The 230,686-nt window shown below is 33.6% G+C and carries 184 protein-coding genes and 5 tRNA genes (2 of these 189 cut by a window edge); 84 read left to right on the plus strand and 105 right to left on the minus strand.

Features of this window, described 5'->3' with window-relative positions; translation table 11 throughout:
* From IRZ83_RS06950 to IRZ83_RS06995, 10 genes are all read left to right on the plus strand, one after another.
* Positions 1-216: the end of a hypothetical protein gene (locus IRZ83_RS06950; RefSeq protein ID WP_029271482.1), read on the plus strand. The gene continues 612 nt to the left of window position 1, outside the view; 216 of the gene's 828 nt are visible here — the last part of the coding sequence; its start codon lies off the left edge, out of view; it ends in the stop codon at positions 214-216.
* A 68-nt stretch (positions 217-284) separates the two neighbouring features.
* Complete coding sequence (locus tag IRZ83_RS06955; protein ID WP_228520668.1) at positions 285-1,775, plus strand: DUF1254 domain-containing protein; 1,491 nt, start codon at positions 285-287, stop codon at positions 1,773-1,775.
* A gap of 24 nt (positions 1,776-1,799) precedes the next feature.
* The gene (locus tag IRZ83_RS06960; protein ID WP_194567737.1) at positions 1,800-3,209 is read left to right on the plus strand and encodes a DUF1254 domain-containing protein; all 1,410 of its coding nucleotides are present in this window, start codon (positions 1,800-1,802) and stop codon (positions 3,207-3,209) included.
* Positions 3,160-4,659, plus strand: coding sequence for a DUF2252 domain-containing protein (locus tag IRZ83_RS06965; RefSeq protein ID WP_228520669.1), 1,500 nt, complete (start codon positions 3,160-3,162; stop codon positions 4,657-4,659). The genes IRZ83_RS06960 and IRZ83_RS06965 overlap by 50 nt, the downstream gene beginning before the upstream one ends.
* Positions 4,660-4,686: 27 nt before the next feature.
* On the plus strand, positions 4,687-5,427 hold the full coding sequence (locus IRZ83_RS06970) for a DUF2092 domain-containing protein (RefSeq protein WP_194567739.1): 741 nt from the start codon (positions 4,687-4,689) through the stop codon (positions 5,425-5,427).
* Positions 5,428-5,446: 19 nt separating this feature from the next.
* Positions 5,447-6,193, plus strand: a complete 747-nt coding sequence (locus IRZ83_RS06975; RefSeq protein ID WP_194567741.1) for a DUF6515 family protein — start codon at positions 5,447-5,449, stop codon at positions 6,191-6,193.
* Between the two features lie 255 nt (positions 6,194-6,448).
* Complete coding sequence (locus IRZ83_RS06980) at positions 6,449-7,033, plus strand: DUF4136 domain-containing protein (RefSeq protein ID WP_029271488.1); 585 nt, start codon at positions 6,449-6,451, stop codon at positions 7,031-7,033.
* A 328-nt stretch (positions 7,034-7,361) separates the two neighbouring features.
* Entirely contained in the window at positions 7,362-8,378 is a 1,017-nt protein-coding gene (locus IRZ83_RS06985) for a helix-turn-helix domain-containing protein (RefSeq protein WP_228515117.1), read from the plus strand.
* 57 nt (positions 8,379-8,435) lie between these two features.
* Positions 8,436-9,404, plus strand: coding sequence for a transporter (locus tag IRZ83_RS06990; RefSeq protein WP_194567745.1), 969 nt, complete (start codon positions 8,436-8,438; stop codon positions 9,402-9,404).
* A gap of 77 nt (positions 9,405-9,481) precedes the next feature.
* Positions 9,482-10,639 (plus strand): BamA/TamA family outer membrane protein, encoded by a 1,158-nt coding sequence (locus IRZ83_RS06995; protein WP_194567747.1) that lies wholly within the window; start codon positions 9,482-9,484, stop codon positions 10,637-10,639.
* Positions 10,640-10,711: 72 nt separating this feature from the next.
* Here IRZ83_RS06995 and IRZ83_RS07000 read toward each other — a convergent pair whose 3' ends face one another.
* Positions 10,712-11,575, minus strand: coding sequence for a CPBP family intramembrane glutamic endopeptidase (locus tag IRZ83_RS07000; protein WP_194567749.1), 864 nt, complete (start codon positions 11,573-11,575; stop codon positions 10,712-10,714).
* 76 nt (positions 11,576-11,651) lie between these two features.
* A complete protein-coding gene (locus IRZ83_RS07005; protein ID WP_194567751.1) occupies positions 11,652-12,482 on the minus strand; it encodes an AraC family transcriptional regulator in 831 nt (276 codons plus the stop codon).
* 265 nt (positions 12,483-12,747) lie between these two features.
* On the opposite strand from IRZ83_RS07005, the gene IRZ83_RS07010 reads away from it, so the two are divergent.
* Both IRZ83_RS07010 and IRZ83_RS07015 read left to right on the plus strand, forming a co-directional pair.
* Positions 12,748-13,944 carry an aminopeptidase C gene (locus IRZ83_RS07010; protein ID WP_029271494.1) on the plus strand — a complete coding sequence of 399 codons (1,197 nt, stop codon included), beginning with the start codon at positions 12,748-12,750 and terminating at the stop codon, positions 13,942-13,944.
* A gap of 195 nt (positions 13,945-14,139) precedes the next feature.
* Positions 14,140-14,841 (plus strand): hypothetical protein, encoded by a 702-nt coding sequence (locus tag IRZ83_RS07015; protein ID WP_194567753.1) that lies wholly within the window; start codon positions 14,140-14,142, stop codon positions 14,839-14,841.
* A gap of 56 nt (positions 14,842-14,897) precedes the next feature.
* Here the strand turns inward: IRZ83_RS07015 and IRZ83_RS07020 are convergent.
* The 3 genes from IRZ83_RS07020 to rseP all read right to left on the minus strand — a co-directional run bounded on the left by IRZ83_RS07020 (position 14,898) and on the right by rseP (position 16,510).
* Positions 14,898-14,971: transfer RNA gene (locus tag IRZ83_RS07020), tRNA-Asn, on the minus strand.
* Positions 14,972-15,009: 38 nt separating this feature from the next.
* Positions 15,010-15,083: transfer RNA gene (locus IRZ83_RS07025), tRNA-Asn, on the minus strand.
* An 86-nt stretch (positions 15,084-15,169) separates the two neighbouring features.
* The gene (gene rseP / locus IRZ83_RS07030; protein WP_194567755.1) at positions 15,170-16,510 is read right to left on the minus strand and encodes an RIP metalloprotease RseP; all 1,341 of its coding nucleotides are present in this window, start codon (positions 16,508-16,510) and stop codon (positions 15,170-15,172) included.
* 199 nt (positions 16,511-16,709) lie between these two features.
* Here rseP and IRZ83_RS07035 point away from each other — a divergent pair, with 199 nt between their 5' ends.
* The 7 genes from IRZ83_RS07035 to hflX all read left to right on the plus strand — a co-directional run bounded on the left by IRZ83_RS07035 (position 16,710) and on the right by hflX (position 27,313).
* Complete coding sequence (locus IRZ83_RS07035) at positions 16,710-17,780, plus strand: NADH:flavin oxidoreductase/NADH oxidase (RefSeq protein WP_194567757.1); 1,071 nt, start codon at positions 16,710-16,712, stop codon at positions 17,778-17,780.
* Positions 17,781-17,948: 168 nt separating this feature from the next.
* Positions 17,949-18,989 (plus strand): Gfo/Idh/MocA family oxidoreductase, encoded by a 1,041-nt coding sequence (locus tag IRZ83_RS07040; protein WP_194567759.1) that lies wholly within the window; start codon positions 17,949-17,951, stop codon positions 18,987-18,989.
* 260 nt (positions 18,990-19,249) lie between these two features.
* Positions 19,250-20,470, plus strand: coding sequence for an MFS transporter (locus IRZ83_RS07045; RefSeq protein ID WP_194567761.1), 1,221 nt, complete (start codon positions 19,250-19,252; stop codon positions 20,468-20,470).
* Positions 20,471-20,694: 224 nt separating this feature from the next.
* Entirely contained in the window at positions 20,695-23,532 is a 2,838-nt protein-coding gene (locus tag IRZ83_RS07050) for a carboxypeptidase-like regulatory domain-containing protein (protein ID WP_194567763.1), read from the plus strand.
* A gap of 18 nt (positions 23,533-23,550) precedes the next feature.
* A complete protein-coding gene (locus IRZ83_RS07055; RefSeq protein WP_194567765.1) occupies positions 23,551-24,900 on the plus strand; it encodes a DUF5689 domain-containing protein in 1,350 nt (449 codons plus the stop codon).
* 135 nt (positions 24,901-25,035) lie between these two features.
* A complete protein-coding gene (locus IRZ83_RS07060) occupies positions 25,036-25,902 on the plus strand; it encodes a hypothetical protein (RefSeq protein WP_029271502.1) in 867 nt (288 codons plus the stop codon).
* 169 nt (positions 25,903-26,071) lie between these two features.
* Positions 26,072-27,313 (plus strand): GTPase HflX, encoded by a 1,242-nt coding sequence (gene hflX / locus IRZ83_RS07065; RefSeq protein WP_029271503.1) that lies wholly within the window; start codon positions 26,072-26,074, stop codon positions 27,311-27,313.
* Between the two features lie 171 nt (positions 27,314-27,484).
* On the opposite strand, the gene IRZ83_RS07070 is transcribed toward hflX, so the two are convergent.
* The 6 genes from IRZ83_RS07070 to IRZ83_RS07095 all read right to left on the minus strand — a co-directional run bounded on the left by IRZ83_RS07070 (position 27,485) and on the right by IRZ83_RS07095 (position 31,645).
* Entirely contained in the window at positions 27,485-28,435 is a 951-nt protein-coding gene (locus IRZ83_RS07070; RefSeq protein ID WP_194567767.1) for a DUF3078 domain-containing protein, read from the minus strand.
* 78 nt (positions 28,436-28,513) lie between these two features.
* A complete protein-coding gene (locus IRZ83_RS07075; protein ID WP_194568291.1) occupies positions 28,514-29,023 on the minus strand; it encodes a DUF2480 family protein in 510 nt (169 codons plus the stop codon).
* Positions 29,024-29,109: 86 nt separating this feature from the next.
* Entirely contained in the window at positions 29,110-29,433 is a 324-nt protein-coding gene (locus tag IRZ83_RS07080) for an SUF system Fe-S cluster assembly protein (RefSeq protein WP_017494560.1), read from the minus strand.
* A gap of 139 nt (positions 29,434-29,572) precedes the next feature.
* Positions 29,573-29,995 carry a SufE family protein gene (locus IRZ83_RS07085; protein ID WP_194567769.1) on the minus strand — a complete coding sequence of 141 codons (423 nt, stop codon included), beginning with the start codon at positions 29,993-29,995 and terminating at the stop codon, positions 29,573-29,575.
* A gap of 2 nt (positions 29,996-29,997) precedes the next feature.
* Entirely contained in the window at positions 29,998-30,423 is a 426-nt protein-coding gene (locus tag IRZ83_RS07090) for a hypothetical protein (RefSeq protein ID WP_194567771.1), read from the minus strand.
* Positions 30,424-30,433: 10 nt separating this feature from the next.
* A complete protein-coding gene (locus tag IRZ83_RS07095; protein WP_194567773.1) occupies positions 30,434-31,645 on the minus strand; it encodes an aminotransferase class V-fold PLP-dependent enzyme in 1,212 nt (403 codons plus the stop codon).
* A gap of 221 nt (positions 31,646-31,866) precedes the next feature.
* Between IRZ83_RS07095 and IRZ83_RS07100 the strand changes: the two genes are divergently transcribed.
* Complete coding sequence (locus IRZ83_RS07100) at positions 31,867-33,216, plus strand: serine hydrolase domain-containing protein (protein WP_194567775.1); 1,350 nt, start codon at positions 31,867-31,869, stop codon at positions 33,214-33,216.
* Positions 33,217-33,504: 288 nt separating this feature from the next.
* On the opposite strand, the gene sufD is transcribed toward IRZ83_RS07100, so the two are convergent.
* The 6 genes from sufD to IRZ83_RS07130 form a co-directional block, all read right to left on the minus strand.
* The gene (gene sufD / locus IRZ83_RS07105; RefSeq protein WP_029271510.1) at positions 33,505-34,821 is read right to left on the minus strand and encodes a Fe-S cluster assembly protein SufD; all 1,317 of its coding nucleotides are present in this window, start codon (positions 34,819-34,821) and stop codon (positions 33,505-33,507) included.
* A 47-nt stretch (positions 34,822-34,868) separates the two neighbouring features.
* On the minus strand, positions 34,869-35,258 hold the full coding sequence (locus IRZ83_RS07110) for a four helix bundle protein (protein WP_194567777.1): 390 nt from the start codon (positions 35,256-35,258) through the stop codon (positions 34,869-34,871).
* Positions 35,259-35,342: 84 nt separating this feature from the next.
* Entirely contained in the window at positions 35,343-36,089 is a 747-nt protein-coding gene (gene sufC, locus IRZ83_RS07115) for a Fe-S cluster assembly ATPase SufC (protein WP_029271512.1), read from the minus strand.
* A 13-nt stretch (positions 36,090-36,102) separates the two neighbouring features.
* Positions 36,103-36,591 carry a flavodoxin family protein gene (locus IRZ83_RS07120; RefSeq protein ID WP_029271513.1) on the minus strand — a complete coding sequence of 163 codons (489 nt, stop codon included), beginning with the start codon at positions 36,589-36,591 and terminating at the stop codon, positions 36,103-36,105.
* 7 nt (positions 36,592-36,598) lie between these two features.
* Positions 36,599-38,047, minus strand: coding sequence for a Fe-S cluster assembly protein SufB (gene sufB, locus IRZ83_RS07125; protein ID WP_029271516.1), 1,449 nt, complete (start codon positions 38,045-38,047; stop codon positions 36,599-36,601).
* A gap of 94 nt (positions 38,048-38,141) precedes the next feature.
* The gene (locus tag IRZ83_RS07130) at positions 38,142-38,471 is read right to left on the minus strand and encodes a HesB/IscA family protein (protein WP_029271517.1); all 330 of its coding nucleotides are present in this window, start codon (positions 38,469-38,471) and stop codon (positions 38,142-38,144) included.
* A 358-nt stretch (positions 38,472-38,829) separates the two neighbouring features.
* Here IRZ83_RS07130 and IRZ83_RS07135 point away from each other — a divergent pair, with 358 nt between their 5' ends.
* The 4 genes from IRZ83_RS07135 to IRZ83_RS07150 all read left to right on the plus strand — a co-directional run bounded on the left by IRZ83_RS07135 (position 38,830) and on the right by IRZ83_RS07150 (position 43,767).
* On the plus strand, positions 38,830-39,750 hold the full coding sequence (locus IRZ83_RS07135) for a hypothetical protein (protein ID WP_194567779.1): 921 nt from the start codon (positions 38,830-38,832) through the stop codon (positions 39,748-39,750).
* A gap of 84 nt (positions 39,751-39,834) precedes the next feature.
* On the plus strand, positions 39,835-40,692 hold the full coding sequence (locus IRZ83_RS07140; protein ID WP_194567781.1) for an MBL fold metallo-hydrolase: 858 nt from the start codon (positions 39,835-39,837) through the stop codon (positions 40,690-40,692).
* A gap of 285 nt (positions 40,693-40,977) precedes the next feature.
* Positions 40,978-42,120, plus strand: a complete 1,143-nt coding sequence (locus tag IRZ83_RS07145) for a hypothetical protein (RefSeq protein WP_051662714.1) — start codon at positions 40,978-40,980, stop codon at positions 42,118-42,120.
* 6 nt (positions 42,121-42,126) lie between these two features.
* Entirely contained in the window at positions 42,127-43,767 is a 1,641-nt protein-coding gene (locus IRZ83_RS07150; RefSeq protein ID WP_194567783.1) for a hypothetical protein, read from the plus strand.
* A gap of 289 nt (positions 43,768-44,056) precedes the next feature.
* Here IRZ83_RS07150 and IRZ83_RS07155 read toward each other — a convergent pair whose 3' ends face one another.
* Positions 44,057-44,752 (minus strand): hypothetical protein, encoded by a 696-nt coding sequence (locus tag IRZ83_RS07155; RefSeq protein ID WP_194567785.1) that lies wholly within the window; start codon positions 44,750-44,752, stop codon positions 44,057-44,059.
* 2 nt (positions 44,753-44,754) lie between these two features.
* Positions 44,755-49,998 carry a T9SS type A sorting domain-containing protein gene (locus tag IRZ83_RS07160; RefSeq protein ID WP_194567793.1) on the minus strand — a complete coding sequence of 1,748 codons (5,244 nt, stop codon included), beginning with the start codon at positions 49,996-49,998 and terminating at the stop codon, positions 44,755-44,757.
* Positions 49,999-50,304: 306 nt separating this feature from the next.
* On the opposite strand from IRZ83_RS07160, the gene IRZ83_RS07165 reads away from it, so the two are divergent.
* On the plus strand, positions 50,305-51,930 hold the full coding sequence (locus tag IRZ83_RS07165; RefSeq protein ID WP_194567795.1) for a S8 family peptidase: 1,626 nt from the start codon (positions 50,305-50,307) through the stop codon (positions 51,928-51,930).
* A gap of 61 nt (positions 51,931-51,991) precedes the next feature.
* Entirely contained in the window at positions 51,992-53,872 is a 1,881-nt protein-coding gene (locus IRZ83_RS07170; protein ID WP_194567797.1) for a M1 family metallopeptidase, read from the plus strand.
* 79 nt (positions 53,873-53,951) lie between these two features.
* Here the strand turns inward: IRZ83_RS07170 and IRZ83_RS07175 are convergent, their stop codons facing one another.
* The 3 genes from IRZ83_RS07175 to IRZ83_RS07185 all read right to left on the minus strand — a co-directional run bounded on the left by IRZ83_RS07175 (position 53,952) and on the right by IRZ83_RS07185 (position 58,135).
* A complete protein-coding gene (locus IRZ83_RS07175; RefSeq protein ID WP_194567798.1) occupies positions 53,952-55,151 on the minus strand; it encodes a DUF418 domain-containing protein in 1,200 nt (399 codons plus the stop codon).
* A gap of 194 nt (positions 55,152-55,345) precedes the next feature.
* Complete coding sequence (locus IRZ83_RS07180; protein ID WP_194567799.1) at positions 55,346-57,100, minus strand: DUF885 domain-containing protein; 1,755 nt, start codon at positions 57,098-57,100, stop codon at positions 55,346-55,348.
* A 93-nt stretch (positions 57,101-57,193) separates the two neighbouring features.
* Complete coding sequence (locus tag IRZ83_RS07185; protein ID WP_029271529.1) at positions 57,194-58,135, minus strand: L-threonine 3-dehydrogenase; 942 nt, start codon at positions 58,133-58,135, stop codon at positions 57,194-57,196.
* A 368-nt stretch (positions 58,136-58,503) separates the two neighbouring features.
* Between IRZ83_RS07185 and IRZ83_RS07190 the strand changes: the two genes are divergently transcribed.
* Both IRZ83_RS07190 and mfd read left to right on the plus strand, forming a co-directional pair.
* Complete coding sequence (locus IRZ83_RS07190) at positions 58,504-59,103, plus strand: hypothetical protein (RefSeq protein ID WP_029271530.1); 600 nt, start codon at positions 58,504-58,506, stop codon at positions 59,101-59,103.
* Positions 59,096-62,461, plus strand: a complete 3,366-nt coding sequence (mfd, locus tag IRZ83_RS07195; protein WP_194567800.1) for a transcription-repair coupling factor — start codon at positions 59,096-59,098, stop codon at positions 62,459-62,461. The genes IRZ83_RS07190 and mfd overlap by 8 nt, the downstream gene beginning before the upstream one ends.
* 127 nt (positions 62,462-62,588) lie before the next feature.
* Here mfd and IRZ83_RS19490 read toward each other — a convergent pair whose 3' ends face one another.
* The 12 genes from IRZ83_RS19490 to IRZ83_RS07260 all read right to left on the minus strand — a co-directional run bounded on the left by IRZ83_RS19490 (position 62,589) and on the right by IRZ83_RS07260 (position 81,667).
* Positions 62,589-65,702 carry an Ig-like domain-containing protein gene (locus IRZ83_RS19490; RefSeq protein ID WP_228520670.1) on the minus strand — a complete coding sequence of 1,038 codons (3,114 nt, stop codon included), beginning with the start codon at positions 65,700-65,702 and terminating at the stop codon, positions 62,589-62,591.
* Between the two features lie 269 nt (positions 65,703-65,971).
* On the minus strand, positions 65,972-68,140 hold the full coding sequence (locus IRZ83_RS07210; RefSeq protein ID WP_410505337.1) for a glycoside hydrolase family 97 protein: 2,169 nt from the start codon (positions 68,138-68,140) through the stop codon (positions 65,972-65,974).
* Positions 68,141-68,184: 44 nt separating this feature from the next.
* Positions 68,185-69,579 carry an alpha-amylase family glycosyl hydrolase gene (locus IRZ83_RS07215; protein WP_194567801.1) on the minus strand — a complete coding sequence of 465 codons (1,395 nt, stop codon included), beginning with the start codon at positions 69,577-69,579 and terminating at the stop codon, positions 68,185-68,187.
* A 137-nt stretch (positions 69,580-69,716) separates the two neighbouring features.
* A complete protein-coding gene (locus IRZ83_RS07220) occupies positions 69,717-70,802 on the minus strand; it encodes a SusE domain-containing protein (protein WP_194567802.1) in 1,086 nt (361 codons plus the stop codon).
* Between the two features lie 13 nt (positions 70,803-70,815).
* Positions 70,816-72,309: a RagB/SusD family nutrient uptake outer membrane protein gene (locus tag IRZ83_RS07225; RefSeq protein ID WP_194567803.1), complete on the minus strand. Its 1,494-nt coding sequence runs from the start codon at positions 72,307-72,309 to the stop codon at positions 70,816-70,818.
* Positions 72,310-72,317: 8 nt separating this feature from the next.
* Positions 72,318-75,533, minus strand: a complete 3,216-nt coding sequence (locus tag IRZ83_RS07230) for a SusC/RagA family TonB-linked outer membrane protein (RefSeq protein ID WP_228520671.1) — start codon at positions 75,531-75,533, stop codon at positions 72,318-72,320.
* 190 nt (positions 75,534-75,723) lie between these two features.
* Entirely contained in the window at positions 75,724-76,902 is a 1,179-nt protein-coding gene (locus IRZ83_RS07235) for a FecR family protein (RefSeq protein ID WP_194567806.1), read from the minus strand.
* Positions 76,903-77,244: 342 nt separating this feature from the next.
* Positions 77,245-77,808, minus strand: coding sequence for an RNA polymerase sigma factor (locus tag IRZ83_RS07240; RefSeq protein ID WP_194567808.1), 564 nt, complete (start codon positions 77,806-77,808; stop codon positions 77,245-77,247).
* A 397-nt stretch (positions 77,809-78,205) separates the two neighbouring features.
* On the minus strand, positions 78,206-78,862 hold the full coding sequence (locus IRZ83_RS07245; protein WP_008466087.1) for a hypothetical protein: 657 nt from the start codon (positions 78,860-78,862) through the stop codon (positions 78,206-78,208).
* 119 nt (positions 78,863-78,981) lie between these two features.
* Positions 78,982-79,353 carry a YraN family protein gene (locus tag IRZ83_RS07250; protein ID WP_029271539.1) on the minus strand — a complete coding sequence of 124 codons (372 nt, stop codon included), beginning with the start codon at positions 79,351-79,353 and terminating at the stop codon, positions 78,982-78,984.
* 158 nt (positions 79,354-79,511) lie between these two features.
* Entirely contained in the window at positions 79,512-80,411 is a 900-nt protein-coding gene (locus tag IRZ83_RS07255; protein ID WP_194567810.1) for an LD-carboxypeptidase, read from the minus strand.
* A gap of 179 nt (positions 80,412-80,590) precedes the next feature.
* The gene (locus IRZ83_RS07260; RefSeq protein WP_194567812.1) at positions 80,591-81,667 is read right to left on the minus strand and encodes a serine hydrolase domain-containing protein; all 1,077 of its coding nucleotides are present in this window, start codon (positions 81,665-81,667) and stop codon (positions 80,591-80,593) included.
* A gap of 125 nt (positions 81,668-81,792) precedes the next feature.
* Between IRZ83_RS07260 and IRZ83_RS07265 the strand changes: the two genes are divergently transcribed.
* The 3 genes from IRZ83_RS07265 (at position 81,793) to IRZ83_RS07275 (ending at position 84,556) form a co-directional block, all read left to right on the plus strand.
* Positions 81,793-82,899: an endonuclease/exonuclease/phosphatase family protein gene (locus IRZ83_RS07265; RefSeq protein ID WP_194567814.1), complete on the plus strand. Its 1,107-nt coding sequence runs from the start codon at positions 81,793-81,795 to the stop codon at positions 82,897-82,899.
* Between the two features lie 192 nt (positions 82,900-83,091).
* The gene (locus IRZ83_RS07270) at positions 83,092-83,631 is read left to right on the plus strand and encodes a 3-hydroxyanthranilate 3,4-dioxygenase (protein ID WP_194567816.1); all 540 of its coding nucleotides are present in this window, start codon (positions 83,092-83,094) and stop codon (positions 83,629-83,631) included.
* A 133-nt stretch (positions 83,632-83,764) separates the two neighbouring features.
* Positions 83,765-84,556 carry a hypothetical protein gene (locus tag IRZ83_RS07275; protein ID WP_194567818.1) on the plus strand — a complete coding sequence of 264 codons (792 nt, stop codon included), beginning with the start codon at positions 83,765-83,767 and terminating at the stop codon, positions 84,554-84,556.
* On the opposite strand, the gene IRZ83_RS07280 is transcribed toward IRZ83_RS07275, so the two are convergent.
* Entirely contained in the window at positions 84,557-85,516 is a 960-nt protein-coding gene (locus tag IRZ83_RS07280) for an MBL fold metallo-hydrolase (RefSeq protein WP_194567820.1), read from the minus strand.
* A gap of 182 nt (positions 85,517-85,698) precedes the next feature.
* Between IRZ83_RS07280 and IRZ83_RS07285 the strand changes: the two genes are divergently transcribed.
* The gene (locus tag IRZ83_RS07285; RefSeq protein ID WP_194567822.1) at positions 85,699-87,252 is read left to right on the plus strand and encodes an aldehyde dehydrogenase family protein; all 1,554 of its coding nucleotides are present in this window, start codon (positions 85,699-85,701) and stop codon (positions 87,250-87,252) included.
* A gap of 72 nt (positions 87,253-87,324) precedes the next feature.
* Here IRZ83_RS07285 and IRZ83_RS07290 read toward each other — a convergent pair whose 3' ends face one another.
* The 18 genes from IRZ83_RS07290 to aspS all read right to left on the minus strand — a co-directional run bounded on the left by IRZ83_RS07290 (position 87,325) and on the right by aspS (position 107,631).
* The gene (locus IRZ83_RS07290) at positions 87,325-90,165 is read right to left on the minus strand and encodes a T9SS type A sorting domain-containing protein (protein ID WP_194567824.1); all 2,841 of its coding nucleotides are present in this window, start codon (positions 90,163-90,165) and stop codon (positions 87,325-87,327) included.
* Between the two features lie 587 nt (positions 90,166-90,752).
* Entirely contained in the window at positions 90,753-91,526 is a 774-nt protein-coding gene (locus tag IRZ83_RS07295) for a Bax inhibitor-1/YccA family protein (protein WP_194567826.1), read from the minus strand.
* A gap of 163 nt (positions 91,527-91,689) precedes the next feature.
* On the minus strand, positions 91,690-93,090 hold the full coding sequence (locus tag IRZ83_RS07300; protein WP_194567828.1) for an NADH-quinone oxidoreductase subunit N: 1,401 nt from the start codon (positions 93,088-93,090) through the stop codon (positions 91,690-91,692).
* 64 nt (positions 93,091-93,154) lie between these two features.
* Positions 93,155-94,594 (minus strand): NuoM family protein, encoded by a 1,440-nt coding sequence (locus IRZ83_RS07305; RefSeq protein ID WP_194567830.1) that lies wholly within the window; start codon positions 94,592-94,594, stop codon positions 93,155-93,157.
* Between the two features lie 10 nt (positions 94,595-94,604).
* A complete protein-coding gene (nuoL, locus tag IRZ83_RS07310; RefSeq protein ID WP_194567832.1) occupies positions 94,605-96,488 on the minus strand; it encodes an NADH-quinone oxidoreductase subunit L in 1,884 nt (627 codons plus the stop codon).
* Between the two features lie 6 nt (positions 96,489-96,494).
* A complete protein-coding gene (gene nuoK / locus IRZ83_RS07315) occupies positions 96,495-96,815 on the minus strand; it encodes an NADH-quinone oxidoreductase subunit NuoK (protein ID WP_029271559.1) in 321 nt (106 codons plus the stop codon).
* Positions 96,815-97,354, minus strand: coding sequence for an NADH-quinone oxidoreductase subunit J (locus IRZ83_RS07320; RefSeq protein WP_029271560.1), 540 nt, complete (start codon positions 97,352-97,354; stop codon positions 96,815-96,817). The genes nuoK and IRZ83_RS07320 overlap by 1 nt, the downstream gene beginning before the upstream one ends.
* A complete protein-coding gene (locus IRZ83_RS07325) occupies positions 97,355-97,900 on the minus strand; it encodes a NuoI/complex I 23 kDa subunit family protein (RefSeq protein WP_029271561.1) in 546 nt (181 codons plus the stop codon).
* 79 nt (positions 97,901-97,979) lie between these two features.
* Positions 97,980-99,035, minus strand: coding sequence for an NADH-quinone oxidoreductase subunit NuoH (gene nuoH / locus IRZ83_RS07330; protein WP_029271562.1), 1,056 nt, complete (start codon positions 99,033-99,035; stop codon positions 97,980-97,982).
* A 2-nt stretch (positions 99,036-99,037) separates the two neighbouring features.
* Positions 99,038-100,069, minus strand: coding sequence for a 2Fe-2S iron-sulfur cluster-binding protein (locus IRZ83_RS07335; protein WP_029271563.1), 1,032 nt, complete (start codon positions 100,067-100,069; stop codon positions 99,038-99,040).
* A gap of 84 nt (positions 100,070-100,153) precedes the next feature.
* Positions 100,154-101,521, minus strand: coding sequence for an NADH-quinone oxidoreductase subunit NuoF (nuoF, locus tag IRZ83_RS07340; RefSeq protein ID WP_194567834.1), 1,368 nt, complete (start codon positions 101,519-101,521; stop codon positions 100,154-100,156).
* A 1-nt stretch (position 101,522) separates the two neighbouring features.
* Positions 101,523-102,053 carry a complex I 24 kDa subunit family protein gene (locus tag IRZ83_RS07345; protein WP_029271565.1) on the minus strand — a complete coding sequence of 177 codons (531 nt, stop codon included), beginning with the start codon at positions 102,051-102,053 and terminating at the stop codon, positions 101,523-101,525.
* A gap of 233 nt (positions 102,054-102,286) precedes the next feature.
* Positions 102,287-103,525 carry an NADH-quinone oxidoreductase subunit D gene (locus IRZ83_RS07350; RefSeq protein ID WP_029271566.1) on the minus strand — a complete coding sequence of 413 codons (1,239 nt, stop codon included), beginning with the start codon at positions 103,523-103,525 and terminating at the stop codon, positions 102,287-102,289.
* 25 nt (positions 103,526-103,550) lie between these two features.
* Positions 103,551-104,072, minus strand: coding sequence for an NADH-quinone oxidoreductase subunit C (locus IRZ83_RS07355; protein ID WP_029271567.1), 522 nt, complete (start codon positions 104,070-104,072; stop codon positions 103,551-103,553).
* 1 nt (position 104,073) lies between these two features.
* Positions 104,074-104,622 carry an NADH-quinone oxidoreductase subunit B gene (locus IRZ83_RS07360; RefSeq protein ID WP_029271568.1) on the minus strand — a complete coding sequence of 183 codons (549 nt, stop codon included), beginning with the start codon at positions 104,620-104,622 and terminating at the stop codon, positions 104,074-104,076.
* A 130-nt stretch (positions 104,623-104,752) separates the two neighbouring features.
* On the minus strand, positions 104,753-105,118 hold the full coding sequence (locus IRZ83_RS07365) for an NADH-quinone oxidoreductase subunit A (RefSeq protein WP_194567836.1): 366 nt from the start codon (positions 105,116-105,118) through the stop codon (positions 104,753-104,755).
* Positions 105,119-105,361: 243 nt separating this feature from the next.
* Positions 105,362-105,556 carry a cold-shock protein gene (locus IRZ83_RS07370; RefSeq protein WP_007137066.1) on the minus strand — a complete coding sequence of 65 codons (195 nt, stop codon included), beginning with the start codon at positions 105,554-105,556 and terminating at the stop codon, positions 105,362-105,364.
* Positions 105,557-105,879: 323 nt separating this feature from the next.
* Positions 105,880-107,631, minus strand: coding sequence for an aspartate--tRNA ligase (aspS, locus tag IRZ83_RS07375; protein ID WP_029271570.1), 1,752 nt, complete (start codon positions 107,629-107,631; stop codon positions 105,880-105,882).
* Positions 107,632-107,788: 157 nt separating this feature from the next.
* Here aspS and IRZ83_RS07380 point away from each other — a divergent pair, with 157 nt between their 5' ends.
* Entirely contained in the window at positions 107,789-108,787 is a 999-nt protein-coding gene (locus tag IRZ83_RS07380; RefSeq protein WP_194567838.1) for a TlpA family protein disulfide reductase, read from the plus strand.
* Between the two features lie 209 nt (positions 108,788-108,996).
* A complete protein-coding gene (locus tag IRZ83_RS07385) occupies positions 108,997-109,344 on the plus strand; it encodes a toxin-antitoxin system YwqK family antitoxin (RefSeq protein ID WP_029271572.1) in 348 nt (115 codons plus the stop codon).
* A 27-nt stretch (positions 109,345-109,371) separates the two neighbouring features.
* Here IRZ83_RS07385 and IRZ83_RS07390 read toward each other — a convergent pair whose 3' ends face one another.
* From IRZ83_RS07390 to IRZ83_RS07420, 7 genes are all read right to left on the minus strand, one after another.
* A complete protein-coding gene (locus IRZ83_RS07390; RefSeq protein WP_194567840.1) occupies positions 109,372-110,499 on the minus strand; it encodes a PepSY-associated TM helix domain-containing protein in 1,128 nt (375 codons plus the stop codon).
* 56 nt (positions 110,500-110,555) lie between these two features.
* Complete coding sequence (locus tag IRZ83_RS07395; protein WP_194567842.1) at positions 110,556-112,115, minus strand: PepSY-associated TM helix domain-containing protein; 1,560 nt, start codon at positions 112,113-112,115, stop codon at positions 110,556-110,558.
* 1 nt (position 112,116) lies between these two features.
* A complete protein-coding gene (locus IRZ83_RS07400; protein WP_194567843.1) occupies positions 112,117-112,416 on the minus strand; it encodes a hypothetical protein in 300 nt (99 codons plus the stop codon).
* Positions 112,417-112,434: 18 nt separating this feature from the next.
* Positions 112,435-112,767, minus strand: coding sequence for a hypothetical protein (locus tag IRZ83_RS07405; protein WP_029271576.1), 333 nt, complete (start codon positions 112,765-112,767; stop codon positions 112,435-112,437).
* A 62-nt stretch (positions 112,768-112,829) separates the two neighbouring features.
* A complete protein-coding gene (locus tag IRZ83_RS07410) occupies positions 112,830-115,295 on the minus strand; it encodes a TonB-dependent receptor (protein ID WP_194567845.1) in 2,466 nt (821 codons plus the stop codon).
* 204 nt (positions 115,296-115,499) lie between these two features.
* Positions 115,500-116,750, minus strand: a complete 1,251-nt coding sequence (gene odhB / locus IRZ83_RS07415) for a 2-oxoglutarate dehydrogenase complex dihydrolipoyllysine-residue succinyltransferase (protein WP_029271579.1) — start codon at positions 116,748-116,750, stop codon at positions 115,500-115,502.
* A gap of 78 nt (positions 116,751-116,828) precedes the next feature.
* Entirely contained in the window at positions 116,829-119,603 is a 2,775-nt protein-coding gene (locus tag IRZ83_RS07420) for a 2-oxoglutarate dehydrogenase E1 component (RefSeq protein ID WP_029271580.1), read from the minus strand.
* A gap of 116 nt (positions 119,604-119,719) precedes the next feature.
* On the opposite strand from IRZ83_RS07420, the gene IRZ83_RS07425 reads away from it, so the two are divergent.
* Positions 119,720-120,271 (plus strand): hypothetical protein, encoded by a 552-nt coding sequence (locus IRZ83_RS07425; protein ID WP_194567847.1) that lies wholly within the window; start codon positions 119,720-119,722, stop codon positions 120,269-120,271.
* A gap of 61 nt (positions 120,272-120,332) precedes the next feature.
* Positions 120,333-120,899, plus strand: a complete 567-nt coding sequence (locus tag IRZ83_RS07430; RefSeq protein WP_194567849.1) for a hypothetical protein — start codon at positions 120,333-120,335, stop codon at positions 120,897-120,899.
* Positions 120,900-120,927: 28 nt separating this feature from the next.
* Here IRZ83_RS07430 and IRZ83_RS07435 read toward each other — a convergent pair whose 3' ends face one another.
* Together IRZ83_RS07435 and IRZ83_RS07440 are read right to left on the minus strand one after the other, a co-directional pair.
* A complete protein-coding gene (locus IRZ83_RS07435; RefSeq protein ID WP_029271583.1) occupies positions 120,928-121,281 on the minus strand; it encodes a hypothetical protein in 354 nt (117 codons plus the stop codon).
* Positions 121,282-121,356: 75 nt separating this feature from the next.
* Positions 121,357-122,331: a polyprenyl synthetase family protein gene (locus IRZ83_RS07440; RefSeq protein WP_029271584.1), complete on the minus strand. Its 975-nt coding sequence runs from the start codon at positions 122,329-122,331 to the stop codon at positions 121,357-121,359.
* Positions 122,332-122,809: 478 nt separating this feature from the next.
* On the opposite strand from IRZ83_RS07440, the gene IRZ83_RS07445 reads away from it, so the two are divergent.
* The 5 genes from IRZ83_RS07445 (at position 122,810) to IRZ83_RS07465 (ending at position 129,720) form a co-directional block, all read left to right on the plus strand.
* Positions 122,810-123,331, plus strand: a complete 522-nt coding sequence (locus IRZ83_RS07445) for a YceI family protein (protein WP_194567851.1) — start codon at positions 122,810-122,812, stop codon at positions 123,329-123,331.
* A 106-nt stretch (positions 123,332-123,437) separates the two neighbouring features.
* A complete protein-coding gene (locus tag IRZ83_RS07450; protein ID WP_194567853.1) occupies positions 123,438-124,037 on the plus strand; it encodes a TetR/AcrR family transcriptional regulator in 600 nt (199 codons plus the stop codon).
* 10 nt (positions 124,038-124,047) lie between these two features.
* Entirely contained in the window at positions 124,048-125,382 is a 1,335-nt protein-coding gene (locus IRZ83_RS07455) for a TolC family protein (protein ID WP_194567855.1), read from the plus strand.
* Positions 125,383-125,391: 9 nt separating this feature from the next.
* Positions 125,392-126,459, plus strand: coding sequence for an efflux RND transporter periplasmic adaptor subunit (locus IRZ83_RS07460; RefSeq protein ID WP_029271588.1), 1,068 nt, complete (start codon positions 125,392-125,394; stop codon positions 126,457-126,459).
* Positions 126,460-126,549: 90 nt separating this feature from the next.
* A complete protein-coding gene (locus tag IRZ83_RS07465) occupies positions 126,550-129,720 on the plus strand; it encodes an efflux RND transporter permease subunit (RefSeq protein ID WP_194567856.1) in 3,171 nt (1,056 codons plus the stop codon).
* A gap of 85 nt (positions 129,721-129,805) precedes the next feature.
* On the opposite strand, the gene IRZ83_RS07470 is transcribed toward IRZ83_RS07465, so the two are convergent.
* From IRZ83_RS07470 to IRZ83_RS07490, 5 genes are all read right to left on the minus strand, one after another.
* A complete protein-coding gene (locus IRZ83_RS07470; protein WP_029271590.1) occupies positions 129,806-130,246 on the minus strand; it encodes a retropepsin-like aspartic protease in 441 nt (146 codons plus the stop codon).
* Positions 130,198-132,849 carry a CHAT domain-containing protein gene (locus tag IRZ83_RS07475; RefSeq protein WP_194567858.1) on the minus strand — a complete coding sequence of 884 codons (2,652 nt, stop codon included), beginning with the start codon at positions 132,847-132,849 and terminating at the stop codon, positions 130,198-130,200. The genes IRZ83_RS07470 and IRZ83_RS07475 overlap by 49 nt, the downstream gene beginning before the upstream one ends.
* Positions 132,850-132,906: 57 nt before the next feature.
* A complete protein-coding gene (locus IRZ83_RS07480) occupies positions 132,907-134,859 on the minus strand; it encodes a PKD domain-containing protein (protein ID WP_194567860.1) in 1,953 nt (650 codons plus the stop codon).
* A 111-nt stretch (positions 134,860-134,970) separates the two neighbouring features.
* A complete protein-coding gene (locus tag IRZ83_RS07485; protein ID WP_029271593.1) occupies positions 134,971-135,957 on the minus strand; it encodes a hypothetical protein in 987 nt (328 codons plus the stop codon).
* Between the two features lie 220 nt (positions 135,958-136,177).
* Positions 136,178-136,477, minus strand: a complete 300-nt coding sequence (locus tag IRZ83_RS07490) for a hypothetical protein (protein WP_029271594.1) — start codon at positions 136,475-136,477, stop codon at positions 136,178-136,180.
* Between the two features lie 127 nt (positions 136,478-136,604).
* Here IRZ83_RS07490 and IRZ83_RS07495 point away from each other — a divergent pair, with 127 nt between their 5' ends.
* From IRZ83_RS07495 to IRZ83_RS07520, 6 genes are all read left to right on the plus strand, one after another.
* Positions 136,605-137,189 carry an RNA polymerase sigma factor gene (locus IRZ83_RS07495; protein WP_194567862.1) on the plus strand — a complete coding sequence of 195 codons (585 nt, stop codon included), beginning with the start codon at positions 136,605-136,607 and terminating at the stop codon, positions 137,187-137,189.
* 2 nt (positions 137,190-137,191) lie between these two features.
* Positions 137,192-137,917, plus strand: coding sequence for a tetratricopeptide repeat protein (locus tag IRZ83_RS07500; protein WP_194567864.1), 726 nt, complete (start codon positions 137,192-137,194; stop codon positions 137,915-137,917).
* A 195-nt stretch (positions 137,918-138,112) separates the two neighbouring features.
* Positions 138,113-139,771 (plus strand): S41 family peptidase, encoded by a 1,659-nt coding sequence (locus IRZ83_RS07505; protein WP_194567866.1) that lies wholly within the window; start codon positions 138,113-138,115, stop codon positions 139,769-139,771.
* Between the two features lie 285 nt (positions 139,772-140,056).
* The gene (locus tag IRZ83_RS07510) at positions 140,057-140,836 is read left to right on the plus strand and encodes a TatD family hydrolase (RefSeq protein ID WP_194567868.1); all 780 of its coding nucleotides are present in this window, start codon (positions 140,057-140,059) and stop codon (positions 140,834-140,836) included.
* A gap of 62 nt (positions 140,837-140,898) precedes the next feature.
* Complete coding sequence (locus tag IRZ83_RS07515; RefSeq protein WP_194567870.1) at positions 140,899-142,035, plus strand: 1-acyl-sn-glycerol-3-phosphate acyltransferase; 1,137 nt, start codon at positions 140,899-140,901, stop codon at positions 142,033-142,035.
* The gene (locus IRZ83_RS07520; protein WP_029271601.1) at positions 142,025-143,056 is read left to right on the plus strand and encodes an asparaginase; all 1,032 of its coding nucleotides are present in this window, start codon (positions 142,025-142,027) and stop codon (positions 143,054-143,056) included. Before IRZ83_RS07515 ends, IRZ83_RS07520 begins: the two co-directional genes overlap by 11 nt.
* Before the next feature lie 122 nt (positions 143,057-143,178).
* Here IRZ83_RS07520 and IRZ83_RS07525 read toward each other — a convergent pair whose 3' ends face one another.
* The gene (locus tag IRZ83_RS07525) at positions 143,179-144,411 is read right to left on the minus strand and encodes an MFS transporter (protein WP_194567872.1); all 1,233 of its coding nucleotides are present in this window, start codon (positions 144,409-144,411) and stop codon (positions 143,179-143,181) included.
* 91 nt (positions 144,412-144,502) lie between these two features.
* On the opposite strand from IRZ83_RS07525, the gene IRZ83_RS07530 reads away from it, so the two are divergent.
* The 6 genes from IRZ83_RS07530 (at position 144,503) to IRZ83_RS07555 (ending at position 152,621) form a co-directional block, all read left to right on the plus strand.
* Positions 144,503-145,387, plus strand: a complete 885-nt coding sequence (locus tag IRZ83_RS07530; RefSeq protein WP_194567874.1) for a LysR substrate-binding domain-containing protein — start codon at positions 144,503-144,505, stop codon at positions 145,385-145,387.
* Between the two features lie 48 nt (positions 145,388-145,435).
* A tRNA-Ser gene (locus tag IRZ83_RS07535) sits at positions 145,436-145,522 on the plus strand.
* Positions 145,523-145,611: 89 nt separating this feature from the next.
* Positions 145,612-147,204, plus strand: coding sequence for a type I restriction-modification system subunit M (locus IRZ83_RS07540; RefSeq protein ID WP_194567876.1), 1,593 nt, complete (start codon positions 145,612-145,614; stop codon positions 147,202-147,204).
* A gap of 1 nt (position 147,205) precedes the next feature.
* Positions 147,206-148,411 carry a restriction endonuclease subunit S gene (locus IRZ83_RS07545; RefSeq protein ID WP_194567878.1) on the plus strand — a complete coding sequence of 402 codons (1,206 nt, stop codon included), beginning with the start codon at positions 147,206-147,208 and terminating at the stop codon, positions 148,409-148,411.
* Positions 148,412-148,649: 238 nt separating this feature from the next.
* On the plus strand, positions 148,650-149,561 hold the full coding sequence (locus IRZ83_RS07550; RefSeq protein WP_194567880.1) for an Abi family protein: 912 nt from the start codon (positions 148,650-148,652) through the stop codon (positions 149,559-149,561).
* 222 nt (positions 149,562-149,783) lie between these two features.
* A complete protein-coding gene (locus tag IRZ83_RS07555; protein ID WP_194567882.1) occupies positions 149,784-152,621 on the plus strand; it encodes a type I restriction endonuclease subunit R in 2,838 nt (945 codons plus the stop codon).
* Between the two features lie 9 nt (positions 152,622-152,630).
* Here the strand turns inward: IRZ83_RS07555 and IRZ83_RS07560 are convergent, their stop codons facing one another.
* The 4 genes from IRZ83_RS07560 to IRZ83_RS07575 form a co-directional block, all read right to left on the minus strand.
* Positions 152,631-153,137: a GNAT family N-acetyltransferase gene (locus IRZ83_RS07560; protein ID WP_194567884.1), complete on the minus strand. Its 507-nt coding sequence runs from the start codon at positions 153,135-153,137 to the stop codon at positions 152,631-152,633.
* Positions 153,138-153,348: 211 nt separating this feature from the next.
* A complete protein-coding gene (locus IRZ83_RS07565; protein WP_194567886.1) occupies positions 153,349-154,113 on the minus strand; it encodes an SGNH/GDSL hydrolase family protein in 765 nt (254 codons plus the stop codon).
* Positions 154,114-154,180: 67 nt separating this feature from the next.
* Complete coding sequence (locus IRZ83_RS07570) at positions 154,181-154,963, minus strand: DUF3050 domain-containing protein (RefSeq protein WP_194567887.1); 783 nt, start codon at positions 154,961-154,963, stop codon at positions 154,181-154,183.
* 87 nt (positions 154,964-155,050) lie between these two features.
* Positions 155,051-156,229 (minus strand): acyl-CoA dehydrogenase family protein, encoded by a 1,179-nt coding sequence (locus IRZ83_RS07575; protein ID WP_029271609.1) that lies wholly within the window; start codon positions 156,227-156,229, stop codon positions 155,051-155,053.
* Between the two features lie 164 nt (positions 156,230-156,393).
* On the opposite strand from IRZ83_RS07575, the gene IRZ83_RS07580 reads away from it, so the two are divergent.
* The gene (locus tag IRZ83_RS07580; protein WP_194567889.1) at positions 156,394-158,148 is read left to right on the plus strand and encodes an AraC family transcriptional regulator; all 1,755 of its coding nucleotides are present in this window, start codon (positions 156,394-156,396) and stop codon (positions 158,146-158,148) included.
* 196 nt (positions 158,149-158,344) lie between these two features.
* Positions 158,345-159,928: an AraC family transcriptional regulator gene (locus IRZ83_RS07585; RefSeq protein ID WP_228520672.1), complete on the plus strand. Its 1,584-nt coding sequence runs from the start codon at positions 158,345-158,347 to the stop codon at positions 159,926-159,928.
* 30 nt (positions 159,929-159,958) lie between these two features.
* Here IRZ83_RS07585 and IRZ83_RS07590 read toward each other — a convergent pair whose 3' ends face one another.
* On the minus strand, positions 159,959-160,099 hold the full coding sequence (locus tag IRZ83_RS07590) for an rSAM-modified peptide (protein ID WP_157495036.1): 141 nt from the start codon (positions 160,097-160,099) through the stop codon (positions 159,959-159,961).
* A gap of 260 nt (positions 160,100-160,359) precedes the next feature.
* On the opposite strand from IRZ83_RS07590, the gene IRZ83_RS07595 reads away from it, so the two are divergent.
* The 7 genes from IRZ83_RS07595 to IRZ83_RS07625 all read left to right on the plus strand — a co-directional run bounded on the left by IRZ83_RS07595 (position 160,360) and on the right by IRZ83_RS07625 (position 168,604).
* Complete coding sequence (locus tag IRZ83_RS07595; protein ID WP_194567893.1) at positions 160,360-161,916, plus strand: vitamin K epoxide reductase family protein; 1,557 nt, start codon at positions 160,360-160,362, stop codon at positions 161,914-161,916.
* A 42-nt stretch (positions 161,917-161,958) separates the two neighbouring features.
* Positions 161,959-162,180 carry a hypothetical protein gene (locus tag IRZ83_RS07600; RefSeq protein WP_194567895.1) on the plus strand — a complete coding sequence of 74 codons (222 nt, stop codon included), beginning with the start codon at positions 161,959-161,961 and terminating at the stop codon, positions 162,178-162,180.
* Positions 162,181-162,876: 696 nt separating this feature from the next.
* Complete coding sequence (locus tag IRZ83_RS07605; protein WP_194567897.1) at positions 162,877-164,436, plus strand: vitamin K epoxide reductase family protein; 1,560 nt, start codon at positions 162,877-162,879, stop codon at positions 164,434-164,436.
* A gap of 81 nt (positions 164,437-164,517) precedes the next feature.
* Entirely contained in the window at positions 164,518-164,679 is a 162-nt protein-coding gene (locus IRZ83_RS07610) for a hypothetical protein (protein ID WP_157495022.1), read from the plus strand.
* A 105-nt stretch (positions 164,680-164,784) separates the two neighbouring features.
* Positions 164,785-164,949 (plus strand): hypothetical protein, encoded by a 165-nt coding sequence (locus IRZ83_RS07615; protein WP_157495024.1) that lies wholly within the window; start codon positions 164,785-164,787, stop codon positions 164,947-164,949.
* A 169-nt stretch (positions 164,950-165,118) separates the two neighbouring features.
* Complete coding sequence (locus IRZ83_RS07620; protein WP_194567899.1) at positions 165,119-167,308, plus strand: peptidase domain-containing ABC transporter; 2,190 nt, start codon at positions 165,119-165,121, stop codon at positions 167,306-167,308.
* Between the two features lie 3 nt (positions 167,309-167,311).
* Positions 167,312-168,604 (plus strand): HlyD family secretion protein, encoded by a 1,293-nt coding sequence (locus IRZ83_RS07625; RefSeq protein WP_029271619.1) that lies wholly within the window; start codon positions 167,312-167,314, stop codon positions 168,602-168,604.
* 13 nt (positions 168,605-168,617) lie between these two features.
* On the opposite strand, the gene IRZ83_RS07630 is transcribed toward IRZ83_RS07625, so the two are convergent.
* The 3 genes from IRZ83_RS07630 to IRZ83_RS07640 all read right to left on the minus strand — a co-directional run bounded on the left by IRZ83_RS07630 (position 168,618) and on the right by IRZ83_RS07640 (position 170,513).
* Positions 168,618-169,325, minus strand: coding sequence for a tRNA1(Val) (adenine(37)-N6)-methyltransferase (locus IRZ83_RS07630; protein ID WP_029271620.1), 708 nt, complete (start codon positions 169,323-169,325; stop codon positions 168,618-168,620).
* A gap of 72 nt (positions 169,326-169,397) precedes the next feature.
* Positions 169,398-169,922, minus strand: coding sequence for a ribosome maturation factor RimM (gene rimM, locus IRZ83_RS07635; RefSeq protein WP_029271621.1), 525 nt, complete (start codon positions 169,920-169,922; stop codon positions 169,398-169,400).
* 15 nt (positions 169,923-169,937) lie between these two features.
* Entirely contained in the window at positions 169,938-170,513 is a 576-nt protein-coding gene (locus IRZ83_RS07640) for a 30S ribosomal protein S16 (protein ID WP_029271622.1), read from the minus strand.
* 195 nt (positions 170,514-170,708) lie between these two features.
* On the opposite strand from IRZ83_RS07640, the gene IRZ83_RS07645 reads away from it, so the two are divergent.
* Positions 170,709-171,191: a DUF6252 family protein gene (locus IRZ83_RS07645; RefSeq protein ID WP_029271623.1), complete on the plus strand. Its 483-nt coding sequence runs from the start codon at positions 170,709-170,711 to the stop codon at positions 171,189-171,191.
* A 138-nt stretch (positions 171,192-171,329) separates the two neighbouring features.
* Complete coding sequence (locus IRZ83_RS07650) at positions 171,330-171,689, plus strand: RNA recognition motif domain-containing protein (RefSeq protein ID WP_026982652.1); 360 nt, start codon at positions 171,330-171,332, stop codon at positions 171,687-171,689.
* 131 nt (positions 171,690-171,820) lie between these two features.
* On the opposite strand, the gene leuB is transcribed toward IRZ83_RS07650, so the two are convergent.
* The 4 genes from leuB to leuC all read right to left on the minus strand — a co-directional run bounded on the left by leuB (position 171,821) and on the right by leuC (position 176,906).
* Positions 171,821-172,882, minus strand: a complete 1,062-nt coding sequence (leuB, locus tag IRZ83_RS07655; RefSeq protein WP_029271624.1) for a 3-isopropylmalate dehydrogenase — start codon at positions 172,880-172,882, stop codon at positions 171,821-171,823.
* Positions 172,883-173,110: 228 nt separating this feature from the next.
* Positions 173,111-174,631, minus strand: coding sequence for an alpha-isopropylmalate synthase regulatory domain-containing protein (locus IRZ83_RS07660; RefSeq protein ID WP_194567901.1), 1,521 nt, complete (start codon positions 174,629-174,631; stop codon positions 173,111-173,113).
* Positions 174,632-174,746: 115 nt separating this feature from the next.
* Positions 174,747-175,343, minus strand: coding sequence for a 3-isopropylmalate dehydratase small subunit (gene leuD, locus IRZ83_RS07665; RefSeq protein ID WP_029271626.1), 597 nt, complete (start codon positions 175,341-175,343; stop codon positions 174,747-174,749).
* 168 nt (positions 175,344-175,511) lie between these two features.
* Positions 175,512-176,906 carry a 3-isopropylmalate dehydratase large subunit gene (leuC, locus tag IRZ83_RS07670; protein WP_029271627.1) on the minus strand — a complete coding sequence of 465 codons (1,395 nt, stop codon included), beginning with the start codon at positions 176,904-176,906 and terminating at the stop codon, positions 175,512-175,514.
* Between the two features lie 659 nt (positions 176,907-177,565).
* Between leuC and dnaE the strand changes: the two genes are divergently transcribed.
* Positions 177,566-182,104, plus strand: a complete 4,539-nt coding sequence (gene dnaE, locus IRZ83_RS07675; protein ID WP_194567903.1) for a DNA polymerase III subunit alpha — start codon at positions 177,566-177,568, stop codon at positions 182,102-182,104.
* Between the two features lie 177 nt (positions 182,105-182,281).
* Entirely contained in the window at positions 182,282-183,247 is a 966-nt protein-coding gene (locus IRZ83_RS07680) for an outer membrane beta-barrel protein (protein ID WP_029271630.1), read from the plus strand.
* Positions 183,248-183,429: 182 nt separating this feature from the next.
* Here IRZ83_RS07680 and IRZ83_RS07685 read toward each other — a convergent pair whose 3' ends face one another.
* The 4 genes from IRZ83_RS07685 to IRZ83_RS07700 form a co-directional block, all read right to left on the minus strand.
* The gene (locus IRZ83_RS07685) at positions 183,430-184,422 is read right to left on the minus strand and encodes a Gfo/Idh/MocA family protein (protein ID WP_029271631.1); all 993 of its coding nucleotides are present in this window, start codon (positions 184,420-184,422) and stop codon (positions 183,430-183,432) included.
* Between the two features lie 261 nt (positions 184,423-184,683).
* Entirely contained in the window at positions 184,684-186,792 is a 2,109-nt protein-coding gene (locus IRZ83_RS07690) for a prolyl oligopeptidase family serine peptidase (protein WP_194567905.1), read from the minus strand.
* A gap of 174 nt (positions 186,793-186,966) precedes the next feature.
* The gene (locus tag IRZ83_RS07695; RefSeq protein WP_194567907.1) at positions 186,967-189,174 is read right to left on the minus strand and encodes a TonB-dependent receptor; all 2,208 of its coding nucleotides are present in this window, start codon (positions 189,172-189,174) and stop codon (positions 186,967-186,969) included.
* Between the two features lie 150 nt (positions 189,175-189,324).
* Positions 189,325-189,678 (minus strand): hypothetical protein, encoded by a 354-nt coding sequence (locus tag IRZ83_RS07700; RefSeq protein ID WP_029271634.1) that lies wholly within the window; start codon positions 189,676-189,678, stop codon positions 189,325-189,327.
* 191 nt (positions 189,679-189,869) lie between these two features.
* Here IRZ83_RS07700 and IRZ83_RS07705 point away from each other — a divergent pair, with 191 nt between their 5' ends.
* Positions 189,870-190,604, plus strand: coding sequence for a porin family protein (locus IRZ83_RS07705; RefSeq protein WP_317174431.1), 735 nt, complete (start codon positions 189,870-189,872; stop codon positions 190,602-190,604).
* Here IRZ83_RS07705 and IRZ83_RS07710 read toward each other — a convergent pair.
* Positions 190,599-191,204 carry a hypothetical protein gene (locus IRZ83_RS07710; protein ID WP_029271636.1) on the minus strand — a complete coding sequence of 202 codons (606 nt, stop codon included), beginning with the start codon at positions 191,202-191,204 and terminating at the stop codon, positions 190,599-190,601. The genes IRZ83_RS07705 and IRZ83_RS07710 overlap by 6 nt on opposite strands.
* Positions 191,205-191,424: 220 nt before the next feature.
* Between IRZ83_RS07710 and IRZ83_RS07715 the strand changes: the two genes are divergently transcribed.
* The 3 genes from IRZ83_RS07715 to IRZ83_RS07725 all read left to right on the plus strand — a co-directional run bounded on the left by IRZ83_RS07715 (position 191,425) and on the right by IRZ83_RS07725 (position 195,509).
* Positions 191,425-193,896 carry a bifunctional UDP-N-acetylmuramoyl-tripeptide:D-alanyl-D-alanine ligase/alanine racemase gene (locus tag IRZ83_RS07715; RefSeq protein ID WP_194567909.1) on the plus strand — a complete coding sequence of 824 codons (2,472 nt, stop codon included), beginning with the start codon at positions 191,425-191,427 and terminating at the stop codon, positions 193,894-193,896.
* 67 nt (positions 193,897-193,963) lie between these two features.
* Positions 193,964-194,347, plus strand: a complete 384-nt coding sequence (mscL, locus tag IRZ83_RS07720) for a large conductance mechanosensitive channel protein MscL (protein WP_029271638.1) — start codon at positions 193,964-193,966, stop codon at positions 194,345-194,347.
* Between the two features lie 172 nt (positions 194,348-194,519).
* Positions 194,520-195,509: an aspartate-semialdehyde dehydrogenase gene (locus IRZ83_RS07725; RefSeq protein WP_029271640.1), complete on the plus strand. Its 990-nt coding sequence runs from the start codon at positions 194,520-194,522 to the stop codon at positions 195,507-195,509.
* Positions 195,510-195,595: 86 nt separating this feature from the next.
* Here the strand turns inward: IRZ83_RS07725 and IRZ83_RS07730 are convergent, their stop codons facing one another.
* On the minus strand, positions 195,596-196,144 hold the full coding sequence (locus IRZ83_RS07730) for a hypothetical protein (protein ID WP_194567910.1): 549 nt from the start codon (positions 196,142-196,144) through the stop codon (positions 195,596-195,598).
* A 214-nt stretch (positions 196,145-196,358) separates the two neighbouring features.
* Between IRZ83_RS07730 and IRZ83_RS07735 the strand changes: the two genes are divergently transcribed.
* Entirely contained in the window at positions 196,359-197,042 is a 684-nt protein-coding gene (locus IRZ83_RS07735; RefSeq protein WP_194567911.1) for a DUF6058 family natural product biosynthesis protein, read from the plus strand.
* A 52-nt stretch (positions 197,043-197,094) separates the two neighbouring features.
* Here IRZ83_RS07735 and IRZ83_RS07740 read toward each other — a convergent pair whose 3' ends face one another.
* From IRZ83_RS07740 to IRZ83_RS07755, 4 genes are all read right to left on the minus strand, one after another.
* Positions 197,095-197,412: a 2Fe-2S iron-sulfur cluster-binding protein gene (locus tag IRZ83_RS07740; protein WP_026982672.1), complete on the minus strand. Its 318-nt coding sequence runs from the start codon at positions 197,410-197,412 to the stop codon at positions 197,095-197,097.
* A gap of 60 nt (positions 197,413-197,472) precedes the next feature.
* The gene (locus IRZ83_RS07745) at positions 197,473-197,955 is read right to left on the minus strand and encodes a hypothetical protein (RefSeq protein ID WP_194567912.1); all 483 of its coding nucleotides are present in this window, start codon (positions 197,953-197,955) and stop codon (positions 197,473-197,475) included.
* Between the two features lie 210 nt (positions 197,956-198,165).
* Positions 198,166-198,405 (minus strand): NifU family protein, encoded by a 240-nt coding sequence (locus IRZ83_RS07750; RefSeq protein WP_026982674.1) that lies wholly within the window; start codon positions 198,403-198,405, stop codon positions 198,166-198,168.
* Positions 198,406-198,523: 118 nt separating this feature from the next.
* Positions 198,524-199,651, minus strand: coding sequence for an Mrp/NBP35 family ATP-binding protein (locus IRZ83_RS07755; protein ID WP_029271649.1), 1,128 nt, complete (start codon positions 199,649-199,651; stop codon positions 198,524-198,526).
* A gap of 382 nt (positions 199,652-200,033) precedes the next feature.
* Here IRZ83_RS07755 and IRZ83_RS07760 point away from each other — a divergent pair, with 382 nt between their 5' ends.
* On the plus strand, positions 200,034-201,647 hold the full coding sequence (locus IRZ83_RS07760; protein WP_194567913.1) for a murein L,D-transpeptidase: 1,614 nt from the start codon (positions 200,034-200,036) through the stop codon (positions 201,645-201,647).
* 91 nt (positions 201,648-201,738) lie between these two features.
* Here IRZ83_RS07760 and IRZ83_RS07765 read toward each other — a convergent pair whose 3' ends face one another.
* From IRZ83_RS07765 to IRZ83_RS07775, 3 genes are all read right to left on the minus strand, one after another.
* Positions 201,739-204,168 (minus strand): ABC transporter permease, encoded by a 2,430-nt coding sequence (locus IRZ83_RS07765; RefSeq protein ID WP_194567914.1) that lies wholly within the window; start codon positions 204,166-204,168, stop codon positions 201,739-201,741.
* Between the two features lie 145 nt (positions 204,169-204,313).
* Complete coding sequence (locus IRZ83_RS07770) at positions 204,314-205,021, minus strand: ABC transporter ATP-binding protein (RefSeq protein WP_029271653.1); 708 nt, start codon at positions 205,019-205,021, stop codon at positions 204,314-204,316.
* Positions 205,022-205,154: 133 nt separating this feature from the next.
* Positions 205,155-206,399, minus strand: coding sequence for an efflux RND transporter periplasmic adaptor subunit (locus IRZ83_RS07775; RefSeq protein ID WP_194567915.1), 1,245 nt, complete (start codon positions 206,397-206,399; stop codon positions 205,155-205,157).
* A 158-nt stretch (positions 206,400-206,557) separates the two neighbouring features.
* Between IRZ83_RS07775 and IRZ83_RS07780 the strand changes: the two genes are divergently transcribed.
* Positions 206,558-207,919 (plus strand): sigma-54-dependent transcriptional regulator, encoded by a 1,362-nt coding sequence (locus tag IRZ83_RS07780; RefSeq protein ID WP_194567917.1) that lies wholly within the window; start codon positions 206,558-206,560, stop codon positions 207,917-207,919.
* Positions 207,920-208,043: 124 nt separating this feature from the next.
* On the plus strand, positions 208,044-209,369 hold the full coding sequence (locus IRZ83_RS07785) for a sensor histidine kinase (RefSeq protein WP_194567919.1): 1,326 nt from the start codon (positions 208,044-208,046) through the stop codon (positions 209,367-209,369).
* Positions 209,370-209,735: 366 nt separating this feature from the next.
* Here IRZ83_RS07785 and IRZ83_RS07790 read toward each other — a convergent pair whose 3' ends face one another.
* The 5 genes from IRZ83_RS07790 to IRZ83_RS07810 form a co-directional block, all read right to left on the minus strand.
* A complete protein-coding gene (locus tag IRZ83_RS07790; RefSeq protein WP_194567921.1) occupies positions 209,736-210,065 on the minus strand; it encodes an MGMT family protein in 330 nt (109 codons plus the stop codon).
* A 113-nt stretch (positions 210,066-210,178) separates the two neighbouring features.
* On the minus strand, positions 210,179-210,814 hold the full coding sequence (locus tag IRZ83_RS07795) for a LysE family transporter (RefSeq protein ID WP_029271658.1): 636 nt from the start codon (positions 210,812-210,814) through the stop codon (positions 210,179-210,181).
* Between the two features lie 44 nt (positions 210,815-210,858).
* Positions 210,859-211,536 carry a tRNA (guanosine(46)-N7)-methyltransferase TrmB gene (gene trmB, locus IRZ83_RS07800; protein ID WP_029271659.1) on the minus strand — a complete coding sequence of 226 codons (678 nt, stop codon included), beginning with the start codon at positions 211,534-211,536 and terminating at the stop codon, positions 210,859-210,861.
* Between the two features lie 151 nt (positions 211,537-211,687).
* A complete protein-coding gene (locus tag IRZ83_RS07805) occupies positions 211,688-213,070 on the minus strand; it encodes an ammonium transporter (RefSeq protein ID WP_194567923.1) in 1,383 nt (460 codons plus the stop codon).
* 263 nt (positions 213,071-213,333) lie between these two features.
* Positions 213,334-213,825: a nuclear transport factor 2 family protein gene (locus tag IRZ83_RS07810; RefSeq protein ID WP_194567925.1), complete on the minus strand. Its 492-nt coding sequence runs from the start codon at positions 213,823-213,825 to the stop codon at positions 213,334-213,336.
* A 242-nt stretch (positions 213,826-214,067) separates the two neighbouring features.
* Here IRZ83_RS07810 and IRZ83_RS07815 point away from each other — a divergent pair, with 242 nt between their 5' ends.
* On the plus strand, positions 214,068-214,724 hold the full coding sequence (locus IRZ83_RS07815) for a hypothetical protein (protein ID WP_194567927.1): 657 nt from the start codon (positions 214,068-214,070) through the stop codon (positions 214,722-214,724).
* A 150-nt stretch (positions 214,725-214,874) separates the two neighbouring features.
* Here IRZ83_RS07815 and IRZ83_RS07820 read toward each other — a convergent pair whose 3' ends face one another.
* The 5 genes from IRZ83_RS07820 to IRZ83_RS07840 all read right to left on the minus strand — a co-directional run bounded on the left by IRZ83_RS07820 (position 214,875) and on the right by IRZ83_RS07840 (position 220,016).
* Complete coding sequence (locus IRZ83_RS07820) at positions 214,875-215,189, minus strand: HPF/RaiA family ribosome-associated protein (RefSeq protein ID WP_194567929.1); 315 nt, start codon at positions 215,187-215,189, stop codon at positions 214,875-214,877.
* A gap of 98 nt (positions 215,190-215,287) precedes the next feature.
* Positions 215,288-215,734, minus strand: coding sequence for a very short patch repair endonuclease (locus IRZ83_RS07825; protein WP_194567931.1), 447 nt, complete (start codon positions 215,732-215,734; stop codon positions 215,288-215,290).
* 245 nt (positions 215,735-215,979) lie between these two features.
* On the minus strand, positions 215,980-216,753 hold the full coding sequence (locus IRZ83_RS07830) for an HNH endonuclease (RefSeq protein WP_194567933.1): 774 nt from the start codon (positions 216,751-216,753) through the stop codon (positions 215,980-215,982).
* The gene (locus tag IRZ83_RS07835; RefSeq protein WP_194567935.1) at positions 216,750-216,923 is read right to left on the minus strand and encodes a hypothetical protein; all 174 of its coding nucleotides are present in this window, start codon (positions 216,921-216,923) and stop codon (positions 216,750-216,752) included. Before IRZ83_RS07835 ends, IRZ83_RS07830 begins: the two co-directional genes overlap by 4 nt.
* Before the next feature lie 630 nt (positions 216,924-217,553).
* Positions 217,554-220,016: an AsmA family protein gene (locus IRZ83_RS07840; RefSeq protein ID WP_194567937.1), complete on the minus strand. Its 2,463-nt coding sequence runs from the start codon at positions 220,014-220,016 to the stop codon at positions 217,554-217,556.
* Positions 220,017-220,259: 243 nt separating this feature from the next.
* Here IRZ83_RS07840 and trxA point away from each other — a divergent pair, with 243 nt between their 5' ends.
* Positions 220,260-220,577, plus strand: coding sequence for a thioredoxin (gene trxA / locus IRZ83_RS07845; RefSeq protein ID WP_012023423.1), 318 nt, complete (start codon positions 220,260-220,262; stop codon positions 220,575-220,577).
* Between the two features lie 191 nt (positions 220,578-220,768).
* On the opposite strand, the gene IRZ83_RS07850 is transcribed toward trxA, so the two are convergent.
* Both IRZ83_RS07850 and IRZ83_RS07855 read right to left on the minus strand, forming a co-directional pair.
* The gene (locus IRZ83_RS07850) at positions 220,769-222,865 is read right to left on the minus strand and encodes an ATP-binding protein (protein WP_194567939.1); all 2,097 of its coding nucleotides are present in this window, start codon (positions 222,863-222,865) and stop codon (positions 220,769-220,771) included.
* Complete coding sequence (locus IRZ83_RS07855; protein WP_194567941.1) at positions 222,862-223,569, minus strand: LytR/AlgR family response regulator transcription factor; 708 nt, start codon at positions 223,567-223,569, stop codon at positions 222,862-222,864. The genes IRZ83_RS07850 and IRZ83_RS07855 overlap by 4 nt, the downstream gene beginning before the upstream one ends.
* Before the next feature lie 192 nt (positions 223,570-223,761).
* Here IRZ83_RS07855 and IRZ83_RS07860 point away from each other — a divergent pair, with 192 nt between their 5' ends.
* From IRZ83_RS07860 to IRZ83_RS07895, 8 genes are all read left to right on the plus strand, one after another.
* Entirely contained in the window at positions 223,762-224,292 is a 531-nt protein-coding gene (locus IRZ83_RS07860; RefSeq protein ID WP_194567943.1) for a hypothetical protein, read from the plus strand.
* Positions 224,293-224,327: 35 nt separating this feature from the next.
* Positions 224,328-224,918, plus strand: coding sequence for a DUF4082 domain-containing protein (locus IRZ83_RS07865; protein ID WP_194567944.1), 591 nt, complete (start codon positions 224,328-224,330; stop codon positions 224,916-224,918).
* A 237-nt stretch (positions 224,919-225,155) separates the two neighbouring features.
* The gene (locus IRZ83_RS07870) at positions 225,156-227,729 is read left to right on the plus strand and encodes a M1 family metallopeptidase (protein WP_194567945.1); all 2,574 of its coding nucleotides are present in this window, start codon (positions 225,156-225,158) and stop codon (positions 227,727-227,729) included.
* Positions 227,726-228,652, plus strand: a complete 927-nt coding sequence (locus IRZ83_RS07875; RefSeq protein ID WP_194567946.1) for a DUF58 domain-containing protein — start codon at positions 227,726-227,728, stop codon at positions 228,650-228,652. Before IRZ83_RS07870 ends, IRZ83_RS07875 begins: the two co-directional genes overlap by 4 nt.
* 86 nt (positions 228,653-228,738) lie before the next feature.
* A tRNA-Asp gene (locus IRZ83_RS07880) sits at positions 228,739-228,812 on the plus strand.
* Positions 228,813-229,256: 444 nt separating this feature from the next.
* Positions 229,257-229,330, plus strand: a tRNA-Asp gene (locus tag IRZ83_RS07885).
* Positions 229,331-229,518: 188 nt separating this feature from the next.
* The gene (locus IRZ83_RS07890) at positions 229,519-230,331 is read left to right on the plus strand and encodes an AraC family transcriptional regulator (RefSeq protein ID WP_194567947.1); all 813 of its coding nucleotides are present in this window, start codon (positions 229,519-229,521) and stop codon (positions 230,329-230,331) included.
* A 243-nt stretch (positions 230,332-230,574) separates the two neighbouring features.
* A protein-coding gene (locus IRZ83_RS07895) for a TolC family protein (protein WP_317174558.1) crosses the window boundary here: on the plus strand, positions 230,575-230,686 show its start. Its footprint extends 1,193 nt past the window's final position; only the first 112 of its 1,305 coding nucleotides appear in the window; the start codon lies at positions 230,575-230,577; the stop codon falls past the right edge of the window.

The following is a 230,686-nucleotide window of genomic DNA, read 5'->3' on the forward strand; positions in this document are numbered from 1 at the left end:
GGGGCGAGTTTAGGCGTAAATGCCGAAATTACTCAAAACTGGGAAGCCAATACAACCTTAATTTCCTTAAATCCATCCATTGGAGCCGTTACCAAATTAGGAGATCAAGTCGTTCAGTTTGCTGTTATGCCCCTGATACCAATTGTTGGACCTCATGAAATTAAACCCGATTGGGGATTAAGAGCTGTAGTCGCTTTTGTATTTCCAGGCTCTTAAAAGTTTTCCTGACATTTATTATCGAATAAGAGTCATTGTATTATCCAGTTAATCCAAATACAAAAACTATGAAAAATAATTTTCTCATTATTTTGGCATCCTGGTGCTTGATTGTAATAAGCGGATGTGAAAAAAAAACTATCATAAATGAAAAATCTCCATCAGATACTACAACAGTTGTAGCGTCTGAGTTTGGAACTTCAATAAAGATGGATGGTGAATTGCCTTCAAAAGAATCAATTCCGGCATTATTTGATGAAATGGATTTTCAGCAGGCAACGCAATGTTATTTATGGGGGCTTCCGATTGTGGCTTTCGCCGAATGGCAGCAGATTCATTACAAAACATTTAATGCAACCAGTAATGACCTTGTTTTTTATAATACTTACAATGACCGTTTAGGAATTCTAACAGGAAATGCTACAACGCCTTATATCATGTCATTTATTGATCTTGCTGCAAACGGACCAACGGTTATTGAAATGCCAGCTGGACATACTGCAGGCGGTCTTGGCGATTTCTGGCAACGTGAGCAGGCAGTAATTGGAGAAATGGGGCCCGATAAAGGAAAAGGAGGAAAATATATTTTAGTGCCGCCAACAATGAAAGATTTCAAACCAGCAGGATATTTTATAGTGCCATGTACGACAGTAAATATGTTTTTTGGATTCAGGGCATTAGATCCAGATCCAAAAGCAACTGAAACGTTGGTAAAACAAGTAAAAATTTATCCATACGCACAACGCGCCAATCCAACACCGACAAAAGTGGTAAGTCCGCCGGCAGGCAAAAAATGGTACGGAATTCAGCCAACAGGAATTGCCTATTGGGAACGCCTTCATGCTATTTTACAAAACGAACCAGTCGAAGAACGCGATCGTTTTTTCATGGCCTGGCTTAGAAATCTCGGAATCGAAAAAGGCAAACCTTTTACGCCAGACGAACGTCAAAAGAAAATTTTAATTGCCGCTGCTGCGAAAGGACAACAAATGGCCATGGCAAATTCTTTCAACAAAAGATTCGCAGCTGTAAAACACTGGCCAGATAAAAAATGGGATTATGTAATGATTATTAAAGATCCGTCGCAACATGCCGATAATTACGATGAATTCTTCGAAAGAACTTCTTATTTCTATGAAGCCGTTACGTATTCAAAAGCGATGATTACCAAAATTCCAAATGTGGGTCAGGCGTATTTAGGCTCGTATTATGACAGTGAAGGAAACTGGTTAGACGGCGGTAAAAATTACACGCTGAAAGTTCCTGCAAATCCGCCGGCAGTTAATTTCTGGTCGATTACGGTTTACGATACAGCAACGCGCTGTTTGATTGATAATCCGCAAAAGAATGCCGATTTATCTTCTCGCAAGGATCTGATAAAAAATGCAGATGGCTCTGTTGATTTGTATTTTGGGCCAAAAGCTCCGGCAGGAAAAGAGAAAAACTGGGTGCAGACTTTACCTGGAAAACACTGGTTTACTTATATGCGTTTTTATGGGCCGACAGCAGCTTATTTCGATAAGAGTTGGAAAATGGATGATATTAAAGAAGTGAAATAAACAGTAACCGACAAATCAATTAAAATGAAAAAGCAAATAACTTTATTTCTCTCGATCCTGATATTGATAGTTGTTTCGTGTAAAAAAGATAAAAAAGACGAAACTGTTGTCAATTCAGATGCATCTATTTCAGTTGATTCTGCCAGAGCAATTGCAAAAGAAGCCTGGATTTATGGTTTTCCTATATTCTACAATTACAAAACGGTATATTCTTATGCTTTAGATAAAAACAATCCAAATGGTGCGAAGAACTTTAATACTTTTAAAAATTATTCTAACAGTTTTACAGCATTAGATACCACCATTGTAACGCCCAATAATGATACTCCATATTCTTGGGCAATATTAAATCTTTCAGATGAACCTGTAGTACTGGAAGTTCCTGAAATTACAAACAAAAGATATTATGTTATGCAGCTTATAGATGCGTACACCTATAATTTTGCCTATGTAGGTTCAAGAGCTACGGGAAATAAGGCGGGTAAGTACCTTGTTGCAGGTCCTAAATGGAAAGGAGAAACGCCTAAAGGCATCGATAAAGTTTTTACTTCTGAAACTAATTTAGTAACGATTTTGGGACGTACCGAAATGGATAATGTAGGTGAAACAAACGTTATCAAAAAAATTCAAAGCGGTTATCGCTTAATTCCGTTGCACGAGTATAGCAAAACCACGGCTCCGGAAGCAGTAAAATATGCTATGCCTTTGCCAGAATGGAAAGAAGCCGATTATAAATCACTTGAATTTATCAATGTTCTTAATTCTTTACTGCAATACACCGTTCCTGATAAAAGTGAAAAAGAACTTTTAGAACGTTTTGCCAAAATCGGAATTGTTCCGGGCGTTCCTTTCGATAAATCTAAATTCTCTCCCGAGATTCTTAAAGCCATTGGACAAGGTATTGCGGAGGGAGGAAAAGTTTTAGAAGAAAGTATTAGTAAAACCACAAGTTCCCTTAATCTTTTTGGTAGCCGGGCTGATTTAAAAAACAACTATGTTTCACGAGCTACTGCTGCTGCAATGGGAATATATGGCAATACAAAAGAAGAAGCAGTTTATGTGGGCTCCATGAATGATAAAGATGGAAAACCATTAGACGGTGCCAATAAGTATGTCCTTCATTTTAAGAAAGAACAATTACCGGCTGTAGATTATTTTTGGAGTATAACCATGTACAATTTGCCACAACGTAATTTGGTAAAAAATCCAATTAACAGATATTCGATAGGCGATCGTACAAAAGGAATTAAGTACGAACCAAATGGAGATTTAATTATCTATCTGCAAACGGATTCGCCTGGAAAAGACAAAGAAAATAATTGGCTGCCATCGCCTCAAAAAGGAGGTTTTAACATTATTGTCAGGCTTTATGGACCAGCCAAAAATGTTACAAGCGGAGAGTGGAAAATACCATTACCAGAAAAAACAAATTAGCAGCAAAAATGTAAGCTTTACAGACAAAGTGATCAGGAGTAAAATGGGTATTATGGCTGAAAAATTAGAAAATATCGAAAATCTATTTGATCCAGCAGCATCAAAAGCGACACGTTTCGAAAAAGGCGTGGCTATCAGAAAAATTACGCCTCGTTCGTCGCAGCAAGAATGGAATCCATCAGAAAATCGAGAAGATCCTGTCGAAATTTTGATAAAAACAAGTATAGGAAGGATGGAAAGTTTATTGCCAATTCGCTACAGCCGCATGATGGAATCGCCTTTTTCATTTTTTAGAGGAGCTGCAGCAATTATGGCTGCTGATTTGAGACACACACCTAATACCGGAATAAATTTACAGCTTTGCGGCGATTGTCATTTAATGAACTTTGGAGGATTTGCAACACCAGAGCGCAAATTGGTTTTTGATATAAATGATTTTGACGAGACATTTCCCGGCCCATGGGAATGGGATGTAAAAAGACTTGCAGCAAGTTTTGCCATTGCCGGAAGATGGAGAAAATTTTCGAATAAAACCTGTAAAGAATTTGCATGGAATGTTGCCGACAGTTATAAAAGGCATATGCTGGATTACAGTAAATTATCGGCACTTCAAATTTGGTATGCTGATATTGATTTAGCTGAACTTATTGAAAGAGGAGAAGATGAAGAACTTAAGGAATTTCAGCAAAAGCGAATAAAAAAAGCAGCAGAATATACAGCTCATGAAAAAGAGTTTGCAAAAATGACGTATCAAGATGGTTCTCGAGCTCGGATAAAAGATGATCCGCCATTAATTTTTCATCCTTCAGGAGAAGAAGGAAAGCGAATTTTAAAAGAAGCGGAAATCGTTCATAAACGCTATATACAAACTTTATCTGATGAAAAAAAAGTGCTTTTAAGTAGGTACAGTTTGCATGACTTGGCAATAAAAGTGGTAGGCGTAGGAAGTGTAGGAACACTTTGCGGAATCAGTTTATTGATGTCGGCTACGGGAGAACCTATTTTTTTACAATTTAAAGAAGCTAGAAAAAGTGTTTTAGAAGAAAATGTAAATGCAAAAAGCAAATACACCCATCAGGGCGAACGAATCGTAATGGGGCAGAAGCTGATGCAGTCTGCTTCAGATATGTTTTTGGGATGGACAAATGATGATCACAATAAGTTTTTCTATATAAGGCAGCTTCGAGATGCTAAAGTAAAACCTATTCTCGAAATCATGAAAGCAAGAAATATGGTTGATTATGCTAAAGCCTGCGGTTGGGCACTGGCGCGAGCACATGCCCGTACAGGAGATCCCTCAGAATTATCAGGATATATTGGGAACAGTAACGAATTTGCCAATGCCATTTCTAGATTTTCTATGGCTTACGTCGATCAAAATGAAGCCGATTATAATAAAATGTTAGAAGCTATAAAAGAAGGAAGATTGCCAGTTTCTGCTGAAATCTAACTTTTGCATTAATTAAAAAAGGTAAGTATGAGTAAAAAGTTTTTATTTTTAATAGGCTTGTTGATTATAACAATCACAGCTAAAGGGCAAACGCAACGTATTGATTCTACTGCTGTTTTTATATTAAACAGAACTACTGAATCATTGCAGTATATAAAATCATGCAGCTTCAAATCGACATTGACTTATGATGTTTTTAATGAAAGCCTGGGTTTAATCAAGCATTCTGTAAATGAAAAAGTATCGATTAAATTTCCAGATAAAATGAAAATCATTTCGTCAGGTGATAAAGGAAATCGAAGCTTGTGGTACAATGGCAAAACATTGAGTTATTACTCTTTTGATAATAATACGTATGCCGATACGCCAGCACCCAAATCAGTTATTGAAACCATTGATGAAACCAGCAAGAAATTTGGAATCGAGTTTCCGGCTGCTGATTTTTTCTATGAATCGTTTCTAGATGATTTGAGATCAGAACAAGGAAATTTGATCTATTTAGGAAAAACAATCATCGATGACAAAGAGTGTTATCATATTGCAGGAACAGATAAAAACAAAAGTTTTCAATTCTGGATTTCGAATGATGATTTTTTTCTGCCTCTAAAAATGGTGATAATTTATACTAGCGATAAAGATAAGCCACAGTACGAAGCTGTTTATAAAGATTGGATTATAAATCCTGATTTTCCTGATTATATGTTTGAATTTATAGCACCTCCAAAAGCTTCAAAGGTGAAAATTTTACCGAGAGAGATAAAAAAATAATCATAATAATTCTACAATCATGAAATTAGATCTATTAAAACATATAAAATCCTTGATTCTTGCTGTAGTATTTGTAATAATGCTATTACCAGAATCTGCAAATGCACAGCGTTTCGGGCATTTTACTCCACATGCCGTAATGCCAAGGCCAATGCCATTTCATCCGCCGGAGCCAAGACCGATTCCTCCGGGACCGCGACCTATTCCGCCAGGGCCAAGACCTATTCCACCCGCACCAAGACCAATACCGCCACATCCATATCCTAGGCCATTGCCTCCACCGCCGTTTCACCCGTATCCGGTACCATATCCCTATATTTATCATCCGTTTGTTCCGTACTATTGGGGACCAACTTGGTATCCAATCGGGTTCTTTGCGGCGACATTAACGACGGCTGCAATTGTAATTACGATAGAGAACAATCAGTATAACTATGATGAAGGAGTTTATTATGTAAAAGATTCTGGCGGATACAAAGTGGTTCCTGCGCCAATTGGAGCGACAATTTCAGAACTGCCAAAAGGCTATGTCACGATTAATGTCTCGGGAAAAGACTATTACTATTATGGAGGAACTTATTATACTAAAGACTCCACTAAATATAAAGTGATAAATGCACCTGTAGGCGCTGTCGTTACGCATCTTCCCGAAGGTTCTGAAGAGAAAACAATAGACGGGCAAAAATATATGATTTACAATAATGTTTATTACCAGCCCATATCAAAAGATGGGCAAGACAGTTATGTTGTTGTTCAAGGAAAATAAAACAAAAACTGTGAGCTTGTTTCTATTATAAATTGTGCCTAATTATGTCTAACGAAATAAGTAAGAATTTTACGATTCTGCTATGTTAATTAAAGAAAATAATTTATCTTTGAGACTATGGTAATGTATTGTATTATAGCATTTTGTGTAAAACTCACACTTGTTTAATACGATTTTACGCTCATTTTAAGATTTGTTGAATTTTAATAATTTCAAGTTAAACAAAATTTAATTGCTAATTTAAAAAATTACAAAATGAATATTAAAAGAAAGAATCTTCGAATAATAATCCCAATACTTTTTTTGGGTTTAATTTACAGCTGTTCACCAACAGTAAGTGTTACTACAGATTATGATCATGCTGCCAATTTTGGCGAATATAAAACATTTGCGGTTTATGATTTAAGAGCACAGGAAGGACAGGTAAATCAGCTAAATGTTGATCGGGTTACAAAGGCAATTCGCGCAGAGATGATAGCCAAAGGATTTACAGAAACCAGCAGTAACCCAGATTTAAAAGTAAATGCTGTTTCTATCCTAAAAAACAAAACACAAGTTACAGCCGACAGCAATTTCTATGGTTACGGCGGTATGTATCGTCCGTACGGATATTGGGGAGGAGGCGCCATGATGGGTGGCGGTTCTACCACATTTAATACCTACGATTATGTTGACGGATCACTGGTAATTGATATTGTATCAACCAAAACACAAAAACTGGTTTGGCAAGGCATCGGAAATGCTCAAATTGACAGTAAACCAGATAATCCAGAAGAATTTATTGCTGGTGCTATCAAAAAAATATTAGCAGGTTTTCCTCCAGGAGCAGCAAAAAAATAGCTTAAGGCTTGTTCTATAAAAGTTATGCTTATCTGTAGCAGGATAAGTATAACTTAAGCAAAGTACGCATCACTTTCTTAGTTATTCTTTTTAATAAGATAAAGATATTCCATAACCTAAGCTTAAATATATGCTCGATATAGTACTTTCACTTTTCTTTTTTATAGCTACATTGGTTGGCTTTGCAACATCGTTTATGGTCTTGTTTTCGAAAAAAAATTATTCAAAAAGTTTTTTCTTAGGCCTATTCCTGTTCAGTCTAGCAGTTGTAAGTATCTATAATTTTTATTTATCGGCCAATATTTTTAAGCACTTCCCTGATCTTTTTATGATCACAAAATCCTTTATCTTTTTAGTAGCTCCTTCTGCTTTTTTATATGTGAGAAGTGTTTTATTTTCAGATCGAATATTTAAAAAACACGACTGGCTTCATTTTTTGCCTTTCCTTTTATATTTCAGCTTAACGGTTTTTGTCTGGATAGGAAATGTTATTGACCTTCATATTGCAGAACACCTTTCGGCTAAAATAAAAAGTCCTTTCTCGATGCTGAGTTTAACGATTTGGCTTATGTACGCATTTTGTCAGACAATGATGATTTTGAGTTATGATTTAAAAAAATTCAAAGAAAATCATTTTAATCGTATCAAAGTTTTAAGCTGGATCAGGCTATATAATTTAATGATATTATTTTTGTTCTCTACACTTTTTGTTCATTATTTCTTGACTAATAAGATCGACAGTATCGATTTCTCCTGTTACATTCTTATTTCATCTGTACTTGTTTTTACTGTTGGATGGCTCTATTTTAAGCCACAGATTTTTTATGATCCGAATGAAGAAAATGAGATAGAAGATAGTGCTGAAAATTTTGATTTGAAAGAAAATCATCTGATTCTGATAAAATCATCTGCAAATAAAAACGTCTTGCCCTTGATAAAGGAATTAACAGATGAAAAAAAACAAATATATCTGGACAAATTAGAAAGCATTTTTGCCTCAGAAGAGCTCTTTTTAAAGAAAGATTTAGTAATTCGAGATATTTCAGATGCTACAGGAATCTCAGTACATCATATTTCTAATTTAATTAATTCAGAGTTCAACCTGCACTTTCAGGATTATGTGAATTTAAAGAGAATTGAATATTTCAAAGAAAAAATAAACGACCCAGAATGGAAAGATCTATCTCTTGAAGGCATGGCCTGGGGTTCTGGTTTTAAATCGAGAACAACATGTTTTAGAGCTTTTATAAAACATACCGGGAAATCGCCTTCAGAATACTTCAAGGTTATTCGAATAAATCCTGATAAAACAAATACTTTTTATTTAAAACAATCTTCAAACTGAGAAACAATGTTTGCAGAGATTGGTTGTCAAGGCTCATTAATTTTTAATACGAATGCAATGAAAACGAAATTAAATCAACAGCGACAAGCAATAAATTCAGTTTTTTTACTCTTCATATTGGTTTGTTTTTCCGCCAATGCGCAGCTAAAAGGCGGTCATATTCTTGGCGCCATGGGACTGCAGTCCGGAACGCAAACCCCAGCAAATACACTTAGTGTTTATATTCCAGGATATTTTTATACAGCCTCGTCTTTAAGAGATGCCAACGGAGACAAAGCAATTGTAAATCCAGATTTAACCATGACGATTACAGGCGCGGGTGCATCGTATGTAAGTGATTTTAAAATTTTAGGAGCTAATTACGGAGCGACTATTTTGCTTGCTTTTGCCGCCAATACAATTCAAGGAAATAATACAAATGTAAATAACTCTTTAGCTTTTACAGATATGTATGTACAGCCGCTTCAACTGGGCTGGCATCATAAAAGGGCTGATTTTGTCTTTAGTTATCAAATGTATTTGCCAACCGGAAAATTTGAAGCTGGAGCTTCAGACAACAGCGGTCTGGGCATGTTTATGAATGAATTTTCAGCAGGAACAACTTTGTTTTTTAACGATAAAAAAACGTTTCATTTTTCAGCTTTAGCATCTTACGAAATAAATGGAAAAAAGAAAGATACTGATATAAAAACCGGAGATATTTTAAGTGTTGAAGGCGGTTTGGGAAAAACATTTTATATGATGAATGCTGAAAAAACGGCTCCAACCGGAATATTAAATGCAGGTTTAATTTACTATCTGCAATACAAAGTAACCAGCGATAAAATTCCACTGCCGATTGTTGGTGTTGTAGAAGGTGAAAAAGACAGAGTTGGCGGTATTGGTGCTGAGATCAATTATTTTCATATTGGCTGTAAAACTTCTGCTGGATTACGCTGGATAGGCGAGGTCGATGCTATAAACAGATTTCAAGGAAATACCTTCTTTCTTACTTTGGCCCATGTATTCAGCTTTAAAAAAGAATAATGCTCTAACAGAATTTAGAGAATAAGAGGAATTCTAAAGCGAGTAAAATGAGAAATAAATAGTCAGATTCTACTACTATGAAAAAAACAAAATCCTTTCAGAAAATCATTCTCGCAAATCTCTTTTTTATTTTATCATTTTCAATGGTAGGACAAAAATATAAAATCAGTGTTAGAGATTCTCTTGATCATGCTATCGATTTAAGCGATTATATTATTTATGCACACGGTTTTATAGTCGTGCCAACTGTCATAACAGAGCCTGCTTTAGGCGGAATTGGCGGTGCAATTGTGCCAGTTTTTCTTAAAAAACACGCGCCAGTTATTGATGAAAACGGCAAAAAACGATTTATAAATCCAGATATCACGGGTGGAATCGGAATGTATACCGGAAATAAAAGCTGGATGGTAGGCGGTTTTCGTTCAGGAAGTCTTATAAAATCCAGAATATTATATCGTGTTATGGCCGGTTATGGCGATATGAATTTATCTTTTTATGCCAACAATTTGCCAAACCAAAAGGATCAGGAATTTAAGCTCAATTTTAAATCTACTGTTTTTTATACACAATGGCTAAAACAATTCAGGAATGCAAAATGGAGTGCTGGTCCTCAATACCTCTTCTTGAATTCTAATATCAAATTGCCCGACATAAACCTCCCACCGCCTTTTGTACAGCCAAAAGATGTCAATAGTTTGGTAAGCCAATTAGGAGGTGCGATTCAGTTTGACGGTCGGGATAATATTTTTACACCTGATAAAGGAGTCAGAATTCAGTCTGATTTCTTTTGGTCAGATAATGCAATTGGAAGTGATTATGATGCTTGGCGATTGAATTTTTCTGCCATTGGTTATACGCCGATAACCGAAAAATTAATTCTCGGACTTCGGTTTGAAGGTGAACAGGCTTTTGGAAATCCACCGTTTTATTTATTGCCAGGAATTAATTTAAGAGGAATTCCGATGGGAAGATATCAAGGAAAAACAAGTTTAGTGGCTGAAGCCGAATTCCGATGGGATTTTTACAAGCGATGGAGTATAATGGGCTACGCTGGTGGTGCAAACGCTTTTGATGACTGGGATCAAGCCTTTGATAAACCTTTAGAATACAGTTACGGAACCGGTTTCAGGTATTTATTAGCGCGAAAATTCAAACTAAGAATGGGAGTTGATGTTGCAAAAGGACCGGAAGATTGGGCGTATTATATTGTTTTTGGAAGTAATTGGCTGAGATAAATGTTTAATTAAAAATTCAAATTCGCGATAATTGCTACCGGAATTTGAATTGATGTTGGCAGTAAAAAAACTTTATTTCTTCCAATACGGTTTAATAATTTTGTTTTCTTTATGGCTTAAAGCCAATAATATAATCGTACCAACAGAGCAGAATAATAATGCCTGAATTGATCCTTCAGGACCAAATTCACCGCCGGTAATCCATGCAGAACCTTCTATTTTTGAAACCAGAAGACTTGTTCCTTTTTCATTTCCCGATGTTATGGCTCCAAAAATTCCAGATTGCATAAAATTCCACGCAAAGTGCAAAGCGATCGGAAACCATAAATTGCGGCTGTAAATATAAGCTGCACCTAATAATAAACCCGCCTCAATAGCAACAGATAATCCAGAAAGTAAAGTAGCATGCAGATTTACTAAATGCAGTGCGCCAAAAATCAATGCCGAAATAAACAGCGCTGCATAACTTCCGAGTTTTTCTTCCATAACTCTAAAAAGGATTCCGCGAACTAAAATCTCTTCAATGATTGCAGCAGTAAAAGCCACCGTAAGCGGAATAACAATAAACGAAACAGGATTTAGAGCAGTAACCATATAATCGCCATTTATATAAATAATCCAAATGGTCAGTGATTGCAAAACAACTCCAATTAAAATTCCGATGATTAAATTTCGCCCAAGTCCTTTTAAAGCGAATTCTGTTATTTCTCTTTTTTCATATTTTTTAAAGAAAATAATATAGCTTGTTAAAGCTAAAGCAGAAACAATAATTCCTTTTATAAGATTTCTTAAATCGCGGTTAATTGGTGTTAAGAGCAATAATTTTCCAGCAATAGCCTGACCAATATTTATAAAGAGAAGACAAACGATTAAGGCTAATACAATTTTGGTTAAAGGGAAATTAAAGATTTTTTGTTTTGCAGTTAAAGTTTCCATTTTGATTTGGTTTAGGTTTTAATTTGAAACAAAGGTATATTACACCTAAACCAAAAAATAGAATGAAATTTGCCTCTTATAATTTTTGGAATTGTTTGGGTAAAAATCCGGTTTGATTTTTAAAAGTTCTGATAAAATGACTTTGATCTGCAAAACCGCATTGAAAACTTATTTCAGTCAAATTACTTTGGTTAGATGCTATCAGCGAAAGCGAACGGTCAATTTTTATTCTGCGCATGTATTCGCCCAAAGTACAGCCAAAATATTTCGGAAAATGTTTTGAAATCGTAATCGGATTCAATTGTAAAACTTGCGCTAAATCTTGCAGATTGGGATTTTCATTCCAGCAGTCGTTTAGCAACTCGGTTAAGCTTTTAACCCAAAACGGACTTTTTTCAAATTTTTCTAAATGATTTACTGAGTTTGATAATTGCGCAAACAACATATTAATGGTGTCGCCAGAAAAAGCATCGGCAACAAGAGATTCTTTAAAAATCTTTAAAATTAAGAATTTGGCAAGTGATGCATTTTGAAGCGATTTCTCAATAATAGCTTCGCTTATTTGAAGTTCTTTCAGCAGATTTTCTTCAATTTCAATATTAATATTTTTAGATGGAAAAAGCGTATTGTGATTGAGATGAAGTTCATCACTATGATAAAAAAGTAAAGAACCCGGACCAACTGCTTCGCTGTAATTTTTTCGTTTTTCAGAGGTACCACCTCGCAAAAAAAGAGTAATATGTGCATTATTGTGCGAATGCCAGCCATCGTAAACCTTATTTTGATACTCGGTTTCGACCACTGCAATTCCTTGCATATTGTTGAATATGTTTTTGGTATTTCCTAAGTATTTCTCTTTTTCGAGTTCGTACATATTCAGTTTATTGCAGGCAGAATCAAGAGCCAAAATACCACTTTATTTACATATAAATTTACTGTTTATGTTTTTTAAAGTTAAGTTTCAATTCATTTCAAAATTATCCAATTATCAAATTGACACATTCTCTAATTAGAAAATTGTCTTTTGCATATTTTGTAAGGTTTTATAGCTTAATAAAAACATTGTGTAAACATTAACGCGAAAGTGTTAGTTTTTTTACTTATTATTTAATTGATTTGTAACAAAAATTAATTAAAGGTTACTAATAAGTTAACTATTTAAATCATTGATTATGTATAAAATTACGATGAAATCAGTTTTCGTTGCATCGGCTTTTTTAGTTGGTGTGAGCAGCTGTTTTGCGCAGGATGTTTTGGTGAATTCGCTAAAGCTAAATGCAAGTGATAAAAGTAAAGAGAACTTTAAATTCACAGAGCAGATTAATTTAGGAACAACTTCGGTAAAAACACAAGGTTCTTCAGGAACTTGCTGGAGTTATTCGACAAACTCTTTTTTAGAGTCAGAAATGATTCGTTTAGGAAAACAGCCGGTAGAATTATCTCAAATTTACGCAGCGAGAAATGTGTATGTTGAAAAAGGAATTAATTATGTGCGTATGCATGGAGCAGTTACTTTAGGTGACGGAGGCGCTTTGCATGATGTAATTAACATGTATAAAAAATACGGAACGGTGCCAAGAGAAGTTTACACAGGCTTAAACTATGGAACTGATAAAAATAAATTTGGCGAAATGGCTGCACTTATCGAAGGTGTTTTAGGTGCTGTTGTTAAAAACCCAAATGGTGAATTAACACCAAACTGGCAAAAAGCATACGCTGCTGTAATCGATTCTTATTTAGGAAAAGTACCGGATAATTTTACGTATAAAGGAAAAAGTTATACGCCGCAATCTTTCGCTAAAGAAGTAGTTGGAATTAATCCTGACGAATATATCGAAATGTCATCGTTTACAACTTCTCCATACTACCAAAAAACAACAATGATGGTGCCGGACAACTGGTCATTTGATCAGGTGTATAATGTAAAAGTTAATGACATGACTGATGTTATCGACAACGCATTGAAAAAAGGATATACTGTAGCTTGGGCAACTGATGTAAGTGAGAAAAGCTTTAGCTGGAAAAACGGTGTAGCTTATGTTCCGATGAAAAAATTCGATGACATGACCGCTGAAGAAAAAGCAGATATGTTTAACGGACCAAAACCAGAACCAGAAATAACGCCAGAAATGCGCCAAGCTGCGTTTGATAATTATACAACAACAGACGATCACGGAATGCATATTATTGGTCTAGCCAAAGATCAAACCGGAAGAGAATATTACATCGTAAAAAATTCTTGGGGAGAAACAAACGACTACAAAGGTTTCTTGTTTGTAACCAAAAATTTCGTAAAATATAAAACTACTGCTTTGTTAGTAAATAAAGGAGGAATTCCAACTGAGATTGCTAAGAAGTTAGGGGTTTAAGAATTTATTCTAAACATTACTAGTTTTAAAAAAAGCTTCACTAATAGTAGTGAAGCTTTTTTTTATAATTTTTTTTATTGAAATCGAAATGAAAATCACCACTTAAACGTGTTTATAAGTACTTCAAAGATGTTATAGTGCTATAAATCAGAAAATTATGTAAATTTATATCACCAACCACAAAATGAGATCGACATGAAAACAAATGCAGTGCTTTTTGTAGCAATTGTATGTGTTTTTCCTTTTTACTGTTTTGCACAGCATAATGTTTCTAATGCACCCATAATTGCGACAACAGGAAATACACATTCACCGTCCGAGAACAAATCAAATAATGATCTTGTTATAGTGGGATATTATGTAGAAGAAACGATAAATATGACTTTTGGGAAAAGGGTTACTAAATATGAAGTTTCAAAACTAGACATGGTCTATACAAATGACCTGGGCCCAAACAATACTAGGGTTGTAATGCCCATTTACAGAAAACCCAAAGTAAAAGCAGTCGAAGCCAGCCTCCAATCAAAAAAAATAGTCGATACAATGTCTGCTGCTATTCAGCCCATAAAAGTTGAAGTAATAGCGCCTACGCCGTACGTAAAGATCGATGTTGCTGATACGTACGGAAAAGTTTTAGACAAAGGTTATAAATCGGCAGAGATGCTCAAGAAAGTGGCAGATCGAGCTTATTTTGAAGGCGATCTGGCAACAGCAGCTAAATACTACGAAGAATTACTGGCTATGGATGTGCAATTAGACGATATGTATTATTATCGTTACGCACAGTCCCTAAAAGGAATCGACCAGACAGAAAAAGCAAACGAAGCCATGCTTTTATTTGAAAGTAAAAATATTGGGAATAATGTGGTGAGGCATAATAAAGTTGTGAGGAATTAATCTTTACTATAAAACAAAAAAAAGACTATCATGAAAATGATAGTCTTTTTTTTAAGCTCCCCCTCTTGGGCTCGAACCAAGGACCCTCTGATTAACAGTCAGATGCTCTAACCAACTGAGCTAAGGAGGAATCACCTTAAAGGTAAATATGTTTGCTAAAAAAAGTTGCTCCCCCTCTTGGGCTCGAACCAAGGACCCTCTGATTAACAGTCAGATGCTCTAACCAACTGAGCTAAGGAGGAAGTTGTTGCTCTTTTTAGCGAGTGCAAATATAGTTGATTTTTTAATTTCCCAAAAATATTTTAACTCTTTTTAAAAAATATTTTTTCTACTTGACAATCGCCTTATAAATATCGTTTCCGTTGGCGAACAAAAGCAGTGCGATAAGTAGAACGAAACCAACCATTTGGGCGTTTTCAAGGAATTTATCACTCGGTTTTTTACCGCTGATAATTTCGTATAATAAAAACATCACATGGCCTCCGTCAAGTGCCGGAATTGGCAATAAATTCATAACTCCAAGCATAATTGACAATAAAGCAGTGATCGACCAGAACGTTTCCCAGCTCCAAGAACTCGGGAAAATGTTAAAAATCGCTGCAAATCCACCCACTTGCTTGTATGCTTTTGTTTCTGGATTAAAAATCATTTTCAATTGTTTTCCGTAACCAATCAATTGATTTTTTCCTTTTTCAAGTCCAACCGGAATCGATTCTGCAAAACTATATTCTTTTGTGCTGATTTTGTAGTAACCCAATTTTTCTAAAGATTTAATATCTAAACCTCCAGGAGCAACTCCAAGTTTTCCTTCTTTAGAAACTTTTACCGTAATTGTAGTTTGTTTTAAATCACGCAAAACTACTGCAGGAATCGTTTTGCCTTTATTAGCACTCAAAATTGCTTTCACCTGATCAAAGTATTTCGCTTGCTGACCGTTTAGTGTCACAAACAAATCTTTTGCTTTTAATGACTTATTCTGAGAGTCCTCAGCAACCGCTCCAACAACAAAAGGTATTCTTGGTGTAATCAATAAGCCTTTCTCGTATTTTGACATTTGATCAACAAAATCCGTAGGGAATTTAACGGTCTGCTGTTGTCCGTTTCTTTCGATCAAAATTTCTTTTGCCATGACCACTTTCATGTTCGTGTCATCATCAAAATTTTCAATTTTCTTGCCGTCGATCGAAATTATTTTATCACCTGTATGAATCCCTGCTTTTTCAAGTGCTGGATTTGTTACATACACGCCATCTTTCAAATCGCCATTTGCTACATAAGTTTCGCCATAAGCAAACGCCATTCCGATATAAATAATAAACGCCAAAATAAAGTTTACGGTAACACCGCCCAACATAATAATAAGACGCTGCCAAGCTGGCTTAGAACGAAATTCCCAAGGCTGAGGCGGAAGCGCCATTTGCTCCTTGTCCATACTTTCATCGATCATTCCAGAAATTTTCACATAACCTCCTAATGGAAGCCATCCAATTCCGTATTCTGTTTCACCGATTTTCTTTTTTAATAGAGAATATTTAACATCAAAAAACAAGTAAAATTTTTCGACTCTGGTTTTAAATAATTTAGCAGGAATAAAATGTCCTAATTCGTGAAGAATAATAAGTAAAGATAAACTCAATAGAAATTGAGAGAGTTTGATAACTATATCCATTTTGTATTTTTAATTCGTATTTAACGCACAAAAGTAACGTTTCTATTTTAATTTGATAGTGCAATATAAGACATAAGGTTTTAAATGTTTGTTAATTAATAAAAATTAGATTTTTACTTTTAACAAGATGGTTTAACTTTACTTTCTTAAAGGCAATCCTATTCATTGGTAGCCTAAAACCATTAAAAGTTACATATTTATGGCTTCGATATTATTTTCTCCACTTTCCATCAAAAAAATCACTTTAAAAAATAGAATCGTAATTTCTCCAATGTGTCAATATTCTGCAGTTGACGGATTTGCAAACGATTGGCATTTGGTTCATTTAGGCAGTCGTGCGAGCGGAGGTGTTGGCTTGATTATTCAGGAAGCAACAGCCGTTTCTCCCGAAGCCCGAATTTCGCCAGCCGATTTAGGAATCTGGAAAGACGAACACGTTCAAAAATTAAAAACGATCAACGAATTTATCGTTTCTCAAAATTCAATTCCCGGAATTCAGTTGGCGCATGCCGGCAGAAAAGCAAGTGTTTCAGTTCCGTGGGAAGGAAATAAAAAATTAGATTTCGCTCAAGGCGGATGGCAAACGGTTTCTTCGAGCACGATTCCATATCATGAAGGGGAACCATTTCTTCCAACAGCTTTGGATAAAAACGGAATTCAAAAAGTAGTTGCAGATTTTAAAGCAGCCACAAAAAGAGCGCTCGAAGCAGGTTTTCAGGTTGTAGAAATTCACGGCGCACACGGTTATTTACTGCACCAATTTTTATCGCCTCTAACAAACGAAAGAACTGATGAATACGGAGGAAGTTTTGAAAACCGAATCCGATTTACATTAGAAATTGTAGGCGCTGTTCAATCAGAATGGCCATCGGATTTGCCTTTATTTGTTCGAATCTCAGCTACAGATTGGGCAGAGGGCGGATGGAATCCGGAAGAATCGGTAAAACTTGCCGCAATTTTAAAAGAAAAAGGAGTAGATTTAATTGATGTTTCGTCTGGCGGATTGGTTTCGCATCAAAAAATTACACTTGGTCCGGGTTATCAAGTTCCTTTTGCAGAAAAAGTAAAAAAAGAAGCCAATATTTCAACCGGGGCAGTGGGTTTAATTACTGAAGCCAAACAAGCCGAAGAAATTTTAAATAAGGGTCAAGCCGATTTAATTTTATTTGCCAGAGAATCATTAAGAAATCCGAATTTACCTTTAGATTTTGCTAAAGAATTAGATAGTGATATTCAGTGGCCAAAACAATACGAGAGAGCTAAAATCTAAATTTTATTAGTCACAGATTAAAGTGATTTCTTTTTAATGTTTTTCGCCACTAATTACACGAATTTATTTAAGTTTTTGAACTTTATAATAAATGTAACTTAGTGAAAGTCATAGCAACAAAAAATTCTTATAGTCATAATAATTTGTGTCAAGAAAAAAACATACACCATGCAAAAAATAAAAACAGCACTATTATCATACGGCATGTCTGGGAAAGTTTTTCATGCGCCCTTTTTAGATATTCATCCGGGATTTGAATTATTAGGTTCTTGGGAAAGAAGCAAAAAACTAATTCAGGAAGATTATCCCTATGTAAAAAGTTATCCTTCAATCGATGATTTACTAGCAGATGAGGTTGATTTGGTAATCGTAAATACACCTGTAGGAACGCATTATGAATATGCTAAAAAAGTGCTTTTGGCCGGAAAACACGCCGTAGTCGAAAAGGCATTTACAACAACTGTGGCTGAAGCTGAGGAACTAGCTAAAATTGCGAAAGAAAAAGGATTGAAATTATCGGTTTTCCAAAACAGAAGATGGGACAGCGATTTTAAGACTATTCAAAAAATAATTAAAGAAGGAACTTTAGGAGATTTGGTCGAAGCAGAATTTCATTTTGACAGATACAATCCGTTATTGAGCCCGAAAGCACATAAAGAAACCGTTAATGACGGTGCCGGAATACTGAAAGATTTGGGTCCGCATTTAATTGATCAGGCGGTTTGCTTATTTGGTTCGCCAAAAGGAGTTTTTGGAGATATTCGCTATACAAGAGAACATTCTTTGGTCGACGATTGGATCGATTTGTTATTGATTTATGATGATTTTAGAGTACGCTTAAAAGCCAGTTTTTTTGTGAAAGAAGCAAATCCGGCCTATACCATTCATGGTAAAAAAGGCTCTTTCTTAAAACCTCGCGGTGACGTTCAGGAAGATGATCTAAAAGTAGGTAAAAAACCAAATTTAGAAACTTGGGGAACAGAATCTGAAGATTTGCAAGGACTTTTGAATACTGAAATTGACGGAAAACAAATTCGTGAAAAAGTGCCAACGCTTCAAGGAAATTATTTTTCATTTTTTGACGGGGTTTACGACGCAATCGCAAACGACAAAACAGAACCGGTTACGGCACAAGATGGCATAAAAGTAATGCAGATTATTGAAGCTGCAATTGCGAGCAGTGCACAGCAAAAGGTGATTAATTTATAAATAAAATTGACCTACTGATTTAGGAGTTAAACAGATTTTTAGAGATTTTTATCTTTTAAATTGAAAAGTAAAGACGCACCAATAGTGCGTCTTTTTTTATGCGAACATATAGAAAAACTTTGTTCCTTTGCCCCTCAGAACCTTAGTTTCTTAAAGAATTTATAAACATATAACGTTATAAATTCAGGATCTGAAAGCTATCCATAGGTCATAAAGCAAGATTTTAGTACTTTTATAGTATCAACCTAAAATGCAATATTTTGATCGATTTTAATCCATTATCACTTTTTCAGACCAAAGGTAAAATCAAGAAAGTCTATAGAGAGGCAAAAGCTTCTTATCTAAACCGAATTCGTTTTGCCGTGGGAATGTTTTATTTCGGGATGGGATTAAGTTTTGCGACATGGGCAAGCCGAATTCCAGATATTAAAACTGCCTTGCATTTAACCGAAGGCGATTTAGGCTCTATACTTTTTGCACTCCCAATGGGGCAATTGGTAATTATGCCTTTTTCAGGAAAAATGGTAACTAAATTTGGGAGCCACCGTATTTTGATTTTCTCCTTAATAATGTATGTTTTATGTTTGGCTAATTTAGGTTTGGCAACAACAGCCTTGCAATTATCTTTAGGCTTGTTTTTGTTTGGGTTATTTGGAAATCTTGCCAACATCGCAGTAAATACTCAAGGTGTTTATACCGAAGTGCTTTTTAGAAAAACAATCATGTCATCATTTCACGGTATGTGGAGTTTTGCTGGTTTTACCGGCGCTTTAGTCGGATTAGGAATGCTGGCTTTGAATCTTTCACCATTACATCATTTTTTAATTGTTGGTGTCGTAGTCGTACTGATGGTGGTTTTTAATTTTAAATTTTTGGTCAAAGCCAAAGAAAAACTCCAGCATAAAAATAGCGAGAAGAAAAAATTATTCACAAAACCAGATACAGCTTTAATTTGGCTTGGCGTAATCGGTTTTTGCAGTATGGCCAGCGAGGGTGTGATGTTTGACTGGAGCGGAGTTTATTTTAAAGATATTGTGCAAGCGCCAGGACCATTGGTAGTTTTAGGATATACTTCATTTATGATTATGATGGCCAGCGGGCGCTTTTTAGGCGACGGCTTGATCAATAGATTCGGGCGTGAACGCGTCATGCAGATTAGCGGTGTCATGATCTCTGCCGGACTTTTTACAGCAGTTTTTCTTCCCTACATCATTCCGTGTACAATTGCTTTTATGGCTGTTGGTTTAGGAGTCGCTACAATTGTTCCAACGGTTTACAGTATGGCAGGTAAAAATCCAACAGTACCGCCTGGAGAAGCCTTAACGATTGTTTCGAGTGTAAGTTTTCTTGGTTTTTTAATGGGACCTCCTGTAATTGGGCACATCGCGCAAAATTTTGGACTTCAATTTTCTTTTGCTTTTATCGGAATATTTGGCGTGCTGATTGCTTTTATGGTTTCTAAAATTAGAACTTCAGCTTAAGTTTTTTATTTAAAAAAAACAAAAAATCCACAAATCTATTAAATTAATTTCAAATTTCAACCAAAACATTAGTAGGAAATTTTGTATATTTTTAAATATTTCTTGTACATTTGAATTTCAATTCAGAGCCAAAACCTGAATTCAATTTTTTTCCAAAAACCAATTTTATCTTTTGAATAGGATTAATATCCAAAATCTATTTTCAAAGTAAATTGGGATTTTTCATGAGAAAAAAATACTTGGTCTTTTTATTTTTACTGCCTCTTAATTTTGTTTTTGCACAAGAAGAAACGACTTTTTTTGGATTCGTCATTGATGCCAAAACTCAAAATGCAATAGAGAATGTTGTGGTTTCTATTCAAAATTCTTCTCTAACACAACTTACATCAGCAGATGGAAGATTTGAACTGCATTCTCAAATAAAAGGACAGCAGCTACTTTTAATTCACAGTCAGGGTTACAAAGATTTACTTTTAAAAATAGAATCCAATTTTGGATTTAAGGTTAATCTAGGAATATTACAGCTAGAAGATACTTTTTCTGATGAAACTCCGGCCGCATTAATCACATTATTAGACAGCGATTTTTCAGAAGATAACAGTTCATCCGAAATGACTTCTGGATTGCTTCAATCTTCAAAAGATGCTTTTATGCAGGCTTCCGCTTTTAATTGGGGTCAAGCCCGATTTAGAGTTCGTGGTCTCGACAGCGAAAACGGAACCATGATGCTAAACGGCATGATCATGAACAAAATTTATGACGGAAGACCACAATGGAGCAATTGGGGAGGTTTGAATAATGTACTTCGGAATCAGGAATTTTCTGTTGGTGCGGCAACTTCAAATTATACTTTTGGAGGCATTTTAGGAACACAGCAGATATTTACACGAGCATCGATGTATAGAAAAGGCGGAAACCTTACCTTTTCAGGAAGCAATACTACATACAATTGGCGAGCTGTCGGATCTTATGCTTCTGGAATGAATGCGTCAGGTTGGGCGTATGCCATTTCTGCAGGAAAACGCTGGTCTGAAGAAGGTTTTTTTGAAGGGACAAATTTTAATGCAGACTCATTTTTTATATGTGTCGAAAAAAAATTAAATGCTAAACAATCTTTGAATTTTACAGGATTCTACACACCAAATTCACGCGGAAAAAATTCGGCTAATACCAATGAAGTTAAACAATTGACGAATGAAAAATACAATTCGTACTGGGGCTGGCAAAGCGGTAAAAAGCGAAATGCGAAAGTAAAAAATGTAGAAGAACCATTATTAATGCTCAATCATTATTTAAAAATTGATGATAAGACAAATTTGAATTCAGCTGTAATGTACCAATTTGGAAAAGTGGGCAACAGCAATATTGATTATCAAAAAGGCCACAGTCCAGATCCTGTTTATTATAAAAAAATGCCAAGCTACTTTACTTCACTTTACGCAAAGGATCACGGAGAATTCTCAGGAGAATTTACGCCCGATTATGAAAGTGCCGAAAAAAGTAAAATGACTTTTTTGGATAATTCCCAAATCGATTGGGAGTCGATGTACAGAGGAAATCAAACTATAATGGTAAATTCTGAAGGTGATATTTCAGGATTTGAACCAGCACAAAGTCATTATGTTTTATACGAAGATCGCACTGATGACAAAACTTTTGCGGCAAACTCAAATTTAAATGCACAGCTTACTTCAAATATCTTTTTTGATGCAGGAGTGACTTTTCGAAATTTAAAATCGCATAATTTTCAATATCTATTAGACTTGCTTGGAGGATCATATTTTGAAGATATTGATCCATTTTATAAAGGAAATCAGTCGAAATCAGATTTGCAAAATCCAAATCGTCAAGTAAAAGAAGGAGAGGTTTATGGATACAATTACAATTTTTTAGCCAACACAATTGATGCTTTTACGCAGTTTAGATTCTCCTACAAAAAGACAGATTTTTATCTCGCACAATCGTATTCGATGTCCAATTATCAGCGAGAAGGATTGTATCAAAACGGAATTTACTCTTCAAATTCTTTAGGAAAAAGCGATATGGTAAATTTTGAAAATTTTGGTTTCAAAGGTGGATTTACCTATAAAATTTCAGGAAAACAATCACTGTTTTTTAACGGATCACACCTTACAAGAGCACCTTCCCTCCGAAATACTTTTTCGAATTCCCGTCTGAATAATTCTATCGTTTCCGGAATTGAAAGTGAAAACATAAGCAGTGCCGAAGTAAATTATGCCTATCGTTCGCCTAAGCTTAAAATGCGTTTGACGGCGTATTATGCTTTGATTAAAAACAGTACAAAAACTTCCTTTTTTTATGCTGAAGGAATTTTTGATAATGGAGCAGGTAATGATGCTACAGCTGCTTTTGTAAGCCAGACATTAACGCACATGAACAAGAAAAATATTGGAACCGAGCTGAGTTTTGAATATCAGATTTCATCAATATTAAAAACTACTTTATCTGCAGCGTATGGTAATTACACTTATGACAGCAATCCAGATGTTGCAATAACGAATGATGCAAATGCAGTAAAGCCAGGTGCACAGACCACTTTTGATTTTGGAAAAGCTTACCTTAAAAATTACAAGCAAGCCGGAATGCCTCAGCAGGCTTATTCTGTAGGACTAGAATATCGAGATCCAAAATTTTGGTGGCTGGGGGCAAATATTAATTATCTGGCAGAAAGTTATATTGATGTTTCTCCAATTGCAAGAACGGCGCAATTTTATATCAATCCAGCAAATGGTTTTCCGTTTCCGGAAGCCACAAAAGAACGTGGAGATCAATTGCTAAAACAGGAAAAATTCGATCCAATTTCATTGCTAAATATTTCAGGAGGAAAATCTTGGCGTATTTACGGTAAGTATGTTGGACTTTTTACAAGTGTAAATAATGTGTTGAATCTGACTTATAAAACTGGTGGTTTCGAGCAGGCTAGAAACGCCAATTTTAGAGCTTTAAATCAAGATGTTTCCAGCGGAACTCCCTCTTTTGGACCAAAATATTATTACGGATACGGCCGAACTTATTTCTTAAATCTTACGATCGGCTTATAAATTTAAAACAGAATTATCATGAAGAATATATTTTTGAACTCATTTTTTGCATTGTCAGCAATACTATTTTGGAGTTGTAATAATGAAATTGAAACTCCTAAATTAGAATGTACACAACCCAATTTTACTGTAAATAAAACAGTAGAGAAAGTGTATGAACTTTCAGGAAATGTCGCCAAACAATATGTATATGATGATATCGTAGAAGCTTATGTAGTGTCAAGTGATGAAGACGGTAATTTTTTTAAGAGTATTTCATTTCAGACTTTGGCAACAGAGAAAATGTCTGCCATCGGTTTTAGCGTGCCTGTTGATGCATCAAATACGTATATAGATTATCGTGTTGGGAATAAAGTCTATGTGAAATTAAAAAATCAGTTTACAGATTTATATTATGGCGGATTGCGAATTGGGAGTTTATATGTGAGTAATGCTGGAGATCCCACTATTGGCAGAATTTCCCAAAATGAATATAAAAATGTCTTGAATGCCTCTTGCACCGTCATAAATGAAAATCAATTGGTAGAAAAGCTTTCTATAGAAGAAGCATTAGCTGACAGTAAATTAAATACATTAATAGAACTTACAGATGTTGAGTTTACAGAAGCGGCGCTAGGCCGTCATTATTTTGAAGAAACAAATAATGTTGGAGGTTCAACTAACTGGAATCTGCGTGATAAAACAGGAAATCAAATTATTTTTAGGACAAGCAATTATGCGAATTTTTCAGATCATTTAGTTCCAGAAGGCAGTGGTACTGTTCGTGGTATTTTGACAAAATTCGGCTCTGATTATCAAATGATGATACGTTCGGAAAAAGATGTTGTGATGAATGGAAAAAGAAATGTTCCTTTCTTTGCAGAAGATTTTCAATCCGTAAAAAATAACGTGAATTTTACGTTGCCTGGCTGGAGCAATGTTGTAGAAAAAGCTACCAAATTATGGAAAAGCATGGTTTATAGCGGAAATGGTTACGCAGAGTTTAATACCACAAGCACAACCGCCGCAGAAAATGTTGCTTGGCTGATTTCTCCTAAAATTAATATGACAAATTATAAAAATGCAGTGTTGTCTTTTAGAAGCGCACAGCATGATTTAAAAGTAGATTCACCTTTAAATTCTCTCGAAGTCTATGTTTCAACAAATTTTGACGGCTCGAACGTTACGAAAGCAAAATGGACAAAACTAGAAGCTAAATTTCCAAACATTTCAACTCCTTCCCGTCAATTTATAAGCTCTGGCGGGATAGATTTATCAGCTTATTCTGGAAATATTAATATTGGATTTAAATATATTGGATCTGGAAAAGACAAAACATTAAACGGTGCTTTTATGGTTGACGACGTTAAAATTTTTGGAGAAAAATAAGTTCTGCTTTTTTAAAAATATAATTAAAGTATTGATTTTTAGACAATAACCTAATAATACACAGTTTCTTACCTTAAAATTGTTAAAATTTAATTGGATTTTGTATTTTGGTCATCCCAAATCGATACAAAAACTATGAGAACCTACTTTATCGCCATCTTGATGATGGTATTTCCATGCTTACTGCACAGCCAGGATCAAGACGCTCCTGTTCGATTAAAGCAAATCAATATTGTAAAAACAAACTATCAAAACTCTAAGGATGGTGAGATTGTAAACAAAACTTTTGTGTTTAAGGAAGGAAAAATACAAACTATTACTACCTCTGATGTTGTGCAGCACTTCTTTTACAACAAAGCCGGATTGCTGGATATGACTGTAAAAGACAAAGTAGGCAGCGACTGGAAAGAAGTTGTAAATTATACTTATGACGCAGATAATAACATTATTAAATTTGTAAAAAAATATCAGGACGGTCCTGATTACATTACAAAAGTGGTGACTTTTGCTTACGAAGGCGCAAGAATAAAGGTAACCACTAAAAAGAGTACAAACCATCAGAATTTAGTTGAAGATCTTGAATATATCGTCGAAAACGGCATTATAGTAAGACGTACTTCGCGCGACAAAAACAAACAGATTAATGGTAAAATTGAATATGTTTATACCAATGATAATGTTGTCAAGCATAAAGGTTTGGTTGGAGATAAAATCTCTAAAACCTACACTTTTGACGATAAAAAATCTGTTGATCAATTAATTGTTCAGAGTTTATTTGGTGATAATTATAAAATTATTGTACCGATGATTTCGTATCATGAAGATGAGTTTAGTTTTGAGTCAATCTCGTATAATAATGAAGTAAACTTTAGCCCGTCGTCTACGGCATTGGTTGCTGTAAGCAGAAAATACAAATACAATAAATTAAACTTTCCCATCTTCTGTTCGCAGATTGAGGAAAACGGAATTGTAAAAACGGAAAAGACCTTTATTTACGAATAAATTCTCTTTCCAGAATATTTTAACAAACCATTTAGAAATCGAGTCTTGCTTGATTTTTAAATGGTTTGTTTTTTTGAGAATATACTAATTTCTTAAATAGAACTTAAAATCAAAATTCTATAAGGTTTAGTGTCTCACAAATCATTAAATTTGCAACTTATTCAAAGCTATGTTAGATAAAGAAGTTATAAATTTTGAGAGAACTGCTATTGTAGGTATTGTGACTCAAAATCAAAGTGAAGAAAAACTTAACGAATATTTAGACGAATTAGAGTTTTTGACTTTTACCGCTGGTGGTGAAGTGATTAAGCGCTTTTCGCAAAAAATGGAACGCCCGAATCCTAAAACTTTTATGGGAACGGGAAAAATTGAGGAAATCAATCTTTTTGTAAAAGAAAACGATATATCAACATTAATTTTTGATGATGAATTGTCGCCTTCTCAACAAAAAAATATCTCTAAAATTATTGATTGTAAAATCTTAGACAGAACGAATTTGATTCTGGATATCTTTGCGCAAAGAGCTGAAAGTTCTTATGCAAGAACACAGGTTGAATTAGCACAATGTATCTATTTATTACCAAGACTTTCTGGTTTATGGACACACCTTGAACGCCAAAAAGGTGGTATTGGTATGCGTGGTCCTGGAGAAACAGAGATCGAAACAGACAGACGTATTGTTCGTGACCGAATTTCGTTGTTGAAAGATAAAATCAAAACGATTGATAAGCAAATGGGAGTACAGCGCAGCAATCGCGGCGCGATGGTTCGTGTAGCGTTGGTTGGATATACGAATGTTGGAAAATCGACTTTGATGAATGCTATTGGTAAAAGTGATGTTTTTGTTGAGAATAAATTATTCGCAACTTTAGATACAACAGTTCGAAAAGTGGTAATTAAAAACTTGCCATTTTTACTTTCTGATACAGTAGGTTTTATTAGAAAATTGCCAACTCAATTGGTTGATTCTTTTAAAAGTACACTTGATGAGGTTCGTGAAGCCGATTTGCTATTGCATATTGTTGATATTTCGCATCCAGATTTTGAAGATCATATTGAATCTGTAAATCAGACTTTGCAGGACATTAAAGCGCATGAAAAGCCAGTAATCATGGTTTTCAATAAGATTGATGCCTACAAACATTTGACGATTGATGAAGATGATTTAATGACGGAAAAAACACCTAGACATTATACGCTTGACGAGTGGAAAGCAACTTGGATGCATCGTTTAGGTGAAGACAATGCATTGTTTATTTCGGCTACAAATAAAGAAAATTTTGAGGAATTTAGAGAAAGAGTTTATGAAGCTGTTCGTCAGATTCATATTACTCGATTCCCATATAATAAATTCTTGTATCCAGATTATAAAGATGCAATCGAGAAAGAGGATGAACAAGATGAAGAATAAAAATAAATTTTACTGCAAAGAGCGCTAAATTATATTAAATTATTTTTACAAAGCAAAAAGTTCGCAAAGCTATATATAGATTTAGCTTTGCGAACTTTTTGTTTATTCAAAAGCCTTTTTATAAAAATGTTAGCTCTTTGCGGTAAAATATAAGCGGTTTTCAGTTTCTAATTAAAATCCGAAGTTAACTCCTAAACCAAAAACTTCTCTGGTTTGTAAACCTTGAAATGCATTGTCGTCGTAAATTGCCTGAAATGATAAGTTCGCAGATAAAAACTTGTTTACTTTCATGATAATATTCAGCGAGTAGTTGATATCAACATTTTGAGGATCTTCAAGATAATTAGAATAAAGATTTAAGGTGTTTTCAGCCGTTACATTGGTCATAATTGCCAATTTGTAATAAACGGACGCATAAAAACCTAATTCGTAACGCATGCTTTTATTGGCATCTACGCCAAAATAATCGCCATCTACATAAGGCAAACCAGTAAATCTATCGATTCCGGTGGTATAAGCGCTGTCTACAAAAGTGAATTTTGAAGTTAGAGGTGCAAAATTTATTTTAAGGTTGTCATTTTTTGTCCAATAAATACCAGGACCAGTGGTAAGATATCCGGGAGACATAAATTTAGTTTGTTCTGTCCTGATTTCTTTTCCGTTTACATCTTGACCATAAATATATCCGGTAGAAAACTGCGTTCTGAAATTTACAAAATAAGAGTAATACCATTGACCAAAAGCCTTTTTTCCATAAATTGAATTAAATTCAAGACGGTCATCTGTCTTTTTTCCGAAGTCTGAGTTTTTAGTTTGTAAAAGACCATAAGATGCTAAAAGTTTGTTGTCCCAAGTTACATCGTCTTTTTTATAATTGAAATCGTAGTTGATTCCCAGCGTTCCTGAAAAGCTGTCTTCACCTCCGGCAATCCAATTATTAAAGCTGGACTGATTTAATAAAAGAGAAACAGTCCCTTTAGTTTTCCAGCCTTCGCCTTCTATAGTATCGTTGATTTTTTTAACTGCTTTTTCAGTATTTTGAATTAATTCCTTTTCGGTATTTTGGGCCTGAACAAAAGTAAAGTTCGCTAAAATGAAGAGTAATAACGCTATCTTTCTCATGGTTGTTTAGTTTAAGTGTATTAACAAATATACTAAAAACCGTGAAAACGTTCAGGGTTTATTGGCACGAAAAGAAAGTTATTTCTTAGATTCTTTATACAGGGGTACTGCAGAACAAGCTTCGCCGTACATTATACTTCTTGCAAAAGGCTGTAAGTAAGTTGTTGCCAAAATGTAAGCACGCATCGGAACTGGTTTTTTAGAGCAGCCTTTTACAATTACAGGTTTGTTTTTGTATGCACTGTAATCGATCTTAGTCAGAATTTCTTCATATAAGCTAGAATCCAGATCTTCAATATTTCCGTTGACTACTTTTTTAGCATAAGGAGCCAAATGAACACTAACTAAAATTAGTGCCCATGCCGGAACAATAGCATCTGTACTGCAGTGTACAGCGACATACTGATCTTGGTATTGTGACCAATCGTGGTTTTTGAGATGTTCTCTAAAGTCTTTTTCTCTCAATAAAAAACCTTCCAAAAGCCATTGCGAAATGTCAATCTGCACGCGCGGGCCTTTCGGATAATAATCTTCAAGATCAAAAACTTCTAAAGCGCTGTTGGCTACTTTATTGATGATTTCTTCCATATGAAAAGTTAGTTTCAAGTTTGAGGTTTCAAGTTTCAAGTTGAGCAACCTAAAACTTTAAACCCTGAAACCTGAAACAAATATTTTTAAAGCATTCCTAATTCTAATTTTGCTTCTTCGCTCATTAAATCTTTGCTCCAAGGCGGATCGAAAGTAATTTCTACATCAACATCTTTAATGTTTTCGATTGTTTTTACTTTTTCTTCCACTTCTCTTGGCAAACTTTCTGCAACTGGGCAGTTTGGAGATGTTAGTGTCATCAGGATTTTTACTTCGTAATCTGTGTTTACCATTACGTCATAAATTAATCCTAATTCATAAATATCTACAGGAATCTCTGGATCGTAAATTCCTTTTAAAACTTTTACGATTGATTCTCCTAATTCGTTTGTGTCTATTTCTTGTTCCATTGTTATTGTTTTTTTACCACTAAGTGTTTTGTTTTTTACCATTAATATATAAAGTGAATTAAGTTTTCATGCTTGCTTTATTAAGCTTAATTTAATTACTTAATGGTTCAAAATTAAAAACATTACTGTTTAAATATTTTTATTTGTTTTTTGCATCAAAAGCCAAAGCGTACATTTTGATATTTTTTATCATCGATACCAAGCCGTTTGCGCGGGTTGCCGATAAGTGTTCTTTTAAACCAATATCATCAATAAATTGAGTATCGGCATTTATGATATCTTCTGCTTTTTGATTAGAAAAAGCACGAATTAAAATCGCAATTATTCCTTTTGTCAAAATCGCATCACTATCTGCTGTAAAGACAATTTTATCGTCTTTTTGTTCGCCCTGAAGCCAAACTTTAGATTGACATCCCTTAATTAAATTCTCGTCAGTTTTATATTCTTCTTTAATTAACGGAAGCGTTTTTCCTAACTCGATGATGTATTCATAACGCTGCATCCAATCATCGAACATCGAAAATTCGTCTATTATTTCGTTTTGTATTTCTTTTATTGTCATAATTATTCTTTAGCAAAATCGACTAACAAATTTACCAATTTCTCTATTTCCTTTGGAGGGAAACCATTGTCGAAACCTTTAGTCTGATATGTTTTTTGATTGTGTGTTATGGTTAAATTTCCAATTGCGGCACCATCATAAAATCGTTTTTCTGTAGGTGCTTTTAAAGTTGGAACAGTGTCTAAATTTATCTTTGAAAATGCCTCTGCAATCTGATTCCACTTTGCATCGTCGATTTTCGTTTCTACTGCTTCTGTATTTCTGCCATTTGTAACTGAAACAGTTTTGTCGTGAACAAGTATCTTTTTAAAGAGTCCTCTTGAAACTGCAGTGTATTCGATTTGTGTTGCTGTCATATCTGCGGTTTTTTGACTTGAACAGCTCGTTCCGATAATAATCGTTAAGAGCAATAAAGATACTATTTTCATAAAAGTTTTTTTAGCTTAACATTGTTTGTGCTTTTTTCACAGCTTCGACCATTGTATTAATTTCTTCTTTTGTGTTGTAAAAAGAAAAAGAAGCACGGATAGTTCCCGGAATGCAGAAGAAATTCATAATAGGCTGCGCGCAATGATGTCCGGTTCTAACGGCAATTCCTAATTTATCAATAATTGAACCGATATCATACGGGTGAATTCCATCAATATTGAATGAAACTACAGAAGCTTTTTTCCCAGTTCCGTAAATTTTTAAACCTTCGATTTCCAGCAAACGTTTTGTAGCATGTTCCAAAAGTTCATTTTCGTACTGCTGAATGTTTTCAAATCCAATATTGTTAAGATAATCAATAGCAGTTCCTAAAACAATTCCGCCAGCGATATTTGGAGTCCCCGCTTCAAATTTATGTGGAAGATCTGCGTAAGTTGTTTTCTCGAAAGTAACTTCTTTAATCATTTCGCCTCCGCCTTGATAAGGGGGCAATTTATTTAACCATTCTTCTTTTCCGTATAAAATTCCAGTACCTGTTGGACCGCACATTTTATGTCCTGAAAAAGCATAAAAGTCACAATCTAAATCCTGAACATCTGGTTTTAAATGCGGAACAGCCTGAGCGCCATCAATTAAAACGGCAGCACCAACCGTGTGAGCTTTGTCAATAATATATTTAATCGGATTGATGATTCCGAGAGCATTGGAAATATGATTTACAGTTACAACTTTAGTTTTTTCTGATAGTAAAGCATCAAAAGCTTCTAAAATTAATTCTCCGTTTTCGTTTATCGGAATAACTTTTAAAACTGCTCCTGTTTTTTCGCATAACATTTGCCAAGGCACTATATTACTATGATGTTCTAATGAGGAAACAAGTACTTCATCGCCTGGTTTTAAGATAGAAGCAAAACCGTTGGCTACTAAATTGATTCCGAATGTTGTTCCAGAAGTAAAAAGTACTTCGTGCGCGAATTTTGCATTTATGTGTTCTTTTACTTTTCCACGAGAAACCTCATAAGCATCAGTCGCTAACTGGCTTAAAGTGTGAACGCCACGATGAATATTGGCATTGATTTCCTGATAATATTTTACTTCAGCATCAATTACAACTTGTGGTTTTTGCGAAGTAGCACCGTTATCGAAATATACTAATGGTTTTCCGTTTACAGTTTGTGAAAGTATCGGAAAATCAGCTCTTATTTTTTGAATATCTAGCATGTCTTATTTAGAAAAAATCTATTTACAAAAGTACTAAAACTAAATTGGTTTACCCATGAAAACTATAATTTCCTTTTATAGCGCCATTAGTGAGAGGCCTAAATAGCAATTCCGTAAAATTTATTTCTATTTTATAAATTATCCGAATTAGAAATCTAAATTGAGTTCTAAAAACGTGATCATAAATTAATTATATTGCAATAAAAATACCTGTAAACATTATGAAAAAATTTCTCAAAGTAGTTGCACTTGCTTTAATTCTTGCCTTTTTATATTTCGGATTTACAACGTATCCAAAACTCGATTTAATTTCGGGTTTCTCTGCAAAAAGCATTGCATCAGGACATTTTATAGATAATCGTTCGAAAGAATTAATTGAAAAAACCGACAATGATATCGATATGATTGATTTGGCAACGAATGCAATTGATGATGCGGGAAAATTTGCAACTTCAAATGTTTACGGGTTAAAAGGAAGAAAAGCGATTTACAGAGAAGGTTTAGGAGCAGTTTTAATTAATGATGATTTTGATGTTTCAAAACCTTATTTACTTCCAAAGAGAACCAAATTGGTTAATAATCTTCCTTTTCCTTATGGGAATAATGAACCAAAAGATACTGTGTTTGCGGATGTAGATTACTCTAAATTAAAAAAAGCTGTCGATAATGCCTTTGATAAATCTAGCGGAGGAACAAAAAGAACCCGTGCCGTTGTAGTTTTATATAAAGACAAATTAATAGCTGAGAAATACGATACAGGATTTAATAAAGACAGTAAAATTTTAGGCTGGTCGATGACGAAAAGCATTACAAGTTCTGCTTTTGGAGTTTTAGCCAAACAAGGTAAAATCGACATTTATAAACCTGCTCCAGTTGCCGAGTGGAAAAATGACGAACGCAAAAATATTACGCTTAACGATTTGCTTCACATGAATTCTGGTTTAGAATGGGAAGAGAATTACAGTACAATCTGCGATGCGACAAAAATGCTTTTTGAAGCTGAAGATATGGGAAAAGTACAAATGGATAAACCGGCACAATTTAAACCCAATACACATTGGAATTATTCTTCTGGAACAACCAATTTATTATCCCTGATTTTAAGAAGACAATTTAAAACACAGCAAGAATATCTAGATTTTTGGTACAGCGCTGTAATCGACAAAATCGGAATGAACTCGATGATTGTCGAGCAGGATATGTCAGGAACTTTTGTGGGCTCTTCTTACGGATGGGCAACCCCGCGCGATTGGTCAAAATTTGGATTGTTATATCTACATAAAGGAAACTGGAATGGAGAGCAAATCCTTGACGAAAGCTGGGTAAAATACACCGCAACACCAACCAATACTTCTGAGGGTAAATACGGTGCCCAATTTTGGTTAAACGCAGGAGGGAAATTCCCAGATGTTCCTCGTGATATGTTTTATTGCAGCGGATATCAAGGACAAATGGTGGCGATTATTCCGTCTCTGGATATGGTAATTGTGAGAATGGGAGTAAGAGAAGGTGATAAAAGTTTTGACTTTAATGGGTTTTTGAAGGAGGTAATTGATAGTGTGAAGAAATAATGTAAAATGAAAAGAAGTAATGTTTTGTTTCCAGTTTTCATTGTGATAATTGGTTGGTTTATTGGAGGCTTTGGTTTTACTACAAAGCTTGGACATCCAATAAGTACTATTTGTTTTTATTTGGGATTAGGATTAATCTTTTTAGGATTTATATTGTTTATTTTAAGAGTAAAAAATAACTAAAGTTTTACCGTAAAGCAAAAGGTAAAAAGCGCAAAGTTCGCAAAGTTTTGTAATAAACCTTTGCGAACTTTGCGTAAACTTTGTGTCTTTGCGGTAAAACTAAAACTACAAATCAAACCCTAAATTCACTCCCAATTTCATGGCAATGATTTTAGTAATTCTTTGTTTTAATTCTGGTATTTTGATGCTTTCGATTACTGCATTTGAGAATGCGTACATCAATAAAGCTTTAGCTTCTTTTTTCGGGATTCCACGAGACTGCATGTAGAACATTGCTGTTTCATCTAATTGTCCAACTGTACAACCGTGAGAACATTTTACATCATCTGCAAAAATCTCTAATTGTGGTTTTGCGTTGATAGTAGCTTTGTCGCTCAATAAAATGTTGTTACTTTTTTGGAAAGCATTTGTTTTTTGAGCTTCTTTTTCTACCAAAACTTTTCCGTTGAAAACGCCTGTTGAACGATCAGAGAAAATTCCTTTATAATCTTGGAAACTTTCGCAATTTGGTGTCGCGTGGTTTACCAAAGTATAATGATCAACGTGTTGTTTTTCGCCAATAATAGTGATTCCGTTTAAGGTGCTTGTCAATCTTTCTCCAAAATGATAAAAGTTCAAATTGTTACGAGTTAGATTTCCTCCAAACGAGAATGTATGTACGTAAACATGACTTTCTTGTTGTTGCGAAACATAAGTATTGTCAATTAAATTCGCTTCAAGATTGTCGTTTTGAATTTTGTAGTGATCTACAATTGCACGTTTTTGAGCAAAAATCTCTGTAACCGAATTGGTTAAAACAGGGTTTTCATTTAAACTTTGGTGACGCTCTATAATTTGAACATGTGAATTCTCTCCAACAATAATCAAATTTCTTGGCTGAACCATTAATGCAGCTTCGTTTCCTGTTGAGAAATACATGATCTCGATAGGTTTGTCTGCAACTTTCTTTTTCGGAATATTGATAAATGCTCCTTCAGATGCAAAAGCAGTATTTAACGAAGTTAAACTTTCGTCTTTGCTTGCAATTTGATTGAAGTAGGTATCAATAACCATTTTATATTTTGGTTTGGTCAATGCCGATGACATCAAACAAACATCGATTCCGTCGTGAGTTGTAGAAGACAAATGCGAACTAAAAACCCCATCAATAAATACTAATTTATAAGTATCAATTTCGTGTAAAAAATATTTTTTTACCTGATTAAATTCGATTGCATTTTCTTCTTTTGGAAAAACCGTAAAGTCATTTTTTAAGATGGCGTTTAGCGATGTATATTTCCAAGCTTCTTCTTTTTTGGTTGGGAAACCTTTATTTTCGAAGTTTTTTAAAGCATTTGTGCGTATGTCATGTAAATCTGAATGTACATCGACACGCTCTTCAAAAGCCATAAAAGACGATACTAATTTTTCTTTTAAATCCATTGTTCTTTTGTTTCCTTCGGTGTTTCAGGTTTCAAGTTTCAGGTTGCCTATTGAAACTTATTCCCCTTGAAATCTTTTTTATTTAGGTAAGTGATAAAGTTTTTTATTTTACCGCTTAAATTTTCATAATCCTTTTTTAAAGCTTCGAATTTTTCTTCTGAAATATACTCAAAATCAAAAACCCGATATAATTGAGATCTTGTTTCTCCGGCCGAACCTTTTGCAATTGATAAAAATTGTCGAAATTCTAAATTTCCATCTCTTTCAAATCCTTCAGCAATATTATCCATTACTGAGCCAGAAGAACTTTTGATTTGATTTTTAAATCTGAGGTCAGATCTTAGCTCTGTTTCAACAGAAATAAAATGTATTTCTTTTGCTAATCGTCGAGCCTCTTTCCAAATTTCTAAATCCTCAAATCTATTAATTGTTGCCATTTCTGCTTTTGTTATTTTAAGTTAAAACTTACAAATATAGTTTGTAACTTGAAACTAAAAAAACATGAAACCTGAAACAAAAATCTAGTTCTCCGCTTTAATCCAGTCGTATCCTTTTTCTTCCAATTCGTAAGCCAATTCTTTTCCGCCAGATTTTACAATTCTTCCGTTGTAAAGAACGTGAACGAAATCTGGAACAATATAATCTAACAAACGTTGGTAGTGCGTGATAACGATAATTGCGTTTTTGTCGCTTTTTAATTTGTTAACTCCGTTAGCTACAATTCTTAAAGCATCGATATCAAGACCAGAATCGGTTTCGTCAAGGATGGCTAATTTTGGCTCTAACATTGCCATTTGAAAAATTTCGTTTCTTTTTTTCTCTCCTCCAGAAAAACCTTCGTTTAAAGAACGAGATAAAAATTTACGGTCGATCTCTAATAATTCAGATTTCTCACGAATTACTTTCAACATTTCGTTTGCCGGCATTTCTTCTTGACCGTTTGCTTTGCGAGTTTCGTTGATAGCAGTTTTCATAAAGTTAGTTACACTAACTCCAGGAATTTCTACAGGATATTGAAAAGAAAGGAAAACTCCTTTGTGAGCTCTTTCTTCAGGAGCTAAATCAGCAAGATCTTCTCCGTCAAGGATAACTTCTCCATCAGTAACTTCGTAGTTTTCGTTTCCGGCAATTACAGCCGAAAGTGTACTTTTTCCAGAACCGTTTGGTCCCATGATAGCGTGTACTTCGCCAGCTTTAACTTCTATATTAATTCCTTTCAGGATTTCTTTATCACCAATTGAGGCGTGAAGGTTTTTTATTGATAACATTGTTTTTTTTATTTTATATAAATGTCAATTCTATTTTTGTTTGTTGGTTTAGGATGTTAGCATTAAAATGCGCGTGACCTAAATATTCCATGCCTAAATAATCGGCTGTTTTTTTGAACGGGATATAAAAACTTTCTTCGATTTCATTATCGTGCGAATTTGATATCACGCCAATTTTCTTTCCTCTAAGTTTTCTTCCAGTCTCTTTTTCAATTCGGATTAAATCTGAAAAACGATCAAAAAAGACCTTCAATATTCCACTCATGTTATACCAATATACAGGCGTTGCAAAAATTAAAGTGTCGTAATTTTCAATAATTCCTTTTATCAAAGGGAAAAAATCATCTTCTCTGTTTTTGCTTTCGTAATCATAATAAGAAATATTAAAATCGCTTAAATTAATTACTTCTATTCCGTGTTCTTTAGAAATCTCATCAACAATTTTTGTTGTGTTTCCGTTTTTTCTTGAAGAACCTAAAATGATTACTTTTCTATTTTCCATCCTGCAATTATCCAACAGATCCTTCCAAAGAAATCTCTAATAATTTTTGAGCTTCAACAGCAAATTCCATTGGTAATTTGTTCAATACATCTTTACTGAAACCGTTTACAATTAAGGCAATCGCTTTTTCAGTCGGAATACCTCTTTGGTTGCAATAAAAAACCTGATCTTCTCCAATTTTACTTGTAGTTGCTTCGTGTTCTATTTTAGCCGATGGATTTTTACTTTCGATATAAGGGAAAGTATGCGCTCCACAATTATTTCCCATTAAGAGAGAATCACATTGCGAAAAGTTTCTTGCGTTCTCAGCTCTAGGGCTAATTTGCACTAATCCACGGTAACTGTTTTGTGATTTACCAGCCGAAATACCTTTAGAAATAATAGTCGATTTAGTATTTTTTCCTAAATGGATCATTTTCGTTCCCGTATCTGCTTGTTGGTAATTATTTGTAACGGCAATTGAATAAAATTCTCCTACCGAATTATCTCCTTTAAGTATACAAGAAGGATATTTCCACGTAACTGCAGAACCAGTTTCTACTTGTGTCCATGAAATTTTAGCGTTTGTTTCGCATAAACCTCTTTTGGTTACGAAGTTATAAACTCCACCTTTTCCTTCTTTGTTTCCAGGAAACCAGTTTTGAACGGTAGAATATTTAATTTCCGCATCATCCAAAGCGATTAATTCAACTACAGCAGCGTGTAATTGGTTTTCGTCACGGCTCGGAGCTGTACATCCTTCTAAGTAAGACACATAACTTCCTGCATCAGCAATAACAAGAGTTCTTTCGAATTGTCCCGTTCCTGCCTGATTGATTCTGAAATACGTTGAAAGTTCCATTGGGCAACGAACGCCTTTTGGAATATAACAGAAACTTCCGTCAGAGAAAACAGCTGAGTTTAATGCTGCATAAAAGTTGTCTTTTTGAGGTACAACAGTTCCTAAATATTTACGAACTAATTCTGGATGTTCTTTGATTGCTTCAGAAATCGGACAGAAAATAATTCCTTTTTCTCCCAACGTTTTCTTGAAAGTTGTAGCAACAGAAACAGAATCGACAACAATATCCATAGCGACATTGTTCATCATTTTTTGTTCATCTACAGAAATTCCAAGCTTTTTGTACATCTCTAAAAGTTCAGGATCTACATCGTCTAAAGTTTTGTTCGGATCAACTTGTTTTGGAGCTGAATAGTATGAAATTGCCTGAAAATCTGGCTTTTGATAATGAACATTTGCCCATTCTGGCTCGATCATTTCTTTCCATGCACGAAAAGCTTCTATACGCCAATCGGTCATCCATTCTGGTTCTCCTTTTTTAAGAGAAATAGCTCTTACAATTTCTTCGTTTAGACCAATAGGAAACGTCTCCGATTCAATATCGGTGTAAAATCCGTATTCGTATTCTTTAGTTTCGAGTTCGATTTTTAAATCGTCTTCTGTGTATTTGCTCATTTTTTTTTTATTGAAAGATTTAAAAATTGAAGGATTTAAATACAATCACTTCTGTAATTTTTAAATCTTTAAATTTTGCAATCATTTAATTATTTTAAAGAGAGAATGATTCTCCGCAACCACAAGTTCTGCTAGCATTTGGATTATTGAATACAAATCCTTTTCCGTTTAATCCGCCTGAGAATTCAAGAATTGTTCCGGCTAAATATAGGAATGATTTTTTTTCAACTGCAATTGTTATGTCGTTGTCTACAAATATTTTATCGTCGTCACCCTTGGTTTTATCAAATTTTAAATCATAAGACAAACCAGAGCATCCGCCACTTTTCACGCCCACACGTACGTAGTCGCTAGCGGCATCAAAACCATCATCATGCATCAAATCGATGATTTTCTTTTTGGCTGTATCAGAAACTTTTATCATTGTTTATGGTATTTGTTTTCATTCATTTTAATTCGCATATAAATAGTAATTAAAGGATTACAATTTTTAATGCTGTTACAATGTTCAAATGAAATTGTCTGCAAAGATACGACTTAAAAACCTTTTTCCATAACGGTTCACATTATTATAACAAATGTTAAAATAGATAGAAGTTATTTTGCTTCCAAGAAATTAGATTGTTTTCAATTTTTTGAAGAAAAATAAAATAAAAACTTACAAAATTGCTTTTCCGTTGTTGATAAATTAATAATAATGGCTTAAAAGGGTTAAAATACCGTATTTTTACCTGTTACAGATGATGAAATAAGGTTATTTTTGCAGAAAATTATGAGTAATTATGAAAAAACATTACAAAGATAGCTGGATCAAAGCGCTGTTTGCGGTAGTTTTTGTTTTTGGAATAGGTGCTACATACTTGATTTTTAGCAATGAACCAAAACAAATGATAGAACAGTCTGATGATGACAGACTGGAAATTATGGGATCAAATTATGAGTCAGTTGCTCAGGAGAATATATTAGATTCCTTAAATAACTTAAAGCTGGCTTATGACGTGGCTATTTTTGAAAAAACAGCACTTTCACAAGAATTAGAACTCCAAAAAAGGAATATCGAAAATTTGATGGAAATCATAAAAGCATCTAAAAATCCCTCCATTCAACAAATTAAAATTTATCGAAAGCAGCTTTCAGATTTAAAAACTTCATTGGATGAAAAAGTTGTAGAAATTAAAAAATTAAAGTCTCAAAATAAAAATCTGCTAACGGAAATTGAAACTCAAAATGTGGTCATGTACAAGCAAAAAGCTGAAAATGACACGTTAATTTCTAAACAGCAAAGATTAGAATCGACGCTAAAAGATGCTTCAAAATTATCTCTTAGTAATTTTAAAGCAATAGCGCTTCGCGAAAAAAGTTCCGGGAAAGAATTAGAAACAGAAAAGGCAAAAAACACAAAAAAACTAAAAATAAGTTTCTCTGTTAATGGAAATGCTGTAGCAAAAACCGGTAAGAGAGTATATTATGTACAGGTTCTAGATCAGAAAAACACAGTTTTGGGAGAAAATAAACTGATTGAATTTGATAATGATAAGGCTTTAGTTTATAGTTTTTTAGTAGCTCTTGATTTTCAGGGCAAAACTGCAAATGTATATGGCGTTTTAAATGCTGATGAAAGCCAGTTTAAAAAAGGAACTTATTTTGTCAATTTCTTCGACAAACAAGAAATAATGGGAAGCACTTCGATAACATTAGAATAACGGAATCCGAATTTTTAACTTGAAAATTGTAGCGTAAGGAAATTGGATTTCCTAGTTTTGTTTTCTTATTAGAAATATAGCTACATGAAACTTTACCCTATAGAATCTGGAAATTTTAAGTTAGATGGCGGCGCTATGTTTGGAGTTGTACCAAAAACAATCTGGAACAAAACAAATCCTGCCGACAGCAACAATTTAATAGACATTGCAGCGCGATGTTTGCTTATTGAAGATGAAAATCGTTTGATTTTGATTGACACTGGAATGGGCGATAAGCAATCAGAGAAATTTTTTGGCTACTACTCGCTTTGGGGATCGCATTCTATTGATAAATCTCTCGCAAAATATGGTTTTCACCGGGATGATATTACCGATGTTTTTATGACGCATCTGCATTTTGACCATTGTGGCGGAAGCGTAAAATGGAATTCCGATAAAACCGGATACGAGCCCGCTTTTAAAAATGCTAAATATTGGAGCAACGAAAAGCACTGGGAATGGGCTACGAAACCCAATCCGAGAGAAAAAGCTTCTTTTTTATCGGAGAATATTTTGCCAATGCAGGAAAGTGGACAATTGCATTTTGTTGAAAAACCTGATAGCGATTTCGGATTTTCAAAAGAATTAGGTTTCGGAATTTTTTATGCCGACGGTCATACCGAAAAACAAATGATTCCACATATTCAATATAAGGATAAAACAATCGTTTTTTGTGCCGATTTGCTTGCTACTGCCGGCCATATTCCGTTGCCGTATGTTATGGGGTATGATACTCGACCACTTTTGACAATGCCTGAAAAAGCAAAATTGTTAAACAGTGCTGCTGATCAAAATTATTATTTATTTTTAGAGCATGATGCTCATAACCAAATCATCACTGTCGAACATACCGAGAAAGGCGTTCGATTAAAAGAAGTATTTTCTTGCGAAGCTATTTTTTAATACTTGTTAAAAAAACAAAAAAAACCTCTCATTTTAATATAAAAAGTGAGAGGTTTTTCCTGATTTTAACACGAATTTGAATTACTTTTGGTTTCTTTTCAGTGAGATTTTATTCGTTAATTTTATTCCTTTTTTTTAACACATATTTTTTTATAACCAACTGATTAGAGAGGCTTTATATTTGTTAATATAAATTCAAAACTTCTTTCATTTACAGGCTTTTAATGTTGTTTTTTAAAATTTTTTTAGATAGGTTTGCAACTCAAAATTATTAATAATTAACCTATGAAAAAAATCATTATTTTTACCTTATTAATGTCTGTTTTTAGCTCCAAAGCTCAGAAAGTAGACCTTGATCGTTTTTATTTTGGTGTAAATTATCAAATTCTTCCAAAAGAATACGTTCCGTTCGAAAAAAGAACATTCTCATCAAGAGTAAAATTAGGCTCAGCTTTATACAGTTATGTAAATCCAGAAACTGCAAATGAAAAAGTTTATATAACAGGCTGGAAAAAAGTTGAATCGAATGGTACTGTTGATATCGAACTTAATTTAGAAGATTTTGTTGAAAGAGGTGTTTCAACCCAGACAAGAATTGAAGATGAGAAAAGAGATAAAGACGGCAAAGTTACAACACCTCGAAAAGTATATTATTATGTAGTTGCAACCTATGCGACTAGAGGTTATGCTAAAGTAAAAGGGCCCGTTACTGCGGTGCCAGTTTCAGATAAACAAATCGAAGCCGAAAAAGCAAAACAAGCTGCAGCTGCAAGCAACAGATTTTTGAAAAATGCAGTTGTGAAAAAAGATTCTACTGCATCAAACGAAGGTTTTAATGTTAGCTTCAATGGTGAACTAAAATACACTTCAAAAGAATCTTTAGATCCGTCATTGCCTTTGAAGGAGTTTAACATGAACAGAACTGCTATCAAAGATCAAACATTAAGAGATTTTGCTAATAATTCGTTGTCTGCTTTCGGTAATAATATTGATAGAGTTTATGGTTTTAAACCTAAAAGCGATAACGAAATTCTATGGATTTTGGATGCCAAAAGTGATGAAGGAAAAACTCAGATTGAAGCAATTCAGGCAGTTAAAGCTTTATTTGCTACCATGAAAGCTGACGAGCCAATAGATGAATTAAAAACAAATATGCAACCTCTTATCGAGTACTTTGAGTCATTGAAAACAAAATATACTGAGGATAATAAACCTTCGCGTAAAATGAGATATTCAGCTTATTATAATTTAGCTGTTATTTACCTTATGTTAGATCAGCCGGAAAAAACTATTGCCGAATCTGAGAAATTAATCGCAAATGATTATGATAAAAGTGATGGAAAAGCATTGATAGAAAGAGCAAATAATTTAATTGCAAGCTTTAAGGCATCAAAATTGAATACGACACATAACCCAGCTTTAAAATAGAAATTCATGAAAAAAATTACAAAGATTATTTTACTTGTTGTACTAGCAGGAATGAATCAGACTGTCAGTGCTCAATCTACAGGTTGGTTTGGTAAAGCAGTAGTATCTAACTCGCTTAATTTACGCGGTCCTGTACCCCCAACAAACTTAGAATACGGAAAATATAAATCATACGAGATGATTCTGGATCTTGCACCTGGATTAGAAAACAGTATGAATAATAGAAAAATTCCTTATTCTGCAGAAAAATATTATGAAGCTTTTGCAATTTCTGGTTTGAAAAAACAAAAGGAAGGCGATTTTAAAGTAAAATACAATTTAACTCGTTTTGAACTTGTAAATGATGAGGATTATGTGCAAAATACATATCAAAAGGCTCCAGCATATTACATTGGTTTAGAGTCTAATCTTGAAATAACAGACAAAACAGGAAAAGTGATTTACAAAAGATATACTACTCCTAAGGTTTGTATGTATGTGATAAATCCGTCAGAGACTTATGATAATTTAACGTATAAAATATTGACTGACAATTTCTACAGCATGATTGAAGAATTTGAAGGTTTTTACTTGTACGGGCCAAAGATTACAAACATGAGATATTCTGATCTTGAAAAAAAGAAAAAATCAAAATCAACATTTAACATTGAAGAGTACAATCAGTCGCTTCAGGTTATGCCAACTTTAGTTGATGTAGACAGAGAAAACTGGGCAGATTTATTTGGAGAAGCTCAAAAATTCTGGAAAGAGCTTGTGAATTTTCAAGATAAAGATGATGAAGATTTAGCCAAACAAATCAGATTCAGTGCCAACTATAATTTAGCGGCAACTTATATTCTTTTAGGAAATCCAGAGGAAGCTTCGAAGTATTTACCGGGAATAAAAGAGAATGAAAAAAGCTTTTTGGGTATTAGAAAAGATTTTCCATATATGACAAGTGTAGTTGAGGATATTGAAAAATACAAAAAACTTACTGAAAAAGCATTTACTATTGAGGCAATTCCTCAAGAACCAGTTTTACCTTCATACAAAAAAGCAGCAACAGCGTTTAGATATGCAGAATTTCCAGGTGAAGTTTTAGATACAGATTCTAAAGTTTGGAAAGGTAAAGTTAGGGTTATCAGTGATTATCCTGAGTTGGTAGATTTAAGAACACAAGAAACTGTATCGGGCTTAAGATCGATGATGGACGGAATTGGTTCTGAAAAAAGCAGTGTTTACATCTATATTGACGGACAGAAAAAACCGGAAAGAACAAACTTGAAAAAAGTAGTTAATATTAAAGATGAAGAAGGCAGAATCTACATTGTAGGTAAAACTGGAAGAGGAGTTCCTGCAATTTCATTTGGAGACAAGCCGGCAACAAGCTCAAAAAGATATTCAATGTTTGAAGAAGTTAAAAAAGGCGGAAAAGTTTCTTTATATCATGAGTTCTTCCCACAAGACGCGTATACTTTGAAAAAATCAATCGAGGATGAGTTCTTTTCTCCGCCAATTTTCCTTGGAAGAAGAAAAGCATTAAAAGAATATTTCTCTGATTGTCCTCAAATGATGGAAAGTATCGATAAGGGTGCTTATGACTTTGAAAACAAAGAAACGTATATCAAAATGTATGATGATTACAGTAAATTTTGTGGTAATTCATAATCTTGATTTCAAGTATAATTTAATAAAAGGGCTGTCGTTTAGACGGTCCTTTTTTTGTAGATATAAGAATGTGAAATTGTGTTTTAAGCAAGTATTATTAAATAAAATTAAAGATTCGACTGTAATACATTCTTAAAGAAATTAGTTTCAATTGGAAAATAAAAGTTGTTTATTATTGATCTTTACGCATTGGCTAATAATAATAGTGTCAAACCAGATGCAAAAAAAATCCCATTTTCAACGCAATGAAAATGGGATTTTAGTATTATGTAGATTTTAAAATCAAATTTTAATTTGTTTTAAACTTCCAAACCTGGCCAATGGTTTCTCCGCCTTTATTGTCTTTTACAACAACTTTCCAGAAATATTGTTTCGTAGGTTCAACTGCAGTGGTAACATTAATTGCGGATATATTCTCACCAATTTTAACTGTTGGCGGATTAGCAGTTCCAAAATAAACATCATACACCAAAACATCTCCAGTATCTACATCAGAAGCTGTCCAGCTTAAAGTGGCAGTCGAAGCAGTCAAAACACTGTTTATAGCTGGCAATCCTAATGTTGGTAAAAATGGTAAATGATTTACCACTGCTGTTCCCGCTGTATAAAATTTGTACGTTGCAGTATATGCACTTGCTAAGCCTTTAGCATCAGTAGCTTTTACTCTCCAATAGTAAGATGTATTTTTCTCTAATGAAATATTAGTCGGATTTGATGTATTATCTAAAGTTGTGATGATTTGTGAAAATGCATTGTCTTTTGCAACTTGAATCTGATAAACAATAGCATCTTTTTCAGTATCCGTAGATTCATTCCATTGAAAAGAAACAACATTGTCCAAACACAATTTATTGTCAGCAGGAGCTGTTAAAACGGGAACAGATGGCGCTTTGTTTACAACTGGTGGAGTTACAGGATCATCTCCGCCACTACCACAAGATGCAAATAACAAACCGATAATTGATAGGTATATAAAATTCTTCATTTTTATTTTTTTATAATTTTGATATATTCTGGAGTCTCTAAATAGATTTTTGCAGCATAAATTCCTGATGGCTGACCTTCAAGATTTAATGTTACTTTTCCGCTTTCGATTGTATAAGTTCCTTTAGAAACTAATTGACCAGCGAAATTGTACAATTCTATAGCAACCTCAGTTTTTCCGGTTGGAATTTCGACTTCAAAACTTCCAGAAGTGGGATTTGGATATGCAGTCAAGACACCACTTAAACTTGAAATGTTGTCAATTTTTTTAGCATAAACACCTTCGCATGCTTTTGATGTCGCAACTTCTAATAATACATTTTGATTAAGATCCAAAGTAAAAGCTGATTCAGAAGTTTGAAATTGCTCAGCTCCATCAATATAAACTGTAAAAGGAGCAGTTCCTTCAGTAATCTCAACATCAACTTTTTTAGAAGTTACAGTAGATTTTCCAGCGATAGTGCCGCCTTTTACAATTGTAACTGTAAAGTTTTGTTCGAAAATCACGCCTGGAACACTAATCATAATGTTGTAAATTCCCGGAGCTAGAGCGGTAACTTTTAGGCTATTATTAGTAAAAGTATATGCTTTATCGTTTATAGTTGCTGTATAAGCCAATGCAGTTTTTCCTACGATACTGATTTCACCATTGTTTTCACCAAGACAAGACTCTCCTTTAGTTTCAACAGTAAAATTGTTTGCTGGTAAAACTAATTCTCCAGAACATTCTGTGTTGAAAGTTGCAATAGCATCTTTAGCATTCGTCCAGTTTGTATTTGCATAAGTTACATCATCAACAAGTATGCAGTATAATTTTGAATTTCCTGAAAAGGATACATTTACATTTGTTAGTAAATTATTTTTGCCATTCTTTAAATTTAAACTCGTCAATTGATTAGAATTTACTTTCAAGGATGTCAATGCCGTGTTGTTTGACAGATCTATCGCTGTGATTTTGTTGCTAGAAACATCTAAGCCTGTTAAAGCTTTATTGTTAGATACATCTATCGAAGTTAACTGACTGCTTTTAACATTTAAATAAGTTAAAGCCGTTTGTTTAGAAACGTCTACACTTGTCAATAATGCATTCAAACCTGTACTTAAACTAGTCAAAGCCAAGTTTTTTGAAATATCTAACACAGCTATCTTATTATTGTATGAATCTAAATAAGTTAAGGCTGTATTTGCAGCAACATCTAAATTTGATATTTGATTTGAGCTAATATCCAGCCTAGTCAATACTTTGTTTTTAGAAAGATCAATACTTGTTAGTTTATTGCTTGAAGCAATTAAAGTCTTTAAGGCTAAATTGTTAGAAACATTCAATTCTGTCAAACTATTTGTACCACAATTAACGCTTTCTAGAGCTGTATTTTTAGATAAATCCAAAACAGCAATTTTATTGTCTGCAATATCTAGTGTTTTAAGTTTTACGTTTTTTGAAAGATCAATTTTTGTAATCGCCTCATGGTAAGAACTTAAATTTTCTAGTGAAGCAAAATCTTCAATACCAGTTAAATCTGTGATTTTATCAGGAGTACCAAAAGCAGATAAAGATTTTACGTTTACAATATTTGAGGTTAAAACTTTTCCATCAACTACACCAGAATCTAGTCCGCTGCTAATTAATCTTCTTTCAAAATTAGCATCAGGAATTAAAGTATACTGATAATTTTTTTCGCAAGCTGCTGTCGAGTATGTTGCAATTGCATCTTTTGCAATCCATTTATCGGTAGAGAAAGCGGCATCATCAACTTCAATACAAAGCAAGTTTGGATTTTTTGTGAAATTTCCAAAAATTACATTTTGCATATTTGCGTTGTTTCCGTTTTTCAAATTCAAATTGTACAAGTCATTGCCCGCACAATCAAATTCTTTCAAAATAGTATTTTTAGAAACATCTAAATCTTTCAATTTATTAAAGCTTGCACTAAGATTAGTAAGTTTAGTATTTTTAGAAACATCTAAAACTAAGATCTCATTATTACTGCAGTTTAAATTACTTAGTAACGTGTGAGATGCAACATTTAATACACTTATTTTATTATTGCTAATGTTTAATTTCGTCAGCGAAAGGTTTTTCGAAATGTTAATCGTTGTTAATAGGTTGTTATTACATTCTAACGAAGTAAGCAAAGTAAAGTCTTCAATTCCTGCTAAGTCTGCAATATTGCTGTTCGATACATTTAAACTTGTTAGAGAAGTAATACTCATTGTTGCAACTTTTCCATTTTTTCCGTCTTTATCAATTCCAAGAGCAATTAACTTATCTTCAAAATTCGAGTCAGGAATTAAAGTGTAAGGCACAACTACAGGACAAGCAACTGCTGAAAAAGTTGCTGTGGCATCTTTTTTAGTCGCCCAATTTGTATTTGAATAAGAAACATCATCAACTTGAATACATGTTAAATCAGGATTTCCTGTAAAATAAGCATCTAATTTTAGAGTAACATTCGTTCCGTTTTTAACATTCACGTTTACCAGCTTGCTGTTAGAGGCATACAAAGAATACAGTTTTGTGTTTTTTGATAAATCTAATGTTCTAATTTGATTATCTCCACAAGATAATTGAGCTAACTCTGTGTTTTTTGAAACATCAATAGTAACTAAACTATTATTATATGCAGAAATAACAGCCAATTTTGTATTTGAACTTAAATCTAAAGATGAAAGTTTGTTATTGTCGACTTGTAATGAAGTTAAATTTATATTCTTTGTTATATCAATATTTGAAATAAAATTTGAACCTAAAGTTAAAGAGAATAAAGCAACATTTTTAGAAACATCGACGCTTGTCAGTTGATTTGATCTAGCATTTAAATAATTCAAGCCTAAATTTTTTGAAATATCTATCGAAGTTAAATTATTATTGTTAACTGTAAGTTGTAACAAAGAGGTAAAATCTTGAATTCCAGTTAAATCAGAAATATTACTGAGTGATAAGTCTAAGTAGAGAATATTTGCAATACTTTCGGTTTTAACTTTTCCATTTTTACCATCTCTGTCAATTTGAAGAGCAATAAGTTTGTCTTCAAATTTTGAATCAGGAATAAGCGTATAAACATTACAGTCTAAACTAAAGCTTGCGCCGGCATCTTTAGTAACATTCCAATTTGAAGTGACTGCCAAATCTGAAACTTTAATGCAAGTCAAAGCCGCATTACTTGAAGTATTTAATGTGTTTAAAACAGCATTTTTAGAAAGATCTAATTTCTGTAATGAATTAGCAGATGCATTTAAATTCGTTAAGGCAGTAAAGCCTTGAATTCCTGTTAAATCAGAAATAGAAGTTCCTGAGACATCTAATGAAGTTATTGTGTTAATGCTTGAATTTAAAACACCTCCATTTTTTCCATCGGTATCAATTCCAAGAGCAATTAATTTATCTTCAAATTTCGGATCAGCAATATTTGTAGAAAGATTACAATCTAACGAAGAATAATATGCTTCAGCATCTTTTATTGTTTCCCAATTTGTTCTAGAATAATCAACATTATCAACTTGAATACATGATAAACCAATATTTCCTTTAAAATTAAAAGTATAGTCTAAACCTGCGTTTCCGTAAAAATATCTAAAATAAATTCCATGATTTTTTAATAAATTAGAATTGTTTCCATTTTTTACATTAAGGCTGATTAATTTATTATAGCCTGCACTTAACAAAACTAAAGAATTATTTTTGCTGACGTCTAATGAGGTTAATTGATTAGAACTGCATGATAAGTCTTTTAACAGTTTATTTTTACTTACATCTAAACTTGTCAGTTTATTGCCATCAAGCAATAATGTTTCTAGTGCTGTATTTGCCGAAACATCTAATGTCGTCAGGTTATTAACGTTGCAGTCTAATTGCTTAAGAGCAATATTTTTTGTTACGTCAAGTGTTTTTAAAGGAAGTCTGCTAAGATTTAATTCAATTAATTTAGTGTTTTTAGAAACATCTAAAGTGGTGTACTTATTATTGCCTCCATTATTACCACCAACTAAATATTCAAGATTTGTGTTTAAAGTCACATCGAAGGTTTCTAATAAATTAGAACTTGCGTCCAAGAAGGTTAAATTAGTGTTTTTGCTTAAGTCTATAGTTGTTAAGTTATTCGATCCAAAAGCTAATTTAATTAAAGCAGTATTTTTACTTACATCTAAAGTTTTTAAAGCGTTACCGCTACAATCTAAATCAGTTAAAGCTAGGTTGTTGCTCAAATCTAAACTTGTTGCCTCAATCAAAGGACAAATCAATGTTTGTAATAAAGTATTTTTAGAAACATTTAAGGTTTTAAGTTTATTGCCAGAGCAATCTAAGCCAATTAAATTTAGATTAGATGAAACATCTAACACAGTGAGCTTATTCGAACCGCATACTAAAGAAGTTAGCGCTGTATTGCTTGATACGTCTAAAGTAGTCAGGCTATTAGAATATAAATCGACATTTGTCAGCAAAGTGTTTTTTGACAAATCAATCGAGGTTAATTTATTAAAGCGAAGAGATAAACTCGTTAACAAGGTGTTTTTAGAAACATCTAAAGTTGATATTTGACTAAAATTACAATTTAAAGTAGTTAAAGCTGCAAAATCCTGAATACCTGTCAAATTGGTAATATTATTTCCTATCGATGCAATATCAAGGGATTTTAAAGCATTGATATTCGAAGTGGGTACTTTTCCATCAGGTACACCAGAGTCAATTCTCATCGATATTAATGTTTTTTCAAATTCTACATCAGGAATAAGGGTATATTGTTCTGTACCTTGAACATAAACTTGAACATCATCAATCAAAACATCAAAAGTTTTGCTGTCAAAACTAAAAGTAGAGATAGACAAATCGTACGAAAGGTCTTGATCTGCAGTAAAAGTAGTTGCTTTTTCAGTCCATAAATTATTAGTCGCAAAAGTACTGCTTGATAAAGTACTTGCACTTCCGGCTTTTGATATGTTTAAAGCAATAGGATGATCTCCGCTATAATTTGCACTCACATATTTATACCTGAATTTAACACTATAAGTTACGCCGGCTTTCATAGGAACTTGAGCAAGAATTTTTGGAGATACTGTTGTAAACGATAGTTTTGCACTATAATTTCCTAACACTCTATCAGTGCTGGAAGCAACAGAGTTTGTAACGTTCCAATTTTGAAGTACATTGCCTGTCCAACTTTCCAGTCCTCCATTCGGAACCAAGTTAACTTGTGCATAAATTGAAAAATTTGCCAGTAAAAGCAATAAGAGTAGTTTTGTTTTCATAGAATGATTTTATGATTGGTCGCGCAAGTGTACTCATATTAAACCAAGTTTCCTTACGGGAAAACGTAATCGAGTTGCTATTTTTTTGGTTTTTTTTAGAGTTATGATTTTTTGAAGCTTTTTTTTTACACTATAACTTTTTTTATAAGAATATACATAACTGTTTGGTATAAAAGACTTTGAATTCTTTTTTGGTTTTTCTTAAATTTTAATCAAAAAGTCATAAGACAGTGTTAACGGTTAGCTTTTTGTAACAAAAAACCATAATTTAGGCGCATCTTTTAACTTTTATTAAAAATAAGATACATGAGTCACATAAAACCTATTTGTATTTCTGCATTTGCAATGCTTGTTTTAGCAAGCTGTGGAGCAGGAAAACAAGCATCAATTACTGTTGCTGCACAAACATTGACACCAATTGCAATTCCGGTAACAACCGTAAAAAAAGCACCAGTTTCTGAGAATGATTTAAAAAGATGGAGCCATTTAGATTTGGTGAAAGATACTATTCCGGGAATGAGCGTTGACAGGGCTTACGTCGAAATATTAAAAGGAAAAACAGGCCAGAAAGTAATTGTAGGTGTTGTTGATTCAGGTATAGATATTGACCACGAAGATCTAAAAGGAAAAATCTGGACCAATACAAAAGAAATTCCAGGAAACGGAATCGATGATGATAAAAATGGTTTTATAGATGATATTCACGGATGGAATTTTCTGGGAGATGCTGTAGACGAAAATCTTGAAATGACTCGTATCATTAAAAAAGTAGACGACGGATCTGCAGAATATAAAAATGCTCTGGCTCAGTACAACGAAAAAATGAGCAAGGCATTAGAAAGCAAAAAACAAGTAGATTTTTTATTAGATGTTCATAACACGATAAAAAAAGCGTTGAACAAATCAACTTATAAAGCCGAAGATTTAAAATCACTTACTTCTGTTGATCCCAAGTTGGCGCAAAGCAAAATGGTGATGAATCAGGTTTTTGCTAACTCTGACGATGATTTTGATCCAGAAGCTGAGCTTGAAGAATACAGAGAACAGGTTTACAATGAATTGAATTTTAATTTAAACAAAGATTTTGACGGAAGAAAAATAGTGGGAGATAATCCAGATGATATCAATGATAATCATTACGGAAACAATACTGTTTTTGGTCCAAATAAAGAAAAAGCACTTCACGGGACTCACGTAGCCGGAATAATAGCACAGCTTCGCGGCAACAATTTGGGAGGAGACGGTGTTGCAGAGAATGTTGAAATTTTACCAGTTCGATCTGTTTCTGATGGTGATGAATACGATAAAGATATTGCACTCGGAATTCGTTATGCAGTAGATAATGGAGCAAAAGTAATTAACGGAAGTTTTGGAAAAGGATTTTCTCCGCATAAACAATGGGTTTTCGATGCTTTAAAATATGCAGCCGATAAAGATGTTTTAATTGTTCATGCAGCAGGAAACGACGGTTATGATATTGATGATGTAAAAAACATCAGTTATCCAAATGACGCTCAAGATAATGTTAAAGAGTTTGTAGACAACGTAATAACAGTTGGAGCCATAAACAATGCTTACGGAGAAAATGTTATCGCAGATTTTTCTAATTTTGGAAAAATAAATGTTGATGTTTTTGCGCCGGGTGTAAAAATTTATGCAAGTGTACCAAACAACAAATACCAATATTTAGAAGGAACATCAATGGCATCTCCTAATGTTGCTGGAGTAGCAGCATTAATTCGTTCTTACTATCCAAAATTAACGGCCTCTCAAGTAAAACACATCTTGATGGATTCAGGGATTTTACTTCCTGCAACCGTAAATTTAGGTGAAGACGGAGCACCGAAACCAGCTGCGGAAACTTCTACAACAGGTAAAATAGTTAATGCATACAATGCCTTATTGATGGCTGAAAAAATGTCTAAAAACTAATTAAGATAAAATACTAATCCGATGGAAGAGTGGCAACTCTTCCATTTTTATTAAAACAACCATGCGAAAAATTATACTATTATCCTTTCTGAGTTTAGGTTTAAACACTGCATTTGCACAAAGTGCTCCCTATTGGCAACAACATGTTGATTACAAAATGGAAGTATCAATGGATGTAAAAACCTACCAATATAAAGGGAAACAAGAATTGGTTTATACCAATAATTCTCCTGATACTTTAAGAAAAGTTTTCTACCATTTATACCCAAACGCTTTTCAGCCAGGAAGCGAAATGGATGCTCGTTTGCATTCTATAAAAGATCCGGATGCAAGAATGGTAAATAAAATAAAAGACGCTGACGGCAAAGATATTAAGCAAAGCCGAATTGAAACTTTAAAACCAAACGAAATAGGATTTTTAAAAATCAGCAATTTTAAGCAAGATGGCGTAACAGCACAGACAAGAACTTCAAATACTATTTTAGAAGTAACTTTGGCTAAGCCTATTTTACCAAATTCTAAAACAACTTTTACGTTAGATTTTGACGGTCAGGTTCCGGTTCAAGTTCGTCGTTCTGGTAGAAATAATAAAGAAGGAGTTGAACTTTCGATGTCGCAATGGTATCCTAAATTAGCTGAATTCGATTTTGAAGGCTGGCACGCAGATCCTTATATTGCAAGAGAATTTCACGGGGTTTGGGGAGATTTTGATGTAAAAATTACAATAGACGCAGCATACACAATAGGAGGTTCTGGATATTTACAAGATAAAAATCAAATTGGTCATGGATATGAAGATGCTGGCGTAACAGTTACTTATCCAAAAAAAGCAAAAACGCTGACTTGGCATTTTATCGCGCCAAACGTTCATGATTTTACCTGGGCCGCTGATAAAGATTATACGCATGATATTGTAAAAGGACCAAACGATGTTGATTTGCACTTCTTCTACAAAAACGATCCAAAAACAACTGGAAATTGGAAACAATTAGAGCCTTTAATGGTAAAAGTAATGGATTACTACAATCATAAAGTAGGCGCTTATCCGTACAAACAATACTCATTTATTCAAGGTGGAGACGGCGGAATGGAGTATGCAATGTGTACTTTGATGCTAGGAAGCGGTACTCTTGAAGGAATTTTAGGGACTGCAACACATGAATTAGGACATTCTTGGTTTCAGCATATTTTAGCTTCAAACGAGTCTAAACACCCATGGATGGATGAAGGTTTTACAACCTATATTGAAGACAGCGCTTTGAATGAATTAAAAGGAGATAAAAAAGAAGTAAATCCTTTTAAAGGAAATTATACCTCTTACTATCAATTAGTTCAATCAGGAAAAGAACAGCCGCAAACTACTCACGGTGACCGTTATGACGAAAACAGACCTTACAGTGTTTCATCTTATATAAAAGGAAGTATTTTCTTGTCGCAATTAGTTTATGTTATCGGACAAGAGAATTTAGATGCTACTTTAAAAAGATATTTTAATGATTTTAAATTCAAGCACCCAACGCCAAACGATATCAAAAGATCTGCGGAAAGAGTTTCTGGAGCAGAATTAGATTGGTATTTAATTGACTGGGCTGAAACGACTAACACAATTGATTATGGAATTAAAAATGTAGAAGATAATTCAGGGAAAACTACAGTTAGTCTAGAAAGAATTGGAAGAATGCCAATGCCAATAGATTTAAAAGTAGAGTATACAGACGGAACTTCTGAAGCTTTCTACATTCCGTTAAGAATGATGAATTTCATTAAGCCAAATCCAAACCCGAACGAGAAAAGAACTGTTTTAGCTGATTGGGCTTGGGCACAGTCAAACTACAGTTTTACAATCGACAAAAACAAAACAGCAATCAAAAAAATCACGATCGATCCAAGCGGATTAATGGCTGATGTAAAAGCTGCAAATAATGTTTTTGAAGTGAAGTAATTTCAAAAAGAAATCAAATAAAAAAAGCCCTTAAAACTAATTTTAAGGGCTTTTTCTTTTTCAAATTTATCTAAGGATTTTATGTTGTTTTTATCTCTGTAACAACGGTTGTTTCTTCTTTCTTAAAAGGAAATAATTTTCGGTAACTTGCCGATCTCCACAACCATTCGATTGGTCCGTAATTGAATTTTGAAAGCCACCATTTGCTGATAAACAATTGAAGAATAAAAACAAAAACAGCCAAGGTAAAGTAAAACCAATACGGCATTGAGTCTGCAATCCCAAAACCAATTCCGGAAAAGATAAAAGCACCCAATATATTTTGTGTCATATAATTGGTTAAAGTCATTTTTCCGCCGGCACTAAAATAACTGAAAATCGTTTTTAGTTTTCCATTTGTATACAATAAAGAAATCCCGGTTGCGATAAAAATCATTGTACTTAAAAACAACCAATAAATTGGATGAAAGATTTTGAAAATGGCAACTTGTTTATAAAAAATGATCAAATTAAAACCTACACCAATAATAAGGGCTATGGCTAAACTAATCCAAAGTGTGCGTTTTAATACTTTTTTCAATTCGTTTAAACGATTAAAGAAATCTAATTTTTGAAGCAAGAAGCCAAAAAGCATGCACGCAAACATTACAATATGTGCAGTAATGGCGTATCCGGGAATAATAATTTGTTCGTAAAATGAAGCCAATAAATTAAATCTAAAAAAGTCGATCCAGTTTCCGGAATGATATAGTTTTAAATATTCAGGATTAGTGGCAATTTCAGGATGTTCGACTTTCAAACCATTAACATAAGCCATTACAAACGGAATAGTAAGAACAAGAACGCCTGAAATTATGGCCAATGTTTTAGCAGAACATTTGTAAAAAAGCAACATTACTAGTCCTAAAAAAGCATAATCTTTTAAGATGTCTCCAAGCCAAAAAGCCGAATTAATAAAAGCCAATACAAAAAGCAAGATCATTCTCCAGGCAAAAAATGTGACTGGGTTTTTGCCTTTCGCAGCTACATTATTAATTAAAATTGCGAAGCCATAGCCAAATAAGAGCGTTAATAAAGTCCAAGACTTTGCGGCAAAAAAATACCGGTTAAAATAAATAAGTACTTCAGATAAAATACTGTTGTTGATTTTGTGAGGCACACCGATGTATAAAAAATCAGAGTAATTGCCAATAGCAACACCTAAAATTGCCCAGCCTCTAAGGATATCGACAATAGCAGTTCTTTTGCTTTGTTCGATCGGATGATAAGAATTTGTCATTTGATTAACATTTTTGTTTGTGATTTGATTGATGATTTAAGATAAACTTGAAATTATTTTAACGCAACCAAAAGTAAGAAAATTATGTAATTGGCAAATTTTATCTTAATTTATTTTAATAAAAAAATGCATCATCATAAAAGACAGGCTTTTATAATGATGCATTTTTTAAAATGAGCATTTTTTTAGTTTTTCTATAAAATTTCTCCCCAGCTTTTTTCGTCCTTCAATAATAATTCTCTTAAAATCTGAACTGGAGGCATGCCGTTATCCAGCATGGCGTCGTTAAATTTTTGCAGGCTGTAATTACTGCCTTCTTGTTTTTTATAGTCTTCACGAAGTTTTAAAATTTGTAATTTTCCTAAAGTATAAAACAAATAACCTGGATCGTAAGTTCCTCTTAAAGCTTCCTGACGTGATGGTTTATCGCCTTGATACCAGTTATTCATGAAAAACTTAGTGGCATCATCAACATTCATTCCGTGACAATGAGTATTGATCGAAACACATAAACGACAAATTCTCAAAAGTGCATCGCCAGATTGCGCCAAACGATATTTTGCGGCTTTAATCGGATCTCCGTTGTTGCCGTATCCTTCGTCAATCATCATTTTTTCAGTATAATGCGCCCAGCCTTCAACATAAGCATAACTCATAAAAACCTTTTGTATTTTAGATGTTTTAGAAGCATTCGAATGTAAAAATTGTGTATAATGTCCAGGATATGCTTCATGAATAGAAACAATATCAGTTGTATAATAATTAAATTGTGCCAGCCAATCTTCTTGCTGTTTTGGTGTCCATTTAGGATCTACGGGAGTTATGTAGTAAAAAGCCTGAGTAGCTTTTGTCTCAAACGGACCGGGAGAATCCATAGAAGCAGTGCTTGTAGCACGTGCATAAGCAGGAGTTTCCTGAATTTTGACACGAACTTCCGAAGGCATCGTTACGATTTTATGATCAATTAAATATTGACGAATTGCTTCGATATTCTTTTTGGCATCTGGAATAAGGTTTTGAGCCGTTGGATGCTCTTTTTGCATGTCATTATAAACGTCAATCGGTTTTTTATTTGGGTTGATGATTTTTGCTGCAGCATTAAAAGAAGCCTGTTCTTTTTTTAATTCCTTTAAACCAATTGCCAAAATTTCATCTGGAGACAATTTAATTTCTTCCTGATACAACAGCATTTTTTTGTAGTTGTCTACACCAATTGCATATTTGTTAGTCGCTTTTGGCAGTTTTTCTTTTTCTAAAAATGCGGCATAATCATTAATGGCCGCAATCGCATTTTTATTGGCTTCTGTAAAAGCCTTCATTAAACTGTCGTTTTTAACACTTTTTAAAGCAACTAATAAATCATTTCCCAAAAACGAAGCAGAACCTTTTGCAATATCGATCGCTAATTGAATGTGAGGCAGGGCAAGTGAATCCTGCAAGTTTTCTTTAGCATCTTTATAAATTCTCGGCGCTTCTTTTTCAATGGCAATAATCGATTTTATTTGTTGTTCTAACGGAGCAAAATTTCGTTGAATATAAATGTTGACATCAATTGCGCCCGCATATGTCATGGGGTTTTTGTTGAAAGGTTTTAAATCTTCAAAAGAAAATAATTCGTTTTTGACATTCGATTTAATGATTTTCCAATCGTAGTAGTTTTTTTTGTTTAAAGCAGAAGAATCAATAGCAGCGAATTGGCTGTCGAATTTTTTAAGTGCAGCAATTCGGGCAGCAATAGTTTTTTTATTAAAGTGGCCTACTTTTCCGTCGTATTCGTGAAGTCCTAAATAAACACCCATTTGCGGGTTCCATTCTAGATTTTGGGTAATGTATTCTTCAGATAACTTCAGAAAAGCTTCGTCGCCAGATCCTGAAGAATCGTCCTGTTTTTTATTACAGCTAAAAATCGAAAAAAATAAAATGGAAGATAGAATGAAAATATTTTTCATAATGTTTTTGGTTTGAAAATAGGTTAATTAAATAATTGAAATTCAATAAATAACAATCAAAAATAGCAAATTTTCAAACCAAAAACGGATTTTTTATGCTCCTAAATGTTCCAGCATATCTTTTGTCATTGACTCAAGATCAAAAGTATGTTTCCAATCCCAATCTTCTCTTGCAGACGAGTCATCGATACTTGCCGGCCAGCTGTCCGCAATTTTCTGACGGAAATCTGGATTATAGGTAATTTCAAATTCAGGAATATGTTTTTTAATTTCTGCAGCAATTTCGGTCGGAGTAAAACTCATTGCAGCCAAATTGTATGAAGAATGTATTTTGATTTTTTCAGCCGGAGCTTTCATAATATTGATGGTGGCTTCAATAGCATCATCCATATACATCATCGGCATTTTGGTTTCAGATGACAAAAAGCATTCGTATTTTTTATCGGCGATCGCTTTATAAAATATATCAACCGCATAATCTGTAGTGCCGCCCCCTGGAGGTGTCGACCAGCTGATTAAACCTGGATAACGAATACTGCGAACATCAACACCATAAATATTATGGTAGTATTCGCACCATCTTTCGCCAGATTGTTTACTGATTCCGTAAACTGTAGAAGGTTCCATAATAGTATACTGCGGTGTATTTTCTTTTGGAGTCGTTGGTCCAAAAACAGCAATACTCGATGGCCAGAAAATCTTTTTTATTTTTTTTGCTTTCGCCAAATTCAAAACGTGAAATAATGAATTCATATTTAGATCCCAGGCAAATGCAGGATTTTTTTCGGCTGTAGCAGACAAAAGTGCTGCCATCAAATAAATATCGGTAATTTGATGCACCTCAACAAGATGTTCAATTTGATTAAAATCTAAAGCATTGACCACTTCAAAAGGTCCAGAATTTACAACGTCAGTATTTAATTTTCGAATATCAGAAGCAATTACATTTTCTGTTCCGTATAACTTACGCAGCTTTTGAGTCAACTCTGTCCCAATCTGACCGCAAGCGCCAATGATCAATATTTTTGGATTCATTTATGAAGATTTTAGTATGGCAAATATAACGTTTTCGCAAATAATTTTACTTTTTGCGAGATGAAATTATAAATTTAATAAAGATAAAGTTTGTTTTTTGGATTATTCTCGAAATGAAATTTAACCGCAAAGCACGCAAATTTTTAATCAATAAGTTTTTTTTAAAACAAAAAGTTCGCAAAGCTAAATGTTGAACTAGCTTTGCGAACTTTATCTTTTCTAAACTTTCTATAAGATAGGAAACTTTGCGTGCTTTGCGGTTAAATTTCACAAGCAAATAATAACAACGATTTATAGAATCTTTAGCAAAAATCAGAATTCGTAATTGTAAATTTACTTTGTAACTTTGTAGCTTAATGTTTTACCAAATGAAATATAAAATATCTCTTTTTCTGCTTTTGATTTTTGTACTGAATTCATGTCAAAATGAAGATGAAAAACGTCGTGCTGAAAACGAAAAAGAAGCTAAAAAAAAGGAAATCATTTTTAATAATATAAATAAAGGCTGGGTTTTCATCGACGAGCCAATTAACGATATCGCACAACAAAAAATAAGTTCGTGGACTGAATGGCGCGATTTTTTAAAAGAAATCGGAGATAAACCAAGAAAGACAATTGGAGCTTTTCAAAAAAAGTCAAAAGCGATTTCAAAAAAAGCAATGGCTTTAAACAATAATATTCCTCCAGAATTTAACCAGCCTGTAATCAAAAGCCGGATTTCTATTTTGATTACCAAAGTCAGAATGTTGGATTTGTTTATTAATTTAAATAAAATTCCAGATGAAAAAGTGACTTTTTTAATTGGAGATATCAACAAAGAACTGGTTTCATTAGAAAGACAAATGGATAAAATTGTCGAAAAGGCTAAAATTCCGAAAGAAGAAGGAGAAGCTGATTTTCTTAAAATGTTAGATACAACACGCGCGATTCCGAATACGCCTTTAGATAAAAATTTACAAGTTGAGTAAAAACGCCTTATATACAATGTATGACAATCTGCCTAAAACACAGCAGATTGCCACACAATTACTAGAACAAAATCAAGTGAAAATGCATCTCAGCGGTTTGTTGGGTTCTGCAGTTTCATTTGTAATACGTGCCGTTTTCAAGAAAGCCGAATTGCCATTTTTAGTTGTTTTAGACAATAAAGAAGAGGCGGCTTATTACTTGAATGATCTCGAACAAATGATTGGCGAACAGGATGTTTTGTTTTATCCCGCTTCATTTCGCCGTCCGTATCAAGTTGATGAAACAGACAATGCAAATGTTTTGCTTCGAGCTGAGGTTTTAAACCGAATAAATTCTCGAAAAAAACCGGCCATAATTGTTACATATCCAGAAGCACTTTTTGAGAAAGTAGTGACGCGTCAGCAATTGGATAAAAACACGTTGAAAGTTTCTTTAAACGATAAAATTTCAATTGATTTCATTAATGAAGTTTTGTTCGAATACGAATTCAAAAGAGTCGATTTTATTACAGAACCCGGCGAATTTTCAGTTCGTGGAGGTATTGTCGATGTGTTTTCTTTTTCAAACGATCATCCGTATCGAATTGAATTTTTTGGAAATGAAGTAGACAGCATCAGAAGCTTTGATGTAGAAACACAATTGTCTGTTGAAACACATAAAAAAATTACCATTATTCCGAATGTCGAAAACAAGATATTTCAGGAAAACAGAGAAAGCTTTTTAGATTACATTGCTGAGAAAACGGTACTTTTTATTCAAAATACAGACGGACTTTTTAGTCAACTTGATAAACAATTTGCAAGAGCAGAAGAAGCTTTTGGAAAACTTTCGGGAGAAATAAAACACGCCGAACCAGAACAATTATTTTTAAATCAGGCTTCGTTCATTAAACGCGCTTTAGATTTTTCGATAGTAGAATTGGCTTCAAAACCCATTTTTAAAACCACTAAAAAATTCGAATTTCATATTCAGCCTCAGCCCTCTTTCAATAAACAATTTGATTTGCTGCTGAATAACCTGAGCGATAATCATTTTAACGGATACAAAAATTATTTGTTCTGTTCGAATGAAACGCAGGCCAAACGTTTTCATGATATTTTTGAAAGTCTTGATGAAGCGAATTCTGAGAACATAAGAAAACAATACCACACTATTGTATTGCCTTTATACCAAGGTTTTATAGATGAAGAAAATCAGATAACGGCTTATACCGATCACCAGATTTTTGAACGTTATCATAAATTCAACATCAAAAACGGTTATTCGAAAAAGCAGAATATTACGCTTAAGGAATTAACAGCACTTTCGGTGGGTGATTATGTAACGCACATCGATCACGGAATTGGAAAATTTGGCGGTTTACAGAAAATTCAAGTGGAAGGGAAAACGCAGGAAGCCATCAAATTGGTTTATGCCGATAATGATATCGTGTATGTCAGCATTCACTCGCTTCATAAAATTTCAAAATACAACGGAAAAGACGGAACGCCTCCAAAAATCTATAAATTAGGATCGAACGCCTGGAAAATTTTAAAACAAAAAACCAAAGCGCGTGTCAAACATATTGCATTCAATTTGATTCAGTTGTATGCAAAACGCCGTTTAGAAAAAGGTTTTCAATTTGCGCCGGACAGTTATTTGCAAAACGAATTAGAAAGTTCGTTTATTTATGAAGATACGCCAGATCAAACTAAATCAACGGCAGAAGTAAAAGCCGATATGGAAAGCGATCGCCCAATGGATCGTTTGGTTTGCGGTGATGTTGGTTTTGGAAAAACAGAAGTTGCCATTCGCGCTGCTTTTAAAGCGGTTGACAACAGTAAACAAGTTGCTGTTTTAGTCCCGACAACAATTTTGGCTTATCAGCATTTTAGAACTTTTTCGGAACGATTGAAAGATATGCCGGTTTCAATAGGTTATTTAAACCGATTTAGAACGGCAAAACAAAAAGCACAGACTTTAAAAGATTTGGCTGATGGAAAACTAGATATCGTAATCGGAACACACCAATTGGTCAACAAAAATGTAGTTTTTAAAGACTTAGGTTTGTTGATTGTCGACGAGGAACAAAAGTTTGGAGTTAACGTAAAAGACAAACTGAAAACCATTGCAGCTAATGTTGATACGCTTACATTAACAGCAACGCCAATTCCGAGAACTTTACAATTCTCATTAATGGCAGCGCGCGATTTATCCGTTATTACAACACCTCCGCCAAATCGTTATCCGATTGAAACGAATGTTGTTGGTTTTAATGAAGAAATAATTCGTGATGCAATTTCGTATGAAATTCAGCGAAACGGACAAGTTTTTTTCATCAATAACCGAATAGAAAATATAAAAGAAGTTGCCGGAATGATTCAGCGTTTGGTTCCAAATGCAAGAGTTGGAATTGGTCACGGACAAATGGACGGAGCAAAATTAGAGGAATTGATGCTGGCTTTTATGAACGGAGATTTCGACGTTTTGGTGGCGACAACAATTATAGAAAGTGGTCTGGACGTTCCAAATGCGAACACAATTTTCATTAATAACGCCAATAATTTCGGATTGTCAGATTTACATCAAATGCGTGGGCGTGTTGGGCGAAGCAACAAAAAAGCATTCTGTTATTTCATTTGTCCGCCATATTCATCTATGACGGAAGATGCAAGAAAACGTATTCAGGCGTTGGAACAATTCAGTGAATTGGGAAGCGGTTTTAATATTGCAATGAAAGATTTGGAGATTCGTGGTGCTGGAGATTTATTAGGTGGAGAACAAAGCGGTTTCATCAATGAAATTGGTTTTGATACGTACCAAAAAATCATGAATGAAGCGATTGAAGAATTGAAAGAAAACGAGTTCAAAGATTTATATCCGGAAGAAAATAATATCGATACTAAGGAATATGTAAAAGACATTCAAATTGATGCCGATTTTGAGCTTTTATTTCCAGATGAATATATCAATAACGTTTCAGAACGTTTGGTTTTATACAACGAATTAGGCACTATAAAAGACGAAGCTGGTTTACAGGAATTCGAAAGAAAGCTAATTGACCGTTTCGGACCTTTACCAAAACAAGCAACTGCCTTACTAAACAGCATCCGTATAAAATGGATTGCTACAAAAGTCGGAATCGAGAAATTAGTATTGAAACAAGGTAAAATGATTGGTTATTTTGTGTCAGATCAGCAATCTGATTATTATCAGTCAGTGAAGTTTAGAAATGTTTTAAATTTTGTTCAGAAGCATAGTAATCTTTGCAAAATGAAAGAAAAACAAACCGTAAACGGATTACGTTTATTATTGACTTTTGAAAATGTGAAGTCAATTAAACGAGCTTTGGAATTGATGGAATTGTTTGAGGAATAAGTTTTTTAAAAAAGCCACGAATTCACGAATTATTGAGAGTGAAATTTCTTAAAATTCGTGGCAAAAATAAAATTAAAAAATGGCGTATGAGATTTCCATACGCCATTTTCTTTTAAACTAAAAATGACTATTTAACGATCAGTTTTTTAGTAACATTAAAATCTTTAGAAGCAATATTTACAATATACATGCCGGATGCCAAATGATGATTGATTTGTCCTGAAGCAGAAAGTTTGTCTGTTAAAACCGTTCTCCCATTCATGTCAGAAACCGTAATTGAAGCTGCATCTCCATTTTGTAATTCTGGCAGTAAAACATGAAATTCATTGTCTGTTGCTGGGTTCGGATAAATGCCGATTACTTTTTCAGTTTCAGAAACATCATCAATTTTTATAGATGCTTTTCCTGTTCCAATAGTTGTTGGTTCCAATTGCCATTGCGCACTGAACCATCCATCTTGTGAATTTCCGTATTGAGCAGATCCTGTTTGGTTTTCAACATGAATAATATTTCCTGATTGCCATCTGTTTCTTAGTCTTACCCAAGTTCCATCAATATAGTCGCTTGACCATTGTGCACTCCAGAAAGTAGTATCTGTTATGTTACATTGAACACTTCCAGTCTGACCTTCAATATTAATTAACTCTCCAGTTGCTACATTTTTAAGTACAAAATAAGTGGCATCAATAGCGATTTTTTGCCATTTGTAGCTGTTGCCTGAAACTGTTGCTCCATAACCAACGTTTGTTCCGGCATCAGATAAATAAGCTCCAGTCCATCTGTTTTTGATTGTGAAATATGTTCCTGTTGAAGAAGAAACGGTTATGGCACAAGTTGCTGTTTTTGCTCCATCTTGAGTTGTAACTGTAATCGTTGCAGCGCCCGAAGCGACAGCAGTTATTAATCCTGATGTATTTACAGTGGCAACGGCAGTATTATTTGAACTGTACGTTACTGATTTATTTGTTGCTGTTGAAGGATTAACTGTTGGTGTTAATTGCTGTGTTGCGCCAACTGATAGAGTTGCAGTTGTTGGAGCTAAAGTTACGCTTGTAACAGCAACAACGCCAGTTCCGGGATTAGAATCGTACCAAGTATTATTCATGTACCAGCCTGTTTTATTTCGGCTTAAGTCGGCAGTTTGGTTCGTTCCGTCGTTAAAAATTAAATTAGTTGAAGTTACATTTGTAAAGGTATAACTGTACCAGCCATTTCCTGCATCGATCATGTTTACACCTGGCCAAGTTGCATTTGCTAAAACTCCCGCAGGCAGAGCACTCCAATAATAGATTTTAATTGCAGTTCCCCAGTTTGATGGCTTATAGAAATAAACCGTAAAATTAGTATTTGGATTTACGGTAATTGCTGCAACTGCGGTCTTATTTCCGTCTTGTGTTGTTGCAGTAATATTTGCTGTTCCAGCTGCAACAGCTGTTACAAGTCCGATAGAATTTACCGCTGCAATCGCTGTATTGCTAGAACTCCAAGTTATATTTTTGTTTGTTGCGTTTGCCGGAGCAATTGTTGCAGAGAGCTGTTGCGTATTTCCAGCATATAAACTAGCTGTAGTTGGTGAAACACTAACTGACGCAACCGGAATCGCAGCAACGGTTATTGCTGATGTTGCTGTTTTATTTCCATCAGCAGTTTTAACAGTAATAGTAGTCGTTCCTGTAGCAACTGCCGTAACTAATCCAGAAGCATTTACAGTAGCAACGGCTGTATTACTTGATGTCCAAGTAAGATTCTGATTGGTAGCATTTGCTGGTGCAATAATTGCATTTAATTGTTGCGTAGATCCTAAACCAACAGTTGCAGTTGTCGGATTTACAGAAACTCCAGTTACTGCAACAACAGGAGCATTAGTATTGGTTAAAACTAAATATTCATAAGCAGCAAACGTTCTTGTTGTGCCTGTTGTTAAAGTTACAGAAGCATTGTTATTGTACGGATTTACATAGGTTCCTGCTAAGGCAGCCGGAATATTATATGATTTAGAAGCATTTCTTAAATTCGACATTACAATAACTTTTTCTGTGCCTAAAGTTTTGGTGAAAATACTAATGTCATCATTTGCATAAATCGTTAAATCACCGCGTCTTATAGCAGCACTCGAAGTTCTAAAATTTAAGATTTTAGCAAAATCAGCAGCTGCAGTTGGGTTTTGTGACCAATTGAATTTAAAATTTGTCCAAGGCCAATCGGTTTTTGGTTCATAATCAATTTCTTGTCCGCTCATTAAAAAAGGAACACCTTTCATATAAGCTGAAACTAAGAAGTTGGCCACAATTCCGTTATGATTATTAAAGATTATAAAAGGTCTTTGTACACCATTATCGTTCGTATACGTATCATGATTTCCTGTATATCGAACAGCTTGATTTGAACCCGTTGCATTTGCATATTCGTAATCGTTTATGGTTTGAAAACGTGTTGAAACCGGACCACCGGCAGCCACATCTTTTAAAGCATTCCAAAACCATCTGTCGCCAAAATTCATGTCAAAACCAGCTGTAAAGTTGGCTTGTCTGTCTCCTTCTGCTAACATTAATAATTTATGAGAAGAAATTCCTCTGATATTTGAAATAACTTCTGACCAAAAATCAAGCGGAGGATTATTTGCATAATCGCAACGGTATCCATCAACATTTGCTGCCAAGATCCAATATCGCATAGCATCTTTTATAGCGCCACGTGTAGCTGAGCTATTAAGGTCAAGCGCTGCAATATCTGAAAAGTTGCCTAATTGCTGAATTGTTGTACCGCTTCTCATATAATACTCAGGATGCGTGGTTGTCCAAGCATTATCCCAAGAAGTTCCATTAATGGCAATGTCTAAAATAACGGCCATTCCGCGGCTGTGAGCGCCATCCACTAAAGTTCGTAGATCTGAAAGCGAACCGTACTCTGATCCAACGGCTTTAAAATCTTTAATGCAATAAGGTGAAGCTGAGCTTCGAGAATCAGTACCGTGCGGGTAAATTGGCATTAAATAAATAACATTGGTACCGAGTGCTTTTATATTGTCTAATCGGGCGGTTACTCCGGCTAAATCTCCGTTAGCACTAAACGGACGAATATGTACCTGATACATGTTTACATCTCGAGTATCTGGAACACTAGCGAATGGCGTGCCGTACTGAGGCGGATCTTGTGCATAAACTGAACTTGCAAATAATAATAGAAAACAAACTAGTGTTTTCATGATATGAAATAATCTAGTGGTAATTTTGATTTTCATAATAATAGTTTTTTGAATGCTTGTCGGCATTTCTAACTAAAATTCATTCTCACTCGCATTGTTTTTAAATTCGACAAACATTTTGTGGTTAATAGTTTTCAAGTAGTAAAATTTTTAATTTTTGTCCATAAGACATAGGGATTGCCACGAATTTCACGAATTAGCACAAATTTTAATCTGCAGCTTTAATTCGTGTCAATTCGTGAAATTTGTGGCAAAAAACTTAGAAGCTTAGTCTCAGAACCTTTGTGTCTTAAATTACAATTTTTTCAATCCCTTAGTTCTGCGGCATTTCCTTCTTTAATGCTGATGGCAACACCACCGCCTGGAGCTAAATACTGTTTTAAAATTGTTTTTGAGGTTACAACAACTTTTGTCACAGTATATTTTTGTGGATTTTCTTTCCAATTTGCTTCTTTAGCATCGGCATAAATGGTGGCAATGAATTTTTTTCCGGCAGGTAAATAATCAAAAGTGATATTTGCAGTTCTAGCATTTTCATCTGTAATTCCACCAATAAACCAAGCGTCTTTTCCTTTAGCTTTACGGGCAATAGTAATGTAATCTCCCGGTTCAGCTTCCAAAATATAACTGTTATCCCAATCTACAGCGACATCTTTAATGAACTGAAATGCATCTGGAAAACGCTCATAATTCCCAGGAATATCAGCCGCCATTTGCAACGGACTGTACATGGTTACATAATAAGCCAATTGTTTTACCAAAGTCGTATTGACACGCTGTGAACTTCCTGTTCCGTAGTACGAAAGATCCGTTTGAAAAATCCCTGGCGTATAATCCATTGGTCCTCCCATTAATCTTGTAAAAGGGAGAATAGTTGTGTGATCCGGAGCTAAACCTCCCATAGATTCAAACTCTGTTCCGCGTGCAGATTCCTGAGCAATCCAGTTTGGGAAAGTTCTGTTCAAACCAGTCGGGCGAACTGCTTCGTGACTGTCAATCATAATTTTATAATCAGCTGCACGTTTAGCTACGTTAATGTAATGATTTACCATCCATTGTCCGTCATGGTGTTCGCCACGCGGAATAATTTTACCTACATAACCTGTTTTTACAGCGTCATAACCGTTGTCATTCATAAACTGAAAAGCACGATCTAAACGACGTTCGTAATTAGTTGCAGATCCTGAAGTTTCGTGGTGCATAATAATTTTTACTCCTTTTGAAGCAGCATAGGCGTGAACAGCTTTTACATCAAAATCAGGATAAGCCGTTACATAATCAAAAACTTCTTCTTTCCAGTTACCAATCCAGTCTTCCCAACCAATGTTCCAGCCTTCGATAAGAATCGCATCGAAACCATTTTTAGAGGCAAAGTCAATATATTCTTTTGCACGTTCTGTTGTAGCTCCGTGTTTTCCGTTTGGAGTAAGTTTTGTGAAATCATCTGTTAATTTCACATTGTTTTCTTTTCCGAAAGCCCAAGTACTTTTTCCAGCTACAAAATATTCCCACCAAATTCCGATGTATTTTACCGGTTTAATCCATGAAACATCTTTGTAACTAGTTGGTTCGTTCAAATTCAAAATTAATTTTGAAGCTAAAATATCTGTTGCTTTATCGCTCACCACAATAGTTCTCCAAGGCGATTGTGCATCAGTCTGCATATATCCTTTTGCGCCAACAGCATCTGGCGCTAGATGGCTGCGCATTTTGTTTGTTGCAGCATCAACTTCAAGATACATTGCTGGATAATTAATTAGTCCGGCTTCGTGAATGTTGATATACAAACCGTCATCAGATTTCATCATTGACGGCGTTTGAACAGAAAGTTCTTTTATTGGCCATTGCGAATTGATTTCGATCGTTGCTTTTTTCATCAGCGAAGGAATCTCTGAAATTTTTGAGGTTGTATACGCATATTCGTTGGTATCATAATCTCCCGGAATCCAGAAAATTTTATGATTTCCGGCTAAATTAAATTCAGAACGCTCTTCTTTAATTACAAAATAACTTAAATCATTTTGCTTTGGAAATTCATATCTGAAACCTAATCCGTCGTTGAATAAACGGAAACGAATTCGAATGTATCTATTATTATTTTTTGCTTGCGCCAAAGTGACAACCAATTCGTTATAGTGATTACGAATCGTTTTTTCTTCGCCTAAAACTGGATTCCAATTTTCATCAACAGAAGATTGTGCTGTATTTGTAACGGTAAAACCATCCAAAAACGAAGGCATATTTTGAAGTTCTAATCCCAAAGAACTTGGTTTTATAACTGCTTTTTGTTTATATGATAATTGGTAAGACGGAATACCGCCTTCTTTCAATTCGAATTTTAAAGAAAGATTTTTGTCTGGCGAAGTTATTTCCTGTGCGTGAATCCATAAGGAGTTGGCACATAAAAAAAATAAAAGCGCGATTTTTTTGCTCAAACGAATTTGAAGCTGCATTTTTTGGGATTGAAAATTCATATTATTTAGTTTTTTGCAAAGCTAATTCTATTAAAGGCTTTTTATTACTTTTTTAGGATTAAATATTGGTATGCATTTAAATTTATTTCGGCACCAATTGAAATTCCAGTTCCAGTTAAAGCATCTGTCCAGTTTGTATTTGCTAATGTTGTAGGAGCAGTATATTTAACGGCTTTGTTTCTAAGATTTGCTATAATTAAAACTTTATCAGCAGAGGTTTCCATAGTAAAAACACTAGTTTCGTTGCTGCTGTATCCTGTCAGTTTTCCTTTTCTTAAAGCTTCGCTTGTATTTCTAAAAGCAATAATTTTTTTGTATTCTTTCAGCATATCGTAGTCTGCTGCAGTCCAATCGATTGCTATTTTATCAAAATAATCAATTCGTTTTGAGTAGCCAATTTCTTGTCCGCCATAAATCATCGGAACAGATTTCATGCTTGAAGCGACAACAAAAGCCGCTAAAGATCCTTTTTTACCTCCATAAAGTTCTAGTGGCGTTCCGTCAGAAAGATTTACGTCATGATTTGTAGTGTAGCGTACAATTCTTTTTGAACTCTCTAATTGTCCATATTCTTTTGAACTTTCGGTTTGCAAATAAGAAGCGGGCTGTGCTTCTGAAAAAACCTTTTTTAAAGCATCAAAATAGGCAAAGCCAAAAGTATAATCAAAACCGGCATCATAATGGTTTGCTCTGGAACCTTCGGCCATTAAAATCATTTTTTGGTTTTTGATTTTACGGATTTCAGTAATCGCCTGCGACCAGAATGTCATCGGAACAAAATCAGCAGCATCACATCTAAAACCATCAATATTGGCATTATAAACCCAATACGACATAGCATCAATCATGGCTTTTTTCATGTCTGTATTGGTATAGTTTAATTGTGCAACATCTTGCCAGTTCGTTCCAGGCGGAATTGTAATATTTCCATTTGTGTCTTTTTGATACCAATCTGGATGTGCTGTGATCCATTGATTGTCCCACGAAGTATGATTGGCAACCCAGTCTAAAATAACCGCCATGTTTTTACTATGCGCTTCTGTAACTAGAGAGCGAAGATCCTCCAAAGATCCAAAATCAGGATTTACTGCCTTATAATCTTTTACCGAATAAGGCGAGCCTAGTTTTCCGGCAGATTTTATTTTTCCAACAGGATAAATCGGCATTAAATAAATCACATTCGCACCTAATTTCTGAATAGAGTCAAGACGTTTTTGAACTCCTTTTATTGTTCCTTCCGGACTAAAAGAGCGAAGGTTTACTTGATAAATTACAGCATCTTCATTGGCTGGAACTTTATCAAAAGCAGTTCCGTATTGCTGATATTCATTTCCTGTTCCTGTTCCCGGATCAGGTTTAGGATTATCATCAGAAGAGCTGCAGGAAACAAATGCTAAAACAAAAAGCAGTATAAAAACGATGTTGGTATTAGACTTCATAATTTTAGGAATTTAATTTTTAATAAGCCTGACTTTGATCGTCAGGCTTTTAAATCTGTTTAGTTTTTGAAAAAACCTGCCTTTTTTCAGGATTAAAAGACAGGCATTAACTAACCAAACTCAACTTTTATATATTTTTATTTTTTTATAATAGTACAAGTTGCCGTTGCTGGATAACCTGCAGTTGCAGGATCAGTTTCAACGATTGTAAATGTTACCTCATAGGTTCCAGCTTCGGTAATGGTGTACGCACCTTGGTCATCACGATTAATAGTGTTTGTTGTGGCATCTTTTGGTCCGTAATTAACAGACCAATTATCATTTAATCTGAATTTTAAGGCTCCAGGAACTAAATCAGCGGTAATTTTCCATGTTTTAGTTTGATGGTCATAGTTCATTGGAGTGCTTTTATCCCAGCCTCCAGATTGAGCAGTTCCTACAATTCCCCATGCATAAGCAGTAGCAGACCATTTTAAAGTATTTAGATTTACTTTAACTTGATAAGAACCAGTTCCAGGAAGTTTTAAGTCGGCATCACTCATTTTTTGAATTGTGCCTTCTCCGGTACCAGCGCCATAAAACTCCGCCCAGTTTCTTGCTGTATTTACCTTAAATACCGGTCCATAACCTGGAAGAACAGTAACATAGCCTTGATAAACACCTTTTTCAATAGCTGTTAAGACAGATGCACTATTAACATCCCATTCGCCTTGATAAGCACCCGGCATATAAATTTCACCAAAAACAATACTTTTTTCGAAAGGCGTAACAGTTAGTTCTACATTGTTTGAGAATACTTTTCTGTCCATTGCTGCCTCGACACGAACAATAAGTTTACCGGCTGAGTTTGGCTGTAGACCAAGATCTGTTGCAATTTTGTTTAAATCCCGTACTGAAAAAGATTTGCTTAAGACATCTTGGCCAACTTCAAATCGAGTAGCTTTCAGCCATGCACTAGAACCCGTAATATCTGCCGGAACATCAAACTGTACAGCATACGTTACCGGTGCTTCAATTGGAAAAGTAACAGCTTCCCAAGAAATAGTTATCGCATTATCATCCGCTTTGTCTTCTAGTAAAACAATTTTGCTGCTTGGTGCTATTTTAATGTCTGCCGGAAAATTTACTTCTTTCAAATAAGTCAATTCGGCATCATTTTCGCAAGATGCACCTAAAAAAAGCAAGGCGCCAAATGCAAATAATGTACTTATATATTTTTTCATAGTGATATTTTTTTTAGTAACCTGGATTTTGTTTAAGACCTGGATTAGCGTTTAAGGCAGAAGTAGGAATCGGGAAGATTTTTCTATAAGCTGCAGAAGCTTCTTTGAATTGTTTTGGCAGTAAAAATTTGTCAAAACGAATCATATCTTGTCTTCTGTGACCTTCCCAGTTTAGTTCAAGGCCTCTTTCTGTATAAATATCATCCAGAGTTGGGTTAGCAGCTAACGCTCCAATTCCCGCACGTGTTCTTACGGCGTCTACAAAAGATTTTGCTGCTGCTGGATTGTTTAAGCGAACGTTACATTCGGCAATCATCAAAAGAACATCGGCATATCTGTAAATAGGGAAATCATTAGATGCGCCTCCACCATTACGTGGTGTTACAGGATAAAATTTCACATTACGAACACCTTCTTGTGCTCCAGCTCCTGGATTATCTAATGAACTAATGTCAAGAGTGTAATTTGTACCGCCTGGCTGTTCTCCAATTAAAAATTGTTTTTTACGAACATCGGTGTCTGTGTACTGCTGATAAAAATCTTTAGGAACAATAGTACCGTTCCAGCCGCTGTAACCAAATAAGGCTTGAGCATGAGGGCCAAATAAACTGCGGACAGTAAAAATGTTACGAGAAACAATATCAACAGTGGTGTAGATTGATAAAATAGTCTCATCAGCAGGAAGCACATCTCCAAATAACTCATAATATGTATTCCCAAGTGCGCTTGCAGCATTTGCATTTGCAGGATGCAAACTAAAACCGCCTTCGCTTACTTTGTTGCAGGCTGCTAAACATTCAGCCCATTTTGCTTCGCCAGTATATACTTGAGCATTCAAATACACTTTTGCCAATAAGGTATAACCAGCCCATTTATTAAATCTTCCGTAATAATTACCGCCTTTTGTTCCAGAAAGTAATTCTACGTTTTCAGTCAGTTCTTTTACAATAAAGTCGTAAACTTCTTTTCGGCCAGCTTGTGGAATTTTATCTACTGTAATATTATTGTCTGTATAGAACGGGATGTTTCCGTAATCGTCCATTAATAAATAATAGAAAAAAGCGCGTAATACTTTAGCTTCTGCAATTTTTGAAGCATCGGCTTTTGCAGTTTCTAATTGCGAAATGGCCAAGTTTGCATTGAAGATCGATTTGTAAAGCCAGTTCCAAGTGTTGCTTACCATTAAATCAGTTGGCAGCCATTGGTGCATGTATACACGCGCAAAATCTAATTGCCAGTCACCTGTATTTCTATGCGGAATCACCTGTTCATCAGCAGACATACAGTTTAAATCGTACCATCCATTATCAGCTCCGGCGTAACCTACACCATTCCAGTTTCCTCCAACTTGAGCATAAACACTAGCAAGAGCGATATCAGCTCCTTCTGGAGTTCCGTAAAAGTCTTCAGAACGATATTTATCGTAAACATTTTCATCTACATTGGTACAACCAACAAGAGATAGGAAACAAACGCTTCCTAATAATATTATATTTTTAAGTTTCATTTCTTTTACTATTTAAATTTTACATTCAAACCGATTGCGATACTTCTGGTACGTGGATAAATCCCTTTATCAACACCAAAGTTGTCCTCAAGTTTACCACTTCCGCTCAAAGTTATTTCTGGGTCTATACCCGAATAATTTGTAAAAAGTAAAAGGTTGTTTCCGGTAAGCGAAAGTCTAACAGATTCGATGTATTTAACATCAGTAAAACGAAAGTTATATCCGGCAGTAACATTTTCTAAACGTAAAAATGAACCATCTTCTAAATACATATCTGAGGCATAAGGAGAGGTATAAATTCCTTCATCGACAGCACTTTCTAAAATGTTTGATTTACCAATATTTTCCAATTTGCTTATGTTAGATCGTACTTGATTGTAAATTTTATTACCTCCAGAACCTCTCCACAACATCGAAGCATCAAAGTTTTTATGAACGAAAGTTGGGTTGAAAGCATATGTATATTTTGGCAATGCAGAACCTTTTAAGTATCGGTCTGGACTTCTGTCTCCTTGATCGATAATGCCATTTCCGTCACGATCTAAAACAGTTTCTACTCCAGCCGCATCTACGCCTGTGTGTTGTAAAATATTGAAAGTTCCTACTGGCTGTCCTTTTATCAAATAGGAGTTTGGAGCTCCCCAGCTTACATAATCAGTATTTAAAGGAACTCCGTTGATACTTCCACTTAAATTAAGTACTTCATTTTTCATTAGAGAAACATTTCCTGCTAATGTTAAAGTTGTATTTTCAGACCTGATGACATCATATCCAAGAGCAATCTCTAAACCTTTATTTGAAATACTTCCAACATTTGCTTTAATTTTATCAAAAGGATAAGGAGGCTGAGGTACAGTGTAATCAAATAATAAATTATCTGTCGTAGAAGTGTACACATCAATTGTTCCTCTTAATCGACTGTCTAAAAGAGCGAAATCAAGACCAATATTGGTCTGCTTTTTAGTTTCCCATTTTAAATCAGGATTTGCATTTTGACTGATGTTAAAATTGGTGATTTGAGAGCCTCCAAAATAAGTAACGCCAGAACCTCCAACTAATGATAATGAACTTTGCGGACCAAGACCTTGCTGGTTACCCGTTTCACCATATCCAACGCGTAATTTTAATTCGTTGAAAATAGTCTGATTTGCCATGAAGTTTTCTTTGGTAATTTGCCAAGCTATAGATGCAGATGGAAAATAGCCCCATTTATTGTTCGCTCCAAATACAGACGCACCATCTTTTCTAATACTTCCTGTAAATAAATAACGGTCTAAGTACGAGTAGTTAATACGATTTAAGAAAGAAACTACAGTTCTGTCATTTTTGTATGATTTTAAATCTCCAGATAATGCTTTAGAAATATCAGCCAATTCAAGGTTGTTGTAAGTAGCTAGACCATTGATAAAACCTCTTGCTTGCGCATAATCTCCTTGGTACAATTGTTTTTGCCACTCATACAAAGCCAGAACGTTAATAGTGTGGGCACCAAATGTTTTTTTGTAGTTAAGACTAATATCCATTAATCTTTCATTTTGTCTTTCGTTTCTGATGTTAGCAAAACTTTTTTGATCAATTGCATGAGAATCTGTTGATTCTACCGGATTATAAAAACCAGTTGTTTTGTTTGTTTTTCTCCAGCTTCCAAACCAGCTTGCCGTTAAGCCATCAAATAAATCTAAATCTGCTTTTAAGCTTCCGAATAAATTATCAGCCTGACTTTCGTTAGTAACTGTTTCTGCAACAGCATAAGGATTTAAGTATTGAAATACATTTGGATCTGTGAAATAGGTTCCGTCCGTATTGTAAACTGGATCTGTTGGACGCATTAAATATGCATTTGTAATTAAATTCGAAACATAATTTACACGGCCAATAGATTGAATACTAGATGTCGTATAATCTGTTCCGTTGTTTAAATTATAAGTCAATTTTAATTTTCCGTCAAGTCCAGTTTGACTTGCCTGAACGCGTGCAATGTATTTTTTGTTGTTTGAATTTATTACAACTCCATCTTGCAAAATAGCACTGATCGAAGCTCTGTAACTAAATTTGTCTGCTCCTCCGCCAAATGCTAAAGTATGGTTTTGAGTAACGCCGGTTTTAGTTAAAATTCCGTACCAGTCTGTATCAGAACCGTGATTTGCAGAAGCCGGAACACCAACACTTTGAGCCGTTTCCCACCATTGGTCGGCGTTTAGCATATCTAGTTTTTTCGGGATAAAATCTAAAGACGTAGAACCAATATATTCGATTGTCGTTTTTCCTGCTTTATTTTTTTTAGTTGAAACAATGATTACACCCGGCGCACCTCTAGAACCGTAAATAGCTGTAGCCGATGCATCTTTTAAGATATCAATACTTTCGATTTCAGTTGGCGGAATTTGGCTTAACAAATCTAAGTTTCCCTGAATTCCGTCTACAACTACAAGCGGATCATTTCCTCCAATTAAAGAAGAAATACCTCTAATACGCACGCTTGGAGCGCTGCCTGGCTCACTCCCGATTTGGTTGATGTTGACACCCGCAGCTTTTCCTGAAATCAATTGCAACGGATTTACAATTGCACCTTGATTCATGTCTTTTGCTGCAATAGAAGATACAGAGCCCGTTACATCTTTTCTAGCAGAAGAACCGTATCCAACTAAAACAACTTCATTTAAGTTAGTTGCGTCTGGCAAAAGCTGAATGTTGATTTTGCTTTCGCTTGCAACTACTTTTTTATCTTTATATCCCACAAAAGAAACGACAATTACAGATGAACTGCTTTCGACGGTAATTTGATATTTTCCATCAAAATCTGTAACCACACCGTTTTTTGTTCCTTCCTCAAAGACTGATGCTCCCGGAAGAGGACTCCCATTTTCATCTGTAATAATTCCAGAAACAGTTTGCTTTTGAATTTTCACAGTTTCGGTTTTAAGCTCTGGTTTTTTTAAGATAATTTGAGTGTCTCGAACTTTAAATTCGGTTGGAGTTCCTTTAAAAAGTTTATCCAAAACAATATTTATTGGCTGCTCTTTTACGGAAATAGAAATTATGCGATCTAAGTCGATATCATTCAGTTTGTAAATAAATCTGAAATCTGTTTTTTGTTCTATGGTCTCAATAACCTTTTCGATTGTTGAATTGCTTAATTCTAGAGTTACTTTAGTTTTTTGGGCATAAGTATTTCCTCTAATGTTAAACATGGCGACCAAAATAAGTAATGTAGTTAGTTTCAATTTTAGGTCATTTTGGAATAATGAGTATAGAAACCCAGTATTCTTAGATTTTTTTTTCATAATTTTGTTAATTGATTGTAGTTAATTCGTTATATTCAATCACTTAGTAAATCGGAAATTGTTCGCAGCTCTTTCCGATTTTTTTATTCTTGTAATTTTACTTCTTCATTTTTCTTCATTGGTTTAGTGGTTATTTAATTAGTATTTGATTGTTTTTTATCGTGTAATTAATGCCGTGAATGTCATTAAAATAGCTCATTACTTTTTCTATAGATTCGTCGCTGAAACTGGCATTGAATTTTTCATTGGCTAATTTTTCGTTTTTATTTATAATTGTAACATTGTAACGTCTTTCGAGTTTTGTGATAATGTTTTTGAAAGTCATATTTCTAAAAGTCAATCCGCCAGTAATCCATGAAGTATAAATATCTGTAATCACAGGTTTTGTAGCAATCAAGGTGTTCGCTTTATTAAAACTTCCTTTAAAGCCAGGTTTTAGAATTGTGTTTTTGTTTGCGTCAAAATCTTCGTTTTTGCGGTACATTCCAACAGAACCTTCGACTAAAACTACATCTGTTAATTCATCTTCAGGATAGTTTGAAACATTAAAATGTGTTCCTAAAACGCGAACGTTCAAGTTGTCTGCATTTACTATAAAAGGATGTTTTTTATCTTTGGCGACATCAAAAAAAGCTTCTCCATCTAAAAAAACTTGACGGTTTTCGCCGGCAATAAATTTTACCGGATATTTTAAAGTTGTCCCAGAATTTAAGTGAACAACAGTTCCGTCAGACAATTGCAATTGAAACCTTTTGCCATACGGAATTTTGATTGTGTTGTATGTAAGTTTATCTAAATCAGAATCGTTTTCATAAACAATTTTGTCTCCGTTTTGGTTTCCCACAACATTTCCTTCAGCATCTTTTACCTGAACCGTGTTGTTTTCAGAAATAATCTGAACATTTCCATTTTCTAACTGCAAGACAATATCAGTACTTTTAAAATCGAATTTTTGCTCAGATTTAGTATTGAAAGCACCTTTTTGATACGCAAGACCAATTCCTAATAAAATAACTGCTGAAGCCGCAATAGAAATATACTTTCTGAAATTTGATTTTTTCGGGATGAATTCAATAGTATTTTCATTTTCTTTTGATGCTGATAAAATGTTCAAGAAAATATCGTCAGCAGTTTGCTGTTCCATTTTTGGCATTTCCGTCAAAAGATGCTGAATATCTTCCACAGTCGGAAAATCGTCAGTAAGTTTATTTTTTTTATAATAAGCAATTACTTCGTTTGTTTCTTCGAGCGTACATTGGTTTAAAACAAACTTTTGCAAAAGATTTTTTATTTCAGAATTTGAATTCATTATGAATTGATTTTAAGATCCGGTTCTGATATAATACAGTTGAAAGCAAGTTGACTACTACTCAAACGTTGTAAATTTTTCAATTTTAACATTTAAGTTTATCAAAGAATACGTTAAGTGTTGATTTTGTTGAGGTTCTGTTTAAATAATTTTTTGCTTTTTTAGTTGAACAGATTTTTGTCATTTCGACCGAAGGAAGAAATTACACCAGAAATTCGACAAAGAGTGAAGATTAACTCTATAGAGCTTCTAGTGTGATTTCTCCCTTTGGTCGAAATGACAAACTTTAAAACAAAAAAAATCACTCCGTAAGAGTGATTTAATTGGTTAACATGGTTTTGGTTAGATAATCTCATCGTGAACTTGAAAAAAGACTCGCATAGATTCTAATGCTTTGCTCATTTGGTTCCTGACAGTATTTATAGAGATGCCGAGTTCTTGACTAATTTCTTCGTAACTCATGCCTTTCTTTCTTGACATTTTAAAAATTTGTTTCCGTTTTGGTGGTAATTGTTTCATGGCCTGCTTTCGAAGCTTTTTACAATCGACTTCCCGAATAGAATAATCGCCATATTCATGCGATTTTTGACTTTCATAAAATACAGCTTCTTTGAGTACTAAATCGTTCGCTGCTTTATTAAGAACATTAAAAGCTTGATTTCTTGCAATGGTAAAAATGTAAGCTTTAAAAGATTGTTCCAGATTTAAGTTTTCGCGATTTTGCCAAACTTTCATAAAAACATCTTGAACATTTTCTTCAGCAGCTTCTTTAGATTTTAATAAACTGATGCTGTAAGCATAGATATCCTGATAGTACAAATCAAAAAGCTTGCGAAATGCTTTTTCGTTGCCTTTTTTGAGTTCACTCACCAATAATTTTTCGCTATGATCGTTCGCTTCTAACATTAATTTAATTAGTCTTTATTTAAATCTAATTATATTATGATACTATCAAAATTGGTACTCTAATTTGTTGTCTGGTTAGCAAATATATAAAAATATTATTCGCAACAAATAGGATACAAAAAAACTTAATTGTGATTTATTTAATTAAATTTATGCTGAATAGCAATAAACGTCTTAGTAAATGGCTTTTTATCAAGTCAATATCTTTTTGCTTGATATTTTAAAAATTACAATAATGAAATTGATTTTTTGAGAATATTCTTATTTGTGTATTAAATGAATGAAAATTTAATAATGATGTTTTAGCATAAAAAAATTCCTTTGTCTTTTCTGCAAAAAACAAAGGAATTATATAATATGAAGAATCTGAATGACTCTTTTTTAATTTAAAATCTGACTAGTTTTTCAAGTCTTTAATTACTTTAAAAGCCACATCAACCTGATCTTCTCCTACTAAAATAGTAAATTCATTTGAAGTCGAAATTACTTCATTTATAATGATTCCTTCCCAGGCCAAACGCTGGAAAATGAAGTAATAAATACCAGGAACGACAATGTTTTCTTTTGGTAACTTAACCGTTATCGAAGCTAAATTATCTAATTTCTGAATTAATTTTTCGCGCATAAAGTGTTTTTCAACCAAATGATTTACACTGCTGCTTACTACAATATTTGTTTCGTTTACACCGCGAGATGAGGTATAAAAAATATCAGATAAAGCATTAATATCAGAAATTAAATCGGCTTGTTTGTTTAGAACAGTTTCTGAAGCTGCAAACGTGTAATCAGTCAATTCAGATCGAACTGTAATTTCACCAATATTCTTAATTACTTTATTGATTTTATGATTCAATTTAAAATCCAGTTCTTCGGTAAGCCGTTTTAGCGACATTACAACAGCACCTTGTTTCACTTCTTTTCCAAATTCGCTTTCCAATTCAGTCATAATGTTCCGAGAAAGCGAGGTAAGATTAATGATTCCAAGCGACAACGCATTTAATAAAAAAGGTTTTGTTTTGATGTAATTTTCGACGATTGAAGAAACGGTTTTCATAATTTTTTTTCTTTTTTTTTGTAACTTAATTGGGTTGGTTTAGTTAATTTGATGTTATAAATCTGTGCAAATATAAATAAAAAAACAATTTGTTACAATTATAACAATAAAAATTTATGTTAAAAGTGATAAAAAGCATCTGTAAGATGTTCAATTGCAAATGTTTCGCCATTTTTATGAATTGCAATTATATCAAAACGAATTTCTGAATCATCTTGAAAATCCTTTTCCCTATAGTTTATGTAGGCATTTACTGCTTTAATAAGCAATTGAATTTTTTTTGGCTTAACAAAATCTTGCGGAGAACCAAAATCTAAACTTGACCTCGTTTTTACTTCAATTATGGCTAAAATCGATTCTTTTTTTGCAATAATATCTATTTCTGCCTTCTGAAAAGTCCAATTTCGATCTAAAATTTCATAGCCATTTTGCCGAAGATGTTCTACAGCAAGTTCTTCTCCTTTTTTTCCGAGTTCGTTATGTTCAGCCATTTTTTTTTAGTTGTAAATTATAGTTATTAGTTTTGAGTTGGACTGAGAATATTTACACAAAGACGCAAAGTCGCAAAAGTTTATCTTTTGCGACTTTGCGTCTTGTGAGATTTTATGTGGTATTTAAAATTCCTTAATAAAGAAGTTTGGAGAGAATATTATTTTTGGAAAGTAAGCGTACTTCCAAATTGGTTTACATCAATAGTAACCGTATTTCCCATAATTAAGGCTCTGTTGTCTCTAATATGTCCGGCAGGAAAATTAAAAATTACCGGAATATTGTATTTTTTAGTAACATCATCAATGATTTCAAGTGCATTTTTTCCCCACGGAACTTCATTGTCTTTCATACTGGTCATGGCGCCAATTACAATTCCTTTTAAATTTTCGATACAGCCGTTTCTTCTTAAATTCATCATCATACGATCAATATGATATAAATATTCATCTAAATCTTCAATGAATAAAATTTTGTCCTTGCAGTCGATCGCAGATTGAGAACCTAATAAACTGTATAAAATAGATAAATTTCCTCCTACTAATTCGCCTGTTGCTTTTCCAAAACGATTCATTTTATCTGGACCAACTGTATACGATAGTGGATCGCCAAATAAACTGGCTTTTAGTGAACTAATCGCTTCTGGAGTATTACGGGCAACGCTTACCGGCATAGTACCGTGAATGGATTTATAACCCATTGTGTTTAAATGGTTGTGCAAAACAGTTACATCGCTAAAGCCAATAATCCATTTTGGATGCTGTTTAAATTTGGTAAAATCAAGCAAATCTACCATTCTAACTGTTCCGTATCCGCCGCGAACACACCAAATTGCCTTAATATTCGGATTATCTAATTGATGCTGAAAATCGGCCGCGCGCTGTTCATCAGTTCCAGCCAATTGGTTGACATCAAGTCCAATTGTTGTTCCAATTACAGCTTCTAAACCCCAGCTGTGAATTAAATCTAAAGTTGGTTTTAAATTATCGTCAATATTTTTTCTGGCAGTTGAAACAATTGCAATTGTATCTCCCTTTTTTAAATAAGGTGGTGTTATCATGTTTTGTTGAGATTGGCAGGTGAATGATTGTAAGGCAAAAATAACAAATACGAATTTATAAAAAACAAAGTGTTTCTTGATTTGATTGATGTTTTTCGTGTTCATGATGATTTGCATAGTGTATTGATGTGTAATATAAATAATCGTCAATAAATGAATTTTATTTTAAAGGTAAAAAATTATCCGCCATAATTTTGCTGTAATTTGGCTAAAAGCAGCATTAATCCTTTGTCTGCTTCTTCAGATTGAACGTTGGCAAAAATTATAAATGCCTTATTAATGTCTTTGCAAATATAGACTTTGGTTAAAAATGTGCCTGGATTTCCGTTATGAAAAGAATACTTTAATTTGCTGGTTTCATTAATTTCTGAATTCCATCCAAAAGAAAATTCGGCTATGCCAAAGTGCATTTTATTAAATTCGTCTGAACTAAATATTTTAGATTTTCCCTGTAAACCTTGAAGCTGCATTTGAGTGAATTTGCAATAATCGGGCAAGCTGACATTTATATTTCCTGCAGAAGAAAGCCAGTTTAATTTGTAATTTAAAGCTGGTTTTTCTGGTTTTAAATCTTCATTATGTCCCCAAGGCTGTTTTATATCTTTTAAATTGGGCTGTCCAAAATCAAAATCGATATTTAAGTTTTTACCCAATTCCTGCACTAAAGTTTCATACGTTTTTCCCGTTGCTTTTTCCAGCATAAGCCCGGCAGCAACATAACTAGGATTGGACCAATAAACAGCTTGTTTCTCGGAAATAATTGAATTTTGCTTAAAAAACCACGAGATAAATTCATATCGCTGTTGCTGGTTGTTCCCTGTAATTTCTTTTTGAGCTGGCGTTTCATTCCCATACGACCAAGTATTGATATTGGCACGAAAAGTTATAAAATCTTGTAAAGTAAAATTATAAGCCGCGGGATTGCTTTGCGCTTTTAATTCCGGATATAAATCAAAAAACTTAGTTTCCCATTTTATTTTTCCTTCTTTGACTAAGACGGCAGCAAGATAACTTGTAACTGTTTTTGTAACCGATCCTAAACGAAACCGATCATCAATTTTTGCTTTAAATTTTGAACTAACACGCTGAAAACCCAAAGCCTGAATTTCTAAAATAGAATCAGATGAAGTTACTGCGTATGCGAGTTCAGGAATATTGTATTTTACTCTGATACTGTCAGCAAATGAATTGTTTTTTTGACTGTGAGCGTTGTTGCAAAGAACAAATATGATAAGAGCAAAAAATAGTTTTTTCATTTTGAAGAGCAGTAAATTAAGTCAGCAATTTACAAGACATTTTAGTAGAAACAAAGAATTATTTTAGAATAAATACTGTAAATTTCTTACAATATAGTAATTTGCAATTTTAAATATAAAAAACTATGCAAATCTTTAGGTTTCAATTTTACTTCATTATTCTTTTCTCATTATCACTTCACGCGCAATCAAAAAAATATGCCATTCATACCGTAGCATTTTACAATTTCGAAAATTTGTTTGATACGAATGACGATGTAAATACAAATGATGATGAATGGACGCCAACAGGTGCACAGCAATGGACAGAAGAAAAATACCATCAAAAGCTTAAAAATCTTTCTAGCGTTATTTCAGAAATTGGAAGACCAGAAAATCCAAATGCACCAACTATTATCGGAGGTTCTGAAATCGAGAATCGCGGTGTTCTCGAAGATTTAATTAAAGAACCTAAATTGGCAAATTATGATTACGGAATTATTCATTTTGATTCGCCTGACAAACGAGGCATCGATGTGGCGCTGCTTTATCAAAAGAAATATTTTAAGCCTACTTCCTTTTCAAATATTCCATTATTGATTTACAAGAATAAAACAAAAATTAAAGAAGAAAAAAAGGAAGAAGCCGATGATGAACTTGAAGACAAAATCGAAACAACAATTGATAAAAATCGTGTTTTTACGCGCGACCAGCTTTTAATTACAGGTTTCTTAGAAGGAGAAGAAATTAGTATTATAGTGAATCATTGGCCGTCAAGATCAGGAGGAGAGAAGGCAAGCAGTCAATTTCGTGAAGCTGCTGGACGATTAAACAGGAAAATTATTGATTCGTTGCAACAAATAAATCCGAATGCAAAAGTTTTTACGATGGGAGATTTAAACGACGGCCCGTACAATAAAAGTGTGAAAGTCGCTTTGGGTGCAAAAGCAAAAAAGGCTGAAGTTCCTGAATTTGGTACTTTTAATCCTTTCGAAGAAATGATGAACAAAGGAATGGGAACAATTGCATTTCGAGATTCTTGGGATATTTTCGACCAGATTATAATTACAGAATCGCTTATAAAACCCAATTTTTCGACTTTTATGTTTTGGAAAGCAGGCATTTTCAACAGATCCTATCTTGTTCAAACTTCTGGGCAATATAAAGGATATCCCTTGCGCCACAGTCAGAATGAAGTTGGTTTTAGCGATCACTTTCCAGTTTATATTTACCTGATAAAAGAGATGAAGTAGTTTTAAGTATTCAGTCACAGTATTCAGTCGCAGTATTCAGTCGCAGTAAACTTACAGCAGTAAACTCCGACTGAATACTGCGACTGAATACTGCGACTGAATACTGCGACTGCAAACTGAGACTAAACACTAAATTGTTACGACTGAAAACTTTTCACTAACTTAGCTAAATAGAAACTCAGTACCTTAAAAATGGCAATAGCAAAACCTTTCAATCTTACTAAATGGATCGACGAAAACCGTCACCTACTTAAACCGCCCGTTGGAAACAAAAATCTTTATGTAGATTCTGGAGATTATATTGTAATGATTGTTGCGGGGCCAAATGCCCGAAAAGATTATCATTACAACGAAACCGAAGAGCTTTTTTATCAGCTTGAGGGCAATATAAAAGTTGTAATTCAGGAAGATGGCGAACGTAAAGAAATGGAATTAAATGCCGGTGATATGTATCTTCATCCTGCAAAAATTCCGCATTCTCCAGTTCGTTCTGAAGGTTCAATTGGATTGGTAATTGAGCGTAAACGTGCAGGAAAAGGCTATACTGACGGTTTGCTTTGGCATTGCGACAATTGCAATCATAAATTGTATGAAGTATTTTTTGAACTTCACAATATCGAAAAAGATTTCTTGCCTCATTTTGAACATTTTTATAACTCAGAAGAATTAAGAACCTGTGATAATTGCGGGACTGTAATGGAATCTGATCCTAGATTTGTGGCGAAGAAGTAGTTTAATTAGGAGCTAATCCCGCTATCCGTTACAATCTTTTGCTTTTTAAAGAAAAAAGCAAAAGGATTTCCACTTCTATCGGGGCTAGGGCATTCGTTTTCAAAAGAATTTTTTACAAATTAAATTTGACATCTTGGAAATTATTTTAAAATCTCATTTAGATAAATATTATGATTCATTAATTGAATATAAGCATATTGCTTCTAGATTAAATACAGTTTTTTTAAAAGACATAGAAAAATATAATACACCCGATTCAATTTTGCATTTGGGTTCTTCTTTGATTTTGAAAGATTGGAGTGGCAGATCAGATAATGGTTGGGCATATACGTATCCTACAGATAGCAAGATATGCACTAATAAAGATAATTATTCTGAATTTATAAATGATTTGTTATCAAAACAATTCTGTTTGATGTATGCACAATCATTTGAAGGACTAGAAAGATTTTTTAAGAATTTGATTTTTGAATGTGCAGAAATAGATGAAGAATTAAAGACAATTGTGAAAATAGAATTAAAGAAAAAAAATCAAATTTTTTGTAGAAAAAATATACCAAGCGGAAATTCCCTTCTCGAAATTATTAATAAACTTTTTGATTCGTTTTCTTATCAAAAAGATATTCTTCAATTTGATTTAAAAGATTCATTTTTTGTTTTATCAGAAACAAGACATAATATAATTCACAATGACTATATTTTGTCAAAATCAAAAATCTTTTGCTCAACAAATAAGAAAAATCTTTTTGTTGATTTGTTTGAATATAAACCAATTAAAAAGAATGAGATAAAAGTCAATCTTGATATTGAAAAGTTTAAAAGGTTAATGGATTTTATGTGTGAATTTACTTTTCAAATTCTAAAAAAAACTTGTTTAAAATATGATTTAAATTGGAAGTTATATAAGAACATGGATAAAATTTAGTTACAACTCAAATCTTTTTCCTTGTTCAGGATAAATAATTTTAAATCCTAAATCATTTTGCTTTTGCAATTGTTCTTTCAATTTTGCTATATTTTTAGCTGGCGGTTTCAAGTGTGTAATGATAATATTGAAACCTTTCAAACTATCTTTTCCTGCTAAATCTGCTAAAATATGAAGTTCTTTCATTATATGATTAGGAGTTAGATGCCCAAATAAAAATTGATCTGGCTGTTCATTTGGAAAAGAAACTTCGATAAAAATTCCTTTTAATTGTTGGGATTTAATAAGTGGTGCAACCACCGTCCAAAGCCCTTTTAATTTGTCGCTTTTTTCAACTGTATCAGGTCCTGTATCTCCTAAGTAAAGCACATAAGAATCTCCATTTTTAATTAAAAAAGCTGTACTCTCAAACGGATTTACATGACTTAAAGGAAAAGCTTTTACCGTCATTGCTGTGTTAGTAATTGGGGTTTCTTCACCGATAGTTAAAGTCTGAAAATGATATTTTTTTAATTGTTTTCCAGGTCCTTGATCCCCAAAATTTGCCCAAGTTTGATCGTTAAAATAATGGTTTTCCATCATTTCCATACATTTATTGGTTGCGTATACAGTTTTAGAAGAATCTGCTGGTGAGTTGATAATTAAGCCAGAAACGTGATCTAAATGTGCATGTGAAATAAAGTAACCTTTAATGTATTTACGTAAAACTTCTTCGGTTGAAACTTTAAAAACTTTATTCTCAATTGCTTTTTCTATTCCTGCGTTTATCGTTCCGGCATCGAGACTGATATAATCATTTGTATTTATTGGAGCTACTAAGTACGCTGAAAGATTTTTTTCATCAATACCTCCTTTTATTCCTAACGGAACAACTTGAAAAGAAGTCTTTTGTTCTTTTTGAGAAAATGCATTAAGAGAAATTAAAACGAAGAAGATTAAAAATTTATTTAACGTGGCCATATTTGGGTAATTTTGTTGTTGCAAATTTCATCATTTAAGCTGAATAAATTGACTTTTGTTTCTCTAATTCATTATAATTAACGCTAAATTTACTTTGATTTTAACAAGTCAATTTAATTGAAATTCAACTCGAAATAATATCTTTACATAAAAATATAACAATTTTAACTAAAAAAGTTACAATGACAACAATAGCATCGCAATTTGGAATGAATGAGGCTCTGGATAAATTGGGCATCAAATTGATAAATGAAGGTACATCAACAGGAATAGAGAATTTTTCTTCTGGAGAAATGTTAGACAGTTTCTCACCAGTTGACGGAAAATTGATTGCTTCGGTAAAAATGTCTACTCTTGAAGATTATGAAAAAGTAATGCGTTCTGCAACAGAAGCTTTCAAAACATTTCGTTTGATTCCTGCACCACAGCGTGGAGAAATTGTGCGTCAGTTTGGGCAAAAATTGCGCGAAAATAAAGATGCACTTGGTAAATTAGTTTCTTATGAAATGGGAAAATCATTGCAGGAAGGGTATGGCGAAGTGCAAGAAATGATTGACATCTGTGATTTTGCTGTTGGTTTATCTCGTCAATTGCACGGATTAACGATGCATTCTGAAAGACCTGGACACCGTATGTACGAGCAATATCATTCGTTAGGTGTTGTTGGAATCATTTCTGCATTTAATTTTCCAGTTGCTGTTTGGTCTTGGAACACAGCTTTAGCTTGGATTTCTGGTGATGTTTGTGTGTGGAAACCTTCTGAAAAAACACCTCTTTGTGGTATTGCTTGCCAAAATATTATTGCGCAGGTTATTAAAGAAAACAATCTTCCGGAAGGAATTTCTTGTTTGATCAATGGCGATTATACAATTGGTGAATTAATGACGTCTGATACTAGAATTCCGCTTATTTCTGCAACAGGTTCAACCCGAATGGGGAAAATTGTAGCGCAGGCAGTTGCTGGACGTTTAGGTAAATCGTTATTAGAATTAGGAGGAAATAATGCAATTATTGTAACTCCAGATGCCGATATAAAAATGACAGTAATCGGTGCTGTTTTCGGAGCAGTTGGAACTGCAGGACAGCGTTGCACATCAACTCGTCGATTGATTATTCACGAAAGTATTTATGATAAAGTAAAAGATGCTCTTGTTGCTGCGTACAAACAATTACGTATTGGAAATCCGCTTGACGAAAACAATCATGTTGGACCGCTGATTGATACGCATGCTGTAGAAATGTATGCCATTGCATTAAATAAAGTGGTGGCTGAAGGCGGAAAAATTTTAGTTGAAGGCGGTGTACTTTCTGGAGAAGGTTATGAAAGTGGCTGTTATGTAAGGCCAGCTATTGCAGAAGCTCAAAATTCATTTGCAATTGTGCAGCATGAAACATTTGCTCCAGTTTTATATTTAATTAAATATTCTGGAGATGTTGATCATGCTATCGAAATTCAAAACGGTGTGGCACAAGGATTATCATCTGCAATTATGACAAATAATTTGCGTGAAGCTGAAAGATTTTTATCTGTTGTTGGTTCTGACTGCGGTATCGCAAATGTAAATATAGGAACATCTGGAGCAGAAATTGGTGGCGCTTTTGGAGGAGAAAAAGAAACTGGAGGCGGACGCGAATCAGGATCTGACGCATGGAAAATCTATATGCGCCGTCAAACGAACACAATCAATTATACGACTAGTTTGCCTTTGGCACAAGGAATCAAATTTGATTTGTAAATATTTTTGAAAAATGATATTATAGAAAAGGCTTCCAAATTTGGAAGCCTTTTTCTTTTAAATTTTAATCAATTATTTTTTAAGAATCGTTTGATTGAATGAGCCGTCAGAAGTATATACTTTAGCCAAATAAGTTCCTGGAATAAGAGTACTTAAATCAATATTTTCAGCATTTTTCCCAGTGGTTAAAACTAAGGTTCCAGACATATTGTAAATCAAAACTTTTTCTACAGTTTGGCTTGATTTTGATAAATACAAAACATCGGAAACTGGATTAGGGTATAAAATCACTTTTGAACTTTCCACTTCTTCCGTTGCTTCAGCTTTTGCTGCCTTTAAAGTTCCACCTGTATAATGTGTACTGATGTAGAATAAATTAGCGACTGATCCTTTAGTAATAGTATTAGAACCTGCAGGAATTGAAGCTGTTACGACACCAGCTGATGCTGTGTATGAAACGTTGTTAACTTTTATTGTTCCAGTAAAGTTAGAATCAAAAACCAAAGTTAATGTTGAAGCACCTGTTGTTGTATAAGTAATAGATGTACTTGATTCAATTTTTAAGCGCTCTGTTAATGTTAATCCAGCATACGTTACAGATCCCGGAGTTGAATTCATGTTTCCTGTAATAGTATAAAATGAACTGGTTTTTCCTGATGTCGTAAAATTATGATTTTGGTCTCCACTTGGTGTTCCAGTGGTCACAGTAATTGTTCCTGATCCTGTTGCTGGCGTTCCAGTTCCTGTAGTCGCAATAGAGTAGGATATTGTTGCAGTTGGAGTTCCAGTTATGGTAATAGTTTTTGCTGTTGTATTTTTTACAAAACTAATTCCTGATGCTGGCAGTCCCGTTACAGTTGCATCTGTGGCATTTCCTCCCCAGGTAAATACAATTGAGCTTATTGCTGTTCCGCTAGCTACAGTTTGATTGTTATTTGTAGTAGAAGTTAAAGTTTGAGCTCCCGCAGCCGTAACAGTAATTGTTCCTGATCCTGTTGCTGGTGTTCCGGTTCCAGTCGTAGCAATAGAGTAGGACACAGTTGCAGTGGGAGTTCCTGTAATCGTGATTGTTTTGGCTGTAGCATTTTTTACAAAAGTTAATCCAGATGCTGGTAGACCTGTTACGGTTGCGTCTGTAGCGTCGCCCCCCCATGTAAAAATAATAGTTCCAATTGCAGTTCCGCTTACAACTGTCTGGTTATTATTTGTTGTAGAAGTTAATGTTTGAGAACTTGCAGGGGGATTTCCTTCTCCCTGAACAGCAACTAATGTTCCAGTGTAATTAGTAAGGGCAGATTTAAGTGCCGTAATTACTAATGATGAAGTATCATCTACACTATTGTTAAATGTCCATTTTAAATCTCCTCCAGATACACGTCCTGAATATTGAGTTACTTTTGTTTTTGCAGCTGCCGGCTGGTCGATCACTAAATTTTTTACATAAAGAGCCACATCGGTGTCAAAGTTGTTATAAGTGTTTGCACCCGATTTAGATTTAATAGAACTGCTTATAGTTTCTCCTCTAGTTGAAGCAGCATAGGCATCAAAATCTGTAGCCGAGCTGATTTTTCCTGAAATATTGTATAAAGGATTTGGATCATTATAAGCTACAAAACGCATATTGTTTGTTCCGTTTGAAGCATCAAAAGTGTTGTTATATGATTTTATAAAACCTCCAGCTTCACCAGAAAAAGTTCCCATGGTTCCAGCATTATTTACTTGATTTGCTTCGTCCCAAATATCCGAACCTTGCAATGAAGTCAGCATTGGGTGTTTGCTGTTTCGGAAGTAATTTCCTTCTACAAAAAGAGAAGATCCTAAAGTTGATCCTGCACCATATTTTGCATTTCCATCATAATAATTGTTGTAAATATGTGCTGAATAATAACGAACACGAGGATGACGGGAATCAGAATGGTCGAACCAGTTGTGGTGATACGTAATATATAAACCTGTTGTAGTTCCTTCGCTTAATCCTAAAAGACTTGCTTTTCCGTTATCCCAAAAGTGGTTGTAAGACAGTGTAATGTATGTAGAAGATTTATTATCTAATGCGCCATCTCCTTTTATTTGGTCAGCGTCACTTCCTGCATTTCCATAAAACAAATCGCAATTATGAACCCAAATGTGATCATTATCTTGTTGCATTCCAACATTATCCCCTGCTGTACTGTTGCAATTCATAAAGCCAAGATTGCTTACTTCGATGTTTGAAGCAGTTTTAAGACGAACACCCCAGCCATTTGCAACTGCATCTGTTCCAACACCTTCTATCGTAACATAGCTCGATGCATTGTTTGCATTTTCAATAACAACATCGCCGCCTTCCATCACGGTCATGTCTGTTATGTTTCCAACTAATCTAAAGATAAAAGGGCGAGTATCTTTTCCTTTTTTAATGGCATACAAAATGTTTTGAAGGCCAACACAAGGATTTGCACTTGCGCCAGTAATATTCATCGAAATGGTATTTTTTGTATTTTGTGTAATGTAAAGAATTACAGCGTTGTCTTTTGGTGTTCCGTCTGCTTTATAACCTCCTGGAACACGTCCGCCTTCAAAAGCGAATCCGTTTCGATCCTGAGCTAAAACAGTTAGGCTGCTTGTCGTAGATCCAGATCCTTCTGTTCCTGAAATAACTGGTTTTACTTTAACGGTATAAGAACCCGCTTTTAGTCCAGGAATATCGGCGCGAAAATAACTACCGTAACTTCTAATAAGCTGATCGTCTACTTTTCTGTCGGCTATTCCTTCTCCAGTATAATATACATTATACGTTTGTGCGCCGCTTACAGGCTGCCATTTTACAAAAGCTGATTCTAGCCATCCAGAAGCTTCGCTAATTTGTACTGTTTGTGCCCATATTTGCATACTCGCAAATAGAGCTACTAATAAAAGTAAGTTTTTTTTCATAATTGGTTTGGTTAAATAATTAGTAAAAGTTATTAAGTGGTTTTGAATATCAGATACAGTGGTCAATTGTAATCGATTACACAAAAATATATAATTTTTTTAAATTCATAATTATTTACGTTTAAAAAAACATATAATGTAAAATAATTGTATCTTATTTTGTAATTATGTAATAAATTACATAAATTGTAATTTATTACATAATGGCTGATTTGTTTGTTAAGTCTTACTTTTACTACTATTTTTAAAAACTACAGAAGTGTTTTGATTAAAGAAAATCAGTTTATTTTGAATTTTTTAAAAATTTAAAGAAATTAAATTAAAATAGGAAATAGATTACTTTTTAAGCTCAGTTATATAAGATTTTCATCTAAACAAATGCTCTAAGCAATGATTTTTTATTTAAATATGGTCAAAAGATAATATTAAGAGTAATTCTTTGAATTAAATAATGAACTGGTTTTATAAATAAAATAAGGTGTTTTTACTTTCTGAATTAAATGTTTAATAGAGACTCATTTTAAATTTAAACGCAAAAAAAAAGCCTTTTTGAATTTCAAAAAGGCTTTCATTATCTAAAGAGAAAATTAATCTTTGCTTGATAGTTTTGATAATAATCGTAAGAATTCCACATATAGCCAAACCAATGTGATCATTAATCCCATTGCTCCAAACCATTCCATGAATTTTGGCATTCTTTGCTGTACTCCTTTTTCAATTTGATCGAAATCTAAGAATAAATTCAAAGCTGCAATAATAATCACGAAAACACTAATTCCTATACTCATCATTCCGTTTCCATAATGAACTGGAGTAAAGTTAAAGATCAAAGAAGCTAACCATGAAAATAAATAATAAGTTGCAATTGCCAATGTAGCGGCAATAACAACAGATTTAAATTGCTCCGTAACTTTTACGATTTTAAATTTATATAAACCTAAGCAAACTAAAAAAGTTACTAAGGTTGCGCTTACAGCGTTAATTACGATTCCTGGATATCTTAATTCAAATATCGCAGAGATTCCTCCAATAAACAAACCTTCAAATAAGGCATAACCTGGAGCTAAATAGGGTGAAGCCTGCGGTTTGAAAGAAGAGATTACAACCAAAATTAATCCAACTATTGCACCGCCAATTGCAGGTAAAATAGGATTCATTCCGTTAAATGCCATCCACCACGTTACTATAGCAGAAGCAGTTAATATTAAAAATAAAATAGCTGTTTTATTGATTGTACCAGACAAGGTCATTTCTTGATTATAATCAATAATTTGTGCTTCGTGCACTTCTTGAGTTTTTGAAACAGCATTTGATGAGAAACGCTTGTCACTTAAAAACGGATTTTTTGAATTGAAGTTCATATTTCTAATACATTTAATTGTACTCAAATATATGGAGTTTTTTTGAAGTGCAATTCTTTGCGTTAAATTTTTAACATGAATTTTTCTTCTGTAAAAACTGCTTTTAAATAAAAAAATCCACCAAAAGAAACTCTTGATGGATTGGTATTTTATTTTGATTTTTTTATTTCAATAAATCTAAAACTAAGGATGGAAATAAACCTAAAGCAATATTTAAAACAATTGAAATAACTGCTACAGCGTAAATTAGAAATGGTTTTCCGGTACGTTCTTGATTTGGTTCTTTAGAATACATTGCTAAAATTAGCTTGAAATAATATCCAACGCTTATGATCGAGTTTATAACAGCTACAATTACTAAAGCAATAAATCCGGCCTTGATGGTTTGGTCAAATAAGAACAATTTTGCAAAAAATCCAGAAAAAATTGGGATTCCGGCCATTGATAATAATGAAGCTGTAAGTATTGCTGCCAATAACGGATTTGTTTTTCCTAAACCGTGAAAGTTTGTAATATCTTCATTTTCTTGGTTTTTGCAAACGTATAAAATAACGCTGAACGCTGCAATTCCCGCCAAAGCATAAGCTGCTGTATAATATAGTAAAACTCCAGCTGAAGATGCAACTGTTAGAAAAGTCATCAGCATAAAACCTGCATGCGAAATTCCAGAAAATGCCAGCATACGTTTTACATTTACTTGACGTAATGCCATTATATTTCCAACAGTCATCGAAGCAATTGAAATTATTACAATGATATTTTCAAAAGTTCCTAAAAGACCTTGATTTTCTAATGATGGAATTAAGTTAAGCTCTGCAACCAATTTAAATAGTGTTGCTATTGCTATTACTTTAGCCAAAGTACTCATTAAAGCAGTTGTTAAAGCAGGAGATCCTTCATAAACGTCTGGAGCCCAGAAATGAAATGGAACTGCAGCTACCTTAAATAACATTCCGATTGTCATTAGTATCATCCCGATTGGAAACCAGATTGGCAATTCAGCAGATAAAGAGCTTTCGCTGATTTCAACAACATCAAAACTTCCCATAGCGCCGTAAATCAAACAAATTCCGAATAATATAATACCTGATGCAAAAGATCCCATTAAGAAATATTTCATACCAGCTTCGTTACTTTTCAAATTCAAACGTTCGCTTGCTGCAAGAACATAAAGTGCGATTGACAAAATTTCAATTCCTAAAAAGAACATAGCTAAGTTTCCAAAAGAAACCATTGCAACTCCTCCAGCTAATAAAAATATTTTTATTGCGATGAAATCAGAAATCTTAGTTTGATGATTTTCGTAAAAATTATGACTTAAAGCTACAAGGAAAATAGTCAAAATAATAAACAATGATGAAAATGCAGTTGAGAATTTACTCACTGTAATCATGTTATTATAGTAACTATGTGTTGCTGTTGCGTTTTCAAATTCATAAAAATTAAGAGCCAAAACACCTAGTAAACCAACAATGGTAAAAGGAACAATGGCTTTTCTTAAATTAAGAATTTCAAACAATAGGCAGAAAATACCCAATCCTGTTATAGCTATTAATGTATTCATTTTTGTTTTTTTGATTTAGGAAATCTAAAACTAATGACGCCCTAATTTATTTTTATTTAAAATATTAATTTTTATTGATAACGTTTAAAATCGTTTCTAAACTTGGTGTAATCAAATCTGTAATTGGTTTTGGATAAAATCCGAAGAAGATCAGTACTGCGATAATTATAACTAATGAAATACCTTCATTAACAGTAATATCCGCAAAATTTTTCGAATTGGTTTCACCCAGCATTACATTTTGAAACATTTTAAGCATATAATAAGCTCCTAATATAATAGTTGTTCCGCCTAAAACAGCAAACCAAATATTTATTTGAGAAAGACTATATAAAACGGTAAACTCTCCAACGAAATTAAAAGTACTTGGTAAAGCTACTGAAGCTAGAACCAAAATTAAAAACATAGAAGTAAATTTTGGCGACTGCACACGAATACCTCCTAATGCACCAATTTCTCTAGTTTCGAATCTTCTATAAATGATTTCAGCAGCATAAAATAACCCTACTACAACAAAACCATGAGCGATCATCTGCAAAACAGCTCCACGCAAACCATCAAGAGTCAAAGTATAAGTTCCTGCAGCAATTAATCCAACGTGCGCTAAAGAAGAATAAGCTAATAATTTTTTTAGATCTTTTTGTCTTAAAGCGACTATTGATCCGTAGATAACGCCAGCAATTCCTAAAGCGATGAAAATATTCATGTATTCTTTTGCTGCAAGGGGAGCAATTGGCAACTGCCAACGAATAACACTGTATAATCCCATTTTTAACATGATACCAGATAAAAGCATTGTCCCGACAGTTGGTGCTTTTTGATAAACATTTGCCTGCCATGTGTGGAAAGGAATAATTGGAATTTTAATAGCATACGCTAAAAAGAAAGCCAAAAATATCCAAAGCTGTTCATCGGCTGATAGGTTCAATTTGTATAAATCTTCAATTAAGAAGCTTCCTGCTTTTTGATACAAATAAATAAAAGCTATTAGCATGAATAATGAACCAGCAAGTGTATAAATAAAGAATTTTACAACTGCTTTTCTTCTTTCTTCTGCATCTCCATTACCCCATATAAGAGCAATAAAATAAATTGGAATAAGAGCTAATTCCCAGAAAATATAATATAAAAGACCATCTGCTGCCAAGAAAGTTCCTGTCATAGCAAAAGCCATAAATAAAATTAAAGAATAGAAAGCTTTAGCATTTTTATATTCATTTCCGAAAGAAGAGAATATAATAATTGGTGTTAAGGATACAGTTAATAAAACCATAGCAATGGCCAATCCGTCAGCATTTAGCGCAAATGAAATTTTAGGCTGTGTAATCCAAGCATTGATTAAGCTGATGTTTTCGCCAGCACAAAAATGATTTAGCAATACAACCGAACAGCCTAAAGCTGCCAAACTAAAGAACAAAGCTACTTTTGATGCTAGTTTATCGCCTGCAAAATAAGTGACAAATGCACCAATTAAAAGAATAATTAATATAAGAGAAACGTTCATAGTTATAAAATTATTGAGCTAAAAATATATAGGAAACAATGGCACAAAGACCCAAAACAAAAGCAAAAAGATATAATCCCACACTTCCATTTTGTAATTTTTTACCTTGAAAACCTATTTCATTGGTTACTTTTCCTAATCCGAAAACAAGTGCTGATAAGCCTGTTTCAATACGATCTCTAAAGAATCTTGATAATCCGTTTATAGAACGTACAAATATTACATCATAGATTTCATCTACATAATATTTGTTATATAAAACTTTGGTTAAGCCGCTAATGTTTTCATCAGCTTCAGGAACATTGTCTTGTTTGAAGTATTTAATATAAGCAATTAAAATTCCAATAAATCCGCCTAAAACGGCAACTCCCATTAAGGTATATTCTGTTGTGCCTAAATGATGTTCTTCGCCAGCCACTTTCGTAAAAATAGGTGCCAGATATTCGTTTAACCAACTGTTTCCAGGTAAACTGATAAGTCCGCCAAAAGTTGCTAGAACAGCTAAAATCATTAAGGGAAACGTTATTAATCCGTCACTTTCATGTAAATGATGTTTTTGCTCTTCAGTTCCTCTAAAATCTTTAAAGAAAGTTAAAAACATTAATCTAAACATATAGAAAGCTGTCATAATAGAAGCAATAGACCCAACAACATAAAGTGGGACACTATGGTGAAAAGCGGTCATTAAGATTTCATCTTTAGAGAAAAAACCGGAAAATAATGGAACACCAGAAATAGCCAATGATGAAATTAACATGGTCCAGAAAGTAACGGGCATTGCTTTACGCAAGCCTCCCATTTTTCGCATATCTTGTTCTCCATGTAAACCGTGAATTACAGAACCTGAACCCAAGAATAAACAAGCTTTAAAGAAAGCGTGAGTAATTACATGAAAAACAGCTACTTCGTAAGCTCCAAAACCTAATGCTAAAAACATTAATCCTAATTGTGAAACTGTAGAATATGCTAATACTTTTTTAATATCAGTTTGAACTAAGCCTATTGTTGCCGCTACCAATGAAGTTACACCTCCAATAATTGCAATAACGGTTTGAACATCTGGCGCTAAATCAAAAACAAAGTTTAATCTAGTTACCATAAAGATACCAGCAGTAACCATGGTTGCAGCGTGAATCAAAGCCGAAACTGGAGTTGGTCCAGCCATTGCGTCTGGTAACCAAGTATATAAAGGTATTTGTGCTGATTTACCACAAGCTCCAATAAACAAGCATAAAGCAGCTAATGAAAGCAATGGTAAATTTAAATTTGTTGCTCCCGCAATTGCAGTTTTTAAAGTTGCGTAATCTAAAGTTGAGAACATTGAACCAATAATAAACATTCCAATTAATAGACCTAAATCTCCAATTCTGTTCATTATGAATGCCTTTTTTGCCGCATCATTATAATCTTGGTTTTTATACCAAAATCCGATAAGTAAATAAGAGCAAAGACCAACGCCTTCCCAGCCAATAAATAAAACTAATAAGTTGCTTCCAATTACAAGTGTAATCATGAAGAATACGAACAGATTCAAATACGCAAAAAACTTATGCATATTTTGATCGTCGTGCATGTAACTGATAGAGTATAAGTGAATCAAAGATCCAATTCCGGTTACAAAAAGCAACCAAAGAATTGATAATTGATCTAATAAAAATCCAAGGTTGATATGAAGATTACTGATCTGAATCCAATCAAATAAAGTTACTTGAATGGCTTTTCCAGTTGTAGTAATTTGATTGAAAAGAAAAAGTATAACTCCAAATGAAATCGCTACTGCAACAGTTCCGATGATTCCAGAAACTGTTTTTCCTAAGCTTTTTCCAAAGAAAACATTGATTAAAAATCCTAAAAAAGGAGCTAAAACTAAAACTAAAGCTAAATTGGTATCCATTTCCATTTATCCTTTTAAATTTTTTAAATTATCGATACTAATTGAGCCTAAATTTCTAAAAACAGAAACCAAAATGGCCAATCCTACCGCAACTTCTGCCGCAGCAACTGCCATCGAGAAGAACACAAAAACTTGTCCTTGTGCATCTTGATGATACGTTGAAAAAGCAACAAATAAAAGGTTAACCGCATTCAACATGATTTCGATAGACATGAAAACGATAATCGCATTTCGTCTGTACAATACACCAAAAATACCAATACAAAAAAGTACAACACTTAAAAAGATGTAATTTTCAATACCTATTTGATTTAATATATTACCCATTATTTATTTAATTTTTCTTTTTTAGACAATAATACAGTTCCAATCATTGCAACCAAAAGCAAAATCGAAGCAAATTCAAACGGAACCATATATTCGTTTAGTAATATTTTCCCTAATACTTTAATTGATTGAAAATCTTCGCCAGTTGAATCATATTCTCCAACAATTGGTTTAGAATTAATGAAAATTGTAATTAGTACAATGCAAATCAAACAGAAAGAAACAATTGCTCCTAAACGTGTAATTCTTGGCCTGTGAACTTGATGGCGCTCATTTAGGTTCATTAACATGATCGTAAACAGGAACAAAATCATAATCGCCCCCGAGTAGACTATAATATGTACGACAGCCAAAAATTGAGCATTTAATAGTAAATAATGTCCAGCAATCGAAAAGAAACAAATTACTAAATAGATAGCACTGTGAATTGGATTTCTGCTAAAAATGGTCAAAAATGCTGTAATTACCGTAATAAACGCTAAGAAACAAAATATAATTTGTACAGTAGTTGCGTGTGCAAAATCAGGAATATGTATCATTTAGTTAGCATTATTAAGTTGAGCATTTTTGATTGCCACGTCAAGAGGCATCACTAATCTGTCTTTTCCAAAAATAAAATCTTCTCTTTCGTAGCTAGAAGGAACCAATACTTTTGATGTTGTCAAATAAATAGCGTCTTTTGGACAAGCTTCTTCACATAAACCGCAAAAAATACAACGCAACATATTGATTTCGTAGATCGAAGCATATTTTTCTTCTCTGTATAAGTGTTTCTCATCTGCTTTACGCTCAGCTGCTTTCATTGTAATTGCTTCTGCAGGACATGATAAAGCACATAATCCGCAAGCAGTACAATTTTCACGGCCTTGTTCATCGCGTTTCAACTGGTGCTGACCACGATAAACTGGACTCATTTCTCGCACTTGTTCAGGATAATGAATAGTTACTTTTTTTCTGAATAAGTGTTTAAAAGTAATAATCAATCCTTTTACAATCGCCACAAGATACAATCGTTCCCAAAAGGTCATCTCTTTATTAGAGACCATCTTTTTTCTACCCGATAATGATATAGTTTCTATTGACATTTTATAATATATGTTACGATTTTTAATTTGAAGGTAAATCAAATTCCAAATCTATTTTAGTTTTAATTTCAAGCTTTTATTATAATCCTAAAAATACTGCGATTTCATGTCTTAGAATAACTACTCCGGTAATCATAATATTAATAATCGAAAGCGGAATTAAAATTCTCCAGCCTAAATTCATTAATTGGTCATATCTAAATCTCGGAATTGTCCAACGTACCCACATATAGAAAAATATGAAGAAACATATTTTAGCAAACAATACCACAATTCCTAAAATATTAGCGGTATTTACACCTACATTTTCTACCATCCATTGCATTCCTGGATAGTTGTATCCTCCAAAAAACAATACTGAAATAATAGTAGCAGAGATAAACATATTTGCATATTCAGCAAATAAATAAAATCCCATTTTCATAGATGAATATTCTGTATGATAACCACCAATTAACTCAGATTCACATTCTGCTAAGTCAAAAGGAGTTCTATTTGTTTCTGCAAATGCGCAAATCAAGAAAATTAAAAAGGATAATGGCTGATAAAATATATTCCAGTTCATTCCTGCTTGTTGTTCAGAAATTTCTTTTAAGCTTAAAGTTCCAGTCATCATTAATAAAGCAATCATTGATAATCCCATGGCAACTTCATAAGAAACCATTTGCGAAGCTGCACGAACAGCTCCCATCAATGAGAATTTATTATTTGAAGCCCATCCTCCAATCATGATTCCGTAAACTCCAACAGAGATAACTCCGAAAACATATAATAAAGCAATGTTTACATCAGTAGCCTGCAAAAGAACATCGCGTCCAAAAATATGCAGTCTGTCTCCCCACGGAATAACAGCACTTGTCATCAAAGCTGTACTCATGGCGATTGCCGGTCCAACAATGAATAAAAATTTGTTAGGGGTATTTGGGAAAAATTCTTCTTTTGAAAATAATTTCATACCATCAGCAAGAGGCTGTAATAATCCTCCCCATCCAGCACGGTTAGGCCCTACACGATCCTGAAGGAAAGCCGCAACTTTACGTTCAGCCCAAGTAGAATACATCGCCATAATCATTGTTACGGCAAAAACCACAACAATTACAACACTTTTTTCTATAATAAATGCACCATCTACCATTGTTAAGAATTTTTGTTGTTAGTGTTTAATGGAATTTCAGCCATACTAATTTTTTTACGGTCAACATCTCTGCCTAGAAGAATATTTTTTTCTGTAGCGATTTCTACTTTCTCTAATTTTTGAGTGTAGTTATTTTGATTGATAACAGAATCTTTTTCAAATTCTCTTGGTCCTTCAATAACCCAGTCATTAACATTTTTGTGGTCGAAACGACAAGAGTTGCAAATGAATTCTTCTACTTCATGATACTCATCTTTACGGCCAGTAACACGTTGAATTTCTCCACCAAACATCCAAACGGTTGTTTTACCGCAACATCCCGGAGTTGTACATTCTCTGTGTGCATTGTAAGGTTTGTTAAACCAAACTCTTGATTTGAAACGGAAAGTTTTGTCTGTTAAAGCTCCAACCGGACAAACGTCAATCATGTTTCCAGAAAACTCATTGTCGATAGCTTTTGAAATTCCAGTTGAAATATTAGCGTGGTCACCACGATCTAATACTCCATGAACTCTATTGTCTGTCAATTGATCTGCAACCTGTACACATCTTTGGCATAAAATACAACGGTTCATGTGCAGTTGAATATGCGGACCAATATCTTCTGGTTCGAATGTTCTTTTTTCTTCGATAAAACGTGATTTCGGATTTCCGTGCTCGAAACTTAAATTTTGAAGATCACATTCTCCAGCTTGGTCACAAACTGGACAGTCAAGAGGGTGATTGATCAATAAAAATTCAGTTACAGATTTACGAGCTTCAGTAACTCTGTCAGAAGATTTACTGTTTACTTCCATTCCGTCCATACATCCTGTTACGCAAGATGCCATTAATTTTGGCATTGGTCTTGGGTCAGCTTCACTTCCTTTCGAAACTTCAACTAAACAACAACGGCATTTTCCGCCACTGCCTTTTAATTTTGAGTAATAGCACATGGCTGGCGGTACCAAATCTCCACCAATCATACGTGCAGCCTGCAGGATCGTTGTTCCTGGCTCTACGTCTATACTTTGACCGTCTATGGTTACTTTCATCTCTATATTTTGTTTTTTTAGTTTCAGGTTTCACGTTTCAGGTTTTCACTTGAAACTAAAAAAACTTGAAACTTTAAACTATTTTTAAACTGTTTGTCTGCCTACTAAATGCTTCACTTGTGAAAAAGGTTCAGCAACAAAGTGATCTCTATTTTTAATTTTTTCTGGGAAGCGAACGTGATATTCAAATTCATCTCTAAAGTGACGAATCGCAGCTGCTACTGGCCAAGAAGCGGCGTCACCAAGCGGACAAATTGTGTTTCCTTCAATTTTACTCTGAATACTCCACAGTAATTCGATATCTTCTTCACGGCCTTGACCGTTTTCGATTCTCCATAATATTTTTTCTAACCATCCTGTTCCTTCACGGCAAGGTGTACATTGTCCGCAAGATTCGTGGTGGTAAAAACGAGCAAAGTTCCAAGTATTTCTTACCACACAGGCAGTGTCGTTGTAAACGATAAATCCTCCAGAACCCAACATAGATCCAGTAGCAAAACCACCATCACTCAAAGATTCGTAAGTCATTAAACGATCTTCGCCGTTTGCTGTTTTGAAAATCAATTCAGCTGGTAGAATTGGCACAGAAGATCCTCCAGGAACAAATGCTTTTAATGGTCGGCTTGAAGACATTCCTCCTAAATATTCATCAGAATTCATGAATTCGTCAACGCTCAAACCTAATTCAATTTCGTAAACTCCAGGGTTTTTGATGTGTCCAGAAGCAGAAATTAACTTAGTTCCTGTAGAACGTCCAATTCCTATTTTAGCGTAATCATCACCAGAATTGTTGATGATCCATGGCACAGTGGCGATAGTTTCAACATTGTTTACTACTGTAGGATTTGCCCAAAGTCCTGAAACCGCTGGAAAAGGTGGCTTAATACGAGGATTTCCTCTTTTACCTTCTAAAGACTCAATAAGTGCAGTTTCTTCTCCACAAATATAAGCTCCAGCTCCACAGTGAACATGTAACTCTAAATCGTAACCTGTTCCTAATATATTTTTTCCTAACCAACCGGCAGCTCTTGCTTCGTTGATTGCTCTTTCTAAAATTTTGAAAACCCACATATATTCTCCACGAATATAGATATAGGATAAGTTAGCCCCCAAAGCAAAACTTGAAGTAATCATCCCTTCGATCAATAAGTGAGGAATAAATTCCATCAAATAACGATCTTTAAAAGTTCCCGGTTCAGATTCGTCAGCGTTGCAAACTAAATGTCTAGGTTTTCCTGATTTTTTATCAATAAAACTCCATTTCATTCCTGCAGGGAAACCTGCTCCACCACGCCCACGAAGTCCTGATTTTTTTACCTCTTCAACAACTTCGTCTGGTGTAAGTGTTTTTAAAGCTTTTTCTACAGAAGCGTATCCGCCATTTTGGCGATAAACTTCATAGGTTTTAATACCAGGAACATTGATTTTATCTAATAATATTTTTTGTGACATATTATTTATCGTGTAATATTATTTTATCATCTCTGCAATCAGCGATTAACTGATCGATTTTTTCTTCTGTCAGTTTCTCTTTGTAGAAATCACCTAACTGCATCATCGGAGCGTATCCACAAGCACCTAAACATTCTACTCCGGCAATGGTAAACATCCCGTCTGGAGTTGTTTCGCCCATTTTAATGCCTAATTTTTCAGAAGTATAATCCATTAAATTTTCGGCCCCATTTAAACAACAACAAGAAGTCTGGCAAAATTCGAACATGTATTTTCCAATTGGTTTTTGGTTGTACATGGTATAAAAAGTAACCACTTCATAAACCTCAATTGGTTTAATGTGCAAAATTTCAGCAACTTTATCCTGCAGCTCAATACTTAGCCAGTTATCATGAGCATCCTGCACTTCGTGCAAAACAGGCAACAAAGCTGATTTTCTTTTATCTTCAGGATAATGACTGATTAATTCATTGATGCGAGTCATCAATGCTTCAGTCATGTTTATTTCTTGTTTGTAATGTTTACGTTCCATTTTTAATTTTGGATTTTACTCCCGATCCCGAAGCCTCGGGACGGGATTAGATTTTAGATTTTTTCAATCTTTGTCTACAATCTATGATTCTTCAACCATTGTTTAAGTTTTAGATTCTTCAATCTGATTTTTTCAATTCTTAATTATAATTTTTAAATCTAATCCCGTCCCGAGGCTTCGGGATCGGGACTAAAATCTGCATTATTAATCAGCAATCTAAAATCTACAATATTTTATGCGTCTAATTCTCCTGCAATTACGTTTAAACTTGATAGAATAACAATTGCATCTGATAGTAAAGCACCTTTAATCATTTCTGGATATGCTTGGTAATAAATAAAGCAAGGTCTTCTGAAATGTAATCTGTATGGAGTTCTGCTTCCATCAGTGACTAAATAAAATCCTAATTCTCCATTTCCTCCTTCAACTGGGTGATAAATTTCTGCAACTGGTACAGGAACTTCTCCCATTACGATCTTAAAGTGATAAATTAGAGATTCCATCGAAGTATAAACATCTTCTTTTGGAGGAAGGTAATAATCAGGAACTTCTGCATGATACTCATTTCCGGCAGGCATTTTATCTAATGCTTGACGAATAATGCTTAAACTTTCCCAAACTTCAGCATTACGTACACAGAAGCGATCATAAGTATCACCTGATTTTCCAACAGGAACAATAAAATCGAAATCTTCGTATGATGAGTAAGGCTGTGCAACACGAACATCGTAGTCAACCCCTGCAGCACGTAAGTTCGGACCTGTAAATCCGTAAGCCATTGCTTGTTCAGCTGTAATTGCACCTACGTTTACGGTTCTATCAAGGAAAATTCTATTTCTTTCGAATAAGTTTTCGAATTCTTTCCATGCAACAGGAAAGTCTTCTAGGAATTTATCTAGTTTTGCAAAAGCAGCTGGAGACCAGTCTCTTTCAAAACCACCAATTCTTCCCATATTTGTAGTCAAACGAGCTCCACAAATTTCTTCGTAGATTTCGTAGATTTTTTCTCTAAATTGAAAAACGTATAAGAAACCAGTATATGCACCAGTATCTACTCCTAAAATCGAGTTACAGATTAAGTGATCTGTAATACGAGCCAGCTCCATTACGATTACTCTTAAATACTGCGCTCTTTTTGGAACCTCAATTCCTAGAAGTTTTTCTAAAGTCATCCACCATCCCATATTATTAATAGGAGAGGAGCAATAGTTCATACGATCAGTAAGTGGCGTAATTTGATAAAAAGGACGATTTTCGGCAATTTTTTCGAAAGCTCTGTGGATGTAGCCAATAGTTGGTTCAGCTTCTAGAATTCTTTCTCCATCCATCAAAAGGATATTCTGAAAAATACCGTGAGTTGCTGGGTGGGTTGGCCCTAAATTCAGTACTGAAAGCTCGCTTCCGTCTTCGTTTAGTTTCTCCTTAATTATTTTAGCATAACGATGCTCTGGGGGTAATAATAGTTCTGACATTTTATAATGTTGAATTATTTATTTTTTAGCAATTTGTTGTTGTTCTTCCAAAGAATCTGTCGTCTTTATCGGTTCTTCCGCTATCTTCCATTGGAAATTCTTTTCGCATTGGGAAAGATATCATTTCATCCATATTTAAAATACGTTTCAATTGTGGGTGACCAATAAAGTTAACGCCAAAGAAATCGTAAGTTTCTCTTTCCATCCAGTTTGCACTTAGGAAAATATTTGAAATGGTTTTAATTTCTGGTTTTTCACCGTTAAGAAATACTTTGATTTTTATTCTTGTGTTTTCATACCAGTTGTGCAAATGGTAAACGATCGCAAACTGACGATCTGTTTCGTTGTCTGGATAATGAATACCGCATAAATCGGTTAAAAAATGAAAACGTAAATCAGAATCGTTTTTCAAAAAAAGAATCAAAGCAGTGATTTTGTCAGCAGTTGTTTCTAGTGAAAAAATATCTCTTTCCTGTTGAAAGTTAAAAACACTTGCGTCAAATGTTTCTGTAAGTTTATCTTGAATCAGGGTATTTTCTAAAGCCATTTTATGAAATGTTATAAGAAGCTAATAATTCTTGGTATTCTGGGGAGCTTCTGCGTCTGACAGATTCGCTTCTTACCAATTCTTGAAGTTTCATTACGCCATCAACAATTTGTTCTGGTCTTGGCGGGCATCCTGGTACGTAAACGTCAACCGGAATTACTTTGTCAATTCCTTGTAAAACGGAATAAGTATCGAAAATTCCTCCTGACGATGCACAGGCTCCAACTGCAATTACCCAGCGAGGTTCAGACATTTGTTCGTAAACTTGTCTTAAAATAGGTGCCATTTTTTTAGAAATAGTTCCCATTACCATTAACATATCAGCCTGACGAGGAGAAAAACTCACACGCTCAGAACCAAATCGTGCTAAATCATAATGTGAAGCCATAGTCGCCATGAATTCGATACCACAGCATGAAGTGGCAAAAGGCAATGGCCATAATGAATTGGCTCTTGCTAAACCTACAACATCATTTAGTTTTGTAGCGAAGAAACCTTCTCCTACAACTCCTTCTGGCGGTGCAACCATATTTACATTTGAATCGCTCATTTTATTTCAGATTTTAGATTTCAGATTTTAGATTTGGGTAAATCATATAAATCAAAATCAATTTATTATCATTAAATCTTTTAATTTGAGAAATCTTTCCCGAGACTTCGGGACTGAAATCTAAAATTTCTTATTCCCAGTCTAATGCTTTCTTTTTGATGATATAGAAAAAACCAACCAAAAGAAGCGCCATGAAAACAATCATCTTTAACATTCCTTCAATTCCTAATTCTCTGAAGTTTACTGCCCAAGGATAAAGGAAGATTACCTCTACATCAAACAATACAAACAAAATTGCAACTAGGAAATATTTTACTGAAAACGGAATACGAGCATTACCAACAGATTCGATACCGCACTCGAAGTTTTTGTCTTTAACTTCTGAGGTTCTTTTTGGTCCTAATTTTCCAGAAATAATGATTGTTCCTACCACAAAACCAACAGCCAAAATGAACTGCATTAAAATAGGAATGTAACTGTATTGATCAGATTGCATAAACTTAGGTTTTTTACTTAAAGAATAAGCCACAAAGATAACTTTCAACTCTGTAAATCACAAGCTAAAAAATGATTTAAGTGAACTCTAAAACGGCGTTTACATCTAATTTTTATTGATTATAAATAAGATGAAGGATTTTTAATATATTTTTAAGAAATGAACAAAAAAAAACGTTTCGAAATAAATCGAAACGTTTTTAAAACCATTCAGAGGCAAAAAAAATAAATTGCTATATTTTTCTTAGATTACTGCTACTTTAGCAGCAACTTTCCCTTTTCTTCCTTCTTCTTCTTCATAGCTTACACGGTCACCTTCGCGTAATTCTTCCGCGTTAATTCCTGAAGCGTGAACGAAGATATCTTTTCCTGTTTCTTCGTCTGTAATGAATCCATAACCTTTAGATTCATTGAAAAATTTTACTGTACCTGTACGCATTGTAATTGTAATAATAATTTATAATGTAGCAAATGTAACATATAAATTCATACAAAAGACAATAAGCTGTTAATTTTTTGTAAAAATTATTGATTCACAGTGTTTTCGCTATTTATATTGCATCTAATATCATATCACGCTATCTAAAATAACGAATCATTAATGATACTTCAAACAAAGATTGAAGTCAAATCTTTGTAATAAATGGACTACTTTATGATAAATGCCATTTTTTGCTATTTTTTTAAATTTTTACTTCAAAATAAAAAAAACTGCCACTTTTTTTAGTGGCAGTTTTGTATGTATTTATAAAATTGAACTAATTAATTTAAATCCAATTTAATTGAAAGTTCTTTTAATTGAGAATCATCAATTGCAGCTGGCGCGTCGATCATTACATCGCGTCCAGAATTGTTTTTAGGGAATGCAATAAAATCTCTAATAGTTTCCTGACCTCCTAAAATAGCGACTAATCTATCCAGACCAAAAGCTAATCCACCGTGAGGCGGTGCTCCAAATTGAAAAGCGTCCATTAAGAAACCAAATTGTGCTTTTGCTTCTTCTTCGGTAAAACCTAAATATTTGAACATTAATTGCTGTGTTGCCTTATCGTGAATACGAATAGATCCTCCGCCAATTTCATTTCCGTTTAAAACCATATCATAGGCGTTTGCACGTACTTTTCCTGGTTCTGTTTCTAACAAAGCCATATCTTCTGGTTTTGGAGATGTAAACGGGTGGTGCATCGCGTGGTAACGACCACTTTCTTCATCAAGCTCCAATAATGGGAAATCTACAACCCATAGTGGTGCAAATTCTTCTGGTTTGCGCAATCCTAATCGAGTCGCTAATTCCATTCGAAGCGCAGAAAGCTGTGCACGCGTTTTATTTGCTGGACCAGAAAGCACAAAAATCATGTCTCCAGGATTTGCTTCTGTTGCTTTTGCCCATTTTGCCAAATCATCTTGATCGTAGAATTTATCTACAGATGATTTAATCGTTCCGTCATCATTATATTTTGCATACACCATTCCAGACGCACCAACTTGAGGGCGTTTTACCCAGTCAATTAAACCGTCAATTTCTTTACGAGTATAATTTCCGGCTCCGGGAACGGCAATTCCCACAACTAATTCTGCAGCATTAAAAACTGGAAAATCTTTATGTTGTGCAAATTCGTTCAATTCACCAAACTTCATTCCGAAACGAATGTCTGGTTTGTCATTTCCGTATGTTTTCATGGCATAATCATAGGTGATTCTTGGGAATTTCTCTACTTCAATACCTTTAATTTCTTTAAGTAAGTGTCTTGTCAAACCTTCAAAAACATTCAAAATGTCTTCTTGTTCTACAAACGCCATTTCGCAGTCGATTTGTGTAAATTCAGGCTGACGGTCTGCACGTAGATCTTCATCACGGAAACATTTCACGATTTGAAAATATTTATCCATGCCACCTACCATCAGCAATTGTTTGAAAGTTTGAGGAGATTGTGGCAAAGCATAAAACTGACCTTCGTTCATACGGCTTGGTACAACGAAATCTCTCGCTCCTTCTGGAGTCGATTTGATTAAGTAAGGAGTTTCCACTTCACAGAAATCTAAATCAGATAAATATTTACGAACTTCCATCGCTACTTTGTGACGGAAAAGCAAACTGTTTTTTACAGGATTTCTTCTGATGTCCAAATAACGATATTTCATTCGGATATCTTCACCGCCATCCGTTTCATCTTCTATAGTAAATGGAGGAGTTAAAGCTGCATTTAAAATAGTCAATTCAGTAACTAAAATTTCGATTTCACCAGTCGGAATGTTTTTGTTTTTTGCTTCTCGCTCAATAACAGTTCCCTTTACCTGAATTACAAATTCTCTTCCAAGAGTTTTAGCCAGTTCAAAAACAGTTTTATCAGTACGGCTTTCGTCGAAAATAAGCTGTGTTATTCCGTAACGGTCGCGCAAATCAACCCAGTTCATAAATCCTTTATCGCGTGATTTTTGTACCCAACCCGCTAGTGTAACTTCGGTATTAATATTTGAGGCGTTTAATTCGCCGCAATTATGACTTCTATACATGATCAAAATTTTAGACTGCAAAAGTAAACACAAAATTCAAATTAATATAGTAAAGTGATAACTTGATGTGTGTTAATTTTAAATATTTTGTTAATTGTTAATTTCAAGACAGTTATTTCTTTAGATTTGAAGTACTAAAAACAAACTTTAAAGATCTATGAAGAAACTTTTTATTGCCGGTTTAGTGCTTTTCAGCACTTTGAATGTTATTGGACAATCTAAAAAATATGTCACTTTTGAAGCTAATATTGCCAATAGAAATGGCGACGTAATAAAGATTATCAATAACGGAAAAATAATAAAGACGATTACCGTTAATGAAAAAGGTATTTTTAAAGATACTCTAGTGGTTGATGGAGGAAGAAGCAGGTTATCTGATGGAGTAGAAACAACAGAATTATTTTTGAAAAACGGCGACGACCTAAAACTAAAAATGGACGCTAAGCAATTTGATGAATCAATTGTTTACAGCGGTAAGGGAAGTTTAGAAAATAATATTTTGGCGCAACGTATTTTAGCCGATGAAAAACTGTATGATAACAGCGTTTTAACTTTAGATGATGCTGCATTTAATAAACTAATAGAAGCTAAAAAAACTGCTGATTTAGCTCGATTAAAAAATAAAAAACTAGATCCTGAATTTGTAAAAATCGAAACAGAAAATGGAGTAAATGCTGTTGCTGAAATTTCTGAATATCGCCAGCAGGCGCAACAAATGGCAAAATTAAATAATTCTCCTTCTCCAGATTTTGATTATGAAAATCATAAAGGTGGAAAAACTAAACTTTCTGATCTAAAAGGAAAATACGTTTATATTGATCTTTGGGCTACTTGGTGTGGACCTTGCAGGGCTGAAATTCCTTATCTGCAAAAAATTGAAGAAAAATATCACGGAAAAAATATTGAGTTTGTAAGTGTTTCTATAGATGCATTAAAAGATCATGACAAATGGCAAAAATTTGTAAATGATAAACAATTAGGCGGAATTAAGTTATTTTCTGATAATGAGTGGAAATCTGCTTTTGTAACCAGTTATAATGTAACAGGAATTCCTAGATTTATTTTGATTGATCCTAAAGGTAATGTATTGGAGGCTAATGCTTCTAGACCTTCTTCTCCTGAGCTTCAGGTACAATTAGATACATTATTAAAGTAATTTAGTATAAAATTTATAACGATATAGTAATTTTAGATTTTTTCTAAAACACCAGTAAAACCAGTGCTTGAGCGCTGGTTTTTTTTGTTTTCACTGATTTCCAATGTTAAGTTTTTATTCAATGTTACCAAATTGTTAAGTAAAAGTTTGTTTAATGTAAACATTTAATTATATTTGATAACGATTTGATAACATTAAAACCCAAAAATATGAAAAAGTGTGTAATTTTAGTTGCAATATTGTTCTCTGGAATTTTAGTTGCACAAGAGACAAAACCTGAGTTAGAAGCTGTTGGAAACACAGTAAAAGCTACTTATTATTATGAGAATGGTAATATCCAGCAACAAGGTTTTTTTAAGGACGGTAAGTTAGATGGCGTTTGGGTATCATATGATGAAAAAGGAAATAAAGTTGCAGTAGGAGAGTATACAAATGGTTTGAAAACTGGGAAATGGGTATTTTTTAACGAAAAAAATCTTTGTGAGGTTGCTTACGATAACAGCAAAATCAGTTCAGTTAAAAATTTACAAAAAAATGCTTTAGCTAATAGAAACTAAGAAATTTAAAATAAATACTAAATCGCTTTAATTAGCGGTTTTTTTTTGCTTTTTATTTTTAGATTTTTTTCTTCTACCATACCAAATTACAAAGCCTGTAACCGGCAAAGCGCTTGCAAGTAAGCTTGCTGTAAAAGCAATAATTTTTCCAGGTAAATCTAAAATTTGTCCTGTATGAATTCCGTAATTCAATTCGACAACCTGCAAGCCTAAACTTTTTTTATGATAAGGAGCGCTCTTAATTAATTTTCCGTCAAGCGGATGAAAATAGTAATTGCTTTGATGATCGAATCGCAGCGTGTTCGGATATGCACCTGTATTAATTATATCGCCTTTTTGATGCGGAAAAGTAACAAAATACATTTCTGATTGTGGCTGAAATTTCATTGTTTTAACAAAAGCAAGGTCAACAGCATTTAGAGTGTTAGCTTTAAACTTTGTAGTGTCAATTATGGGCGCTTTTGTTTCTAGAGCTTTATCTCCTCCAAAATTGAAAGTTTTATAAATGCCGTCACCAACCCATTCATAAGTAAAAGTTAAACCTGTAATTGCAATAATTGCAGCGATAATAGAAATATAAAATCCTGAGGCATTGTGCCAATCGTAATTTATACGACGCCATTTGGCAGACCATTTTACTGAAAAACTTCTTTTAATATCGCTTTTTCGTTTAGGCCACCATTGTATAATTCCCGAAATCAATAAAATAATGAAGATTATAGTAGCACCGCCAACAAGATGTTTGCCAATATAATCAGGCAGAAGTAAATACAAATGGATATATTCAACAATAATAAAAAAATCGGTTTCCGGATTTTCAGATTTTAGATGTTTTCCGGTATATGGATTGAAATATAGGTATAGATTTTCGTTACCTGAATACGTATAAACAATTGCAGAACGGTTTCTTCCATAATACGAAACCATGCTTGCTTTGTTTTTCGGAACAATTTCTTTTGCTCTTTCCTGCAGAGCAGAAGGCATTAAAAAAGGTTTATTATGATCTTCAACAAAACGCCATTCTTTTCTGGTAATATCTTTTATCTCATCATGAAAACAAAATATACAGCCTGTAATACTTACAATAAAAACAATAAGCCCGGAAATTAATCCGAGCCATTTATGTATAAAACGTACTTGTTTTTTGAATCCCATTTTTTAATAAAAGCGTAAAAGTATGCGCTAAATCAATTGGGGACAAGTTATTTTAGTTATTTTTCAGAAACAATTACTTTTTTAGCTTTTAAAGAATAAGCGACATAAAGTGATACTGAAGCAAGAACTATCCAAAAAACATCGATAAAGAAAACTTGAATTTTATTTTGCATAAAGGAATTCCAAAACCAATTTCCAGAAACAATTCCGTTTGCAATCGGAATTAAAAATCCTAAAATACTTCCTGAAATCATGCAAAATTTATTGGTGAAAGCGTCATTCTTTTTGATAATAAAAAATACTGTCAGCACTAACCATCCTCCAAAATAAAGCAAAAACAAATTAGATTGACTTAACGGATGAAATAGTTTAGTTCCGATAAAAGCAAGCGCTGTAACAGGATACATACTCAAACAAATTGCCAAATAAATACGAACCACTCTGGCGTTGAAACGTCTTTTCTTTTCAGGCAGATTGTTTTTTTGTCTCGCGACAAGCCAGATCATTACACCAGAAATAATAACAAAACAAGTTATTATTCCTAAAATAAAACTCACGATTTTTAGAGCGTAGCCTCCATAATCACCAAAATGAATTCTGTACAAAACATTTTTTACTATATCTAAGTAATTATTTTGTGTAATTGGGTTTTTCTTAGCAATTTCTTTTCCGTCAGAAATGCGATACACTACTTTTCCAATTCCTGTAAATTTTTTGTGACTTGGCATTTCACCTTCCACCAAAACATGCATGTTTGCATCACCATAGTTTTGAATAAAAACGCGAGTAATTTCAATATCTGACCAATTGCTTTTTGCTTTTGCAACCAGCTGATCGATATTAAAAGGAGTGGCTAATTTTTTGTTTTCAAATTTGTAATCAGGATCTGTATATTCTAATTCTTTGTAAAGTTTATCCTGATCGCCTTTATATAATGCCATTACTGCAGGAGCTACAATCAAGAGTTTGATCATAAAAAATGCTCCGGTTACTGCATAAACAAACTGAAATGGCAAACCAATCATTCCTAATGCAGTGTGTGCATCTGTCCACAATGTTTTTAATTTTTCCTTAGGCCGGAAAACATAAAAATTAGAAACAATTTTTTTCCAATGCAATAAAAGCCCGGTTACGATCGCAAACAAGAAAAATAAAGCGGTAAAACCAGAAAGATAATATCCAACAGGATAAGGAATCTGCGCTAAGAAATGCAGACGGTATAAAAATTCCCCCAGCGAATAAGATTCTTCGTAAGTATATGATTTAAAAGTTTTAGTGTCAAGATAAAAAAATGTTCCTTCTTTTTGTTTGGCTGGAGCCAAAATATCTTTGGTGCCTTGTAAATAAATGGCAACTCTTCTTTCGTTGCTAGGTTTAGAAATGGTAAGGTTTCTTCCGTGTAAAATATATTCTTTGTCAAGCTTTTTTAATGCCGTGCTGTAGTCGAGCTGCATTTCTTTAGTTGGAGCAACAGATTCATTTCTTTCCCAATTGATGATTTCATCTCTAAAAAAAGAAAAAGATCCTGCAAAGAAAATTACAAAAAGAACCACACTAATGACAATCCCGCTGACAGTGTGTGTATGAAAATAAATATTATAATTACGATTACTCATGTTATTGCGCAGGATTATAGGTTTGACCTAGATAAATTAGAAGAGAAAAAAGTAATGAAATAAGGATATAAATACCCCAAATTTTCCATCCGCTTTTTGCTAAGAAGGCTACAATCATTAATGCTACCCAAAGAATAAACCCGGTAAAAGCCATTGTCATAAGAACGTCTGCACGGTTAAACCAAGCCGCTAGAGCCAGGTGAAAAGTAACTGAAACAAAATAACCCCCTAAAATAGCAGCTGTTATTTTGGCAAATCGTTGCCACTTAGATTGGGTTAGATATTTTGGATTTGCTGGCATATAGTGGTTAGGAATAGTTTAGTAGTAATAAAATTCTAATAATGCTACGATCACAAAAAGCAATAAAATAGCTTTGCTGTTTACTTTTTTTAGTGGAGTTAAAATGACAATTAAACTTCCAATCATCATAAGCTGAATAAAAAACATCAAAGTGCCACAGCACAAAGACTTAGTAAAAAGCCATAAACTGTAAGCCAATAATAAAAGTGCTAATCCTGTAATTTTAGTTTGCTTTGGATTTTTCTTCATCCATTTTTCAAATCCTAAATCATAAGATAACGCAGCTCTTTTTGATGTATAGTACAACGTATAAAAAGCTAAAAAAACGATAAGGCTGGCTGTTGTAATCATAATTTTAAAATTTTAAAAATACCTTTCTGGTTCAATAGAAAGGTATTTTTTATATGTTTTTATTAGAATCTATAAGTAAAGCTTCCTATTATAGCTCTTGGATCTTTAGGATGAATCGTTGACCAGCCATCATAAATTTCCTTGTTTGCAATGTTGTTTAATTTAGCTGTAATTGTAAATTTTTCAGCACTGTAAAACAAAGATGAGTTTAGAACTGTGTATTCAGGAATTGTAAATACGCCAGTAGTTTTTCTATTCATGATCATGTTGTCTCCAACATAATTTCCTCCAAAACCTAAACCAAAACCTCTCAATAAGCCGTTTGTAATTTTATAACTAGCCCAAAGGTTTGCTAGGTTTCTAGGTCCTGAATTTTCAGATCTGCGGTTTACAAAATCAGGATCTCCTTTTGTTAAAACGGCATCGTTATAACTATATCCCAAAACAATGTTTAAACCGTTAATTGGGTTTGCAACAAATTCTGCCTCAAAACCTTTGTTTTGCTGCGCTCCGTCCTGATATGTAGTCTGATTATTTGGTTGTGGAGTTGTTGGGTCTGCAGGATCTACATAAGGAGTTTCTACAATATAAGTCTGATCTGTAACCTTAATATCATAATAGCTGAAAGTAGCGTAAAGTTTATCTTTAAAAAGATTCAATTTTGTTCCAATTTCAAACTGATTCGCATGTTCAGGATTTAGTATTACTGGTGTCACAATAGTGGCAGTACGATTTTGCCCTGGAGCTACGTTTACGAATCCGTTCATGTAATTTGCAAATACTGAAACTTTATCCAGAATTGGCTGGTATACTAATCCAAATTTTGGAGAAAAAGCAGTTTGGTTATATCCGTCGTTTTTAGCATTCATAAAACGGTCAACACGTAAACTTAACATAGCAGACAATGCAGGCGTAAAATTGATTACATCTGAAACATAAGTACTATAAACCTCTTGCTTTGTTCTGTTGTCGTTTCTTGGCTCATTTGCAATAATTGCATCAGCTCCAGCTTTTGTCAAATTTCCGGTATCACCATTGGTAGGTTGTCCAACAAATGCATTAAAAGATGCCAAATTATCTCCTATATAAACGTATCCATTTCCAAAATATCCAGTACTATGATCAGTAGCAGTTCTTTTGAAATAATCAAAACCTACAACAATTCTATTCCTTAAACTGCCAATTTTAAAATCACCATTAAAATTTTGCTGAATATCAGTTGTTATATTTTGATTGTCCTGATCGGTAAAATAGCGCGCGAATACAATCCCATCTGTAATAGGTGTAAATTGTGTTCCTTCGTACAAGTAAGTATAATTTCCTTTAGATTTTGCTGAACTTGTAGAAAATATAGTTTGTGAAGTCCATTGCTCTGAAAGCTTATAAAACATTTGAGCCTGAATATTGTAAGAAGGTGTCTTCATAGTAAGTTCATTACTAGTGTAAGAACGTTCGTTATCATACTTAAGTTCATTAATATTGTGAACTCTTAATGGAGCACCTCTATCTAAAAACAGCATTGTTGGGTTTGTAGATTCGTTGCTCATAAACTCAGTATTAATCAAGAATGATAATCTGTCATTCACCTCATAAGATAATGATGGAGCAACAAAAAAGGATTCTCTAAAACCAGCATCCTGAAAACTCTCTTGTTTGTTGTATGCCGAATTAATTCTAAAGTTTAAAGTTTTTTTATCGTTCAGAGGTGTATTAATATCTGCGGTTACGCGATTTAATCCGTAGCTTCCAACAGTATAATTTACTTCGCCGCCAAATGTTTTGTACGGTTTTTTTGTAGTTGTGTTGATTAATCCTCCATAAGAGATTAAACTGCTTCCGAATAAAGTTCCAGACGGACCTTTAATAATTTCAATTCTGTCGATATTTGCAGGATCCAGACTTCCGTTTGTTAAACCTGGCAAACCATTAACCATGGTTGGCTGCACTGGAAATCCTCTTAAAGAATAATAAGCAGCTCCATCTCCTGCACGTCCTGTTGCGGCCCAAAGCGGTGTAATACCAGATGCATTTTTCAAAGCATCATCAAAATTAGTAACTACTTGTTCTTTAAGTAATTCTCCAGTAATGGTAGTATATGATTGTGGGTTTTCGAGATTTTTAAGAGGTAATCTTGCTACTTGTCGAGTTTCTTTACGAACAAAATGATTTTTGCCGGCATTAACAACAATTTCAGTTAATTCTTCAGAATTTGAAGTAAGGCTTAAATTTTCAGTTAATTCCTGACCTTCATTAATAGTTATTTTTTTCTCACTAGTTGTATAGCCAACAGCAGAAACTTTTAAAGTATATGTTCCAGGTTTAATATTTTTTATTTTGTAATTACCTTCTTGGTCTGTAATAGTTCCAAATCTGGTTCCTTTTAAAATAATTGATACACCTTCTGGAGATTCATTATTATTTAAAGTTATTTGACCTTTAAGTGTTGCTTTTTCTTGTGCAGAAATTGAGGTACTTGCTAAAAGAAAAAAACAAATACTTAAAAAAGAAATTGTAAATTTATATTTCATCTTATTTAGAATTGATTTTAATAGTGCAAATTTAATTGTTGAGTACCAACTACACAAGCTATTTTTATTTATTCTAAATAAAATATTTTTTAAAGGGTAAAATTTACATTTGTTTAAAAAATTAACATCTTAAGCTAATATTAAGAAAAAAAACCTGCTCAAATGAATGAACAGGTTTTAAATTATTGAAGAAATTATTAAAAATTACAATTCTAAAGCACGTTTAGCATCGCCATTCATTAATAATTCTAACGGATTTTCTAAAGCTTCTTTTACAGCAACTAAGAAACCAACTGACTCACGTCCGTCGATAATTCTGTGATCGTAAGACAGCGCAACGTACATCATTGGGTGAATTTCAACTTTACCATTTACAGCAATCGGACGCTCAATAATGTTGTGCATTCCTAAAATTCCTGATTGAGGAGGGTTTATAATTGGAGTACTCAACATACTTCCAAAAACACCACCATTAGTAATAGTAAAAGTTCCTCCTGTCATATCGTCAACAGTAATTTGACCATCACGAGCTCTAAGTGCTAATCTTTTAATTTCAGCTTCGATTCCTCGGAAAGATAAATTTTCAGCGTTACGAACTACAGGAACCATTAAACCTTTTGGTCCAGAAACGGCGATAGAAATATCAGCAAAATCGTAAGCTACTTTATAATCACCATCCATCATAGAGTTAACATCTGGATATAATTCTAAAGCTCTTGTTACTGCTTTTGTAAAGAAAGACATGTAGCCTAAACCAAGACCGCCATGTTTTGCTTTGAAGGCATCTTTGTATTCATTACGAATCAAGTTGATTGGCGTCATGTTAACTTCATTAAAAGTAGTTAACATTGCTGTTTCGTTTTTAGCAGCAACTAATCTCTCAGCTACTTTACGACGCAACATTGATAATTTTGTACGCTCAGATCCACGATTTCCTCCAGTTGGAGTTCCCATTGATGGTACTGCATTTACAGCATCTTCTTTAGTAATTCTTCCGTCTTTCCCAGTTCCTGAAATAGTTGCTGGCGCTATATTTTTTTCGTCTAGTATTTTTCTTGCTGCTGGAGATGGAGTTCCTGCTGCGTAACTTGTTGGTGCTGGTGCTGCTGCCGGAGCAGGTGCTGCTTTTGGTGCCTCCGCTTTAACTTCTGCTTTTGGCGCTTCAGCCTTAGGAGCTTCCGCTGCAGGAGCAGCAGGTGCTGAACCAGATGGTTTTGCTGCACTCGTATCAATTAAACAAACTACAGCTCCTACTGCAACTGCATCACCTTCTTCTGCTTTAAGCGTAATTGTTCCGCTAGCTTCAGCTGGCAATTCAAGAGTTGCTTTGTCTGAATCAACTTCAGCAATAGCTTGATCTTTTTCTACATAATCTCCGTCTTTTACTAACCAAGTTGCAATTTCAACTTCTTTTATTGATTCCCCTGGTGATGGGACTTTCATTTCTAAAATCATCTTATTTTTTGTTTAAGGTTTTTATGGTTTCAGGATCATGTCGTTAAACTTGAAACCTGAAACTTGAAACATTCTTTTTTATCTGAATAAATCTTTATCGAATACCATTCTAATTGCATCTGCATGACGGCGTTTTGCACGTGTATAACTTCCTGACGCTGGTGCAGCGTAAGCTTTTAATGAAGCTAATCTCCATTTTACAAGATCAAAGTTCATTAACATAAAGCTGTAAGCTCCCATGTTTTTAGGTTCTTCTTGAGCCCAAACATAATCATCAGCATTTGGATATTGTGCGATAATGGCTTTTAACTGCTCAACTGGTAATGGAAATAATTGCTCGATACGAACAACAGCTACATCTTTTCTTCCGTTGTTTTCTCTTTCGGCAACAATATCGTAGTAGAATTTACCAGTAACAAAAACTAAAGTTTTTACTGCTTTTTTATCTACTGTATTATCGTCAATTGTTTCTTGGAAACTTCCGTTAGCTAGTTCTTCAACTGTTGACACACATCTTGGATCACGCAATAAACTTTTTGGAGAGAAAACTACCAAAGGTTTACGGAAATTTGTTTTCATTTGTCTTCTCAACAAGTGGAAGAAGTTAGCTGGCGTTGTACAATCTGCAACATACATATTTTGTCTTGCACATAGTTGTAAATAACGCTCCATTCTCGCAGAAGAGTGTTCTGCTCCTTGTCCTTCATATCCGTGAGGCAATAATAAAACAATACCATTTTGGTTGTTCCATTTATCTTCACCACATGAAATATATTGGTCAATCATAATTTGAGCTCCATTAGAGAAATCTCCAAATTGTGCTTCCCAAATCGTTAATGCTTTTGGATTAGCTAATGCATATCCATAATCAAAACCAAGAACTCCATATTCTGATAAAAGAGAATTGAATACGCCAAATTTTCCTTTTTTGTTTTCGATAGCATCTAAAAGAATTACTTCTTCTTCAGAATCTTCAACTTTTACTACTGCATGACGGTGAGAGAATGTACCACGCTCTACATCCTGACCTGAAATACGAATATCGAATCCTTCAGTCAAAAGCGAACCGTAAGCCAACGCTTCTGCAGTTCCCCAATCAATAGTATTATTGTCGTATCCTGCTTTTCTGTCCGTAACAATTTTAGTTATTTTGTTGATGAACTTTTTGTCTGCCGGTAAAGTTGAGATTGTATTTATGATAGAATCCAATCCTTTTTTGTCAAAAGTAGTATTTACTTTTTCAAGCATTTGCGTATCTGTTACTTGAACAAATCCGTCCCATTCATTTTTCATGAATGGCGTTATAATAGTCAAATCTTTTTTACGTGAGGCTTCTAAATTCTCCTCCATTAAAGATTTGTATTCTTTTTCTAAAGCATTTACATAAGTTGCATCGATTACGCCGTCAGACAATAATTTCTCAGCATAAATATCTCTTGGGTTTTTATGTTTTGCGATTATTTTATATAAAACCGGCTGTGTAAAACGAGGCTCATCACCTTCGTTATGACCGTATTTTCTGTATCCTAATAAGTCGATAAATACGTCACGACCGAATTGCATTCTATAATCTAATGCAAAAGATACTGCATGTACAACAGCTTCAGCATCATCAGCATTTACGTGTAATACAGGCGAAAGCGTTACTTTGGCAACATCTGTACAATAAGTAGAGGAACGAGCGTCTAAATAATTAGTTGTAAAACCAACTTGGTTGTTGATTACAATATGAATTGTTCCTCCGGTTTTGTAACCGTCAAGCTGCGCCATTTGGATGATTTCATATAAAATACCCTGACCCGCGATTGCAGCGTCTCCGTGTACTGCGATCGGCAATACTTTAGAGAAATCGTCAGCATAATATTTATCTTGCTTAGCTCTGGTAATTCCTTCAATAACTGCTCCAACCGTTTCTAAGTGAGAAGGATTTGGTGCTAAATTGATATTGATATTTTTTCCTGTTCTTGTTTTTTTGTCAGCTGTAAGGCCTAAGTGGTATTTTACGTCACCATCAAAATATTCCTGATCGTAATCTTTACCATCAAATTCACCAAAAATATCTTGAGTTGATTTTCCGAAAATGTTAGCCAAAACGTTCAAACGGCCACGGTGAGCCATTCCCATTACGAATTGTTCAACACCTTTTTCAGCAGCTTGTTCGATCAAAGCATCTAAGGCTGGAATGATAGATTCTCCACCTTCTAACGAAAATCTTTTTTGACCTACATATTTAGTATGCAAGAAGTTCTCGAAAGAAACCGCTTGATTTAATTTATTTAAAATAGTTTTCTTTTCTTCAGAAGAGAAGTTTGGCTGATTAACATTTACAGCCAGTTTTTCCTGAATCCATTTTACAACGCCAGGATTTCTGATATACATGTATTCGATACCAATATGTTGGCAATAAATAGATTTCAGTCGCGTTACAATGTCTTGTAAAGTAGATGGTCCAACTCCAATAGTTTGAGCGGCATCAAAAACTGTAGAAAGGTCAGCAGTTGTTAATCCGAAATTTTCAATGTCTAAAGTTGGAGAAGATGTTCTACGATCACGAACTGGATTCGTTTTTGTAAATAAATGTCCGCGAGTACGGTATCCATCAATTAATTTAAGAACGTTAAATTCTTTTTGCAGTTTTTCTGAAACTTGATTGTAATCTGTGTTGGGGCTAGTCACATATTCAACAATCTGTTGAACTGGATTTTCGTCATTATAAGTCGTTTGTCCAAAGTCGAAACCTTGAAAAAAACTTCTCCAGCTTGGCTCAACGCTATCTGGATTTACTAAATACTGATCATATAATTGTGCGAAAAACTCGGTATGCGCTGCATTTAAAAATGAAAACCTATCCATAATATTAGTGAATATACTTTTTGTTAAATAGAATGGCAAAAGTACAACAATCGACTTTATTTAAACCTTTTTTTTACGTACTTTTACGTAAAAATTTGTTAAAAATAGACTCAACTATGAATAATAATCAAATTTCAATCGTTTTTAAATCTTTTTTTGTGATTTTGGCAGTCTTATTTTCCAGTTTTGCAATCGCACAGCAAAATTATACTATAGATCAGCGTGATAACTTTTGGGACAGAGTTCAATTGGGAGGGGGACTTGGTTTAGGAATTGGATCTGGATATACAGATATCTCTGTTATGCCAAGTGCAATCTATAATGTAAATGAAATAGTTGCGGTTGGAGTTGGTTTGCAATTTGGCTATTTATCCTCAAAAAATTATTACGAATCTTTTGTTTATGGAGGAAGTTTGATCGGACTTGTAAATCCAATTCCAGAAATTCAATTGTCTGCAGAATTGGAGCAAGTAAGAGTTGATACTAGATATGAATCTAATGTTAATAGACCAGGATTCTCTGATAATTATTGGAATACCGCCTTATATCTCGGAGCAGGTTACAGAACCGGAAGTGTCACCATTGGCGCACGTTACGATGTTTTGTATAATCCTGATAAAAGCCTTTACGGATCTGGATTTATGCCTTTTGTGAGAGTTTATTTTTAAAGTTGCTATCCCGAAGTCTCGGGACTGAGATGCTAAGATTCTAAATTTTAAATGCAGGAATTTGAAAAAATATATTTTTATAATCATTGGAGTTATTACTTTTAGTTGTAATAACTGGGAGAAGTCAAAAAACACTAATGAAAAGGTTGTAAAAAAAGATTTACGACCTTTTTTTGATGCGGATAAAATCGATCATTATTTTGTGAATTACACTCTTGATAGTATAATTATTTCTGGAGGAGAAAGTAAAAAATCAAAAAAAGAGAAGGAGTTTGAAGATATATTTATGGGATATTTTCCGGATAGTATTCCTAAAAAGAGTTTTGAAGAAATTTTGTTAAGTCATAATTATAAGAAATCCAATCTTACAATTAAACAGCAAAAGGAAATTGAAAATGTATTCAGCGAAAAAGATTCTCTGCAAATGAGTGCATATGCGTGTGTTCCCGAATACCGCGACATTTTTATTTTTAAAAAGAAAGAAAAGACGATTGGAGTAGCAAAGATTTGTTTTAAATGTGGTCGTTTCCAAATTGTTGGAAGTAAAATTGATACACAGTATTTTGGACTTTTTGACGAATTAGAGAAATTGCACGATATCGTTCGTCCTACTGAGAAAAAAACTTAGAGCCTTAGGATCTTAGAACCTCAGAACCTTATTTATAATAATTTCGAAACCAAACTTTTTGCCATTCTCTTTTTAAAATTAAAAAAGCAACTTGTTCTGCAAGAATGACTAAATCTGATCCGTCAAGTTTTTTGATTTCGATTTCAGAAACATCAATAATATATAATAGGTTTAAATATTCAGCGAATTTGTACTGAATCATTCGGTATATTTTTTCGTGCAGCTGAATTTTTAATTCGTCGGGAGAAATGCTTAACGGAAAGTCGATTCCTTCATTAGCTAAATTAAAATCTTTGTTGATTTGCTCAATCAAACTTAAATATAAAGTCTCGGCTTGCGCTTGATCTAGAAGTGCTTCTGTACTTATTGGTGCTACAAACATATTTATTTTAGATTTTAGATTGCTGATTTATGATTGTAGATTTTTTTACTGAAAACTGGCACTGAAAATTGATTACTAAACCTTACGTCCCATTAAATTTTCGCCGAAAGTTCTCAAAACATTTTTCTTTTCAGCATTAATTTCCATTTTTTCTAAAGTTTCAAAAGCTTTAAAAGTATACATTTCTATAGCTTCCTGTGTTGCTTTTGATGCTCCAGATGCATTAAAAATGGCTTTGGCAGTTTCTATTTTTTCTGAATTATCATCTAATTGCAAACCGAATAATTGTTTTAATTCTGTTGCTTTTTCATCTGATGAAAATTCTATTGCTTTTAGATATAAATAGGTTTTCTTATTTTCGATAATGTCGCCGCCAACTTGTTTTCCAAAAGTTTTAGGATCTCCAAACGCATCTAAATAATCGTCTTGAAGCTGAAAAGCTAATCCTAGATTCAATCCGAAATCATAAATTAAATCGGCTTCCTTTTCAGAAGTTTTTGCTACAATTGCACCCATTTTCATCGCAGCAGCAACCAAAACAGCTGTTTTATATTCGATCATTTTTAGATATTCAGGAATCGTAACGTCGTTTCTTTCTTCAAAATCGACATCCAGTTGCTGGCCTTCGCAAACTTCAAGTGCAGTTTTGCTGAATAGTTTTGCTAAATCTCTAAAAATGGTTGGTTCATATTGCTCAAAATACTGATAAGCCAAGATCAGCATGGCATCTCCAGACAGAATTCCGGTATTGATATTCCATTTTTCATGCACCGTTTCCTCTCCTCTTCTCAAAGGAGCATCATCCATAATATCATCATGTACAAGTGAGAAATTATGAAAAACTTCTACCGCCATTGCCGCCGGAAGCGCCATTTTATAATCAGCGTCAAATACCTCTGAAGCCATTAATGTAAGAACCGGACGCATTCGTTTGCCACCAAGTCCTAAAATATATTCAATAGGCTCATAAAGGTTTTTTGGCTCTTTTTGTATGCTTTGGTTTTTTAGATAACTAATAAAAAAATCTTGGTACTGACTAATATTGTGCATAAAATGAAATTCTGATTTCCAAGGCTCAAAGATACAACTCAAATATGAATTATCAGATTGTTGTGAAATTTACTTCAAAATGATTATTCTTTTTCTAAATGTATCTGAAATCCAACTCCTAGAAAGACTGCATTGTTTGTCATATCATTATTAGCTTTTTGATTTAGATAGTTTAAAGCTACTTCTAGTCCAACACTACTGTTTAGGAAATATACGGCTCCGGCTTTTATTTTGATACTATTAAAAATGTGAATTTGTAATATTTTTTAATAAAACATTACTTATTTTTTATTAACAATTTTTGGAATAACTGCCCTAATTTTTTTCAAACCAAATATTTTTTTGAAAATACTTGGAAACTTTTTTGGTGTTTACAGTTTCCTGTCTATATTTGCACTTTTAATTGGAAACTCGAAACACTAAAAAAGTTTCCTTAAGCAGTTTAGATAATTTATAAACTAAACAAAACCAAATATTTATGAAAACAACATGGACCTTAAATTCTAGCCAATCGGATGTTTTAATTAAAATGAGACACTCGATAATTGCTTATATGGGTGGCAATACAAATAAATTTGATGGTTATGTAAACATTGAAGACAATGAAATTGAAGATGCTTCGGTTGAGTTTTCTTTAGACATCAATAACAAAAATGACAGTTTTCAGCAAGTTGATACTTATTTGCAGCTGCAAGATTTTTTTGATGTAGATGAACATCCTATTATTAGTTTTAAATCGACTTCATTTCAAAAAGTAAATCATAACATCAATTTCTTTAAAGGTGATTTAACAATAAAAGATGTAACTAAAGTTGTTGAACTTGATGCTGAATTTATTGGTATTAATACTTATAATGGAGAGAAAAAAGTTGCTTTTGAAATTAAAGGAGATATTAAACGCCAAGATTTTGGTTTAGATTATAATTCATTTAACCACAATGGAGGTTTAGCACTTGGAAGAGATATTAAGCTAATTGCTAATCTAGAATTTAGCATATAAATCTTACTTGTTGAATAAATTAATGTAAAATTATTACAAAAATAACGGAAACTATTTTTCATATTTTAGTTTCCTAATTATATTTGTAATACAATTTGAAATTAAAATGAAAGAGAAAATCATATCAAAAGCGAGTGAATTGTTTTTAAGACTCGGTTTTAAAAGTGTTACAATGGATGATATTGCGGGAGAAATGTGTATTTCGAAAAAAACGATCTACAAATATTTTTGCAATAAAGAAGTATTGATTGAAGAGAGTACTTCGACAGTTCATAAACAAGTACATGAAGTAATCGACACTATTGTAGCGAAAAATTACAATGCAATTCACGAGAATTTTGAGATTAGAGAGATGTTTCGTGATATGTTTAAAAACGCAACAGATACTTCACCTCTTTATCAGCTTAAAAAGCATTATCCGGAAATTTATCAAAATGTAATGACACATGAAATTGATCAGTGCAACCATTATTTTAGAGATAATATTTTAAAAGGAATTCGAGAAGGTTTATATCGATCAGATTTGAATATAGACATTTATGTGAAATTTTACTATACGCTGATTTTTCATATTAATGAAACAACAATTTCAGAAAGAGAAGCTCAAAAAATAGAATTGGAAGCTTTGGAATATCATACTAGAGCTATGGCGACCGAAAAAGGAATAATAGAATTAGAAAAACAACTTAAAAAATTTACTATTTAATCATCAATCTATGAAAAGAATAATTCTTATATTTTTGTGTTCAATTGGTCTTTCAGCCAATGCGCAAGTCACAACTTTAACCTTAAGAGATGCTCTTACATATGCGCTTCAGAACAAATCTGACGCTAAGAAATCGAAACTGCAGGTTGAAAACAGCGAGTACAAAATTCAGGAAATACGTTCAAGAGCGTTGCCACAAATTTCTGCAAACGGAAGTTTAACTTATAATCCAGTTATACAAACTACAGTTATTGATGGAGCAGGATTTGGTCAGCCAGGAACTACAATTCAGGCAGCATTTGGCCAAAAATGGACTTCTGGAGCTGGACTTTCGTTAACTCAGGCTTTATTTGATCAATCTGTTTTTACCGGATTAAGAGCAGCTAAATCTACTCGTGAATTTTATCAAATAAACGATCAATTGACAGAAGAACAAGTAATTGAAAGAGTTGCAAATAACTACTATTCTGTATACGTTCAACGCGAAAGACTAACTTTATTAGATAGTAATTATGTGAATACTACTAAAGTTCGTGATATCGTAAAAGGACAATTTGATAATGGTTTAGCTAAAAAAATTGATTTAGACCGTATTGTTGTAAAAATGTCAAACATTGACACAGAACGTCAGCAAATTAAAAATCAAATTATTTTACAGGAAAATGCTTTGAAGTTTTATATGGGAATGCCTATTGAAACGGTAATCGAGATTCCGAAAGAAGAATTTGAAGTTATCCCAGCTGCATTAACAGAAGAACCTAATATAGAAAACAGAACGGAATACTTGCTTTTGAAAAAACAAGAAGAGCTTTTAGTATTTAATAAGAAAGCAGTTGAAGCTGGATATTATCCGACACTTTCATTAACTGCAGGATACAATTATATTGGTCAAGGTCCTCAAATGCCATGGTTCGCAAAACCTAAAGACGGCGTCTATTGGTCAGATTACTCTGCAATTGGATTGAATCTGCATGTGCCAATTTTTACAGGATTCGGTACTCGTGCTAAAGTAAGACAAGCAGATGTAGAAATCAGATCGCTTCAGGAAGATATCAAAGACACAAAACTTTCACTTGATTTAGATTACAGAAATGCAATGGCTGATATTGAAAACAATCTTATTACAATTCAAAATCAAAAAGAAAACATGCAGCTTGCAACTGAAATCTTAAGCAATACAAAAAATAATTACCTTCAGGGGTTAGCATCATTAACAGATTTATTAGATGCTGAAAATGCACAACTTGAAGCTCAAAATAATTATACCAGAGCAGTTTTAAATTATAAAATTGCCGAAATATCACTAATCAAATCAAAAGGCGAACTTAAAACTCTTATTAAATAACTAAACAAAATGAAGAAAACTATTATAACTATCGTAATCATAATCGCAGCTTTAGGTGTGATTGGATATGTCTTAAATAATAATAAGAAGAAGAATAAAGAAAAAACAGATATTGTTGCAGAAAAAAATGCTGCAGTTTCAGTAAAAGTAACACCTGTAAAAACAGAAGAAATTTCATTGGATTTCGTGGCAAACGGAAACTTTCAGCCTATTCAACAATTGACTTTTTCTGCTGAAAAATCTGGAAAAGTAATCAGCGTTTTAGCTAAAGAAGGAGATTACGTTAGAGTTGGTCAAACTTTATTGACAATGAGAGGCGATGTAATCAATGTAAGTGCGCAGCAAGCTCAGGCAGTTTATCAAAATGCAAAATCTGATTACAGCAGATATGAAAATGCATTTAAAACTGGTGGTGTTACAAAACAGCAAGTAGATCAGGCGAAATTAGCATTGACAAATGCTGAGTCTAGCTTAAAACAAGCTAATATTAATGTGGGTGATACTAAAGTAAAAGCTCCAATTAGCGGTTTCATCAATAAAAAATACATTGAGCCAGGATCTATCTTAACAGGTATGCCGGCAACTGCGTTATTTGATATTGTAAATGTTTCTAAATTAAAATTAGTTGTTACAGTAAATGAAAATCAAGTGGCTAGTTTGAAAGTAGGAAACAACATTAATGTTACTGCTAGTGTTTATCCTGATAAAACTTTTTCTGGAAAAATTACTTTTATTGCTGCAAAAGCAGATGAGAGTTTAAACTTTCCTGTAGAAATTGAAATTGCAAATAATGTAAACAACGACCTTAAAGCAGGTATGTACGGAACTGCAAACTTTGCTTCAAATCAGCAAAAACAACACTTAATGGTTGTGCCTAGAAATGCTTTTGTAGGAAGTGTAAGCAGCAATGAAATTTTCGTAGCTGAAAATGGTATTGCAAAATTAAGAAAAGTAACTGCTGGAAGAATTTTAGGAGATCAAGTTGAAATTATCAGCGGATTAACTGACGGAGAAAAAGTTATTGTTACAGGTCAGATTAACTTACAAGACGGAAATACAGTAGAGATTATTAAATAATTTACAGGCTGTAAGCCGTAAGCAATAAGCTTTAAGCAATCTAAAAGCCTAAAGCCTATTGCTTATAGCCTAAAGCATAAAGCAAAATATATGAAATTAGCCGAAATATCCATAAAACGTCCGTCGTTAGTAATTGTATTGTTTACAATTCTGATACTTGGTGGATTGTTCAGCTACAGCCAATTAGGCTATGAGCTGATACCGAAGTTTGAACAAAACGTTATTACAATTTCTACTATTTATCCTGGAGCTTCTCCTAGTGAGGTTGAAAACACGGTAACTAAGAAAATTGAGGACGCGATCGCATCCTTAGAGAATGTTAAGAAAATTGACTCAAAATCGTACGAAAGTTTGTCTATTGTTTCGATTACCTTAACATCAAATGCAAAAGTCGATTTTTCTCTGAATGATGCACAGCGAAAAATTAATGCCATCATCAGTGATTTGCCAGAAGATGTGAAAACACCGGCACTAACTAAATTCTCGCTGAGTGATTTACCGATTATGACACTTGGTGCCAACGGAAAAATGGACGAAGCACAGTTTTATGACTTGATTGATAAAAAAGTTGCGCCTATTTTATCTCGTGTACAAGGTGTTGCTCAAGTAAATATTATTGGTGGTGAAGAACGTGAAATTCAAGTAAACCTTGATGCATTAAAAATGCAGGGTTACGGATTATCTGTTCCGCAGGTACAACAAAATATTTTAACATCGAACTTAGATTTCCCAACAGGAAACATTCAGACTCGTAATCAAAAAATATTAATTCGTTTAGCGGGTAAATATAAAAGTGTTGAAGAATTGAGAAACTTAGTAGTTTCATCTCAAAATGGAATTCAAGTTCGTTTAAGTGATATTGCCGATGTTCAGGATACGCAGAAAATTGCAGAAAAAATATCTCGTGTAGATCAAAAAAGTGCAATCGTTTTACAAATAGTAAAACAATCAGATGCCAATGCGGTTGCTGTGAGTGAGAGCTTATTGAAGACAATTGCTGTTCTTGAAAAAGATTATGAAAAAAGCCATTTAAAATTAGAAGTTGCAAAAGACAGTACAATTTTTACTCTTGAAGCTGCAGACTCTGTAGTTCATGATTTGTTAATTGCGGTAGTTCTGGTAGCATTAGTAATGTTATTTTTCTTGCACAGTATTAGAAACTCATTAATTGTAATGGTTTCTATTCCTGCATCGTTAATTGCAACGTTCATCGGAATTTATTTAATGGGATATACGTTAAACTTAATGAGTTTATTAGGTTTATCTCTTGTTGTAGGTATTCTGGTCGATGATGCGATTGTGGTCCTCGAGAATATTTACCGACATATGGAAATGGGTAAAAACCGAATCCGTGCCTCATATGATGGAACTGCAGAAATTGGCGGAACCGTAACTTCTATTACTTTGGTAATTGTCGTGGTGTTCTTGCCAATCGCAATGAGTTCTGGTTTAGTATCTAATATTATTACACAATTTTGTGTTACTGTAATTATTTCAACATTACTATCACTTTTAGCTTCATTTACAATTATTCCTTGGTTATCATCTCGTTATGGTAAATTAGAGCATATTGAAGGGAAAAATTTCTTTGGAAGAGTTATTCTTGGTTTCGAAAATTATTTAACACGTTTTACTAACTGGATTTCTGGATTATTGACTTGGTGTTTAGATAATTACGGTAAAACAATTGTTCTTGTTTTAATATTGTTCTTTGGATCAATTTTTGGCTTAGGTGGTTTCATTGGAGGAGAGTTTTTTGCATCATCTGATAGTGGAGAGTTTTTAGTTCAGATCGAAATGCCAAAAGATGCTTCGTTAGAACAAACCAACTTCATGACACAAAAAGCCGAAGCATACCTAAAAGGACAAGAGTACGTTCACAGTCAAATTACAACGGTAGGACAAACCAGTGAAGGTTTTGGAGCATCGCAAGCAACTGCTTATAAAGCGGAGATTGACGTAAAAATGATCGAGCAAAAAGATCGTACTGACAATGCAAATGTTTACGCTGCAAAGATTAAACGTAAACTGGAGAAAGTATTGGTTGGGGCAAAAGTAAAAACTGTTCCTGTAGGTATCTTAGGAACTGCAGAAGATGCTACGTTAGGATTGATCGTAACTGGTCCTTCTACTGAAGCTGCAATGGCATATGCTAAACAAGCTGAAGCTGCATTACGCACTATTCCTGGAACAACTGAGATTAAATTAACTGTTGAAGACGGGAACCCTGAAATTAACGTAAAAGTTGACCGTGATAAAATGGCGGCATTAGGATTGACACTTCAAACTGTCGGCTTAACCATGCAAACTGCTTTTAGCGGAAACACTGACGGTAAATACAGAGCTGGAGAATACGAATATGACATCAACATCAGATACAATGCATTTGATAGAAAAAGTATTACTGATGTAAGTAATTTGATTTTCATCAATGCTGCAGGACAACAAATTAAATTATCTCAATTTGCTTCTGTGACAGAAGGTTCTGGACCTAGCCAGTTAGAGCGTAGAGACAAATCGGCGTCGGTAACTGTAAAAGGACAAAACGTTGGGGTTCCATCAGGAACAATTGTAACGCAATGGCAGGCTAAGTTAGATAAAATTAAAAAACCAGCTGGTGTAAACTATATTTGGGGTGGTGATCAAGAAAACCAATCTGAAGGATTTGGTACTTTAGGAATCGCTTTACTTGCTGCAATTATTTTGGTTTACTTGGTAATGGTGAGTTTGTATGACAGTTTCGTTCACCCGTTTGTCGTATTATTTGCTATTCCGCTTTCGTTTATTGGAGCTTTACTGGCATTAGCCTTGACAAATAACTCATTGAATATCTTTACGATTTTAGGTATTATTATGTTGATTGGTCTGGTATGTAAGAATGCGATCATGCTTGTAGATTATACAAACCAAAGAAGAGCGGCTGGAGAATCAATCAGAACGGCATTAATTCAAGCAAACCACGCTCGTTTACGTCCGATTTTGATGACTACAATTGCGATGGTATTTGGTATGTTCCCAATTGCATTAGCATCTGGAGCAGGAGCTGAATGGAAAAATGGTTTGGCTTGGGTAATTATCGGAGGATTAATTTCTTCGTTATTCTTAACCTTGATTGTAGTTCCTGTAATTTACCAAATAATGGAAGGTATTATTCGCAGATTATCTAAAGGAGAAAAAATCGATTACGAAGCTGAAATGGTTGCCGATTATGAGCATACTGAATTAAGCGAAGACGGTTTTAATCCGAAACATACGCATTAATTTTGATTTAATTTTAGATTGAAAAATCCCAAATTCCGAAAGGAGTTTGGGATTTTTATATTTCTATTAATTACAGAATTGGAATTTATAATTTAAGATACAAATAATGATTATAATAATCAATAATTGCTTTTCCTTCCAGCAAAACATCAGCACCAATAATACCGTGGACGGGTTTGGTTTTAAAAGATTCTAAAGCTTCATTAACATGAGAAAGATCAAAAATAACGATACTGAAATCTTTGCTTTTCCAGCTTCCGAGCTGTAAATGATTGCTAGCTGAAATTTGTGTCTTCATTCCTGTTCCTCCTGCTCCAGAGGCTTTTGTTTTCGATTTTTTTGCATTCAATTCAAAACGTTCAATGCTTTCAAATCCAACGCAGGTATTTGATGCGCCCGTATCTAAAATAAAATTTCCAGAAACGCCGTTAATTTTGGCTTTTATCGAAAGATGTTGCGTTTTGGTAACTTTGAATTTTATTTTTTTGTATTTCTCTTTTTTGAGAACTTGGTGAAGATTTTCCATTTTCGATACTGATTGAATATCAAAAATAAACCAATTAAAGCCAATAAACTAATGATGTAAAAGATATAATTTGTTGAATTCTCTTCGCTTGAAATTGACCCGTAATACACAAATGAGCTCCAGTAATAGGGAGATTTTTTTGCATTTGAAATAGTTTTGTCATTCAAAAAAGCAATCTTAGCATTGGTGTTCGCTTCAAAATACGGAACATCGTTTTTTATGTTTTTATAGAAATCAGACATAAAAACAGAAGTGGTATAATCGTTTACTTTCCATAAAGAAAACATTAAATTTTGTGCACCTGCAAACTGAAAACCTCTCGCAACACTCATTGCGCCTTCCGCTTTATAGAGTTTGCCAATTCCGGTTTCGCACGCACTTAAAACAACCAAATCTGGAGTAATATTCAAATTATATAATTCAGAATACAATATCTCCTGATCGTAAAACTTAATGCTTGCTGGAGTTTCAATATCTCCAGAGGATGCGTGTGTACTTAAATGTAAAATCGAATATTGGTTTGCATACTTTTTGAAATTGGCAAATGAAGCCTCAGCGTTTTCTAAATATTTTCCTTTAAAATTACTTCTGATAAATTCTAATTCTTTCTTGGAATAACTCAATTCATAAGCCGTTTTTTCGAAAACTGGAAAAACGCCTAGTACTGTTTTATCCGAATTAGAAACCGGTTTAGAATTTAGATAAATGCTGGCCGAAGTATTGTACCCAATCTTAAAATCATTTAATAAATAATGCATTTTAGCAAAATTCGTTGTGTTTGATTCTTTTGTAATTAAAGCTTCAAAAGGAAGAAAATTTAAAATTCCGTCTGGAACAATGATGAGGTTTTTGTAGATTACATTTGAAGGTAATTTCAGCATGTCATAAAGAACTTTTCCGTATTTATTATAACCCGAAATATCGTTTGTAATGGCATCAGCAGAATTAAAATAATCTATAAATTGTGCAATTTTAGGAATTGCAGTATCAGTAATATAAATATGGTTTAAAGTAATTCGCTTATTTTGTAAAGTGAAATAATATAAAATTTCAGAACCCATAAAATAATAAACCATCGCGGCTTTGTCTTTTTCTAATTTTGAAAATAAAGCTTTTAAATCAAACTGTTCAGAAAAATTAACGTTTTCAGATTGAATTTTCTTCAGCGAAAGCATCAATTCATTTTGCTTTTTTATAATCTGATTTATTTTAGAAATATCTGCCGAATCTCCTTTTTGCTGTTCTTTTGAAATTGCATTATTTAAGTTTTGAAGTTGCTGTAAAAGCTGTTTTTCTTCTGCGGAAGCATTTTTAATATTCGAACGATAACTTTTTAGAATGCCTGATTTTGTTTTTTCAGATAACTGAAAGGCATTTTCTAAATATTCAATTTTATTTTCTTTTTGGTACAATTGATCGTAAATAGTAATGCATTTTTCTGTTCGATTTCGAGACCGCAATTGAGAAATGATTTTTGAATTTTCATAAACCAAAGAATTCATCAATAAATCTTCAATATAAAATGAAAGTTCGAAAGCCTGAAGTGCTTTTTTTGGCTGTTTAATTTGAAAAATTTCTGCCTGCAAATCCAGCGCATCAATCAAAACCGTTTCAGCATACAATTGATTTTGATTTGGAAGTATGTTTTTTGAATTGTAATTCGGAATTAAAATTTTAAAAACAGAAGTAATCTGCTTTTGGCTTTCTTCCGCTTTTTGTTCATCAAAGAGCAACAAAGCTTTTTCATAATACAGTTTTGCTAATTTTCGAGGCTGAGGTTTTGGCATTTCCAGAAACAGCTTTTCTGCTTTTTCCATATAAGATTTGGCAATTTCAAATCGTTGCCATTGTCGGTTCATCGAAGCTAAATTTCGATAAGAATTGGATAATGTTTCTAGCTGATCTTTTTCGTTTTTAAGATATTTTATGGAAGATAAAAATGCTTTTTCGGCATTATCAGGAGAATTTTTAATAAACACAAATTGTTTTGAATTCACCCAATAGCTATTTCCCAAATTATTCAATAAAATGCCTTTCTGAGAATTGGATAAATTCTCTGTTTTTAAAGTGTTTTCTAACAATTCAATTGCCAAAGCAATCTTTCCAGAATTCTGGTAAACGTTCGATAAATTCAAAATCCCAGCAAACTTTTGTTTTTGTGCATCAGGATAATTTTTAGCAGTATTTACAATAAAAAAGTATTGTTTAATGGTATTTTCGGCACTATCATAATCGCCTAAAACGGTATATAAATTCCCTAAAGGTTTTAAGCAATATTCAATAATATCGTAATTAGAAAGTTTCTTTTTTTGATAAATCTGCCACGCTTTTTCATAACTTGAAATTGCTTTTTGAGTTTGCCCAAATTGATTTTCATAATACGCTTTATTGCAATTTAAAACTACAATCGCCAGCAATTCATCATTAGTTTTTGGTTTTGAATTTTTCCAAAAAGCAACTTCTGTATTCGTTAAATTTTGTAACGCTTTCGCGGAAGGATGAGCCACAAAAACATCAATTGCATTGTATATTTTATCTTCCTGATTCTGTGAGAATAGAAAGAGTGTTGAGAAATAAAAAATATAGCAATATTGTTTTTTCATAGATTAAAACTTTGTGCATCTCTGTGCAAAACCTCTGTGTATCTTTGTGAAATAAGCTTAAAACTTCCATATCCCATAAAACTGAACATAATTAAAATTCTGTTCGAAATTAATTACGTAGCGCGCGCCCAAACTCGGTCCAATTCTAGCAAAACCGGCCGTTAAATCAAATAAAAGACCTGTTTTTAAATTGATAAACGAGTTTTTCACTGAACTTGATTCTGTCCTCGTATCCATTAAAAACTGATCTGTTCCGCCTTCAAAAGTTTCAATTTTTCTAGTTAGATTTTGTTCTGATGAAACATCAAAATTAGCTTGAATTCCTGCACCAACTCCAATGTAATTATTAATGTTATAGCGAATTAAAACCGGAATTTCCCAGTTTACATTTTTGTTTTCTGTTATAGTTGTAGTGCGCTGTAATTGTTTTTGTCCGTTTGGGTTGGTCACGATTTCATTCACAATGTTTGCAGCACTTTCATATTTATTCAAAGCGTTAACCCATTCTGCTTGCCAATAAAAGCGATACGATTTAAATGGCGAAATGGTCGCGCCAACAAAATAGCTCGTAGATTTTTCTAAATCTGGATAGAAATTATAACCTGCTTTTGCGCCAATCGAAATTCCGGGCAGGAATCGAGTAGTGGCGTAATTGGTAATTATTGGCTCGTTTTTATCGAAAATAATAGCAGTTCTGCTTTTGGTTTTTACTTTATGAAAATCTTCTGCAAACTTCATTGAATATTTTACAAAACCTTTTGTGCTGTCTTTTTCGTGTACGTTTTTTTGTTCGCTTCCCGGCAAATAAATATTTTTGAAAGTAAAGAAAATCTGTTTTTGCTTAATAATCGTATCCAGGCAACTTACGGTCGGTTCTTCGCCTTTTGGGCAAATCGGACATTTTGGATACATGTCTTCAATCTGAAAAGTTTTTTTGTCGAACATATCCGGAACATCCGTTTCTAGCCGAATCATTCTAGCCGGCCCTTCGCCGTTATTTTGAAAACGGGTTTTAAAATTCACTCTTTTAAAACGGACTAATCTATAATTCATAAAACTTCCGTTCGAACCCATTTTATTAGGATCGTGAGAAGTTACAATTTCCATTTCCAGGTTTTTTATTTTATGGTTTTTATAACTCCGATTCGGAACAAAAATCCCGCGCATCGTAACCGTTGCGCTGGTGTCTTTGATCATTTCTGGAGTGGTTTTAAAAGTATAAAAAACATTGCGCGTTTCACTCGGATTCTGATCATCAAATTCTAAAATCGAAACATTATGATAGGTTTTGTTGGCGTCCAAAAGTGAAGCATCCAAATCTTCTTCAGAAGTTGTGTTTCGGTATTTTTTAAACTGCATTGGATTTTCGGCGGAAGCCAGATAATTTTTAGAATCCTCAAGATCATCTGCAGAAGCAATACTGTTTTCCTTTACCTCGCGCTCGTTTGCATACGTTCTAAAATCGATCAATTCGAAATTATTGCTTTTAAATTGTTTTTCATTATAGAAAAGATAAAGCTTGCCGCTTGCAATATAATTTTCCAGATTTTGATAACTTACCACGACTACCATTTCTTGTTCCGGAATTGGGTCGCAGTTTTTGATAATCGCAAATCCGTTTTGATCTGCAATTGAACCAATGTCTTTATAATCAGTATCTGTAATATCATTAACAGCTACTTTTTTTGGTCGTGTTGCCGGCGGTTTTCCGTTGTCGTAATTGTTCGTTACGGCAAGTCTTGTAGTGTAGGTGCCTTTATTTTTATAAACGTGCTTTGGCGTTGCTTCTTTACTGTAATGTCCGTCGCCGAGTTCCCATAAATACGAATAGCTTGGTTTTGGTGCACCCGCAATCGGAATTAAAGGCGGGGTTTCGGGTTTATAAGAAACCGCATTGCCGTTTTGAATAAAAACAATATTAGCTCTTCGGGTTATGGTGTCTTTTACTTTGGTTTGTCCTATTGAAAAAATAGAGAAAAGGATAAAGAAAATAGACAGTTGTGGTTTCATAACGAGATAGTTTTGGGTTCTAAAATCTTAAGAATCAATTTTAAAACAGGATTAAATGTAAAAAAAAGTGATGAGCAAATCACCACTTTTTCTTAAAAAGTATTTTGTAAGTTACTGAATAGCATTGATTGCAGCCACCAGTTGAGCTTCTGTACCGACTGTTGTTTCGGCTAAAGTAAAAGTGTAAACATCGTTTGCAGCAACGGTTACCGCTTTGATTGCATAGCGCCATTGACCATTATCTTCTGTAGCAAAAATCACATGACATTTTAAACCAATCGGAATTTGACCGTAATGTTCGCTGAATAATCCTGCAGCTGTATACGTATCTAATTTGGCAAGCGCATTTGTTCCTTCGCCGTCGTATGATAAATAAACCGCACTGTTGTTATTGTCGTAACCATCAGGAGCATCAGCCAAAATAGTAGTTTTTGGTCTAGGATCGCTGTAAAAACGATCTACGTTTGTCCATCCAAAGTTTCCAAAAGTTACATAATAGTTTGTTCCTTCACCTTGAACACCGCCTTTTCCGCCGCCTGTTCCATCAGCATTTGGTTTGTTTTCTCTCCAAGCCAATTCTCCAGCTTCATCAATTGTCCCATTCCATAAAGTCATAGTGTTGTCAAGACCATCTGTTAAGGCAGTCGGAATGATTAAGCTCATAGTACAAGAATTTTGAAGTTCAACACCGCCTTGAGTTGCTTTGATGAAGAATTCTCCGCCAGAAATCAGCAAGTTTTTCTTTCCGTCTGCTGTAACTCCCATTGTTGGTTTGTTAGTTATTAACATGTTTCCTTTGTCAAAAAGTTCGATGTACTCGATATCTACAGTTCCAGTTACCGGATTTCCGTTTTTAGTCAAACAGTTTCCGTTGATGTTTAGTTTTACACCTTTTGCAGAAGTTAATGTTACCATTCCGGCTCCGGCCGTAAGCGTGAAATTTTGCGTATTTTTTTTGATTCCTTTTTCGGTAATTCCCTTAAATGCAGCTGCAGTTGGAGGCGAAAGAACAATATCGTCGCCATCGCTGTTGTCGCAGCTTACAAAAGAGATTAGTACTAAAAATAATAGACTGATAGTTTTAAAATTTGTGTTCATGATTTCTAATTTTATAAATCTGACTTGAATTTTTCAAGCGGTTTTCAGATTCTGGTTATTAATTATAGTTTTTATATTCTTATATCAATTTGGGTTTGATATTGTTACCCTTGTTTTTAAAAATAAATTCCAAACTTTAAATAATGAATTTCAACTCTTGTTTTATTGTTATATCAACAGTCTTATAAATTTGTTACCCCTGTTTTTTATTTTTTTTAATTTACACTGAAAGACATTTGTCTTCAAACAGATTTCCGTCTTCATCTACAGCGACCAGAATGTTTTTCTTCCGCGAAAGCGTAACAATTAAATACAGCCATACAATTGACCAAACGCCTACAGTAAGGCAAGTAAGGAAGAGATGCAAAGAATGGTTGATGGCTTTTTTTTCTTTAGATAAAACTACATAAGGCAGTTTTTCGTTATGCTCGACAATTACAAAACCGTTTCGCTTTTTAGCAGAAATCATTTCGTGAAATTGATCCAGATTTTTTTCGTTTATAAATTGATAGGTTTCCATTTCTCTTAATTTTTTAACTGTTTTAAAAGACTTTTGTATTCTTATATCAACTTGATTTGTTAATTGTTACCTTATTATGTGAAATTTATTTACAATTGTTTTCTAAATTAGCTACAAAAAGTTTTTTATGGGCCAAACTAAGATTCATCCTGACCAAATGTATATTGAAGGACTTGCTGCAAACGATTCGGCAATCATTCAGTCTATTTATAAAAAGTTCGTTCCTAAAGTCGTAATGTTTGTTATGAACAATTCCGGCGATAAAGAGCATGCGCAGGATGTTGTGCAGGAGGTTATGATTTTACTTTTTAATCAGGCTAAAGCCAATACCTTAAAATTGACTTGCCCTTTTGATGCGTATTTTTTCTTGTTATGCAAAAGAAAATGGCTGAATGAATTTAAAAAAACATCAAATAAAGGGGTAACAATTAACGAAGACGCAGTATCTATGAATGAATCTGCACTCGAATTGATTGGACAAACCGAAGAATTTGACGAAAAACAACAGCTTTTTGATACCATGTTTGCTAAGCTTGGCGAAAAATGCCAAGAATTATTAAAACTTAGCTTCAGTATTAAATCGATGGAAGAAGTTGCCGAAAAACTTAATGTTACGTATGGTTACGTTCGTAAAAAGAAATCGTTATGTGTAGGCCAATTAACCCAGTGGATTCAGGAAGCCAAAAATTTTAATTCTCTAAAAAATAATTAGTCATGAATGAAGAGCGCTACATATTATTTGATCAATATCTTAAAGGCGAACTGAATGTTGATGAAAAAAATGATTTTGAAAGACAAATATCTGAAGATCCAGAATTTGCTTCAGCATTTAAAACGTTTAAATCTGTTCAGCTTCAATTAGAAAATAAATTTAAATACGAAGAAGAAAGAGAAGCGTTCAAAGCAAATCTGACTCAAATTTCAGACAAGCATTTCAATGTAAGCAAACCCAAAGTTATAGGATTAAAATCTTGGTATCTTGCAGCAGCGGCATCTGTAGCGGTTTTATTCGGGTTGTTCTTTTTTAATTACAATCAAAATCCAACTTTTGCAGATTATAATCATCCAGAACAAGCTTCGTTTACAGAACGAAGTACTGCCAATCAAACTTTAAAAGCTGCAGAAACAGCTTTTAATAAAGGAAAATACAACGATGCAATTCCACTTTTTGAAACAATTCTAAAACAAAACAAAACACCAGAAATTCAATATTATTATGGCGTTTCTTTATTAGAAGAAAGTCAATATCAAAAAGCCGAAACAGAATTTAATAAAGTAATATCAGGAACTTCAGTTTATAAAGAAAAAGCAAAATGGAGTCTTGCATTGTCTAAATTAAAACAAAAAGATTATAAAGCCTGTAAAGCAGTTCTACAGACCATATCTGAGGATTATGAAAATTATGATGAGGTACAGCTTCTTTTAGATGAATTGGATTAGAGGTTTTGATTTCACAAAATACACAAAGAATTTCACAGAGATTCGCAAAGAGGTAAAATGCTTTGCGGATTTTTTTTACCCTTTACGTAAAGGCGTAATAGAAATTAGAATTAAAAATCTAAATTCGATTTATTTTTTATAAAAAATCAACCAAAAAAAATTAACCAAAAAATCAACCAAAACGGCTTTAACTGAATGAAAAAAATTACTTTATTTTTTCTTATTGTATTTACTCAAACCATTTTTAGTGCCACCAAAATCACCGAAACTGAAAAACTTGCTGCAACCTGCAAAGTGTGGGGATTTTTAAAATATTATCATCCAAATGTGGCTAAAGGCGACTTTAATTGGGACAATCAGCTTTTGGAGATTTTACCAAAAGTAGAAAAAGCACAAACCAAAGAAGAGTTTTCGTTATTACTCGAAAACTGGATTGATAATCTGGGAACGGTAAAAGAAATCGCACCAATAATAGCACCAAAAGATGTGGAGTATTTTGATAAAAACTTCGATTTAAGCTGGTTTAATAATAAAGCGTTTTCTAAAAAACTTTCAAAAAAATTGAAGTTTATTGAACAAAATAGATTTCAAGGTGAGCATTTTTATATTTCTGGTGTAGAAAATGTTGGAAATGTTTATCTAAAAAATGAAAGCAATGCACATCCAGATTTTACAGATAAGAATTCAAAACTTCGAATGGTATTTATGTACTGGAATTTAGTCGAATATTTTTTTCCTGATAAATATTTAATGGATCAGAAATGGGATACAACTTTAGAAAAAATTATACCTCTTGCCATTCAAGCTGAAAATCAAGATGATTTTTATCTAGCAATGAGAAAATTAGTGTCTAAAATTGATGACAGCCACACAGAATTTTATACGTATCCTTCTTCGGCAACTCATAAACCAAAGAGATATTTTCCTGCTGACGGAAAGATCATTGACGAGAAACTGGTTGTTACAGAAATTTTGGGCGATAGTTTGGCTCAAGCCTATGATATAAAAATTGGCGATGTAATTACTAAAATAAATGACAAAACAATAAAAGATATTATTTCAGAAAACAGAGATTTGATTTGTGCTTCTAATGAACCTAAATACTTAGAGAAGCTGGTTGATAAAATCTTGTTAAGCAATTCAGATATTGTAAATGTAGAGTTCTTAAAAAATGGCCAGTATATTACAAAAACAATGACGTGGTCTGATTATCATGATTCTCATAGAAATGAATTTAAAAAAGGAGCAAAGAAAAAGAAGGAAAAATTTAAGCTTTTAGAAAATAATATAGGGTATGTTGATATGGGAATTATCAAAATTAAAAACATTCCAGATATGATTGAAGCGCTAAAAGATACCAAAGCAATCGTTTTTGATATGAGAAATTATCCAAACGGAACTTTCGAGCCCATAGCAAATTTTATAAATCCTCAAGAAAAGAAATTTGCCATATATACACGTCCGGATTTAAGTTACCCAGGAAGATTTAAGTGGAGCGGCGACACCTCAATTGGTTTTGATAATAAGGATTATTACAAAGGAAAAGTTATCGTTTTACTAGACGAGAAATCTCAAAGTCAGGCAGAATGGACAGCAATGTGCTTTCAAACTTCTGGGCATACTACCATTGTTGGAAGTCAAACCGCTGGGGCTGACGGAAATGTTTCTGAATTTGATTTTGCAGGATTTCATACTTTATTCTCAGGAATTGGAGTTTTTTACCCAGACAAAAGAGAAACCCAAAGAATTGGGATCATTCCGGATATTGAAGTAAAACAAACCATTAAAGGAATTCAAGAAGGAAGAGATGAAGTTTTAGATCGAGCTTTGGTTTTTATAGAAAGCGGAAAATAAAGCATTTTGTTATTCTGAGTGATCCCGATGGGACAGGTGAAAGTTACAAGCAATTCGAAAAGTTGGGGGCTTTTCTTTGCAGGACTTCTGTCGTCCAGTCTCGTTCTTTCCCGTCCCGGCGCTTTGAGATTGGGATCGGGATCGCTCAGTCTGACATATTATTCAAAAAATCTGTTTTATCAGCACTTTCACAATGTGAATCCGTAAAATCTGTGTTCCATTTAACCACAATTGCTATTCTTTTAATATTGTCGTAATTTTGACAACTTTAAAAAAATTATACAATTGAATTCAACACCAATTATTACCGATACACATACTCATTTATATTCTGAAGAGTTCGATCAAGATCGTGACGAAATGATTCAAAGAGCTATAGATGCCGGAGTAACCCGTTTTTTTATTCCTGCTATCGATGCCGCTGCAACACAGTCTATGTACGATTTAGAACAGAATTATCCGGATAATGTCTTTTTAATGATGGGTTTGCATCCCACTTACGTGAAAGAGAATTACGAAGAAGAGCTTCAGCATGTTGAAACCGAATTATCAAAACGAAAATTCTATGCTGTAGGCGAAATTGGGATCGATTTGTATTGGGATAAAACACATTTAAAAGAACAGCAAATCGCTTTTAGAAGACAAATTCAGCTGGCAAAAAGATACAAACTTCCTATTGTAATTCATTGTCGTGAAGCTTTTGATGAAATCTTCGAAATCTTAGAAGAAGAAAAATCTGAAGATTTATTTGGGATATTTCATTGTTTTTCCGGAACTTTATTACAAGCACAACAGGCAATTTCCTATAATATGAAATTAGGAATTGGAGGCGTGGTAACATTCAAGAACGGAAAAATTGATCAGTTTTTAAATCAAATCGATTTAAAACATATTGTGTTAGAAACAGATTCGCCTTATCTAGCGCCAATTCCTTATAGAGGAAAACGAAATGAAAGCAGTTATTTAGTGAATGTAATTTCGAAGCTGGCCGCTATTTATGATGTATCTGAAGAAGAGATTGCAGCGACAACAACACAAAATTCTAAAGACGTTTTTGGTATTTAATATGCACCTTACAATACTTTAATTTTTTTTTTGTTCTTTTGCCGACTTAAAACCAATAAATAATGCAGAAATTTGATGCCATTCGACCGTTTTATGATTCTGAAATAAATGAAGCACTTCATGATGTTGTAAATCACCCGATGATGAAAACCATGATGAACTTTACTTTTCCGGAAGTAGAAGATGAGGTTTGGAAGGATCAGCTGAAGAAAACACATTCGATTCGTGATTTTCAATGCAACTTTATTTATAATACTATTCAAAAAGTGCTTGAAAAAAGCTCTGAAGGTCTTACAACTTCAGGTTTTGATAAACTAGAAAAAAACACATCCTATTTATTTATCTCAAATCACAGAGATATTCTTTTAGACACAACATTGCTGAATGTTTGTTTGTTCGAACATGGTTTGGTCATGACCGCATCTGCAATTGGAGATAATTTGGTAAAAAAAGCTTTCTTGGCAACTTTGGCTAAATTAAATAGAAACTTCTTGGTTTTAAGAGGTTTGACACCAAGAGAAATGTTGCAAAGTTCTAAATTATTGGCAGAATATATGGGGCAGTTATTGCTTCGCGAAAATCGTTCGGTTTGGATTGCGCAAAGAGAAGGACGTACAAAAGATGGAAATGACGAAACCAATCCAGGCGTTTTAAAAATGATCGGAATGGGCTCTGATGAAGCCAATTTAATGGATTATTTCAAGAAATTAAGAATAGTTCCAGTTTCAATTTCGTACGAATATGATCCGACAGATGTTTTAAAAATGCCGCAATTAATGGCAGAAGCAAATAACGAAGTTTACGTTAAAGATAAAAATGAAGATTTCATGACCATTTTAAGTGGTATTATGGGAACTAAAAAAAGAATACATATTTCTGTTGGAGATGTTTTAGATACTGAAATCGATCAGATTGTAGCTGAAAACGATAACGCCAACAAACAAATTCAGGCCTTGGCACAAGTTATTGATGATTCTATTTTGAAAAATTACCAATTGTGGCCAACTAATTTTATTGCTTACGATATTTTAAACAACACTGATAAATTTTCTCATTTATATAAAGAAAATGAAAAATCACTTTTTGAGCGTCGTTTAGAAATGCGTATTGGCAGTGACAATCCTGTTACTAGACAAGGATTTTTGTCGATGTATGCAAATCCGGTTGTCAATAAATTAAAATACCAAGATGTCATCTAAACCTAAAATATTGCTGATTTATACTGGTGGAACCATCGGTATGAGCAAGGATTTTGAAACGGGTGCGCTTAAAGCATTCAACTTTGGTAAATTATTGCAAAAAATTCCTGAAATCAAACAATTAGATTGTGAGATCGAAACGGTTTCTTTCGAAAACCCAATAGATTCATCGAACATGAATCCTGAAATGTGGACGAAAATTGCAGTCATTATCGAAGAAAATTATCTTAAATATGACGGATTCGTTGTATTGCACGGATCTGATACCATGTCATATTCGGCTTCAGCATTGAGCTTTATGCTGGAGAATTTAGCCAAACCGGTTGTATTTACAGGATCTCAATTGCCAATAGGAGATCTTCGTACCGATGCAAAAGAAAATTTAATTACTGCAATTCAAATTGCTTCTCTTCAAGAAAACGGGAAACCGGTTATTACTGAAGTTTGCCTGTATTTTGAATATAAATTGTACCGAGGAAATAGAACTTCAAAAGTAAATGCAGAACATTTTAGAGCTTTTACTGCGCCAAATTACCCTGAATTGGTAGAATCTGGGGTGCACTTAAAATTAAACACTCATTTATTTCTTCCTGTAAAGGAAAATGCAAAGTTGATTGTGCACAAAAACTTAGACAATCATGTAGCCATTATAAAAATGTTTCCCGGAATGAGCGAAGTTGTTCTTTCTTCTATTTTGGCTATTAAAGATTTGCGCGGAATAGTTTTAGAAACGTATGGCTCAGGAAATGCTCCGACAGAAGTTTGGTTTTTAAATTTAATTGAGAAAGCAATCAACTCCGGAATGCACATTGTAAATGTAACGCAATGTTCTGGCGGAAGTGTGAATATGGGACAATATGAAACAAGTACAGCCTTAAAATCTCTTGGCGTTATTTCAGGAAAAGATATTACTACAGAAGCCGCAATTACAAAATTGATGTATTTGCTGGGACAAAATATTGCTCAAAAAGAATTTAAAGATGTTTTTGAAACCGCTTTGCGTGGCGAGATTTCGCTTTAATTTTTTTTCACCATATAAGTTATTTAAGTTAATTTAATTAAGTTAAACCGATTCCGTTTGTCATTTCGATCCCGAAGCCTCGGGATCGAAATGACAACTTTGCGCTAATTGAAATTTAAAATTTAATCTTTATAGCGAACCTGACAAGTCTCCAGCTCCTCTTCAGAGCTGCGATTTTTATAATACACATACACAATTACTGATAGAATACAGATTATTCCCTGAATGGCAACCGTATTTCTAGTTCCAATAATGTGAGAAACGTATCCGATAATTAAACTTCCAACCGGAATCATTCCCTGATACGCCATTAAATAATAACTGATACTTCTAGAGCGCATATTGATAGGACTTTGCGTTTGAACGTAAATGTTTATTGCTGAGGTTTGTGCCATCATGCCAACACCGCTCAATGCCATGCAAATAAGTGCGATAGTTAAACTATTTGAATAAGCAAGTATAATTATGCTGAAACCTAATAATAAGCTGGCAGCGATCATTATTTTACTCATATTGTCTGCTCTTTTAAGATTAGCCAAATAAATAGCAGATAAAATTGAGCCAATTCCGGCAGCACTCTCGAACCAGCTGAAAGTTTGTGCATTACCGCTAAAAATATCTTTGGCAAAGACGGGCATCAACGTATTAAAAGATATAACAAACAAACTGCTGCACATTAACATTAAAAGCATTTTTGCCATTTCAGTTTCTTTTTTCACATAGTCTAAGCCTTCAAAAAAATCATCCAGCATTTTCATTTTGTCAGTTGCTTTTATGTGTGGCTTGATTTTCATCATCAACAATGAAATCAAAACCGGGATATAACTCAAAAAATTTCCGATAAAACAAATGTCTTCACCATAATTATGCAGAATAATTCCGGCCAAAGCTGGACCAGCAATACGGGCAAAATTATTTAAAGTAGAGTTTAAGGCAACTGCGTTTGGAAGATCTTCTTTGTCATTCACAATATCAATCATCATGGTTTGTCTGCAGGTCATGTCGAAAGAATTTATAATGCCCTGAAAAAGACTTAAAGCCAGAATAAAATTGATGTTGTATATTTTTAGATAAATCAATAAAGCCAAAGCTCCCGCTTGAAACATTGCCAATGACTGCAATACGATCATACTTTTATGTCTGTCGTAACGGCCAATAATACTTCCGGCCAATGGTGCGAGAAATAAAGACGGAATCATGCTTAAAAAAGTGGTTAATCCCAAAAGAAAAACAGAACCAGTGACGCTGTAAACCATCCAACTTACAGCTGTTTTTTGAAGCCAGGTTCCAATAACAGAAACAGATTGCCCGTAAAAGAACAATTTGAAGTTTTTTGATTTTAACGCTTTAAACATAACCTTTGATATTTTTTTACAAAGTTCGCGATTATGATTTCATTAGAAAAATTAATAATTTTACTGATAATAAGTAGTAAAACTTATCAAAATGGAAATCTATCAATTAGAATATTTTATTAAAACTGCCGAAGTGCTGCATTTTACAAAAGCAGCAGAATTGTGTTTTGTTACACAATCTGGTTTGTCTCAGCAGATAAAAAAACTGGAAGAAGAGCTTGGAATGCCCTTATTTGTTAGAATTGGCAAAAAAGTTCAGCTTACGGAAGCGGGTTCTGTTTTTTTGATTCACGCCAAACAAGTCATCGAAAATGTTCAAAACGGCAAGCAGGCGATTGATGATTTGAATGAAATGATTGGCGGTGAATTGCGAATTGGCGTTACTTATATTTTTGGACTTTTGGTTTTGCCAATCGTTAATTCATTTGCAAAAACATATCCAAATTTAAAAATTGTTGTTGAATATGGTACAACAGAACCGTTAGAACAAAAACTGCTAAATAATGAACTAGATTTGGTTTTGGTTATTTCGTCAAATGAAATTAAGCAACCTTTTCAAAAAATTCCGCTGTTTCGATCAAAGTTAGTTATGGCTGTTTCGAAATCGCATCCTTTGGCTGTTTTAGATAAAATTGCATTTAAAAAAATAGAAGATGTTGCCCTTATTTTGCCGGTAAGAGGATTTAATTCTAGAGAATTTCTAGATGAATTATTTTTAAAAAACAACATGAAGCCAAAGGTTTCTATTGAATTAAATGCTGTTCATGCGTTATTACGCTTGGTAGGCGACAGTGATTGGGCGACAATTGTAACCGAAAAAGCGCTAAAAGGCTGGGATAATTTGAAAGCGATCCAGATTACAGGTGTAGGAACACAGCGTGATTCGTTTATATTGACTATTGAAGGTGCTTACCAAAAAAAGGCCGTAAAATTATTCATAGAAGAGTTCAGAAAAAGCATGGAAAGTAATAGTTGATTTTGTTTTTCTAACTCAATTTTTTTTGTGTTCTTTGCAAACCAATAAAGAGAGGTGTCCGAGTGGTTGAAGGAGCTAGCCTGGAAAGCTAGTATATGGGTAACTGTATCGAGGGTTCGAATCCCTTCCTCTCTGCGAAATTTAACTTAAATAATATGAAACCTCGGAATCTGTATTTCGGGGTTTTTTATTAACTTTCTCCAATTACCAAATCATACATTATAATGTCAGACGACCAAAAGAAAATTCTTGAACAAAAACTGTGGGATATTGCCAATATATTGCGCGGAAAAATTAGCGCCAATCAATTTCAGGATTATATATTGGGTTTTATTTTCTACAAATATCTTTCGGAAAAACTGGAGAAAAAAGCCAATGAATTTCTAAAAACAGATAATTTAATTTTTGCTGAAATTGATGAAACCAGCGAACACGGAAAAGAAATTTTAGGCGCTTTAAAAGAAGCAACTGTTGATGCTTTAGGTTATTTTTTGAAACCTTCAGAATTATTTGGAACTCTTGCAAAAAAAGGAAATGCCAAAGTAATTAATGAAGATGATGAAGAACAAATACAAAGCACTTTTATACTCGAAGATTTAGCCAATGTTTTAAGCAGTATCGAAAAAAGTACTATGGGTTCTGAAAGTCAGGATGACTTTGACCAGCTTTTTTATGATATCGATTTAAATTCTACCAAAATTGGTCGAACCACAAAAGACAGAAACGATGTTATTGTAAAAATTCTAACAGCTCTTGATGCGATCGATTTTGATTTGGATAATACCGAAGGCGATGTTTTGGGTGATGCCTATGAATATCTAATTGCGCAGTTTGCAGCAGGAGCGGGACAAAAAGCAGGAGAATTTTATACGCCGCAACAAGTTTCGACGATATTGGCAAAAATTGTAACTACTAAAAAAAGCAAGCTAAAATCGGTTTACGACCCAACTTGCGGCAGTGGCTCGTTATTGCTTCGTGTAGCGAAAGAAGTGGATGATGTTGGACATTTTTATGGACAGGAACAAAACCGCACGACTTACAACCTGGCGCGAATGAACATGATCTTGCATGATGTAAATTATCATAAATTCGACATTAAACATGAAGATACACTCGAGCGGCCACAGCACGAAGGATTAAAATTTGAGGCGATTGTAGCCAATCCGCCGTTTTCGGCAAAATGGAGTGCGAACCCTTTATTTTCTAACGAAGAACGTTTTTCGCAATACGGAAGACTAGCTCCCGGAACCAAAGCTGATTTTGCTTTTATACAACATATGGTGCACCATCTTGACGATAACGGCATCATGGCATGTATTGCACCACATGGGGTTTTGTTTCGCGGTGCAGCCGAAGGACATATTCGTAAGTTTTTGATAGAAGACCGCAATTATATTGATGCCATTATTGGTTTACCTGCCAATTTATTTTACGGTACCAGTATCCCGACTTGTATTTTGGTTTTTAAAAAATGCAAAGAAAACCCAGATGATATTTTGTTTATAGATGCCAGCAACGATTTTGAAAAAGTAAAAAACCAAAACGTGCTGCGCGACGAACACATTAATAAAATTGTAACCACATACCAATCGAGAGCAATAATCGAGAAATACTCTAACGTTGCGACGCTGGAGCAGGTAAAAGCAAACGATTATAACCTGAATATACCGAGATATGTAAATACTTTTGAAGAAGCGATAAGTATTGATGTAAATGCCATTGCTGAAAAACTGCAAAGTATTGATAGTAAAATGGAAACAGTAGATAAAACTATTGCTTCTTTTTGTGCTGAGTTGAATATAAAAACTCCTTTTTAAGATGGAAATGTTACAACCAAAATTACGGTTTCCTGAGTTTGAAGGTGATTGGCAAAATACATTACTTGACGATATTTCAGTGAGAGGATCTGGGCATACTCCAAATAAGAAATTTGAAAACTATTATAATGGAGATATAAAATGGGTTTCATTAGCTGATAGTAAAAATTTAGATAAAGGTTATATTGAAAAAACATTATATGAAATCTCAACTGATGGATTAAAAAATTCATCTGCAGTATTACATCCTAAAGAAACAGTTATTTTATCCAGAGATGCTGGAGTTGGAAAAAGCGCAGTTATGAAAACAGACATGGCAGTTAGTCAACATTTTATTGTCTGGAAACCAATAGAAAACAGATTGAATAATTGGTTCTTATATTATAAATTACAGATTTTAAAACCAGAATTTGAAAGAATTGCAATTGGCAATACAATTAAAACTATTGGGCTGCCATATTTTAAAAAATTAAGCTTTAGGATTCCTTCAATAGAAGAACAAACCAAAATCGCCAAATTCCTTTCTTCAATAGATGAAAAAATCAATTTATTAAAAGAAAAAAAAGCCCTTTTAGAAGAATACAAAAAAGGAATGATGCAGAAAATCTTTAATCAGGAGATTCGATTTAAAGATGATAATGGGAATGATTTTGAGGAGTGGGAGGAGAAAACTTTGGGGGAGGTTGGTGAAATCATTACAGGAAAAACTCCTAGTACTAGTGATGCTGATTTGTGGAACGGAGATATACAATTTATCACACCTACAGATATAAAAGAAGGTCTCAAATATCAAGAAAAATGTGAGAGAAATGTAAGTTTTAATTATAAGCTAAAAATTTTGCCATCAAAGAGTATTATTTATACTTGCATTGCTTCAATTGGGAAAATGAGTCTTTCGTTATTTCCTTGTATTACAAATCAACAAATAAATGCGTTAGTACCACATAAGAATTTTGACAATGAATACATATATTATTCTTTACTATATATAACTCCGTTTATAAAGTCTACTCAAACAAATACAACTCTACCAATTATTAATAAAACAGAATTCTCAAAATTTATTATAAGAGTTTCATGTTTGTCAGAACAAACCAAAATCGCCAATTTTCTTTCCGCAATAGACGAAAAAATTGCTTTGGTGGCAACACAAATAAAAGATATGCATGAATATAAAAAAGGGTTGTTGCAACAAATGTTTGTTTAAATTGCAGATAAAATAATATAAAATACTTAGATTTAACTTTTAATTTTGGCGGAATGGTCAAATCAAAACAGGAATTGTTGTTTTTGTTAGTAATAAATAAAATATTTGAATATGATTGCGAAATTAAATAAATGTTGTACTTTTGCACCAACAGTACACACCACGCTACCCGTTAGAACAGCGTCCCAGGGTGTGTCTTTTGCTTTTACAGTAGTTCCTAATATTTTTTAGCTTCTGTATGTTTACTAAAAAAGCATTTACCCTTGAGGAGCAGGTGGCCCAACTACAATCTAGAGGTTTACAAATTAAGCATCCTCGTATCGCAGAAAAATACCTTATTAATATCAGCTATTATCGTTTGGGTGAGTACTGGTATGTTATGCAGTCAGATAAAGAAAATCATATCTTTAAGCCTAATAGTAATTTTATGGACGTAATTGCATTGTATAATTTTGATGCAGAACTACGATTGCTTTTGTTTGATGTGATTGAAAAAATTGAAATTAGTTTACGTACCAAATTAATTTATTATTTGTCTCATGAGGTTAACCCTTGGTGGTTTCAAAACTTTGATTTGTTTACTGACAGCAAAGCTTTGGTTAAAACCTTATCAAGTTTGGAAGATGAAATTTCACGAACCAAAGATGAAGTAATTAAAAAACATAATAAAAAACACAACGATGATGGACGGTTTCCTCCTGCTTGGAAATCGTTAGAACAAACGAGTTTTGGTGCTTTGTCAAAATTATATGGTAATCTAAAACACACGGTAAAAGCAAAAGATGCAATCGCCAAAGAATTTGGCGCTGTTAATCATACTTTTTTACCTAGCTGGTTGCAATCTATCGCTCAAATACGTAATTTTTGCGCACACCATTCAAGACTTTGGAATAGAAATTTACCAGGAACTGTTAAATTATTGCCTAAACCTCCCAATGCGTGGATTGCCGACGAAGACAATATTCCAAAACAACATGAGTTTAGCAAGTTGTATGTACATATGTGCTTAATGAAATATATGTTAAATACAATAATACCGAAGAATGAATTTACTCAAAAGTTGACAATTTTATTTGAAAAATATCAAAATGTGGATCCTAATGCTTTAGGTATGAAGCCTAACTGGCAAAATGAACCTTTGTGGAAATAAGCTTTTAATTAGTTTCAATGTAATTGTATGTAAGGAAAGTATAATAAAAAAGAAGTATACAAGAAGGTTAACAGAAGTGTTATAAAAACAAAAAACGCAGAGCATCTAGGCTTGCGTTTCTCGATTTCCTTTTCTCACAATGAGAAATGAACTCGGCGTAAATGTACAAAATAAAGAATGTCTTTGTCAACAAAATGACAAAAGTATTAGCAAATTTAACAAATGACATCACAATCCGAATTAATTTTAGAACAAAACCTAATCAATCAGTTAACTTCAAATGGATACGATAAAGTAACCATTTTAGACGAAGATGATTTATTGGTTAATCTTAAAAATCAATTAGAAAAGCACAATAACAAAGTGTTTTCGGAGAGTGATTTCAAACAGATTTTAAATCATTTAACCAAGACGAATAATGTTTTTGAGAAAGCATTGTTGCTTCGGGATAAGTTTGCTTTTAGAAATGAAACCAATGAATTGGTTTATATCGAATTCCTAAATATGGATTTCTGGTGTCAGAATGAGTATCAGGTTACCAATCAAATTACGGTTGAAGGAACTTACAAAAACCGTTACGATGTTACGATTTTGATTAATGGTCTGCCTTTGGTACAAATTGAATTAAAGAAAACCGGACTGGAATTAAAAGAAGCCTACAATCAAATTGACCGTTATCAGAAACATTCATTTTCTGCCAATACGGGCTTGTTCAATTTTGTGCAGTTGTTTATCATCAGCAATGGAGTAAATACAAAATATTTCAGCAATTTCGGAAACAAAAAACCAGATTTCAAACAAACTTTTTATTGGACCGACGATAATAACAAACGTATTTCGAAGCTCGAAGATTTTGCAAATATCTTTCTGGAGAAATGTCATTTGTCTAAAATGATTACCAAATATATCGTTTTGCACGATACTGATAAAATGCTGATGGTATTACGACCGTATCAGTTTTATGCAGTAGAACGAATTATAGATCGGGTAAAAAACTCCAATAAAAATGGTTATATCTGGCATACCACAGGATCTGGAAAAACATTGACTTCATTTAAAGCAAGTCAGATATTATCGCAATTGCCTAAAGTTGATAAAGTTGTTTTCTGTGTAGACAGACAGGATTTAGATTACCAGACAGCAAAAGAATTTAACGCTTTTAAACCGGATTGTATTGACCCAACGAATAATACCAAAAACCTGGTTCGTCAATTTAATGACAACAACAATAAATTAATCGTTACGACAATACAAAAATTGTACAACGCGATTACTCGTGAACATCATTTAAAAACGATGGACAATCTAAAAGATAAAAAGATTGTCTTTATTTTTGATGAATGCCATCGCAGTCAGTTTGGCGACACGCACAAAAAAATCACGCAATATTTTGATAATTATCAAATGTTTGGGTTTACCGGAACGCCAATTTTTGTTGATAATGCTTTATCTAAAAATAAGCAAAATCAAACCACAGCGAGTTTGTTTGGAGAACAATTGCACAGTTATGTAATTACAGATGCTATTAAAGACGAAAATGTATTGCGTTTTTCCGTTGAATATGTTGGTAAATACAAAGAGAAACAAGATTCTCAAAACGAAATAGATATTGAAGTAGAAGCAATCGACACACAGGAATTACTGGAAAGCAGAGAACGTATCGAAAAAATAGCAAACTATATTATCCAGCAGCATCCGGTAAAAACGCAAAATAAAACGTTTACAGCTATGTTTTGTGTAAGCAGTGTAGATATGCTGATTAAATATTATGATTTGTTTTTAAAGCTCAAAAAAGAAGGAAAGCACAATTTAAAAACAGCAACTATTTTTAGTTTTGGCGCTAATGACGAAATGATAAGCGATGTAGATGATTTTGATGAAAAAGATTTCAATATCGTAGCAGATAATCGAGAAGATTACTACGCTTATCATAAGAGAGATAAACTCGAAAGTTACATTGGCGATTATAATCAAACTTTTAAAACAAATTACAGTACAAAAGACAGCGAATCTTTCTATAGTTATTACAAAGATATTGCTCAGCGGGTGCGCGCCAGACAAATTGATTTGCTTTTTGTCGTTAATATGTTTTTAACCGGTTTTGACAGTAAGCCACTGAATACATTGTTTGTAGATAAAAATTTAAAGTATCATGGTTTGATTCAGGCCTATTCGAGAACGAACAGAATTTTAGGAGATAAAAAATCACAGGGAAATATTGTAGTTTTTAGAAACCTCAAAAAAGCGACAGATGATGCAATTGCTCTTTTCTCAGACAAGAATGCTAAAGAAGTTATCATTTTACAGCCTTATGAGAAATACGTAGAAGACATAAATGAAGCTTATGATAAACTGAAAAGTATAGTGCCCACGCATGAAGCTGTTGATGATTTATATACAGAAGACGAAGAACTGGAATTTGTAAAAGCATTTCGAGAAATTATTAGATTAAAAAACATAATCAGTTCATTTGTTGATTTTAGTTTTGAAGATATTGATTTAGGAGAGCAGGAATTTGATAATTACAAATCAAAATATCTTGATCTTTCTGAAAAAGGTAAAAAAGTAAAAACGTCGATTTTAAATGAAGTCGATTTTGAATTAGAACTGATTCATCGTGACGATATTACCGTTTCGTATATTTTAACCTTATTGGCAAAATTAAAAGGAATAACATTTGCAGAGAAAGAACGTAAGCAGAAAGAGATTTTAGACTTAGTTTCGGGAGATGTGAAATTGCGCAGCAAACGAGAATTGATTGAAAGATTTATAGAAGAAAACCTTCCCTTAATACCAGAAGAAGATATAGAAGAAGGGTATAATTCGTTTATGATCATAGAACAGCAAAAAGCCTTCAATCAATTTGTTACTGATGAAAAGCTAAATGCTGATAAATTGAAAAAGCTTACGGAGGATTATTTGTTTTCACAGCGTATTCCAACTAAGCAGGAAGTAGTTGCTGTTTTAGAAAATCAGCCATCTATCTTACAGCGAGCTACTGTTGGAGATACAATATTAAATAAGTTTCTGAATTTTATTGATACTTTCTTTAATGATTAAAATACAATTCTAAACCTTAATCTCAAACAAACTGAAAGAGCCTTCTTTATAATGCTCCGGCAATTCGTTTGTCCATTCGATAGTGCTGATTCCTTTATAATCGAAACCACAGCTTATGTAGTATTTATTAATTCTTTCGTTGCCGCTGTGTGTGTCAAGCCGAATGTATTCTTTGTTGTTTTCTTTGTCATATACTCTTGCCCATTCCACAATTTTTTTAACGTAGGATTGACCTCTGAATTTCGGATTGGTTGCAATTCGATGAAGATATATAGCAGGTTCTAAACTGGCGTCTTTCCAAATAATCAAATCATCAAAAGTGATAACAAATGTGCAGGCAATTTCACTATTTTCTTTAATTACAAAATGACGATTTTCTGCAATTTCTTTTTCTATTAATGCCCTTTCAAAACCTCTCCAGCTTTTATTGTTGACTGTTTTTTGATATAATGTTGCTTGATTATAAAGATCAAAAACAGCATTGATATCTTTGGCTGTGGTTTTTAGAAATTCCATTTTGAACAGATGATTCTGAAGATTATTGAATTGACAAAAGTAAATCTTTAAACTCCAAAATTCTTAAAAAAACGAAAATTTTCTAGTTTAGCCCCGATAGAAACGGCATCCTTTTGTGGCTTTGCCGATTGCTGTATCTGCCACAAAAGATATAGTGGATAGCGGGACAATTTGTCTTTTGAAAACTGATTTTTCTGCTCCGGTAAAAACTTTAATCCTGCAAAGCTACTTTTACCTTTGGCATCATTTTCTCGACAAATAATTTATACGCAGCTTCTGAAGGATGTAATCCATCTGTTGTTACAAGGCTTGGATTAGCGAGTCCCTGACGTGTAATTTCTGTAATTGATACAAAAGTAATTCCTTGTTTGATACAGTAGTTTTCGGCAAAAGTGTTGTATTTATTGATTTCTTCGGTGATTTTCATTCTTCCTTCAGTTCCAAACATCATTCCGAAAGAAGTGTAAGCATAATCAGGTATGGAAATTACAATTACATTTTTTTTATCGCCTTTTGCTAATTGAATTGCTTTATTTGCCAGTTCGGGAAATTCACTTTCATATTTGGAAAAGTCTTTTCCTTGATATTGATTGTTTACACCAATTAGTAAAGTAACTAAATCGTAATCTGAAGAAGGATTTTGTTCTTTAATTGCCTGAATTAAATTTGTAGTTGTCCATCCGGTTGTGGCAATTATTTTTAAGGAAAAATTAGTTTGAGGATAAAGTGCTTTTAAACTGGTTTTAAGCTGTTCCGGAAAACGGCAAGTTTCACAAACGCTTTGACCTATTGTATAACTGTCGCCTAAAGCCAGATAATTTATTGAACTAGAGATAGGAGTTGTAGGATTTTGTGTTGTTGGCGGTATAACAGCCGTAGGATTAACAGCAGTTTGCGAAGAAGTTTCATCGGCACTGCAGCTCAAAAGAAAGATAGAGATAATAACGGTAACTATTTGTTTGAAATGTGGTTTCATAATTTATATAAATTAGATTCTGGGTCATTTTAAACAAATAGTTACGTTAAATAACTTCTTTTGGTTTTTATGCCATTTCTGTTTTCATCAGGATTTGCTCTTCGATTGCATTCCAAAGTCCGATGCGTTTTTCTAAGGCTAATATTGAAATTTCTTCCACTTCCTTCCATTTTTGAGCATCATCTTCACATAAATCTGTGATCATTTGCATCGCCATTGGTCCGTGTTCATCTGCATCCAATTCAATATGTCTTTCAAAATAATAAAGCAATTTGCTCAAATCAGTTTCTGGCAGGTTTTTTTGAAAGTTTTTCAAGATTGCAGTAAACATACTCGGAATCAAATCTTCTCTTCCAAAAGTAAAAGCGGCAGCAATTTCGTGTGGTTTTCCTTGTTCGATTACTCTGAAAGTAAAATCTAAAAAAGCTTTTACATCTGGATGCAGCGAACTTTGCTTAATAGCAACAAAAATGTTATGAAGCGAATGCACTTGAGATAAAAATGTATTGATTCCTGTAGTATCTGCTCCACAATCTTCCATCGCTTCAAGATACATTTCGTAGTGGCTTTGTCTTCTTCCGTCAATGGTCAAATCAGTTTCTTCTGCAAGAACAATTTCATTGATTAGATATCTTGTTTCCGGATTTTTAGTTGCAAACCAAGGTGTCGTAGTGCAAGTAAGTTTGGCTTGTAAAGCTTTTAATAAAGACATAAAATCCCAAACGGCAAAAACATGATTTTCTAAGAAACTATGCAAATCATCAATGCTTTGTATTTTATTGTATAAAGAATGCTGTAAGAGCTGTTCTTTTTGAGGTTGAATGCTATTGTTTATAGTTTCAATATTCATTTAAGTAAATTTTGGGCAAAGATAAAAAGCTTCTCGGTAAGAAGAAGCTTTTCAGATAGTTTTTGTAAATATTTTAATAGTTGTTTACTATTTAAAAGCTGGAATACCAGTTACATCCATTCCGGTTATCAATAAATGTATGTCGTGTGTGCCTTCATAAGTAATAACACTTTCAAGATTCATCATATGTCTCATAATCGAATATTCGCCTGTAATTCCCATGCCGCCCAACATTTGTCTGGCTTCGCGTGCGATGTGTATGGCCATGTCGACATTATTGCGTTTTGCCATCGAGATTTGAGCCGTTGTTGCTTTTCCTTCGTTTCTCAAAACACCTAAACGCCAGGTCAATAATTGCGCTTTTGTGATTTCGGTAATCATTTCGGCTAATTTTTTTTGTTGCAGTTGCGTTCCTCCAATTGGTTTTCCAAACTGAATTCTTTCTTTAGCGTAACGCAAAGCAGTATCATAACAGTCCATCGCTGCACCAATTGCTCCCCATGCGATTCCGTATCGAGCAGAATCTAAACAGCCAAGCGGTGCGCCTAAACCGGATTTATTTGGCAAAAGATTTTCTTTCGGAACTTTTACATTATCAAAAATTAATTCTCCTGTTGATGATGCACGCAGCGACCATTTATTATGTGTCTCAGGCGTTGTAAAACCTTCCATGCCGCGTTCAACAATCAATCCGTGAATTCTTCCTTCTTCATTTTTCGCCCAAACAACAGCAATATCGGCAAAAGGTGCATTTGAAATCCACATTTTGGCACCATTTAAAAGATAATGATCGCCCATATCTTTAAAATTGGTAATCATACTTCCAGGATCTGAGCCATGATCAGGTTCGGTTAACCCAAAACAGCCCATAAATTCACCGGTTGCGAGTTTTGGCAAATATTTCATTCGCTGTTCTTCATTTCCGTATTTCCAAATTGGATACATTACTAAAGATGACTGAACAGATGAAGTAGATCGTACACCAGAATCTCCTCTTTCGATTTCCTGCATGATCAAACCATATGAAATTTGATCTAAACCTGCACCACCATATTCAACGGGAATATAAGGTCCGAAACCGCCAATTTCTCCTAGTCCTTTTATAATTTGTTTTGGAAATTCTGCTTTTTGAGCATATTCTTCTATAATAGGAGAAACTTCTTTTTTTACCCACGCACGAGCAGACTCGCGAACTAATTTATGCTCGTCTGTCAATAAATCGTCGAGGTTGTAATAATCTGGGGATTGAAATAAATCTGGTTTCATTTTTGATAGTTTTTACAAAACAAATTTACGTAATAAAAATATAACAAAACAAAGCTAAATTGTTATATTTTTTTCAGTCTTTAACAAAATTAACAAGCAAATGGCAAATAAATTTTAGTTTATTGAAAATTTATACGCTATTTTTGAATTTCAAAAACAAATTAATGAGGCTTATCATCTCTTTTTTACTTTTTCTTGTTCTTAATAACGGTTTTGCCCAAAATCATCAAATTACAGAACAGGAATATTTAGCGTTGCAAGATAAAATTCGTCTACATTGGAACTCGAGTCCAGATAGCGTACTTGTATATGCTTATCAAATGGAGAAATCTCATAATTATAAGCACTTAGCTTTTGCAAATGGAGTAATGATTGCAAAGATGCAAGCAAAAGGCAATCAAAAAGAGTCTCAGAAAAGATACAAAGCAGCATTTTATTACTTAGAAAAAATGCCTGATTCTCGCGAAAAAACGCAGATGAAATCGTATCTCTACAATTATAATGGAATTGCAGAATATACAAGAGGTAATTTAGGAAAAGCCCTTGAATCTTATCAAGAAGGATTGAAGTTTGCTCTTGAAACAGGAGACGTTAAACAAATGGCTAAGCTTAAGGGAAATATTGCCTTTGTTAATGATGCTGTTGGTAATTATCAATTGGCGATTAAAAATCTAAAATTCCTAAATGATTTTGTAGATGAGAATGAAAATGTTTTTTCTAAAGAAGAATTATTAAATTATAAGAGTAATAATAATAATGGTTTAGGAAGTGCTTACGAAAGCTACTTCATGAAAAATAAAAGTAAAAAATACTTACTCGATTCGGCGGAATATTATTACAAGAAGACAATCAATTATTCTCAAAACTCTATCGGAAATAAAATTTCTGCAAAATTGAGTTTAGGAAATGTATACAACTGGAAACGAGACTATAAAAGTGCCGAAAAAACCTATTATGATGTAGTGTTTTTAGCGCAGCAAAATAATATTCAAAGTTCATTGTGCATTGCTAATTATAACTTGGCAGACGTTTATTTTACTACAAAAAAATATGATAAAGCACTAGTTTTTTTTAAAAAATGCGATTCGATAGCAGCAATAACAAAAAGCAATGAGCTTGATTATTTAAAATCTAATTATTATCAAGCCAAAATTTACAATATTCTTAAAAGACCGGATCTGGCTTACAAACACTCTAAAATTTATCTGGATAATTATGAGCCATTAGAAGCAAAATTAAGTGAACAGGCTTTAGAGGTTAATTACAAACAGGGAGTAGGTGATCTAACAAATGAGATGGTCAATATTGAAAAGAAATATAAAAATGATGTTTTTTTAGATAGAGGCTTAAAGGTGTTTTATGTACTGGTTTTTATTGGGATAGTCTTTTTACTGATTAAAAATATACGCGATAAAAATAAGGCACATAAAAAAATGAATGCCTTAATTGAAGAATTTAAAGCTAATATCGAGAAGAAAAGTCAGCCTGATTTTGAAGTGGAAGAAAAAGAAGAAGCAATACTTGAACACGAAGAAATTCATCTCAAAAAGGAAAATATTAATTTAAGTATTGATGAAGCAAAAGAGAATAAAATAGTCGAAAAACTTTTAGCCTTAGAAAGCAAGCAAGAATATTTAAATGCAGATTTTACTTTGCCTTATGTGGCAAAAAAAATAAAAACAAATACGACTTACTTATCTTATGTGGTCAATAAGCGATTTGGTAAATCATTTGGTGAGTACTCTAATGAATTAAAAATTAATTATGTGATCAACGAGATGATTACCAATCATATGTATCGTAAATACTCTACGCAGGCTATTGCAGAAAGTGTAGGTTTTAAAAATGCAGTTTCTTTTGCAAAATCATTTCGTAAAAGAACAGGAGTATCTCCAGCACAGTTTGCAAGCAATATTTAATGTGTTCTTTTTTAGCTTTCAAAAAACAAATTAGATGAGGCAGATAGGTGTTTTTTTATTCTTCTACTTTTTTCTTAGTACAGCGCATGCTCAATCTAAAAAGACCATGAACGAGGAAGATTTTGTATTCTTAAAAAGTAAAATCAGACTTTATTTTAATGCAAATATCGACAGCTCTTTGTTTTATGCTCATAAAATGGCGGAATCAAATAACAATAAGCATTTGGCTTTTGCGAATGCTGCAATGTCAAGCTTATTACAAATGAAAGGTTTGACGAAGCAATCTAAAGAGAAGTACAAAATAGCACTTAATTATTTAGAAAAAGTACCAAACTCTCCTGCTAAAACACATCTCAAGGCGGATATATATAATAATGGAGGTCTGGCAGAATTTAACAGAGGCAATTTTAGTGCAGCCCTAGAAAAATGGCAACAGGGAATTAAATTTTCAGAACAAATTAAGGATATTAATCAGATTGTTAAATTTAAGGCTAATATCACATTAATAAATGAGGCAGTTGGAAACAGCCAACTGGCTATAAAAAACCTTAAGGAACTGGACCATTTTATCACTAAAAATGAAGATCTATTTCCGAAAGCAGATGTGCTAAATAGAAGAAGCAATATTAATCTTGGTTTAGGAAGTGCGTACGAAAGCTATTTTGTCGAGAATAAACACAGAATGGATTTACTCGATTCAGCAGGTTACTTTTATAAAAAGGCAATTTACTATTCTAAAACTTTCCCGTATAATGAAGCAACAGCAACTCTAAGCTTAGGTAATATTTTTAATTGGAAGGGAGACTATTACAACACAGAAAAGACCTATTTGGAAGTTGTGTCCATGAGTAAAAAAAATAAGCAGCTTGACTTATTAAGCAATGCTTATTATAATTTAGGCGACGTGTATCACACAACCGGAAAAAATGAGAAGGCATTATTGTTTTATAAAAAAAGTGATTCAATTTCTCTTTTAACAAATTCAAATGATAATACTTATTTAAAATCTAACTGCTATCAGGCTCGTATTTATGTAGAACTTAATAAACCAGAGTTAGCGCATAAGCATTGTAAAATTTACTTGGATAAACTAGATGAATTTGAAAGTAAATTAAGAGTAGAGACGGCTGCGGTAAACTATAAACAAGGAATTGATGGCTTAACATCAGAAATGTTAGCTATTGAGAAAAAATATGAAAAAGATTTATTTTGGGATAAAGCGCTGAAAATATTGTATTCTCTTCTTGTTCTGGTTTTTGTATTTCTATTGGTTAAAAATAGTATAGACAAGAAAAAGGCGCGAAAAAAAATGCATGCATTAATTCAGGAGTTTAAATTCAATATTGAAAATAAAAAACAGTCACATCCTAAACCTATTCCCGTTAGCCCCCAATTAATAAGTGCTAGAAAAGAAATTATCAGCTTAAATATTGATCAAGCTAAAGAAGAAGAAATCGTAATAAAATTGTTAGAACTTGAAGATAAATTAGAATACTTAAGTGCTGATTTTACATTGTCTAATGTAGCAAAGAAAATTAAAACAAATACTACTTACTTATCTCATGTCGTTAATAAGCGATTTGAAAAAACATTTGGAGAATATGCCAACGAATTAAAAATCAATTATGTAATTAATGAAATGATTACAAATGATAATTATCGTAAATTTTCAACACAAGCTGCTGCAGAAAGTGTTGGTTTTAAAAATGCAGCTTCATTTGCAAAATCATTTCGCAAAAGAACTGGAGTATCTCCAGCTCAATTTGCGAATAATATTTAATTACATTAATTTTATTAAATTCTACTGGTTTTAACCATGTGTTGTTCCTCCTCCAGTTTTCCCAGGATCTGTTGGTGGATCCTCTCCGTCTCCTCCTCGAACCTTTTTTTGTTGGTTTTTAGATAACTTTCCTTCTTCAAAATCTTCAAGTTTTAATTTCTGATTTGCCATTTTATTCATGTATTAAGTTATTGATTTACCAAAACTAGACAAAAAGGAAAACCCTTAATCGAGAATACGGTTTTGGCACTTTTTCAATTTTTTTAAGGCGTCTAATTTACTAAAAATCAATCAATTAACTGCTTTATTATGATTGATATAATTTATAAATTGTATGTAGTATAATTGATAAAATGTGTGCTTTTAAGATTATTTTCTGAATAAAAACAACAATATTTGCATTGTAATTATGATTTAAACGATCCTAAACGATGTTAAAACTTGTCCAAAAATTTCTACAAATAAATAGATACTCAGATATAAAAAATGAGTTTAAGGACTTGTTTCTTTCTCATCCAAACTATCCAAGCTTATTTGCGATAACGGATTCGTTAGATTTATTATCAATTGAAAATGCGGCCATAAGAGTTCCGAAAGAACAAATAGTAGATTTACCAGCTAATTTTTTAGCTTATTTTAAGGATGAACTTATATTGGTAGAAAGGGCAAAAAATTATGTTCGTATTAATACAATAAAAAAAGGAAGTCATAAAATAGCGTATGAAAAATTTCTTTTAGACTGGAATGGAGTAATTGTCGCTATTGAACCAAATAATGTTATAGCAAGAGAAAATCTAAAAGTAGAATACAGCTGGTTAAAATATAGTTTGCCGCTTTTCCTCGTAATTGGATTGTCTTTTTTTTATAATGCATATGATTTGTTTAGTCTTGTTTTCTTGACAACATCATTATTAGGATTTATTGTAAGTGTTTTTATTGTACAAGAAAAATTAGGTTTTAAAAACAGCATAATTTCAAAATTCTGCAATTTGAGTTCAAACTCATCTTGTAATTCGGTTATCAATGCTAATGAAGGAAGAGAAAACAATTTGTTTAATTTTTCAGATTTACCCCTGATTTTTTTCGGTTCTAGCTTAATTGCTGTTTTAATACAGCCTTTAAACTCGGCAATATTTATAGGATTTTTAAGTTTATTGGCTATACCTATTATAGTATCCTCAATTTGGATTCAAAAATTTGAGATTCAAAAGTGGTGCGTAATGTGTTTGGTAGTTTCATTTTTGATTTTTACACAAAGTGTTATTTGGTTTGCGTCAGACCTTTTTACATTGAGTTTTAGCTTTGAGAGTGTTTTTCCATTTGTATTTTCATTGGTTCTTCTGATTCCAATATGGCTAGTGGTAAAACCAATGATCAAAAACGTTCTTAACAGTGAAAACTCACTTAAAGAATTGAAAAAATTTAAAAGAAACTATTCATTGTTGAACTTTCTAGCTAAAAAAGTTCCTCATCCACAAGGATTGGAAGATTTGAGAGGTTTGAATTTTGGAAGCAGAAATGCAGCAGTAAAGTTATCTGTAATTATTAGTCCGAGTTGCGAACATTGTCATAAAACATTTCAAGAAGCTTTTGATTTGGTTTTGAGATTTCCTGACAAGATATATTTAAACGTGCTGTTCAATATTAATCCTGAAAACACAGACAATCCGTATAAAATAGTTGTCGAGAGACTTCTAACAATAAACAGATCAACGCCAGGAAAAACAGTTGAAGCCATTTCAGATTGGCATATCAAAAAAATGAATCTTAAAAAATGGCTTAAAAAATGGCATCTAGAACCTGTCAGTATGATGATAAGCCAGGAGATAAATAAACAATATGAATGGTGTTCTAAAAATAATTTTAATTATACACCGGTTAAAATAGTAAATGAAAAATTGTTTCCGAATGAATACGAACTAAGCGAACTAAAATATTTCTTAAATGATTTTGTTGAAGAAATTGAAGTTTTCGAAAAAATAGCCTAGTGCTAAAGCAGTAAAAAAGGCAGTATCAGATGTCTTAAAAGATTGAAACCCCCAAACGCTAAATCTACAGTTATGTTAAAAAACATTTTAAACTTAGAAGGTTCGCAAGAAATAACAGCAAGCGAACAAAAAACAATAGTAGGAAGTTATGTTAAAGAAACGACATCAAGATGCGATGCGTGGAATTATGTGTCAATAATATCATATGAAGACTGTTCAGATTATTTTCCGTTAGAAATTAATTTTTCCAGTCTAATTAAGTAAGAATAAAAGTTTTGTAAGGATCAGAGCTGTGCACCAAGTTTAAAAGATTAATAAATAATTCAAAATAGTTATGTTAAAGAAAATTTTAAATCTGGAGCACGCCCAGCAAATTAGCAAAACGGAGCAAAAAACGATAAAAGGAGGTATTCCTGAATGTTGGATTTATGCAATTGAAGCAGGGTGCGTTTTAATACCAGCAGGAGGAATTTGTCCTTTGGATACGCTTCCAGGTATTTGTGATACAAGTCGCCTTTGCTGTTAAAAAAAAATATTATACGATATAAAAATAAAGCCTTATCAGAAATTTAGTCATGTTTTTTTTTGAATTTGTAGGCGCTCGATCGTGGAACATTGAGCAAATATCCCAACATTGATGATTGGTGTCGGGATTCTCAGGAAATTGGCCACTGCGTTAATTTTATTTGGTTAGAGTTAACCAGTGGCAGGTCCTAGAGAAATATGTTGTTAAACATAATGTTAATAATATATTCAAAAGAGAGGAAATTAGTTTCCTCTCTTTTTTTGTTATAAAAATTCTTGTTCTTGCAGTTTTGGTTTAAAATGTTAAATTGTGTTTTTTGTATGTAAAGTAGTAAAATATTTTATAATTTAACACGATAATACACTTTTATTTACGGAAAGACGTAAAAAATTAGTGAAATTGTTGTTTTTTTCTCAAAACTAATTACTGCAACGATGGTAAAATTGGTGTCAAAACTGCTGGAAATAAATAATTACAATCAAATTAAAAACGAATTTGAAGAATTGTTTCTCTCACATCCTAATTATCCTAGCTTATTTGCTATAACCGATTCGTTAGACTTATTGTCTGTAGAAAATATTGCAGTAAATGTTCCTAAAGATCAATTGCTTGATTTGCCAGAATCTTTTTTGGCTTTTTTTAAAAATAACCTTGTTCTGGTTAATAAAACCATCAAAGCCATAAAAATTACCAACCAGAACGATAATGCTCAAAATATTTCATATGATGCTTTCGCTTCAGACTGGAATGGAATAATTGTCGCAATAGAACCTAATGAAAATAGTGTAAAAGAGATAAAGTATAATTTGAAAGAATTAAAATACGGACTTCCTTTATTGGTTCTAGCTTTACTCTCTGTTTTTTCTAATCGTTATAATTTTTTTGATTTTGTTTTTCTTGGAACTTCAATAACCGGATTAATAATCAGTGTTTTTGTAATTCAGGAGAAATTTGGAATAAAAAATGAAATAGCTTCAAAGTTTTGTAATATAGGCGCAAGCACTTCCTGCGATTCAGTCATTAAATCAGAAAAAAACAAATTTCTAAAATGGGGTAATTTTTATCAATGGCCTATAATTTTTTTTAGCACAAGTGTGGCTTCTTTATTGCTTCAACCTTCAAACTCGAGTGCTTTTATTGGTTTTCTTAGTTTAATTTCATTCCCTGTTTTGTTTTATTCTATTTGGATGCAAAAGTTTCAAATAAAAAAATGGTGCGTTTTGTGTCTGGCAATTTCTTTTCTGTTATTTACTCAAGGATTGACTTGGGTCTTTTTAAGTAGCTTTACTTTAAATTTTACGTCTTCGACTTTTTTAATGTTTTTCGCTTTATTAGCGTCAATGTATTTTATTTGGAGATTGATAAAACCAATTATTCATAATACAATTAATGCTCAGGCGGAATTGAAACAAATGATAAAGTTTAAAAGAAATTATTCTCTTTTGAGCTTTCTGTCAAAAGAAATTCCTTCGCCAGAAGGTTTTGAAGATCTAAAACGCTTAGATTTTGGAAATAAAGAATCATCCTTGCACCTTTCTATAATCATTAGTCCAAGTTGCGGACATTGCCATAAAGTATTTAAAGATTCATTTGATTTAGTTTCGAAATTCCCCGATAGAGTTTTTCTCCGAGTTTTATTTAATATCAATCCTGAAAACAACAATAATCCATATAAAGTAATTGCCGATATATTAATGGCACTAAACAAAACGGAACCACTTAAAGTTGAAGAAGCAATTTCAGATTGGCATATTAAAAAATTAGATTTAAAGCAATGGACAGAAAAATGGAATATTATTCCTCTAATGCCATCAATCAGCCAAAATCTCCAAGAACAGTATGATTGGTGCTTAAAAAATGAATTTAATTACACTCCAATTAAAATTATAAATGGCAAACAATTCCCAAATGGTTATGAATTAAGTGATTTAAAATATTTTCTGAATGATTTTGAAGAGGAAAATAAATTTTTAGAAGCAATACACCACAATTAAAAATATTCTTGCAAGAGTAGACAGAAGCTTCAACTGTCTTTAAATGATTTGAAGTATTAACAAATCAAAAAAACCCGAATTATGCTAAAAAAAATTTTAAAATTAAAAGGAACTGAAGAATTAAGCAGAAAACAGCAACAAACTATAAAAGGGGGAATTGCTTGTTCAGCAACTGTGCCATGTAAAGCCGGATTTCATTGTGTGATTTTAGATGGAGACGAAGGATATTGTAAAGTTAATTAATCTGATGAATTAATCGGATCAATTAAAATCTCAAGTAGGCATGATCTGTGAAATGAAGCAAATCTGCTAGTTAAAATAGTATAAATAACAAACAAGAAACAAATCATGAAAAATTTAAAAAATTTAAAAGGAGTTAAGGTATTAACTAAAAAACAACAAAAAGCAATCAGCGGAGGCTGGGTTCCAGGACCTGGAGAATCTTGTCCAAACGGTTTTTGTCAGTTTGTAGAAAACGGACCATGCAGAAGAGAGTCTGATCTTTGTATCTAATATAGCTGCATTGTTCTATGTTAATATCGACTCGGCACTTTGCTTGGTCAGTTATTGAATTTAAAAAAAATTGTTGCAAACAGAGAGGAAATTGTTTTCTCTCTGTTTTTTTTGAGAAATATTAAGATAATTTGCATTAATATTGTTAGAAAATTAACCAAATAAGTAGTTGAAAAAATTCACAAATTACAAACAGGCTGATAATAAAGATTGCGGACCGACATGTTTGAAAATAATAGCAAAACATTACGGCAAGACAATTAACATTCAGGAGCTTAGAGATTTTAGCGAGACAACTCGCGAGGGAAGTAATTTGCTTTTTTTAAGTGAAGCTGCTGAGAAAATTGGTTTTAGGACTTTGGGAGTAAAATTAAGTCTTGAATCATTAGAAGAAGCGCCTCTGCCTTGTATTTTACACTGGAATAAAGACCATTATGTAGTTCTTTATAAAGTAAAAAAAGAAACGTATTACATTTCAGATCCTGCTTTTGGTCTGCTTGAATATAATAAACAAGAATTTCTTAAATTTTGGATTGGCAATAATGCTGATGATGCTACTCAGGAAGGAATTGCATTGTTGATGGAGCCAACTCCAAAATTCTTTCAGTCAGAATTTGATAAAGAAGACAAAGGACTGGGTTTTGGCATGCTGGCGCAATACGTGCTGCGTTATAAATCTTTTTTGGTACAATTGAGCATTGGTCTTCTGGCAAGCACTTTATTGCAGCTTATTTTTCCATTTCTGACACAGAGTATTGTCGATGTCGGAATTCAGAACCAGAATATTCATTTTATTTATCTGATTCTCTTTGCCCAATTGTTTCTTTTTGCAGGAAAAACAGGTTTAGAACTTATCAGAAGCTGGATATTGCTTCATCTTTCAACCAGAATCAATATTTCACTTATCTCTGACTTTTTTATCAAATTAATGAATCTGCCTATTTCGTTTTTTGATGTAAGGATGACCGGAGATATTATGCAGCGAATTAATGATCATCGAAGAATTGAAAGAATATTGACAACATCATCGCTGAATGTTCTTTTTTCTGTTATTAATATGTTTGTAATGGGAGGTGTCCTGGCTTATTTCAATCTTAAAATATTTTTAGTATTTTTTATTGGAAGCCTGCTTTATTTTGGATGGATAACATTATTCTTAAAAAGAAGAGAAGTTCTGGATTATAAGCGTTTTGCAGAGGTTTCAAGTGAGCAGAGCAAGGTTATGGAACTCATTAACGGCATGCAGGAAATAAAGCTTCATAATGCCGAAAAACAAAAACGCTGGGGCTGGGAATATGTGCAGGCAAGACTTTTTAGAGTTTCGATAAAAGGTTTGGTTTTAGAACAGACACAGACTATCGGTTCTTCGGTGATTAATGAACTCAAGAATATCTTTATCATATTTCTTTCAGCAAAACTGGTTATCGACGGATCAATTACGCTTGGAATGATGCTTGCAATAAGTTCGATTGTGGGTAGTTTGAACGGACCCATAACACAGCTTATTGAATTTGTGCGAGAATTACAGGATGCAAAAATATCACTGGCGAGATTATCTGAAATTCATGATAAAGAAGATGAAACAGATCAGGAAATTTATCAGACTAATGAGGTTCCTTTTGATTCCGATATAGAGGTAAAAAATCTTTCTTACCGATATTTAGGCTCTGATACACCAGTTTTAGAAGATTTGAATTTGACAATTCCGGCAAATAAAGTCACCGCTATAGTAGGTGTCAGCGGCAGCGGAAAAACAACTTTGATGAAACTGATGCTTAAGTTTTATGAGCCTGAAAAAGGCGAAATAAATATTGGAAATACCCAGCTGAAAAATATTTCGCAGAAAGCATGGCGTTCGAATATTGGAGCCGTAATGCAGGAAGGATTTATTTTTAGTGACACCATCGCTAATAATATTGCTATAGGCGTTGATAAAGTAGATAAGCAAAAATTGATTTACGCGGCAGATGTTGCCAATATAAAAGAGTACGTCAGCGAACTGCCTTTGGGCTATAATACAAAGATTGGTGCTGAAGGGTTAGGAATGAGTACAGGACAAAAACAGCGCCTATTGATTGCAAGGGCTGTTTACAAAGATCCAGAAATCTTATTTTTTGATGAAGCGACATCGGCTTTAGATGCCAATAATGAAAAAGAAATTATGGAGAAACTGGATGTCTTTTTTAAAAACAAAACTGTAATTGTTATTGCGCACCGCTTAAGTACGGTAATGAATGCGGATCAAATTGTGGTTTTGGATAAAGGCAAAATCATCGAGATTGGAAATCACAAAGAATTAGTAGCGAAAAAGGGAAATTATTTTGAGCTGGTTAGAAATCAGCTTCAATTAGGAAATTAAATTATGGACGAAGATAATAATGCATTCGAATTACGAAGTGAAGAAGTTCAGGACATTCTCACCAAAGTACCGCATTGGATGATTCGATGGGGAACTGTTTTGATTTTTGTAATCATTTTTATGCTGTTTTTTGTTTCTTGGTTTATCAAATATCCAGATGTTGTAAATACTGAAATTGTGATTACAACTAATATTCCGCCAGAGAAAATTGTATCAAAATCATCGGGCCGCATCGAAGCTATTTTGGTAAAAGACAAGAGCATTGTTTCTAAAAATACGCCGCTTGCTATTATAGAAAATACAGCCAATTATAAAGATGTTTTTTTATTGAAAAGTATTGTAGACGCCTACAACATCAATTCTAAAAAAGCATTTCCTTTTTCTGAATTGCGAAATTTACAGTTGGGAGAAATTGAAAGTGCTTTTGCAGTATTTCAGAAAGATTATGAAGCAGAACAGCTCAATGAAGATTTACATCCTTTTGAAGTCGAAAATCAAGCTCAGATTTCTGAAAAAGTGCAGATAAAGGAAAGATTGGAAATTCTGCAGCAGCAAAAAGTACTCAACGAAAGCGAACTCCAGCTTCAAAAAAATGAAATGGCACGTTTTGAAACTTTATTCAACAAAGGAATTATTTCGGCTCAGGAAATGGAAGCCAAAAAACTGGGGTATCTTCAGGCGCAGAAGAATTATAAAAGCCTCTTATCATCGATTTCTGAATTAAAGTCCTCTTTGATCGATAACACAAAATTAAGCCGTAATTCGCAGATAAGCGGTACTAAAGAGGAAGTAAACTTAGGAAGAAACATGGCACAGTCTTTTTATCAGCTAAAAAAAGTAATAAAGGACTGGGAATTAGCCTATACGCTAAAATCGTCCATTAGCGGTGTGGTAACTTTTCTGCAGGTCTGGAATGAAAATCAAACTATAAATGTGGGCGATAATGTATTTTCGATTATTCCAGATGCGAAAAACGGATTTATCGGCAAGGTAAAAGCTCCGGCACTGAATTCAGGTAAAATAAAAGTTGGACAACAGGTAAATATTCGTCTGGCAAATTTCCCGGACAGAGAATTTGGTGTTTTAAGAGGGAAAATCCAGAATATGTCTTTGGTTCCAGATAAGGATGGAAATTTATTGATCGATGTTGCGCTGCCAAACGGACTAGAAACTTCCTATAGCAAAAAGATTATTTTTCAGCAGGAAATGAAAGGAAGAGCCGAAATTGTGACCGAAGATTTACGACTCATCGAAAGAATCTTATATCAGTTTAAAAGCGTTTTTGAACAAGTTTGATAAAAAGATATTTTTACATTTTCAAATAAAAATCCTTCGTAAGCTCGATATATTCAGGTGTATAAACATGCCTGTCAATTTCAACAGTCAATTCATCAATTTCTATTTGAGGATTTTCATTTCGGCTAAAAGCCAATAAACTGCGTTTGATTTCAGATTTTGGAGTTCCTTTTACGCGTGTAATTTTTAATGGATATAATTCCGATTCTTTAGCTAAAGCAATGAATTTTTCTTCTTCTGTGAATGGAAGAATTACGGCGAATATTCCGTTTTCAGAAAGTAATAAATCGGCAGCTTCAACTAATTCTTCAAAAGGCATTGCATCTTGAAAACGGGCTAAATCACGCTGTTCATTTTCTGTTTTATAATCTTCGGCATAAAAAGGCGGATTCGAAACAATCAAATCATATTCGTCTTCCGGTTCTTCAATAAATTCGTCTAATCCGGCATGAAAACAAAATAAACGATCTCCCCAAGGAGAATTTTCGAAATTATCAACGGCTTGTTCGTAAGCGTCTTCATCAATTTCTAACGCATCAATTTGTTCAGCATGAGTTCTCTGCGCAAGCATCAAAGCAATAATTCCAGTTCCAGCGCCAATATCTAAAACACTAAAAGGGTGATGGTCTACAGGAGTCCAAGAACCTAGTAAAACGCCATCTGTACCAACTTTCATTGCACAACGATCTTGATTAACAGAGAATTGCTTAAACTGAAACATTTATTTGTGTTTGGAGATTATTAAGTGATTGCTAAACTAAAATCTAAAATTCTAAGAAGTCTAAAAGTCTAATTAAAGGTACATCTCAACAAGACCTTCAGGCAAGTTCATGATCACTTTTTTGTTTTCGCGGTCAATTTTAACCAAGAAATGATCGATCATAGGAATCAGCATTTCTACTTCGCCGTTTAAAACCTCAAAAAGAGGCTGTGCTGTAGTATCGTTTACGGCAGCAATTTTTCCAAATACGCCTAAACGCTGGTCTTCAATTTCAAAACCGATAACTTCGTGGAAATAAAATTTGTTGCCAGTAAGTTTTGGCAACATATTTAAAGGCAGATAAATGGCATTACCCATAATAGCATCTGCATCTTCTTCGGTATTCATATCTTCAAAACGAATTCTAAGAAAATCGTTTTTGTGCAATGAACTTTTTTCAATAAAAAAAGGAACCAAGTGTTTATTGCATTCAATAAACACTGATTCCAGATTTTCGTATAACTCAGGTTCGTCCGTGTCTAAATAGGCAAGAACTTCACCTTTGAAACTAAATTTTTTAGCGATTTTACCTAAATAAAAACATTCTTCTTTACGCATTCTCGCTAAGTAAAATTATGCTTCAGTTGTTTCGTTATTTTCTTCAGCAGCAGGAGCTTCTTCAGTTGTAGCTTCTGCTTCAACTTCAGCAACTTCTTCTTCTTCAACTGCAGGAGTTGCAGCAGCGATAGCATCAGCTTCAGCCTGAGCTGCAGCAGCTAAACGTTTAGCATTAACTTCTTGTTCTGCTTTAAAAGCTTTAGCTCTAGCATCAGCTTGCGCTTTTGTTAAACCGTCTTTTTTAGCATCAACTTTTCCAGCTTTAGCTTCTAACCATGCAGTTAATTTAGCATCAGCTTGTTCTTGAGTTAAAGCACCTTTACGAATACCTCCTTCAAGGTGGTGTTTCAATAAAGCACCTTTGTAAGAAAGAATTGCTCTAGCAGTATCAGTTGGTTGTGCACCATTGTGTAACCATTTAACTGCACTATCAAGGTTTAAGTCGATAGTTGCTGGGTTTGTGTTTGGATTGTAAGTACCGATTTTCTCTAAGTATTTACCATCTCTTTTTGAGCGTGCATCTGCAGCTACAACCCAGTAAAAAGGTTTTCCTTTTTTACCGTGTCTTTGTAATCTAATTTTTACTGACATAATCTTATGATTAAATTTTGAGGTACTCGACCTCTGTTAATTAAGGGCGCAAAGATATAATTTTTTTATGAATTATGCGTTCCAAATAATATTAAATCTATTTGAGGTGAATTTTCATCATTTTTTTATTGTTTTTAAGTCGAAATTTTAATTATTTATCTCAAATAAGGTACTTTTGCATCAAATTCATGCTATATGAAAAAATACTTTTATTTTTTATCACTGCTTTTTATCATTACATCTTGTACTGAAGATGTGAAATTTAATAATCCAGCCTTTCAAACTTTAAAAGATAATGTCTTTTGGAGAGCACAAACTTATAAGGCATATTTAACTACAAATGGCAATTTACTTATTGAAGGTTCTTTAGGATTTGAAAAGATAACCTTGCAAATGGTTTCTCCGGCACAACAGACTTACGTTCTTGGTGTTGATGATGTTACCAAGGGATCCTATTCTAACACGCTGCCTGGACAAACAGCTTCTTTTACTACAGGAACAAATAAAGGGAGTGGGCAGATTATAGTTACAGATTATAATATCGAAACCAATACTGTTTCAGGTACATTTAAATTTAATGCTGTCAATGAAGATGCGACAGATACTGAAAATCCAAAGATTACTTTTACAGAAGGTGTTTTTTATAAAGTTCCAGTAACGCCTACATTAGAATATTAATTCTTTTTATTGTTTATTATTGTCCGGTTTTAGCAGATTCATTTTTCTTAAATCAAAATAAAAACATAAATAAGCTAATATATAGTAGATTAGAGAAAAATAAGATTACATTTGCTACATTATTATAAATAAGTACATATGAACATTTTTGTTGGAAGCCTTCCATTCAGTATTGAGGAAGCAGATTTAAGAGAGTCTTTCGAGGCTTACGGAGCAGTAGATTCAGTTAAAATTATTACAGATAAATTTACTGGAAGAAGCAAAGGTTTTGGTTTTGTTGAGATGCCAAACGATGCTGAAGCTCAAAAAGCAATTGATGAATTGAACGGAGCTACTGTTCAAGGTCGTGCAATTGTAGTTAATAAATCTGAACCGAAACCTGAAGGTGAAAGAAGAAGCTTTAACAATAACAGCCGTGGTGGAGATTCACGCGGAGGTTATGGTGGAGGAAACAGCCGTGGTGGAAATGACCGTGGTGGTAACAGAGGAGGATATTAATATTTTTTTCTAAATATATAAAAGGGATCAACGAAAGTTGATCCCTTTTTTTTTTGTTTCAAGTTTCAGGTTTATTTTGTTTCAAGTTTCAAGTTGGAAAACCTGAAACCTGAAACTTGAAACAAAAATAACTATAAGTTAGCAACAAGCCAGTCTCCAACTTCGCTGGTTTTGTATGCTTTAGATCCTTTTGGAGCTAAATCTTCAGTGACAATTCCTTGTTCTAATGATTGGTTTACAACTGCTCTAATCGCTTCAGCTTCGTCTTTTAATCCAAAAGCATCTTCGAACATCATAGCTGCTGATAAAATAGTCGCTAACGGATTAGCGATATTTAATCCAGTTGCCTGAGGATAAGATCCGTGGATTGGTTCGTATAAAGAAGTATGTTCTCCAACAGAAGCAGACGGCATTAATCCCATAGAACCTGAAATTACAGAAGCTTCGTCAGTTAAAATATCTCCGAATAAATTCTCTGTAATCAAAACGTCGTAAGAGTTTGGCCATTGAACCAGGCGCATTGCAACAGCATCTACAAATTCGTAAGAAACAGTAACTTCAGGATAATCTTTTTCCATTGCCTGAACTGTTTCTCTCCATAAACGTGAAGTTTCTAGAACATTTGCTTTATCAACACAGCAAAGTTTTTTGCTTCTTGTCATGGCTAATTCGAAACCTTTTTTAGCCAAACGCTGCACTTCGGCTCTTGTGTAAACACAATTATCAAAAGCAGTTTCTCCGCCGTCTCTTCTTCCTTTTTCTCCAAAGTAAATTCCGCCGGTTAATTCTCTTAAGAAAACCAAATCAGTTCCTTCAATTCTTTCTCTTTTTAAAGGAGAGTTATCGATTAAAGAAGGGAAAGTAAAAGTTGGACGAACATTCGCGAAAAGTCCTAATTTTTTACGCATCAATAATAAACCTTGCTCAGGACGAACTGGCGCGCTCGGATCGTTATCGTATTTTGGATGGCCAATTGCTCCAAATAAAACAGCATCTGCTTTCATGCAAATTTCGTGTGTTTCATCTGGATAAGGAACTCCAACAGCATCAATTGCGCAAGCACCTGTAAGTGCTGGTGTCCAAGTTATTTCGTGATTGAATTTTTTTGCAATAGCATCAGATACTTTTACAGCTTCATTTATTACTTCTGGTCCGATTCCGTCTCCGGCTAAAAGGGCTATGTTTAATTTCATTTTTTTAAGGTTCTAAGATTCTGAGTTACTAAGGTTCTAAGTTTTTCTTAGTAGTCGTAATTCTAATTTATAATTTTTTTTAAGGTTCTAAGGTTCTGAGTTGCTAAGGCTTTAAGTTTTTTTCTTAGTAGGCTTAGTAACTGGATGTTTTTTTAAGCTTCTGAGCCGTTAAGATCCTGAGTTCAAAGAAAAAATCTTAGAACCTTAGGATCTTAGCAACTTAGCATCTTAGGCAATCACGTTAAGCATTTTTTGCGTTGCGATAATCGCAGCAACGGTTTGATCTGAATCTAATCCGCGGGTTTTAAATTCTTTTCCGTTGTTTACCCAGGTTATGATTGTTTCGCACAAAGCGTCAGAACTGCTTCCTGGCGGAATACGAACGGCATAATCAATCAATTTTGGAAGGGTTAACTTTTTGCTTTTATAAATTTTTGATAAGGCATTCATAAAAGCATCAAACTGACCATCTCCTTGCGCATGTTCTTCTATAATTTCTCCATCAAGATTTAAACTTAATGTTGTTGATGGGCGCGTTCCTTTGGAATGAATTAAGATATAAGACTTGATTGTGATTTTATCTTGATAGGTATGACTGTCCAAAACATCTGAAATGATGTACGGAAGATCTTCTTTAGTAACTGTTTCTTTTTTATCGCCTAATTCGATTATTCTTTGGGTAACCAATTTCAAATCTTCGGGGTTTAATTTCAAACCTAATTCCTGAAGATTTTTTTCGATATTGGCTTTTCCTGACGTTTTTCCTAAAGCGTATTTTCTTTTTCTTCCAAAACGCTCCGGGAGCAAATCATTAAAATATAAATTGTTTTTGTTGTCGCCATCGGCATGAATTCCGGCAGTTTGCGTAAAAACATTATCGCCCACAATGGGTTTGTTGGCTGGAATTCTATAACCGGTAAAAGTTTCAACAAGTTTGCTTACAGTATATAATGAAGTTTCTTTGATGTTGATGCTAACTTCTGGCAAATAATCGTTTATTACCGCAACTGTACTTTCGAGCGGCGCATTTCCGGCGCGTTCTCCCATTCCGTTTACGGTTACGTGAAGTCCGTTTATGCCAGCTTTTACGGCTTCCATGACGTTGGCAACACTTAAATCGTAGTCGTTATGAGCGTGAAAATCAAAATGAATCTCAGGATATTTTGTTCTGATTTTAGAAATAAATTCAAAAGCTTGAGACGGAATTAAAACACCTAAAGTATCAGGAAGTAAAATTCTTTTAACAGGCTGTGTTGCTAAAAAGTCTAGAAATTGAAAAACATAATCTTGTGAATTTCGCATTCCGTTGCTCCAATCTTCTAAATAAACATTGGTTTCAATATTATTTTCTTTCGCTAAGGCGATAATCTCAGCGATTTCAGAAAAGTGTTGTTCCGGAGTTTTTTTTAATTGATGCGTTAAGTGATTCATTGAACCTTTGGTCAATAAATTCTGCACTTTAGCACCGGCTTTTTTCATCCATTCAATGGAAACTCCTCCATCTACAAACGAAAGAACTTCAATTCTGTTTATGTATCCTCGTTCTTCGGCCCATGAAGTAATGCCTTTAACGGCTTGAAATTCGCCTTCGCTCACGCGTGCCGAAGCAATTTCGATTCTATCAATATTTAATTCTTCCAACAACAATTGTGCAATGGTTAGTTTTTCTGCAGCAGAAAAAGATACTCCCGAGGTTTGTTCACCATCACGAAGCGTCGTATCCATTATTTCAATTTTTCTTTTTTCCATATTGATATTCTAATTTCCTTTTGGAAGTAAATTTTAGTTGTGTTGCTTGCTTAACTTATAAAGACCCGACAGGTTTCAAAAACCTGTCGGGTCTCAAAGGACTGAACCTGATTTTTTAGTACGGAAGTTTATCGGCGAAAGCCACAATATCTTCTTTAATATTTTGTAGATAATCAATGTCGTCAAAACCATTGATCATGTTGTTCTTTTTGTAGCCATTAATCGCAAACGATTCTTGCTGGCCAGTTGCCAATAAAGTAATGGTTTGGTTTGGCAGGTTGATTTCTAATTGCGTATTAGGATCAGCTTCGATTGCTTTAAAAATAGTATCAGCAAATTCTGGGCTTACCTGAACTGGCAAGACACCAATATTTAAACAATTTCCTTTAAAGATGTCTGCAAAGAAACTTGAAACTACAGCTCTAAAACCGTAATCATAAACTGCCCATGCAGCGTGTTCTCTTGAAGATCCAGATCCGAAGTTTTTTCCTCCAACCAAAATTTTTCCGCTGTAAGTTGAATCGTTTAAAACGAAATCTGCTTTTGGAGTATCATCTCCATTATATCTCCAGTCTCTAAAAAGGTTGTCTCCAAAACCTTCACGTTTTGTAGCTTTCAGGAAACGAGCCGGAATAATTTGATCTGTATCTACGTTCTCAATTGGCAGTGGCACTGCACTGCTGGTAAGTATATTAAATTTATCGTATGCCATTTGATTTTTGATTTTAGATTAACGATTTCTGATTTTAGATTTATTACTAGAACGTAAAATTGTAATCGTTAAATTTTTTTGTAAAATGTAAATTGAAATTTTAGAAGATTTTTTAATGAAGTGTGCCGAAATCTTAAATTAGAAATCGTTAATCTTCATTCTAAATCTTTAAAAAAGCTCTCTTGGATCTGTTAGTTTTCCTGTAACAGCAGCAGCGGCAGCCATAATTGGACTTGCAAGAAGCGTTCTTGATCCAGGACCTTGACGGCCTTCGAAGTTTCTGTTTGAAGTACTTACAGCATACTTTCCAGCAGGAACTTTGTCATCGTTCATTGCTAGACATGCTGAACAGCCCGGCTGACGTAATACAAAACCAGCTTCTGTCAAAATATCTAAAATACCTTCTTCTTTAATTTGAGCTTCAACAACGTGAGAACCCGGAACTAACCAAGCGGTAACATTATCTGCTTTTTTTCTTCCTTTTACAATTTCGGCGAAAGCTCTAAAATCTTCAATACGTCCGTTTGTACAGCTTCCTAAGAAAACATAATCAATTGGTTTTCCAATCATCACATCGTCTTCGTGAAAGCCCATATAAGCTAAAGATTTTTTATAGGTTTCCTCACCGCCTTCAACCTGGTTGGCATTCGGAATATGTTTTGAGATACCAATTCCCATTCCTGGGTTTGTACCATAAGTAATCATTGGTTCGATATCTGAGGCTTTGATGTTTAATTCAGCATCAAACACAGCATCAGCATCCGTTTTAAGAGTTTTCCAGTATTCAACAGCTTTTGTCCAAGCTTCACCTTTTGGAGCGTATAATCTTCCTTCAAGGAAATCGAAAGTAGTTTGGTCAGGAGCAATCATTCCTCCACGAGCACCCATTTCGATACTTAGGTTACAAACTGTCATACGGCCTTCCATAGTCATGTTTTCAAAGACATCACCAGCATATTCAACAAAATAACCTGTTCCTCCAGAAGTAGTTAATTGAGCAATAATATAAAGAGCAACGTCTTTCGGACCAACACCTTTGCTTAACTGACCGTTTACGTTAATACGCATTTTCTTTGGTTTAGGCTGCATAATACATTGAGTAGAAAGTACCATTTCAACCTCAGAAGTTCCGATACCAAAAGCAATGGCTCCAAAAGCGCCGTGAGTAGATGTATGCGAATCACCGCAAACAATAGTAGCACCTGGCAAAGTAATTCCGTTTTCAGGGCCCACTACGTGTACAATTCCATTTTTAATGTGACCTAATCCCCAGTGCGAAATTCCGTATTCGTTTGCATTGTCTTCAAGTGCTTGAAGCTGATTTGCTGATAAAGGATCCTGAACTGGTAAATGTTGGTTTATGGTTGGTGTATTGTGATCTGCAGTTGCAAAAGTACGCTCTGGGTATAAAACCTTTACGTTTCTGGCTTTTAATCCTAAAAAAGCAACAGGACTTGTAACTTCGTGAATGAAATGGCGGTCAATAAAAAACACATCTGGTCCATCTTCAATTTTACGCACTACATGTGAATCCCATACTTTGTCAAATAATGTCTTACTCATTTTTATTTTTTTTAATTGTAATTTCTATAATCACAGCATTTTCCTGTTCATTATAATAGCAAAACAAAAGTAAAAAAAGATACAAGGGCGTCAATTTCAATATTTCATTATATACGATACCCAAAACAGAATACAAATTGAGATTAGCATTTATACTTTCAGTTTCGGTCGAAAAATGAATAGAAAATTGATTTTGTTTTTGTTTTTCCACTTAAACTTTTATTACTTATTTTTTGTTTTAATAATTTACGAATTTCTTTTAAAATCGACTAAAAACTTATTATTTTCTTTTAAATGATATAAGTAAACATGTAAAAGTTATAATAAATGTCAAATTGATTTCTTTTTCCAAACTGTAGTTTTTTAATTTTTTAATGCATTTATAGCCGTTTTTTATCTGTTATTTAGATTCAATAAATTGTCTAAATACTACGACATCCAAAGAAATGAATTTTATCAAATTTTATGAATTTTAAGAGAAAAACTGATTACTTGATAAGAATGTCTTTTTAAGAAATTATCCATTTTCTTTCTCCAAAAAAAGCTTAAATTTGAACTTCCTCCATTTTTTATTTTTAGCTTTTTCATAGTTCATATAATCAAGGATTTACACTGGAAAAGTTTTGAAATTTGGAGCTTAATTTTTGTATTTTAAAGCTATGTATTTAATATTCGATACCGAAACAACCGGATTACCAAAACGTTGGGATGCGCCAATTACAGATTCTGATAACTGGCCTCGCTGTATTCAGATCGCATGGCAGCTTCATGACGAAATGGGGCAATTGATCGAACATCAGGATTATTTGGTAAAACCAGACGGATTTAATATTCCATATGATGCCGAACGTATTCACGGAATTTCGACTGAATTGGCGGAAGCCGATGGAATAACGCTGGCCGAAGTTTTGGAGAAATTCAATATCGCTTTAAGCAAAACCAAATTTATTGTGGGTCAGAATTTAGGTTTTGACGTTAATATTATGGGGGCCGAATTTCATAGACTGGGAGTCGATTCTCCTATGAGCGCAATGCCAGTTTTAGATACTTGTACGGAAGTTACAGCTTCATTATTACAGCTTCCTGGAGGTCGTGGAGGACGCTATAAATTGCCAACTTTAACAGAATTACACGAATATCTTTTCAATAAACCTTTCGCAGAAGCACACAACGCAACTGCCGACGTTGAAGCAACTACACGTTGTTTTTTAGAATTAATTAGACGAGAAGTTTTTACCAAAGAAGAACTAGATGTCCCGAAGGATTATTTTAAAGAATTCCAAGAAAGAAATCCACAGGAATTTCCTTTAATTGGTTTAAAACATATCAATTTAAAAGCGGCTTCTGATAAAATCAGAGAGCAATTAAAAGCTTTAGAATCTGTAGACAAACAAACTGGTGTTTCAGATTCTGAAAGAGCTGATTTTAAAGCTGCAAAATACGCGCATTTGCACAATCATACGCAGTTTTCGGTGTTGCAATCGACTATCGGAATTGGAAATATTGTAGCCGCTACAGCCAAAAATGGAATGCCGGCTGTTGCCATGACCGATACCGGAAATATGATGGGTGCATTTCACTTTGTGAGTGCGGTAATGAATCATAACAAGGCGGCTTCTGCCAAAAATAAAACTTTAGTTGAAGCTGGTGAAGAACCAACAGAAACGGAGATAAAGCCAATTGTTGGGTGCGAATTTAATGTCTGCGATAATCACTTGGATAAAAGCAAAAAAGACAACGGAAATCAAGTGGTTTTGCTGGCCAAAAATAAAAATGGTTATCACAACTTGGCTAAAATGTCGTCGATCGCTTTTACAGACGGATTTTATTATGTTCCGAGAATTGACCGAACTATTATCGAAAAATACAAAGAAGATATCATGGTTTTGTCTGGGAATTTATATGGGGAAATTCAGAGTAAAATCCTAAATATTGGAGAAAACCAAGCAGAGGAAGCGGTAATTTGGTGGAAAGAACAATTTGGCGATGATTTTTATCTTGAAGTGATGCGTCACAATCAGGAAGATGAAAATCGTGTCAACAAAACCTTGATCGAATTTTCGCAAAAACACAATGTCAAATTAATTGCAACAAATAATACCTATTATTTAAATAAAGAAGATGCCAATGCCCACGATATTTTACTTTGTGTAAAAGACGGTGAAAAGCAGGCAACGCCTATTGGACGCGGACGCGGTTATCGCTACGGACTTCCAAATCAGGAATATTATTATAAGTCTTCAGAAGAGATGAAAAAACTCTTTTCTGATTTGCCGGAAGCTATTATTAATATCCAGGAAATTGTTGATAAGGTAGAGACTTACTCTCTTTATCGTGATGTATTGCTTCCTAAATTTGATATTCCAGAAGAGTTTTTTGTACCCGAAGATGAAGTTGATGGAGGCGTAAGAGGTGAAAATAAATACTTGCGCCATTTGACAATGGTTGGAGCAAAAAAGAGATATGGCGAAATTACAGAAGCGATTCAAGAACGTTTGGATTTTGAGCTGTTAACAATCTCGAATTCGGGATATCCAGGATACTTTTTGATTGTTCAGGATTTCATTGCCGAAGCCAGAAATATGGATGTTTCTGTTGGTCCTGGCCGTGGATCTGCAGCGGGTTCTGCCGTTGCATATTGCCTCGGAATTACAAATATTGACCCGATTAAATACGATTTGCTTTTTGAGCGTTTCTTAAATCCGGATCGTGTATCGATGCCCGATATTGATATTGATTTTGATGACGAGGGCCGTGGCCGTGTTATGGATTATGTAATCAATAAATACGGAAAAAATCAGGTTGCACAGATTATTACTTATGGTAAAATGGCAACCAAATCAGCGATTCGTGATACGGCTCGTGTATTGGATTTGCCTTTATTTGAAGCTGATAGAATTGCAAAACTGATTCCAGCAATGATGCCATCGAAATGGAATTTGGCTCGTTTTATTTCTGAAAACGAAGATGATATTAAAAAAGCCCTTCGTTCTGATGAATTTGATAATGTAAAAGAGTTAATCGCCATTGCCAATGAAGATGATTTGGCTGGAGAAACGATTCAACAAGCAAAAATCCTTGAAGGATCGATGCGAAATACCGGAATTCACGCCTGTGGTGTAATCATTACGCCATCTGATATTACGAATTTCGTTCCCGTTACCACTGCAAAAGACTCTGATTTATATGTAACGCAGTTTGATAACTCGGTTGCCGAAAGTGCGGGATTGCTTAAAATGGACTTCTTGGGTCTAAAGACCCTTACGCTGATAAAAGATACGGTTAAACTGGTAAAATACAGAACCAACATTGATTTGGATCCCGATACTTTCCCGATTGATGATGAAGAAACGTACGCGCTTTTTCAAAGAGGAGAAACGGTTGGAATATTCCAATACGAGTCGCCGGGAATGCAGAAATACATGAAAGATCTAAAGCCAACTGTTTTTGGAGATTTAATTGCCATGAATGCCTTGTATCGTCCAGGACCTTTAGAATATATTCCATCTTTCGTTCGAAGAAAAAATGGAGAAGAGGAAATTAAATACGATTTAGATGCCTGCGAAGAATATCTTGGAGAAACCTACGGAATTACCGTTTACCAAGAACAGGTAATGCTTTTGTCGCAATCGCTGGCAGACTTTACAAAAGGTGAGGCCGACGTTTTGCGTAAAGCAATGGGTAAAAAACAAAAAGATGTTCTAGATAAAATGAAACCTAAATTCGTTGAACAAGCAGCGAAAAAAGGGCATGATGCCAAAATTCTAGAGAAAATCTGGAAAGACTGGGAAGCTTTTGCGAGTTACGCCTTCAACAAATCGCACTCAACATGTTATGCCTGGATTGCATATCAAACAGCTTATCTAAAAGCACATTACCCTGCTGAATATATGGCTGCGGTTCTTTCAAATAATATGAATGATATCAAACAAGTGTCATTTTTCATGGAAGAATGTAAACGCATGGGATTACAGGTGTTAGGACCTTGTGTAAATGAGTCTTACTATAAATTTACGGTAAATGATGAATATGCTGTTCGTTTTGGAATGGGAGCGATTAAAGGAGTTGGTTCTGGAGCAGTTGAAACAATTGTAGCAAACAGAAAAGACGGAAGGTATAAATCGATTTTTGATTTAGCAAAACGAATTGATCTTCGCGCAGCCAATAAGAAAGCAATTGAGAATCTTGCATTGGCAGGAGGTTTTGATTCGTTTGAAGGAACTACAAGAGCACAATATTTTCATGATGACGGCGACGGAATCACTTTTTATGAAAAAGCAATGCGCTATGGGTCGAAGTTTCAGGAAAATGAAAATTCATCGCAGGTAAGTTTGTTTGGTGAAGCCAGTGAAGTGCAAATAGCGGAGCCTGTGGTGCCTCCTTGCGAAGACTGGAGCACAATGGAGAAATTAGCCAAAGAAAAAGAAGTTGTGGGAATTTATATTTCTGGACATCCTCTTGATGATTTTAGATTTGAGATGAAATACTTCTGTAATGCTCGTTTAGAAGCTTTAAAAAGCATGAATGAATATGTAGGTAAAAATCTAAATTTTGCGGGTATCATTAATAACGTACAGCATCGTGTCGCTAAAAATGGAAAAGGCTGGGCAGTATTTAATCTAGAAGGTTATGACGAAAGTTTTGAGTTTAAAATTTTTGGTGAAGAATACTTAAAATTCCGTCATTTCTTAATTCAGAATAATTTTGCATATCTAAAAATATTGATAAAAGACGGATGGGTAAATCATGATACAGGCAAAAAATCAGAACCAAGAATGCAGTTTGTTGAGATAAGACAATTGCAGGATATTCTAGAGGCGTTTGCTAAAAAACTTGTTTTGCTGTTAAATATAAAAGATTTACAGACTGAGTTTATTCATCAGTTAAGTCATTTGTTTAATGCGAATAAAGGCGATAATTCTGTGACTTTTGAAATAATGGAATTAGAAAAAATAAAACGTTTAGTTGAGGTCGAAACCAATACTGAATTTGAAGAAACCGAAGATGCAGTTTTTGCTGATGAAAATGAAGATTCTGATGTGCCATTAGAAGATACTAAAATTCAGGAAGTAACTGAGGTCGAGGAAATAAAAGTTGTAACTAAATTAACGATGCCAAGCCGTAGGCTAAAAGTCAAAATTTCGACAGAACTATTGCAGGAATTAGAAAAAATGCAGGTTAATTTTAAGTTGAACTAAATTTTAACAGTTAAAATTTAATATTATATGAATTTTTTATGTTAAAAATATGCATGCATAATAGTTTTTTAGTAATATTGTCCGAAATTACAACGATTTCGTTCCAAGTCTAACCTTGCAATGCTTAACGTTATGTTAAAATATTTTAAGTTTGCATAAATTAATTAAATCAGAATTATGAAAAAGAACCTATTTTTATTAGGATTATTAGTTTGCTCTATGGCCACAATGGCGCAAACAGAAAAAGCAGATAAACCAGAAAGCTGGTATTTTAAATTAGCTGGATCTTATTTTAATCAAACAGCTTCAACAGAATTTCCAGTAGTTGGAGGTCAATTGCCAAACAGAGATGTTTATGCAGGTACATTAACTGCTAATAAATTAATTTCAAGAGAAAGTGTTACAGGTTCTTTTGGACAAGGTTTCAGAAGCGGTATTACAGCTGGTTACCGTTTTTCTACACGTTTAGGAGTTGAGATGTCTGCTAATTACTATGTAAGTAATGAAAAAACGATGGCTCAAACAACAAATAGGCTTGCTTCTTATAACCCACAGACAACTGTTGCTACTTATGTAAGCTTTACAGCTGAAGGAGAAATCAAAGCTTTTGATTTAGCACCAGCGATTGTAATGTTTTTAGGTGAAGCTCATGGTTTTGAACCATATACTAAAGTTGGAGTTATTGTTCCAATTCACGGTACATTAGACATTAAAACAAATAGAGATTATGTAAGTTTTGCAGGAGCTAACCAAGTTGCTGAAACTCAAGCTTATTCAAAAGATGTTGTAAAACCAAATGCAACAATAGGTTTTATGGCCGCTTTAGGTACATCTTATAAATTAGGAAAACACATCTCTGCTTTTGCTGAGTTAGAATACCGTAACTTTACTGTACACGGAAAAACTAAAGAAACTACTGAGTATACTGAAAATGGAGTTGATAAATTAAATACTACAACTTCTTTTAGAGCTGCTTCAACTGCTGCAACTCATACAAATTATGTTGATAAATTAGACGTTAATTCTAATAATGCTTTAACTAATCCAAATGGTGTAGATACTACAAAACCAATGGACGAATTAAGTTCTTATGTTGGAATTTCAGGTTTAGGTTTGACTTTAGGTCTTAAATACAGCCTATAATTCTAAAGAAATTTATAGTTTATATAAAAGAGGATATTCATTTCTGAATATCCTCTTTTTTGTTTTGTCATTTCGACGGAGGAGAAATCACACTCGAAACTCGACAGAGATTGGCGAATTTCTTTATGGAATTTCTTTTGTGATTTCTCCTCCGTCGAAATGACAAAAATGTGTAAAATTATTTATTTTGAATTTCTAAATTCCTTTAAAACTTCATCAATAACCCAAGTTGTTCTTGACGCTGAACTTCCTTTTGATGGAGAAGCACCTTCATTACCTAAAAGCTCTGAAACTACAGTTTCGATAAATGGCTGCTGAATATGAAGCGGATTTTCAATTGTTATGCTTTCTTTTTCTCCGTTTGTATATTGAATATGAATTGGATCATTTCCAAAAGTAGAAAAAGAGATTTTGCCTTTATCGCCTACAATTTCGGTATTGTCATATCGTTCAAAACTGGCGAAATTCCATAAACCAGTTCCGTGAATTCCATTTTCAAATAGAAAAGACATTGAAACAGCATCTTCTGCTGGATAAGCTTTTAATTGAGAACTCGCATGCCCTCGCACGGACTTAATAGGACCCAAAACAAAATCTAGAAAATCTAAAGTATGGCAAGCCAAATCAACAAAAATTCCTCCTCCTGAAATATGTGGCAAAACTGTCCAAGGCAAATTAATTTCGTCATCATAGCGTTCTTCAAACGGATGATATAAAACGCAATTTACGTGTCTAACAGTTCCAATTTTATTTTGATCGATTAGTTCCTTAATTTTTAAAAATCTTGGCAAGCTTCTTCTGTAATAGGCTACAAATAAAGGTACATTGTGTTCTTTGCAAACGCTGATCATTTCATTGCATTCTTCAAATGTCAAAGCCATTGGTTTTTCAACATAAACTGGTTTTCTGGCTTTAGCGCATAAAATGGTATATTCTTTATGAGAAGATGGAGGAGTGGCAATATAAACAGCATCTACTTCTGGATCATTAATTAAATCAATCGCATTCGAATACCATTTCGGAACATTATGACGTTTGGCATAATCTTCGGCTAAAGCTGCATCTCTTCGCATAACGGCAACTAATGCTGAATTTGGAGTTTTTTGAAAGGCAGGTCCGCTTTTAACTTCTGTTACATTCCCACAGCCTATAATTCCCCATTTTATAATTTTCATCGTTTGGTTTTTTAGTTTCTCAAATTTAAAAAACGTTTGCCATGAATTACACGAATTACAACGAATTTTCTTTTGAAACTGATTTTTAAAAAACGATTCACGAATTATTTTTTCACGCAGATTTAAAAAGATTTTAGCAGATGAAGCAGTCTTAATAAACGATCTGCTTAAATCTGCAAAATCTGCGTGAAACAAAAAGCCACGAATTCACAAAATTAATTCGTGAATTCGTGGCTAAAAATAAGTTAAGTGCTTAAAATTTTACTGTTTAGGTAAAGCTGTAAAGCCCATATTATAAAGTGTAAACGCTTGAACGTCTACATTTTCCTGAATTGAAGCTGCAACTGATTTTCCTGCTCCGTGTCCTGCTTTTACATCAATACGAATTAAAACTGGATTGTCGCCAGCTTGTTTTTCCTGCAATTCAGCAGCGAATTTAAAACTGTGAGCAGGAACCACACGGTCATCATGATCTCCTGTTGTTACCATTGTTGCAGGATATTTAATGCCTGCTTTTACATTTTGTACAGGAGAATATCCTTTAAGATATTCAAACATTTCTTTATTGTCCTGAGCTGTTCCGTAATCGTACGCCCAACCTGCACCGGCTGTAAAAGTATGGTAACGCAGCATGTCCATAACCCCAACAGCAGGTAATGCTACTTTCATTAAATCAGGACGCTGTGTCATTGTTGCACCCACTAATAAACCTCCGTTAGAACCGCCGCGAATCGCTAAAAAGTCTGATGAAGTATATTTTTGAGCAATCAGATATTCGCCTGCAGCAATAAAATCGTCAAATACATTTTGCTTTTGCAATTTCGTTCCGGCGTCATGCCATTTTTTCCCGTATTCACCGCCGCCTCTTAAATTAGCAACTGCGTAAACACCTCCATTTTCCATCCAAACTGCATTTGCGATACTGAAACTTGGTGTCAAACTAATGTTGAAGCCGCCATAACCGTAAAGGATTGTTGGGTTTTTACCGTTCAATTTTAATCCTTTTTTATACGTAATAATCATCGGGATTTTTGTTCCGTCTTTTGAAGTGTAGAATACTTGTTTTGATTCGTACTCTTCACTTTTGAAATCTACTTTAGGTTTTTGATAAATTGCTGATTTGCCAGATTTTGGTTCTAATGAATAAATCGTTCCTGGAGTTGTATAATTGGTAAAATTATAATATAAAGTTTTATCCAGTTTTTTTCCTCCAAATCCGCCTGCAGTTCCTACTGCCGGAAGTTTAATTTCACGAACTAATTTACCGCTATAATCGTATTGCTGTACAAACGAAACAGCATCTTTAGTATAATTAGCAAAAAAGAAACCTCCGCCTGTTGAAGGAGATAGAATATTTTGAGTTTCCTTAATGAAATCTTTCCAGTTTTCTGGTTTCGGATTGCTAAAATCAACCGTAACAACACGCTTGTTTGGCGCATTCAAATCGGTTTCAATAAACAATTTTGTTCCTTCGTTTTCGATAATAGAATTGTCGCTGTTAAAATTGTCAACAACCGTAATTATCGGACTATTTGGCACTTTTAAATCTTTAATATAAAGCTCATTTCCGTAAGTAGAATTCGAAGCAGAAATTACTAAATAATGATCGTCTTCAGTAACATAACCTCCAACATATCTTCGTTTTTGATCTGCTCCAAAAATAACTCTGTCTTCTTTTTGAGAAGTTCCCAGTTTGTGAAAGTATAATTTATGCTGATCTGTTTTTGCCGATAATTCGCTTCCTTTTGGTTTTTCATAACTCGAATAATAAAAGCCTTCATTTCCGTGCCAGGAAACACCGCTGAATTTTACATCAACTAAAGTATCTTCTAAAACTTTTTTAGAAAGAGCATCAATTATAATCACTTTTCTCCAGTCGCTTCCACCTTCAGAAATAGAATATGCAGCTTTGTTTCCGTCTTTAGAAAAATCTAAACCGCCTAGTGAAGTTGTTCCGTCTTTAGAAAAAGTATTTGGATCTAAGAAAACTTCTTCTTTCCCATCTTGTCCTTTTCTATAAACAACAGATTGATTTTGAAGTCCGTTATTTTTAGTATAATAAGTAAATTTTCCTTCTACAAACGGGGCACTTATTTTCTCGAAGTTCCAAAGTTGTTCCATGCGTTTTTTAAGTGCATCACGAAATGGAATTTTATCTAAATAACCGTAAGTAACTTGGTTCTCAGCTTTAACCCAAGCCCCAGTTTCAGCAGATTTATCGTCTTCAAGCCAACGATAGGGATCGCTTACTTTTGTGTCAAAATAAACATCAACAGTCTCGCCTTTTTTTGTTTCTGGATACTGAATTTTGTTTTGTCCAAATGAAATTCCTGCGGTTGTAATTGCCATTATTAGAAATGTTTTTTTCATAGTTTTTGTTTAACGGTTATAGCAAAAATACCACTTTTAGTTGAATATAAATTTACCGCAAAGCACGCAAAGTTTTTTAATTAAGCAGCCTTTATAAAAACACAAAGTTCGCAAAGCTGTGTGAAATAACTTTGCGAACCTTGCGGAATCTTAGCGTACTTTACGGTTAAAATTTTACAAGTTGAAATTCACACCTAAAACGATGTTTCTTCCAATGTTCGGGATGCCATCTGTTTTTAATCTTGAAAGGTGAGCAATGTAACTTTTATCGAATAAATTGTTTCCGTTTAAGTTTACATCAAAAGCAGTTTTTCCTAATTTTACAGTTCCTCCAAAACCTAAATTTACTAACGTATATCCTTTTGAAGCCGTTTCGAAACCGCTTACATTGTCTTGGCTAAAAGTCGAAGAAACGTTTAGGGAAGCATAACCTTCTTTAAACCAATCTTTGATGTTAAACTCCGTTCTTAAAGTGTTATTCCAGTTATTTGCCGGAATTAAAGGCAAATAATCATCGTTATCTTTTTTACCAGTTACAGTTTCAAAACTGGTTTCAAAATGAAGCCAATCTAAAGGATGCGGATGAAAGTGAAAACCAACTTCTCCACCATATAATTTTGCATTATCCTGAACATAAGCAAAAACGTCATTATCGTCACGAGTTTCTCCCGTTGGCGAAGTGTAGATATAATTGTTTACATGATTGTAAAATCCGTTTATAAAAAACTCAAAATGCGTGTTTTTGTATTCTAAATTCAAATCGGTTTGAACGTTTTGTTCTGTTTTTAAATCAGTATTTCCAATTTCATATCGATTTGTTCCTTCATGAACTCCGTTCGAAGTTAATTCGGCTAAATTTGGCGCTCTAAATCCAGTTGCCACATTCAAACGAAGTGTCAAGGGTTCAGCAAGTTTTGTTTTATAACCTAAAGAAGCATTAAAGCTGTCAAATGATTTGTTTAAAGGGAGAAAATAACCTTCTTCATCTACAATTCCGTGTGCTTCAGAAGTTATATTTCTATTGTCAAAACGCAATCCCGCTTGCAGAACACTGCTGTTCCATTCGTAATTTGCAGTTCCAAAAACACCAAAATCATTCGTTGTTGCATTCGGAATTAAATATTCTTCTCCGAAATTGCTATTAGTTTGATGCATTCCCTGAACGCCTAAAATTGTTTCAATTTTGCCCATTTTGGCGAAATGATATTTTGCGTTGTAATTGAAAGTATTCAATTTCATTCTTAAAGAGGCGTTGTTGCTGTCTTCAAACTCGCTTCTGTCATTGGCTATATATCCCAAATCAACATCTAATTTTGAGTTTTCAAAAAAGATCACATTGTTAAGACTTAATAAATGATTGAAAATTCCCTGTCTTGGAAACATCGTGTTTTTGCTGGAAGATTGTTCTGCAATTCCGTCTTCTGGAATTCCAATATCCAGTTTATTGTAATTGTATCTTAAAACACTTGAAAAACTAGAATTGCTGTATCCAATTCCGGTTTTAAAATCGGTTTCGTTATAACGTGAATTTGTCACGCGATCGCCATCAGCAATTTTATAATCAGAATGCGTGTTGAAACTGCCTCGCGCTAAAAATTTCCAATTATCCGTAGATGTTTTTAAGTCAATCGAAGAATTGCTTCCTTGTGTATTCGTAAAATATTTTTGACTGAAATTTGCTTTAAAAGTATTCGCATCAGCAAACTTTTCTGGATTGAAATACAAAACACCGCCCAAAGCATCAGATCCATAAAGTAAAGAAGCAGGACCTTTTATAACTTCAACACTTTCGATTCCGGCATCATTTAATCCTAAACCGTGCTCGTCTCCAAATTGTTGGTTTTCGATACGCACACCTTGAGAATAAACCAAAACACGATTCCCGCTAAGACCTCGGATTACTGGTTTTCCGATAGAAGTTCCGGTAGAAATTTGAGAAACTCCAGGAATAGTAGCCAAACCTTCAATCAAGGTTGAGGTTCCTTTTTGCTGTAATGTTTTGATGCTTTCGTGCTCGACTTTCATTACGTTTTGCGATTGCAGTTTGTTAAAAGGTGTTGAAACCACAACTTCATCCATTTCAAAAACAGATTCTGAAAGCATTGCATCTAAAGTGTTTTCTTTTAATAATTTAAAAATAGTTTTATTCTGAGTGGTATATCCAACGAAGGTAAAAGCAAGGCGAAAACTTCCGTTTGGAAGATTCGTAAATTCGTATTTTCCGTTTGCGTCGGTTGTTGTTCCTTTATGTAATTCTGGCGCATAAACAGAAACGCCTGGCAAAGGCTGGTTTTGAAGATCGGTTACAGTTCCTGAAACAGAATTTTGGGCTGAAAGCAGACTTGAAAACCCTAAAATAAGGGCTAGTATTATTTTTTTCATTTGAAAATGATGCTATAGTTAATTGATTTTTTCTTCAAAACAAAAACTAAAAAACTAACAAAGCCTTCCGATCTTGTTGTTCAAGATGGAAAAACAGACTAATTTTCTGAATTAGATTTGAATGATTTTGATTTTCGAGTAATTCGAAATTTAAGAAACTATAGCAGCTGGTGGTCCGCGCAATAAATAGGCGCTTCCAGAAAATGACTTGATGTTTTCTGAAAAAGCAATGAAATATGGAATTTCACTATGAAAAGTATAAAATTGAAAAGAAAAATTCTCAGGAACAATATAACTTCCAAAGACAAAATTACAAACGTAACAAAGATCATAATTATGATGCTGATGCGTTATTTCACCGCTCGGATCATTATAATCGTGATGACATTGTTTTTCTGAAAGCTGTTTTACAATGTGCTCATAACTGTGTATCGACTGAAACAATATTGAGAACAATACCGTTACGGCCAGAGAAACACTTATTATGAGTTGCTTTCTTTTCATACTTGACAAAGGTATAAAAGAGCAATGAAAAATTGATTCATTTTTTTGATTCTGTTGCAGATTTCTTGAAAAAAATGCAACGAATGCTTTTATTCGTCATGAAAAACAGAATAATTACTTTCAAATCTAATCTTGAACTGGCATTATATTATATTTGTAAGTGAAATAAATCAACTCCAAAAAACGTTTACTTGAAAACCTCCTTAAAACCAAAATACGATATGCGATTACTTTTTAGTTGTTTGTTTTTAGTTTCGTTTTTTAATGTGTTCGCACAAGAAGAAACAAAACCTAAAATAGAACCGATTGTAAAAATCGATTCGTTATATCGTGAAGATCAATTTTATTTTACGGTTACCTATAATCTTTTGGCTCAGATTCCTAAAGGACTTAAACAAGATAAATTTTCTGCAGGACTTTCTGCAGGTTTTCTTCGCGATATGCCAATCAATAAAAAAAGAACAGTTGCTGTTGCTACAGGTTTGGGATTAAGCTATCAGAATTTCTTTCAAAATATTACTATTTCTAAAGATCAAGCGGGAGCCATAATTTATGGTGTAAACGATTATAACGAGTTTGTCTCGAATAAATACAGGCAATATTTAGTAGATGTGCCAATTGAGTTTAGATGGAGAAATTCTACTTTTGACAGTTATAAATTCTGGAGAATCTATGGTGGTGTAAAACTAAGTTATGTGATTTCAAGCAAATCTCTTTTGAATGATGGCGAGACAACATACAAAATTGTAAATAACCCAGACATCAATAAATTTCAATACGGTGCTTATATTTCAGCAGGTTATAATACCTGGAATGTGTATATGTATTATGGTTTGAATCCGTTGTTTAAGGATGTAAAAACAGTTTCTGGAGAAAAATTAGATGTGACTACAATGAATATCGGATTGATTTTTTACATTTTATAACCACAAATACAAAAACAGCACTTGCGGCAGAACGCCAATTAATAAGCCAAGCATGATTTCTTTTGCAGTATGAGCATTCATTTCTAATCGAGATGAAGCCACGACACCCGTCATTAAAATTAAAAATGCCGGCCAATACGGATTTTTCATTTGTAAATGAACATTTAATCCAATTACAAAAATGGCAAAACTACTGATTGCCAACATATGAAGACTTGCTTTTATCTTAAATAAAGAACAGATCAAAGCTAAAATTGTACTGAATAAAGCTCCTAAAAAGAAAAAATGCAGTTCAGGATAGCGGCTAATTATAATGCTTCTTTTTACCAATAAAATATATAAAAAACACTGCAAAATGAGCGGGATTTTTCGTTGAGAAGTTTCCGGAACCATTACAGAACTTAAATGCCCAGTAGATTTTAGCAAAAGAAAAAACAGCACCGGAACTAAAATCGTAATAATCAGAATTTGAAATAAAACAAAGTATTTTTCTTGATTGGTAAAAACATCTTCTTTAACAAAAAGATAAAATAAAGTGGCATACATCGAGATAAAAATCGGATGCAGGATATAGGAGAATAAGGGAAGTATTTTTTTCAAAACGCTTTATTTTGTGGTATTCAACAAATATAATGAATTATTTTTTTGCCACGAATTTCAGTTTTCTTGGCACAAATTAATTTTTTTTTTAATCTGTAAGAACCGTTTAATTGAGGACAAATATTTTTGAGTTCAATCTATAATGAATAAAAATTAATTAGTGAAAATTTGTGCAATTCTTGGCAAACCTTTTTTTAAATTTGACAAAAAGAAATTCTAAATGAGCATAAATTTAAAAAGCCTTATCTCGGTTCTTAATGCCGAATGGATTGGCTCTAACACTGATATTTTTGTAGATCATATTTCGATCGACAGCCGTTCATTGCAAAACGGATCAAAAACTTTGTTTATTGCCCTGTCTGGTGTTAATAATGATGCTCATTTGTATATTGATGAACTGATTGAAAAAGGAGTTCAAAACTTTGTCGTTCAATACATTCCTGAAAATGCTAAGGGAAAAGCTAATTTTTTAGTCGTTAAAAACACTTTGAATGCCTTGCAGCAATTTGCTAGCTATTATCGTAATTTATTCGATTTTCCTATCATCGGCTTGACCGGAAGCAATGGCAAAACGATTGTAAAAGAATGGCTTAACTTTTTGCTGAGCCCGGATTATAATATTATCAGAAGTCCAAAAAGTTATAACTCTCAAGTGGGAGTACCATTATCTGTAATTGCAATAAATGAAAAACATAATTTAGGAATTTTTGAGGCTGGAATTTCGACGGTTAATGAAATGGACAAGCTTGAAAAAATCATAAAACCTACCATAGGCGTGCTTACTAACATTGGAAGTGCACATGACGAAGGGTTTTTAAATTTAGTACAAAAGATTGATGAAAAATTACTTTTGTTTAAAGATTGCCCGATAATTATCTATCAAAAAAACGAAGTTGTCAACTCCTGTTTGTCTCAGTTTACAGCAGAATATATGATGCATCCGCGCAAACTTTTTTCATGGAGTTTTACAGATGAATCTGCAGATGTTTTTATTCTGAATAAAGAAACTAAAAATGAAACAACGACTATTCAATATCAATATAAAGAGGAGATTTTTAGTTTAGAAATTCCGTTTAGCGATTCGGCTTCGGTAGAAAATGCTATTTCGTGTTTGATGGTTTTGCTTCATTTTAAATATGATTTTGCGACGATTCAAAATCGTGTACAAATGTTGTATCCGGTACAAATGCGTTTAGAAGTGAAGAACGGAATCAACAATTGCAGTATTATTGATGACAGTTACAGTTCTGATTTTCAATCACTTAAAATTGCTCTGGATTTTCTGGAAAGCCAGCAGAAAAAGAATGCCACTAAAACCGTGATTTTGTCGGATATTTTTCAGAGTGGCTTTTCAAATGAAGAATTGTATTCTAAGGTGGCACAGTTAATTTCTGATAATAAAATAAACCGCATAATAGGTATTGGAGCTACTATTTCTTCTTTCAAAGCTAAATTTTCGAACAGTATAATGTTTCAGAATACTGCCGAATTTATAAGCCAAATAGAAAGCTTAAATTTTAATAATGAGACAATTTTGATAAAAGGAGCAAGGTCATTTCAGTTTGAAGAAATTGTTGCTTTGCTTGAAGAAAAAACACATGAAACCGTTCTCGAAATCAACTTAGATTCTATAAGTCATAACTTAAATTACTACAAATCAAAATTGGCCAATGATGTGAAAATCATGGTTATGGTGAAAGCTTTTGGATATGGAAATGGAGGTTTGGAAATTGCAAAATTACTCGAACATCATAAAGTAGATTATTTGGGTGTGGCTTTCGCCGATGAAGGAATCTCGCTGAAAAATGGCGGAATAAAATTGCCTATTATGGTGCTGAATCCAGAATCGACAAGTTTTCCTTCTATTATTCAATACCAATTAGAACCGGAAATTTACAGTATAAAAGGATTAAATGCCTTTTTGAAAATTGCTAGAGAAAAGAATCTGAAAGATTTTCCGATTCATATTAAACTTGATACCGGAATGCATCGTTTGGGTTTTGAAGAAAATACAATTGAAGAATTAATTAAAACTTTAAGAGACAATACGACGGTTAAGGTAAAAAGTGTTTTGTCGCATTTGGCTACAAGTGATGATTTGAATCATTATGATTTTGTAATTTCTCAGATTAATCTATTTGAAAAATTATCTTCAAAACTAATCTCTGAGTTAAATATTAATCCGATTCGTCATATTTTAAATACATCTGGAATTAGTAATTTTCCGAGCGCACAATATAATATGGTGCGTTTAGGAATTGGTTTATATGGAGTTTCGAATGATCAATTGGAGCAAAAATATTTGGAAAATGTTGGAACATTAAAATCAATAATTTCGCAGGTTCGTACAATTCCGTCTGGAGACAGTGTGGGTTATGGCCGAAGGTTTATGGCTGAAAAAGAAACTAAAATTGCGACAATTCCAATTGGTTATGCGGATGGAATATCGAGATTATGGGGGAATCAGGTTGGTTTTGTAACGATTAAAAATCAGAAAGCTTTTATCGTAGGAAGTGTTTGTATGGATATGCTGATGGTTGATGTCAGTAATATTGATTGTAAAGAAGGTGATTCAGTAATTATTTTCGGCGAAAGCCCAACGGTAATTGAAATGGCCGAGGCGCTAAAAACCATTCCGTATGAAATTATGACGAGTATCTCACAACGAGTAAAACGGGTATTTTTTAGGTAATTCTTTAGAAATTATAGAGAAAATTTCTTATTTTCGATAAAATAAATTTAATCTAAAAGAAACAATTATGAGTATACTTTCGGAATTTAAGGAATTTGCAATGAAAGGCAACGTAGTCGATTTGGCTGTCGGTGTAATTATTGGAGCTGCTTTTGGTAAAATTGTAACCTCATTAATTGAGAATGTAATTACACCATTGATATTGAAGCCGGCATTAGATGCTGCTCACTTATCAAAAATCGAAGATCTTACCGCTTTTGGAGGTGTTAAATATGGCTTATTTATTTCGGCTGTAATTAACTTTATAATTGTGGCTTTTGTTTTGTTCTTAATCATTAAAGGAATAAACAATCTTAAAAAGAAAGAAGTGCCGCCACCTGCTGCGCCGGCAGGACCAACACAGGAAGAATTATTGATCCAGATTAGAGATCTTTTAAAAAATAAACAATAATATAATATACCGCTGCACTAAGTCTAACTTAACCGCTTCTTGATGAGGCGGTTTTTTTTATTTTTGTTTGTTTTGTAACATTTTGTTATTTTTTGTGAATCGTCTTGTTTTGATTTTTATTATGTATACTTTTGCAGAGTAATTTAGATTAATTCATACTAAAAATATAAAAATGAGAATAGCGGTTGTAGGTGCCACTGGTATGGTTGGCGAGATAATGCTTAAAGTTTTAGCGGAAAGAAATTTCCCTGTAACAGAGTTGATTCCTGTTGCTTCTGAAAAATCAGTAGGAAAAGAAATTGAATTTAAAGGTCAAAAATATAAAGTAGTTGGGTTACAAACAGCAGTTGATTTAAAAGCTGATATTGCGGTTTTCTCAGCGGGCGGTGATACGTCATTAGAATGGGCTCCAAAATTTGCTGCAGCCGGAACAACAGTTATTGATAACTCATCTGCGTGGAGAATGGATCCGACTAAAAAATTAATCGTTCCAGAAATCAATGCTGATACTCTTACAAGTGCTGATAAAATTATTGCAAATCCAAACTGTTCAACTATTCAGATGGTCTTGACATTGGCTCCTTTGCACAGAAAATACAATATCAAAAGAATTATTGTTTCTACTTATCAGTCAATTACTGGAACTGGTGTAAAGGCGGTTAGACAGTTAGAAAACGAATATGCTGGAATTCAGGGTGAAATGGCTTATAAATATCCAATTCACAGAAATGCAATTCCACAATGTGACAGTTTTGAAGAAAACGGATACACTAAAGAAGAAATGAAATTAGTTCGTGAAACTCAAAAAATTCTAGGTGATAACACGATTAGAGTTACAGCTACTGCAGTTCGTGTGCCAGTTGTAGGCGGACATAGCGAAGCTGTGAATGTTGAGTTTACAAATGATTTTGATGTAAATGAAGTTCGCGAAATTCTACACCATACAGATGGAGTGGTGGTGCAAGATAATTTAGATACCTTTACTTATCCAATGCCATTATACGCAGAAGGTAAAAATGATGTTTTTGTTGGAAGAATTCGTCGTGACGAAAGCCAGCCAAATACCCTAAACATGTGGATTGTTGCTGATAACCTAAGAAAAGGTGCTGCAACAAACACTATTCAAATAGCTGAATATTTGATTAAAGCTGGTTTAGTATAATTAGAGATTAAAGAAAATTGTTATAAAGAAAAAGCCGTAATTGCAGAAATGTAATTACGGCTTTTTTGATTTTAATTGAGTTAAACCTATTTCTTTTTCATTAATTCTTCTGCGCAATTCTTTCCAATTTTTTGAACCAAAACACCATTTTTTGGATCTTGTAAATCTGCAGGGCCGATATTTTGTTCTTTCAATTTAGAAATAGCACAATCTGCAATAAAAGAAGCTTTTTCGTTGCTTAGACCAGTACGAACAAAACCATCTTTTAAAATTGCTTTATATTTTTCTTCAGTATTTGAATCCCAGCTATTTTTTACTTCAGATTTAGATAGCGTTTTGCATTTTACGAATGATTCTTGTGCACATTCTTTTCCCATGTGCATAACCATTATCGAAGTTTCGGGTGTTTGCGCGTCATTCGGTTTTAAATTTTTACTTTTCATTTTCTCAAGAACACAATCAGAAACATAAACGATCTGATCTTCAGAGAATATACCTTTTCCTGCGCTTTGTAAACTGTCTTTAAAAGCTTTTTTGAATTCGGTTTCTTTTTCTGGTGTCCATTCATTTTTATTGCACGAGAATAAGGCGACAGCCATTAAGGTAATACTGATGTAGTTTAGGAATTTGTTCATTTTATTTAAGATATTATGGATTAGCTAGAGAAATAAATTCTCTTTAAAATTTTGCAAAAGTATTTTGTACTTATAAACAAGGCTAGTCTTAAAAGACATAATAATGATAGGATAGGGTAGTTTTAAAGAATTAAGCTTTCGAAGATGCAGTAATGGAATTACAGTTTTTATGCACTTTTTTATGGTATATTTGATTTGAATTTGACTTAAAGAAATGAAACATATAGACCTAGAATATATAGCAACGAATTATATTGAGTTTGAAGAAGTAATTAGAGAAGCAAATATCTCTTCAGAAAAGCTGAATGAGTTAATTGAAAATAAACTTATTCCGGAGGCTTCATATAGTATAAATTCAGATATTACAATTCGTTCTTCCTTAAATGACAGTTTTAAAGTTACTATTGAAAGAAAGTATTTTCATCCAAGTGTTTTACAGCTTATAAAAGATAATGAGAATCTGAATCCTGAAAGTTTCAAAATGACATTCAAGGAAAATTTGTTGACAAATTTGAAAAACCATGCTTACAAAACATTTGCATATGGAAATGTTTTTGAGGAAAACGGGAAGCTAAATGAACAAAAAGCAAATATTGCTCTTGAGGAAGAATGGAATTATTTCTGCCAGGGAATCTACGGAATCTGCACTTTGAATAATAATGAAAATGACATTATTGAAAAGGAAATTGCCATAAAGAGAATTTTGGATTTCATAGAAAAGAAATCAGCGTCTTTATCAAATGATGAAAAAATTGAGCTCGAAAAACTCAACGCCGAATTTAATAAAGCGACAAGTAATTTTGCGCCTTATCAGCGAGAATTAAGCAGTAGAGGAAAATATTTGGATAAGTTATTAAGAGCGTTTTCGTTGGATAATTTGATTAAAAAAGAGTATTAATTATAGGATATAAAAAAAGCGAGAACTTTTAAATTCTCGCTTTTTCTTATTTTTAATATTCCGGAGCCAGTTCTAATTCAAGCCCTTCTAATTCTGTAGTAATTGGAATCTGACAGCCTAAACGACTATTAGATTTAACATAAAACGCTTCCGAAAGCATGGCTTCTTCTTCATCACCCATTTCAGGTAATGCAACGTCATTCAGAACATAACACTGGCAAGAGGCACACATGGCCATTCCGCCACAGGTTCCTTCAACAGGAAGTTCGTATGCTTTGCATAACTCCATTATATTCATTGCCATATCAGTTGGAGCCTGTAATTCGTGTATAACTCCTTCTCGATCCTTAATCTTTATTAATACATCCATTTTAATTATTTGGAATTTTATGGGTTAGGATTTAATAACGTGAAAAAACCCTTGTTTTTATTAACTGGTTGGTTTTATGCTAAATGCGAATTCTTTTCTTTTGTTTTCTTTCAGGTGCATTTTTACACCGAGTATGTTGCCTCCTTTTTCTAACAACGTAACAACAGCTATAACAGAATAATAATCTTTATTGGCCTGAAAGATTAATGTTCCTTCGTAAGTTGAATTAACAACTCCTTGTTTATCTGTAGTCGCAGAAAGTTTTCTTGGATGTGTAAATTCAGCTGTACTATAAGTTGCCTTGTTTGAAAATTTTGCTTTTCCTTCGGCAAAATCATATAAGAAATCATAATTTCCAATTCTTAAAGTGCCTTCTTCACTATTTGCAGTAGTGTTAAAAACAATTTGTCCTGAATATTCAAAATCGGACCATTCTTCTGATTCACTTACCCAAGCTTTATCAACAATAAGAGTCTGTGTTTGCTGTGCGTAATTGACTGACACGAAAAACAGCAGTAAAAATAGAGCGTAATAGTTCTTCATAATTTAGGATTAAAGGGTTATTTTACAAATTTAGGCTAATTATATAATAATTCCTTAACTTAAACTCTTAAAACTTTATACCCTTTTTTGTTAAATCTTCAATGTTTACGCTTATTCTGAACATTTTTCTTAAGATTTTTAAAGCAAACAAGCAAAAGAGCTATTATTCTTGTTAATATCTAAAGGTCTAAAATGAGAAGAACATTTCTTTTACATAATGTTTACCACAGTTTCAATCTGTGGAGCATATTTTTTTATTGTTGTTTCAACTCCAGCTTTTAGAGTCATTTGGTTTACACTGCAGCTTATGCACGCTCCTTCGAGACGAACTTTAACATGCTTATCATCATCTATAGAGATAAGTGTAATATCGCCTCCATCAGAATTTAAAAAAGGTCTGATTTCGTCTAATGCAAGTAATACATTGCTAGTTAATTCTTCTGTTGTCATAATATTTTATCAATTAGAAAATTAGTCAATTAGATAAGTAGAAAATTCACTTTGAAGTAAAAATTATCTACTTATCTAATTATCAAATTATCTCATTAGTCTTATCTCAATTATCTAATTATTTTTTTACTGCTGAACAACCTGCCATTGTTGTAATTTTAATAGCTTCTGTTGCAGGTAGACTATCGTTTCTATTTACAGTTTCTTGTACTACATTTCTAGTAATTTCTTCAAAAACAGTTTCGATTGCAGAAGCTGTTTGTAAAGCAGCTGGACGACCGTAATCTCCGGCTTCACGAATTGACTGTACAATTGGAACTTCTCCTAAAAATGGAACATTCAAATCTTCAGCAAGGTTTTTAGCACCCTCTTTTCCAAAGATATAATATTTATTATCAGGCAATTCTTCAGGTGTAAAGTACGCCATATTTTCAATAATTCCCAAAACAGGAACATTAATATTGTCTTGCATAAACATGGCAACTCCTTTTTTTGCATCAGCAAGTGCCACAGCCTGAGGAGTACTTACGACTACTGCTCCAGTTATTGGCAGCGATTGCATGATCGAAAGGTGTATGTCTCCAGTTCCCGGAGGCAAATCGATTAGCATAAAATCTAATTCTCCCCAATCTGCATCAAAAATCATTTGGTTTAAAGCTTTAGCAGCCATTGGACCTCTCCAGATTACAGCTTGACTTGGTGCCGTAAAGAAACCGATAGAAAGTATTTTGATTTCATAACTTTCAATTGGTTTCATTTTAGACTTTCCGTCAACAGTAATTGAAACCGGCTTTTCGTTTTCGACATCAAACATAATTGGCATCGAAGGCCCGTATATATCAGCATCTAAAACGCCAACAGCAAAACCCATTTTTGCCAATGTTACAGCAAGATTTGCTGTTACAGTTGATTTTCCTACTCCTCCTTTACCAGAAGCAACAGCAATAATATTTTTGATTCCTGGAATTGCACGACCTTTAATTTCGTTTTTCTCAGGAGTTTCTACCTTAATGTTTACTTTAATTTTTGCATCAGCAGATATCAATTCGTGAATCGTTTTTTTGATATCATCTTCAGCTCTTTTTTTAATGTGCATTGCTGGTGTATGCAGTACTAAATCTACTACGACTTCGTCTCCGAAAGTAAGGACATTGGCAACAGCACCACTTTCAACCATATTTTTTCCTTCTCCAGCTATAGTAATAGTTTCTAAAGCTTTAAGAATTTCTTTTCTGTCTAATTTCATTTTAATAAGGTATTTTTCTATTGATGAAACGTTGTTAAAGAACTATGTTAATTTAAACTCATTTCAGACTGCAAAGATAACTGATTATGTTTGGATTTCTTCTCTTTTTGAATCGTATTTATTGATATCTAAATTATTCAAAATGATACTCTTGTTTTTTAGACCTGCTGGTTTTCAATCTTAAATCAGAACATCGAGATGTTTCAACATTCCCACGTGCGAATTTTAATAGATTACAAAGTAATATGATAATAAGTTTTACGTGCCTCTGAAGTAAATTTGACTACCCTAAATTTCTGATTTAAAGCATTTTGAAAAATGCATAAATAATTTTATAAACATGCAAAAGTAATTTTGTACTAAATAATTAAAAAACAAAAAAATGCAACGTTTTATCTTTTTAACCTTGAGTATTGTGGTGAGTTTTACAACTTTTTCTTTTAATTCTATGGCGAATGAAAGTAAAGTAAAAACAAATGAAATTGAAGTTGAGAGTACTTTAGTAAATAAAATAGGGTTCTCTGCAGTTGCTCTCGACAGCGTGTTGATTGACAAATTTTTTAAAAAGTATACCAAATTAAAAAAATACCAAAATGAGGTTTCAGATCTTTATCAAAAAAGAGAATACAACTCTATTTGGTATGATGATGCAGCAATTAATGAATATGGAATTTTGTTATATCAAAAAGTCAGTGTTTTAAACGAACAGGGAATTAAAGCGAATATGGCTTATATGAATGTTATTGAAAGTGCTTTTGATGATAAAGCTTCAAATAAACTTTCTAAAACGGAGGGAGAACTTTTGCTTTCAAGCATGTATTTCTTTTATTCAAACAATTCTGGTGTTGATGCGGAAACGCTTAAAAAAATAGAATGGGTTTTGCCTTCTAAAAATGTTTCTTACGACACTGTTTTAGATTCACTTGCCACTAATCCGGTTCAAATTAATAAAGATGCTAATCTTTTAAACACTCAATATTATAAACTTCAGGCGATGTTGAAAAAATATCGTGACATTGAGAAAAACAATCTTTGGAAAAGAATTGATATCGATACTGAAAATTATAAAGATTTAAAACCTTTTGATTCGTCAGTTGCCGTAAAACAAATTAGAGAACGCTTGTTTGTTATTGGTGATTTAAAACAAGATTCAAAAAGAAATGTCTATGATGAAGAAATGATGGCAGGAGTTTTAAATTATAAAAAAAGATACGGTCTTAAATTAAACTATACCCTTACATTAGAGCATATTAACCAAATGAATGAACCAATCGAAAACAGCATAAAAACAATAATGCTGAATATGGAACGCTGCAGATGGATTCCTGCAAAATTGGGTCAGGCAGCTGAATATGTAATGGTTAATATTCCAGCTTACAGATTGAATTATATAAAAAATGGGAAAAACAGATTGACATCTGACGTTTTTGTGGGATCAAGATTGACAGAGACTTTTATTTTTAGCGGTAACATTGATCGAATTGTATTTAGCCCATATTGGAATGTTCCGGCAAGTATTGTCAATAATGAATTGAAACAAAAAATGGCTGCCGATGAAAATTATTTGGCAGAAAATAATATGGAGTGGAATGATGGAGCAGTGAGACAAAAACCAGGACCTAAAAATTCTTTAGGCTTAGTAAAATTCTTATTCCCAAATCCTAACGATATATATCTTCACGATACTCCAGCAAAAAGTTTATTTGATTTTGAAAAACGTACTTTCAGCCACGGATGTATCAATATTAAAGATGCAAAAGGATTAGCAGTAGCTATGTTAGAAGAAGATCAAGAATGGTCAAAATCTAAAATTGACGAATCTATGAGCGGTGAAAAAGAAACGCCTTGTATACTTAAAAATAAAGTGCCAATATTTATAGGTTATTTTACAGCTTGGGTAAATGAAAATGGTGAAATAGGTTTTTATAAAGATGTTTATGAAAGAGATCAGCGTTTAGATAAATTACTGTTTTCTGATTCAGTTGCCATGCAATAATACACACACGACAATTATTTATAAAAGAGAAACCCGCCACTACCGAAGCTTCGGTAATCGCGGGTTTCTTCAAAAAAAATGGTCTACAAGCTTATTCGTATTTTAAATATTTTAAAACATCAATTTTAGTTACCTGATAGGCTTTTGCCAGCACTATAAGCAGTGTCAGAACCAATAAAGAAACTAAAGCGATACTAAACGGAATAACTGAAATATTGATTCTGAAAGCAAAATCTTCAAGCCATTTTTGCAATAGGATATAAGCTGGAACAATTCCGACTGCAAATCCCATAAAGCAAAAAATGATATATTGTTTTGATAATTCTTTCAATAAAATATCAGTTTCTGCGCCCAATGTTTTTCTGATAGCTATTTCTTTCAAACGTCTTTCCATAGAGAAAGAGGCTAAAGCAAACAATCCAAATATAGCGATAATTATTACAACTAGATTCAAGATAAAAAACAAGTCTTTTTGTTTTACCTGTTCCTGATATGTCTTGGCAAAACCTTTATTTACAAATTCATAATCAAAAGGATAATCCGGATTTACATTTTTCTCCCAATATGCTTTTAAACCGGCCAATGTTTCACTTAAATTGTTTGGAGAAACCTTAACATAAATATTGTCAAAGTTATTCCATTTTAAAGTTTTAAGGTTGATGAAAACCATTGGAGGCACTTTATCCTGCAAACCGGTAATGTGAAAATCTTTTACAACTCCTACTATTTTAAATTTCATGTTTCCTTTTTCATTTCCCCAACCTGATGTGATAATTGTATTAATTGGGTTTTTTAGGTTTAATTTTTTAGCAAGCGTTTCGTTTATTAACCAGTTGTCTATAGTGTCTGAAGCAAACTTAGGCGACAAATCACGACCCTGTACAATTTTAATTTTCATCATTTCAAGAAAACCAAAATCCATTTCTACATTTCGAGGCTGTACAAAAATACTATTGTGTGTAAATCCTGAGCTTGAATTGGTGCTGTTTCCAAAACTTCCGGCAAAAGTTGTCACTCCTTTTACTCCTGCAATTTTACCAATTTCTTGTTTTGCAACTTGATATTTAGCTGTTTTCGTACGGAAATCAGTTAGGTTGTACGGAATTCTAATAATCTGATCACCACTAAAACCAAGGTCTTTATTCATCATATAATTAACCTGTGAGTTTACAATTAATGCACCAATTATAAAAAATGCAGCAATTCCAAACTGAAAAATCAACATCGAATTTCGAATCCAGATACCGCTTTTGCTTCTTGAGAAATTACCTTTTAAAACTTTTAAAGTTTCAAAATTTGAAATATAAATAGCAGGAAAAATACCCGCAAGAACGATCACTAATCCAAATATAAAAATAAGCTGCAGGTAAAATTCACCGCCATTCATAGTCAGGTTCTTTTTCAAAAAGTTGTTGTAATACGGTATTGAAAGCTCTACAATTGCTAATGCAAAGATGATAGCTAAAATGACAATTATGGCTGTTTCAAATATAAACTGAGCAATAATTTGTTTTTTAGTAGCACCTACAATTTTGCGTACACCAACTTCTTTAGCGCGTTTGATAGCAGAGGCCGTTGCCAGATTGATGTAATTAACCAGGGAAAGGGCTAAAATTAGAATGGACAATCCAACCATGATGTAAAGCAATTGCAAATTACCTCTTCCTTCTGGAAAATTGCGTCCTCCCGACGATTTTGTACCATATAGACGGGCCGTCTTAAGTTGGTCTATTATTACAGTCGTTTGTCCGTTTTCTTTAATATATTCTTCTGCAGTTTGTCCGTTTTCTTTGGCATCTTTTAAGGTTCTGTTGACAAAATCTACATTTTGCATTTTCTTTAAAACTGCTGCAGCATCGGCATTTTTTTTAATTTTAATCATCATGGCATAATTAAAATTTCCCCAGCTGTTTTGATCCTGTTCGCGTTTAACGTCGCCAAAAACGTAATTTGGTTCGATAGACGATGGTCGAATTAAGCGATAAATCGATTTGACAATGTAAAATTTACTATTGTAGTTGATTGATTTACCAATTGGATCTTCGTCTTTAAAAAGCAATTTTGCAGCTTCTTCAGATAAGGCAACGCTATTTTTCTCCTTTAAAATGTTAGTTTTAGCTCCTTTTATAATCGGGAACGGGAAAACATCAAAAAAGCCATTGTCAGAAACAGTAATCTTTTTATCCATTACTTTTTGATTCTGATATTTTATAGGCGCTTCATTGTACCAATTATTGAAGAAAGAAATAGTCTCGATTTCAGGAATCGTGGCCTTACAGGTTTCTCCAAACGGAATTGAATTGGTAGCCCAAGTATCGCCAGTTGTACCAATTTTATTCAGCGATTGATATACATTCTCTTTTTCAGGATTCCATTGATCGTAGGCGTTTTCGTTGTTCCAGTATAAAATTGCAAAAATTACTCCGGCAACGCCAATGCTTAATCCTAATACATTTAAAAACGAAAACAGTTTATTTTGCTTTAAATGATAAACAAATATTTTAAACCAGTTAAAAATCATGGTGTATTTTTTTATAGTTGTTAGTTTTTTAATAAGATCTAAAAGGTTTCTGTACCTAACAGATTTTTAGATCATTGCTAATATTTTGCAAACAAATCCAATTAGGATTGTGATTGCGGTTATAATAAATTTTATCATTTTGAAATTATTTAGCGTCCATAAAAACATCAACATTTCTCTGATTTAGTTTTTCAGAAAATATAACGCCATCTTTCATATGAATCGTTCTTTGCGAAAACGAAGCATCATAATCAGAGTGGGTCACCATTAAAATTGTCGCGCCTTTTGCGTGCAGATCAGTTAAAAGTTCCATTACTTCATTACCATTTTTACTGTCCAGATTTCCGGTTGGCTCATCGGCTAAAATGATTTTAGGATCATTAACCAAAGCTCTGGCAACGGCAACTCTCTGCTGTTGTCCTCCAGAAAGCTGCTGTGGATAATGTTTTAAACGGTGCGAGATATTTAATTTTTCAGCAATAGCCTCAATTTTTTGTTTTCTGTCTGATGCTTTTACATTGTTGTAAAGCAAAGGCAGTTCGATATTGTCATAAACATTTAGTTCGTCGATCAAGTTGAAATTCTGAAAAATGAATCCGATATTTTCTTTGCGAACCTGAGCTCTTCCTTTTTCTTTTAGACTAATCATTTCTTGGTCTAATAATTTGTAACTTCCATCAGTAGCACTGTCTAAAAGGCCAATAATGTTTAATAAAGTAGATTTTCCGCAACCTGAAGGTCCCATGATAGTTAAAAAATCACCTTTTTTAATTTCTAAAGAAATACCGCTTAACGCTGATGTTTCTACTTCTTCCGTTCTAAAAACTTTGGTTAAATTTTGAATTGTTATCATATTGTTTTGGAATTAAATGTTGTTAAAATGTTTTTTGATTGATGATTGAAACTTTTTTTAATTGTGAATTGTAAAATGTAAAATGTAAGATGTAAAATGTAAAATGTGACTGTAAACTGAGAACTGAGAACTGTTACTGAAAATTAATCGATAATTCCTCAACATCTTTATAATCTGTGTAAGATGATGTTATAACAGATTCTCCTTCTTTTAAGCCTTCTAGAATTTCATAATAAGAAGGATTTTCTCTTCCTAGTTTTATGTTTCTTCTTTCTGCTTTATTTCCTTTTACTACAAAAATCCATTTTCCTGCCGTTTCTTGATTAAAGCTTCCTTTAGAAACTACTAGAGTTTTATTTTTCTCCGATAAAATCAGCTTTACGCCAAAACTAAGTCCGTCTTGCAAAACGATTTGTTCTTTAGAGGTCAAAGCCAATTCTACAGTAAAATGACCACTTTTTACTTCCGGAATTACTTTGGTTACTAAAACTTCAAGTGTTTTTCCTTTAAATTCTACTTGCCCTTTTAAGCCTTCGCGAACCTTTTCTAAATAAAACTCATCAACATCAGCAGTCAATTTATATCCTTGTTTGGAGTCAATTTTCCCGATACTTTCTCCAGCCTGAAATGTTTTTCCTAAAACCGGTTCGAATGAAGTTAATCGGCCAGATTCTGGAGCAGTGATCAAAAAGTTCTTTTTGTTGTTTCTCAAAATATCCAAACTTTTTTCCATGGTCTGGATAGAGCGGTTGATCTGCGAAATCTGTACTTGATTCGATTGTTTTTCTTTTTGAATACTTTGCTGAATGGTTCTTTTTCGTTCTTCCTGAAAACGTAGGCTTTCCTTAAAAGTATTCCAGTCATTTTTAGAAATCACCTCTTTTTCAAACAATTTCGAATTCATATCGTATAATCTTTTGGCATCATTATAATCGTGTTCGATCAAAACCAAGTCTTTGTTTAGATTCAGCTCTTGATTTCTAATGTTTAGTTTTCCGCTGTTCAAATTATTAATCTGCTCAATAATGGCCGTTTCCTGAGTTAGATAATTCAACTCTGTATTTGGGTTGTACAAACGTGCCAGTGATTGCCCTTTGGTTACCATTGCGCCATTTTCTACAAATATCTCTTTTACAGATCCTCCTTCTGTAACATTTACAAGCATTACGTTCAGTGGTTCGACTTTGGCTTGAAAAACAACGAAATCTTCAAAAAAGGCTTTCTCGATTTTCTGAACCGTTATCTCTTCTGCCTTAACATTCAGACTTCTTTTGGTATTAAAAGAAAAAAAGATGATGGCGCCCAAAACTAAAAAAACAGCAATTGCTATTGTCAGATATCTAAATTTTCTATTTTTACGAGGAATTATCGTGTCCATTTTTTTAATAATTTACTGATTACCAATAGGTAAATACTGTGCCAATAAATTTATTATTTGTAAAGCATTGATTTTAAAGAAACTTTAAAAACGAATCCAAAAAAGGACTGTTCGATAATGAACAGTTGACCGTTCAAAAGCGGACAAAAAAAGACAGCATGCGAAAAAAACAAGCCCAAATATTAATTGTTGACGATCAGGAAGAAATTCTTTTTTCGGCAAAAATGATTCTCAAAAAACATTTTGAAACCATTTTTACCACAAACAGCCCTAAAAAAATCATTTCACTTTTAAGCGAAAATGAAATAAATGTGGTTTTGCTAGACATGAATTACCGAATTGGTTTTGAAGACGGACGCGAAGGAATTCATTGGCTTAAAGAAATAAAGACACTTTCGCCACAGACAGTAGTTATTTTAATGACTGCTTTTGGCAAAATTGATACCGCTGTCGAAGGTATAAAAATAGGTGCTTTTGATTATGTTTTAAAACCTTGGCACAACGAAAAACTACTGGAAACAATTGATAAGGCTGTCGCCGAAAGCCGAAAAAACAGCAAAAAAACAGTAGTTGAAAAAGTAGAAAAAAGGTATTTTGTTGGTACTTCTCAAAAAATAAAACACGCGTATTCTATTGCCGAAAGAGTGGCTAAAACGGATGCAAATGTTTTGATTTTAGGTGAGAATGGAACAGGAAAATATGTTTTTGCCGAATTCATTCACCAAAATTCACAACGAAAAGACGAACCTTTTGTACATGTAGATTTGGGATCATTAAGTGATAATTTATTCGAAAGCGAACTTTTTGGATATGCAAAAGGTGCTTTTACAGATGCAAAAACAGATACGCCCGGAAGGTTCGAAATGGCCCAGAATGGAACTATTTTTTTAGATGAAATTGGTAATATTCCGCTTCATCTGCAATCAAAATTATTACATGTTTTACAGACTAAAACCGTTACGCGTTTGGGCGAAAGCAAACCTCGGCCTTTAAATGTCCGTATAATTGCGGCAACAAATATTGATATTAAAGCGGAGGTAAAAAACAAAACTTTCCGCGAAGATTTGCTTTACCGAATTAATACGATGGAAATTCATCTTCCATCACTACGCGAACGAAAAGATGATATTGTTCCTATGGCCAATTTTATTCTCGATCAGATTGCCCAAAAATACAATTATGGTCCCGAAGCTTCGGCATGGCATTTTGAAGAGAATGCTGCACCATATTTAGAAAAATATCCATGGAAAGGAAATATTCGCGAAATGGAAAATAAGATCGAACGTGCTTTAATCTTAGCCGATAATAATACCATTTCAGTTCACGATTTAGATATTTTAGCATTTGACGATGTTCAGGAAAATGATGACAATGCGTTATCTGAAATGGAAAAAAATGCTATCGAAAAGGCATTATTTAAACATCACGGAAACATTAGTAAAACAGCTGAAGAACTCGGTTTGTCAAGGGCAGCCTTATACAGAAGAATTGAGAAATACGATTTAAAAAATATAGGTTAAAAATTTTTCTCTCAGATAAAAATGATTTTTAATTTACAATCTGCCAAATCTGCTGAATCTGCGAGAGATTACAGCAACTAAAAATCATTTTTATCTTGTAATCTGTGACAATAAAAAAAACAAAATGAAAAACTGGAAGTTCTATAACGCCTTATTTGTGAGAGTCTTATTTATTATGATTCTCTTTTTCTTTTGCGTTTTTCTAATTTATAATATGTTTTATTATAACGCTCTTGTAGTTGGTGTTTTTGTCGTTATATTGTTGTCAGAAATGTATTTTTATGTTAAAAACCGACTGCTTTTTTACGACAGAACTTTGCTTTCCATTTTAAAAAATGATTTTTCATCCAATTTTCCAGAGGAGAACAAAAAAGGCCATTTTGAAAATTTATACCTTTTGTACGAAACTTTAAAAGTACAGCAACAAGAACAAACTTCTAAAGAATTAGTTTATAAGTCGATTTTGAACAGTATTGATACCGCCACATTAATCCTAGAAAGAGAAAATGAGGATTGGGATATTTTTTTGATGAACGATTGTTTTTCGACTTTGTTTAAAGTGCCAAAAGTCAGTCAATGGAAATACCTTAAAAATTATTTGCCTTCGCTTTGTGCCGAAATTGAAACTGTTGGTTTTACCGAGTTAAAATCGGCAATTTCTATTAAAATCGAAGAGCAGGATTTGCAGACTTTTATGCTGCAGACTTCGCTTACAAAAACCTATAACAAAGAATATTTTATTATTTTATTAGATAGTATTCAGCGCGTTATTGAGAAAAAAGAAAAAGAAGCCTGGATTAATTTGATGAAAATTATTTCGCATGAATTAATGAATTCTTTAACGCCAATTCGTGCGCTTTCGCAGAATTTACTCCAAATTGTCGATCAGGAAAAACTCGAAGAAGATGATTTTGATGACATTAAAAGCAGTATTTCTACGATTATAAACAGAAGCGACCATTTGCAGGTTTTTGTTGAAAATTACAGAAAACTGGCCATGTTGCCGACACCAAATAAGCAGATGACGCCCATTAACGGATTGTTTGAAGATTGTTTGCGCATTATGAATCCGATTTTGAAAGCTGAAGGCATCGAATTGATGAATGAAATTAATAGTTCGCGTTCTATTTTAATAGATAAAAACCAAATGGAACAGGTAATTATAAATTTGATTACCAATAGTATTCACGCTTTAAAAGATAAAACAGAAAAGAAACTGATTCTTTCCAGCTATACAGAAAACAATCGCTTTTTTATCACGCTCTCTGATAACGGAAAAGGAATCGATCCGGAAATTCGGGACAAAGTATTTCTTCCATTTTTTACCACTAGAAAAGACGGCGCGGGAATTGGCTTAACGCTTTCAAAAAATATTATAGAAGCGCACGGCGGTTATCTAAGCTATCAAACCGATGAAGATAAAACGAGTTTTGTTATTTGTTTGATTTGATTTTTTTCCCCACCATATAAGTGATTTAAGTTCATTTAAATGTTGCGTATAAAATTTGACGCAAAGCTGTTTGTATTTAATCACGCAAAGAAGCCGAGTCGCAAAGAAAAACTTAAAAAAGAAAAACTTAGCGACTCTGCGTCTTTGCGATTAATTGATAAAGTAAAGCAAACTTAAAATGAACTTATATGGTTATATAAGTTCATTTAAATGTTGCGTATAAAATTTCAAGCAAAGCTGTTTGTATTTAATCGCGCAAAGAAGCAGAGTGGCAAAGAAAAACTTAAAAAAGAAAAACTTAGCGACTCTGCGTCTTTGCGCGATTAATTGATAAAGTAAAGCAAACTTAAAATGAACTTATATCATTTATAAGGTGGAAATTTCCGGTTCCCAGAAATGTTTTTCGAGATCTATAATTTGATTGTCGACAATTTTAATGCCTTCGCTTTCCAGTAATTGCTGCATTAAATTGGTTCCGTCAAAGTGATGTTTTCCGGTCAAAAGTCCTTTTCTGTTTACAACGCGATGCGCGGGAATATCGTCCATATTATGACACGCATTCATCGCCCAGCCAACCATTCGTGCAGAACGTGCGGTTCCTAAAGCTTTTGCAATTGCGCCATAAGAAGTTACTTTTCCGTACGGAATTTGCCTGGCAACCGCATACACTTTTTCGAAAAAATTATCTTCGGTCATAATTTGATTTTTAAAATTGTTTCTCGCAGATTTTGCAGATTAAGCGGATTAAAATTAAATCAAAAAACTTTAATTTGTGGCAAAAATAATCTGCCAAATCTGTGGTTTATGTTTTACCCAAAGTAGTAATTCAAAATATTAAAAAGTGTAAGGATAGCAACTAAACCCGTAATGCTGCCAATAATAGTGTTCATGTTTCGCATCAAATAATCCGTTTTCTTTTCTATTCTTCCAAAAAAGGCAATGTAGCTGTACAAAACAACAAACGAACCTAAAACAGAACCTAAAACAAAAGTAAAAATGATGTTGCTCTCAAAAACAAAAAGTTGGTAAGATGCCAAAGTAACACTTACCAAAACATAATACGGAATTGGAAAAAAGTTCAATCCCGAAAGCAGCATTCCTAAAAAGAAACGGCTTTTTTTACTGCTTTTTTTAATCTTCGATTTCTTTGCTTTGGGTTCTTTGGCGATAAACAAAAAGTATATCGTCAAGACCGAAAAAATACCGAATCCAACTTCACGCAGTAGAGTAACCACATCTGGCCGATTGTCAATTACCTGAGCAAATAAAACCGCTACATAAACCTGAAAAAAAATGACTAAAACAGCGCCAATTACAAACCACATTGCATTCTTTTTCCCTTCTTTCAGATTTATTTTCGCTGCTGTCATGTTGATTAAACCTGGCGGAATAATCCCTATAACTGCTGCAATAAAACCTGAAAGTAATGGAGTAAGTAATGCCATTCAATTATTTGATGGGTTAGAAAAAAACTGTTTTCAAAATTAAATTAATCTTTAATTTTGAAACGAATATACGTAATTGCCTTGTTAATTTCTAAATATTGTTTTTCATAGAAAGTTTGAAAAGCAGTAACTTCTTCTGGACTTCCTTCATTTTTATAGACATTATGATTGGCGTATAAAACCTCATGTCCTTCGCCGTGAAGCAATCCAAGCGTATATCCGTGCATAAATTCGCTGTCGGTTTTTAGGTTTACGACACCGTCTTTTTTAAGGATTTTTTTATACAATTTCAAAAATTCAGAATTTGTCATTCTGTGTTTTGTTCTTTTGTATTTGATTTGCGGATCCGGAAATGTAATCCAGATTTCATCTACTTCATTATCAGCAAAAATATGATTGATTAATTCGATTTGAGTTCGAACAAATGCAACGTTATGCAGTCCGTTTTCAACAGCGGTTTTTGCACCTCTCCAGAAACGAGCTCCTTTAATATCAATTCCGATAAAATTTTTGTTCGGATATCTTTCTGCTAATCCAACAGAATATTCTCCTTTTCCACATCCTAATTCTAAAACTAATGGATTGTCATTTTTAAAGAAATCAGAATTCCATTTTCCTTTCAGAGGCATTAAATCGCCTACAACTTCTTCTCTTGTTGGTTGAAAAACGTTTTCAAATGTTTCGTTTTCTCTGAATCTTTTTAGTTTATTTTTACTTCCCACTTGTACAAAAATTTTCCGCAAAATTAAGGAATATAAACGAATGAAAATAGTGCAATTAGGTTTTAAAAGTTTTTACAATAGATTTCACAAATTAGAAAGATTAATTATTTAATTAAAAATCATTTTAATTTGCGAAATCTGTGGTATATTTTCAACCGTAATGCGGTTCTGTAATGGGTTTTGATTTTGGATCTAATGTTTCGTCGTGCTGCGATAAATCAAGTCCGATGTGTTCGTTTTCTTCAGAAACACGAAGCGGAATAATAAAGTTGGTTACTTTAAACAAGAAATAAGCTCCGAAGAAAGTAAATATCGATACTAAAACTAAAGCCATCATATGATGCGCAAAAACGTTCCAGCCACCGTGTAATAAACTCGCATTTTCTCCGTGTGCGAAGATCGCAGTAAGGATCATCCCCATAATACCGCCAACGCCGTGACAAGCAAAAACATCAAGAGTGTCATCGAATCTTTTTGAGAAACTGCAGTTAACAACTGAGTTTGAAACCAAAGCAGTAATAAACCCGAAGAACATACTTTCAGGAACAGAAATATAACCTGCTGCCGGAGTTATGGCAACCAATCCAACAACAGCTCCAATGCAAGCGCCTAATGCCGAAACTTTTCTGCCGTTCATTCTATCAAAGAAAACCCAAGTTAACATGGCGGCTGCCGATGAAGTTGTTGTCGTTGCAAATGCCATTGCGGCAGTTCCGTTTGCAGCAAGAGCTGAACCAGCGTTGAAACCGAACCAGCCAAACCATAACATTCCAGTTCCTAATAATACAAACGGAATATTGGTTGGAATATGCTGGCTATTTTTTCTTTTTCCGAGAACTAAAACACCTGCCAAAGCAGCAAATCCAGAACTCATGTGAACTACCGTTCCGCCAGCGAAATCTTTAACGCCGAAATAACTTCCTAAAACACCTGTTGGATACCAAACAGAATGGCACAAAGGCGCATAAATAAATATAGTAAACAAACTGATGAATAATAAATACGATATAAAGCGAACACGTTCTGCAAATGAACCAGTAATAATTGCCGGCGCAATTATGGCAAATTTCATTTGAAACAGCGCAAACAGCATAAACGGAATTGTGCTTGCCAATTGTTTATGAGGCAAAACGCCCACATAATCCATAAAAGCAAAAGTAGTCGGATTTCCGAAGAAGCTGTAAAAGTGATCTCCAGAACCAAAACCTACTGGTTCTCCAAAAGCCAAGCTAAATCCGACAGCAACCCATAAAAGTGTTACTACGCCCAAACAAATGAAACTTTGCAGCATGGTTGAAATAACATTTTTCTTGCCTACCATACCGCCATAGAAAAAAGATAATCCCGGTGTCATGATTAAAACAAGACAGCAGGAAGTCAGCATCCAAGCGACATCTGCAGGAACAATATGGTCTATTGTACCAAACTTAGACAATACATAACTATTTTTAGTAACTGTTGGCCAAAATGCCCCTGTAATACAAACAATACTTATAATAATAAAGGAGATGATCCAGCGTCTTTCTATTTTCATTTTTCAAATACTTTATTGAACCCTATTTTTTTTGGGGTCAAAGTTAAAAAAAAATAGATATTTTGATTTTTAAGGCTTTAAAAATAGAGGCTTGTCTTTTATTTTAGTCGATTTTGTAAAATACAGGTCTTTTTTTTGAGACAATCTTATTTTGAACTTCTAAATTACAAAGAATTTTATCAATTGTATTATAATTAAATTGACAATAGGTTTGCTAAAGTGCTAGAAAAGTTAGGATTATAATAAGAAAGTTCTAAAATGTTTTATTTCTTCTTAAGTTTTGCAATCAGAATATCTTCGATTGGCGCTTTAGCTTTAGTTACGGCATCAACTTCGTCATTCGGAATCGTCATGGATAACACATAATGCTGGATTTTCCATTCGTTTCCTATTTTGACTAAAACGCCTGAACCGCGGCAGATTTTCATTTGCGTATTCAGCAATTCATCAAACCAAGCAATGGTTCCAGTTTTGTCAAAAAAGATATTGCGTTCTAAAGCAGTAAAATTCCAAGTTTTTCCTTTATCAAAAAATGGTTTCGCCCAAATTTTGAAATTCTTTTTAGTCCAGTTTTCAGTTGCATCTGTTCCTATAAAAATGGCATCATCAGCCATTAAATCAAAATAAGCATCGAACTTCACATCGGCAGCAGCTTTATGCCAAGTGTCTAGTGTTTGATTGATTTTGTCTTTATCAGAAGTTTGTGCATTTGCAAAAAATGTAACGAATAGAAGGAGTAGAATTGATTTTTTCATGAGTTAAGTTATTTGAGTTTAAAGGTAGGAATGATTTTTAAAGGATAAAAGGTTTCACCCAGATTTAGCAGATTTAGACAGATAGTCTAATATTTCATTCAGTTTAAAATCTGCGAGAAAAAAACTTCCCGCCTTACCGTTTTTGCGAGATTTAATCATAAAGTAAATCAAAAACTTAAAAGATCTTACATTACTTATATAGTTTAATTTTTTATATTTGAGTGCTCTAAAATACCACAAACATGAATCCGAAAACCATTATAAGTTCGATCGTTATTTCTTCTTTGCTTTTTGTGTCCTGCAAAAAAGAATTAGAACCACAACAAAGTACGCCTACTTCTGAATTAATTAAATTAGGTTTAGTAAAAGATACGGCAAAAGTCCAATCTGTAGTACAGGCACCCGCCACAAACCCAAATACAGTTTTAGGAGAAACCAAAGGTTTGAATCCCGCTCACGGACAGCCAGGTCACCGTTGCGATATTGCAGTTGGCGCACCATTGAATTCGGCACCAGCGCAAGGACAAACAGCACAGCCTGTTCAAACTGTTCAAGTAAATCCGAATCAGCAAAATAGAATTACGACAACAACAACTGTTGCGCAGCCGGTAAAAGTAGGGAAAGGAATGAATCCGTCGCACGGACAGCCAGGTCACAGATGTGATATTCCGGTTGGAGCACTTTTAAATTCTCCAGTTGCAAAACCAGTTGCTGCAACTCCAACACAAGGGGGAAGCACTTCACAAACCTTTACGGTAACACCACCAGCAGGAAATGCTGTTCCGGCTTTATTAAGTACAGAAGAACCAGTAGCAACAGCAGACGGAATGAACCCCGCACACGGAAAACCAGGTCACCGTTGCGATATTGCAGTTGGAGCTCCGTTACCAAAATCATAATTTTAGAGGTACAAAGTGGCAAAGGTGCAAAGTGATAAAGGTACAAAGGTTCAAAGTGGCAAAGTGACAAAGGTACAAGTGACAAAGGTACATAGGCGCAAAGAAAAACCTCTGAGCCTATGTACCTTTGAACCTTTGCAACTTTTCCCCCTAGTGCGCTTTCAGTTTTTCGAAAGTTGTAGTAAGTGATTTTTTTACTTTGCTTAAAGCACCGCTAAAAGCTTTTTCGATTGTATCAGCATGCTCTGTAACCGTTAAAGGCTGTAATTTTGCAGTGCGCACTTCGATCACGCATTTTTTATCGTTTAAGCTGAATTTCTCTCCATTTTCATCTCCAAAATGAACTTCAACTCGGGTAATTTTTTCCTCAAATCGAGCTAAGCCTTTTTCTAATTCTGCAGAAAAATAAGCTTCTAATCTTTCGTGTCCGTCAATGTTTTTATCTGTATTTATTTGAATTTTCATAAGGTATATATTTAATGATAGTTTCTCAAAGCTATCTCAATTAGAATGAAAAGACAAGCGAGTTAATAAAACATTATGAAAAATTTCGGGATTTTTTGTCATTCCCATAAAGGAGGAATTTTTGATAATTGCTCTCTCCTAAAATTAATCATATTTAGAATTTCCATAATGCAAGAGCCTAGATTCTTTTTGACATCGTTGCTCCAAAAACGCAGTACTTTCCAGTTTTGAGATTCTAAATAGGCATTGACTTCAATGTCTCTTTGCATATTCCGTTCAATTTTTTTGATCCAATATTCTGAATTGGTTTTTGGTTTTTTTTTGGTTTCCCAATCTTTTCCGTGGAAGAATTCACCATCAACAAAAATGGCAATTTTAAGAGGAGTAAAAGTTAAATCTGGACAGCCAAAGACTTTTTTGTTGTTTTTCCGATAACGCAAGCCTATATTCCATAACGCTTTTGCCAAAGTGATTTCTTCTTTGGTGTCTTTGCTTTTTATCGCACGCATGTTTTTAGAGCGCTGTTCCGGCGTAAAACAATCCATAATGAATAATTATTAAGGCGTTTAAATTTAATAATTAGTGGTATTTTATGGGTTATAGGTTGTTGGGGGAATGTTTTATAATTTACATTGAAAGTGATCTTAAATTGTAATGTCAATAATTTCATTTTCTTTGTACAAATTTGATAAATTTCCAGATTTAATTCTAAATTGACTTCTCTTTTTTATTAAGGGTTTTGTTGAGATATCTAATATTGCTATTAATATCTCATTTTTCTAAGACAAAATCAATGTTTAAAACGAAATTCGTTATGGTATTTGAGAAATTCAATATCTGGAAAAAATCTTGATGGTAATATTATGTCTTGATTGTCAAACTTTAAAAAATAATCTTCAATCGATTTTGATTTTTTTTGTTTTAATAAAGTAGAAGAAATTTTGATTTTAAAATCAGTTGTAATAGTCAATAAGCCAGTTTCAAAAGCTTTATCGTGAAGTGCGTTAATTGCAATTCCATTTTGAGGATTTAATCTGTTTTTTTCATCAACACTCCAAGGTTTTATATGACCAGCTATTAAAAATTCTGGTTGCTGAATCCCAGTTATGCAACAAGTGTTGTTATAAGATGCTAAGATTGAACTTCTAAAAAATGATTGATTAACTCGAACCTTTAAAAGTTGATCTCTGGTTTTTCCTTCTTTTTGTAATTCAAATTCTGGAATATGATTTAATTGTTCAATGGACATATGCTCAAAATTTGCTAATAATTTTTCACTTTCAAAAGGCAGAATGTCTAAGTTCTCAAAAAATTCGTTCCATATTTTGACATCTAATTTACTCGTGTTTGATGCACCTTTAATTCCTCTTGCTTTCAAACTTGGGTCAAGACTTGCAAAATTTACAAGTTTGTAGGCAACTGAGTCTGGTGTTCTTCCAATAAGATTTGCAAGGTGAATTACTGCCGGATTTAAACGGTGTAATCTACCAAATGGTAATTTGTAATATAAATTTACTGTAACAATTAATTCTTCTCTTGTCCAAAGTTTTTGCCCTTCTTTCATATTTCATCTTCATTATCACTTTCTAAAACAAATTGAAAATTGCATTCTTCAGAAAGACATTCATGTTGTTGAGCCAGCTCAAACTCTTTGACCAATTTTGTTCTATTTCCACATTTAGGACAAGTTGTTGGTTGGTCAGAAGTTAAAAATATTTCTAATTTTTGTATCATTTTTTTAAAATTATAATCATTAAAAAAAGCCCGGCAATCTATTGAACAGTGTTTTTTCTATAATTTATTAATATTTCGTTGATCTTTTTCAATATCTGAAATATAGTCTTAAATATTTAATTTCAATATAAAAAATATATGTTATTGATTTATATTTTTGTTAGAATAATTTCATTTGGAATAATAAATTTAATTTCAATCTGTCCCCAATTTGAGCATTAATATGAGCAAACCAATCACCAAGTAATTCTAGATTCCCTGAGCCATGAAATTGTTTTTCAAATTCCTGTTTGTGTTGATTATCTGAAGCTAATAATTTTTGATTAACCAAAAAACCATCAGAATTACTAAAATCATATTCTGCAGATCTTATATTTGAATTATTATTTGTAATGTTAAAATTATAGGTGGCTTCTGAGGGTATTTGTAAATATCCTTCTCCAACTCTAATTTCGCGACTATTCGTATATCTAAATTCGCCCCATTCTAAATTCGCTTTTTTAAAGTTGTGATAAATGAATCTCCTGTGGTATGTTTTTTATGGTTTGAGTTATTGATCCAAGTATGACAATAAGATAAAAATCTTAACAGAGTACATATACGGGTTTTATGATTACTTATAAATCAGTCCTACTTCCCCTTCTTCCCCCACTTAATTTTCATTTTACCAGCATCATCCACAGCTACTAAATGCAAAACAATTCCTTTTTCGCGGACGGCATCGCGCTCGGCTTGGCTGGACAATTGAGCGTCGTTTTTAGAATTTCGGAGTGGGATTGTCAATGCTAGATTTGTACCGCTTCCGAAAGAGTAAATACCTTCAGCATCGAGATTTAAAACGCTGGAACTGATCGTTAAATTATTAATATCGACCTGCTCACCGCGCAATTTAAAATTCCCAGATAAATCACTGAATGTAATATTCTTGACATCGCGAAAAGGAAACGCAAATTTGCCCACTTTTACAATAGGTTCAAAGTTTAATAAGGCGCCTTGGTTGACATTGAAAGTCAGATTTCCGTGCATCGAATTGGTAATTAATTCACCTTGGCTGTTAATAAAACCGGTAACATTTGCCTGACTGCTCAGCCTGCCTTTTAGGTTTTTCGGGCTAAAAGAGGTGATGCCGAAATTGTTAAACGATTTCAAAAAACTAGAAATATCTACGCGAGTAACCTGCGCGTTTGAGCTGAAATTAAAATTCTTGCCATTGGGCGATACAACGCTGTTAAAAGTAATGCTTCCGCCAGAAGTCTGCAGTGAACCATTTTTGATGATGAGCTTAGAATCAATCATCATGATTTCGGCTTTTGTGTTGCTGGCCGTCAAGTGGTTGTATACTATTTTGTCGGCTTTAAAGTTGATGTCTACAATGCATTTTTCAATGGTACTTCGCAGTTGTTCAGACATCGTAACTCTTTTTTTAGGTTTCGATGCTGTTTTCTTTTTTTGCGAACTCGACAAAACACTCAAGAATTGTTTCATGTCGAGATTTGGGCAATAAATATCCCAATTTACGACCATTTTTTCTGGCGCATCATAATATAAATTCAAGAAATTATCGATTTTGCCTTCCATAAAAACGGTGTTGTTTTTGTGTTTGTAGGCAATTTTTTTAATCAGCAAAGCTTTTTCAGTAAAGTCAAGCTGAACATTGATTTTTTCGGCGTGAATGTCTTTCGGAATAAAATGAAATGACGTATTTTCTACATTTACATTTCCTATAAATCGGGGTTTTGTAATATACAGATCGACAATATCAAATTGGAATTTTAAATTCGCTTTAGCATGTCCTTCTGAAAACTGTATCCATTTGTCATTGCTCATTTCGTTCAGTCTGGTAACGTCAAAATCAGCATTTACGAGGCCGGTTGCAATGGGTTTTTCGAGATTATTGATGGTTACTTGCGGTACAATAATGGGAACATTCTGGAAATTTCCAGACAAATGTGTTATAATTACAGCCGAATTAGCATCATTAAAACCCGCAGAAGGCTTGAAATTATTGGTAAAAATACCTTTAAAACTGCAGTCTGTCAGCAATCCGTCGGGAATACTTAATTCGTTGTTTTTAATTATCGCCTGAACCACAATTTTCGGGTCTCCTTCGGCATTAAAATCGCCTTTGATGTCGCAATTGACATCAATTTCCTTTTTCAAATCAAATCGGTTTAATTTAGAACTGATGTTTCCCGACAGTAAATTCGAAGCATTTTTCCATAAAATAGTGGTTCCAATATTGATTCCGAAAAGCGCATTTCCTTTGGCTAAATTAAAAAAGGCAACAATGTCAAAAGCATCAGTTCCAATTTTGAGATTTTCTGTTTTTACATCGATTTTTTCTTTTTCAGACGAATACGAAACATCAAAAGTTCCTTTGAGCTGTTTTTCTTTGGCAAAACTTCCGTGAACGGTATTAAAAGCCAAACTTTTAATTTGAGTATCTAAAAATACATTGGTCTGCCAATCGTCTCCATCATAATCTACTTTCGTTTTTAAACTGGCCACATCAAAATCAAACAATTTATGTCCAATTCTGTTGTCTAAAATAAAATGAACTTTACTGAGGTCAACTTGGTCAATTGTAGTTTCTCTATCCGATGTATTTTCTGGAGATTTTTTCTTTTTTGGTTTAAAAATATCAGAATTCGAATAACCGTTTTCGGCTTTATAAAGATAAATTTCGGCGTCGTTGATGAGTATTTTGTGAATGTTGATTTCGTTTTGTATTAAACTCCAGACATTCAATCTCGCTTCAATTTCTTTGGCTTTCAATAAAGTATGCTGGTGTGTTTTCCATTGTTTGTCTTTGAGTTCGACATCTTTTAGGGCAAGAGTAAAATTCGGGAAACCCGTTAAAAATTTATACTGAAAATCGCCAACATGAAATTCTCCATTTATATTTTCATTAATCTTCGTGTTGATTTTGGCAATGATTTCGGTTTTATTTCTATTAAAATAAACCGACAATGCGCCACAGACAATTAAAAGCAATGCAACAAGTCCTAAAACAAAAAAGCCAAAACGTTTGGCGTATTTTTTAAAAGGTGCTGATTGCAAAAAGGCTTTTATTTTATATAAAGTTTCTTTCATCTGGACGAATTTTCTTAATCATTAAAGATAAGATAAAAAATTTTCTTAATTAAAATTATGATTTTCAATTTATTAGTAATTAATAGCTTGTCAATAAATGACTTATTAGTCTTATAATTAATGACAATACATTTATAATCAAAACTAATTTGCGAATGGTGTTTGATTCGTATTTAATTTTTAAATTTGTAGTCTAGTTTGAAGCTTTTAACTATTCAGACGATAATTTAAATATAAGATATTATGGCATTAGCAATAACAGATGCTACTTTTGATGAAGTAGTTTTAAAATCAGATAAACCAGTAATGGTAGATTTTTGGGCAGCATGGTGCGGTCCTTGTAGAATGGTTGGTCCAATCATTGACCAATTGAGCGACGAGTACGCAGGTAAAGTAGTTGTTGGTAAAGTAGATGTAGATGCAAACCAAGAATTCGCTGCAAAATATGGTGTGCGCAACATACCAACCGTTTTGGTGTTTCATAACGGTGAAGTAGTAGGAAAACAAGTAGGAGTTGCTCCGAAACAAACCTACGCAGATAGTTTAGACGCTTTGTTGTAATCGTAAGATTATGATTTATATAAAGAAGGTTTGGCGAAAGTCAAGCCTTTTTTATTGCTTTTAATTTTTTAAACATATAGAAACATAGCTTTTTTTTGAGTATAAAAGGCGTTTCACTTACAGAAACACACATAACTATGTGCTTTTAAACAAATAAAATGTCTTTTTTAAGTTTACAAAAATCTATGTTTCTATGCGTTTAAATGATTTCTTTGAAATATAATCAAGAAAGTGGTTCCTACATCAGGTTTTGAAACGACTTCTATTTTGCAGTTAATTGCGGTTGCCAAATCCCGAATTAAATGTAATCCTAAACCAGATTTTATTCCGATAACTTCAGAATCATCGTAAAGAGCTTTGAATTTTTCCTGACTGCCGCCCGGGCCGTTATCTGTTATCGAAAGATAAATTTGATTGTTTTTTTGCCAAGCTTTCCAGATTATTTTTCCGTTTGGAGTTTTATCAAGCGCTTTGATAGCATTTCCGGTAAGATTTCGCATTATGGTTTTCAGATAATTTTCATCTGTATTTAAAATGATCTTTTCTGGGTCTTCAAATGAAAGCGTTATGTTTTCGATATTTGAAAAATGTTTTAGAGTTTCTTCGAATAAACCCTCAACCGAAAATTGGTGCGCATTAGGTTTGAAGTTTTCCATCTGTCCTTTGCTCCATAATAAAATATCTTCCATAGAAGATAATAAATTCTCCGCTCCAGTAATAACTTTCGTTTGCATACGCTGCGCTGTGGCTTCGTCAATTAATTCTGGATTCTCTTTTTGAAGATGTAAAAAGTGAATCAGGTTCGAAACCGGACTTCGCAAATCATGGTTTAAAATACCAAAGAAACGTGCTTTTGTCTTATTTGCATCATCTAATTCCTGATTCAAAAGCTGTAATTTCTGATTGGTTTTTTTGCGGTTTCGGCTCTGCATAAACAGCAATAAGACAATTATGCCAACCAAAATCAAGCCGGCAATTAAAAAGAAACGCTGTTTTTTTGCTTCTTCAATCTGAATGTTTTTAATTGTATTTTGTGTCGAAAGCGTTTTAATTTCTTGACCTTTAACTTTGTTTTGATAACGTGCTTCGGCATTTGCAATACTTTGTTTCGCTGATTCCAGCATCATTTCGTCATTGGCCTTGCTGTAAATTTCATTAAAATCATAAGCTTTTTTCCAAAGTCCTAGCGCCGCATAACTTTGCGAAAGCTTTTTATTGATCATCACATACGATTCCTTGTCGTAGGTATAAGCATTTTTAGAGGCCAATGTCAAGATTTCAATTGCCTTTTTATATTCTCCTTTTTCATATAAAACCCTTCCCATTACGGTATTGGCTTCCATGATAATGTCTTCGTCAGTAGATTTTTGTCCCAATAAAACTGCTTTTTTGGCATATTTGTAAGCAATGTCTGTCTTTCCTTCGGCAACATAATAGTCAGACAGGCTTCTGTTGGCAAAACTTAAATTAATAAATAAGGAATCTTGTTTGGTTGGATAGGTATAAATCAAGCGATAATATTTCTGAATGCTGTCGAGCTTTTTTAACGGCACAAAACATTGCAGGTAGTAATTGCATAAAAAAGCGCTTACGTAAGGAGAATTTTTTACATAAGGTTTTGCATCGTTTAGATAATCGATCGCTTTATCGTATTGTTTCATTTTGGTATACGCAGCAGCAATCTGGCTGTATGAAATTCCGATGTTTTCGTAATTGGTCGGGCTTTTTTGAATTTTCTTTTTATAATCAATAGCCTTCAGCTGATACCCAATAAAAGTTTCATACGCACCATTATCGAGATAATATTCAGCCACACTTCCGTAAAGAACAGCGTGGGCATAAACACTTTTTGTGGTATCTGCGACTTTTTTGATGTAATCAATTAAATGAACCCTTTTTGTAGTTGCATTAAGGGCGTAATACATGTAACTCAGGCGCATTAAAGTATTTACTTCTATTTTAAGATGTTTCGCTTTCTGGGCATATTTTAGAGATAACTCGTAATTATCAGCCGCTTTTTGATATTTGTTATTGCTGAACTCATATGCAAATCCTTTAAAATAATAGAATTTACTCAAAAATGCTGGATGATTTTTAGAGAGATTTATTCCTTTGTCAGCCTGAATGATAAGTTTGGGATATGCTTCGATGTTTTTAATTTCATTGCAATATTTAACCCAGGCAACAAGTTTTTGATGTGTCGTTTTATAACGCGCTAAATTTGGTTCTTGTTGTCCAAAAACCGAAAAGGAGATAAAAACAAAAACCAAAAAACCTATTTTTCTCATGAGAACAGGTTTAGATTTTCTTTATAACTTCTTCCCACAGGAATGGCAATGTTATTGTTCAATATGATTTCCGAAGAATTAATTTTTTGGATAAATTGTTTCTGAACTGCAAAACTCCTGTGAATTCTGATAAAAGATTGAAAATGATCTTCTTTCAAAAGATTTCCGATGCTCGCTAAAACACAATGTCTTTTTTTATTGGTAATAATCAGCGTGTAGTCTTTTAAAGCTTCGAGGTATAAAATATCATGCAGTTTTACTTTGGTCTGTTCGTGTCCTTCTTTTATGTAAATAGTGTCACCGCCAATACTGGCTTCAAAAAGCAATGCTTTGAGTTTTATTTCCATAAATTCTTCAATACGGCTTACGGTTTGTGCAAAGCGATCGAGTTTTAATGGTTTTACGATAAAATCCAAGGTTTCAATTTCAAAACTTTCTACAGCATGTTCTGGATGTGCTGTTATGAAAATACAAACGGGAATTTCTAATGCTTGTTTTCTAAACTCGATTCCGTTTAAGCCAGGCATATCGATATCCAGAAATAAAATATCGACTTTTTCTTTTTCGATAAACGGAAGCGCTTCTTCAGCCGACTCAAAAACACCTATAATATCTAAAATCGGAAACTTTTTAGCAAACGAAACTACCGTCAGTCTGTCTATTTCGTCATCGTCAATAATAATACAAGTGTACTTTTTTATCATTTGATTTGGTTTTATGTCGTCTGTCTATTTAAAATGCTGTTTGTCTATTAGTGGTTTTTCGCCCCGTTTTAATCCCGCAAATTTGCCATGTAATTAATTCGTCAGATAAAAATAAAGTATTCTGACTGTTACAAAAATAATGTTATTGAATTAAAAACTAACCATTTAATGAATTATTAAAATCAAATTACTATGAAATTTTCAAAAACCATTTTTACAATCTTATTAGTTGCCATTTCTACAGTTTCATGCAGCAGCGATGACGGGGCAGACGGAGTTGACGGACAAACAGGAGCAACAGGACCTGCAGGATCAGCAAATGTTATTTACAGTGCGTGGATAACAGCGCCAACAGCAGCAGCAGAAACAATAGATGGTACGTCAGGAATGTCAACAACTATTAATGCACCTGAATTATCAGCAGATATTCTGGCAAAAGGAACCATATTAGTATATGTTTCGTTCGGATCAGGTACTTACACATTGCCTTACACATCAACGGCTGGCGGATTTGTCAATACAATTACAGCTATTTCGACTTTGCAAAAAATCAAATTGTTCAGATTCAGACATGATGCAGGCGGAACAGTGAATCTTCCAACAACGCTTAGCTGGCGCTATATTTTGATTCCTGGAGGTGTAGCCGCAACAGCAAAAACAGCAAAACTGGATTATTCTAAAATGAGTTACGAAGAAGTTTGTGCACATTTTAATATTCAGTAGCAAGAGTCATTTAATCATTTTTAAAACTAATTATTATGAAATCTTTTAAAACCATTTTTACCATTCTAACAGTTGCATTAGTAACTTTTTCGTGCAGCAGTGATGACGACAAAGACAAAGTTACTTATAATGAAGAAAATCCGTTAGATGCCTATATGGCCGCATCAGGATTTAGCCAAAAGGCAGTAGATGTAAAAAACTCAGGAATTTACGAATACGGATTCAGTTTTAAACCAACTGTAACAGGAAAAATAAAATCATTAATCGTTAAAATTCCAGATGTAAACAGCGCATTAAGAATTACGTTATGGGATGTCGCGACAAAAACAGTTATAAAATCTGAAACATTAAATGTTGCAACGGCAAACGTAACAGTAGAAAAAACAATATCTCCAATCGCTTTGACTAAAGACAAAGAATACTTCTTTACAGTAAACAGCGATGACTGGATTAACAGAACAAAAACAGACGGATCTGCAGTAACTTATCCTATTGTAGCTGGAAATATAACAATCACTGGTTATGCTTATATATCGAGTACAGCGGCTGAAACTATTTTCCCTACAAATGCACGTAATACCTATTACGCTGGAGATATTACTTTTAAATTTCAACAAACTGAGTAATTTGTTTTTTTGGATATAGTTTGAATTAGTAAGTTTGGAAGAAGGTTTGGCTGCGGTCAAGCCTTTTTTGTTTGAGAATTTTTTCCACAGATTAAAAGAATTAAAATGGATTTTTTAATCTGTGAGAATCATTTCATCTGTGGATGACTTTTTAAGCAGTATCAAAATAATTAGTCGAAATTAATGAAATTCATGGCAAACATTTTTTATTTTTAACGAATCTTATATTCCTCTAAAATGAAAATTTGCTACAGCTTTCTTAGTTTTTTTATGTTGATGACAATTGGTTTTTCTCAATCAAAACAAAAAGAAATGCCTCTTTTAGATAATGGCGTTTCTGAAGCTTTGGCACATTTTAGAAAACAACAAATCTCAAATGTTACGTACGGACTTTCGTTTGAAATTCCAGAACAGAAACAGCAGGATATTATTTCGAATTTGATTTTAAATCTTGATTTGTCTGATTTGAGCAAGCCTTTGTATTTAGATTTTAAAGAGAAATCTTCAAACATAAAATCAGTTGAGGCAAACGGAAAAAATACCCCAATTGTTCACGAAAACGGACATATTGTAATTCCGACACAAGTTTTAACTTTAAGGAAAAATACAATTGCAATTTCATTTATCGCAGGCAATTTATCTTTAAACCGCAACGATGATTTTCTGTATACTTTATTGGTGCCAGATCGCGCCAGCACACTTTTCCCGTGTTTTGATCAGCCAGATCTTAAGGCAACTTATAAATTATCCTTAACGGTCCCAAAAGATTGGTCAGTTTTGGCTGGAGCCGATGTTAAAGAGAAAGCAGAAAAAGGGAATTTTACAGCTTACATTTTTGAAGAATCAAATAAAATGAGCTCGTATTTATTTTCATTTGTTGCCGGAAAATTTAAAAGTATTACAGAAAATCCGGGTTTAGAAATGACAATGCTGTATCGCGAAAATAATCCCGAAAAGATTCAGGTAAGTACAGATACGATTTTTAAACTGCACCAGCAATCGTTAGATTTTTTAGAAAAATATACGAATTATAAATTTCCTTTTCAGAAGTTAGATTTTGCTTCTATTCCGTTTTTTCAATATGGCGGAATGGAGCATGTGGGCGCAATTCAGTACAAAGAATCTACATTGTTTTTAGATAACAGCGCAACCGACAGCGAAAAATTAGATCGCGCAAAACTGATAGCGCATGAGACTTCGCATATGTGGTTTGGCGATTTGGTAACGATGAAATGGTTTGATGATGTCTGGATGAAAGAAGTTTTTGCCAATTTTATGGCCGACAAAATAATGAATCCGATTTTTCCGAAAGTCAATCATAATTTACAATTTTTAACCGCTCATTATGCTAACGCTTACGCGGAAGATCGCTCGCTTGGCACACATCCGATAAAACAAAATCTGGCTAATTTGAAAGATGCGGGATCGCTTTACGGAGCTGTTATTTACAACAAGGCACCCATTATGATGCGTCAATTAGAAGCTTCTATGGGCGAAGCAGCGTTTCAAAAAGGAATCGAAAAATACATTAAAAAATACGCTAACGACAATGCTGATTGGAACAATCTAGTCGAAATTCTTGATGCTGAAACGCCGATGGATTTGCAAAAATGGAGTAAAGTCTGGGTAAACAAATCGGGCAGAGCTATATTTACCAATAAAGTAGAATATGATGCTCAAAACCGAATAAAAAAGTTTGAAATCCTGCAAAACGCAGAAGACAAATCGAATAATATTTGGCCTCAGATTTTTCAGATTGGTTTGGTTTATTCAGATCATGTGAAGGCTGTAAATGTTAATATTAAAGATAAAAACCTTCTTCTGAAAGAGGTAATCGGATTTGAAAAACCGCTTAGCATCATTTATAATTATAACGGTTTTGGTTACGGAGTTTTTCCGCTTGACGGGAATACAATAGAATCTGTTTTGAGTTTAAAAGATGAGGTTGCAAGAGCTTCGACTTATATTAATATTTATGAAAATGCCTTAATTGGAAATGTTGCTCCAATAAAAGTTTTTGACTGTTTTTTGAAAGGAATTCAGCAAGAGCAAAACGAATTGGTTCTAAAAATAATTGCCAATCAAACGAGCAGTGTTTTCTGGAAATTCCTCACAGAAAAACAACAAACCAAAGTACAGAAACAGCTTGAAGATATTTTATACGAGCGTTTGCAGACAGTTTTGCCAGGCAATATCAAAAAGACTTTGTTTAATTTATTCAGTTCGATCGCTTATTCAGATTCGGCGAAAGCCAAATTATATCAGATTTGGAACAAAGAAATTGTGATTCCGAATTTGAAATTAAACGAAGATGATTATACCAATATCGCTATGAATCTGGCTATTTTTAAACATGAAAAAGCAGACGAGATTTTAAATAAAACAAAAGCATCAATCACAAATACCGACAAACAAAGACGTTTTGAGTTCTTGCTTCCGTCATTATCTAAAGATGAATCGGTTCGAAATGCTTTTATAGAATCTTTAAAAGACGATAAAAACAGAGAAAAAGAATCTTGGGTTGCTGTAGGTTTGTCAAATGTTCATCATCCGCTGCGTCAGGAAAGTGCACAAAAATATATCAGGTTTTCATTAGATTTAGTAGAAGAAATTCAGCGTACGGGAGATATTTTCTTTCCAAAAGACTGGCTGAATAATACGGTTGGAAAATATTCTTCTAAATTTGCTTTTGATGAAGTACAGCGATTCTTAAAAGAAAACCCTAATTTTAGTCCGATATTAAAAAGAAAATTATTGCAGGCGACAGACGGTTTGTACCGTGCTCAAAATATTAAAAAAGAAACCGAATGAAAATCGAATCGGAAATAGAGAAGGTCTCCAGTTTTCAGCATCTCGAAATGTTGGCAAATCAAGTTGTTGAAGGTTTTATATCCGGAATGCATAAAAGTCCATTTCATGGGTTTTCAGCTGAATTTGCCGAACATAAAGTCTATAATGCTGGAGAAAGTACCAAACACATTGATTGGAAATTATTTGCCAAAACCGATCGTTTGTACACGAAACGTTTTGAGGAAGAAACCAATTTACGCTGTCATCTTATTGTAGATAATTCGTCTTCTATGCATTATCCGGAACTAAAATCGAATCAGCCTTTTTATGAAAAGAAGATTGGTTTTGCTGTTTTGGCTTCGGCAGTTTTAATGAATATCTTAAAGAAACAGCGCGATGCTGTTGGTTTAAGCGTTTTTTCAGACAGCTATGAATATTACGCTCCCGAAAAAGGAAGCGATCGCCATCATAGAATGCTGCTCAATAAATTAGAACAATTGTTAGTACAGCCCACAGTCAAAAAAACGACAGATACGATTACGTATTTGCATCAAATTGCAGAGAAAATGCACCGTCGTTCGATGATTATTTTGTTTACAGATATGTTTCAGTCTGAAGATGATGAAAAGCTTTTTAATGCGTTACAGCATTTAAAACACAACAAACATAAAGTCGTTTTGTTTCACGTTGTTGATAATGGAACAGAGCTGAAATTCGACTTTGACAACACACCAAGAAAATTTATAGATTTAGAATCAGGTGAAGAGGTATCGATTTTTGCTGATAATGTAAAAGTTGAATACGAAAAAAGGGCCGAAGCATACTTTAAAAAACTAGCTTTAACCTGCGCAAAGAACCAAATTAAGTACGTTCCGGTGAATTTAGGCGACAATTTTGAAAAAATATTGACAACATATTTGGTTGAAAAACAAAACTTTGGCTAGAGATTTAAAATAATTATTTATTTTTTTTATAAAAACACTTGCAGAAATGAAATTCTGTACTATCTTTGCAACCGCAATAACGCAGAGGTTTGGTAGTTCAGTTGGTTAGAATACATGCCTGTCACGCATGGGGTCGCGGGTTCGAGTCCCGTCCAGACCGCAATATTGGGAAAAGCCTTTCTGTTAAGAAAGGCTTTTTTGCCCAAATACGGTATCTAAGATTAGTTGTGTTGTTTGCTACGACTTTGTAACTCGTAGCTGGTTTAGTAGTTAGACCAATGAAAAGCTTTCCACTTTTGTGGATGGCTTTTTTGATTTAAGACACTTTTGGTTAATCGCAAAGCGCAAAATTTCTAAGTCTCGGAACACGCAAAGTCCGCAAAGTTTTTTTAAAGCTTTGCGGACTTTGCGTTTTTAACCATGTGTTCTTTGCTGTTAAATTTTGGTTTTTTAGCTTGTAAAAATTGGAATTTGGTTCTGATGCTTCAGGATAAAAGATTGGAATTTATTTAAAATCAGATGATTATAATTTTATGGATTTTAATTCATAAAAACCCTTGCAGAATCCAAGTTCTATTGTATTTTTGCACTCACAATAACGCAGGGTTTGGTAGTTCAGTTGGTTAGAATACATGCCTGTCACGCATGGGGTCGCGGGTTCGAGTCCCGTCCAGACCGCAATATTTCAAGAAGCCTTTCTTAACGGAAAGGCTTTTTTGTTTTTATACTTTAAGGTTTAACCGCAAAGTGCGCTAAGATTCACAAAAGGTTCGCATAGTTTTTAAGCTTTGCGAACTTTGTGTTTTTGACCTTGCGAACTTTGCGGTTAAATTTCTTTCTTATCTTTATAATGCGAAATCACACCAATGGAACATTCCCGTCAGAAACTAGATAAGTATTACATCAAAAAAGTAGATGCTGATAAAAAAAGCATTTACTGCCACCACGATTTGATGGGTGAATTGTTTGTGCCAACACACAAACACGACAAAGCACAAATGCTCTATGCAGAAGGCGATGTAGTTTTTGTAACAACAGAAACCAAAACTTACTTTTTACCAGCAAGACATTTTATCTGGATTCCGAGTGGAGTTGCGCACAGTATCGAACCAAAATCAGAAAGTGTGACGATGCGAAATTTGTATTTTCCGGTTGAAAAAAACGAAGATGAGTTTTATAAGGTTGAAGGTATTTATCCCGTCAATAACTTATTGTTGCAAATGATGCTTTTTACCAATCGTTGGAATGGCGATCTTAAAAAAGGAACTCCCAACTTTACCATTGCCAAAGCAATAAAAGCGATTCTTCCTCAAATCTGCACCAATAATCTTCCGTTAGAATTGCCTCAGCCCAAAGATAAACGGCTTAGTAAAATTTTGCGTTACATAGAAAACAATCTAGGCGAAACGATTCTGTTTGCCGATGTTGCTCACGAATTTGGTTACAGCGAACGCTCTTTATACCGTTTATTTCAAAAAGACCTCAAAATGTCTTTTATTCAATATTATACCATTCGAAGAATCTTAAAAGCAATCGAACTTTTGTTAGAAAGAAAACTTTCTGTAAAAGAAGTAGCGTTAGAAGTGGGTTACAATAGCGTTCCGACTTTCAGCAATACGTTTTTCAAGATTTTAGGACAAAGGCCTTCCGATTACTTAAATGGAGAAGATATTCTGTAGTTTTTTTAAATCTGCTTGAAATATCACAAACCCAATACAATTTGTATTAAATTGTTTTTCAGTATTTTAATATAACGTTTTCGAAAAACGAGATTTTAACGTTTGTCCGAAATGAATATGTTATTGACTTTTTAGAATTATCAGTCATCGTAAAAATGAAGGAACTTTGCAGCATAAAATATTTATGTATTCATGTTCCTTAAAACAACAAATTCTACAGACGATTGTTTTCTCAAAAAACTAGTGCTATTGCTAATTTTATTTGCATTCACTAGTTTACAAGCACAGGAAATTCACACGATTTCGTTAAAAGAAGCGGTGAAAATGGCCAAAGAAAACAACAAAAAAATCCTTC

It is taken from the genome of Flavobacterium sp. JLP (assembly GCF_015350755.1).
Lineage (GTDB): Bacteria > Bacteroidota > Bacteroidia > Flavobacteriales > Flavobacteriaceae > Flavobacterium.

Coding starts and splice junctions, on each gene's coding strand:
- IRZ83_RS06955 (WP_228520668.1), top strand. CDS start 285: ATGAAAAATAATTTTCTCATTATTTTGGCATCCTGGTGCTTGATTGTA.
- IRZ83_RS06960 (WP_194567737.1), top strand. CDS start 1,800: ATGAAAAAGCAAATAACTTTATTTCTCTCGATCCTGATATTGATAGTT.
- IRZ83_RS06965 (WP_228520669.1), top strand. CDS start 3,160: ATGTTACAAGCGGAGAGTGGAAAATACCATTACCAGAAAAAACAAATT.
- IRZ83_RS06970 (WP_194567739.1), top strand. CDS start 4,687: ATGAGTAAAAAGTTTTTATTTTTAATAGGCTTGTTGATTATAACAATC.
- IRZ83_RS06975 (WP_194567741.1), top strand. CDS start 5,447: ATGAAATTAGATCTATTAAAACATATAAAATCCTTGATTCTTGCTGTA.
- IRZ83_RS06980 (WP_029271488.1), top strand. CDS start 6,449: ATGAATATTAAAAGAAAGAATCTTCGAATAATAATCCCAATACTTTTT.
- IRZ83_RS06985 (WP_228515117.1), top strand. CDS start 7,362: ATGATCACAAAATCCTTTATCTTTTTAGTAGCTCCTTCTGCTTTTTTA.
- IRZ83_RS06990 (WP_194567745.1), top strand. CDS start 8,436: ATGAAAACGAAATTAAATCAACAGCGACAAGCAATAAATTCAGTTTTT.
- IRZ83_RS06995 (WP_194567747.1), top strand. CDS start 9,482: ATGAAAAAAACAAAATCCTTTCAGAAAATCATTCTCGCAAATCTCTTT.
- IRZ83_RS07000 (WP_194567749.1), bottom strand. CDS start 11,575: ATGGAAACTTTAACTGCAAAACAAAAAATCTTTAATTTCCCTTTAACC.
- IRZ83_RS07010 (WP_029271494.1), top strand. CDS start 12,748: ATGTATAAAATTACGATGAAATCAGTTTTCGTTGCATCGGCTTTTTTA.
- IRZ83_RS07015 (WP_194567753.1), top strand. CDS start 14,140: ATGAAAACAAATGCAGTGCTTTTTGTAGCAATTGTATGTGTTTTTCCT.
- rseP (WP_194567755.1), bottom strand. CDS start 16,510: ATGGATATAGTTATCAAACTCTCTCAATTTCTATTGAGTTTATCTTTA.
- IRZ83_RS07035 (WP_194567757.1), top strand. CDS start 16,710: ATGGCTTCGATATTATTTTCTCCACTTTCCATCAAAAAAATCACTTTA.
- IRZ83_RS07040 (WP_194567759.1), top strand. CDS start 17,949: ATGCAAAAAATAAAAACAGCACTATTATCATACGGCATGTCTGGGAAA.
- IRZ83_RS07050 (WP_194567763.1), top strand. CDS start 20,695: ATGAGAAAAAAATACTTGGTCTTTTTATTTTTACTGCCTCTTAATTTT.
- IRZ83_RS07055 (WP_194567765.1), top strand. CDS start 23,551: ATGAAGAATATATTTTTGAACTCATTTTTTGCATTGTCAGCAATACTA.
- IRZ83_RS07060 (WP_029271502.1), top strand. CDS start 25,036: ATGAGAACCTACTTTATCGCCATCTTGATGATGGTATTTCCATGCTTA.
- hflX (WP_029271503.1), top strand. CDS start 26,072: ATGTTAGATAAAGAAGTTATAAATTTTGAGAGAACTGCTATTGTAGGT.
- IRZ83_RS07070 (WP_194567767.1), bottom strand. CDS start 28,435: ATGAGAAAGATAGCGTTATTACTCTTCATTTTAGCGAACTTTACTTTT.
- IRZ83_RS07075 (WP_194568291.1), bottom strand. CDS start 29,023: ATGGAAGAAATCATCAATAAAGTAGCCAACAGCGCTTTAGAAGTTTTT.
- IRZ83_RS07080 (WP_017494560.1), bottom strand. CDS start 29,433: ATGGAACAAGAAATAGACACAAACGAATTAGGAGAATCAATCGTAAAA.
- IRZ83_RS07085 (WP_194567769.1), bottom strand. CDS start 29,995: ATGACAATAAAAGAAATACAAAACGAAATAATAGACGAATTTTCGATG.
- IRZ83_RS07090 (WP_194567771.1), bottom strand. CDS start 30,423: ATGAAAATAGTATCTTTATTGCTCTTAACGATTATTATCGGAACGAGC.
- IRZ83_RS07095 (WP_194567773.1), bottom strand. CDS start 31,645: ATGCTAGATATTCAAAAAATAAGAGCTGATTTTCCGATACTTTCACAA.
- IRZ83_RS07100 (WP_194567775.1), top strand. CDS start 31,867: ATGAAAAAATTTCTCAAAGTAGTTGCACTTGCTTTAATTCTTGCCTTT.
- sufD (WP_029271510.1), bottom strand. CDS start 34,821: ATGGATTTAAAAGAAAAATTAGTATCGTCTTTTATGGCTTTTGAAGAG.
- IRZ83_RS07110 (WP_194567777.1), bottom strand. CDS start 35,258: ATGGCAACAATTAATAGATTTGAGGATTTAGAAATTTGGAAAGAGGCT.
- sufC (WP_029271512.1), bottom strand. CDS start 36,089: ATGTTATCAATAAAAAACCTTCACGCCTCAATTGGTGATAAAGAAATC.
- IRZ83_RS07120 (WP_029271513.1), bottom strand. CDS start 36,591: ATGGAAAATAGAAAAGTAATCATTTTAGGTTCTTCAAGAAAAAACGGA.
- sufB (WP_029271516.1), bottom strand. CDS start 38,047: ATGAGCAAATACACAGAAGACGATTTAAAAATCGAACTCGAAACTAAA.
- IRZ83_RS07130 (WP_029271517.1), bottom strand. CDS start 38,471: ATGATAAAAGTTTCTGATACAGCCAAAAAGAAAATCATCGATTTGATG.
- IRZ83_RS07135 (WP_194567779.1), top strand. CDS start 38,830: ATGAAAAAACATTACAAAGATAGCTGGATCAAAGCGCTGTTTGCGGTA.
- IRZ83_RS07140 (WP_194567781.1), top strand. CDS start 39,835: ATGAAACTTTACCCTATAGAATCTGGAAATTTTAAGTTAGATGGCGGC.
- IRZ83_RS07145 (WP_051662714.1), top strand. CDS start 40,978: ATGAAAAAAATCATTATTTTTACCTTATTAATGTCTGTTTTTAGCTCC.
- IRZ83_RS07150 (WP_194567783.1), top strand. CDS start 42,127: ATGAAAAAAATTACAAAGATTATTTTACTTGTTGTACTAGCAGGAATG.
- IRZ83_RS07155 (WP_194567785.1), bottom strand. CDS start 44,752: ATGAAGAATTTTATATACCTATCAATTATCGGTTTGTTATTTGCATCT.
- IRZ83_RS07160 (WP_194567793.1), bottom strand. CDS start 49,998: ATGAAAACAAAACTACTCTTATTGCTTTTACTGGCAAATTTTTCAATT.
- IRZ83_RS07165 (WP_194567795.1), top strand. CDS start 50,305: ATGAGTCACATAAAACCTATTTGTATTTCTGCATTTGCAATGCTTGTT.
- IRZ83_RS07170 (WP_194567797.1), top strand. CDS start 51,992: ATGCGAAAAATTATACTATTATCCTTTCTGAGTTTAGGTTTAAACACT.
- IRZ83_RS07175 (WP_194567798.1), bottom strand. CDS start 55,151: ATGACAAATTCTTATCATCCGATCGAACAAAGCAAAAGAACTGCTATT.
- IRZ83_RS07180 (WP_194567799.1), bottom strand. CDS start 57,100: ATGAAAAATATTTTCATTCTATCTTCCATTTTATTTTTTTCGATTTTT.
- IRZ83_RS07185 (WP_029271529.1), bottom strand. CDS start 58,135: ATGAATCCAAAAATATTGATCATTGGCGCTTGCGGTCAGATTGGGACA.
- IRZ83_RS07190 (WP_029271530.1), top strand. CDS start 58,504: ATGAAATATAAAATATCTCTTTTTCTGCTTTTGATTTTTGTACTGAAT.
- IRZ83_RS19490 (WP_228520670.1), bottom strand. CDS start 65,702: ATGAAAATCAAAATTACCACTAGATTATTTCATATCATGAAAACACTA.
- IRZ83_RS07210 (WP_410505337.1), bottom strand. CDS start 68,140: ATGAATTTTCAATCCCAAAAAATGCAGCTTCAAATTCGTTTGAGCAAA.
- IRZ83_RS07215 (WP_194567801.1), bottom strand. CDS start 69,579: ATGAAGTCTAATACCAACATCGTTTTTATACTGCTTTTTGTTTTAGCA.
- IRZ83_RS07220 (WP_194567802.1), bottom strand. CDS start 70,802: ATGAAAAAATATATAAGTACATTATTTGCATTTGGCGCCTTGCTTTTT.
- IRZ83_RS07225 (WP_194567803.1), bottom strand. CDS start 72,309: ATGAAACTTAAAAATATAATATTATTAGGAAGCGTTTGTTTCCTATCT.
- IRZ83_RS07235 (WP_194567806.1), bottom strand. CDS start 76,902: ATGAATTCAAATTCTGAAATAAAAAATCTTTTGCAAAAGTTTGTTTTA.
- IRZ83_RS07240 (WP_194567808.1), bottom strand. CDS start 77,808: ATGTTAGAAGCGAACGATCATAGCGAAAAATTATTGGTGAGTGAACTC.
- IRZ83_RS07245 (WP_008466087.1), bottom strand. CDS start 78,862: ATGAAAACCGTTTCTTCAATCGTCGAAAATTACATCAAAACAAAACCT.
- IRZ83_RS07250 (WP_029271539.1), bottom strand. CDS start 79,353: ATGGCTGAACATAACGAACTCGGAAAAAAAGGAGAAGAACTTGCTGTA.
- IRZ83_RS07255 (WP_194567810.1), bottom strand. CDS start 80,411: ATGATAACACCACCTTATTTAAAAAAGGGAGATACAATTGCAATTGTT.
- IRZ83_RS07260 (WP_194567812.1), bottom strand. CDS start 81,667: ATGAAAAAACTATTTTTTGCTCTTATCATATTTGTTCTTTGCAACAAC.
- IRZ83_RS07265 (WP_194567814.1), top strand. CDS start 81,793: ATGCAAATCTTTAGGTTTCAATTTTACTTCATTATTCTTTTCTCATTA.
- IRZ83_RS07270 (WP_194567816.1), top strand. CDS start 83,092: ATGGCAATAGCAAAACCTTTCAATCTTACTAAATGGATCGACGAAAAC.
- IRZ83_RS07280 (WP_194567820.1), bottom strand. CDS start 85,516: ATGGCCACGTTAAATAAATTTTTAATCTTCTTCGTTTTAATTTCTCTT.
- IRZ83_RS07285 (WP_194567822.1), top strand. CDS start 85,699: ATGACAACAATAGCATCGCAATTTGGAATGAATGAGGCTCTGGATAAA.
- IRZ83_RS07290 (WP_194567824.1), bottom strand. CDS start 90,165: ATGAAAAAAAACTTACTTTTATTAGTAGCTCTATTTGCGAGTATGCAA.
- IRZ83_RS07295 (WP_194567826.1), bottom strand. CDS start 91,526: ATGAACTTCAATTCAAAAAATCCGTTTTTAAGTGACAAGCGTTTCTCA.
- IRZ83_RS07300 (WP_194567828.1), bottom strand. CDS start 93,090: ATGAATACATTAATAGCTATAACAGGATTGGGTATTTTCTGCCTATTG.
- IRZ83_RS07305 (WP_194567830.1), bottom strand. CDS start 94,594: ATGAACGTTTCTCTTATATTAATTATTCTTTTAATTGGTGCATTTGTC.
- nuoL (WP_194567832.1), bottom strand. CDS start 96,488: ATGGATACCAATTTAGCTTTAGTTTTAGTTTTAGCTCCTTTTTTAGGA.
- nuoK (WP_029271559.1), bottom strand. CDS start 96,815: ATGGGTAATATATTAAATCAAATAGGTATTGAAAATTACATCTTTTTA.
- IRZ83_RS07320 (WP_029271560.1), bottom strand. CDS start 97,354: ATGATACATATTCCTGATTTTGCACACGCAACTACTGTACAAATTATA.
- IRZ83_RS07325 (WP_029271561.1), bottom strand. CDS start 97,900: ATGTCAATAGAAACTATATCATTATCGGGTAGAAAAAAGATGGTCTCT.
- nuoH (WP_029271562.1), bottom strand. CDS start 99,035: ATGGTAGATGGTGCATTTATTATAGAAAAAAGTGTTGTAATTGTTGTG.
- IRZ83_RS07335 (WP_029271563.1), bottom strand. CDS start 100,069: ATGAAAGTAACCATAGACGGTCAAAGTATAGACGTAGAGCCAGGAACA.
- nuoF (WP_194567834.1), bottom strand. CDS start 101,521: ATGTCACAAAAAATATTATTAGATAAAATCAATGTTCCTGGTATTAAA.
- IRZ83_RS07345 (WP_029271565.1), bottom strand. CDS start 102,053: ATGGAACGTAAACATTACAAACAAGAAATAAACATGACTGAAGCATTG.
- IRZ83_RS07350 (WP_029271566.1), bottom strand. CDS start 103,525: ATGTCAGAACTATTATTACCCCCAGAGCATCGTTATGCTAAAATAATT.
- IRZ83_RS07355 (WP_029271567.1), bottom strand. CDS start 104,072: ATGGCTTTAGAAAATACCCTGATTCAAGATAAACTTACAGAAACATTT.
- IRZ83_RS07360 (WP_029271568.1), bottom strand. CDS start 104,622: ATGAGCGATTCAAATGTAAATATGGTTGCACCGCCAGAAGGAGTTGTA.
- IRZ83_RS07365 (WP_194567836.1), bottom strand. CDS start 105,118: ATGCAATCTGATCAATACAGTTACATTCCTATTTTAATGCAGTTCATT.
- IRZ83_RS07370 (WP_007137066.1), bottom strand. CDS start 105,556: ATGCGTACAGGTACAGTAAAATTTTTCAATGAATCTAAAGGTTATGGA.
- aspS (WP_029271570.1), bottom strand. CDS start 107,631: ATGTATAGAAGTCATAATTGCGGCGAATTAAACGCCTCAAATATTAAT.
- IRZ83_RS07380 (WP_194567838.1), top strand. CDS start 107,789: ATGAAGAAACTTTTTATTGCCGGTTTAGTGCTTTTCAGCACTTTGAAT.
- IRZ83_RS07385 (WP_029271572.1), top strand. CDS start 108,997: ATGAAAAAGTGTGTAATTTTAGTTGCAATATTGTTCTCTGGAATTTTA.
- IRZ83_RS07390 (WP_194567840.1), bottom strand. CDS start 110,499: ATGGGATTCAAAAAACAAGTACGTTTTATACATAAATGGCTCGGATTA.
- IRZ83_RS07395 (WP_194567842.1), bottom strand. CDS start 112,115: ATGAGTAATCGTAATTATAATATTTATTTTCATACACACACTGTCAGC.
- IRZ83_RS07400 (WP_194567843.1), bottom strand. CDS start 112,416: ATGCCAGCAAATCCAAAATATCTAACCCAATCTAAGTGGCAACGATTT.
- IRZ83_RS07405 (WP_029271576.1), bottom strand. CDS start 112,767: ATGATTACAACAGCCAGCCTTATCGTTTTTTTAGCTTTTTATACGTTG.
- IRZ83_RS07410 (WP_194567845.1), bottom strand. CDS start 115,295: ATGAAATATAAATTTACAATTTCTTTTTTAAGTATTTGTTTTTTTCTT.
- odhB (WP_029271579.1), bottom strand. CDS start 116,750: ATGATTTTAGAAATGAAAGTCCCATCACCAGGGGAATCAATAAAAGAA.
- IRZ83_RS07420 (WP_029271580.1), bottom strand. CDS start 119,603: ATGGATAGGTTTTCATTTTTAAATGCAGCGCATACCGAGTTTTTCGCA.
- IRZ83_RS07425 (WP_194567847.1), top strand. CDS start 119,720: ATGAATAATAATCAAATTTCAATCGTTTTTAAATCTTTTTTTGTGATT.
- IRZ83_RS07435 (WP_029271583.1), bottom strand. CDS start 121,281: ATGTTTGTAGCACCAATAAGTACAGAAGCACTTCTAGATCAAGCGCAA.
- IRZ83_RS07440 (WP_029271584.1), bottom strand. CDS start 122,331: ATGCACAATATTAGTCAGTACCAAGATTTTTTTATTAGTTATCTAAAA.
- IRZ83_RS07445 (WP_194567851.1), top strand. CDS start 122,810: ATGAAAACAACATGGACCTTAAATTCTAGCCAATCGGATGTTTTAATT.
- IRZ83_RS07450 (WP_194567853.1), top strand. CDS start 123,438: ATGAAAGAGAAAATCATATCAAAAGCGAGTGAATTGTTTTTAAGACTC.
- IRZ83_RS07455 (WP_194567855.1), top strand. CDS start 124,048: ATGAAAAGAATAATTCTTATATTTTTGTGTTCAATTGGTCTTTCAGCC.
- IRZ83_RS07460 (WP_029271588.1), top strand. CDS start 125,392: ATGAAGAAAACTATTATAACTATCGTAATCATAATCGCAGCTTTAGGT.
- IRZ83_RS07465 (WP_194567856.1), top strand. CDS start 126,550: ATGAAATTAGCCGAAATATCCATAAAACGTCCGTCGTTAGTAATTGTA.
- IRZ83_RS07470 (WP_029271590.1), bottom strand. CDS start 130,246: ATGGAAAATCTTCACCAAGTTCTCAAAAAAGAGAAATACAAAAAAATA.
- IRZ83_RS07475 (WP_194567858.1), bottom strand. CDS start 132,849: ATGAAAAAACAATATTGCTATATTTTTTATTTCTCAACACTCTTTCTA.
- IRZ83_RS07480 (WP_194567860.1), bottom strand. CDS start 134,859: ATGAAACCACAACTGTCTATTTTCTTTATCCTTTTCTCTATTTTTTCA.
- IRZ83_RS07485 (WP_029271593.1), bottom strand. CDS start 135,957: ATGAACACAAATTTTAAAACTATCAGTCTATTATTTTTAGTACTAATC.
- IRZ83_RS07490 (WP_029271594.1), bottom strand. CDS start 136,477: ATGGAAACCTATCAATTTATAAACGAAAAAAATCTGGATCAATTTCAC.
- IRZ83_RS07495 (WP_194567862.1), top strand. CDS start 136,605: ATGGGCCAAACTAAGATTCATCCTGACCAAATGTATATTGAAGGACTT.
- IRZ83_RS07500 (WP_194567864.1), top strand. CDS start 137,192: ATGAATGAAGAGCGCTACATATTATTTGATCAATATCTTAAAGGCGAA.
- IRZ83_RS07505 (WP_194567866.1), top strand. CDS start 138,113: ATGAAAAAAATTACTTTATTTTTTCTTATTGTATTTACTCAAACCATT.
- IRZ83_RS07515 (WP_194567870.1), top strand. CDS start 140,899: ATGCAGAAATTTGATGCCATTCGACCGTTTTATGATTCTGAAATAAAT.
- IRZ83_RS07520 (WP_029271601.1), top strand. CDS start 142,025: ATGTCATCTAAACCTAAAATATTGCTGATTTATACTGGTGGAACCATC.
- IRZ83_RS07525 (WP_194567872.1), bottom strand. CDS start 144,411: ATGTTTAAAGCGTTAAAATCAAAAAACTTCAAATTGTTCTTTTACGGG.
- IRZ83_RS07530 (WP_194567874.1), top strand. CDS start 144,503: ATGGAAATCTATCAATTAGAATATTTTATTAAAACTGCCGAAGTGCTG.
- IRZ83_RS07540 (WP_194567876.1), top strand. CDS start 145,612: ATGTCAGACGACCAAAAGAAAATTCTTGAACAAAAACTGTGGGATATT.
- IRZ83_RS07545 (WP_194567878.1), top strand. CDS start 147,206: ATGGAAATGTTACAACCAAAATTACGGTTTCCTGAGTTTGAAGGTGAT.
- IRZ83_RS07550 (WP_194567880.1), top strand. CDS start 148,650: ATGTTTACTAAAAAAGCATTTACCCTTGAGGAGCAGGTGGCCCAACTA.
- IRZ83_RS07555 (WP_194567882.1), top strand. CDS start 149,784: ATGACATCACAATCCGAATTAATTTTAGAACAAAACCTAATCAATCAG.
- IRZ83_RS07560 (WP_194567884.1), bottom strand. CDS start 153,137: ATGGAATTTCTAAAAACCACAGCCAAAGATATCAATGCTGTTTTTGAT.
- IRZ83_RS07565 (WP_194567886.1), bottom strand. CDS start 154,113: ATGAAACCACATTTCAAACAAATAGTTACCGTTATTATCTCTATCTTT.
- IRZ83_RS07570 (WP_194567887.1), bottom strand. CDS start 154,963: ATGAATATTGAAACTATAAACAATAGCATTCAACCTCAAAAAGAACAG.
- IRZ83_RS07575 (WP_029271609.1), bottom strand. CDS start 156,229: ATGAAACCAGATTTATTTCAATCCCCAGATTATTACAACCTCGACGAT.
- IRZ83_RS07580 (WP_194567889.1), top strand. CDS start 156,394: ATGAGGCTTATCATCTCTTTTTTACTTTTTCTTGTTCTTAATAACGGT.
- IRZ83_RS07585 (WP_228520672.1), top strand. CDS start 158,345: ATGGCGGAATCAAATAACAATAAGCATTTGGCTTTTGCGAATGCTGCA.
- IRZ83_RS07590 (WP_157495036.1), bottom strand. CDS start 160,099: ATGGCAAATCAGAAATTAAAACTTGAAGATTTTGAAGAAGGAAAGTTA.
- IRZ83_RS07595 (WP_194567893.1), top strand. CDS start 160,360: ATGTTAAAACTTGTCCAAAAATTTCTACAAATAAATAGATACTCAGAT.
- IRZ83_RS07605 (WP_194567897.1), top strand. CDS start 162,877: ATGGTAAAATTGGTGTCAAAACTGCTGGAAATAAATAATTACAATCAA.
- IRZ83_RS07610 (WP_157495022.1), top strand. CDS start 164,518: ATGCTAAAAAAAATTTTAAAATTAAAAGGAACTGAAGAATTAAGCAGA.
- IRZ83_RS07615 (WP_157495024.1), top strand. CDS start 164,785: ATGAAAAATTTAAAAAATTTAAAAGGAGTTAAGGTATTAACTAAAAAA.
- IRZ83_RS07625 (WP_029271619.1), top strand. CDS start 167,312: ATGGACGAAGATAATAATGCATTCGAATTACGAAGTGAAGAAGTTCAG.
- IRZ83_RS07630 (WP_029271620.1), bottom strand. CDS start 169,325: ATGTTTCAGTTTAAGCAATTCTCTGTTAATCAAGATCGTTGTGCAATG.
- rimM (WP_029271621.1), bottom strand. CDS start 169,922: ATGCGTAAAGAAGAATGTTTTTATTTAGGTAAAATCGCTAAAAAATTT.
- IRZ83_RS07640 (WP_029271622.1), bottom strand. CDS start 170,513: ATGTCAGTAAAAATTAGATTACAAAGACACGGTAAAAAAGGAAAACCT.
- IRZ83_RS07645 (WP_029271623.1), top strand. CDS start 170,709: ATGAAAAAATACTTTTATTTTTTATCACTGCTTTTTATCATTACATCT.
- IRZ83_RS07650 (WP_026982652.1), top strand. CDS start 171,330: ATGAACATTTTTGTTGGAAGCCTTCCATTCAGTATTGAGGAAGCAGAT.
- leuB (WP_029271624.1), bottom strand. CDS start 172,882: ATGAAATTAAACATAGCCCTTTTAGCCGGAGACGGAATCGGACCAGAA.
- IRZ83_RS07660 (WP_194567901.1), bottom strand. CDS start 174,631: ATGGAAAAAAGAAAAATTGAAATAATGGATACGACGCTTCGTGATGGT.
- leuD (WP_029271626.1), bottom strand. CDS start 175,343: ATGGCATACGATAAATTTAATATACTTACCAGCAGTGCAGTGCCACTG.
- leuC (WP_029271627.1), bottom strand. CDS start 176,906: ATGAGTAAGACATTATTTGACAAAGTATGGGATTCACATGTAGTGCGT.
- dnaE (WP_194567903.1), top strand. CDS start 177,566: ATGTATTTAATATTCGATACCGAAACAACCGGATTACCAAAACGTTGG.
- IRZ83_RS07680 (WP_029271630.1), top strand. CDS start 182,282: ATGAAAAAGAACCTATTTTTATTAGGATTATTAGTTTGCTCTATGGCC.
- IRZ83_RS07685 (WP_029271631.1), bottom strand. CDS start 184,422: ATGAAAATTATAAAATGGGGAATTATAGGCTGTGGGAATGTAACAGAA.
- IRZ83_RS07690 (WP_194567905.1), bottom strand. CDS start 186,792: ATGAAAAAAACATTTCTAATAATGGCAATTACAACCGCAGGAATTTCA.
- IRZ83_RS07695 (WP_194567907.1), bottom strand. CDS start 189,174: ATGAAAAAAATAATACTAGCCCTTATTTTAGGGTTTTCAAGTCTGCTT.
- IRZ83_RS07700 (WP_029271634.1), bottom strand. CDS start 189,678: ATGAAAAGAAAGCAACTCATAATAAGTGTTTCTCTGGCCGTAACGGTA.
- IRZ83_RS07715 (WP_194567909.1), top strand. CDS start 191,425: ATGAGCATAAATTTAAAAAGCCTTATCTCGGTTCTTAATGCCGAATGG.
- mscL (WP_029271638.1), top strand. CDS start 193,964: ATGAGTATACTTTCGGAATTTAAGGAATTTGCAATGAAAGGCAACGTA.
- IRZ83_RS07725 (WP_029271640.1), top strand. CDS start 194,520: ATGAGAATAGCGGTTGTAGGTGCCACTGGTATGGTTGGCGAGATAATG.
- IRZ83_RS07730 (WP_194567910.1), bottom strand. CDS start 196,144: ATGAACAAATTCCTAAACTACATCAGTATTACCTTAATGGCTGTCGCC.
- IRZ83_RS07735 (WP_194567911.1), top strand. CDS start 196,359: ATGAAACATATAGACCTAGAATATATAGCAACGAATTATATTGAGTTT.
- IRZ83_RS07740 (WP_026982672.1), bottom strand. CDS start 197,412: ATGGATGTATTAATAAAGATTAAGGATCGAGAAGGAGTTATACACGAA.
- IRZ83_RS07745 (WP_194567912.1), bottom strand. CDS start 197,955: ATGAAGAACTATTACGCTCTATTTTTACTGCTGTTTTTCGTGTCAGTC.
- IRZ83_RS07750 (WP_026982674.1), bottom strand. CDS start 198,405: ATGACAACAGAAGAATTAACTAGCAATGTATTACTTGCATTAGACGAA.
- IRZ83_RS07755 (WP_029271649.1), bottom strand. CDS start 199,651: ATGAAATTAGACAGAAAAGAAATTCTTAAAGCTTTAGAAACTATTACT.
- IRZ83_RS07760 (WP_194567913.1), top strand. CDS start 200,034: ATGCAACGTTTTATCTTTTTAACCTTGAGTATTGTGGTGAGTTTTACA.
- IRZ83_RS07765 (WP_194567914.1), bottom strand. CDS start 204,168: ATGATTTTTAACTGGTTTAAAATATTTGTTTATCATTTAAAGCAAAAT.
- IRZ83_RS07770 (WP_029271653.1), bottom strand. CDS start 205,021: ATGATAACAATTCAAAATTTAACCAAAGTTTTTAGAACGGAAGAAGTA.
- IRZ83_RS07775 (WP_194567915.1), bottom strand. CDS start 206,399: ATGGACACGATAATTCCTCGTAAAAATAGAAAATTTAGATATCTGACA.
- IRZ83_RS07780 (WP_194567917.1), top strand. CDS start 206,558: ATGCGAAAAAAACAAGCCCAAATATTAATTGTTGACGATCAGGAAGAA.
- IRZ83_RS07785 (WP_194567919.1), top strand. CDS start 208,044: ATGAAAAACTGGAAGTTCTATAACGCCTTATTTGTGAGAGTCTTATTT.
- IRZ83_RS07790 (WP_194567921.1), bottom strand. CDS start 210,065: ATGACCGAAGATAATTTTTTCGAAAAAGTGTATGCGGTTGCCAGGCAA.
- IRZ83_RS07795 (WP_029271658.1), bottom strand. CDS start 210,814: ATGGCATTACTTACTCCATTACTTTCAGGTTTTATTGCAGCAGTTATA.
- IRZ83_RS07805 (WP_194567923.1), bottom strand. CDS start 213,070: ATGAAAATAGAAAGACGCTGGATCATCTCCTTTATTATTATAAGTATT.
- IRZ83_RS07810 (WP_194567925.1), bottom strand. CDS start 213,825: ATGAAAAAATCAATTCTACTCCTTCTATTCGTTACATTTTTTGCAAAT.
- IRZ83_RS07815 (WP_194567927.1), top strand. CDS start 214,068: ATGAATCCGAAAACCATTATAAGTTCGATCGTTATTTCTTCTTTGCTT.
- IRZ83_RS07820 (WP_194567929.1), bottom strand. CDS start 215,189: ATGAAAATTCAAATAAATACAGATAAAAACATTGACGGACACGAAAGA.
- IRZ83_RS07825 (WP_194567931.1), bottom strand. CDS start 215,734: ATGGATTGTTTTACGCCGGAACAGCGCTCTAAAAACATGCGTGCGATA.
- IRZ83_RS07830 (WP_194567933.1), bottom strand. CDS start 216,753: ATGAAAGAAGGGCAAAAACTTTGGACAAGAGAAGAATTAATTGTTACA.
- IRZ83_RS07835 (WP_194567935.1), bottom strand. CDS start 216,923: ATGATACAAAAATTAGAAATATTTTTAACTTCTGACCAACCAACAACT.
- IRZ83_RS07840 (WP_194567937.1), bottom strand. CDS start 220,016: ATGAAAGAAACTTTATATAAAATAAAAGCCTTTTTGCAATCAGCACCT.
- trxA (WP_012023423.1), top strand. CDS start 220,260: ATGGCATTAGCAATAACAGATGCTACTTTTGATGAAGTAGTTTTAAAA.
- IRZ83_RS07850 (WP_194567939.1), bottom strand. CDS start 222,865: ATGAGAAAAATAGGTTTTTTGGTTTTTGTTTTTATCTCCTTTTCGGTT.
- IRZ83_RS07855 (WP_194567941.1), bottom strand. CDS start 223,569: ATGATAAAAAAGTACACTTGTATTATTATTGACGATGACGAAATAGAC.
- IRZ83_RS07860 (WP_194567943.1), top strand. CDS start 223,762: ATGAAATTTTCAAAAACCATTTTTACAATCTTATTAGTTGCCATTTCT.
- IRZ83_RS07865 (WP_194567944.1), top strand. CDS start 224,328: ATGAAATCTTTTAAAACCATTTTTACCATTCTAACAGTTGCATTAGTA.
- IRZ83_RS07870 (WP_194567945.1), top strand. CDS start 225,156: ATGAAAATTTGCTACAGCTTTCTTAGTTTTTTTATGTTGATGACAATT.
- IRZ83_RS07875 (WP_194567946.1), top strand. CDS start 227,726: ATGAAAATCGAATCGGAAATAGAGAAGGTCTCCAGTTTTCAGCATCTC.
- IRZ83_RS07890 (WP_194567947.1), top strand. CDS start 229,519: ATGGAACATTCCCGTCAGAAACTAGATAAGTATTACATCAAAAAAGTA.